Raw genomic sequence first — 224089 nt, 5'->3', positions numbered from 1 at the left:
GACGACCAATGCGCGCTGCTCGACGGCGCTGATCGAGAAGATTGCCGAGCCGGACGCGGCCGGCCTCCAGCTGTTGCGGGATGCCGCCGAGAAGTTCCGGTTTTCCGCCCGCGGTTATCATCGGGTGCTGAAGGTGGCGCGTACGCTCGCCGATCTTGACGGTGCGGCCCTGCTCGGCCGTATCCATCTGGCGGAGGCGATCTCCTATCGCATCGCCACGGATCGGCTGTCCGCGGCCGCGTGAAGGCTTGGGCTCTCGCTGCGCGCACTTTCGCATGACGTAGCGCCTGCCATGTGTGGTTGGAGCGAACCGGGGCGGACGAGGAAACGAGTGACCGTGTATGGGCCGGCAATGGCCGTGGCTCTCGCGTTGGCGCGAGGCTCCGCTCGACCCTTGGCGACAATAGGCACGGCCGGCGCGGATCGGCTGGGGCGGCGCAGCTGAGGGAGACGAAAAAGGGGCGCTCTTGGCGCCCCTCGATGGTTCTGTCGAAGCCGGGCGGTTTGTTACTCGCCGAGGCCGGCGAAGAGTGCCGTCGACAGGTAACGTTCGGCGAAGGACGGAATGATCACCACGATGGTCTTGCCGGCGTTTTCCTCGCGCTGGCCGACCTTGATCGCCGCCGCCAGCGCAGCGCCGGACGAAATGCCGACCGGCACGCCCTCGACGCGGGCGACGAGCCGGGCGTTCTCGAATGCCTCGTCATTGGTGACGGTGACGATTTCGTCATAGATCGTCGTGTCGAGGATCTTCGGGGCAAAGCCTGCGCCGATGCCCTGGATCTTGTGCGGGCCGGGATTGCCGCCGGAAAGTACCGGGCTGTCGGCCGGCTCCACCGCGATCACCTTGACCGAAGGCTTCTTGGCCTTCAGCACCTGGCCGGTGCCGGTGATCGTGCCGCCGGTGCCGATGCCGGACACCAGGATGTCGACGCCGCCGTCGGTGTCGTTCCAGATTTCCTCCGCCGTGGTCTTGCGGTGGATCTCCGGGTTGGCCGGGTTTTCGAACTGCTGCGGGATGACGGCGTCGGGCAGGGTGGCTGCCAGTTCCTCGGCCTTGGCGATCGCGCCCTTCATGCCCTTCGGCCCTTCGGTCAGCACCAGTTCGGCGCCGAACAGCGCCAGCATCTTGCGCCGCTCGATCGACATTGTTTCCGGCATGGTGAGGATCAGCCTGTAACCCTTGGCCGCAGCCGCGAACGCCAGCGCGATGCCGGTATTGCCCGACGTCGGTTCGATCAGCGTCGTCTTGCCGGGAGCGATCTTGCCCTGGGCTTCCAGGCTCTCGATCATCGCGACGCCGATGCGGTCCTTGACCGAGGCGATCGGATTGAAGAACTCCAGCTTGGCGAGCAGGTTGGCCTTGACGCCCTTTTCCTTCGCCAGCTTGTCGAGGCGCACGATGGGCGTATCGCCGATCGTCTCGGTGATCGAGGCATAGACGCGACCGCGGCCCGGTTTCTTCGTTTCCGACATTGTGTTTCTCCCTTTGCTGGATGCGTGGCGGCACCATAGGACCAAACCCGGATGCTCGCCAGAACCCTTTGACCAGGCTTCGCCGTCTGCTTGGAAAAAAGATGGCGGCGAGTGCCGCACCGGGCGAAACTTCTTTCAGGCTTCCTGTTCGGGCCTCACGTTCAGGCGCGGGCCGCGATATAAGCCGCCGTCCCGGCGAGCACGCTTGCCGCCGAGCGGTTGAGCAGCTTGAGCGACGCCGGCTTCTTGAGCAGCGCGCGGGCCTGTGACGCCAGCAGGATATAGGGGATGAGCACGGACATCAGGACCACGAAGGTTAAGCCCGCAAGGGCTGCATAATCGCGCATGGTGATCTCTTCGAGCGGGATCAGCGTGGGAACCAGTGCCACGTAGAAAAGCATGGTCTTCGGGTTACCGAGCGTGACCAGCAGGCCGGAGAGGAAGGAGAGCCCGATCTTCGTGTCCCGCTGCGCCTCGATATTCTGCGGCAACAGGCCGGCGGTCCAGAGCTTGAAGGCGATGTAGAGCAGGTAGAGGGCGCCCAGGAACTTGATGATGAGGAAGGGCGTGGTGAATGTCTGGGCGACGAGCGCCAGACCGAGGACCACGGCCGTCAGATAGCAGAGGTCGCCGAGGATCAGGCCGAGCCCCATGAAGAAGGTGGGGCGAAAGCCGGACCCGAGGGCGCGCGCCACGATTGCCGTCATGCCCGGGCCGGGAATGGCCGCGGCGATGAAGAGGGCGCCGCTATAGGCGAGAAGCGTGGTGGGTGTCATGCGGTCCTCCGGGCATGCGGATCATCTCATCTGAGGCCCATGACCTAATCGCCGGCGGGCGAACTTGCAATGGTGACAAGTTCCCCGTTGTCGCCGCCGGTCGCCTTTGTTTAGGTGCCGCATCAATTCGTCACCCAGGGACCTGCCATGCCTTCTTCCGCCTCGCTGATCGCCTTCGCGCTCATCTGCCTGGGAATGGTTCTGACGCCCGGCCCGAACATGATCTACCTGGTTTCGCGGTCGATCTGCCAGGGGCCGGCAGCCGGGCTCGTCTCGCTTGGCGGCGTGGCGCTCGGTTTCGTCTTCTACATGCTGATGTCGGCACTCGGCATCACCGTACTGGTGATGGCGGTGCCCTTCGCCTACGACCTGCTACGGTTTGCCGGCGCCGCCTATCTCCTGTGGCTTGCCTGGCAGGCGCTGCGTCCCGGTGGCCGCTCGCCGTTCCAGGTGCGCGACCTGCCCAAGGACAGCCCGCGCAAGCTGTTCACCATGGGACTGGTCACCAATCTCCTGAACCCCAAGGCGGCTGTCCTCTACCTGTCGCTGCTGCCGCAGTTCATCGATCCGTCGCGCGGCGTGCTCCTTCAGTCCGTCGTGCTCGGTGCGACCCAGATCGCCATCAGCGTGACCGTCAATGCGACGATCGCCGTCACCGCCGGCTCGATCGCGCTCTTCCTCGCCGGGCGTCCCTTCTGGATGACGGTCCAGCGCTGGCTGATGGGCACAGTTCTCGCGGGGCTGGCGCTGCGCATGGCGACCGAAGCCCAGCGCTGACCGAACCGGGACGCCGTCCGCGCCGCCGGCATGAATGCTCCTCAGACGACAGGCCGCATGAAGCTTCGTTCGTAGCGGAGAATGCATCGGGTCTCCTCGGCATAGGCGAACGCCGCCTGGCATTCCGCATCCGTGGCCATGCGGCTCCGGTAGATTTCGTAGTTCGCGAGCGAGGGAAAGCTGAACAGCGCGAGCGCGATGTCGTTCGCGCCCTCGTGTGGCAGGAAATAGCCGTGATGTGTCCCGCCCAGCCGGTTGACGAGGGGAATCCAGAGCCTCGCATAGTGTTCGAACTCGGCCAGCTTGTAGGGGTCGATGACGTAGCGGAGGAAGCAGGTGATCATGGGCGGTCTCCCGGTGCTGCAGGTGTTTTCAGTTGAAACGGGCTCCAGTTGAGCGTCGTCGCGATGGCGGCAAAGAGGATGGCGCCGCCGCCGATGGCCTGGGTCAGTGTGAGCACATGGCCGAAGGCGAAGAGATCGACCGCGACCGCCACCACCGGATAGAGGAAGGATAGTGTTCCGGTGAGCGCGACCGGCAGCTTCTGGATCGCGCCGTAGAGCAGTGCATACATCAGCCCGGTGTGCACGAAACCCAGCGTGACAAGGACGGACCAGGTTCCGAGGCCCGTCGGCAGCGTGTCCCAGTCGGCGAGCGGCGCCAGCATCAGAACGCCCGTCGCAACCTGGATCAGCGCGATCAGCTGGGGCGGCGTGCCGCGCAGCTTGCGCGCGGCAAGGGCGGCGAGGGCGTAGAAGAAGGCGGCTGCAAGCGAGAGAAAGATGCCGAGCAGATAGCCTCCGGCCCCGGTTGGGGAACCGATCTGCGCGCCGCCGAGCGTCATCACCGCCGTTCCGGCAAAGGCGACCGCGAGCCACGCCAGCCTGTCACGCGAGATCGGCTCGTTGAGGAAGGCGAGGCCGAGGCCGACCAGCAAGAAGGGCTGGACGTTGTAGACGATCGTGGCGACCGAGATCGAGGCGAGCGGGTAGGCGGAAAAGAGCGCCAGCCAGTTGAGCACCAGCGCCACGCCGCCGCCGACCGCCAGCATCAGTTTGCGCCGATCGAGCAGCGAGACGCGGAGATGGCCGCCGGCAAGGCAGATCGCCACAAGAGCCGGCAGCGCAAACAGGCAGCGCCAGAAGACGACGTCGACCGGCGGCTCGCCGGAGGTCACGACGAACCATCCGATCGTTCCCGAAACGACCATCGCGGCCGTCATTTCCAGTATTCCGCGTGTGTGGGGTCCCGTCATGGCGCTCTCCTTCGATGGGACACATCATAGCGCGGTCTTCCGCCGGATTGCTTCTCGATGATGAGGGGATTAGGCTTGTTTCTCTAATAATGTTTGGAGATTTGATCGTGCAGCCTAATGGAGTATCTGGCCTCGATGCCGTCGACCGCAAGATCGTCGAGGCGTTGGCCGTCGATGCCCGACTGTCCCTCAAGGAACTGGCCGCCCGGGCCGGCCTGTCATCTCCCAGTTGCTCGGAACGCCTGCGGCGGCTGGAAGAACGCGGCGTGCTCACCGGCTACAGCGCCGACGTCGAGCTCAGTTCGCTCGGCTATCCGCTCGAGGCGATCGTCAGGGTGCGTCCTCTGCCGGGCATGCTGCATGTCGTCGAGAAGATCATCCAGGAGACCCCGGAAATCACCGAGTGCGACAAGGTGACGGGCGATGACTGCTTCATCTGCCGCATGGCGGTTCGCAGCATGACCGATCTCGACCGTATCCTGGAACGGATCGTAGAGCGGGCACAGACCAACACGTCGATGATCAAGTCGACCCCGGTCAAACGACGCTTGCCGCCCTTCGTCGGCTGAGGGGAAGGTTCAAGATTCCGCCACCGGCGAAAGGCAGGCGGCCCCGGTCAGGCAACCCCGGTCGAGCCGAAGCCGCCGGCGCCGCGCGTCGTCTCCGATGCCGAGGTCACCTCCACGACGCGCGCCTGGACGACCGGTGCGATCACCACCTGCGCGATCCGCATGCCGCGGGTGATGTCGAACGCCTCCTGCCCGAGATTGACGAGCAGCACCTTCACCTCGCCGCGATAATCGCTGTCGATGGTACCCGGCGTGTTGAGGCAGGTGACGCCGTTCTTGAAGGCCAGCCCCGAACGCGGGCGGATCTGCGCCTCGAAACCCTCCGGGATCTCGAACACGAAGCCGCTCGGGACCAGCGCCCGCTGGCCGGGCTCGAGACGCATCGGCTGGTGCTCGGCGACGGCGGCCCGAAGGTCCATGCCGGCGGCTCCGGCGGTCTCATAGGCAGGCAATGGAATGTCCTCGCCGTGCGGCAGCCGGACGAGATTGAGCTGGGGGCCGATGACATCGCGCATGACGTTTCCTTCTTGCCGGGCGTTCCGCATCCCCAATTGCATATTCGGCCCCAACTCGCTAGATAACCGCCCAACCAAAAGGATTTTCAGCACATGGCCGAAACGCTCGCAGAGGCGGTCTCCCGCCGCCGCACCTTCGCGATCATCGCGCACCCGGACGCCGGTAAGACCACGCTCACCGAAAAGCTGCTGCTGTTCGGTGGCGCGATCCAGCTCGCCGGCGAGGTCAAGGCAAAAAAGGATCGCATCCAGACCCGTTCGGACTGGATGAAGATCGAACGCGAGCGCGGCATCTCGGTCGTCACCTCGGTGATGACCTTCGAATACGAAGGCAATGTCTTCAACATCCTCGATACGCCCGGTCACGAAGACTTCGCCGACGACACCTATCGCACGCTGACGGCCGTCGACGCCGCGGTTATGGTGATCGACGCCGCCAAGGGTATCGAGCCGCGGACGCTGAAGCTGTTCGAAGTCTGCCGCATGCGCGACATCCCGATCATCACTTTCGTCAACAAGATGGACCGCGAGAGCCGCGATCCCTTCGAGATCCTCGACGAGGTCGAAGAGAAGCTGGCGCTGGACACGGCTCCGGTCACCTGGCCGGTCGGCCGCTCGAAGACCTTCGCAGGTTCCTACAACCTCGCCGCCAACACCTTCCGCGGCTCCGACACGCAGGTCGAGCCGCTGCCGGTCAACGGTCCGCAGGCGATCGCCGACCGGCTGCCGGAAAACGAGCGCCCAGCCTTCATCGAGGAGCTCGAGCTCGCCCGCGAGGCATGCCGTCCCTTCGATCGCCAGTCCTTCCTCGAAGGTCATATGACCCCGGTCTTCTTTGGCTCGGCGCTCAAGAACTTCGGCGTGCGCGACCTGATCAATGCGCTCGGCGATTTTGCCCCGCCGCCGCGCGACCAGGTCGCCGACACGCGCACGGTTCATGCCAATGAGGACAAGATGACGGCCTTCGTCTTCAAGATCCAGGCCAACATGGACCCCAACCACCGCGACCGCATCGCCTTTGCTCGCATCTGCTCCGGCAAGCTGGAGCGCGGCATGAAGGTTCGGCTCGCCCGCACCGGCAAGCAGATAGGTCTCACGGCCCCGCAATTCTTCTTTGCCTCGCAGCGCCAGCTCGCCGACACCGCCTTTGCCGGCGACGTTGTCGGCATCCCGAACCACGGAACGCTCCGTATCGGCGACACGCTGACTGAAGGCGAGGCCCTGGTCTTCCAGGGCGTGCCGAACTTCTCGCCCGAGATCCTGCGCCGCGTCCGCCTCGAGGATGCGATGAAGGCCAAGAAGCTGAAGGAAGCGCTCCAGCAGATGGCGGAAGAAGGCGTCGTGCAGCTCTTCTCGCCCGAAGACGGTTCGCCCGCCATCGTCGGCGTGGTCGGCGCCCTGCAGCTAGACGTTCTGAAAGAGCGTCTTTCGGCTGAATACGGCCTGCCGGTGTCGTTCGAGATGTCGCGTTTCTCGGTCTGCCGGTGGATTTCGGCGGAACAGCCGGGCGAGCTCGACAAGTTCATGAACGCACGGCGCGGCGACATCTGCCGCGACCTGGACGGCGATCCGGTCTTCATGGCGCAGGACAGTTTCTCGCTCCGCTACGAAAGCGAGCGCTATCCGGCGATCAAGATGGCTGCAATCAAGGAATATCACGCCATCAAGGCGGCGTGATAGGCAGGACCTGCCGGCGGCGCGCATGCCCGTCGACGTGGTGCAAGATCGCCCTCAGGCACGGCGGACCAGTGTCATGTCGCCGCTCGCGTCGAGCCTGACATCGAGCCCTTCATAGCCCGCGATCGTCGGGTGTCTTGTATCGAGCGGGTGGGCGTGGGTCGCGGTGACGACCATCACGTCGGCACCGGCCGCCTCGGCGGCCAGCACACCGGCCATGACATCTTCGAACACCAGGCAGCGGGCGGGATCGACGCCGAGATGACGGGCGCCGAGCCGGTAGCCGGCCGGATCCGGCTTGCCGATCATCACATCCTCTGCCGTGACGATCTTCGGCGGTTGCGGCAGGCCGGCTGCCTCGATCCGGGCGCGCGCGAGCGCCGTCGGGGCGGAGGTCACGATCGACCAGCGGTCCTTCGGCAATGTGTTGAGGAAATCCACCGCGCCGGGCAGGGCCACGACACCTTCGACATCCTCGATTTCCCCGCGTTCGATGACCAGGGCCTCCGCTTCCGGATCGACACCCGGCAGGTTCAGCCCGCGGATCGTGTCGATCCCCCGCTTGCCATGCATGGTCGGCAGGAAGGCGGCGACGTCGAGGCCGTGCCCTTCCGCCCATCGGCCCCAGACCCGCTCGGCGGCGGCGATCGAGTTGAGCAGCGTACCGTCCATGTCGAACAGGAAACCGGCATGGCTGCGGCCGAAAACGGAGGTCTTGGAGCTCAAGCGTGTGATCCTTGCGGCGAGAGGTGAGGGCAGTTCGACTACCCGTTTTTCGTCGATACCGCAAATCACGCGCATGCGAGGCTTCGGTTGCCGGACGCGTTTTCGGATTGCCCCGAGGACCCTCTGGTCCGGCAGCCGATCCACAGGGAGGTGACAGGCGGGCACGACACGGCTATAACGGCGCCATTGAGAGCCAGGGGCGCTCGTCGCAAGACGGGCTGAGACGTACCCTTAGAACCTGAACCAGATAATGCTGGCGGAGGGAGGCGCTCGGGGCCTTCTCGCCGTTTGTGCGCCGACTGTCCCCTGGCCCTTGCCCCGTCGGAAAAGGGGCAAGATGACCAAGACCGAAACTCCCGGAACCCTGCTGACAGCCATGCGTGGGCAGAGCCCGCTCGTGCAGTGCATCACCAACTATGTGGCGATGAACGTCGCCGCGAATGTCCTGCTCGCGGCAGGGGCCTCTCCTGCAATGGTCCATGCCGAGGAGGAGGCCGGCGAATTCGCCGGGTTTGCCGGTGCGCTCACCGTCAACATCGGAACGCTGTCGCCGGCCTGGATTGCCGGCATGAAGGCGGCCGTCGGCGGCGCCACGGCAGTACACCGTCCCTGGGTGCTCGACCCGGTCGCCCACTTCGCGACGGGTTTCCGGCGCAAGGCTACAGCCGATCTGCTTGCGCTCGGCCCGACCGTGATCCGCGGCAATGCCTCAGAGATCATATCGCTCGCCGGTGGCACAAGCCGCGCCCGCGGTGTCGACAGCCGTGACCCGGTCGAGCGCGCCGAGGAGGCGGCAAGGAGCCTCGCGGCCACGCAATGCTGCATCGTCGCGGTCACGGGAGCGACCGACTTCGTCACGGATGGCGAGCGGGCGGTCCGCATTCACGGTGGGTCTTCGCTGATGCCGCAGGTCACCGCGCTCGGCTGCTCGCTGACCTGCCTTGTCGGCGCCTATGCGGCGATCCGGCCGGAGAGCCCCTTCGATGCGACGGCGGCTGCGCTCGTCCACTTCGCGGTCGCCGGAAAGCGGTCGGCCGAACGGTCGCAGGGACCCGGCAGCTTCGCCATGCACTTCATCGACCAGCTGGCGGCCGTCGATGCCGCCACCCTCGATGAAGAGGGAAAGGTGGTGTGGCTGTGAAACCCTTCGATCTCTCGCTCTATCTCGTGCTCGACCCTGAGCTTTGCCGCCCGCTGGGGATGGTCGAGACCGCGCGCCGCGCGGTGGCGGGTGGCGTGACCATGGTCCAGCTGCGCGACAAGGATGCGACCTTGGCCCGCATGATTGAAATGGGCCGGGCCTTGAAGTCCGTGCTTGCAGGCACGGGCGTGCCCCTGATCGTCAACGACGATGTCGCGGCAGCGGTCGCTATCGGCGCCGATGGCCTGCATGTCGGCCAGGACGACATAGAGGCGAGGGCGGCCCGGCAGTTGATCGGTCCCGACATGATCCTCGGCCTGTCCGTCGAGACCGAGGTTCTGGCGGCGGCGGTCGATCCGGGCGTCGTGGACTATGTCGGGATGGGGCCGGTCTTCGCCACATCCACCAAACCCGGCCACAAGCCCCCTGTCGGCATCGACGGGCTCGCACGAATGCGCGCGGTCACGTGCCTGCCGGCCGTCGCCATCGGCGGGCTAAAGGTGGGCCATGTCGAACCGGTCCTGAAGGCCGGCGCGGATGGCCTCGCGGTTGTTTCCGCCATCTGTGGGCAGCCGGACCCCGGGGCCGCGGCCGCAGAGTTGTCAGAGGCCATTCGAAAGACAAGATCATGATCCGCAACATTCTCTCCATCGCCGGCTCCGACCCCTCCGGCGGCGCCGGCATCCAGGCCGACCTCAAGGCCTTTTCCGCACGCGGCACCTACGGCATGGCGGTGCTCACGGCATTGACCGCCCAGAACACGCAAGGCGTTTCGGCGGTTCATGCGGTGCCGCCCGGCTTCGTCGCCGAGCAGATCCGCATGGTCTTTGCCGATGTCCGCGTCGATGCGGTGAAGATCGGCATGATCGCCAATGCCGAGATCGCGACAGCGGTCGCCGACGCGCTCGCCCCGCATCGCGGCATTCCCGTCGTGCTCGATCCGGTGATGATCGCCAAGGGCGGGGCAAGCCTCCTCGATCCGGCGGCCGTCGGCGCGTTGACGACGCGGCTCCTCCCGCTTGCAACGCTTCTCACGCCCAACCTGCCGGAAGCCGCCGCCCTGCTCGGTGAGCAGGAGCCGATCGATCGGCCGGCCATGGAGGCTCAGGCAAACAGGCTTCGCGCGCTTGGTCCCGCGGTGGTGCTGGTCAAGGGCGGACATCTCGGCGGAGCGGACAGCCCCGACGTCATCGTGTCCGAGAAGGGCACCACCTGGCTCGAGGCGCCCCGCGTGGCGACGAGGAATACCCACGGGACTGGTTGCTCCCTGTCGAGCGCGATCGCCGCCGAACTGGCCGGGGGCGCAAGCCCTGAGGAGGCGGTCGCGGCCGCAAAGGCCTGGCTTGCCCGGTCGATCGACGAGGCAGGCAGGCTGTCCGTCGGCTCGGGCCACGGACCGGTCCATCATTTTCATGCGCTCTGGAACACGAAAGGAACCATCCTGTGAGCTTGCCAATCGATCAACAGACCGTGCTTGTCACCGGCGCCGGTCGCGGCCTCGGCGCCGCGATCGCCGCAGCCTTTGCCCGGGAGGGCGCTGCGGTCGCCGTCAACTACCGCAACAGCCGCGACGAGGCCGAGGCCCTGGCCTCACGGCTCGGTGACAGGGCCGCCGCCTTCCGCGCCGATGTGCGTGATGGCGAGGCCGTCAGCCGGATGATGGCCGATGTAACCACGCGCTTCGGCGCCCCGACGACGATCGTCCACAATGCGCTGGCCGATTTCTCCTTCAACGGCGATGCCCGTTCGAGACTCGAGGCGATGGCGTGGGAGGAGATCGCCGCCCACATGGAGACAGGGGTCAAGGGGGCGCTGAACCTCATCAAGGCCGCAGTGCCCAAGATGCGCGAGCGTGGCTTCGGCCGGATCGTGCTGATCGGCACCAATCTCTTCCAGAACCCGGTCGTGCCCTATCACGACTACACGGCGGCAAAGGCCGCGCTCCTGTCGCTGACCCGCACCGCCGCTGCAGAACTCGGCCCGTCCGGGATCACGGTCAACATGGTCTCGGGCGGATTGCTCAGGACCACCGACGCGAGCCGTGCGACGCCGGACGTCGTCTTCGACCTCATCGCAGGCTCCACACCGCTGCGCCGGGTAACGACGCCCGACGAAATGGCTGATGCCGCGCTGTTCTTCGCAAGCCCCTGGTCGCGGGCGGTGACGGGCCAGAACCTCGTCGTCGATGGCGGGTTGGTCTTCAACTGATCGCAGGGGCATACGGCAGGGGCGGAGAACCGGGTGCAGGCGGACATTTTCGCCGCGACCGAGCCGCCCTGGACCCCCGCTAAGTTTTTCAAAAAATCTTCTGTCGACAAACTGAATGCAAGATGATATCCCATGGTCAATCCCGTTGACGGATCCACTCCGTCAACCCTCAGAGACACCTGCCCAAGGAGACCGACATGAAGGCCCAGATTTTTTCAGGCGTGATTCCCGCGCTCATGACGCCCTGCAATGACGACCGCACACCGGACTTCGACGGACTGGTCCGCAAGGGCAAGGAGCTGATCAGCAAGGGCATGTCCGCGGTCGTCTATTGCGGCTCGATGGGTGATTGGCCGCTGCTTACGGACGAACAGCGCATGGAAGGTGTGGAACGCCTCGTGAAGGCCGGTATTCCGGTCATCGTCGGCACCGGTGCAGTCAACACCGCCTCTGCCGTGGCCCATGCCGCCCATGCCCAGAAAGTTGGCGCGAAGGGCCTGATGGTCATCCCGCGCGTCCTGTCGCGCGGCTCCGTCGTCGCCGCCCAGAAGAACCATTTCAAGGCGATCCTGTCCGCCGCTCCGGATCTTCCGGCGGTCATCTACAACAGCCCGTACTACGGTTTCGCCACCCGCGCCGATCTCTTCTTCGCGTTGCGCGCCGAACATCCCAATCTGGTGGGTTTCAAGGAATTCGGCGGCGCTGCCGACATGCGCTACGCGGCCGAGAACATCACCAGCCGCGATGACGACGTCTCGCTGATGATCGGCGTCGACACCTGCGTCTTCCATGGCTTCGTCAATTGCGGCGCAGTCGGCGCAATCACGGGCATCGGTTGCGTGCTGCCGAAGGAAGTCCTCCATATGTGCAACCTCGCGCAGGCCGCCGCCGCAGGTGACGCGGATGCCCGGACGCGTGCTCTGGAACTTGAGTCGGCCCTGGCCGTGCTCTCGTCCTTCGACGAGGGTCCGGATCTCGTCCTCTTCTTCAAGCACATGATGGTGCTGAAGGGCGACAAGGAGTACACGCTGCACTTCAACGAAACCGATGCGCTGTCCGAAAGCCAGCGTGGTTATGTCGAGACCCAGCTGAAGCTGTTCGACACCTGGTATGCCGAGTGGAGCAAGCTTCCCGGCGCCGTGCAGAAGTACAAGGCGTAAGCTTCAAGTTACGCGCAAAAAAAAGGCCCTCCTTGCGGGGGCCTTTCTTGTTTTGGCGATCATGCCGATCTCGGTGGCGTGACTGCCGTATCGTCAGTGTGTCACGCGACGGCGTCGAGACCCTTGTCGAGCAGGCGGTCCAGATGCTCCATCTCGGCTGCGGTCAGGGTGATCCCATCGGCCTCCGACTTTGCCCGGGCGGCGAAACGGCGCTGCGAGGGCAAGCGCGCGCCGCTGCCGACGATGGCATCGAACAACACCTCTGCGCGGGCAAAGGGATCGCCGGCGCGGCCCTGGGCGAAAGCCTGCGGAGACATGGCGATGATCAGTTCGCCGTGGAACGGCGCGAGCGTCGTCGTTCCGAGATAGTCGAGGACTTCAGGGCTCGTCAGGTCGCCGATCATGATGCCGGCCAGCAGTTCGATCATGGTGCCGATGGCCGCACCCTTGTGGCCGCCGAACGGCAGCATGGCGCCCGCGAGTGCGGCTTCCGGATCGGTCGTCGGATTGCCCTGAGCATCGATCGCCCAGCCTTCCGGCAGGGGCTTGCCCGCCCGGCGATGAAGCTCGATTTCTCCGCGCGCTGCAACGGATGTCGCGAAGTCGAAGACATACGGCGAGGCATCGACGCGCGGCCAGCCGAAGGCAAAGGGATTGGTGCCGAGCAGCGGCGTCTTGCCGCCGGTGGGGGCGACCGTGGCATAGCTTGGGCACATGACGAGACCGGCGAGGCCCTTGCCGGTCACGCCCTCGACTTCCGGCCAGAGGGCGGAAAAATGCGTGCAGTCGTTGATGACCAGTGCCGCGATGCCGAGCTTTCTGGCTCGTTCGGCAAGCGCGGGCAGGCCGAGCTCGAAGGCCGGATTGGCGAAGCCGCCGTCCGCATTGACCTTCACGATCGCGGACCCTTCATTGAGGTCCAGGACAGGGACGGCATCCGGCTTCACCTTGCCCGCCTTGACGGTGCGCAGCGCGCCCTCGATCCGATAGATCCCATGCGATTTGCAGGCATCCCGTTCCCCGGCGACGATGACGCGGGCAAGGGCTTCGAACTGCACGGAATTGAGGCCGGCTTTGCGAAAGATGGCTTCCACGCGGCTCTGCAGGTCGGCGATCTTCAAGGTGGTGGTCGTCACTCTGTGTCTCTCCTGATCCGGTCTGTTATGGTTGTCGATCTATTCTGCATACAGAGAGTATGCAAGCGCTCGACGGTGGTAATATCCCGCGAACCCGGCTGCGGAAAGGGCCTCACGATTTGCTTTCGGGGAATGGCTTGCCGCGCCGGTAGCTCTCGATCCAGGCGCGATAGGCCTCCGCATCGCCGTATTCGAGAAACTTCTCGAAATGCGGATGCGGATCGGCCGCGCGGGTCGCATGCTTGATCGGGCACCAGAAGCGCTCGGTCCGTCCGGCGATCTCCCGCGCATAGGCGATCACGCCGTTGGCATAGCCGCAATAGACGCAGTTGAGCTTTTCCAGGCCGTTCAGATAGGCGAGATGCTGCCGGTCGATGATGACATGGCTGCCGCGCCGCACCCGCTCGATGCCATACACCCTGAAGCAGATGTGCTGGTAGATCGTCACGGAAAGGTCGAGGAAGATCAGCGGAACGATCAAGCCGTAGATGACCGGCGCCGTCAGCAGGTAGGCGAGGTGCCCGCGCGTGACGTAGCGCCAGAGGCCCGTCCGGTATCTGGCCTGCCATTCCCGCATGTCCGCCTCGAAGCGGACCTTGCCCTGCTGCATCTGGTAGCGGAAGCGCTCGCGCTGAACGGCGATGCGCCGGTCCAGCTCTTCCTCGAGTTCCCGGCGAGCGGAGGCGAGCCGCTCCTGAATGTCTTCGAGAACGGTCTTCTCCATGGTGATATTCCTTGTCGCGAAACGCGCCTGTGTGAGTCAGCCGAAATGGGCGGCGTGAATGGGGGCGATGCGCGGATCCTGCCTGACGCGCGCTGCGAGCGCCACGATCTTCGGGCAGTGCGTGGCGAGCCATTCTTGGTCCATCCAGCCGGCCAGCATCCAGAGATAGATGTCCGCCATCGTCATCCGGTCTCCGAGGATGAATGGGCCGGAGATTGCTTCCTCGATAATGGCGTGATGCCGTTTCACATAGGCGTCCGCGCTTGATCTTACGCCTTCGGCGCCCTGCGGGTCGTCCGTGTAGCGGTCGGAATAGGCCTTGCGAAGTTCACCTTCGTAGATGTTGATGGCCATAAAGACGAGCCAGCGGTCGTGTTGGGCGCGGGCCGCCGTTCCCGGTGCTGGCGCAAGCTCGGTCGACGGCAGGGCGTCGGCGAGATGCAGCATCATCGCGGATCCTTCCGTCATAACGGAGCGATCGGGAAGCCGAAGCGCCGGCACCTGCTGCCGCGGATTGATGGCCTTGAAGTCCTCGGTCAGGTGCAGGCCTTCGGCGGTCGTGACCTGTACGATTTCGTATTCGATACCCGACACGGCCAGTGCCGCCTCGACCGAGGCGCTGCCCGAGCCGATGGATCCATAAAGTATGTACATGAATATGTTGCCTCCAGATTTTTGGCGACACTCTATCGCAAGGCGCGGCGATGAAAAGCCGTGTTTCGTCCTGATCCGAAGGAAGCAGAAACGCCGGGCTTTCGCCCGGCGTCGGTGTTGGTGCAGTGATGTCTCTTGTACTAGTGATCGGCCTTGATGAAGGTGCCATTCTGCAGCTCGCGCATGGCCTGCATGAGTTCTTCCCGGGTGTTCATCACGATCGGGCCATGCCAGGCGACCGGTTCCTTGATCGGCTTTCCGGTGACCAGCAGGAAGCGGATGCCTTCGTCACCGGCCTGGACCGTGACTTCGTCGCCCGTGTCGAAAACGACGAGAGTGCGGTTGCCCGACAGGTCGCGGATGTTCAGCTCCTCGCCCTGGTACTCCTTCTCGACCTTGACGCCGAAGGGCTTGGAGGCATCGCGGAAGGTGCCGGAGCCGGCGAAGATGTAGGCGAAGGCCGAGCGGTAGGTGTCGACCGGAAAACTCCGGCGCTTGCCCGGCGGGATCGAGATGTCGAGATAGACCGGTTCGGCGGCGATGCCGTCGACCGGGCCGGACTTGCCCCAGAAGCTTCCCGAAATCACCCGCACGGCGGTGCCGTCGTCATCGACCACCACCGGAATGTCGCCGGACTTGATATCCTGGTAACGCGGCGCAGTCATCTTCAGCGACGAGGGCAGGTTGGCCCACAGCTGGAAGCCGTGCATCTTGCCGGAGAAGTCACCCTTCGGCATCTCCTGGTGCATGATGCCGCTGCCGGCCGTCATCCACTGCAGGTCGCCGGCGCCGAGCAGTCCGTGATTGCCGAGGCTGTCGCCGTGTTCGACCGTTCCGGCCAGAACATAGGTGATCGTCTCGATGCCGCGATGCGGATGCCAGGGGAAGCCGCGGATGTAGTCCTGCGGGTTGTCGTTGCGGAAATCGTCCATCATCAGGAACGGGTCCGTCATCGACGGATCACCGAAACCGAAGACGCGATGCAGTTTGACGCCGGCGCCTTCCATGGCGGGCGTTGCGCGGCTTTCATGCTTGACGGGGCGTATGGACATTGTCGGGCTCCTTTCGAGCAGAACTTGAAGTTGCGCACAATATAGGGGATCCGGCGCGGGGCGTAGAGATTGCCGATGGGAACGCAGTGTTCACAAAAGGCCATGTCGCAGTGCAAAAAGTGATTGCCTCATCCGTCAAAATTCTGTCATCAATGCCGGCATGTTTAGAATTCGTTAGCCATTCGGGCAAACACTGTCCTTTGGACTAACCGGATCGTTTGGGAAAGAGCATGTGTCGTTGGGCTGCCTATCGTGGTGAACCGATCTATCTCGAGGAACTCGTCACTTCGCCTGCACACTCCCTGATCGAGCAGTCGCATTGCGCGACGCGCGCCAAGACGGCGACCAATGCCGACGGTTTCGGCATCGCCTGGTACGGCGATCGTCCCGAGCCCGGTCGGTTCCGCGACGTGCTGCCCGCCTGGTCCGACTGCAACCTCAAGAGCCTCGCCCGCCAGATCAAGTCGCCGCTCTTCCTCGCCCATGTTCGCGCCGCGACCCATGGCTCCACCCGGCGCGACAATTGCCATCCCTTCGTCAACGGCACCTGGTCCTTCATGCACAACGGCCAGATCGATCATTTCGATCGCCTGCGCCGGTCGATGGAATCCATGCTCGACGACGAGCACTTCAACGCCCGTGCGGGCTCGACCGATTCCGAACTGTTGTTCCTTCTCGCTCTCCAGTTCGGCCTGCGCGAAAGGCCGATCGCGGCAATGGCGGAGGCCATCGGCTTCGTCGAGCAGATCAGCCGGCATCTCACCGGTACTGCCCGCGTCCGGTTCACGGCAGCCTTCACCGATGGCCAGACCCTCTATGGTGTCCGCTACGCGACCGATGAACATGCCCCGACCCTCTACGCCGCTCCGATGGGCGGCAAGGGCGGCTACTGTCTGGTGTCCGAGCCTTTGAACGACGAGACCGACTGGGTGGAGATTCCGGCCGGAAGCGCCGTCATCCTCAACGCCAACGGCCTTGATGCGGCTGGCTTCGATCCCGCCTGGGAGCCTGAGCGCGAGACAGCTGAACTGCGCGAGCCGGCGATGGCGCACTGACTTCGAACCAGGTTCAGTCGAGGGTTACGATCCCGAGTTCGGCGCGGCGCTTGCGGGTCAGCCCTTCCGCGACGAGATTGTAGGACCTACGGAGATAGTGGGTGAGTTCGTCTTCCGAAAGCGGCGCGGTTGCCGCGACCGAGATCCACTTGCGCTTGGCGAAATAGGGTGCCTGCCCGATCCCCTCGAGCGCCGTCAGGATCTCGAAGCTCTCCTCCGAACATTTCAGCGTGATGCGTGCTCCGTCGTCGGCGGGGCTGAGCAGGGTGAAAACCTTGTCGCCGACCTTGGCGACGCGCGAGTCCCATTGGTCGACCAGCGAAACGCCGGGCAGGCCAGAGACGAAACCGTCGAATTCGGCGAGGTCGAAAAGGTTCATGGCCGTCAGGCTCCGTTCAGCCTGCCGGCGATCAGGTCAGCGAGCCGGGTCGCGACCTCGTCCTTGGAAAGGTCGGGCCATTCCGCCACACCGGCCTTGGAGATGATCTTCACGCTGTTGCGGGTCCCGCCCATGATGCCTGTCTCAGGCGAGACGTCGTTGGCGACGATGAGGTCGGCGCCCTTGCGCTCGAGCTTGGTGCGGCCATTGTCTTCGACATTCTCGGTTTCCGCGGCGAAACCGACCACGACCGTCGGCCGTTTTTCGTGATGGCCGACCGTCTTCAGGATGTCGGGATTTTCCGTGAGCTGAAGGGGAGCGGGCGCTTCGCCGGGCTTCTTCTTGATCTTCTGTTCCGAGGACGTCGCCACCCGCCAATCGGCGACGGCTGCCACCATCACCGCAATGTCCGCCGGCAGGCGGGATACGACCGCATCCCGCATCTCTTCGGCACGTTCGACATGGACGACCTTCACGCCGGCCGGGTCGGGGATCGTGACGGGACCTGAAACCAGGGTGACGTCGGCACCCAGCCGGGCAAGGGCTGCCGCGATCGCATGTCCCTGGCGCCCCGAAGAGCGGTTGGCGATATAACGCACCGGATCGATCGGCTCATGGGTCGGGCCGGACGTGACGATCGCGGTCCTGCCGGAAAGCGGCCCGGTTGCGCCTTTGGCCTCAACAAGTCGTTCCGCTGCCGCGACGATGTCCAGCGGTTCGGCCATTCGTCCGAGCCCGCTCTCGCCGCTCTCTGCCATTTCACCGGCGGTCGGCCCGACGAAGGAAAGCCCGTCCCGGCGCAGCGTCTCGACGTTGCGGCAAGTTGCCGGATGCGCCCACATCTTCGGGTTCATGGCGGGGGCCACGAGCACCGGCCTGTCGGTCGCCAGGAGTACCGTCGACGCAAGATCGTCGGCAAGGCCGTTCGCCATCTTCGCCATCAGGTCGGCCGTCGCGGGTGCGATCACCACGAGGTCGCAATCGCGGGCAAGCCGGATATGCCCGACATCCTGCTCGTCCTCACGCGAAAAGAGTTCGGTATAGACGTGGCTCGCCGACAGCGCGCCGACGGCAAGCGGCGTCACGAATTCCTGCGCGCCTTGCGTCATGACGGGCCGGACCAGAGCGCCACGTTCCCGCAGGCGCCGGATCAGGTCCAGGCTCTTGTAGGCGGCGATACCACCCGAGATGATGAGAAGAATACGCTTTCCCGGCAGTGTCATGCGACAGGCAACCTCCGTTAAGTCGTGGCGACACTATCGCAAATTGTCGGTCAGGCAAATTGCCGGGGACAAGTGCGCGCACCTGTCACTGACGGGCGGCATGGGTGACACAGATCTGCAGCGGCACCTCGACGACGGTCCCACGTTCCGTCTCGACATGGGCAAGTCCCGGCCCGAGCGCCGCGGCCATCGACTTGACGATACGGCTGCCGAGACCGGTTCCACTGGGAGCGTTGCCCTGTTTCATTCCGATGCCGTCGTCTTCGACCCTGAGCAGTGCCTCGTTCTCGCCGATACGCTTCAGGAGGACGCGAACCTCCCCGCCGGCTTCGTCGGGATAGGCATATTTGTAGGCATTTGTCACGAGTTCGGTGACAATCATGCCGACCGAAACCGCCCGGTCGGCGGTCATGGAGATCGCGTCGGCGTCGAGCCTCAGGAGAAGCGGCTTTTCCGGGTTTTGCAGCGAGCTCGAAAGCTCGCCGGTGAGGTTTTGCAGATAGCGATCGAGTTCGACCCGGCTCACGTCGTCCGAGGTGTAGAGGCTGCGATGCATGCCGGCGATCGCGGTGATGCGGGCCTGGGTTTCGGAAAGCTCGGCCTTGACCTCTTCGCTCTTCGAATTGGATATCTGCAGGCGCAGCAGGCTGGCGACCAGCGCCAGGGAATTGGCAACGCGATGGTTCACCTCCGCGAGGAGGGCTTCGGCTCGCTCCTTGCCCTGGCGGATTTCCTCGTCCGCCTTCGCCTTGGCTGCCCTCAGCTGGGCATTCGCCACCGAATGCTCGATGGCGCTGATGAGGAGTGGCATGAAATCGTCGCTCACCGTCTTGATGACATAGTCCGAGGCGCCTGCCCGGATCGCCTCGATGGCGATCTGTGCCTCGTTCGATCCCGTCACATAGACGACCGGGAGCGAAATGCCGCGCGCGCGCATGCGCCGCAGCACCTCGTGGCCGGTGATCTGGCGCAGATAGTGATCGAGTACGATGACATCGTAGCCTTCGACATCCAGAAGCGCGAGTGCATCATCCGGCGTTTCGGCATGGACTACCGAATGGCCGATGCGTTCAAGCGCCTTCTGTACAAGCCGTACAATCGCCGCGTCGTCATCCAGATAGAGAACCCGGATGCTCATGGGCGATCACTCATGTCATGGGATCTGCATGACCGAGAAGAACAGCCCGAGTTGCCGGATGGCATTGGCAAAATTGTCGTAGTCGACGGGTTTCGTGATGTAGACATTCGCCCCGAGATCATAGCATCGCTGAATTTCGCGTTCGTCATCGGTCGTGGTCAGGATGACGACAGGCAAACGGCGCGTGTGCGGATTTGATTTCACTTTTTCCAGGATATCGGTGCCCGACATGTCCGGCAAGTTGAGATCGAGCAGGATCAGCAGATAGCGGTCGACTGATACATTGCCGCTACGGTCCTTGCCGAGAATGAAGTCGAGCGCGTCATTTCCGTTGGTGAACGGGATGATCTCGTTGTTGACGCCGGCACGGCGCACATTCTTCTCGATCAGACGGGCGTGACCCTCGTCGTCCTCGATCATCACGATGGTAACTTCTTTTCCCACGGCCTTCATCTTCAACTCCGTACAATTCGCGACAAATCCGAAGGCAGGCGCAGCACGAAGGTCGATCCCGATCCCATTTGCGATCTAACGGTTATCTCGCCGCCTAGGTTCCGCGCCAGCGACCGGACATGGGCAAGGCCGATGCCTTCGCCTGTCTTGTCCTGCTGGCCCGAGCGTCGGAACAGTTCGAATATCCGTTCGTGGTCTTCGTCTGCGATGCCGCGGCCATTGTCCTCGACCTCGATGCGCACCATGTTGCGGCCTTCCGGCAAAACGCGCACCGAGAGGTTCAGCGGCCTCTCCGAATGCTTATACTTTACAGCATTGTCGAAAAGGTTACCGAGGATCTGTTCGAGCGAAAGACGGTCGGTATTGATCATCGGAACGCGAACGTCGAGCTGCACCTTGCCGTCGCTTTCGGCGATCTGGTGGTGCACGCTGGCGCTGGTGGTTTCGAGGAGCGGCTTCATCTCGATTGACTCGGGCTTCAGCTGTCGTTTGCCGTCGCGGGAAATTTTGAGGATCGCGTTGATCAGCCCGTCCATCTTCTTCGTGGAAGAGCGGATGAAGCCGATCGCCTCGGGCAGGTCTTCGGACGCGGCGAGCCGCGCCTCCCGGATCTGGTCCTCTGTGAGTTGACCGCCGTCGGCAAGCACATAGGCCTGCAACGCCTTGAGCGAGGTATCGAGCTCCGATGTGAAGCCCATCACGTTGACCAGCGGCGCCCTGAGGTCGTGCGTGACGATATAGGCGAAGCGCTGAATCTCCTGGTTGGCCTGCATCAGGTCCTCGGTGCGCTCGTTGACGCGCTCTTCGAGACTGTCATTGAGCAATTCGACCTCGCGCCGGGCGCGTGACAGTTCGCGGACATGCTGGGTGACGATGAAGATCGCGCCGCTCATGACCGCTATGATGGCGATGCCGCCACCGATCGTGAACCACTGAAGTTGGCTGGAGGATTCTATCTGTTCCGCGACACCCCGCTGGACATTGAGGTCGGACTGCTCCTTGAAGAAATCGAGGGTCGCGCGGATCTCATCCATCACCTTGCGTCCGAACTCGGTTTGCACAAGTTCCGCCGCCTCTAACTGCTGGCCATTCCGGGTCAGTTCGACGCTGCGGGCCATTTCCGCAACCTTCTGCTCGACGAGCCGCTTCAGTTCGGGAATTCGCTCTTCCTTGATCGGACGGCCTTTGACGAGCGTTTCGACGCGCGCGAGGTTGCGCTGGACATCATCGAGCGCCAGCCGATAAGGCTCAAGGAAGCTTTCCTGCCGGGTGATCAGGTAGCCACGCTGCCCGGTCTCGGAATCGACGAGGTTCTGCAGGAGGTCAGCCGCCGCGCGGCGAATGTCGCGCTCTTCGATGATGTAGTCGAATGTGGTCCGTGTTCTGTCCACCAGCCAGAGCGAGGAAAGGATGATGCCGAGCAGGACGGTGGCGCCGACAAGCAGCATCAGAAGCGTCGTGCGGGCAAAGCTGGCATTGGTGGCCGACATCGGAGATCCCGTCGTTTTTCCGTTCTCCCTGTCAGGGGTAGAAAGAAATTTGATGAAAATCAACCAATTCGCACGGCGATGATGATCAGGGCGATCGCAATCAGCCAGAGTGCCCAGCGGCCGAAGCGGCTGTGATGAGCCTCGGAGCGGCCGATCGCCTCGGCGGTCTCCGGGGCAAAGCGCAGCCCTTCCTCGCTCATGCGGACGACTTCGCCATGGAATTTTTCGGTCTTTGCGGCGATCTCCGGCAGGGCTTCCGACAGTCGGACCGCTGCACGGATGCCGTCCTTGATGTCGCCGACGATGCGCTTCGGGCCGAGATTGTCGCGGATCCAGGCGGAGACGACCGGATCCGACGCCTTCCACATGTTGAACCGAGGATTGAGCATGCGCGCCACGCCCTCGACCACCACCATGGTCTTCTGCAGCATCACGAGCTCCGGCCGTGTCTCCATGTCGAAAAGCTCGGTCACTTCGAAGAGAAGTGTCAGCAGCTTGCCCATAGAGATGGTTTCGGCGGGCTGTCCGTGGATCGGTTCGCCGATCGCCCGGATCGCCTGTGCGAAGCTCGACACGTTGTGATGCGCGGGCACGTAGCCGGCCTCGAAATGCACCTCCGCCACGCGCAAATAGTCGCGGGTGATGAAGCCGTAGAGGATCTCGGCGAGGAAGCGGCGCTCCTTCTTGCCGAGGCGGCCGGCGATGCCCATGTCGACGGCGACGATCATGCCGTCCGGTGAGACGAACAGGTTGCCGGGATGCATATCTGCGTGGAAGAAGCCGTCACGCAGGGTATGGCGCAGGAAAGACTGGATCAGCGTGTCGGCAAGCTGGTCGAGGTCGTGACCGGCGGCCTTGAGCGCATCGACGTCCGACATCTTGGTGCCGTCGATCCATTCCATCGTGACGACGTCGCGGCCCGTGCGCTCCCAGTCGACACTCGGCACGCGGAAACCAGGGTCGTTCTTGGTGTTCTCGGTGATCTCCGAGAGTGCTGCAGCCTCGAGGCGCAGGTCCATCTCGACCTTGGTGGTCTGTTCCAGGGTGCGCGTCACTTCGACCGGGCGCAGGCGACGTGTATGCGGCAGGAACCGCTCCTGCAGATGCGAGACGAGGTACATGGCCTCGAGATCGGCTGCGAAGCGCTTGCGCACGCCGGGGCGGATCACCTTCACGGCCACTTTCCGGCGGCCTTCCGGTGTCTCGATCTCGGCTGGATGCACCTGGGCGATGGAAGCGGCCGCGATCGGCTCTCCGAAGGAAGCGTAGAGATCCTCGATCGTGCGCCCGAGTGAACCGGTGATCGTCGCCTTGGCCGCCTCCGTCGGGAAGAAGGCCATGCGGTCCTGCAACCCGGCAAGGTCGTCGGCGAAGTCGGGCCCGACGACGTCGGGCCGTGTCGCCAGAAACTGGCCGATCTTGACATAGGACGGACCGAGCCTCTCGACCGCGCGGGCGAGCCGGTCGGATCGCTGCTGGCGCATGGCGCGATTGCGGGCGAATAGGCCGGCCGCGGCCTTGGCTGTGCCGACCAGCGCCGGCAGCCCTTCCGACGGAAGCGCCGAGATCACGCCTTCCCTGACCAGCACCCAGCCGACCCGCGCCAGGCGGAAATATGCACCGATCGTGCTCATCAGTATCAGAGTTTCCAGCCCGAATGCAGCGCTGCGATGCCACCCGAATAGTTGGTGAAGGTTACGCGCGAGAAGCCGGCAGTGCGGATCATCGAGGCGAAATCCTGCTGGTTCGGGAACTTGCGGATCGATTCCACCAGATACTGGTAGGGCTCGGCGTCGCCGGTGATCATTTGGCCGAAGCGCGGGATCGCCTTGAACGACCACTGGTCATAGAACTTGTCGAGCAAGGGCATCTCGACCTCGGAGAATTCGAGCACCAGGAGGCGCCCGCCACGCTTCAGAACGCGATAGGCTTCCTGAAGGGCCACGTCGATCCGCGGCACGTTGCGGATGCCGAAGGCGATCGTATAGGCATCGAAGCTGTTGTTCTCGAAAGGCAGTTCCTCGGCATTGGCCTCGACGAAGGTCAGGTTGGGGGAAAGCCCCTTCTTTTCCGCGCGCTCGGCGCCGACCCCGAGCATCGAGCCGTTGATGTCGAGCACCGTCGCATGGGCAAGACGCCCCGAGGCCTCGACGATCCGGAAGGCGATGTCGCCCGTACCGCCGGCGACGTCCAGAACCTTGTAGTCGGGATCCTTGCGGGGATTGAGCGCGGCGATCATCGCGTCCTTCCAGATCCGGTGCAGTCCTGCCGACATCACGTCGTTCATGATGTCGTAGCGCTTGGCGACCTTGTGGAAGACGTCATTGACGAGAGCCTGCTTCTCGCCCTTCGCGACATCGCGAAAGCCGTAGGAGGTTTCCATGCCGCCGTCGGCGGAAGTGCGGCTCTGGGCCATCTGATCACTCCATTCTCATTGGTGGTCAAAAGACCATAGCGAAATCGCTCCGGGCGCGCTATCTCGGGCCAGCCGGTGCGCGCTTTGGCGTTGGTCTACAGTCGTTTCCGGCAGGGTTCAAACAGAAAGATGGTCGGCGATGCCTGAATTGCCAGAGGTCGAGACGGTCAGGCGCGGGCTTTCTCCCGCGATGGAAGGCGCATTCGTTCGGCAGGTGGAGCTGCGCCGACCGGATCTGCGGTTCCCCCTGCCGCGCGATTTCGTCGCACGCCTCGAGGGGCGGCGTGTCCTCGGTCTTGCCCGCCGTGCCAAGTATCTGCTGATTGACCTCGACGACGGCACGACGGTGATCGCGCATCTCGGTATGTCCGGCTCCTTCCGCGTCGAGGCGAACGACGCAGCGACGACGCCCGGCGACTTTCATCGGGAGCGTTCCAAGGACGAAAAGCACGACCATGTGGTCATCCATCTCGACCGCCCGGGTGACGGGGGCAGCGTGCGGGTGATCTATAATGACCCGCGCCGGTTCGGTTTCATGGATCTGGCGCTGCGCAACGAGATCGACGACTACCCGGCCTTTCGCACCCTCGGGCCGGAGCCCGTCGGCAACGCGCTCGATGCCGACTATCTTGCGACCCGCTTTGCCGGCAAGGTCCAGCCGTTGAAGACGGCGCTGCTCGACCAGTCGGTTATCGCCGGTCTCGGCAATATCTATGTGTGCGAGGCGCTGTGGCGTTCCCATCTCGCCCCGCAAAGAGCCGCAGCGACCCTCGTGACGCCAGGCGGGCGGCCGAAGAAGGAGCTCGTGGTCCTGACGGATGCGATCCGCGCCGTCATTGCCGATGCGATCGCCGCCGGCGGTTCGTCGCTCAGGGATCACATCCAGACGGACGGCACGCTTGGTTACTTCCAGCACAGTTTTCGCGTCTATGACCGCGAGGGCGAACCTTGCTTGACGCCGGGTTGCGGCGGTACCGTCGGACGGATCGTTCAAGGCGGACGCTCGACATTTTACTGCCGCGCCTGCCAGAAATGACAATAAGGAAGAAAGGGAGACATCCATGAGCTACGAAACTCTCCTGCTGGAGACCCGCGGTCGCGTTGCCGTCATCACACTCAACCGGCCGCAGGCGCTGAACGCGCTCAACTCGACCGTGATGACGGAACTCTGCGATCTGCTCGGCAAGCTGCAGACGGATGCGGCGATTGGCGCCGTGGTTCTGACCGGCTCCGAAAAGGCCTTTGCCGCCGGCGCCGACATCAAGGAGATGCAGTCGCTCGACTTCGTCGACGTGTATCTCGGAAATCTCTTCAGCGGGTGGGACGATATCGCCGGCTTCCGCAAGCCGATCATCGCGGCCGTTTCCGGCTTCGCGCTGGGTGGCGGCTGCGAACTGGCGATGATGTGCGACTTCATCATTGCGACGAAGACGGCCAAGTTCGGCCAGCCGGAAATCACGCTCGGCGTCATCCCCGGCATGGGCGGAACCCAGCGCCTGACGCGGGCCGTCGGCAAGGCGAAGGCCATGGACCTCTGCCTCACCGGCCGGATGATGGACGCCCACGAGGCGGAAAGCTGCGGTCTCGTCGCCCGGGTGGTCGATCAGGAGCGGCTCCTGGAAGAGGCGGTTGCCGCCGCCGAGAAGATCGCCGGCTTCTCCCAGGTCGCCGTCGGCATGGTCAAGGAAACTGTCAGCCGGGCTTTCGAGCAGACCTTGACCGAAGGCCTGCGTTTCGAGCGTCGCCTTTTCCATTCGCTGTTCTCGACCGAGGACCAGAAGGAAGGCATGGCGGCCTTCGTCGAGAAGCGCAAGGCGGTCTTCAAGAACCGCTGATGGCCCGGAACGCGCGATTCATTGAAATTGCGCGTTGACGGCCTGCCGCTTTCCGGCTATATGCCCGCCCACGGTTGGGAAAGCCGCTGGCTTTTTCGAAAATAGCTCCTGAATTGCTGAAATGGCAGGTCGCAACGACCCGACGCGGCGATGGTGGAGTTTGGTTTGAATTCTTAGAGAGGCATCCATGGCCAACACCACTTCGGCGAAGAAGGCGACCCGCAAGATCGCTCGCCGCACCGCAGTCAACAAGGCTCGCCGTTCCCGCGTTCGCGGCTTCATCCGCAAGGTTGAAGAAGCCATCGCATCCGGTGATGCCGCTCTCGCCAAGTCGGCCCTCCAGGCCGCTCAGCCGGAACTCCAGCGCGCAGCCGGCAAGGGCGTGGTTCACGCCAACACCGCATCGCGCAAGATCTCGCGTCTCGCGAGCCGCGTGAAGGCACTGGCCGTCTAATTTTAGACACCATTTTGACATGATCTAAAAGCCTGGCTGCAAAGCCGGGCTTTTTCTGCTGTTCGTCTCTTTGCATTCAACGGCTTGCCGGTTTGGCATTTACGTGTCAGTCGAGTGACACAAAAAAATAAATAAAAACAATGGCTTGCGCGAGGATTGCTGTGAGGGCTGTGCTTCACTTAACGGCAGGCGGCCCGACTTTTGAGTCAAGCGAATTTTTATTTTTCGCGGATTTTTGCCTCTTCCTCCTCGGCCTTTTTTGAATCTCCTTGATTCAAAAGCGATTCTGGAGACGGCAATTGTGACAGTCAAAGACGGGACCGCGAGTCAATGGCCGCGGCTTAATTTTGCGTAAAATTCACTGTTGATCTTCACTTTTGATCCTGCCTTAATGCCTCTCAACAAGGGGCACGGAGTTGACCTCCGGGGGTAATCTGAACTGGCAAAACGAGTGTCAGAGCTACCCATCGTCTCTTGGGGCGGGATACATCCATTCCGTTTCTTCAGACACTGTTGGCCTTGCACCGGGAGTCCCAAGTTCCCGTGACAAGATCCTTTTGTCGATTGTGCCGGTCCTGCCGGCAGGAGAAGAAACGGGACGGAATGACCTTCCCGACCGCAGGCCCTCATGTCGAGGATGAAGGCAGGCGGAGCGAGTTGAAACGTGGTCGGTATATTCGCGTCAGCGTTTCACGTCGCAGCGCATAGGCCCTTTGGCTGGGGTAAGCATGCGATGAAGGGGAGTACGGTCGTCACCTCTATTCCGGTGAGATCGTCACACTGCACGGGGATGAAGCGGTCACCGGGTGCGCGAGGCGTCGCCCGGTCGGCCAAAGATTTAAGAAGGCGGCAAGATGCAGATTAATTCAGTTAAGGCCGGTGCAATGGTGAACGGGGACCATGCACATTCGGCACTCGGCGCCGCATGCTCAGATGCGCCAGGGGATATTTCCGAAATGAAGCATGACGCGCTTTTCGAGCGCTTCAGCCAGCGGCTGAAGGCGCAGGTCGGACCTGATGTCTATGCCAGCTGGTTCGGCCGCCTGAAGCTTCATTCCGCATCGAAGAGCCTCGTGCGCCTGACGGTGCCGACGACCTTCCTGAAATCGTGGATCAACAACCGTTACCTTGATCTCATCACGGGCATCTTCCAGCAGGAAGATCCGGCGATCCTGAAGGTCGAGATCCTGGTTCGTAGTGCCAGCCGCAACGCGAAAGCGCCGGCTGCGGACGAGCGCCCGGCTGCCGATCAGGCGCCTGCCGCACCGACCCGCAAGACGTCGGCCCAGTCGATCGGCCAGATCGTTCCCCCGGTTGGCAGCCCGACTGCCCGTGCCGTGCCGAACGGCCCGCTGTTCGGTTCGCCGCTCGACAGCCGCTATACGTTCGAGAGCTATGTCGAGGGTTCGTCCAACCGCGTGGCGCTCGCGGCCGCCAAGACGATCGCCGAAGCCGGCGCCGGCGCAGTGCGCTTCAACCCGCTCTTCATTCATTCCTCCGTGGGCCTTGGCAAGACGCATCTTTTGCAGGCGATTGCCAATGCGGCGATCCAGAGCCCGCGTGCGCCCCGCGTCGTCTACCTGACGGCTGAATATTTCATGTGGCGCTTTGCCACCGCGATCCGCGACAATGACGCGCTGACCCTCAAGGACTCGCTCCGCAACATCGACCTTTTGATCATCGACGACATGCAGTTCCTGCAGGGCAAGATGATCCAGCACGAGTTCTGCCACCTGCTCAACATGCTGCTCGACAGCGCCAAGCAGGTCGTCGTCGCCGCCGACCGTGCGCCGTGGGAACTGGAATCGCTCGACCCGCGCGTTCGTTCGCGGCTTCAGGGTGGCGTCGCCATCGAGATGGAAGCGCCCGACTACGAAATGCGTCTCGAAATGCTGAGGAGCCGTCTCGATGCCGCGCGCAAGGATGACGGATCGCTCGACATTCCGCTGGAGATCCTCTCCCACGTGGCGCGCAACGTCACGAGCAGCGGCCGCGACCTGGAAGGCGCCTTCAACCAGCTGATCTTCCGCCGTTCGTTCGAGCCCAATCTTTCGGTCGAGCGCGTCGATGAGCTTCTGGCCCATCTCGTCGGGGCGTCCGAGCAGAAGCGCGTGCGCATCGAGGACATCCAGCGCATCGTCGCGCGGCATTACAACGTCTCGCGTCAGGAGCTGGTGTCGAACCGCCGCACGCGCGTCATCGTCAAGCCGCGCCAGATCGCGATGTACCTCTCAAAGACGCTGACCCCGCGCTCCTTCCCGGAAATCGGCCGCCGTTTTGGCGGACGTGACCACACGACCGTCCTGCATGCCGTGCGCAAGATCGAGGAACTGGTGGGCGAGGATACCAAGCTCAGCCACGAGATCGAGCTTCTGAAGCGGCTGATCAACGAGAACAACGCCTGACGCGTCTCGATGACCTGCGCCAGCCTTGCCATGTACGACATGCTGGCGCCGGTCCGTGAAGGCAATGACCGGCTCTGGCATTTCGTCCGGGGCCGGTTGCGCGCATCTGGATTTGGCGCTCCGGACGATTTGGACAGGCTGTCCCCTTATGATGCGCCCTGGCATGACCCGGGGCTCGTTTTGGCGCAGGCCTGCGGTTATCCCTACATCACGGCCCTTCGGGGAAAGGTACGGCTGGTGGCGACCCCGGTCTATGCCTTTCCCGGTGGAGAGGGTACCTCTCGCGCGAGTTATGTGGTTGTCGCGGAACGATCGGCTGCGACCCGTATCGAGGACCTGCGTGGCACGACGGCGGCGATCAACGATCCGGCTTCCAATTCCGGCATGAACCTTCTGCGCGCGATGATCGCGCCGCTGGCCGCTTCAGGCCGATTTTTCTCCGACGTGATCGTGACTGGCGGGCATCTCGCTTCTCTGGAGGCGGTTCGTACCGGCCGCGCGTCCGTCGCCGCGGTGGATACTGTGACCTTCGGCCTTCTCGAACGGCACGCGCAGCAGATGGTGAAAGGCGTTCGAATTCTAACGGAAACGCCGCGCGGGCCGGGGCTGCCGTTCATCACCAGGATCGATGCGTCGGACGGCGAGCTTCCCACCCTTCGCGCGGCAATCGCTGACGCGATCGCCGATCCTTCGCTCGGGTTGTCGCAAAGTCTGGGGCTGGTCGGTCTCGAGATCCTCGGCGACCGGGACTATCTGGTCCTGGATGTCTATCGGCAGCAGGCGGAAGCCGCCTGTTACCCGGCGATTGCCTGATCCTGGCCGTCAACGCGCACCGGTTCGACAGTACCCGGTGCGACATGCTGCGGATGCACCGGTTCGTGATGCGATCGGAAGAGATAGCGTCGCGCGACGTCTGCGTAGCCCCGATAGACCAAGCCGCCGTTGAGCGAAATGAAGGCCTGACGGTGGGTGCGATAGAACGTCGGGATATCGTACCAGGGAACCTGCGGCCATGAATGATGGACGATATGCAGGTTGTTGTGCAGGAACAGTAGGCCGAAGAGCGGTGTGTTCTCGACGATCGCCGTGCGCTCTTCCTTCGTTCCCGCATAACGGTGTTCGGCAAAGGAACGCAGTCTGGAAAGCGCGATGCCCGAATAGACGAAGGCGGTAAGGTAGATCCATAGCGGCATTTCGCAGACGGCGAGCACCCAGAAGAGCACGCCCGCGCAGCCAATAAGATGTGCGATCCACGTCTTCAGTCGTTGGCGATCCCCGCCGAGGATCAGGGCGGCCTCCGCCGTGAAGAAAGCGGCCAGCGCCACCAGCGGCCCGAGGATCAGCCGGCCTGCCAGCGTGTTGTTGGCCCTGACCAGCAGTCGCCCAATCGCGCCGGTCCGTTCCCAGCGCGTGCCCGTCAGATAATAGGATTCCGGATCCTCGATCGGATCGGTCAGCCATTCGTCGTGGTGGTGCTGGAGATGGGACTGCTTGTAGATCCTGTAGGGCAGCCAGAGCGAGATCGGCGGCCAGCCGACGAGGTCGTTCACCCGCCGGAAGCGTGTCGGATGGCCGTGCAGCACCTCATGCTGAAGCGAGCCCTGCCAGGCGATGACCCAGCCACCGGCAAGGAAGAGGATCGGGTAGGGGATCTGAGCCCAGTAGAAGGTGAAAGCCAGCCAGAGCCCGTAAATGGTGAGAGCAAGGGCGACGGTCGGCCATTCGATGCGCCACCGTGACCGTGATCGGTTCGGGGAGCCGGTCATTTCGTCACGCGCACGGGGTGATTTCATGTTCGCCTTTGCGGGAGAGAGGCATGTAAGGACGACGCAGCCGACTACACTTCGATAGTGATGTCAAAACAGACTGTCCGTCAATCGGACCGGCTCTGGTTGTAAGGCTCCTGTCCCCGGAATTATCGGGATTGGACGATGTTGCCGTCTCACCGGCGCGTCAGCGCCGTGCGAGTGCGATGATCTCCGGGCTTTCCGGCAGAAAGGGCGAGCCCGCCCAGTCGCCGATCCAGTCGACGGACGAAAAACCGGCCGCGGAGAGCAGGCGCGCGATCGCGCCCTGGTTCGGAAAGCGCAAGGTGCTTTCGCTCACCCGGCGCTCCCCTGTTTCGAGAAGTGTGAACACGGTGTCGAAACGGACGAAGTCGTCCCATGCGCTCGTGACGTGGTATTCGACCTCGACCGGTCCCGCTCCGGGGATTGCACACCGTTCGCGGGTTTTCGTCTCGGTCCAGTTCTCCCATTCCCGCGCCGCAGGATTGCGGCTTTCGAAGACGAGCCGTCCGCCCTCGGCAAGGTGCCGGTGGGCGTTCTCGAGCACGGCCAGTGTTTCCTGGTCGTCCAGAAAGACCTGGAAGACATGGCCGGTCATGATGATCAGGTCGAAATGCCTTTCGAGCGAGAAATTGCGCGCATCCGCCGCCACCCACTCGACCCGATGTCCGCGATCCTTGGCGCGTGCGACGGCGAGCATTCCCGGCGCCGGATCGAGGCCCGTGACATGATGCCCGCGTTCCGCAAGTTCGAGCGCGAGCGAGCCTGTGCCGCAGCCGAGGTCCAGGATCCGGCGGGGTTCTGCCTCGAGCCTGAGGTAAAAGTCGTTGTCCGGGCCGTGACGGTTGAAGTTGTCGTAGAGGACAGCCATGTCGTGGCGGGCGAAAGCGTCGTCGACCGGCATGGCGATTTCCTCCGGTTCTCCTCAGCAGGCGAGATCGGCAACCACGGCATCGAGCACCAGCATGCCCTTGGGCGTGCAGCGAAGGCGTGAATTGCCGAGGCGTTCGATGAAGCCGTGTTCCAGTAAAGTCTGCTCGCGCGCCGGATCGGGATCGCGGCCGGAAAGCTGCTGCCAGCGGGCCAGGTCGACACCTTCGCGCAATCTCAGCCCCATCAGCAGGAGTTCGTCGGCCTGCTCGTCCAGTCCGAGCAGTTCCTGTTCGACCATGCCGTGGCCGTCGCGTTCGACTGCGGTGAGCCAGGCTTCGGGATTGCGTTCGGTGGCGGTTGCCAGCTTGTCGCGACCGCGCGTCAGCCGGCCATGGGCTCCGGGGCCGATGCCCGCATAGTCGCCATAGCGCCAGTAGGTGAGGTTATGGCGGCTTTCGGCGCCCGGCCGGGCATGGTTGGAAACCTCATAGGCCGGAAGGCCTTCGCGCGCGGTGATCTCCTGGGTCGCCTCATAGAGAAGTGCGGCCTGTTCCTCGTCCGGCACGACGAACTTGCCGGCCTTGTGCAGGCCGTAGAAGGCGGTGCCTTCCTCGATCGTCAGCTGGTAGAGCGAGAGATGATCGACCGCGTAGGAGATCGCTTCTTTGAGTTCCTTCTCCCAGGCTTCCACCGTCTGGTGCGGCCGGGCGTAAATCAGGTCGAAGGACATGCGAGGGAAGATCTCGCGTGCCAGGCGGATCGCCTTCAGCGCATCCTCGACGTCGTGAAGGCGTCCGAGGAACTTGAGGTCCGGGTCGTTGAGGGCCTGCACCCCAAGCGAAGCGCGGTTCACGCCGGCGGCGCGGTAGCCGCGGAAGCGCGTCGCCTCGACGCTGGAGGGATTGGCCTCCATGGTGATTTCGATGCCGTCCGGCACGTGCCAGTGGCGGGCGATCCCGTTGAGGATCGCCCCGACGGTCTCGGGATCCATCAGGGACGGCGTTCCGCCGCCGAGGAAGATGCTGGTGACCGTCTTCGAGCCGCTGAGCCGCCGCATCTCCGCCATCTCGCGCAGGAAGGACGCGACGAAGCGCGGCTGGTCGACCGGCTGGTGGCGGACATGGCTGTTGAAGTCGCAATAGGGGCACTTGGCCGCACAGAATGGCCAGTGCACATAAATGCCGAAGCCCGGCTCGCCGGTATCGGGGAGAAGAAGCGGCGTGGCTTCGGACATCGGCGCCTCAGGCCTCCAGGCAGGTTTCGACGAAAAGCTTGAAGGCGCGGGCGCGGTGCGAAAGCGCCTCGGCGTCGCCGGGCTTCCATCCGTGTTTCTGGTCCGCGGTCATCTCGCCGAAGGTGGTCTCGTATCCTTCCGGCTGGAACACGGGATCGTAGCCGAAGCCGGATGTCCCGCGCGGCGGCCAGACGACCTGGCCTTCGATCTCGCCGCGGAAAAACTCGGTGTGCCCATCGGGCCAGGCAAGGCAGAGCACGCTGACGAAACGTCCGGTGCGCTGTGCAGCGGTCGTCGCACCACGCTCGGCGAGCGCCTTTTCGACCTTTTCCATGGCCATCGCGAAGTCGCGGCTGCCGTCTTCCCGCTGGGCCCAGTTGGCCGTGTAGACCCCAGGCGCGCCGTCCAGCGCGTCGATCACCAGGCCGGAATCGTCGGAGAGTGCAGGAAGGCCGGAGGCCTTCGCCGAGGCGAGCGCCTTGATCGCGGCATTTTCCTCGAAGGTCGTTCCGGTTTCGTCCGGCTCGTCGAACTTCAGTTCCGCGGCACTCTTGGCCGAAAAGCCGAAGGGACCGATCAGATCGGCGATCTCGGCGATCTTGCCGGCATTGTGGCTGGCCACGACGATGGTGCGGGTATCGAGCTTGCGCATATGCGGTCAAATCCTATTCGAGGTTCCAGAGCCTGGGCTCGGCGCATTCCAGGCTGTTGCCGGCCGGATCGCGAAAATAGATGGAGCGCGCTCCGTTCGGCCAGCGGAAATCGGATTCGATTGTCACACCGGCTCTCTGCAGACGCAGGACCACGGCGTCGATTTCCTCGCCACGGACCCGGAAGCAGGCATGACCTGCTCCCGTTGCGCCATGGCTTGGAACCGGCAATGCGCCGGCCGCGACGGGTTTTGTCGTCTCCGCCGGATTGAAGATCAGCAGGATCCCCGCGCCGCAGCGATAGAAGAGATGCCGGTTGCCGTGGCGGGTCACTTTCTCCAGGCCGAGCACACCACCATAGAAGGCCTCCGCGGCATCGAGATCGCCCGCGTAGAGCGCCGTCTCCAGGATGCCTTCCAAGGGGTGTGTCACTGCTCCCGTTCCTCTGGTTTTCCCGTTTAGAGAAGTGCCTGCTTCTGCATCTGGACGAGTTCGCCGATGCCGCCGCGGGCAAGCCGCATCAGCGTCAGGAATTCTTCCTCGGAGAAGGGAACGCCTTCGGCGGTGCCCTGCACCTCGACGATGGCGCCCGTACCGGTCATGACGAAGTTTGCGTCGGTCTCGGCGGCGGAATCCTCAAGGTAGTCGAGGTCGATGACCGGCTGGTTGGCGAAGATGCCGCAGGAGATGGCGGCGACATGGTCCTTGAGGACCTTCTCCACCTTGACCATGTTGCGCGCTTCCATCCACTTGAGGCAGTCGTGAAGAGCGACCCAGGCGCCGGTGATCGAGGCGGTACGCGTGCCACCGTCGGCCTGAATCACGTCGCAGTCGATGGTGATCTGGCGTTCGCCGAGCGCTTCGAGATCGACGATGGCCCTCAGCGAACGGCCGATGAGGCGCTGGATTTCCTGGGTGCGGCCACCCTGCTTGCCGGCTGCAGCTTCACGCTTCATGCGGTCGCCGGTTGCCCGCGGCAGCATGCCGTATTCGGCGGTCACCCATCCCTTGCCGCTGTTGCGCAGCCACGGCGGCGTCTTCTCCTCAAGGCTGGCGGTGCACAGCACATGGGTGTCGCCGAATTTGACGAGGCAGGAACCCTCCGCGTGCTTGGAAAAATTGCGCTCGAAAGAAACCTTGCGCATTTGGTCGGTTTTTCTGCCTGATGGCCGCATTGCCCACTCCTAGGATCGATAGACGCCTTCTACGGTCCGCATGGGGGATTTGCAAAGAAAAACCATGCTGCGTAGCGGCGGCAGCTGTGAAGCCCCGATTTTCCCGTTGGTGATTGGGAGCGGAGCCACTATATTTCAGGGCAATGACAGACCAACAGATCTCGTGCGGCTAATGGGTTTACCGAAGTCACCGTCCATGGACGTGGCCAATTCACTGGATGACCGATCCAGGGAAGTGTTCCGCCGCATCGTCGAGACCTATCTGGATTCCGGAGATCCGTTGGGGTCCCGCAACCTGTCGCGCCTGCTGCCGATGTCGCTTTCGCCCGCCTCTGTTCGCAATGTGATGGCAGATCTCGAGGATCTGGGCCTTATCTATGCGCCACATGTCAGCGCTGGCCGGCTGCCGACGCAGCAGGGCCTGCGTTTCTTCGTCGATGCCTTCATGCAGATCGGTGACCTCTCCGAGGAAGAACGTGGCAGCATCGAGCGGCAGATCCGGCCGCCGGGGCCGGCCCAGCCCATGGAAAGCCTGTTGACCGAGGCGAGTCGCATGCTGTCCGGCCTTTCCAAGGGAGCGGGGCTGGTGATCTCATCCAAGAATGATCCGGTGCTGAAACACGTCGAATTCATTCGGTTGGAGCCTACGAAGGCGCTCGCCGTGCTCGTCGGGGAGCATAACCAGGTCGAGAACCGTATCATCGACCTCCCGGCCGGGATCACCGCGTCGCAGTTGACCGAGGCAGCGAACTTCCTCAATGCGAACATGACCGGCCAGACGCTCGCCGAATTGCGCACCCAACTCGTCAAGCTTCGGCAGCAGGTTGCCGGCGAACTCGACGCGTTGTCCCAGGATCTCGTCGAGCGCGGACTTGCCGTATGGTCCGGCGGCCTCGACGAGGAAAAGCCGACACGGCTCATCGTCCGCGGCCGCGCCAATCTGCTCGAGGGGCTCGCCGGCTCCGAGGACATCGATCGCCTGCGCCTGCTGTTCGATGATCTCGAACGCAAGGAGAGCCTGATCGAGATCCTCAATCTCGCCGAGAGCGGTCCGGGGGTGCGGATCTTCATCGGTTCGGAAAACAAGCTCTTTTCGCTGTCGGGCTCTTCGTTGATCGTGGCACCCTATCGCGACGGTGAGGATCGCATCGTCGGTGCAGTCGGCGTTATCGGGCCGACGCGGCTCAACTATTCCCGCATCGTGCCGATGGTCGACTATACGGCCCAACTCATGGCCAGGTTGTCGCGGTCAGGTCTCTGAGCGGTCCCCTGATCATCCTTCTTTTGCCCAAGCCTTGATTTTTCCACGTTAAACCCTGATATCGGGCACGAAATCCATAAATCGTCACTCGGAGGACGTCATGACCGACGAAGCAAACAACACCGGACCTGACGCAGCAGCGGAAACCATGGCCGATGCGGCTCAGGAAGCTGAAAACGCCGGCACCGAAGCCGCAGTCGATCCGATCGAGGCGCTGAAGGCCGAGAATGCGGAACTGCGCGATCGCTTCCTGCGTCTCGCTGCGGAGATGGACAACCTGCGCCGCCGCACGGAGCGTGAGCTGAAGGACGCCAAGACCTATGCCGTCACCGGCTTCGCCCGTGACATGCTTGGTGTTTCCGACAATCTGCGCCGTGCGCTGGAAACGCTGCCGGAGGAGCTGCGCGCGGCCGCCGATGCCGGAATATCCGCCCTTGTCGAAGGCGTGGAGATGACCGAGCGCGGCATGCTGTCGACGCTCGAGCGCCACGGCGTGCGCAAGATCGACGCGGAAGGCCAGAAGTTCGATCCGAATTTCCACCAGGCGATGTTCGAGGTTCCCAATCCGAACGTGCCGAACAACACGGTGGTCCAGGTGGTCCAGGCCGGTTATGCCATCGGCGACCGCGTCCTTCGCCCGGCCATGGTCGGCGTCGCCAAGGGCGGTCCCAAGGGGGAGACGAACGGCGAGGCTCAAGGCGAGAAGAACGCCTGATCCTCAAGCCCTAACTTCGAAAACGAAAAAAGCGCCGTGATCGGCGCTTTTTTTATATCTGGTCTGGGCGCTTTCAGCTCTCAGGCGGCGTTGGAAGCCTGTTCCTCGTTGAGGAAGGCATAGATGGCGGAGGCCGAATCCGTTGCCCTGAGCTTCGCCACCAGTTCCTGGTCGCGCAGCACGCGGGCAATGCGCGAAAGCGCCTTCAGGTGGTCGGCCCCGGCGCCTTCCGGCGCAAGCAGCAGGAAGACCAGGTCGACCGGCTGGTCGTCGAGGGCCTCGAAGTCGACCGGCGTTTCGAGCCGGGCGAAGATGCCCGTGATGGCGTGGATGCGATTGAGCTTGCCGTGCGGGATCGCGATGCCGTTGCCGACACCGGTCGAGCCGAGCCGCTCGCGCTGCAGGATGACGTCGAAGATTTCCCGTTCGGGAATCCCGGTGAGCTTTGAGGCCTTGACCGCCAGCTCCTGGAGCAATTGTTTCTTGGAATTTACCCGAAGGGCGGGAACGACCGCGTCTTGTTGCAGCAAATCTGCCAAGGCCATTTCATAATCCTTCATGCCGCCGAGAAGTGTGAAGCAGATGGCGGCGGACCGCCACCTGCCTTGGGGCGTCTCAGCCCTTGAGGTTGGCGGAATCGATCCATCCGATATTGCCGTCGTTACGACGGTAGACGATGTTGAGCTCTGCCTTGCCCGGGCTGCGGAACAAAAGGACCGGCTCGTCGGTCATGTCGAGCGCCATGACCGCATTGGCCACCGACATGGTCCGGAGCTGCTTGGTGCTCTCGGCAACGATGGTCGGTGCGTAGTCTTCGGGAAGCTCCTCATGGTCTTCGGATGCCGTATCCATGACCGTGTAGGCAATTTCGATCGGAGTGCCGTTCTGGCCTGCGGGATGATGATCCTTGAGCTTCCTCTTGTAGCGGCGAAGGCGCTTTTCGATCCGGTCCGCAGCCATGTCGAAGGCAATCTGCGGGTCGTTGGCGGAGCCGGTAGCCTGCAGGTTGGCGCCAGCGTCCAGATGAACGAGGCAGTCCGCCACAAACTGGGCTGCGGCGGCCGCCGACTTCGTTACGGTGATTTGGCCCGAATACCCCCCGTCGAAGTACTTCGTAACCGCCTCATCGATCCGCTCACCGATCCGTTGCCGGAAGGATTCGCCGATTTCCATATGTTTGCCGGATACACGCACACTCATGGAGTTTCCCTTCTTATCATTGGTTTGCGCAAACCAGTTTACGCCAAGCCCTGTCCGCATCCAAGCTTTTCAAGCGCTAATGTCGGTCCGTTTCCTGCGTGCCCGGCGTATCTTGGGGATAAGGTGGAACGAATGTGAACCTGTATCGATCGCGGCGGGCTTCTAGACCTGCCACCTGCAAAAGTCAACGACTTCTTAACTTATGCCTTGTGCTGCAGGCCTTCCCGCAGCCTAGACGGCAGTCGCCTTGGCCTGTGCCCGCTTCTCGCGACGACGCTGAACGGAGGAGGGGATATTCATCGCCTCCCGGTACTTTGCGACCGTTCGCCGCGCCAGGTCGACCCCCCCCGACTTCAGGGTGTGGACGATGTCGTCATCCGACAGGACGGCGTCCGGGCTCTCCTGGGCGATCATCGTGCGGATACGATGACGCACCGCTTCGGCCGAGTGGTTGTCGCCCCCTTCGGCAGAGCCGATCGAGACGCTGAAGAAGTATTTGAGTTCGAAAAGGCCGCGCGGCGTCAGCATGTATTTGTTCGACGTCACCCGGCTGACGGTCGACTCGTGCATCTTGATGGCGTCCGCGACGGTCTTCAGGTTGAGCGGGCGGAGGTGATCGACGCCGTGCTGCAGAAAGCCGTCCTGCTGGCGAACGATCTCCATCGCCACCTTGACGATCGTCTTGGCCCGCTGGTCGAGGCTACGGGTCAGCCAGTTGGCGTTCTGCAGGCATTCCGAGAGGAACGCCTGGTCGGCGTTGGAGGTCTTGCCGCCCTTGCCCACCGCGGTGACATAGCTCTGGTTGACGAGCACCCGGGGCAGGGCGTCGGGATTGAGCTCGACGCGCCAGCCGCCGTCCGGCGCCGTGCGCACGACGATGTCGGGAATGACCGATTCGAGAATGCTGGTCTCGAAGCCGCTGCCGGGCTTCGGATTGAGCTTGCGGATCTCCGCGAGCATGTCGATGAGGTCTTCCTCGTCGACGCCGCAAAGCCGCTTCAGCGTATTGAAGTCGCGCTTGGCGAGCAGTTCCAGATTGTCGACCAGCGCCTGCATCGCCGGATCAAGGCGGTTGCGCTGGCGCAGCTGTATTGACAGGCATTCGCTCAAAGAACGGGCAAAGATACCGGGAGGGTCGAGGGCCTGGAGCGTATCGAGCACGGCGCTGACACGGGCAACGTCCTCACCCAGTCTGGCGGCGATTTCCTCGATGTCGCCGCGCATGTAGCCGGCTTCGTCGAGATTGTCGGTCAGGACCGCGGCGATCACGCGATCTCCCGGCCGGGCGATCGCAAACGGTATCTGCTGGTTCAGGTAGTCTCGAAGGCTGACCTGGCCGGCGACGAAATCATCGAGGTCGTAGCCCTCGCCATTTTCCGAGCCGCTGCCCGGCATGGATTTCCATTGCCCGAGCAGCTCCGGCGCATCGGCGCGAGTTGCGCTGCCTTCATCGGCGAAGGCGCTGTCGAAATTGGCGTCGAGACGGTCATTCAGACCGCTCTCATGCCCGGACTCGTACCAGTCGCTGTCGAGCGAACTGCCTGTACCCGAAGTGTCGTCTGCCGCGGAATTGTCGGATGGGGAGGCGGAAGCGGCGTCCGCAGCACCGTTCTGCGCCTCGCCGAGGCCATCGCCGTCGTCGGATGCCATTTCGAGCAGCGGGTTCTTTTCGACTTCCTGCGAGATGAAATGGATCAGTTCGAGATGGGTCATCTGCAGCAACTGGATGGATTGCATCAGTTGCGGTGTCATGACCAGTGACTGGTTCTGGCGTAGGAATAGGTTGGCCGACAAAGCCATGGCGGACGCGAAACTCCCCTATATTCCCCCGAAATCTCCCGCGAATGATCGCCGGATACCTCGTTGAACTCCACTTGGCCCAAAAATTGCTTTTTTGAGAGGTTTGGTCAAGCCGAACCATAGGATGACGACGAATTTCTTCTGTCGCGCCGTCAGAGGCTGAACTTGTCGCCCAGATAAAGCCGGCGCACATCGGCATTGTTGACGATGTCGTTCGCCCGTCCATGCGTCAGTACTTCGCCCGCATGGATGATGTAGGCCCGGTCGATCAGGCCGAGCGTTTCGCGCACATTGTGGTCGGTGATCAGGACTCCGATGCCGCGGGCCGTCAGGTGGCGGACGAGGTTCTGGATATCCGAGACCGAGATCGGATCGACGCCCGCGAACGGTTCGTCGAGCAGCATGAAGGTGGGATCGGTCGCGAGCGCGCGGGCGATTTCGAGGCGCCGGCGTTCACCGCCGGACAGGGCCACGGCCGGCGACTTGCGCAGCCTCTCGATATGGAACTCGTGCAGCAACTCGTCCAGTTTGGCTTCGCGCTTCTTGCGGTCGCTCTGGTGCACTTCGAGGACGGCGCGGATGTTCTCCTCGACGGTCAGGCCGCGAAAGATCGACGCTTCCTGGGGAAGATAGCCGACGCCGAGGCGGGCGCGGCGATACATCGGCATGGCCGTCACTTCATTGCCGTTGATCGCGATCGTCCCGGCATCCACCGGAACGAGGCCGGTGATCATGTAAAAGCACGTCGTCTTGCCCGCGCCGTTCGGGCCGAGCAGTCCGACGGCCTCGCCGCGGCGCACGACCAGCGAAACGCCGTTCACCACGCGTCTCGTGTTGTAGCTCTTGGTCAAGCCATGGGCGATCAACGTGCCTTCGTATCGCGCCTTGTCGAGGCGCTGCTCTTCAGGCTTCGTTTGTCGTGCGCGGTCCGAGCCGAGCAGGTCTGATACGACGGGAATCTTCACGATGTGGCCGGTGCTGCTTACGGTTTTTTCTGGGACTTGGGATCGAGCTGGATCTGAACACGCCCACCGCAGCTGTCGAGCTTGGCCTCGCCGGAATCCATGCGGACCGTCAGCTTGCAGCCGACGAAGACATTCTGCCCTTCGGACAGCACGACACGGTCGCCCTCGAGCACGAAGATCTGCGTGTCGAGATTGAAGGTGCCCTTGTCGGCGGTTGCCTGCTGCGTGCCGGACGAAAGGAAGACCTTCTCGGTGACGTCGATCTTCTCGATGTCGGCATTGCCGTTCGTCACCGTCGTGCCTTCGCCGCGGTAGTGGACGACCATCTTGCCGGATTGCAGCGTGGTCGTTCCCTGCACGACTTTCACATTGCCGGAAAACAGGGCGGTCTTGTCCTGTTCGCGAATTTCGAGCGAGTCGCTCTCAATCTGGATCGGCTTGTCGTTCGACAGCTTCAGATTGTCCATGTTGCTCTTGGTCGACTGGGCAAGGGCAGCCGGTGCGAAGCCTACAGCGGCGAGGCCGGTGGCGAGCATAAGGCCTGCCAGCAATTGCGGTGTGCGACATTTGAAAATCATGACTGGCCCGGCTCTCAGTTGCCCGTTTTGCGAATTGCGGACGGCTCGACGTTTACCCGAACCGCACCCTGAAAAGTAATGATGCGTCCCTTATCCGTTATCTTGAGCGACTGCGCAACAATGGACGCCTCGTTCGCCTTGATGGCGACGGGCTTGTCGGTGGCCATGCTCCCGCCCTTGATGTCGAGATTGGCCGACTGGAAGCTGGCGTCGATGCCGGTCGAGAGTTTGATGGTGAAGGGTTGGTCCATGTTGAGCAGGTCGGCCGAGCGGTCGAAGATGCCGCTGAGCGCCTGGACCTTGGCAATGATCTTGTCATTCAGCGGCACCGCAGCGGCGATCGTCTCAAGCGCGATGATGTTCGGGTTCTTGATGTCCTGCAGTGCGCGTTCGGCGCGCATCGAATAGCTGATGCCGTCTTCGTTTCGGCCGGCGATCGCCGGCTTTTCCATCACCACCTTGCCATTCTCGATCTTGGCCGAGGCGATCTTCAGGTTCTCCGGCAGGTAGGCCCGCACCACGGAGACGCCGATGAAGGCGAGCGAAACAATGAAGGCACCGATCGGCAGCAGGATCTTGAGGCGCTTGACCCGCTGGGAGTGGTTGACGGCTAGGCGATAGGCGTCGCCGGCCGGCAGGCGGCCGGCAGTCGTCGCACTTTCATTGACAGGGTTCGACATGCGTGAGGCCTGTTCGGGTTCGCCCGCCCGGAAACGCTTTGGGTGGATTTCGAGCGTCATTTCGCATTATTGCATTCGCTTGCCAATATGAAAACTGCGCGCGCGAATTCAAGGGATGGCCAGCCGGCCGCTTTCAAGAGGCGGCCACGGAGACCAATTGCCGCCACGGCTTGCGTGCCAGTTGTCGCAACGCGACCACGACGGTTGATTATCGCGGCGCATTGTGGTGTTTTACGGACGGTCGCTCGGGCCGTACGGACCCGTTAAGTTGTTCCTTGACGGTCCTTTTTCGGTTTGGCACCTTTGGGCCGTTCAGGGTTTCATTCAAATTTTTCAGGGGGCGCGCGTGATCAAGTCGGAACTGGTGCAGATTGTCGCGGCGCGTAATCCGCACCTCTACCATCGCGACGTCGAAAATATCGTCAACGCCGTTCTGGATGAGATCACCGACGCCCTTGCTGCCGGCAATCGCGTGGAGTTGCGTGGTTTCGGGGCATTCTCGGTCAAGAATCGCCCGTCGCGCTCTGGTCGCAATCCGCGGACCGGCGAGACGGTGTTCGTCGAGGAGAAATGGGTGCCCTTCTTCAAGACCGGTAAGGAGCTGCGCGAGCGTCTCAATCCGGGAATGGCCGACGAAGGCGATGATTGAGCCCCGGTCCGGCGCTTGAAAGGCGGCGGAAGGTGCTTAATTGGAATGGCAGCCTGCCGCGGGTGAACAGTCTCAGCGGCAAGGCTACGTGAGGAGTGAGTTCGCTATGGTCAAGAAAATTATCGCCCTGGTCGTCCTCGTGCCCCTGGCGATCGTTCTGATCGTGCTCTCGGTCGCCAATCGTCAGGCCGTGACCCTGGCTCTCAATCCCTTCAGGCCCGACGATGCCGTCCTGTCCGTGACAGCGCCCTTCTTCGTCTTTCTTTTCCTTGCCGTGATCGTCGGATTGCTGCTGGGCTCGGCGGTGACCTGGCTCGCGCAGGGCAAGTATCGCAAGAAGGCCCGCGCGGAATCGCGTGCGGCGGTGCGCTGGCAGGCGGAGGCCGATCGCCACAAGACCCGCGCCGAGGAAATTGCCGGCCGTGGCCTGCCGCAGATTCCGGCGAAGTAACCGGGCCGCAGGGTCCACTCACCTCAAGATTCGAAAGCGCTTTCCCGCCCCGCCCCGGGATGCTATGGCGTTTCGCTCTCATTTCAGGACGGAAAAGCGGGATCTAGCGTGAAGAACAAGGAACGCCGGCCGATGCAGAAGGCATCCGCCGGAAAAGCCGGAAAGCCCGGTGGGCCGAAGGGTGGTGCACGGAACGCGGAAAAGGCCGGGTCCTTCAAACCGCGCAATGACCGTCATGGCGATGCCGCACCCCGTTCGGTGAGGGCCGCCGAAGCCGCGAGCCCCGCGGACACCAAAGGCGATGCTGCGGCAGAACCCGCGCGCACGCTTACGATCCGCAGTGGCGAGCGCCCGGCCGAGCGCGTTCCGGTGATCCTCGAGTCCCATGGAGCCGGCGATTTTCACCTGATCGACAGTGGCGAAGGGCTGAAGCTCGAGCAATACGGTCCCTACCGGATCGTGCGCCCCGAGGCCCAGGCGCTCTGGCCGCGCGCCCTTCCGGCGCATGTCTGGGAACGGGCGGACGCGATCTTCACCGGCGACACGGACGAGGACGGCATGGGCCGTTGGCGGTTCCCGCGCGAGGCACTCGGCGAGACCTGGCCGCTGTCGCTGCTCGGCATTGATTTCCATGGCCGTTTCACCGCTTTTCGCCATGTCGGCGTGTTCCCCGAACAGATCGCCCACTGGAGCTGGATGAAAGAGCGGATCGAGACCGCGAATCGACCGTTGAAGGTGCTGAACCTCTTCGGTTACACCGGTGTCGCCTCGCTTGTCGCGGCTGCAGCCGGCGCCGAGGTCACCCATGTCGACGCGTCCAAGAAGGCCATCGGCTGGGCTCGCGAGAACCAGACGCTGAGCCGTCTCGACAAGGCGCCGATCCGCTGGATCTGCGACGACGCCATGAAGTTCATCCAGCGCGAGGAGCGTCGCGGCCACCGCTACGACATCATCCTGACCGACCCTCCGAAATTCGGGCGTGGCCCGAACGGCGAGGTCTGGCAGCTCTTCGACCATCTCCCGCTGATGCTCGACATCTGCCGCGAACTTCTGGCGCCGAAGGCGCTCGGCCTTGTGCTGACGGCCTATTCGATCCGGGCGAGCTTCTACTCGATCCACGAGCTCATGCGCGAAACGATGCGCGGCAAGGGCGGCACGGTCGAATCCGGTGAACTGGTGATCCGTGAGGCAGGCCTGGACGGAAAGACGCCGGGGCGTGCGCTCTCCACCTCCCTTTTCAGCCGCTGGGTGCCGAAATGACCGACGACTACAGACACGAAGGCGCCCGCCGCGTCGGGCAGGTCAAGGAAATCACCAGCCTTGCCAACCCGATCATCAAGGACATCAAGGCGCTGACGCTGAAGAAGGCGCGCGACGAAACGAAGAGCTTCATGGCAGAGGGCCTGAAGCTGGTGATCGATGCGCTCGACCTCGGTTGGACGATCCGAACGCTGGTCTATGCGAAGGCGGCCAAGGGCAAGCCCATGGTCGAGAAGGTCGCGGCCCGGACGATCGCGTCCGGCGGCCTGGTTCTCGAAGTCAGCGAAAAGGTGATGTCGTCGATCACCCGGCGAGAAAACCCGCAGATGGTGGCGGGCATCTTCGAGCAGCGCTGGGCGGCATTGAAGGAAGTTCGCCCGTCCGGGACGGAGACCTGGGTGGCGCTCGACCGCGTACGCGACCCGGGTAATCTCGGAACCATCATCCGCACCGCCGACGCCGCTGGCGCCTCGGGCGTCATTCTCGTCGGCGACTGCACCGATCCGTTTTCGCTGGAGACGGTGCGGGCGACCATGGGATCGCTGTTCGCCGTGCCTCTGGTCAAGACGACGCCGGCCGACTTCCTGCGCTGGAAGAAGGATTGCGGAGTCCGCCTCGTCGCAACGCATCTGGCAGGCGCCGTCGACTACCGGACCATCGATTATCGCAGCAAGCCGGTCGTGCTCATGATGGGCAACGAGCAGTCCGGTCTTCCCGATGACCTTGCCGCAGCGGCCGACTCTCTTGCCCGCATTCCGCAGACCGGCAGGGCGGACTCGCTCAATCTCGCCGTGGCGACAGGGGTCATGCTGTTCGAGGTGCGCCGCCATCTCCTCGTGCTTGACAAGCCGCAATGAACGACATGCTCGCGCCCTTCAGTCGGCCGCTTCCGGCGGCAATCTTCATTCTGGTCGCGCTCATGCTCGATCAGGTCATCAAGCTGGCGGTCGAGGTCTATCTGCCGATGCACGAACTGGTGCCGGTGATGCCGATGTTGGCCCTTTACCGCACCCACAATCTCGGTGTGGCCTTCTCGATGCTGTCGGATGCCGACGGATGGTTCATCGTCGCCCTTCGGGTTGCGATCGTCGCCTTCGTTCTGTGGCTGTGGCGCCGGACAGGCGACGGGCACCATATCGCCCATCTCGGCTTCGCGATGATCATCGCCGGTGCGCTCGGCAACATCATCGACCGGTTCGTCTATAGCCATGTCGTCGACTACATCTTATTCTACACCCGCACTTGGTCTTTTGCCGTGTTCAATCTTGCCGACAGCTTCATAACCGTTGGAGCGGGCCTTATTCTTTTGGACGAGATACTGGCGCATCGCCGGTCGAAGGCCTAAAATGTCGCAAATCAGGCGTCAGACGGCGCCGGCGGCACAGATTGGATGGAGGTTCTTCTTCGTGGAGATGTCGTCTGTCTGTCACCTTGTTGTCGCAACGACGTGTTTAAAGGCCTTGAAACGCAATTCGGACGAGTCGCTATGAGCATTGAACTTTTGGATCGTGGGTCCCTGGTTGATGGTGGCGCGACGTCCGCTACGGAGGCTGTCGGCTCGACCGAGGGGCTTCTGGGGCGCATCGGCAACCTGGAGACCCGGCTTGCCCGCAACGATCGTGAAATCGATGCCGCACAGGCCGTCCGCTATCGTGTGTTCGTCGAGGAGATGAACGCGCAGATCGCGCCGGATGCCGCGCGCCGCAAGCGTGACGTCGATGCCTGGGACGCGGTTTGCGACCACTTGCTTGTCGTTGACCGCTCCCTCGAGGGCGACGCGGAAGACCAGATCGTCGGCACCTACCGACTGCTGCGCCATGAAGTGGCTCGCGCCCATGGCGGCTTCTATTCCGCGTCCGAATTCGCCGTCAACGAACTGATGGCCCGCCATCCGGGCAAGCGTTTCATGGAACTCGGCCGCTCCTGCGTACTGCCGGAATACCGGACCAAGCGCACCGTTGAACTGCTGTGGCAGGGATGCTGGGCCTATGCGCTGATGCATCGCGCCGACGCGATGTTCGGTTGCGGTTCCTTCCCGGGCATTCGTCCGGAGGAGCATGCCCTGGCGCTCTCCTTCCTTCACCACAACGCGGTCGCACGCGGGGAGTGGGCGGTGAAGGCGTTGCCGGAACTCTATCGCGAAATGGACCTGATGCCGGTCGAGGCGGTCAATCCTCGCAAGGCGTTGTCGGCCATGCCGCCCCTGATCAAGGGCTATCTGCGGCTCGGCGCCATGGTCGGTGAAGGCGCCGTCGTCGATCATGCCTTCAACACCACCGATGTGTTGATCGTGCTGCCGATTTCCAGCATCTCCGATCGCTACCGCAACTACTACGGCGCCGACGCCGGCCGTTTCGCGAGCTGATCCGACGCTTCCAGCGCCTCGCCCGCCGCTGTTTTCACGCGGCGGGTTTTCTTCGGTTTTCAGTGATATTTTCACCTGCGCGTTCAGGCATGAGCGGCAGGTCCGCCAGCCTTCGCTGGTCCATGGCGGAAATCGCCGGATGGGATAGCGGGTCGCGCGACCAGTCGCGCGTCGCATCCGAAAACAGGCGCCCGGAAAATCTACTAATAGAGAAAAACTTCAGCATGGCGCATTCTCCAGCTGGTTGGTCCGGCGAAGCCTCGGCGTACGAGTGCTGCTATTTTGGATCCTGAGTATCTATGCGCCTGGAAGTTCGCCCCCACAATTGAGTTCTGCAATTGATGGCTATAGAAAAACTATATGAAAAACCTCAATCTGGTTCATCTGAATGGACTTCGTGCCGTGGAAGCCGTCGGGCGCCTTGGTTCCTTGCCGGCGGCGGCCGAGGAGATGGGCGTCTCGGTGGGTGCGGTCAGCCAGCAGGTGATCAAGGCCGAGCAGCAGTTGCGCCACAAGCTCTTCGACCGCCAGCCGAAGGGCATGGTGCCGACGGATGCCGGGGTGCAGATCCTGCCCCGGCTTGCGGAGGCTTTCCGTCTCTTGTCTGGCGCGGTCGCTTCCGCCCATCACCGCAATGACGACGTGCTGACGATTTCTGTCGCGCCCGTCTTCGCCGCGCGGTGGTTGGTCTATCGGCTCGGCGCCTTTTCCGAACGCCATCCGGAGATCAGCCTGAGGCTCGACGCATCGACCCGTCTGGTCGATCCGGCAACGTCCGACGTCGATCTCTGTATCCGTGTCGGCAAGGGGCAATGGCCGGGAACGCAGGCGGAACTCTTGCTGGAGCAGCGGATCTTCCCGGTTTGCGCGCCGGCCCTCGCCGAACCTCTGTCGAGCCGCAAGGCGCTGCTGGCCCTGCCTGTGATCATCGACGGACATGCGATGTTCAGCTGGGATCTGTGGCTGGACGCCGCCGGGCTTTCAGGCCGCGCCGTCAACACGCGCCATGTCTTCAACGAGGCGTCCCTCTGCCTCGATTCCGCGATCTCGGGGCAGGGCGTCATGCTGGCCTGGCAGATCATCGCGTCGCATGCCATCCGCGCGGGACAGTTGACGGTCCCCTTCGGTCCATGGGTCCGCACCGGAGACGGTCACTATCTCGTCACGGCGGAGGGTGCCCGGAAAAACGCCAAGGTCGATGCCTTCAAGGCCTGGATCCGCGAGGAACTGGATCGCGACATGGTGGCCCTGGAAGAGGTGATTGGCGGAAAGGTCGCCCCGCCGCCCGGTTGACCGGTTGACGGGGCGCCGGTTCGGTTCAGGTCCCGGCATTGTAGGCGGCAATGGCCGCCATGTTGACGATGTCGGTGTCCTTTGCCCCGATCTGGGCAATCTGCACCGACTTCTCGAGACCGACGAGAAGCGGGCCGATCACGGTCGAGCCGCCAAGTTCCTGAAGCATCTTGGTCGAGATCGACGCTGAGTGGATGGCGGGCATGACGAGCACGTTTGCCGTACCCGACAGGCGGCAGAACGGATACTGCTCCATGCGGTGGGCGTTGAGGGCGACGTCGGCGCCCATTTCCCCGTCATATTCGAAGTCAACGCGGCGCTTGTCGAGGATCTTCACCGCTTCGCGCAGGCGCTCGGAGCGTTCGCCCGTGGGGTGGCCGAAGGTCGAATAGGCGAGAAGCGCCACCCTCGGCTCGTAGCCGAGGCGATGGGCAAGCCCCGCGGCCTCTTCGGCGATGTCGGCAAGCTCTTCCGCCGTCGGCATGTCGTGGACCGCCGTGTCGGCGACCAGCACGGTGCGGCCACGTGTCAGCGCGAGCGATACGCCGATCACCCGGTGGCCGGGCTGCGGGTCGATGCAACGGCGGACATCCTCAAGCGCCGTCGAATAATTGCGGGTCGTGCCGGTCACCATCGCGTCCGCGTCGCCGAGCGCCACCATGCAGGCGGCGAAGTGGTTGCGGTCCGTGTTGACGAGGCGCTGGCAGTCGCGCAGCAGGTAGCCTTTGCGCTGCAGGCGCGAGTAGAGATATTCGGTATAGGCCTCGACCCGGGTCGAGACGCGGGCATTGACCACTTCGATGCCCGGACGGTCGAGGTCGATGCCGGCGCGTTCGGCCGTCTCCTTGAGCGGCGCATCACGGCCGAGCAGGATGGCCGTGCCGAGCCCCTGGTTGGCAAACGAGATCGCCGCACGCATCACCTGTTCCTCCTCGCCTTCGGCAAAGACGACGCGTTTCGGCTGGCTGCGGACCCGCTCGTAGAGGCGCTGCGTGGTCGCGGCGATCGGGTCGCGGCGGGCCGAAAGCTCCCGGGCGTAGGCGTCGAGATCGTCGATCGCCTTGCGCGCGACGCCCGTCTCCATGGCCGCCTTGGCGACCGCGACCGGAATGGCGGAGATCAGCCGCGGGTCGAAGGGAACCGGAATGATGTACTGGGCGCCGAAGCGCGGACGATTGCCCTGGTAGGCGGCAGCGACGTCGTCCGGCACATCCTCGCGCGCGAGGCTCGCCAGCGCCCGGACGGCGGCGATCTTCATCGCGTCGTTGATCTGCGAGGCGCGGACATCGAGCGCGCCGCGGAAGATGTAGGGAAAGCCGAGCACGTTGTTGACCTGGTTCGGATAGTCCGACCGGCCGGTTGCCATGATGGCGTCGTCGCGGATCTCGGCGACCTCTTCCGGCGTGATTTCCGGATCGGGGTTCGCCATGGCGAAGATGATCGGATTGGGTGCCATCGAGCGGATCATGTCCGCGGAAAACGCCCCCTTCTGCGACAGGCCGAGCACCACGTCGGCGCCTGCCATGGCCTCCGTCAGCGTCCGTCTGTCGGTCTTGACCGCATGCGCCGACTTCCACTGGTTCATGCCCTCGGATCGGCCCTGGTAGATCACGCCCTTGGTGTCGCAGAGAATGATGTTGGCCGGATTGAAGCCCATCGCCTTGATCAGCTCGATGCAGGCGATCGCCGCCGCGCCCGCGCCGTTGCAGACGAGCTTCGTCGTCTTGAAGTCGCGCCCGGTCAGTTCCAGTGCGTTGATCAGGCCGGCGGCGGCGATGATCGCGGTACCGTGCTGGTCGTCATGGAAGACCGGGATGTCCATGATCTCGCGCAGCCGCTGTTCGATGATGAAGCAGTCGGGCGCCTTGATGTCCTCGAGGTTGATGCCGCCGAAGGAGGGGCCGAGATAGCGCACGCAGTTGATGAATTCCTCGACATTCTCGGTGTCGACCTCAAGGTCGATCGAATCCACGTCGGCAAAGCGCTTGAAGAGAACGGACTTGCCCTCCATCACCGGCTTGGAGGCCAGCGCACCAAGATTGCCGAGGCCGAGGATTGCCGTGCCGTTCGAGATGACGGCGACCATGTTGCCACGCGTGGTGTAATCGTAGGCCGTTGCGGGATCCGCGGCGATCGCCTTCACGGGCACGGCGACGCCGGGCGAATAGGCGAGCGAAAGGTCGCGCTGTGTCGCCATCGCCTTCGTCGGCGTGATCTCCAGTTTGCCCGGACGACCCTGTGCGTGAAAATCGAGCGCTTCCTGTTCCGTGACGGACGTCTTGCTGCGTTCGTTGCGATCCCTGCTTGCCATGTTCCCTCGAAGCTTGTTGTGGGCAGCCTTCCCATGGCTGTCCTTGGTGGTTGTTTTTGCTTGGCCAAGGTCGTTAGTGTTGCACGACTTCTTTTTCAAGAAAACTTTAGACAGTGACGATCAACAGCACCCCCACGAACGAGGTCCTGAACGCCGCCGAGCTTGCCTCGGAGGAAAGTCGCGCTTCCGCGACCCCGATGATGGAACAGTATATCGAAATCAAGGCCAACAATCCGGGCAGCCTGCTGTTCTACCGGATGGGCGACTTCTACGAACTGTTCTTCGAGGATGCGGTGGAGGCATCGCGTGCGCTGGGCATCACACTTACCAAGCGTGGGCAGCACCTCGGTCTCGATATTCCCATGTGCGGCGTGCCGGTCCATGCGGCCGACGACTACCTGCAGAAGCTGATCTCGCTCGGCTTCCGCGTCGCTGTCTGCGAGCAGGTCGAGGATCCTGCAGAAGCCAAGAAACGCGGCTCCAAGTCGGTGGTTAAGCGCGACGTCGTGCGCCTCGTCACCCCCGGCACGCTGACGGAGGAGAAGCTGCTATCCCCCTCCGAGTCCAACTACCTGATGGCGCTCTCCCGTATCCGCGGCGGTTCGACGCCGCAGATGGCGCTCGCCTGGATCGACATCTCCACCGGCGTCTTCCGCCTGGCCGAGACGAACGAGACGCGGCTCCTCGCCGACATTCTGCGGATCGAGCCGCGCGAACTCATCGTCGCCGACACGCTGTTCTTCGATCCGGAACTGAAGCCGGCCTTCGATGTCCTCGGCCGCGTCGTGGTGCCCCAGCCGGCCGTCCTGTTTGACAGCGCGACAGCAGAGGGTCGCATCGCTCGCTATTTCGGCGTGGGAACCCTCGACGGCTTTGGCAGCTTTTCGCGCGCCGAGACGGCGGCGGCGGCCGCAGCGGTCGCCTATGTCGAAAAGACCCAGATCTCCGAGCGCCCGCCCCTCGGGCTTCCGGAGCGGCAGAGCGCCGCCTCGACCCTCTTCATCGATCCGGCGACCCGCGCCAATCTCGAGCTTGTGAAGACGTTGTCGGGTGATCGCAACGGTTCGCTCCTGAAGGCGATCGACCGCACCGTGACGGGGGGAGGCGCCCGTCTTCTCGCCGAACGGCTGATGTCCCCGCTGACCGACCCGGACGCCATTGGGCTCAGGCAGGATGCGGTTGCCCTGATGCTCTCGGAGCCGTCGCTCGCCGACGGCCTGCGTGATGCGTTGAAGCGGGTGCCGGACATGCCGCGTGCGCTGTCCCGCCTTGCCCTCGACCGCGGCGGGCCGCGCGATCTCGGTGCCATATTGCACGGCCTGTCGGCCGCGCACGAGGTCGGCCGCCTCCTGGCTTCGATCCCGCTTCCCGCAGAGCTTTCGGATGCCCTTTCCGACATCGCCACCCTCCCGCGCGAACTCGGGGAACTCCTGGCCGCGATGCTGGCCGACGACCTGCCGCTCCTCAAGCGCGACGGCGGTTTCCTGCGCGAAGGCGCTGTACCGGAGCTCGACGAGGTGCGCGCGCTGCGCGACCAGTCGCGCCGCGTGATTGCCGGGCTGCAGCTGCAATATGCCGAAGAGACCGGCATCAAGTCGCTGAAGATCAAGCACAACAACGTGCTTGGCTACTTCATCGAGGTGACGGCCGGCAATTCCGGCACGATGACCGAGGGCGAGGCGGCGAAGGCCCGCTTCATCCACCGCCAGACCATGGCGAGCGCGATGCGCTTCACGACGACCGAACTCGCCGACCTCGAAAGCCGCATAGCAAATGCCGCCGGCCAGGCACTGTCGATCGAACTGGAGGCCTTCGACCGCATGACCGCCGCCGTCGTCGGCGCCGCCGAGCCGATCAAGGCCGCCGCCCGGGCACTGGCCGCGATCGATGTCGCCGCGGGTCTTGCCGCGCTCGCCGAGGAGCAGGGCTATTGCCGCCCGCTGGTCGATAACAGCCGCATGTTCTCGATCGTCGCCGGTCGCCACCCGGTGGTCGAGCAGGCACTTCGCCGCCAGGCGGCGAGCCCCTTCATCGCTAACGATTGCAACCTTTCTCCCTCGGAGGGCGGCTCCGACGGCGCGATCTGGCTTCTGACCGGCCCCAATATGGGCGGTAAGTCGACCTTCCTGCGCCAGAACGCCCTGATCGCCATCATGGCCCAGATGGGTTCCTTCGTGCCGGCGGGCTCCGCCCACATCGGCGTCGTCGACCGGCTCTTCTCGCGCGTCGGGGCCTCCGACGACCTGGCTCGCGGCCGCTCGACCTTCATGGTGGAGATGGTCGAGACGGCGGCGATCCTCAACCAGGCCGGCGATCGTTCCCTCGTCATTCTGGACGAGATCGGCCGTGGAACGGCGACGTTCGACGGGCTCTCGATCGCCTGGGCGGCCGTGGAGCACCTGCACGAGGTCAACCGCTGCCGTTCACTGTTCGCCACCCATTTCCATGAACTGACCGTGCTGTCGGAAAAGCTGGACCGGCTGTCCAACGTCACCATGCGGGTCAAGGAATGGGACGGCGACGTGATCTTCCTCCATGAAGTCGGCCCCGGTGCCGCCGACCGTTCCTACGGCATCCAGGTGGCGCGCCTTGCGGGTCTCCCGGCCTCCGTAGTGTCGCGCGCCCGTGATGTGCTCTCTCATCTCGAAGACGCCGACCGCAAGAATCCGGCAAGCTCGCTGATCGACGACTTGCCGCTTTTCCAGGTCGCGGTGCGCCGCGAAGAGGCGCGGAAATCCGGTCCCTCGAAGGTCGAGGAGGCCTTGAAAAGCCTCGATCTCGACGACATGACGCCGCGTCAGGCGCTCGATGCGCTCTATGATCTGAGGAAACAACTTGGCAAGTCTTGACGGCTAATATCCCTGTCCAACGTACCGCAAAGGCGCTATAGCGCCATCCGTCTCCGGTCCGGAAGCGGCCGGCCAGCCAGGAAAGCAAGCCGCAGTAATGGCCAAACTCGACATTGAATACGGTGAACTGCTCGACGTCGCCGCTCTGAAGGCTGAATGCGAGGCAGTCGCCCGCAACCACGCAGGCCACCTCCTCGATATCCGCGCCGGCGTTCTGCCGATCCTCAAGAAGGCCAGTGCCGACGGACGGGAAGTCGCGCGCACCCGGCTTTTTGCCGACGGCAGCGGTATCGACTGCGCGCGCCGTATTTCCTGGATCCAGGACCAGTTGATCTCGGTGATCTTCAATCTGGTCGTGACCCATGTCTATCCCGACAATGCAGGGCAGATCGGGGTTGCGGCAGTCGGTGGCTATGGTCGCGGCACGCTGGCGCCGGGCTCGGACATCGACCTGCTGTTCCTGATGCCGCCGAAGATCAGCGGCAACATGCACAAGGCGGTGGAGTTCATGCTCTACCTGCTGTGGGACATTGGCTTCAAGGTCGGCCATGCGACCCGGACCATCGACGAATCCATTCGCCTTTCGAAGAGCGACATGACGATCCGCACGGCCATTCTCGAAGCGCGCTTCGTCTGCGGCCGGGAAGAGCTTGTCACCGAACTGGACCGCCGCTTCGACCAGGAAGTGGCGAACGGCACCGCGCCGGAATTCATTGCCGCCAAGCTCGCCGAGCGCGACGAACGCCACCGCAAGGCCGGCGACAGCCGGTATCTGGTCGAGCCCAACGTCAAGGAAGGCAAAGGCGGTCTGCGCGACCTGCAGACGCTGTTCTGGATCGCCAAGTACAAGTACCACATTCGCGATGCTGCCGATCTGGTGCGTCTCGGCGTCCTGTCTCGCCATGAATGGCATCTGTTCCAGAAGGCAGACGATTTCCTTTGGGCGGTTCGCTGCCACATGCACTATCTGACCGGCAAGCCGGAGGAGCGCCTCTATTTCGACATCCAGCCGGAGATCGCCCGCAGCCTCGGTTACCAGCCGCGGCCCGGCCTGTCGGCAGTCGAGCGCTTCATGAAGCACTACTTCCTCGTCGCCAAGGACGTCGGCGACCTGACGCGCATTTTTTGCGCGACGCTCGAGGAGCAGCAGGCGAAGGCCGCTCCCGGATTGACGGGCGTGCTCGGCCGCTTTGCCAACCGTCCGCGCAAGATCCCCGGAACGCCGGAATTCATCGAGGACCGCGGCCGCATCGCGATTGCCGACCCGGACATCTTCAAGCGCGATCCGGTCTCGATCATGCGCCTGTTCCATGTTGCGGACCTGAACGGTCTCGAATTCCATCCCGATGCGCTGAAGGCGGTGACGCGGTCGCTCTCGCTGATCGACAACGACTTCCGCGAAAGCGAGGAGGCGAACCGCCTGTTCCTCGCCATTCTCACCTCCCGCAAGGATCCGGGTTTCATGCTCCGGCGGATGAACGAGGCGGGCGTGCTCGGGCGTTTCATTCCCGAATTCGGCAAGATCGTCTCGATGATGCAGTTCAACATGTATCATCACTATACCGTCGACGAGCATCTGATCCGCACCGTCGAGGTTCTGGCCGAGATCGAGAAGGGCAAGTCCGAGGAGATCCATCCGCTCTCCGCCAAGGTGATGCCGAGCATCGAGGATCGTCAGTCTCTCTATGTGGCCGTGCTGCTCCATGACGTCGCCAAGGGGCGCCAGGAGGACCATTCGATCGCCGGGGCCAAGGTGGCACGCAAACTTTGCCCTCGGTTCGGGCTCAATGCCAAACAGACCGAGCTGGTCGCCTGGCTGATCGAGCAGCATCTCCTGATGTCAATGGTCGCCCAGACGCGCGATCTTCACGACCGCAAGACGATCACCGACTTTGCCGATACCGTGCAGTCGCTCGAGCGCCTGAAGATGCTGCTGGTGCTGACGGTCTGCGACATCCGCGCCGTCGGTCCGGGTGTGTGGAACGGTTGGAAGGGCCAGCTGTTGCGCACGCTCTACTATGAAACGGAGCTGCTGCTTTCCGGCGGCTTCTCGGAGGTCTCCCGCAAGGAGCGCGCCAAGCATGCGGCCGAGATGCTGACCAAGTCACTCGGCGACTGGAGCCAGAAGGACCAAAAGACCTATACCAAGCTCCACTACGAGCCGTACCTGCTCTCCGTCGCGCTCGAGGATCAGGTTCGCCACACCCATTTCATCCGGCAGGCAGACAAGGCAGGCCAGGCGCTGGCGACCATGGTCAGGACGCACTCCTTCCATGCCATCACGGAAATTACCGTTCTGTCGCCCGACCATCCGCGCCTGCTGTCGATCATTGCCGGCGCCTGCGCCGCAGCGGGCGCCAACATTGCCGACGCGCAGATCTTCACCACGTCGGATGGCCGCGCCCTCGACACGATCCTCGTCAACCGCGAGTTCCCGATCGACGAAGACGAGATGCGCCGTGCCGCGACGATCGGCAAGATGATCGAGGACGTGCTGTCCGGCCGCAAGCGGCTGCCGGAGGTGATCGCGACCCGCAGCAAGGGCAAGAAGAAGAACAAGACCTTCCCCGTCCAGCCGCATGTGACGATCTCGAACGCGCTGTCCAACAAGTTCACCGTCATCGAGGTCGAGTGCCTCGACCGCATCGGTCTGCTCGCCGAGATCACCGCCGTGCTGTCGGACCTGTCGCTCGACATCCATTCGGCCCGCATCACCACCTTCGGCGAGAAGGTCATCGACACGTTCTACGTCACCGATCTGGTCGGCCAGAAGGTCACCAACGAAAACCGCCAGGCCAGCATCGCTGCGCAATTGAAGGGCGTGATGGGCGAACAGAGCGACGAACTGCGTGACCGGATGCCGTCGGGCATCATCGCGCCGCAGGTCCAGCGCGCTGTGCCGGTGCAGAAGAAGGCCAAGGTCTGACCATGGGATTGGTGAAGAAGTTCATGACCGTCGGCGGCGCCACGCTTGGCAGCCGCGTCTTCGGTTTTGCCCGCGAGACTTTGATGGCGGCGGCGCTCGGCACCGGTCCGATGGCGGACGTCTTCTATGCGGCCTTCCGCTTCCCGAACCTCTTCCGCCGCCTGTTTGCCGAAGGCGCGTTCAACGCCGCTTTCGTTCCGCTTTTCGCCAAGGAAATCGAAGCGAACGGCGTCGAGGGGGCCAAACGCTTCTCCGAAGAAGTCTTCGGCGTACTCTTCTCCGTGCTGATGCTGATCACCATCGCCATGGAGCTCGCCATGCCGTTGCTGGTCGAATGGGTCATCGCGCCCGGTTTCTCGAACGATCCTGAAAAATTCTCGCTGACGGTGCGTCTCGCGGCTGTCATGTTCCCCTACCTGATGTGCATGTCGCTGACCGCGATGCTGTCGGGCATGCTGAACTCGCTGCATCACTTCTTCGCCGCCGCGATCGCGCCGGTCTTCCTCAATGTGATGATGATCGGCGCCCTGTTCTGGGCGCTCTACAGCGGTGCCGACCCGGCTGCCACGGCATGGTATCTCTCCTGGTCGGTGCTCGGCGCGGGCGTGCTGCAGATGGCGGTCGTCTATGCCGGCGTTCGCCATGCGGGCATGAGCATCGCCTTCAAGTTCCCGCGCTTCACCCCCAACGTGAAACGCCTGCTGATCCTCGCCGTCCCGGCGGCCGTTACCGGCGGGATCACGCAGATCAACCAGCTCATCGGTCAGGCGATCGCCTCCGGCAAGGAAGGCGCGATCGCAGCTCTCCAATATGCGGACCGCATCTACCAGCTGCCGCTCGGCGTGGTCGGGGTTGCCGTGGGCGTGGTCCTGCTTCCGGAACTGGCGCGTGCCCTCAAGGGCGGCTTCATGAAGGAGGCCGGCAACCTCCAGAACCGCTCGATCGAGTTCGTGCTGTTTCTGACGCTGCCGGCGGCGGCGGCGCTCTGGGTGCTGTCGGACGAGATCATCCGCGTGCTCTACGAGCGCGGCGCCTTTTCCGAGCAAAACACCGCCGTCGTCGCCGCGATCCTGGCGATCTACGGCATCGGCCTTCCCGGCTTTGTGATGATCAAGGCGCTGCAGCCGGGCTTCTATGCGCGCGAGGACACCCGCACGCCGATGCGTTTCACCGGTGTCTCGGTGGTCATCAACTCGCTCCTGGCGATCTCGCTCTTTCCGCTGCTGGCCGAGCGCGGTATCGCCGTCGCCGAGGCGGCGGCCGGCTGGATCAACACCGTCCTGCTCTTCGTGACCCTTCATCGCCGCGGGCATCTCGCCTGGGAATGGGCCTTGTTCCACCGTACGATGCGCCTGATCGTTGCTGCCGCAATCATGGCCGTAGCGCTCGCCTACCTGTCGGACTACTGGTCCGGCTGGCTGACGCCCGAATCCTCTCTCGTCCATCAGATGTCCGCGCTCGCCGGCCTGATCGCCGTCGCGATGGTCATCTACTTCGGTGTCGCCTTTGCCATCGGCGGCGCGAGCCTCGGCATGCTGCGGCGGAACCTGCAGCGCAAGGGCTGAAGCTGCGGCAGAAGACGTTTATCGTCTGTGGCAATGCGCCCAGGCGCGCCGCGGGCCGATGTCCACATGGACGAGGCCGTTGCAGTAGCGCCCGATGCCGCCAATGCCTGGCGCCGTCGCTGCCGCGGCGAGGATCCGCTTTTCCGAGACGCCCGGCACGCGGATGTCCGCTGCATAGCAGCGCGTGTGTTGCGAGCTGCCCGAGTGGGGGCGGTGTCCTGAAGTAATGACCGGTCTTCGCCCGGTTTGTTCTGCAATGTGCGCGAGTATGATGCGCAGTTTTGTTGGGAAGCAGCTCGCCCGAACGCTGACGCGTTGCAGGGTGTAGGCAGCGGTGTAATTGTATTTCAGCTTTGTAATCTGGGCCTTCTTGCGTTCACCGGCGTCGACGGTGGCATTGAGGCTTAGCGTCAAGAGGCAGGCAAGCGCGACGCGAAAAGTATTGCGCATGATATCCCTCCGAAAAGGACCGTTCGTCATGAAAGGTCTGACAGGATGCGGACGGGTATTTCATTTCGAAAAATGACATCAATAAGGAGAGATTTGCTCAATAATATGAATGTGTTGCCGAAATACTTAATATTGATTAAGGAATTCGTGCCGAAGTGCTGCTTACGGGGTAGCGTGACCGGACGGGTTAGCCGCCCGTTGGCCGGCCCACGAAGCTCTTGATTGTCGGCTGCGCGCCGTGCATAAGCCGCAACGTATTTCGATCGAGAGATCGGGCCCTCCACCAGCCTGTTGAGGACAATCATGGGTGAGTTCAAGCCGCTGGTTTTTTCCGGCGTTCAGCCGACCGGCAACCTCCATCTCGGCAATTATCTCGGCGCGATCCGCAAGTTCGTGGCGCTGCAGGAACATCACGACTGCATCTATTGCGTCGTTGACCTGCATGCCCTGACCGCCCAGCTGGTCCACGACGACATGCCGGGCCAGATCCGCTCGATCACCGCGGCCTTCCTCGCGAGTGGTATCGATCCGAAGGCGCATATCGTCTTCAACCAGTCGGCCGTGCCGCAGCATGCCGAACTCGCCTGGATCTTCAACTGCGTCGCCCGCATCGGCTGGATGAACCGCATGACGCAGTTCAAGGACAAGGCTGGCAAGGACCGCGAACAGGCCTCGCTCGGCCTCTACGCCTATCCGAGCCTGATGGCCGCCGACATTCTCGTCTATCGTGCCACGCATGTGCCGGTCGGCGAGGACCAGAAGCAGCACCTCGAGCTTACTCGCGACATCGCCATGAAGTTCAACCTCGACTTCATGGAGCACATCCGCCGCACCGGCCTCGGTACGGACATCACGGTCGGCGACGAGCCGGTACACGCCTATTTCCCGATGGTCGAGCCGCTGATCGACGGCCCCGCGCCCCGCGTCATGAGCCTCAAGGACGGCACCAAGAAGATGTCGAAGTCGGATCCGTCCGACCTATCGCGCATCAACCTGATGGATGACGCCGAAGCGATCTCGAAGAAGATCCGCAAGGCCAAGACCGATCCGGACGCGCTCCCGAGCGAGACGGAAGGCCTGAAGGGTCGCCCGGAAGCCGACAACCTGGTCGGCATCTTCGCGGCCCTGTCGGATCGCACCAAGGAAGACGTGTTGAACGAATTCGGCGGTCAGCAGTTTTCGGTCTTCAAGCCCGCGCTCGTCGAACTCGCGGTGGACGTCTTGTCCCCGGTCAACGGCGAGATGCGCCGCCTGATGGGCGACACCGCCTACATCGACAGCGTCCTTCGGGACGGCGGCGAAAGGGCGCGCGCCCGGGCCGAAAAAACCATGAAGGAAGTCCGCGACATTATCGGTTTCGTACAGTAAAGTCGCGCGAAGCAGGGCGGCTGGGGTGACGGATCCAGCCGCTTTCATGGCAAGATCAACAGTCCGCCGGCGGGGTCCCAGATGGTTTCAACGCGCCTGTCACGCCTTGAGGGTCACCGCCGCAAGTTTATGGCGGTGATCGACAATACGCCGGAATGCTCGCGGGCCGTGCACTATGCCGGTCGCCGCGCCAAGAATTCGAACGGCGGCCTCGTCCTGATCTATGTGATCCCCGAAGGCGATTTCCAGCAATGGCTTGGCGTCGAGGAGATCATGCGCGCCGAGGCGCGCGAGGAGGCGGAAGCCGTTATGGCGAAGGCTGCGCAGACGGTGCGTGAAACCATCGGCATCGAACCGGAAATCGTCATCCGCGAGGGCAGTTCCGCCAGCCAGATCAACGCTCTGATCGAGGACGACCGCGACATCGCGATCCTGGTTCTGGCCGCCGGTTCGACCAAGGAAGGGCCGGGGCCTCTGGTGTCGATGATCGCCGGTCGCGGCGCCGCCTTCCCGATCCCGGTCACGGTCCTACCCGACTCGCTGACCGACGAGGAGATCGACGCTCTCTGCTGATCCGCAATGCGGCTATCGTCAAATACAGGCTTGAAGGGCGACCCGTTCGAGCCTATTTTCTTTTGAAGAATTCTAAATTGAACGGCGGCCCTTGAACCCGCCCGGAGGTTCCCATGTTCATTCAGACCGAAGCCACGCCGAACCCGGCGACCCTCAAGTTCCTGCCCGGAAAGGTGGTCATGGAAACCGGCACCGCCGAGTTCCGCGATGCCGAAAGCGCGTCCGTTTCCCCGCTCGCCGCCCGTATCTTCTCCATTCCCGGCGTGACCGGCGTGTTCTTCGGTTACGACTTCGTCACCGTGAGCAAGGACGGCCCGGAGTGGCAGCACCTGAAGCCCGCCATCCTTGGCACCATCATGGAACATTTCATGAGCGGCGCGAAGGTCATGGGGTCGGCCGCCGTCGCCAATGACGAGGACGGTGACGAGGAATTCTTCGAAGCGGGCGACGAGACCATCGTCGCGACCATCAAGGAGCTGCTGGAGACCCGCGTTCGTCCTGCCGTCGCCCAGGATGGCGGCGACATCACCTTCCGCGGTTTCAAGAACGGCAAGGTCTATCTCAACATGAAGGGCGCCTGCTCCGGTTGCCCGTCGTCGACCGCGACGCTCAAGCACGGTGTGCAGAACCTTCTGCGCCATTTCGTGCCCGAGGTTCAGGAAGTCGAAGCGGTCTGACGGACCGCGGGCGGGGAGCAGGGACAGGGAATGATTGTTCTGGCGATCGATACGGCCGGGGTCGATTGTTCCGCGGCCGTCTATGATGGAAGCGCCCGCCGCCTCGTCGGCGTGGCGACTGAAAACATCGGCCGTGGCCATGCTGAAAAGCTGATGGCGACGATCGATACGGCCCTGGCCGAAGCGGGGCTGGACCTTTCGGCAATCGAGCGTGTGGCGGTAACCGTCGGTCCCGGTTCCTTCACCGGCATCCGTGTGGGGGTTGCGGCCGCCCGGGGGCTGGCCCTTTCCCTCGGCATCGATGCCGTCGGGATCCCGACGCTCGAAGCGATCGCCGACGCCGCGGAAAAGGACGGCCAGCCATTTCTGGTCGCCATGGATGCCAAGCGCGGCGAGGTCTATCTCCAGCAGTTTCAAGCGGATGGCACGCCGGAAGGCGAAGCCTGCATCGCCTCCGTCGAGGCGTTCGCCCGGTCGGCGAGCGGCCTCAGGGTCATCGGATCGGCCGCGGCACTGCTTTCCGATCCGGCGGCGCTCACCGAGACAGACCGTTTCCCGATTGGCGTCGTCGCGCGTCTCGGAGCCGTGGCGAAAGCTGCGGGCAAGCCCAAACCCCTATATTTGCGGGGACCCGATGCCAAGCCGCAGGCGGGGTTTGCCGTACTCAGGGCGTGAAATCGATGCTGGACAGCTACTTCAACAGAAAACCCGAATTCGAAATCGTGCCGATGGCCGCCGAGCACTGTGCGGCGGTGGCTGGGTTGCATGCCCAGCGCTTTTCCAAGGCGTGGAACGACGGTGAATTCCTCAGCCTGCTTCTGCAGCCGAATTCCTTCGGCTATGTCGTCTGGCAGACCAATGCGCTGATCTTCAAGGCGCCGCTCGCGGGCTTTGTCCTCGCACGCGAGACGGCCGGCGAGGCCGAGATCCTGACCATCGCGGTTCACGAGAAGTTCGGCCGCTTCGGCCTGGGCTGGCGCCTGATGCAGGCGGCAATGCGCGAAGCCGGCGGGCGGGGCGGCGAGGCGATGTTCCTCGAAGTCGACGACGGCAACGAGCCGGCTCTCGGGCTTTACCGCAAGCTCGGCTTCCAGAAGGCCGGCGAGCGTCCCGCCTACTATACCGATGCGAGCGGCCGGCGTTCCTCGGCGCTTGTCATGCGTCGCGATCTTCGATAGTTGCCTCTGTCATAAGACCGACATGCGCGGGATCCATGTGCCATGAGCGAAGAACCGAAATCGCTGGAAGCTTTGTGCGTTGAGCGCGGCATGCGCATGACCGAGCAGCGGCGTATCATCGCGCGCATCCTCGAGGACTCTGCGGATCATCCCGATGTCGAGGAACTCTACCGGCGCTCCGTGAAGATCGACGCGAAGATCTCGATCAGCACTGTCTACCGCACGGTGAAGCTCTTCGAGGATACGGGCATCATCGAGCGTCACGATTTCCGCGACGGCCGCTCCCGCTACGAGACGGTGCCGGAAGAGCACCACGATCATCTGATCGACCTGAAGAACGGTACGGTCATCGAATTCCATTCGCCGGAGATCGAGGCGCTCCAGGAGCGCATTGCCCGCGAACACGGCTTCCGCCTTGTCGATCATCGCCTCGAACTCTACGGCATTCCGCTCGCCAAGGACGAAGGCTGACGCATGCGAAGGGCAATGAGGGGCGAAGCGTGATCAACGGGCTCAGGATCGCCCTCGCTCTGTCCTTCATTGCGGTCATGACACTGGTCCTGGCGCCGCTGCAACTTCTCGCGCTTCGCTTCGACTGGAAACTGCGGCGACGACTACCGCGCGTCTGGCATTCCGTAACCTGCCGGCTGATCGGCATCCGTATCAACATCCACGGCACGCTGGAGCGGCACCGCCCCTTGATGATCGCAGCCAACCACGCCTCTTGGAAGGACATCCTGGTTCTCGGAGCCTTGGCCGACGTCGTCTTCATCGCCAAGACGGAAGTGGCCGACTGGCCGCTTTTCGGAACGCTCGCAAGGTTGCAGAAGAGCATCTTCGTCGTCCGTGAACAGAAACGGCGGACGGGCGATCAGGTGAGCGAGATCGCCGAGCGCATGGCCGATGGCGAGATCGTCGTCCTGTTTCCCGAGGGTACCACGTCGGACGGCAATCGCATGCTGGAGGTGAAGACCTCGCTGTTCGGTGCCGCCGCCGCCGCACTTCCCCTTGCGCCGCAGGGGGTCGTCTACGTCCAGCCGATCGCGATCGCCTACACGCGTGTTCATGGACTGCCGATGGGGCGCTACCACCGTCCGCTCGTCGGATGGCCCGGCGACGTGGCCTTGGTGCCGCATCTGATGGGCGTGTTGAAGGCGGGCGCCATCGACGTCGACGTCAGCTTCGGCGAGGTCGTGGAGTATCGTGAGGGCGACAATCGCAAGCAGGTCGCAGGTCTCGTCGAACGCCGGATCCGCAACATGTTGCTCGATCATCTGCGCGGGCGGCATGCCCGTTCGGCCTGAGCGTTCATTTTTCGGTTTAATCCGGCCGGAAAAACCACTAAATAGCCGGCATGACCCAGGATACAGCACTGATTGACGCGACGGGCACGCCGGAGGACGCCGCTGCGGCGCCCGAGCGCAAGGTCTTCATCAAGACCTATGGCTGCCAGATGAACGTCTACGATTCCGGCCGCATGTCCGATGCGCTCGCCTCCGAAGGCTATGTCACGACTGACGACATGGAGGACGCCGATCTCGTCCTGCTGAACACCTGCCATATCCGCGAAAAGGCGGCCGAGAAGGTCTATTCCGCGCTGGGACGCCTGCGCGAGACGAAGAAGGTGCGCGCCGCCGAAGGCCGCGAGTTCATGATCGGCGTCGCCGGTTGCGTCGCCCAGGCCGAAGGCGACGAGATCGCCCGCCGCGAGCCAGCCGTCGACGTGGTGATCGGCCCGCAGACCTATCATCGCCTGCCGCAGGCTCTGCGCCGCGCCCGTATCGGAGAGCGGGTGGTCGACACCGAATATGCGCTCGAAGACAAGTTCGAGCACCTTCCGGACCCGACGAAGACGAAGGGCAGGGTGCGCAGCGTCACAGCCTTCCTGACCGTCCAGGAGGGCTGCGACAAGTTCTGCACCTTCTGCGTCGTGCCGTATACGCGCGGTTCGGAAGTCTCCCGTCCACTGCTCCAGATCGTTTCTGAAGCCGAGAAGCTCGTCGCCGATGGCGTGCGCGAACTCACCTTGCTCGGGCAGAACGTCAATGCCTGGCATGGCGTCGATGCTGCCGGCCGCGCGATCGGGCTCGGCGATCTGCTTTACCGTCTGGCGGAAATTCCCGGCCTTGCACGCCTCCGTTACACCACGAGCCATCCGCGCGACATGGATGATCGCCTGATCGAAGCCCATCGCGACCTGCGGATGCTGATGCCCTACCTGCACCTGCCGGTGCAGGCGGGCTCCGACCGCATCCTCAAGGCCATGAACCGCCGCCACAAGGCCGCGGAATACGTCGCCCTGATCGAGCGCATCCGCGCGGCGCGCCCGGACATTGCCCTGTCGGGTGATTTCATCGTTGGCTTTCCCGGCGAGACGGACGAGGATTTCCGGGCGACGTTGGATCTCGTCGAGACGGTCGGGTATGCCCAGGCCTATTCGTTCAAGTATTCGACCCGCCCCGGCACGCCGGGCGCCGATCTGCCCGATCATGTGCCTGAAGAGATCAAGGTCGAGCGACTGGCGCGGCTGCAGGAATTGCTGCTGAAACAGCAGCAGGAGTTCTCGCAATCCCTGATCGGTCGAACGATCGACTTGCTCCTCGAAAAGCCCGGACGCCTGCCCGGTCAGCTGATCGGGCGGTCTCCTTGGCTGCAGTCCGTGAATGTTGATGCAAATTCATCGCAAATCGGCGACATTATAAATGTACGAATCACCGCAGCCGGCCCAAACAGCTTGTTTGCCGAGGTGGCAGAGGGTTAGAGTGAGGGCCTGAACCTGATCATACAGGAGCCTGATCGCTTGAACGCACAAGAAGTGGTTTCTTCATCCTCGCGCAACGTCCGTGCCCTGACCGACGCCAATCACTTCATTTTGACGTTCGAGAACAATCGGTTTGCCAGTGAGCTGTTTGGCCAGTTCGACCAGAACCTGAAGCTTCTGGAAGACAGGCTGCAGATCGAGGCGCGGGCCCGCGGCAATTCTGTCTCCATCTCAGGCGACCTGCTCGCCACCAATCAGGCGCGCCGTGCTCTGGATTTCCTCTACGCCCGTCTTCAGAGTGGCGGCTCGGTGGAAGCCTCCGACGTCGAAGGCGCGATCCGCATGGCGGTCGCCGCGGACGATCAGCTGACGCTGCCGACGATGGAGCGCAAGGCCAAGCTGTCGATGGCGCAGATCGCCACCCGCAAGAAGACCATCTCGGCTCGCACGCCGACCCAGGATGCCTATATGCGGGCTCTGGAGCGTTCGGAACTGGTCTTCGGCGTCGGCCCTGCCGGTACCGGCAAGACCTACCTCGCCGTCGCCCATGCCGCTCAGCTCTTGGAGCGTGGCGCGGTCGACCGCATCATCCTGTCGCGTCCTGCCGTCGAAGCCGGCGAACGCCTCGGCTTCCTGCCGGGCGACATGAAGGAGAAGGTCGATCCCTATCTCCGTCCGCTCTACGACGCGCTCTACGACATGATGCCCGGTGACAAGGTCGAGCGGGCGATCACCGCCGGCGTCATCGAGATCGCGCCGCTCGCCTTCATGCGTGGCCGCACCCTGGCGAATGCCGCTGTCATCCTCGACGAGGCGCAGAACACCACGTCGATGCAGATGAAGATGTTCTTGACCCGTCTCGGCGAAAATGCCCGGATGATCATCACCGGGGACCCGAGCCAGGTCGACCTTCCGCGCGGCGTGAAGTCGGGGCTGGTCGAGGCCTTGCAGATCCTGAAGGGCGTCGAGGGCATTTCGGTGGTCCGCTTCAAGGATGTAGATGTCGTCCGTCATCCGCTGGTCGGGCGCATCGTCAAGGCCTATGATGCCCAATATGCCGTGCAGGACGAAAGCGAGCAGACCGACCGATAGGGTCGGACCGACCGACGATGCAAGAACTCGATATCCAGATCGCCGTCGAAGCCGAAGGCTGGGCGGACGAAGCCGAACTTGAACGTCTCGCCGGCCGTGTGCTGGGCGAGGCCGCCCGCTATCTGCAGGCCGAGGGAAAGCAACCCTTCCCGGCGATGGCGCCGGAAGTGTCGCTCGTCTTCTCCGACGACCAGTCCATTCGCGAGATCAATGCCGAATGGCGAGGACAGGACAAGCCCACCAACGTGCTGTCCTTCCCCGCATTTCCGTTGCAGCCGGGCGGCATGCCAGGGCCGATGCTGGGCGACATCATCATTGCAAGGGAAACCGTCGAACGGGAGGCACTGGACCTGGAGAAGAGTTTCGGGGATCATCTGACTCATCTCATGGTCCATGGTTTTCTGCATCTGTTCGGCTATGACCATATAGAAGCGGGCGAGGCCGAAAGAATGGAAGCCCTTGAGACTCGCATTTTGGCGGCACTTGGCTTATCTGATCCCTATGCGGGGCAGGACCCGGTTTGACAGTTTGGAATAATGAGCGATTTTTCGACAAGAGTGGCCGCAGAGGCCAATGAGGGATCGGAAGGTTCCTCTTCGGAGGAGGGCAGTAGTCCTTCGCGGCCGGAGGGATCATCCGGCCGAGCACTCACTTCTTTCTGGGCGCGTGCCGCCCGCATCCTGAGGCCGTCCTCGGCGTCAAGTCTTCGCGAGGACCTGACCGACGCGCTCAAGGCGGATGCCGGTACAAGCGACGTCTTCACGCCCGAAGAGCGGGCGATGCTTCACAACATCCTGCGCTTTCGCGAGGTTCGTGTCGAAGACGTCATGGTTCCGCGCGTCGACATCGAGGCCGTCGACGAGAACATCACCATCGGCGAACTGATGACGCTGTTCGAGGAATCCGGGCGATCGCGCATGCCGGTCTATTGCGAGACGCTCGACGATCCGCGCGGCATGGTGCATATCCGCGACCTGCTGTCCTATGTGACCAAGCAGGCCCGCAACAAACGCCGCAACGGAACTCGCCCGGCCCCGGCTGCTGGCGAGAAGACCGACAAGACCGAGAAAGCGGCGCCCCGCAACGCCAGGACCGATCTCGACCTCGGCCGCGTCGACCTGACCAAGACCGTCGCCGAATGCGGCATTGTTCGCTCGATTCTGTTCGTGCCGCCTTCCATGCTCGCCTCCGACCTGCTGAGCCGGATGCAGGCGGCACGGACTCAGATCGCTCTCGTAATCGACGAATATGGCGGTACCGATGGCCTGGTGTCCCATGAGGACATCGTCGAGATGGTCGTAGGCGACATTGACGATGAGCATGATGACGAAGAGGCCATGTTCAGCCGGACCTCCGAGGACGTGCTGGTCGCCGATGCGCGTGTCGAGCTGGAGGAAATCGCCGAGGCGATCGGTCCGGATTTCGACATTCGCGACCAGTTGGAGGATGTCGACACCCTTGGCGGCCTGATCTTCTCGGCCCTGGGTCGTATCCCGGTCCGTGGCGAGGTCGTGCAGGCGGTTCCCGGCTTCGAGTTCCACATCCTCGATGCTGATCCTCGGCGCATCAAGCGCGTCCGGATCGTGCGCAAGCGCGCGGCCGCTCGTCGGCGTCCGACCAAGGGCGAGGCCGATGTGCCGGCCAAGGCCCGCAGCGGCGCCAAGGCCGGCAAGGCCGATGACGCATTGCCCACGGATGTAGACGGCGGCGCATGAGCGTCGCCACGTTCCCTTCATCGTTCAACCGGCGGGACAAGCGCGGTGTTTTTTGGAACACTGCTGGCGAACCGATTCGCGAATGAAGGAAAGGGCGGGCATGGAACGGCTGGCCGGAAGGATCATGCTGCTCTGGGGATGGAAGCGATTGCTTTTCGCATTCCTGGCAGGGGCCGTGGGCGCGTTGGCCCTTCCACCCTTCAGCTTCTTCGGAACCCTATTTCTCTCCTTCACGATCCTCGTCTGGCTGCTCGACGGCACGGCCGGCAATCCCGATCGAAGCCATTCCTTCGGGCTACGCTCGGCCTTCGTCATCGGTTGGTCCTTTGGCTTTGGCTATTTTGTTGCCGGCCTCTGGTGGCTTGGAAATGCCCTGCTCGTGGAGGCCGATGAATTCGCCTGGGCGCTTCCGCTCGCGGTGCTCGGCCTGCCTGCGGTTCTCGCGATCTTCTACGGTCTTGCGACGATGCTGGCGCGCCTCTTCTGGTCGGAAGGGTTCGGCCGCCTTGCGGCTCTCGCCGCCGGTTTCGGTCTGATGGAATGGCTTCGGAGCTTCGTCGCGACCGGGTTTCCCTGGAATGCGATCGGCTACGGCGCAATGCCGATCCCGCTGATGATGCAGTCCGTGACAGTGATCGGTGTCTTCGGCGTCAGTGCGCTTGCCGTCGTCGTCTTTGCTGCCCCCGCCCTGCTGGGCACGCGGAAGGGGCTCGTGCCCGGTCTGGCGCTCGCCGGACTGCTGGCAGCCGCCCATCTCGGTTATGGTGCCTACCGTCTTGCCGAGCCGGTTCCGTCCGGTAAACCACTGACCGTGCGCCTGGTCCAGCCGATGGTCGATCAGGCCAAGAAACTGGCGAACACCGACAGGATCGATGTCTTCAACCAGCATCTGGCTCTGTCTGCCGAACCTGTTGCAGCCGGCAAGCCGCAGCCGGACATCATCGTCTGGCCCGAAACTTCGATTCCCTTTATCCTGACCGAAAATCCCGATGCGCTCGCGCGGATCGGCGATGTCCTGAAGGATGGCCAGGTGCTGGTGACCGGGGCCGTGCGCTCCGAGGACCAGGGAGCGGGCCATCCGCCGCGCTACTACAATTCCGTCTACATGATCGACGACAAGGGGCAGATCCTCTCGGCGTCCGACAAGGTGCATCTCACCCCGTTCGGCGAATATGTGCCTTATGAGGATGTCCTGCGCCGGATCGGCTTCGACAATCTCGTCAGCCTTCCGGGAGGCTTTTCGCCGGCCCAGCAGCGCTCCTTGCTCACGACGCCGGCCGGGATCGGTCTTTACCCGCTGATCTGTTACGAGATCATCTTTCCCGACGAAGTGGCCATACCGGTCGAGGGCGCCGGTGCCATTCTCAACGTGACCAATGATGCTTGGTTCGGGATTACGCCAGGGCCTTACCAGCACTTCCAGCAGGCCCGGATTCGCGCTGTCGAAACGGGTCTGCCGCTCATTCGCGGTGCAAATAACGGAATTTCAGCCGTGGTCGATCCCCGGGGGCGTGTGCTAAGCGGAATGGCGCTCGGCACGCGCGGTGTCGTCGACTCAACTTTAGATATTGGTAATGTACCAAAATGGGACGTTAACGCCCGGAAATTAAACCAGTGGTTGGTCCTGTTTGCTGTCGCCATGACTGCGTTGATTTCACGCATGGGTTTTATTTTTAGGAAGAATTGACCAAAAACCCCTAAAATTGCATAGTGGTCGGAACCATAAGTCTGTAAGTATGCTCAAAGTTCCTGAATGGCGTATACAACGCCACGTTATGGTCCGCGAGAAGCAAGGGGCGTTATGGTGAATTGCCAACACTTGTCAGGATCACAACATGATCGAGAATAAGAAGAAACCGAACCCGATTGACATTCATGTCGGCAGCCGGATTCGTCTTCGCCGCACCATGCTGGGCATGAGTCAGGAAAAGCTGGGCGAAAGCCTGGGTATCACTTTCCAGCAAATCCAGAAATACGAGAAGGGCACCAATCGCGTCGGTGCCAGCCGCCTGCAGAACATTTCCAATATTCTGAACGTGCCGGTTTCTTTCTTCTTCGAAGACGCTCCGGGCGAGCAGCCGACCGGCGCCGGCGGAATGGCTGAAGCATCAAGCTCCAACTATGTCGTCGACTTCCTGTCCTCTTCCGAGGGGCTGCAGCTCAACCGTGCATTCGTGAAGATTGCCGACCCCAAGGTCCGTCGCAAGCTCGTCGATCTCGTCAAGGCGCTCGCCGCCGAGTCCGACGCCGAATGAACCCAGCCGGGGGGCAGGTAAAGAGAGCGGCCTGACGGCCGCTTTTTTTGTCGATTTAATGCCAGTGGAATGCTCACATAAAGATATATTTATGTCGTTGTGTTCTTGTTTTTCGCGTGCGAACTGACTAACAAGATCGAAGCCTGTTCTTTGAGGGGAATCCCGCATGCGCGCAAACTATCTTTTCACCAGCGAATCCGTGTCCGAGGGTCACCCGGACAAGGTCTGTGACCGTATCTCCGACGAAATCGTTGACCTGGTTTACCGCGAAGCGGCCAAGACCGGCGTGGATCCGTGGAGCGTGCGCATTGCCTGCGAAACGCTCGCCACCACCAATCGCGTGGTGATCGCCGGTGAGGTTCGCCTGCCGCCGAGCCTGCTCAAGACCGACAAGACCGGCAAGGACGTCATCAATCCGGCCAAGTTCAAGTCCGCTGCCCGCAAGGCGATCCGTGACATCGGCTACGAGCAGGATGGCTTCCACTGGAAGACGGCCAAGATCGATGTGCTGCTGCACTCGCAGTCTGCGGATATCGCCCAGGGCGTCGACAAGGCCGCCGACCACGACAACAGCGAAGGCGCCGGCGACCAGGGTATCATGTTCGGCTACGCCTGCCGCGAAACGCCGGACCTCATGCCGGCCCCGATCTACTATGCGCACCGCATCCTGCAGCTGCTCGCAGAAGCCCGCAAGAAGGGTGTCGGCGATGCCGGCAAGCTCGGCCCCGATGCGAAGAGCCAGGTGACCGTACGCTATGTCGATGGCAAGCCGGCCGAGGCCGTCTCGATCGTCCTGTCGACCCAGCACCTCGACGAGAGCTGGGATTCGAAGAAGGTTCGCCAGGTCGTCGAACCCTACATCCGCGAAGCGCTCGGTGACCTGAAGATTGCCGACGACTGCAAGTGGTACATCAACCCAACCGGAAAGTTCGTCATCGGTGGTCCGGACGGCGACGCAGGTCTTACCGGCCGCAAGATCATCGTCGACACCTATGGCGGTGCCGCACCCCATGGCGGTGGTGCCTTCTCCGGCAAGGACACGACCAAGGTGGACCGTTCGGCCGCTTATGCTGCCCGTTACCTGGCGAAGAACGTCGTTGCTGCCGGCCTTGCCGACAACTGCACGATCCAGATCTCTTACGCCATCGGTGTTGCCCAGCCGCTGTCGATCTATGTCGACCTGCACGGCACCGGCAAGGTGACCGAGGATCAGGTGGAGGCCGCGATCCGCAAGGTCATGGATCTTTCCCCGACCGGTATCCGTCGCCATCTTGACCTCAACAAGCCGATCTATGCTAAGACCTCCGCTTACGGCCATTTCGGCCGCAAGGCTGGCCGCGACGGTTCCTTCTCCTGGGAGAAGCTCGACCTGGTCAAGCCGCTCAAGGAAGCGCTGAAGGCCTGATACGGCAATGAACACATCTGAACGTCGCAGCAGGGCGACCGAAGCCTTTTTCGGTCGCCGCAAGGGTAAGCCGCTCCGCGATCAGCAGGTCGTGCGCATGGAGCATCTCCTGCCCGCGCTGCGCGTTGACCTGAGCACGCCGGCCCCTCGGCCGATCGAGGGGCTGTTTGCCGCTCCGGTGGAGCGCATCAGGCTGGAAATCGGCTTCGGTGGCGGCGAACATCTCGTCCACCGGGCGTCGGAGAGCCCCGCGACGGGATTCATCGGCGTCGAGCCCTTCGTCAATTCGATGGCGAAGCTGCTGGCCGAGGTCGAGGAGCGCAAGCTCGAAAACATCCGACTCTATGACGATGATGCGACCCAGCTGCTCGACTGGCTACCGGATGCCTCGATCGACCAGATCGATCTGCTCTATCCCGATCCCTGGCCGAAGAAGAAGCATTGGAAACGCCGCTTCGTCTCGCAGGTCAATCTCACGCGCTTCCACCGCGTGCTGAAGCCGGGTGGGCATTTCTGCTTCGCGTCGGATATTGATACTTACGTGAATTGGACGCTCGCGCATTGCGCGGAGCATGGCGGCTTCGAATGGACAGCGCGCAATGCGTCGGACTGGAAGACGCCGTTTCCCAATTGGCCGGGAACGCGCTACGAAGCCAAGGCCAAGCGCGAAGGCCGCTCGTCGGCCTATCTCACTTTCCGTCGGCGCTGACGCCTGAGCGTCAGTGCAGGCTTACCGTCTTGAGGTCGTCTTCCGCTGCCTTGTAGAAGGTGCTCGAGCGGTTGTCGGTCAGAAGGATCGGGGTCCCGTCTGCCGCGAAAAGGGCCCAGAGATCCAGATTGGGGTCGACGTCGGGCGCCTCGGGAAAGCAGCGCGATACTTCGTCGGAGCGCATCTTGCGAATGTAACCCACTTCGCCGGCGCCCAGATGCGCCAGCTCCGATTGGGTCAGGCGCGAATTCACTTCTCTCATCAACATTCCGATCCTCCACCAGATAGGGAGCTACGGCACGATCATGCCGTTAACCCTACTGTGCCGAGGAAATGTTAATTTTTCGCACCATCTGTGCCGATTGGGGGCGGATGAGGTCGATGGAAAGAAGGCCGTTGCGCAAGGTTGCGCTCAGCACGTCCATGCCCTTTTCGAGAAGGAAAACCCGCTGGAACTGGCGGGCGGCGATGCCGCGGAAGAGGTAATGGGGCTCCGCCCGGTCGACCTGCCGTCCACGCACGACAAGCTGGTTCGCCTCGACAAGCACCTCAAGTTCCTCTTCGCCGAAGCCCGCGACCGCCAGGGTGATTCGCAATCTGTCGCCTTGCGCCTCTGCACCACGCAACCGCTCGATGTCGAAGGGGGGATATCCCTCGCCGGGGCGTGTGAGGCGCCCTGAAATCGGATCGCCCATTCCGAAACCGAGTAGCATCGGGGGCGCCGACGTTCTGGTGCTTCTCATCGATCCTCCTCGTCGTCACCGTCCCCACGGGCCGGCGTCGAAATCGTCTTGCAGGTCAATATGGGATGGCGGGTGCATGGCTGCAAGCGCTTCGGATCTTGACAACGGTGGTTGACTGGCTCAACTGGCCAGCTTTTGAAATTGGGACCGGACGCATGACGGAACGCAGAAAGATCATTATCGATACCGACCCGGGGCAGGACGATGCCGCTGCACTGATGCTGGCGTTTGCGAGTGCGGACGAGCTTGAGATTCTCGGCATCACGACCGTTGCAGGCAATGTTACGTTGAGATTGACCAGCCGAAACGCCCGGATTGTCTGCGAGCTCTGCGGCAATACAGACGTACCGGTCTACGAAGGTGCCGACCGACCCATCGAGCGCAAGCTGGTGACCGCCGAGCATGTCCACGGCAAGACCGGCCTCGACGGTGCCGTTCTCGATGAGCCGACGATGGCGGTCAGGTCGCAGCACGCGGTCGACTTCATTATCGAAACCCTTCGCCGCGAACCGGCGGGAAGCGTCACACTCTGCACCCTGGGGCCGCTCACCAATGTCGGCCTCGCGCTGAAGAAGGCGCCTGATATCGCGCCGCGCATTCGCGAACTGGTGCTCATGGGCGGTGGCTTCTTCGAAGGCGGCAACATCACGCCGGCTGCCGAATTCAACATCTATGTCGACCCCCAGGCTGCAGCAATCGTCTTCGGATCGGGCATCCCCCTAGTCATGATGCCGCTCGACGTCACCCACCAGCTGATGACGACCAAGGCCCGCGTCGCGCGTCTGGCGGCGCTCGGAACCCGGCCTGCAAAGGTCATGGTCGAGTGGCTTGAGTTCTTCGAACGCTTCGACGAGGAGAAATACGGCTCCGACGGCGGACCGCTGCACGATCCGACGGTCATCGCATACCTGCTCCGCCCGGAGCTCTTCTCGGGCCGCCACTGCAACGTCGAGATCGAGACCGCTTCCGAACTGACCGTCGGCATGACCGTGGTCGACTGGTGGCGGGTATCCGGCCGCACACCGAACGCACAGGTGATGCGCAATGTCGATGCGGAAGGCTTCTTCAATCTCCTGATCGAGCGCTTCGCGCGGCTTTGATTGGCTCGAAAGAGAAAAAGAAAAGGCCGCCGGATTGCTCCGGCGGCCTTTCTCGTTGGTGTTTCTTCCCGAGGTCGAGGCTCAGAATTCCTGCCAGTCGTCGGCAACAGCGGCTGCGGCGGACCCGCCGGCGGCAACGCGCTTGGCAGCCGGGCGAGGCGTTGCGACCGGAGCGCTCGGCGCAGCCGTCCGCATGGTGCGGGCGACCGAGGTGAGCGACGACGACAGGGCCTGCGGAGACGCCCTGTAGCTGTTTGCACCCGAGACGGTGAAGCGCGATACGAGTTCCCGGAGGTTCTCGGACTCGTTCTTCAGCGTCATGCTGGCGGCGGTCGTTTCTTCGACCATCGCGGCATTCTGCTGCGTCACCTGGTCCATCTGGTTGACCGCGGAGTTGATCTCCTTGAGGCCGGACGCCTGTTCGCTGGCGGAGGCCGAGATCTGGCGGATCAGGTCGTTGATCTGCATGACCTGGTCGGCGATCTTGTGCAGCGTCTGGCCAGCCTGGCCGACGAGCTCGACGCCGTCCTTCACCTGGGCACCCGAGGTGGTGATCAGCGTCTTGATTTCCTTCGCTGCGCCGGCCGAACGCTGGGCCAGTTCGCGTACTTCCTGGGCAACCACGGCGAAGCCCTTGCCTGCCTCGCCGGCGCGGGCAGCTTCGACGCCCGCGTTGAGGGCGAGAAGGTTGGTCTGGAAGGCGATTTCGTCGATGACGCCGATGATGCGGGAGATCTCCTGCGACGACTGGGCGATGCCGTGCATGGAGGTGACGGCCTTCTGGACTACCTCGCCGGAGCGCTCAGCATCCTCGCAGGCGAGGCTGACCGTTGCCGCCGCCGTATTGGCGTTGACGGCACTGGCGTTGACCTGCTCGGTCAGCTCGTTGAGTGCTGCTGCGGTCTCTTCGAGGCTTGCCGCCTGCTGTTCGGTGCGCTTCGAGAGATCGGCGGCGCTTTCGGCGATTTCGCCGCTGCCTGCACCGATATTGACGACGCTCGAGTTGACGGCGCCGATCGTCGTTTCGAGGCTTGCCAGCGCCTCGTTGAAGTCGCGCTTGAGGGCAGCGTATTCGCCGGGGAACTCGTCGTCGATGCGATAGCCGAGATTACCCTGCGACAGCTGCGACAGGCCGGTTCCGAGAACGCTGACGACCTGCTGCTGGATGTTGAGCGATTCCGTGCGCTCCTGTTCGGAACGGCGACGTTCTGCATCGGCCGCACCGCGCTGCTGCTCGGCTTCGCCCTCGAGCTTGCGGCTGTCGGCGAGGCGATGGCGGAAGCCTTCGAGAGCCTTGGCGACGAGACCGAGTTCGTCGGCTCGGTCCTGGCCGCTGACCACGTCGTTGTACTCACCGCGGCTCAGTCGGTCGACGTCGCCGATCAGCGCGTGGAGCGGCTTCTGGGCGAAGGCGCGGACGGCGAGGAACAGTGCGGTCATGACGGCACCAAGAACCACGAGACCGGCAATGATCATCATCAAGGTCTGCGCTTCGACGGCAGCACCGGTCGCGCTGTGCGGAATATCGATGATGACGGCCCAGTTGGTGTTCACGCCCGGTACGGCGAACGGGAACAGCAGGCGGTCAAAACCCTCCTGGCCTTCTGCCTGGAGATCGGAGACGAGCTGCGACTTGCCGGAGGAAAGCGCTGCCTTGAGCGCATCGGCGCCTTCGCCCTCGTAAGGCTTCATCATCACGTCATCAGACGGAGCGACCAGCCACTGGCCGGCCTGGGCGACGAGCAGCACGCGGCCGGTCTCGAACGGACGGAGAGCCTTGAGCTTGTCGGACAGCGAGGAGAGTGAAATGTCGACGCCGGTGACGCCGATCAGCTTGCCGCCGGACATGACCGGATAGGCGATCGAGGTCATTGCGACCGGGATGTCGGTGTCCTGGGTCATGTAAGGCGCGGTGATGGCGCCCTTGCCGCTGGCCTTGGCCAGTGCGTACCATTCGGCGGCGTAATCGTTCTTGAAGGTCGAGAACTGGATATTGCCGTTGCGGTCCTTCGACCAGTAGGGGGTGAAGACGCCCGCGTCGTTCGCGCCGAGTTCCTTGTTGCCCAGCAGGTCTTCCTGACGACCGTCGAAGGCCTTGATCTCTTCGGCGAACCAGCTGCCGAAGGCGAAGGGGTTCTGATCGACGTTGGCCTTGAGCAGGTTGATGGCGCCCTTGCGGTCGAAAGACGTGCCTTCGTGACCGCGGCCGATCACGCCGGCCATGGAACGCGCTGCGCTTGCCAGCTCGCCGATGTCGACGGCGACGCCGTTGGCGATCGCTTTCGCTTCCGAATTGGCCTGCTCCATCGTCAGGTTCTGCACGCGGTCGCGTGTCTGGGTGATGAGAATGAGGTTGGAGATAAGCAGGACGGCGGCGATGGCGACGCCGGTGACGACGAGCAGTTTCGCCGCGATCGAACGCGAGATGAACTTGAACATGGAAACCTCAGGATTCGGAAAAGCCGCAACGGCTGGAGAATGCAACCGGTAGGTCCGCGCCATCATGGTGCGTAAGCGCACTTCCGAAATGCGGAAGCGCACGCCAATCTCGCGCACTATGATAGGCTAAAGTTTAATGACTTTTGAAGCGATTGGCTCTTTTCTCGTAGTCCTGAGGCTGTTTCGCAATCCGTGCGACACGCAATGTCGCATTGGCGGCTTCAGAGGTGCGCCGCCACCTCTTCAGCGGTCGGGATGGAAGGTTGGGCGCCGTGTTTCAGGCAGGCGAGGGAGCCGGCGATGGCTGCCCGACGAAGCGAAGTCTCGAAATCCAGTCCCTGGTCAAGGCTTGCGGCAAGGTAGCCGCAAAAGGTGTCGCCCGCGCCGACCGTGTCGACCGGCGTGATGTGAAGCCCCTTGGTGCGGTGAAGCTGGCCGCCCCGCGCCGCAATCACCCCGTCCGCTCCAAGTGTCACGATCAGGGTCTGGCCGGTCTCGCGATGCAGGGCCATCAGCGCGTCTTCCCGCATGGCTGCCGTCATTCCGTTACGCCCGGCAAGCAGTTCGAACTCCGTCTCGTTGGCGATAACAATGTCCGCCGCGCGACCGAGACGCGCGGCATCGGCGGTCAGGGGCGCGATGTTGATGATGGTGGTCACGCCGCGGGTTCGGGCATCCGTCAGCGCGCGCTCGACCGCCGCTGCCGGAACTTCCAGCTGCAGCATCAGGTAGTCGCCAGGCTGCATGGTATCGACGGTCGCTGCTGCGTCGGCCACCGTGATCGTGCCGTTTGCTCCGGGCACGACGGTGATCATGTTCTCGCCGTCGCCGCCGACCAGGATCAGCGCCGTTCCGGTCGATCCGGTGACATGGCGGACAGACGAAAGATCGGTACCGGCGGCATCAAGGAGGGCAAGGGCGGGAGCCGCGAACTCGTCCTGTCCGACGGCACCCACCATCTTGACCACGGAGCCGGCACGCCGCGCGGCAAGCGCCTGGTTTGCGCCCTTGCCACCGGCTGCCGTCGAAAAACCCGTTCCGGCCACCGTTTCGCCGGGCTTGGGAAGCCGAGGGGTGGTTGCGATCAGATCCATGTTGATGGAGCCGAATACTGAAATCATCTGCGTTCCGTCCCTGGTGCGGCCCTCGGCGCTGCCGTTGGCTAGTCCTCGTCTACTATTCTGAGCTTCAGGAGGCCCGTCCGGCTCTCGACCGTGCGCGGACCTTCCTCCACTGGTGCGGCCGCAGCCGTCTCGAATTCGAGTGCCTCGATCCGCGCGCCTCTCTTTGTCAGCTTGTCGGCCGAGGTCAGGATCATGTCCACGTCCTTTTGCGCGGCGAGGAAATGGCCTTGCAGTTTTCGCGTTCGATCGTCAAGGCGTGCCAGATCCTCCATCAGATGCAGGACCTCTCCCTGGATGACATGCGCTTGCTCGCGCATGCGCTGATCCTTCAGCACGGCCTGGATCACCTGGATCGACAACATCAGCAGCGAGGGCGAGACGATGACGACCCGCAGCCGATGCGCCTTCTGGACGACCGCTTCAAAGTTCTCGTGGATCTCCGCGAAGATCGACTCGGACGGTACAAACAGGAAAGCCATGTCCTGAGTTTCGCCGGCAATCAGATACTTGTCCGAGATATCCCGGATATGGACCTCGATGTCGCGGCGGAACTGCTGACCGGCGAGCTTCTTTGCCTCGGCCGTGTCGGCGTCGCGGATCGCATTCCACGCCTCGAGCGGAAACTTGGCGTCGATTACCAGAGGTGGCGAATTGTTGGGCATGCGGATCGTGCAGTCCGGCCGCATGCTGTTCGAGAGCGTGGACTGGAAGGTATAGGCACCCATCGGCAGACCGTCGGCGACGATGGTCTCCATGCGGGACTGACCGAAGGCACCTCGAGTCTGCTTGTTCGAGAGGATCGCCTGAAGACCGACCACATCCTTCGCCAGCGACTGGATGTTGTTCTGGGCGGCATCGATCAATGCCAGCCTCTCCTGAAGATGCCTCAAGTTTTCGTGGGTGGACTTGGTCTGTTCGGTGATCGTGGTGCCGATACGGTGGGTCAGACCGTCGAGGCGCTGGTTGATCGCCTGGTTCAGTTCCGCTTGCCGATTGCCGAATACGTCCGACATGGCGACGAGACGCCCCTGCATCTCGGCCTGAGCCTTCAGAAGCTCGGCAAGCCTTGCCTCGGCGGCAGCCTCCCGGCGCAGCGCTTCCGCCTCGAGCTCCAGTCGCAATCGCCCGGCCCGACGGATGGTGATTGCCAGCAAAGCCACTCCGACAAGCAGGATCCCTCCCACGATTGCCATGACGGCTGTTGGGGAGGCCAGGAGAGTGCCGGGGTCGAAGGGCAGTCGTGCTGTCGTGTTCATGACGGGGGAGACTAGCAGATTCGGTCGGCAGCGACAGATCAAATCGGGAACATCGCAATCGGTGCCGCAGATCGGAAGGACGAGCGCCGTTATCCGGCACGGTCTCCGCGGTAGCTGACAAACGTCATGCATGCTCGCACGGGTGGAAATGTAAAGTGCTAATGCAAGAAAAAGACACATAGTGTTCATTAGGTAAATGGAATGTTTACCCTTTTAAGTAGATAATGAACTACTAAAAAATACTTCCTTGAAGTAGTTCGCAAACGTCAAGATGCAACGCGGGGGTTGGCTATGACAAAGCATGACGAAAAGGGTGCGCTTGAGGCGCGCCTCGAGTTTCTTGGCCTGGACAAGGCCGCCCGAAACACCCTCCGGACCTTGGCGCCGACCGTCCGGGCCAATATCGGTGCGGCATTGGATACCTTCTACAAGAAGGTCCGAAGCACGCCGGAAACCGCTGCCTTCTTCCGCAACGAGGAGCATATCCAGGGCGCCAAGAAGCGGCAGGAGGGCCATTGGTCGGTCGTGACCGCGGCCCAGTTCGACGGCCAGTACGTCGAAGGCGTGACGGCGGTTGGCAAGGCCCATGCCCGCATCGGCCTCGAACCGCGCTGGTATATCGGCGGCTACGCCCTTCTCGTCGAGCAACTGGTTCACTCTGTGATGCGCGAGCGCTGGCCGACGCGCTTTGCCCGCAAACAGGGTGAGGCCCTCGGCCAGGAAATCGGTGTGCTCGTCAAGGCGGCCTTGCTCGACATGGACTATTCCATCACGGTCTATCTCGATATCCTGGAAGCCGAGCGCAAGGCCGCCGAAGAGGCGCGGGTGAAGGCCGAGCACGAACAGGCCGTCGCACTTGCGGCACTGAGTGCCGTGCTGACGAAGCTGGCCAAGGGTGACCTCGAGGCGAAGATGCCTGTCGAGCAGCCGCAGAATTTTGTCGGCATGGCGAATGATTACAATTCCTCCGTCGAGAAATTGCGCGACACGATCGGCACAGTGCGGAGCGCTGCAGAAGAGATCCTGCGCTCGGCAAGCGCGATTTCGGACGCATCCGATCACCTCGCCCACCGGACGGAACAGCAGGCTGCGGGTCTTGAGGAAAGTACTGCCGCCCTACACGAACTCACGCAGAACGTGACCCTCGCGGCAAGCGGCGCGCAGAAGGCCGCGGGCGTCGTGAGCGTTGCGCTGGAGGAGGCCCGTGCTTCCGGTGAGGTCGTCACCAGCGCGGTCAACGCCATGGGCGCCATCGAGAAATCCTCCGACGAGATCTCAAAGATCATCGGCGTCATCGACGAGATCGCCTTCCAGACCAATCTCCTGGCGCTCAATGCGGGTGTCGAGGCGGCCCGTGCCGGAGAGGCCGGCCGCGGTTTCGCTGTCGTCGCTCAGGAAGTCCGCGAACTCGCCCAGCGCTGTGCGAGCGCTGCAAAGGAGATCAAGAGCCTGATCTCGCAGAGTTCCGGCCAGGTTCAGGCGGGTGTCGGCCTCGTCAACCACGCGGGCCAGGCTCTTGACCAGATTATTTCCCGTATTGATGAAATAAACGGTATAGTTGCAGATATCGCCACGGCCGCGTCAGACCAGTCGGGAGGCCTGAAGGAGGTCAACACCGCCGTATCCTCGATGGATCAGATCACCCAGCAGAATGCCGCCATGGTCGAGGAGACATCCGCGCAAACGGCCACGCTGCGCGACGAAGTGGAACGTCTGGTGGCGGCTCTGCGGGGCTTCAAGACCCGTGACCACGATGCCGCCGACGATTCCGGCGCGGGACGACGCGGCACTGACCGGATCTCGTCCTATCGTCGCGCAAGTTGACCAATCGCAAATTGCAAACCTGTTTCATCCCGGGGCGATCGTGACACCGACTGTTCCGGGATTTCTCATTTCTCGCCGAGGATCTTCATGGTCTGTTCAGGATTTTCTCGAATTCTTTCGACATATTCCTGAAATCTAGGGGGCGTTTGTCCGCCTCCACGTAAGTCATGGCGAACAAATGAGTGTAGAAGCAGACAAGAATTTGACGGAACGTCTGGCATTTCTCGAAATCGACCAGAAGACATGCAAGACACTCAATTCGCTTCGACCGACACTCGGTGAACTCCTCGGCGGCGTGCTCGACAAGTTCTACGCCAAGGTTGCCTCCACCCCGCAGATCTCTGGCTTCTTCAACGGAAAGCCGCACATGGCGGCTGCGAAGAATGCTCAGATGCAGCATTGGGACAAGGTCTCGAAGGGAACGTTCGATCCGGATTACGTCAAGGGCGTGACGGCCATCGGCAAGGCTCATGCGCGCATTGGACTGGAGCCCCGCTGGTACATCGGCGGCTATTCGATGCTGATGACCGAACTGGTGGCGGGCATGCTCGTCAAACATTGGCCTTTTCCCTTCGGCAAGCAGCACGCCACCGCCCTTGGCGAGAAACTTGGGGCCCTGATCAAGGCTTCCATGCTCGACATGGACTATTCGATTTCGGTCTATCTCGACGCGCTTGAGGATCGCCGCAAGCAGCTCGAGGCCGAGCGGCTGCAGTTCGAAGCCGACCAGCGGCTGGCCATGGAACACCTGAGCCGTGGCCTGGAAGCGCTCGCTCGCGGCGACTTCGAGAGCCGGATGGAAACCGACCTGCCGGACAATTTCAAGCAGATGGCGCTCGACTACAACGAAACCGTTGTCCGCCTGAATGCCTCCTTCGCCTCGATCCGCCGCGCCTCCGAGGAAATCCTCGACGGCACGGAGACAATCGCCAAGGCCTCCGACGAGTTGGCCATGCGCACCGCCAAGCAGGCTGCCGGCATCCAGGAAAGCTCGACCGCGCTGCAGCAGCTTTCCGTCAGCGTCGGCCAGACCGCGAGCAATGCCGAGCGCGCCTCACTCGCCGTCCATGACACCCAGCAGCAGGCCCGCAGCTCCGGCGACGTCGTCTCGCGTGCCGTCGACGCCATGGCCGAAATCGAGAAATCGTCGACCGAGATCTCCAAGATCATCGGCGTCATCGACGAGATCGCTTTCCAGACCAATCTTCTCGCTCTCAATGCCGGCGTTGAGGCAGCCCGTGCGGGTGATGCGGGCAAGGGCTTTGCCGTCGTCGCCCAGGAAGTCCGCCAGCTTGCCCAGCGGTCCGCCGACGCTGCAAAGGAAATCAAGCGCCTGATTTCGCAGAGCACCAACCAGGTCAACGAAGGCGTGGGGCTCGTCTCCAACACCGGCGCTGCCTTGGGTGACATGATCAGCCGGATCGACACCATCCATGCGATCGTCTCCGAGATCGCCACCGCCGCCAAGGACCAGGCGACGGGTCTCAAGGAAGTCAATCAGGCGACGATCAGCATGGACACGCTGACGCATCAGAACTCGACCATGGTCGAGCAGACTTCCGCCGAAACCCGACGCCTCCGTTCCGAGGTTGAGAGCCTCGTCAAGCTGCTCGGCCAGCTCAACACACGCTCCGGTGAAGGTGATATGCCGGCCGGTGCCGAGCGCCGGGGGACCGCGTCGCGCAAAGCCGCCTGATCCAGCACCATCCTGGTGGCTTACGGAAACGCGGCGGCCCGCCGCGTTTTTCGATTCCATCGTCAGAAAAGATGCGATAAGGGAGGCCCATGACGATCAAGCCTCTCATCATTCTCCCCGATCCCTTGCTGCGGCAGGTTTCCACGCCCATCGAACGCGTCGACGACGATATGCGTCAGTTGGCCGACGACATGCTGGAGACCATGTATGATGCTCCCGGCATCGGTCTTGCGGCCATCCAGATCGGCGTGCCGCGCCGCCTGCTGGTCATCGATGTCGCCAAGGAAGGTGAAGACAAGCGCCCGCTCGTGTTCATCAACCCGGAAATCATCACGAGTTCCGACGAACGTTCGGTATACGAGGAAGGCTGCCTGTCGATCCCCGACTACTATGCCGAAGTGGAACGGCCCGCGAGCGTAACCGTCAAGTCGATTGACCGCGACGGCAAGGAACAGCTGACCGAAGCCGATGGCCTGCTGGCCACCTGCCTGCAGCACGAGATCGATCACCTGAACGGCGTTCTGTTCATTGACCACATCTCCCGCCTGAAGCGCGAGATGGTGATCAAGAAATTCACGAAGGCGGCCAAGTCGAAGGCGCTCTGACAGTCGCGCGGTCCAGGTGGTCGCGGCATGCATCACATCCTGCGAGGAGATGGGACCCATCATGGCACTTCGCATCATCTTCATGGGAACGCCCGACTTCTCGGTCGCCACGCTCGAGGCGCTCGCCGCTGCGGGCCACGAGATCGTTGCCGCCTACACCCAGCCGCCACGTCCCGGCGGACGGCGCGGCCTCGACCTCCAGAAGTCTCCCGTTCACCTCGCCGCTGAACGCCTCGGAATTCCGGTTCTCCATCCCCTGAATTTCCGTGAGGCAGAGGATCTCGACCGGTTCCGCGCCTTCGGTGCGGATGTCGCGGTGGTCGTTGCTTACGGCCTGCTTCTGCCAGAGGCTATCCTTTCGGGAACGCGACTTGGCGCCTATAACGGCCACGCTTCGCTTCTGCCGCGCTGGCGTGGTGCGGCTCCGATCCAGCGCGCGATCATGGCCGGCGATGCGGAAACGGGCATGATGGTCATGAAGATGGACAAGGGTCTCGACACCGGTCCCGTCGCACTGACGCGCAAGGTTGCCATCGAACCGAACATGACGGCCGGCGAACTGCATGATCGCCTGCGCGAAATCGGCGCGGAAGCCATGGTCGATGCCATGGCCAGGCTGGAGGCGGGTACCCTCGAGACCGTTCCGCAACCGGTGGACGGAGTGCTCTATGCGGCCAAGATCGACAAGGCCGAGACCCGCATCGATTTTTCCCGTTCGTCGGTCGAGGTTCACAATCACATCCGCGGGCTTTCGCCGTTTCCCGGAGCCTGGTTCGAGCTTGAGGTCAACGGCAAGGCGGAGCGCGTCAAGGTGCTCGGCTCCGAGCTGTGCGAAGGTGCTGGAAGTGCCGGCGAGGTTCTCGATTCGGCGCTGGCAATCGCCTGCTGCAGTGGCGCCGTGCGTCTGACGCGATTGCAGAAGGCGGGCGGAAAACCGCTGGATGCCGCCGATTTTCTGCGTGGCACGCCTGTCTCGCCCGGCACGGTTCTCGCCTGATGCCGCGGTTTCGGATGACCGTCGAGTATGACGGCACGCCCTATGTCGGCTGGCAGCGCCAGGACAACGGTGCCTCCGTCCAGGGCGCGCTCGAAGCGGCGGTGCTGGCACTGACGGGCGAGACGGTTTCCATCCGGGGCGCGGGTCGCACGGACTCCGGTGTCCATGCCATAGGCCAGGTCACTCATGTCGATCTGGCGCGCGAATGGGTTCCCTACAAGCTGCGCAACGCATTGAATGCACATCTGTCGCTCGCCGGCGAGAGGGTCGCGGTCCTCGACGTGCACACCGTCGATCAGAGCTTCGACGCCCGTTTCTCCGCGCTGCGCCGCCATTATCTCTATCGCTTCATCAACCGGCCCGCCCGGCTGGCACTGGAGGCGGATCGCGCCTGGTGGGTTCCTAAGCCGCTGGATCACGAGGCGATGCACGCCGCCGCCCAGCGGCTCGTCGGTCATCACGACTTCACCACCTTCCGATCGGCGCATTGCCAGGCAACCAGCCCGGTCCGCACGCTCGACCGTCTGGACATCACCCGCAGCGGCGACCTGATCGAACTGCGCGCGACCGCGCAGAGCTTCCTGCACAACCAGATCCGTTCCTTCGCCGGGACGCTCAAGCTGGTTGGCGACGGCAAGATGACCCCCGACAACGTGCAGTCCGCCCTTGAAGCGCGTGATCGCGCCGCCTGTGGTCCGGTCGCTCCGCCCGGAGGCCTGTTCTTCCTGCGTGTCGACTATCCGGGTGACGAAGGGGGCTGACGCGCCCGCCTGCTGGTGAACGCCGCTTGCCAGCCGGTCGGAAATGACATATCCATATTTCGAGAAATCTAGAAATATGGAGTTGTTCGTGACCGTCACCATCTATCACAACCCCGCCTGCGGAACCTCCCGCAACACGCTGGAGATGATCCGCCAGTCCGGCGAAAACCCGGTGGTGATCGAATATCTGAAGACGCCGCCGAGCCGCGAGCGCCTGGTCGAGCTGATCGGCAAGATGGGGATTTCGACGCGCGATGTGCTGCGGAAGAAAGGCACGCCCTATGAGGAGTTGGGCCTCGATGACCCAAGCCTCTCGGACGACCAACTGGTCGATGCGATGATGGCTCACCCGATCCTCATCAACCGGCCGATCGTCGAGACGACGAAGGGCACCCGGCTTTGCCGGCCTTCGGAAGTCGTCTTGGAGATTCTCGAAAATCCGCTGACCTCGTTCACCAAGGAAGACGGTGAGGCCGTGAAGCGCGGGGGCACCGCGGAATGAGCGTCGTCGACAGCATCGACACGCCCAACCTCGATGAACGCCAGTTTCGTCCCGTCGACGAGGACCGGTTGTTCCGCGCGGAGCGCATGACCCACCCGCCGCGTATCCTGATGCTCTACGGCTCGCTCAGGGAGCGTTCCTATTCCCGCCTTCTGACCGAGGAGGCCGCGCGAATCCTCAGGCGCTATGGTGCCGAGGTGCGCATCTTCGATCCGCATGGCCTGCCGCTCGCCGATGCGGTCGAGGCGTCGCATCCCAAGGTCCAGGAACTGCGCGAGCTGTCGCTCTGGTCGGAAGGCCAGGTCTGGTGCTCGCCCGAGCGCCACGGCGCGATGACGGGCGCGATGAAGACCCAGATCGACTGGCTGCCCCTCTCGATCGGGGCCATTCGTCCCACGCAGGGCCGGACGCTCGCCCTGATGCAGGTCAGCGGTGGCTCGCAGAGCTTCAACTCGCTCAACCAGATGCGGGTGCTGGGGCGCTGGATGCGGATGTTCACCATCCCCAACCAGTCGTCGGTTCCGAAGGCCTTTGCCGAGTTCGACGAGGCTGGCCGGATGAAGCCATCGTCCTACTACGAGCGCGTCGTCGACGTGATGGAAGAACTCGTCAAGTTCACCCTGCTGCTGCGCGAGCGGTCCGACTATCTTGTCGAACGCTATTCGGAGCGTGTCGAGACGGCAGCCGAATTGTCGAAGCGCGTCAATCAGCGCGCCATCTGAACGGATCAGCCCGGATAGACGTCGAGATAGCGTTCGAGCAGTTCCGAGAGGATCATGGTCGGGACGAGCAACACCATGACCACCGTCGCGATCGTCAGAGAATGGTCGCCGATCAGCATCCTGAGGATGCGAAAGAGGGCGATGATCAGCGTGAGCGCCAGTCCGTAGGACAGGATGGCGACCAGGCCCGACAGGCTCGGAACGAGTATCATGGCAAGGATGAGGAGCGCGTAGGCGTAGGAGACCGGTAGCGCGAGCCAGTTCGACACGACGACGATAGCCAGAAATCGCGAGCCGATCCCCAGCATCCAGCAGAGCAGGCCTGCCAGGACCAGCGGGACGATCCAGTTGGCGATTTCGACGAGGCCGAGCCTGAAGAAGAAGAGAGCGCCGACATCGACGCCGTCCGGCATTCCCTTGAGATACATGCTCCTCCACCACAGGAAGGAGAGCATCGTGGTCGGCAGGGCGAAGAAGACGGCCCAGAACGAGCGCATCGCCCCGCGGTCGGAGAAATCCAGGAAGGAAAAACCCTTCGCGTCCTGCCTGAACAGCAGCCAAAGGCCGTTCAGGTAGATTTCGACCTCCTTAAGCGTCGGCATTCGCGAACCATTGCTCGATGAAGACCTTGTAGATCCTCGTCAGGTTTTCCAGGTCCTCGACGGCGACGCGTTCGTCGACCATGTGCATGGTCTGACCGACGAGGCCGAACTCGACCACCGGGCAATAATCCTTGATGTAGCGCGCATCCGAAGTGCCGCCGGTCGTCGAAAGCTGCGGCGTGAGGCCGGTCTGCTTCTCGATCGCAGCCGAAAGCGCACTGATGAGCGAGTTGCTGCGCGTCAGGAAGACGTGGCTCGGTCGTTCCGACCAGACGATGTCGTAGGCAACCGGGTCGCGGCCGGGGCGAAGCGGGCTTTCCGCGGCAGCCACGTTCAGCCGGCGCACGATCTCCGCCTGCACGGTTTCGGCCGACCAGGTGTCGTTGAAGCGGATGTTGAACTTGAAGGTTGCGCGCGAGGGAATGACGTTCGTGGCGGCATTGCCGACGTCAATCGAGGTCACTTCGAGGTTCGATGGCTGGAAATTGTCGGTCCCGTGATCGAAGGGCGGATGCATCAGCGCGTCGGCAAGCCGGATGGCGCCGCGCACGGGATTGTCGGCAAGATGGGGATAGGCCGCATGACCCTGCACGCCGCGCACCGTCACGGTTCCGGAAACCGAGCCGCGCCGGCCGATCTTGATCATGTCGCCGAGCTGGTCCGGATTGGTCGGTTCGCCGACCAGGCAGGCGTCCCAGCTTTCGCCCTGCGCCTTTGCCCATTCGAGCAGCTTCACAGTGCCGTTGATCGCCGGACCTTCCTCGTCGCCGGTGATCAGCAGCGACACCGAACCCTTCGGCGCGCCTTTCTCCTCGATGACGCGCGCGATCGCCGAGACGAAGCAGGCGATGCCACCCTTCATGTCGACGGCGCCGCGGCCGAAGAGGACGCCGTCGGCGATCTCGGCGGCGAACGGCGGATGGCTCCAGGCCGCCTCGTCGCCGACCGGCACGACGTCGGTATGGCCGGCGAACATGAGGTGAGGGCCGCCATCGCCGAGGCGGGCATAGAGGTTTTCGATGTCCGGCGTGCCCGGCTCCGTCGCCGTCATGCGCGAGACCTTGAAACCGAGCGGTTCCACGAGCGCCTGGAGCGTGGTGAGCGCACCGCCTTCCGCGGGCGTGACGGATGGGCAGCGGATGAGAGCCTGGAGAACTTCGACGGGATTTGTGGCGATCATGATCTTGGCGTCGTGTGGGGTCTAAAGGCGAAAGCCCGCGACCGGCTGGGAGGATTTCTGGCAGGTTTAGCCGATCGGTCGTGACCTGTCACGGCCAAAGCCTGCCTCAGGATTGCGGCCGGTCGGCGGCGGCACCATAGGCATTCTGGCCTTTCACCGACGGCCAGAGACAGAGTACGAACAGCATGACGAAGGAAATCGCCGGAATGAACAGTGCGGCGACGCTGATCCCCGGCAGTCCCATGTCGTGCAGTCGCTTGATGCTGAGCATCACGGTCGATACGGCCGAGACGAAGACCCCGGAAAAGAAGAGCACGCTGAGCAGCCCGAATACCTGCTCGTCGTCCTGATGGGCCGCGAGCGCGCTGACCGTGAAGCAGTTCACGGTCATCCAGAACAGCCAGCCGAGGATGAAAACCTGCCGCCCGGCACGGCCGGACGGGCTGAACAGCAACCAGCCGACAGTCGGCCGCCGGGCCGCGGGCTGCATCGGGGCTCAGTCCCGGAGCAGCTCGTTGATGCCGGTCTTCGAGCGGGTCTTTTCATCGACGCGCTTGACGATGACGGCGCAGTAGAGGCTCGGTGCCGGCTGGCCGTTCGGCATGACATTGCCCGAGGGCATGGAGCCGGCAACGACGACGGAGTAGGGCGGCACTTCACCATAGGTGACCTCGCCGGTGGCGCGATCGACGATCTTGGTCGACTTGCCGATGAACACGCCCATGCCGAGCACGGAGCCTTCACGGATGATGCAGCCTTCGACGACTTCCGAGCGGGCGCCGATGAAGCAGTTGTCTTCGATGATGGTCGGGCCGGCCTGCATCGGTTCCAGCACGCCGCCGATGCCGACGCCGCCGGAAAGGTGGACATGCTTGCCGATCTGCGCGCAGGAGCCGACGGTCGCCCAGGTATCGACCATCGTGCCTTCACCGACATAGGCGCCGAGATTGACGAAGGACGGCATCAGGATGGCGTTCGGCGCGATATAGGCGGAACGGCGCACGACGGCGTTCGGAACGGCGCGGAAGCCGGCCCGTTCGAACTCGTTGGTGCTCCAGCCGTCGAACTTCGAAGGAACCTTGTCCCACCAGGTCGAGCCGCCCGGGCCGCCGGAGACGACTTCCATGGCATTGAGCCGGAAGGACAGCAGCACGGCCTTCTTCAGCCACTGGTGAACGGTCCAGTTGCCATCGTCGCCACGGGTCGCAACGCGTGCCTTGCCGCTGTCGAGCAGGTTGAGGGCGGTTTCGACGGCATCGCGGATCTCGCCGCGGGTCGCGGTCGTGACCGTGTCGCGGTTTTCAAAGGCCGCTTCGATGATGCTTTCGAGGGCGGTGAGATCCGTGGCGTTCATTTGAATTCCTTAAACTTCGTTGTCTATCGTTGAACCGGACGATATCCGAATTCGCAATCGGGAACTGGCACTTGCTCTAGCGCATTCGCCCGGGGTTGAAAACAGCCGCCGGCGCATTCGGCGTCTCGGATTGCGACAAAGAAAGGCATGACATATGGCAAAGCAGACCAATGGCCGGCAGCGGAGCAAGGACGGCTCCTGGGTTGCCCTGAAGGACAGTCGGACGGACCGCAAGCGCGCCGCCGAGGTGCCGCTCACGCCGCAGTCGGAATCGCCTTCCTATCGGCTTGCCTATGTCGACGACGATTTCATGATGCGCGAGGAGCTGCGTCCCGTGCGCCTGCAGCTCGAGTTGTTGAAGACCGAGATGATCCTCGCGGAACGCGGCATCAAGTCGACCGTCGTCATGTTCGGCGGCGCCCGTATCCCGGCGCCGGGCAAGGACGCCTGGGCCGCGCGCAACGACACCCAGCGGGCCAATCTGATGGCGGCCTCCGTCTATTACGAGGAGGCCCGCAAGTTCGCCCGTCTCTGCGCGGAATATGCGTCGCGCCACGAGCATCGTGAATACGTGGTAACGACCGGTGGCGGGCCGGGCGTCATGGAGGCGGGAAATCGCGGGGCCTCGGAAGTCGGTGCGCCGACCATCGGCCTCAACATCGTATTGCCACACGAGCAGGCGCCCAACCCCTTCGTCACGCCCGAACTGAGCTTCAACTTCCACTACTTCGCCATCCGCAAGATGCATTTCCTGATGCGGGCCAAGGCGATCGCCATCTTCCCGGGCGGGTTCGGCACGCTCGATGAATTTTTCGAGGCGCTGACCCTCATCCAGACCAAGCGCATGGCGCCGATTCCCTTGATCCTCTTCGGCGAGTCCTTCTGGCGCAAGATCGTCGATTTCCAGGCGCTCGCGGATTTCGGGACCGTTGCGCCCGAGGATCTCGACCTGCTGCACTTCGTCGAGACGGCGGACGAGGCGTGGAAGATCATCGCCGATCACTACGAGCTCTGACAATGCGAAAGCCCGCGATCGACGCGGGCTTTGCTGTTCATGGATGTGAGGTGGATCAGAGGAACCCGAACCCGCGCTTCGGCAGGTCGTCGGCAGAGATTGCGCCGTCCTTGTTGGTATCCAGCTGGGTGAACATCTTGTCGATGAGCGCGCTGGCTTCGGCCTTGGTGATCTGACCGTTCTCGTCGGCATCGGCGACGCGAATGATGCCGCGCGGACCATGGCCACCCATGCGGCCGTCCATCGGGCCGCCGGGACCCATGTCGGGACCCATCTCGGGGCCTCTGCCGTCACGCATGGCGTGGTCTTCGCCATGATGCTTGCCGTGTCGCGGACCGTCATTGCCGTCCGGGCCGTTGCCGCCCCAGCCATGGTGACCGCCGCGTCCGCCGCCGAAGCCCCAGTTCCAGCCGAACTGTTTGCCTCTGCCGTCACGCGGGGGCTGGCCGTCCTGAGGGCCGCTGCCGTCCTGCGGACCCTGGCCTGGACCATTGCCCTGTCCGGCCGCATTGGCCTCGCGTTCGGCCTTGCGCTGTTCACGCATGTCGCGGTGCTTGCGGAACTCGCCGGGCGTGAGGCTGCCGTCAGTGTTCTCATCGATGGAAGCGAAGATCTTTTCACCAGCCGCAGTGGCTTCAACCTTGGCGATCTTGCCGTCCTTGTTGCTGTCGAAGTTCTGGAGCATGCGGACGAAGATTCCGTCCGGGCCGCCGCCGGGACCGCGTCCCATCTCCTGGCGAGCGAGGACGGCCGAAGCCGAGGTGCCGATCATGAGGCTGCCGATGATCGCCGCGATCGTGAGTTTCTTGCCGGTCATTGCGTGTTCCTTTCATCGTTCGGTGATGAGAGAAACCTAAGGCGCCGGCTGAACAGAACCTACTTAAACATCGGTAAGCTGGGTGAAACTTTGGTAATCTAGCCGGACGCTCAGTCGTCGGCTGAAATCAGTCGTTCCAGGAAGCTCGCGAGGTCGTCGGTGACGAAATCGATACTGCCCGGGTCGGTGTTCTCCGCGAGTTCCCAGCTCTCCAGCACGACCGAGCCGAGATTGCGCGGAACGAGCAGGACCGTCTTCATCCCCAGCGCCTTGGGCACCGAGAGATTGCGCGGCAGGTCTTCGAACATCGCCGCGTTGCGGGTGTCGATGCGGTTGAGGCTGGTGAACTTGTCATAGGTGCTGCCGGCCGGCTTCGGCTGGTAGTCGGCAGCCACGATGTCGAAGATGTCGTCGAAATGGTCGAGGATGCCGAGCGCACGCGCTGCCGCTTCCGCATGGGCCACGGTGCCGTTGGTGAAGATGAACTTCCGGCCCGGCAGTGCCCTGATTGCCGCGCCGAGGTTGGCATCGGGCAGCAGCGCCGAATAGTCGATCGCATGGGCCTTTTCGAGGAAGTCGTTGGGATCGACGCCGTGGTGCAGCATCAGGCCGGCAAGCGTGGTGCCGTGGTCGTGATAGTATTTCTTCTGCAGCAGCTTCGCTTCCGCCGGATCCATCTGCAGCAGCTGCGCCACATAGGCCGTCATGTTGCGGTCGATCTGCGCGAACAGGTTGATGTGATGCGGATAGAGCGTGTTGTCGAGATCGAACACCCAGTCCCGGACGTGGGCGAAGTCGTCTCGATGCGGAAGAAGCGATTTGTCGGTCATGTCCCGCGTTATGACAGGACCATCGGATTTGGCAATGAAAATCCCCTCGCCGGCGCGGGACGGCGAGGGGAGGTTTCAGAAGGTTCGGTCGATCACTTCATCTCGTAGATGTCGATCGGGAAGTACTTCTTGTTGATCTCGGCATACTTGCCGCTGGCGCGGATCGCGTCGATTGCGGCATTCAGCTTGGCGAGCAGGTCGGTATCTTCCTTGCGCACGGCGATGCCGGCGCCTTCGCCGATGAACTTGGGATCGGCGATCGGTGCGCCGACCAGTTCGCAGCACTTGGCACCGTCACCCTTGGACAGCCAGTCCATCATCGGCAGCATGTCGCCGACCTGAAGGTCGAGGCGGCCGTTGATCATGTCGAGGTTCACTTCGTCCTGCGTCGGGTAGAGCTTCACCTCGACGTCCGGATAGGTGGCGGTGGCGTATTCTGCCTGGGTGGTGCCCGCCTGCGCGCCGATCACCTTGCCCTTGAGCCCTTCGTTGGTGAAGTCGGTGATGTTGGCGCCCTTCTGGGCGATGTGGGTCATCGGCGCCTTGTAGTAGGACTTGGTGAAGGCGACCTTTTCGGCTCGCTCGGGCGTGATGAACATCGAGGCGATCATGAAATCGAACTTCTTCGCCTGCAATGCCGGAATGATGCCGTCCCAGTCCTGCGTGACGACGTCGCATTCCACCTTCATCTCGGCGCAGAGCGCCTGGCCGATTTCGACGTCGAAGCCGCCGACCTTGCCGTCGGAATCGACGAAGTTGAAGGGGGGATAGGCCCCTTCGGTGCCGATGACGAGCTTGTCTGCGGCCTGGGCAGTGAACGCCGTCAGCGCCGTGAAGGCCAATGCGAGAATGGTTTTTTTCATGATCGTTCCCCTGGTTCGTGGCGGCTTTTGCTCCGCCTTCGGGGAAAGTCTATGCAGGCCTTCGCCATAAGCGAAATAGATAGTTGCAATATCCGTTATCAACGTGATTAATCCTGAAAACTGTGTCTCAGGGCTCGACCATGGCCAGCAAACGGCTCGAACGCTTTGCTCATAATCTCGACTGGAACCTCCTGCGCACCTTTGCCGTGGTCGTCGAGGAGGGCTCCATCACTGCCGCCGCCAACCGCCTGTTGCTTCAGCAGCCGGCAGTCTCGATGGCGTTGAAGCGACTGGAGGAGACGACCGGTCACCGGTTGATCGATCGCCGGCCCGGCCGCTTCGAGATGACGGAAGCCGGCGAACGGCTCTACCGCCAGGCGAGGGACATCTTCGCCGCCGTCGTTCGCCTGCCGGACACGCTGGAAAGCGCCGGAGCCGATATCACCGGCCATGTCTCCGTCCACGCGGTCTCCCATGTCCATCACCCGGGCTGGGACGAACGCAGCGCCCGCTTCTTCGCCGCGCACCCGAAGGTGACGATGAACGTCACGATCGAGACGACCGCCGATGTCATCAGTTCGGTCGAGCGCGGCATCGCCAGCATCGGCATTTGCGACGGCATCATTCCCGATCACCTGTCCAAGGCACCCTACAAGAACGAGCGGTACGCGCTCTACTGCGGTGCCGGCCATCGCCTGTTCGGCGTGAAGGGTGCGGCACTCAACGACCTGCGCGGCGATCCCTATATCGCCTTCACTGCCGACGTTCTGGGAGGCCAGCACATGAACGCCGTGACGGCCGTTCGCGCGATCGGCTCCTTCGGGCAGGAGGTGTGCGCCGTTTCCAGCAATGTGGAGGAGGTGATCCGTATGGTCGCCGCGAACATAGGCATCGGAATGTTGCCCAATCATCTGGTGGGACCGATGGTCGAGGCCGGCAGGCTCTGGCAGCTGCCGCCCTATGGAAATCTTCCGGTCAGCGAAGTCTTTCTGATCACCAATCCCAATGCCATGCTCAATCCGGCAGAACAGGCATTCGTCGCGGCGATGGACGGTCTCGAACTCTTTGAGGATGAGCAATATCATCAATTGAATTGATGACCGCATTTAAAGTTATAAATTTGAACGAAGGTTATGCGATCGCTAGCGTGCGGACCTCTCTAAGGATGACCGCACATGCAGACCTATGACATCGCCATTCTCGGAGGCGGCATTGCCGGCCTCTCGCTTGCCTATTTCCTCGGCGCCGATCGCTCGGTCGTGCTCCTGGAACGCGAGGAGAGCCTCGGCTATCACTCGACCGGCCGGTCTGCCGCGGAATTCGTCCTGCGCTACAACAGTCCCGAGGTCTGCAAGCTCGCCGCGATCAGCCGCGATTTCTTCGATCGTCCACCGCAGGGCTTTTCCGACGTGCCGCTGCTTGTGCCGCGCGGAGGCGTGATGATCGCCAACGCCGAGAAGGCCGAGCGGTTCGAGGCCCATTTTGTTGCAGAGCAGGCAAAGACCGATGGCCTCAGGCGACTGACCGTCGACGAGGCGATCGACATGGTCCCGATCCTCGATCCGGCCTATGTCGCCGGCGCCTATCACGACCCGGAATTCTGGGACATCGAGGTCGAAAGCCTGTTGCAGGGCTATCTCAAGGGCGCGCGACGGGCCGGCGTGGACGTGCGCCAGAAAGCCGGCGCGATCGTCGCGCGCGACGATGGTGAGCGCTGGCGGATCGACACGGAACAGGGCGAGATCGGCGCACGCACCGTCGTCAACGCGACCGGCGGCTGGGCCGACCAGACCGCGCGGCTCTTCGGCGTCGCGCCGATGGGCATCGTGCCGCATCGGCGCACGGCGATCCTGGTCGACCTGCCCGATGGTATCGACTGGCGTGGCCTTCCCGAGATCAACGAACTCGACGAGGAATTCTACTGCAAGCCCGATGCCGGACGCCTTTTGGTTTCGCCGGCCGACGAGACGCCGTGCGAGCCGGGAGACGTGCAGCCGGAGGAGATCGACATTGCCTGGGCGGCGCATCATCTCGAAACCGCAACGACCATGGGCGTCCGCCGCATCGCCAAGAGCTGGGCCGGCATGCGCAGCTTTGCACCCGATCGCCTTCCCGTCATCGGCCCGGCGAGCGATCATCCACGCTTCTTCTGGTTGGCGGGGCAGGGCGGCTATGGCATCCTGAGTTCACCGGCGCTCGGTTCGCTGGCCGCCGCGCTCCTGACCGGCGGGCAGGTGCCGGAGGGCTTCCTCCGCGAGGGACTTTCCCCGTCGCGATTCTCGCCCGAACGTTTCTGACGGGCACGCCATTTCTCCGCCGGGACAGGCTTTCGTCGGCCGGGTGGCGGTGATACAGCTCCGCCATGATCGCCTGGATCCCCATCACCTTCGCCAGCGCATTCCTCCAGAATCTGCGCTCCGTCCTGCAAAAGCACCTGAAAGGCCGGATGGGCACCACCGGCGCCACCTTCGTGCGCTTCGGTTATGGCGTACCCTTCGCCCTGCTGTACCTGTCGATCCTTCATTACGGATTGGGCCGCGTGCTGCCCGTGCCGAACGGACCGTTCTGGGGTTGGGCGGTCGTCGGCGCCGGCGCCCAGATCGCCGCGACTTTCCTGCTGGTGCATCTCTTCTCTTTCCGCAACTTCGCGGTCGGCACCGCCTATTCCCGCACGGAACCCGCCCAGGCGGCGCTGATCGCGCTCGTCCTCTTTGGCGAGACCATCACGCTTCCGGTTCTGGCGGCCATTCTCGTGTCCGTGCTGGGCGTCATGCTGATTTCCGTTGCACGGACCACGCTGACACCGGCCGCGCTGGTGACATCCGTCTTCAGCCGTACGGCACTGATCGGCCTCCTGTCCGGCCTGTTCTTCGGCGTTTCGGGCATCGCCTACCGTTCGGCTTCGCTGGCGCTCGAACCGAGCCTGCCCGCACCTGACAGCGTCATGCAGGCGGCCTTTACGCTGATCGTGGTGATTCTCGTCCAGACGCTGTCCATGCTCGCATGGATGCTGTGGCGCGATCGTGCCGAGCTTGGCCGAGTCCGCTCGGCCTGGAGGATCGGCATCCTCGTCGGCTTCGTCGGCGCGACGGCTTCCTTCGGCTGGTTCACCGCCATGACGCTGCAGCAGGTGGCCGTGGTCAAGGCGCTGGCCCAGGTCGAGATGCTGTTCACCTTCGCCTCCTCGGTCTTCTTCTTCAAGGAGAAGATCAATCGCCTGGAGGTCGCAGGCTGCCTCCTGATCGTCGCCGGCGTCCTGCTGCTGCTCGTCACCTGACCGGCGGGGCTCCGGTTGATGGAGCGACGACCCGAGGCTAGATTGGAAAACGGAACTCCAACTGGCGCACGGATGATGGATACGGGCAAGGTACTCTTCGCGGAATGGTTCCCGACTCCCCTCGGCGTCATGGTCTCCGTGGCGGACGAAACGAGTCTGCGTGTCCTGAGCTTCGAGGACGACAGGCCGGTCGCCGAGAGCCTTGCGCGGCAACAGCGCCAACTGGGACGCGAGATCGTCGCCGCAGGCAACGAGATCACCGGGAGGATGGGACGGGAACTCGAGGCCTATTTCGCAGGAAAGCTCTTCGACTTCACCGTGCCGCTTGCCCCGGCCGGAAGCGAGTTCGAGCAGAAGGTCTGGGCAGAGCTACTGACCGTGCCTCTCGGGGAAACCTGCTCCTATGGCGATATTGCCAAGAATGTCGGAGGCATGGAGACGGTTCGTGCTGTCGGCAAGGCCAATGGCGCAAATCCCATCGGGATCGTCATCCCCTGCCATCGCTGCATCGGCTCCGATGGCTCTCTCACCGGTTACGGCGGAGGGTTGTGGCGCAAGAAATGGCTCTTGCGCCACGAAGGGCAGATGCGCCCGGTCGGGCTCTTCGCCCTCTGACCTCGGCAGGCCACCTAGATCAGGGAACGATCAGGGTCCCCGCGCCGCCTTCGGTGAAGATCTCGAGCAAAACGGCATGCGACACCTTGCCGTTCAGGATGACCACGCCCTGTACCCCGGCATTGATGGCGTCGATGCAGGTCTCGACCTTCGGGATCATGCCGCCGGAAATCGTACCGTCCTTGATCAGTGCCCGAGCCTGAGAGACCGACAGTTCCTTGATCAGTTCGCCCTGCTTGTTCAGCACGCCGGGAACGTCGGTCAGGAACAGCAGCCGCGTGGCGCGCAGCGCACCGGCGATCGCACCGGCAAAGGTGTCGGCATTGATGTTGTAGGTGTGTCCGTCGCGGCCGGGAGCGACCGGCGCGATGACCGGGATCATCTCGGACTTGGCGAGAAGGTCGAGTAGCGTGCGGTCGACTTCCACCACCTCGCCGACGAAGCCCAGATCGAGGACGCGCTCGATGTTGGAATCCGGATCGGTGACGGTCTTCTTCGCCTTCTCGGCGAAGACCATGTTGCCGTCCTTGCCGCAGAGACCGATCGCCCATTCACCCGTCTGGTTGATGAGCGCGACGATCTCCTTGTTGATGGAGCCGGCAAGCACCATCTCGACGATCTCGACGGTCTTCTGGTCGGTGACGCGCAGGCCGCCTTCGAATTTCGATTCGATACCCATCTTGGTGAGCATCGCGCCGATCTGCGGACCGCCACCATGAACGACGATCGGGTTGACGCCCGACTGCTTCAGAAGGGCGATGTCGGCCGCGAAGGCACGACCGAGTTCCGGATTGCCCATGGCATGCCCGCCGTATTTCACGACGATCGTCTTGTTCTCGTAGCGCTGCATGTAGGGCAGGGCCTGGGCCAGGAGCCGCGCCTGCATTTCACCTTCGGAAGCCGTCATGGGATACCCTCGTCTCTGGTTCGCGGCCTTTTAGCGCAAGATCGTGACCGATGGAATAATGCCGGCAAAGATTACGGGGCGATGATCCGTCGGCTGGCAGGATGCGTATTGGAGCGCAAACGGAAACGAGTTGGAATGCCTGGGGCGGGGACCCGTCCGGAGGAAAGGCGCTGATGCCGATGACGAGCGATGACCTCTCAAGCCTGCTGTTCCGTGTCTCCCTCAAGGATCGAACAGCATTTTCCCTGCTTTATGCGCGGACCGCGCCGAAACTTTTCGCGATCTGCCTTCGTATATTGAAGGACAGGGCAGACGCCGAAGAGGCTCTTCAGGATGTCTTCGTGAAGATCTGGCAGCGCGCCGAGAGCTTTGCCGGATCCGGACGCGGGTCCGAGGGCTGGCTTGCGGCGGTTGCGCGTTACCACTGCATCGACCGCATTCGGACGAGGCGCCCCGCGGCTGTGGACCTTGATTCCGCGGTCGACGTTGCCGACGAGGCCGATGATCCGGAACGCACTGCTGTGCTGCGTTCCGAAGGAAAGCGGATTGACACCTGTCTGCAGGCATTGGATCCTGACCGTGCTCGTGCCGTCAGGCACGCCTATGTGGAGGGATTGTCGTATCAGGAACTTGCGGATCGCTTTGCGGTGCCGCTGAACACGATGCGCACATGGCTGCGGCGCAGCCTGTTGAGATTGAGAGAGTGCATGGATGCCGACGCCAGACCAGAGCAAGGGTGACCGCTCGCGAGACGAGGTTCTCGCCGGTGAATATGTGCTTGGCGTGCTCGGCATCGAGGATCGCATGCAGGTCGAGGCCCGCTTGCGCCACGACCGGTCCTTCGCCGAGATCGTCCGCCGTTGGGAAGACAATCTCCTGCAGTTTAATGACGATTATGGCGCCGAGCTTCCCCCTGAGACCCTGTTCACCCGGATCGAGGAACGTATTCACGGCGGTTCCCGCCCGCGGTCAGCGGCGAGCCTGCTTTGGGCTCTCTGGAATTCTCTCGCCCTGTGGCGCGGCGTGGCCGTTGCCGGCATTGCATCTGCCATCGTCGTCGGCGGAACGGAAGCAGGGCTCTGGGACCGTGCGAAAGTTGGCGCGCCGCTGATAGCCGAGCTCGCCGGCAAGGATAGCGTGATCAGCCTTGTCGCCCGCTATGACCATGGTTCCGGGCGGCTGCAAGTGACCCCGGTCGCGACCGGCGAAGCGCGCCAGAAATCGCTTGAGCTCTGGCTGATAGAGGGGCAGGCCGCGCCTCGCTCCCTTGGCGTTCTTCCCCAGACCGGTGAAGGTGAGATCATCGTTCCGGACGAGATGCGGGCCCGTTTCTCGGAGGGCGTGATACTGGCGGTCAGCCTTGAACCGTTTGGTGGCTCTCCGACCGGCCAGGCAACCGGGCCTGTGATTGCGCTCGGCCCCGCCCATCTCTGACGCACGCCGCCCTTCATTTATTTTGACGTAAAATCAAGTATTTACGGAAATTTGTGGCAATTTCGCGCCTGGAGTGAAACTCGATCGCGACAGGCCTCGTCCTTTGAAGTGTTCCCGAAAACGGGATCGAGACATCCGCCCGGCGGCAATCCAGCCGCCGAGGACGGGATCAGGAACACCAGGACAGAGGAAACCGAAATGTTCAAGACCACTCTTTTCCCGCTTGCCCTTGCTGCCGCCGTTTCCGTTGGCGCGGTCACCGCTCATGCTGAAAATCCGATGGTCGGTGGTGCCGCCATGTTCGAGGACAAGAACATCGTCGAAAACGCAGTCAACTCGAAGGATCACACGACGCTGGTGGCCGCCGTCAAGGCGGCCGGTCTGGTCGAGACGCTGTCGGGCAAGGGGCCCTTCACGGTCTTTGCTCCGATCAATGCGGCGTTCGACGCGCTGCCGGCCGGCACCGTCGACACTTTGCTCAAGCCTGAGAGCAAGGAGCAGCTGACCAAGATCGTGACCTGCCATGTCGTTGCGGCCGATGCCATGTCTTCCGCAATCGGCAAGATGATCGCCGATGACGGCGGTACCCATCCGGTGAAGACCGTCGGCGGTTGCACCCTCCAGGCCAAGATGGATGGCGACAAGATCACGCTCACCGACGAAGCCGGCGGCGTGGCGACCGTCACGGTCGCCGACGTCAAGCAGTCGAACGGCGTGATCCATGTGATCGACAAGGTGCTCCTGCCGAAGATGTAAGCTCTCAAGTCCGCTGAAGACGGGCAGGGAGCCTGGGCCAGGCATGCTGCGTCAGGTGGCCTGGCCGACGGTCTCGATGATTGCCGCGCGCAACTCGTCGAGGCCGTTTCCCTTTTCTGACGATGTAGCGATCACGAAGGGGTAGGCGGCAGGGCGCTTCTTGATCTTGCCGAGCGTTTCGCCGATCAGTTTCTCCACGCCGGCCGCCTTGATCTTGTCGGTCTTGGTCAGCACGATCTGATAGGAGACCGCCGCCTTGTCGAGCAGGTCGAGAACTTCGTCGTCGTTCTTCTTGATCCCGTGGCGGCTGTCGATCAGCACATAGACGCGCTTCAGCGTCGCGCGGCCACGCAGATAATCGAATACAAGCTTCGTCCAGGCATCGACATGCTCCTTCGGCGCCTGGGCATAGCCGTAGCCCGGCATGTCCACCAGCGCCATCGGTGGCAGGTCGCCCGCCTCGCCGGAATAGCCGTCCGGAACGAAGTAGTTGAGTTCCTGGGTGCGGCCCGGGGTGTTGGACGTGCGCGCAAGGCCCTTCTGGCCGGTCAGCGCATTGATCAGCGACGACTTGCCGACATTCGAACGTCCGGCAAAGGCGACCTCGAGTGGTCCCTCCGGCGGCAGGAATTTCATGGACGGGACGCCACGAATGAAGATCCACGGCTTGCCGAACAGGGGCAGGTCGGTCTTCTGATTGTTGTCGGTCATGGGTTCGCCTTTCGAGTGACCCTGTGGAATCCGGGTTTTGGCCGGCAAAGTCAAGACGCGGTCGGCACGCGCGGCCCCGCGTCGCCACGCATGTGGCCGATCAGATAGGTAAACAGGGCCGCAAGCACGATGCTCCCGCCGATCATCGTCCGGACAGAGGGGATCTCATGGTGCAGGAGAACCATCCAGACCGGGGCGAGGATCATTTCCGCCGTGCCGAGGAGGGCGGCAAGGGCAGACGGGATCATCCGGGCGCCGGTCACGTACATCGCCATGCCGAGCCCGAGATTGAGCGCCCCGAAGGCAAAGAGCAGTAACAGATCCGGAACGCCGACTTCGAAGCTGCCGGCTTGCGTGGCGGCGATCGCCGAGGCGATGAAGCAGCCGAGGCTTGCCGCCGGCGTCATGCGGATACCAGGATAACGGCGTGTCAGAACCGTCATGCAGGCGAAGATTAGAGGAATGGAGGCCGCAAGTCCGAGGCCGAGCATCGATCCGCCTTCACCGATCGATGCCGAAACCATGATTGCAACGCCGATGATTACGGCCGCAATCGCCCCCCAGGTGACCGTGGTGATCGGTTCACCGAGCAGGACGCGGGCGAGCAATGCTGCGAACAGCGGGATGGCGGCCATGAACAGCACCACATTGGCGACCGGCGTCATGCTGACGGCGAGCACGAAACACGTCGACACGGCGGCAAAGCCGATCGCGATCATCACGCCCGGCCATCCCATGGCCCGAAACAGCCTGACCGTACCCGCGGCTTTGTCGCGGATCAGCATGAAGCTCAACAGGAACAGTCCGCCGAACAGGCAGCGCCAGAAGACGATCGCCCAACCGTCTGTCAGGCCGATGAAGCGCTGGATCGCGCCGCCATAGCTCCAGGCGGTGGCGGAACCGAGCACCAGTGCGATGCCGAGCCAGGGACGGGCGGAGGTGGACGAAGCGTTTTGGGCGGTCATGGGAACTCACAAGGAAACGGCATAAAAGAAAGCCCCGGTAAACCGGGGCTTTGAGGATCACTTCGTCTCGGTGGGTTTTCGCCGGAACATGCCCTTCAGATTGTCGAACAGTTCGATCTTGGCGCCGTGACGCTTCATGATGATCGACTGCTGGGCGATCGAGAGCGTGTTGTTCCATGCCCAGTAGATGACGAGACCTGCAGGGAAGGTGCCGAGCATGAAGGTGAAGATCAGCGGCATCCAGTTGAACAGCATCGCCTGGGTCGGATCCGGCGGCGTCGGGTTCATCCGCATCTGCAGCCACATGGTGACGCCCATGATGATCGGCCAGACGCCGAGGTGCAGGAAGGTCGGGCCTTCGAACGGCAGGAGGCCGAACAGGTTGATGAACGTCGTCGGATCGGGTGCGGACAGGTCTTGGATCCAGCCGAAGAACGGTGCATGACGCATTTCGATGGTGACGTAGATCACCTTGTAGAGCGAGAAGAAGACCGGGATCTGCAGGAGAACAGGCCAGCAGCCAGCGACCGGGTTGATCTTCTCTTCCTTGTAGAGCTGCATCATCGCTTGCTGCAGCGCCATCTTGTCGTCGCCGTGCTTGGCCTTCAGCTCTTCCATCTTCGGCTGGACGCGCTTCATGTTGGCCATGGAGGCGTACTGCTTGCTGGCGAGCGGGAAGAACAGCGCCTTGACGACGATGGTGGTCAGCAGGATGGCGATGCCGAAATTGCCGACGTGACGGTAGAAGAAGTCCATAACTTTGAACATCGGCTTGGTCAGGAAGTAGAACCAGCCCCAGTCGATCATCAGGTCGAAATGCGGGATCGCCAGACTTGCCTTGTAGCTGTCGACGACCGGAACTTCCTTGGCGCCGGCGAACACGAGCTGCTTGACCGTGGCCGACTGGCCCGGCGCGACGCTGACCGCATCGTTCTTGAAGTCAGCCTGGAAGCGCGGCTGGCCGTCCGTGAAATGGGAGAAACGCGATTCGAATGCCAGCGTCTGCTGCGGAACGAGGGCTGCTGCCCAATACTTGTCGGTGATACCGAGCCAGCCGCCGGTCGCCTTCTCGTTGGCAATCGCTTCCTTCTCGATGTTCGAATACTTTTCTTCCGTCAGACCGTTCTCCGCGCCGATGACGCCGAGGAAGCCTTCGTGCAGGACGTAGACCGAGGGGGTGGTCGGCTTGTTGTAGCGCGTGATGCGGCCGTAAGGCGCGACCGATGCGGCAGCCGTGCTGGCATTGCTGATCGTGTCCTCGACGGTGAACATGTAATGCTCGTCGATCGATACCTTGCGCTTGAAGGTCAGGCCGGCCTCGTTGGTGAAGGAGAGGGTGACCGGCGTCGTCTGCGTGAGCTTGTCGCCTTCGGTGAGCGTCCAGACGGTGGTCGGGCCCGGGACGGTGCCGGCGTTCTCGCCGCCGATGAAGCCGAGTTCGGTAAAGTAGCCGTCCTTGGTGTCCGCCGGGTTGAAAAGAGTGATGATCGGGCTCGTCGGGTCGACGGTCTCGCGGTATTCCTTGAGCTTCAGGTCGTCGAAGCGGGCGCCGGTGAGGTTGATCGAGCCGGCAAGGGCGGGCGTGTCGATGGCGACGCGGGTCGACTTCGCAATCGCTTCCTCGCGGCTCGCCTCGGCGGCGGCCTGCGCATTGCTTCCGGGAAGGGTGCCTGAGACGGTGCCGGCCGGTGCGGGTGTGGTCGTCGTCTGTTCGGTCTTGGCCTGTTCGGCAAGGCGTGCCTCTTCGGCAACCCGCTGCGCCTCGATCCTGGGATTCATGATGAAATACTGCCAGCCGAGAACGATCAGCACGGACAGGGCAATCGCGATGAAGTAATTGCGGTTGTTTTGCATCATACTTTCCTGGAATCGGTCGCGGAGGACCCTGCGTTTTTCGGTCTGGCCTTGATCCGCTCGGCCAATTGCGCGGCAATCCTCGCAAAGGGTGCATTGAGCACGTCCCTGCGGGCGACCACCACATAGTCGTGTCCGGGCTGCATTGCAAACGCCGCATTGAGCCGCACGGCTTCTTTTAGCCGCCGCCGCATGCGGTTTCGTTCGACCGCGTTGCCGTGTTTCTTGGTGACGGTAAAGCCGACCCGCGCTTCGGTATCCGGCTGCTGGCGGTCGAGGACTTCGAGGAGGAACAGGCCTCCCTTGCGCTTTTCTCCGGCGCGAACGGCAAGAAGCTGCGGCCGGCTTTTCAGCCGCCCGACAGTGTGCTTGTTTTTAGGAGCATTCATTCGCCCGGTCTCGGGCCGCCCCGGCCTTAGGCCGAGAGACGCTTGCGACCGCGAGCGCGGCGAGCAACGAGAACCTTGCGGCCGCCCTTGGTGGCCATGCGCGCACGGAAGCCGTGGCGACGCTTGCGAACAAGCTTGGAAGGTTGGTAGGTACGCTTCATTTATTTAACACCGCGGTGTGCGGCCCTTCTTGGGTTTGCAGTAACTGCAAGAGCGTTGGATTTATCGCACGGCTCTTCATCCGCCACATGGGCGGGTCGGTCCGAACGTGCGCGGCTTATACGGGCGAAGGCCCCGAGAGTCAATTCCTGGCCTTTCCAGCGTTTTCGCTGCGGCAAGATCTTGTCATTCGTCATTAACCAATAGCGCGAGCAGTTTCCTGGGTCTGACGCCGCGGCCATCTTGCATTGCGGCGAAAAATGATCGGTTTTGATCGTTTGAATGGCTGCTGCGCTCAAATTTCGCACGTGCAGGGGCGGTTTTACATGCGAAAGAGGCCGATTCGGCGCGACAAGACTTCGTTAACAGGCGGACTGTATTTTAGTAAAAATGTGGGGGTTGAGGCCTCTTCGTCTCATGCAGGAGCACGTCCGTGAAGATCAGCGGTAAAGTCTATTCATTGGTGGGGATTCTCGGCTTCGCGGCCGTCGTGATCGGGGCGATGGGCATCTTCGTCACCACGCAGTACGGCGCCAAGTCCGAACAGGTGAGTGAAGTTTCGGAGCGCGTCTATCTCGGTGAGCGTCTCAATCGCCTCGTGACCGGCGTGGTCATGGAAGCGCGCGGCATCTATGCGGCACCGAGCACGGAGAAAGCCGAGAACTTCGCCAAGGGCCTGCTCAAGAACCTCGACGAGATGGACAAGGTGCTCGCAACCTGGAAGCCGCTCGTTCCGGAGGCGCAGATGGCGACCTTCGACGCGATGCAGGCCCGCTCAGCGGAGTTCCGCACCTTCCGTGCGGAGACGGCACGCCTGGGCACCACGGTAGATCCGAAGGCGGCGAACGAGCAGGGCAACAACGAAGCCAACCGCGCCAACCGCAAGGCCTTCCAGGCCGAGATCGATGCAGTCGTCGATGCGGACAAGGTCGAACTCCAGGCTCTCAAGGATTCGCTCGCAAGCTTCCAGGACACCATGCTGGTCATCATTTCCGGCGTGACGGTCCTGTCGCTCGCCATCGGCGCGGGCCTTGGCATGCATATCGGCGTCAACCATCTGAGCGGTCCGATCCGCAAGGTCACGGCGGCGATGAAGAGCGTGGCCGACGGCGATTTCAGCGCCGATGTTCCTTACGAGGGACGCGCCGACGAAATCGGCGACATGGCCGCCGCGGTCGAGGTGTTCAAGCGCAACGGTCTTGCCGTCCAGCGCCTCAATGCCCAGGAAACCGCAATGCGCGCCAAGAGCGACGACCTTCAGTCCAGCATGTCGGTTACGGTCGCCGCGGCCGCAGCCGGCGATTTCGGCAAGCGCATCGACAAGGATTATGAGGACGAAAATCTCAACCGTTTCGCCGCCAACATCAACACGCTGCTCTCGTCGGTCGACCAGGGCGTTTCCGAGACCCGTCGCGTCATTGCAAGCCTTTCCGCGGGTGACCTCACGCAGAACATGCGTGGCGATTTCCGTGGCGCCTTCGCCGAACTGCAGACCAACGTCAATGCGACCTTCGAGCGTTTGCGCCACACGATGACCGACATCCGCGGCAAGACGGATCTCATCAACGGCAACACCGACGAGCTCACCTCGGCGACGAACGATCTTGCCAAGCGCACCGAGCAGCAGGCAGCTGCCCTCGAGGAAACCTCGGCCGCCCTCGACGAGATCACCGTCGTCGTCCGTGGATCGAGCGAACGCGCCCAGGAAGCCAGCCAGATGGTGACCGAGGCAAAGCAGAGCGCTGCCCAGTCGGCGATTGTTGTCTCCGATGCCGTCGATGCCATGGGTCGCATCGAACAGGCGTCGCGCGAGATTTCGCAGATCATCAACGTCATCGACGAGATCGCCTTCCAGACCAACCTGCTGGCGCTCAACGCTGGCGTCGAGGCCGCCCGTGCGGGTGAAGCCGGCAAGGGCTTTGCCGTCGTCGCCCAGGAAGTGCGCGAACTCGCCCAACGCTCGGCCAATGCCGCAAAGGACATCAAGGCGCTGATCACCAAGTCGGGCGAGGAAGTCTCCGGCGGCGTGAAGCTCGTCCAGCGCACCGGTGAAGCCCTCTCGGAAATCGAGAGCCGCGTTCTGAAGATCAACGACCACATCCATTCGATCGCGGCCGCGGCCAAGGAACAGTCGACAGGTCTTGCCGAGGTCGCCAAGGCGATGAACCAGATGGACCAGGTAACCCAGCAGAACGCCGCCATGGTCGAGGAGACCTCGGCTGCGACCCACAAGCTGTCGGGCGAAGCCGATGGCCTAGCCGGTCTTGTCGCGCAGTTCCGCATTTCCGACGACGGGCGCGCGCAATCGGCCCCGGTGGTGGCAAAGGCGGCACAGCATCGCCCTGCGCCCTCTCCTGCACGCCAGATGATGGGTTCCGTCGCCAAGGCCTTTGGTGGCGGACGCGCCGCCACGGCCCGGGCAGCCGTACCGGAAACCGAGAGCTGGGAAGAATTCTGATCGGCCCGAACGCCAGTCTTGCAGAACGCCGCGTCCCGATCGGGACGCGGCGTTTGCGTTTCTCCGTGCCGGGGTATGAGCCAGCCGGTGCGGTCCTGCCGGTGGTGCCGCAATGCCGTTGGCCAAAAACCGTCGCGTCGTTTAGTATGCTGCCATTGAAATGTTCCGCTGGCACCGACAAATATCGCTCGCGGCGACACTGACCACGGAGAGTAGGCGATGCTGCGTCTGACCGAGACCGGTCCGGAAGCCGAGGCAGGCGGTCCCACCGCCATGCCCCATCGGCTGCGCGGGCTGTCCGGCAAACTCCTGTGGCTGACCATGGCCTTCGTCATGCTGGCGGAAGTGCTGATCTTCGTTCCCTCGGTCGCAACCATGCGCCTGCGCTGGTTGCAGGATCGCCTGAACACGGCCGCGGCCGCGGGTGTAGTGATCGACGGTTTGCAGCCGATCGAATTGCCGCGCAACGTCCAGGACGACACGTTGATGGCAACCGGCACGAAAGCCATCGTGCTGCGCCGCGACGATACCTCGCGGCTTCTCGCGGTCGACGGTATGCCGCCGCAGGTGGACGCCAAATACGACCTGACCGATGTGCCCATGCTGGAGTCGATCGGAGACGCGCTCTATGCCCTGGTGCTCGGTGGCGATCGCGTGCTGCGCGTCTATGGACCGGTCGGCGACAGCGACATGATCATCGAGGTCGTCATGCAGGAGAAAAGCCTCCGCAACGCGATGCTCGCCTATGCGCGAAACGTCTTCTCGGTCTCGCTGATGATTTCGCTGATCACCGCTTCGCTGATCTACATCGCGATCAACCGGATGATGATCAGGCCGGTGCGCCGTTTGACCAGCAGCATGCAGGCCTTTGCCGACAGCCCCGAAGATCCGGCCAGGGTGTTGGTCCCGGCACCGGGCAGCGACGAGATCGCGCTTGCCGGACGTCATCTCGCCCTGATGCAGGGCCAGCTGCAGCGAACGCTGAAGCAGCAGCGAAACCTCGCCGATCTCGGGCTTGCCGTCTCCAAGATCAACCACGACATGCGCAACATCCTGGCATCGGCACAGCTGATGTCCGACCGCCTCGTCGATGTCGATGATCCGATGGTGAAGGGCTTTGCACCGAAGCTCGTCCGAACTATCGACAGGGCCGTCGGCTATACCAGCGAGGTTCTGGCCTATGGGCAGGCCTCGGAGGCGGAGCCGAAGCGCCGGCGCTTCCGTCTCGCCGACCTCTGTCAGGAGGTGCGGGATATCCTGGCCATCGATCCCGAGAGCGGCATTGATTTCCTCGAGGCCGTTGCAGTCGACACCGAGGTCGATGCCGACAGCGAGCAGCTTTTCAGGGTCATTCACAATCTCTGCCGCAATGCGGTTCAGGCGCTGGCGAATCACGGTATTGGCGACCCGCTCATCCTGCGGCGGATCACGCTGTCGGCGCAGCGCGTCGGCAGCGTGGTGGCGATCTCGATCGACGACACCGGTCCGGGGCTTGCCGCCAAGGCCCGGGAGAACCTTTTCACCGCCTTCCGCGGCTCCGCGCGCTCCGGCGGCACCGGGCTTGGCCTCGCGATTGCACGCGAGCTCGTGCTCGCCCATGGCGGTACGATCGCGCTGGTGGAGAAGCCCGGACCCGGCACCCTGTTCCGCATCGAGATTCCGGACCGGCCCGTCGCGCTCGACGACTGGCGGGCCCGCGCCTGAAAAAAGAAAGCCCGAAAACGCAGGGGCTCGGCCCTTCATGTGACGGCAAAATGACTCTTTTTTTCGAAAGGCGCTTGCAATCCTCCGCGTCCCGCTTTAGAGGATCGCCACGCCGCCGACGACAAGTCGGACCGGTACGCACCCGTAGCTCAGCTGGATAGAGCACCAGACTACGAATCTGGGGGTCAGGAGTTCGAATCTCTTCGGGTGCGCCATTTTCCTTCCTTCGAAATACGAAACTAAGACGTCGTCATTACGCACCGAATTGGCGTTTGACCTATCTGTCCGCTGGTTGTTAGTTGTGCGTTTTTTGCATAGCAGACACGCGCGCGATGCGACTGAAGAATGATTGCCTTGTTAACGCCTCGGCATTTAAGCCAGTGCACCCGCCAGCCGGGCCAAAACTCGATGACGACAAGGAACTTCCATGCTGCGTGACCGTATTCGCTACAAGCCACTGCTCGAAAAGGTGGTCAGCGCCGATGAGGCTGCGGCCTATATCAAGGACGGCATGACGGTCGGCATGAGCGGCTTCACGCGTGCCGGTGAGGCAAAGGCCGTGCCGCTGGCGCTCGCCGAGCGCGCCCGCAAGGATCCGCTGAAGATCACCCTGATGACCGGTGCTTCGCTCGGCAACGATCTCGACAAGACGCTCGCCGAGGCGCACGTCACCGCACGGCGCATTCCCTTCCAGTCGGATCCGGGCCTGCGCAAGATGATCAACGCCGGCGAGGTGATGTTTATCGACCAGCACCTGTCCGAAACGGTCGAGCAACTGCGGACAAAGCAACTCAAGCCGGTCGACATCGCCGTCGTCGAGGCCGTCGCCATCACCGAGACGGGCGGCATCGTTCCGACCACTTCGGTCGGCAATTCGGCAAGCTTCGCCATCCTGGCCGACAAGGTGATCATCGAACTCAACATGTCGCAGCCGATCACGCTGGAAGGCCTGCACGACATCTACATTCCATCGCGTCGCCCCACCCGCATGCCGATCCCCGTCGTCACGCCTGAGAGCCGCGTCGGTCTGCCTTTCATTCCCATCCCGCCGGAAAAGATCGTCGCCGTCGTCGTTTCCGAGAAGCATGACAGCTCGGCTGCCATCCAGCCGCCGGACGATGAAACCCGCGCAATCGCCGGCCACCTGACCGATTTCCTTTTGAACGAGGTGAAGCAGGGCCGCATGGGCTATGACCTGCAGCCCCTGCAGGCCGGGATCGGCACGATTGCCAATGCCGTTCTGCATGGCTTCATCGATACGCCGTTCCATGACCTGAAGATGTATTCGGAAGTCTTGCAGGACTCGACATTCGAGCTGTTCGATGCCGGCAAGCTCACCTTCGCCTCGGGTTCGTCGATCACGCTGTCGGCGGAAATGTACCAGAAGGTGCTGCCGCGGCTCGCGGAGTACAAGCATCACCTGATGCTGCGCCCGCAGGAGATCAGCAACCATCCGGAAGTGATCCGTCGCCTCGGTCTCATCTGCATCAATACCGCGCTCGAATTCGACATCTATGGCAACGTCAACTCGACCCATGTCGGCGGGACCCACATGATGAACGGCATCGGCGGTTCGGGCGATTTCGCCCGCAACGGCTTCATGTCGATCTTCGTGACCAAGTCGATGGCCAAGAACGGCGCAATTTCGAGCGTCGTCCCGATGGTCAGCCATGTCGACCACACCGAGCACGATGTCGACATTCTGGTGACCGAAGTCGGTCTCGCGGACCTGCGTGGGCTTGCGCCGCGCGAGCGCGCGCCGGTCATCATCGCCAATTGCGTGGCGAAGGAGTACCGGGATGCGTTGCAGGACTATTTCGACCGCGCGCTGAAGCGTGGCGGACATACGCCCCATGTTCTGGAAGAAGCGCTGTCCTGGCATGTCAATCTGCGCGAACGGGGTACGATGCGTCCCGCCTGAGGATGTAGCATCGTAGAACGCAGAAGGGCCGCATCAGCGGCCCTTTTCGTGTCCAGATGTCAGCGGCGGCGCTACACAGCGCAGTAGGTGCCGTAGAGCGCCGTGATGACGTTGCGGGCCGGTTCGCTTTCGATGCGATACCAGATCGTCTGTCCGTCCCTGCGCCCGGAAATGATCCGGTCGCGGCGCAGAAGTGCCAGGTGCTGCGATACCGTGGAGTCGCGGATCCCGAGGAATTCTGCGAGCTGGCCGACCGAGCGTTCGCCATCGATCAATTGGCAGAGGATGAGCAGCCGATGGCGATTGGCGAGCGCCTTCAGCAATTCGCTGGCGTCGTCGGCGGCCGTCTGCATGGAATCGGGATCAATTTTCATTCTTGCGTATCTACGTTAATCTGAATATATTGTCAAGGCTAGGCGTTGCCGTTCCTTCGCCGTCGGCGGGGAAAATCCAGGGCTTTTGAAGATGCAGGAAGACCGCAAGATCGTTTGTCCCAACTGCTCCGCCGTCAATCGGCTTGTCGGTGGCCGGCCGCCGGCGGAGGCGCGCTGCGGCAAGTGCGGACAGCCGGTGTTTCAGGGGCATCCTGTTGATACCGGTGCCGCCGCCTTCGAGAAACACGTAAGCCGCAGCGATGTTCCGGTGCTCGTCGACGTCTGGGCGCCTTGGTGCGGTCCGTGCCGCATGATGGCGCCGGCCTTTGCCGAGGCGGCCGGTGTGCTCGAGCCGGATGTCCGCCTGATCAAGCTGAATTCCGAAAACGAGCAGGAGACGGCGTCTCGGCTCGGCATTCGCGGCATCCCGACCATGCTCCTCTATCGCGGCGGCCGCGAGATCGCCCGCGTCTCCGGCGCCATGTCGGCCCGGCAGATCATCGACTGGACCCGCTCCCAGATCGGCAAGGCCTGACGCCCGAAGACGGTGTTCATTCGAAAACGCTGGAAAGCTATCGTCAAGGCCGGTAGAAGCTTGGTCTCAGCCTATCTGTGGCCTGGCGTTGGAGTGCGAGTGTATCCTGATCACACCGAGATTTCGGGACGGGTCCTGTCCCGGACAGCAAGCGGTTCGGCGCTGCGCAGAACCGCGTTCCTCGGTCTGGTTGCTTTCGCCCTTGCCGCCTGCGCGGGCCGGCCGATCGGCGTCATGGAGCCGACCAATCACCACGCCGACGGTGCAACCAAGGTCGAGCTGATCGCGGCGACCACGCGGGCCCCGGCGGCCGACAAGGCGATCCTGTTCACCGGCGAGCGCGGTTCCGGCCTGATGATCGACGCGGTGACCATCTCGATCCCGCCGGATGCGAAGCGCGAGATTGGCCAGGTGCAATGGCCGAAACGACTGCCGCCGGATCCGCACAAGGAATTCGCGACCGTTGCCGTCGACCCGATCGAGAGCAGGCAGGAAGGTGAGGCCTGGCTGAAGACGCATGTGCCTGAGAGCCGGCGCGTGCTCGTTTTCGTCCACGGCTTCAACAACCTCTATGAGGAGGCGGTCTACCGCTTCGCCCAGATCGTTCACGACTCCAAGGCCGACGTGGTGCCGGTGGTATTTACCTGGCCGTCGCGGGGCACGGTCTTCGACTACAACTACGACAAGGAAAGCACCAATTATTCGCGGGATGCGCTGGAGGATCTGCTGACGCAGATCGCCCGCAATCCCGCGGTCGGCGAGGTGACGGTGATGGCCCACTCGATGGGCACCTGGCTCGCCGTGGAGGCACTTCGCCAGATGGCGATCCGCAACGGCGGCATCGATCCCAAGATCGGCAATGTCATCCTGGCCGCGCCCGATCTCGACGTCGACGTCTTCAGCCGGCAATACCAGAGCTTCGGCGATAAGCCTCCGCACTTCACCCTGTTCGTCTCGCGCGACGACCGCGCGCTGACGCTTTCCAAGCGTATTTCCGGCAATGTCGAACGGCTTGGTCACATTGATCCGACCCAGGAGCCCTATCGCTCGCAGCTCGAAATGGCGGGTATCTCCGTGCTCGATCTGACCAAGCTCAAGTCCGGCGATCCGCTCAATCACGGCAAGTTCGCCGAGAGCCCGGAAGTCGTGCGCCTCATCGGCGATCGCCTGATTGCCGGCCAGGCGGTGACGGATTCCGCGGTCGGGCTGGGCGAGAGCCTCGGTGCCGTCGCAATTGGCGCCAGCACCACGGTCGGCCAGGCGGCAAGCACCGTCATCAGCACGCCGATCGCCATCTTCGATCCCCGCACGCGCCGCAGCTACAGCCGTCAATGGATGCTGCTCGGAAATTCGGCCGGCAATACGCTCGGTTCTGCCGGCGAGGCGCTGATACCGGCACAGCCGTGAACGCCGCGCGTGTGGCTGCGGCCCCGCAGCCGCGCGTCCCGAGCTTTGCGCCTAGATTGTCCTGACGTGCATCTCGAAGAGGGCCGTGCCGTAGCCGGCCAGTGCGCCGGTCTCCAGGATCTGCCGCGACAGGATGCCGTCGGACGGCGCCAGGACCGGCCGCAACAGCCCTCCAGCCTTCAGCAGGCCGATGATCTCGCCCTGCCTGACCAGGCGCGGCAGGGAACCCTGGCTGTCGCCGAGGGAATGCCGGGGTTCGAATATCCCGATATGCGGAGCCGGGATGGTCTCTCCCGCCCTCGCGGGTGCCGGCGCCAAAGGGACGGGATCCGCGGTCTCGACGACGTCTCCCGCACTGAGAAGGAGATGCCGGTCGCCGTCCTCGAATTCGAAGACTTCGATGCCGTATCGTTGCATGAGTGCAAGCAGTGTTTCGATCGGATGCTCGCTCATCAGGCTCTCCCGAATCCGTCGGCCATCAGCCGCTCGAGATGATGGATGTCGAACCCGCCGGCCAGGATGCCTGGCTCCGCCATCAGCAGGGAATGCAGCGGGCCGGAGCTCTCGACGCCCTCGATCGTCATCTCGCCGAGCGCCCGGCGCATGCGGGCAATCGCGATCTCGCGCGTCGGGCCATGGGCAATCAGCTTGGCGATGAGGGAATCGTAATTGGGCGGGATCTCGTAGCCGGGATAGAGATGCGTATCCAGGCGTATGCCGGGTCCTCCCGGGGCGACAAATCGGCTGAGCCGTCCCGGCGAGGGCGTGAAGCGGAACGGGTTTTCGGCATTGATCCGGCACTCGATGGCATGGCCGTCGAAGCGCACGTCCTCCTGCGCGACCCCGAGCGGCTCTCCCATGGCGATCAACAGCTGTTCGCGGACGATGTCGATCCCGGTGATCTCTTCGGTGACCGGATGCTCCACCTGCACGCGGGTGTTCATCTCGATGAAGTAGAATTCGCCGTCCTCGTAGAGGAACTCGAATGTTCCCGCTCCGCGATAGCCGATTGCAACGCAGGCGGCCGCGCAGCGGCGGCCGATGCGGTCGATCGCCACCGGGTCGATGCCGGGTGGCGGCGCCTCCTCGATCAGCTTCTGATGCCGGCGCTGCGTGGAGCAGTCGCGGGCGCCGAGATGGATCGCATTGCCATGGGCGTCGGCGAGAACCTGGATCTCGACGTGACGGGGAAATTCGAGAAAGCGCTCGACATAGACCTCGGGATTGCCGAAGGCCCGGCCGGCCTCCTCGCGCGCCAGCGAGACGGCGGAGATGAGCGAGGCGGCCTCGCGCACGATCCGCATCCCGCGACCACCGCCGCCGCCCGAAGCCTTGACGATCAGCGGATAGCCGGTCTCTGCGCCGATCGCCGCGATGCGGTCCGGATCGTCGGGGAGCGCGCTATCCGGTCCTGGGACGCAAGGGACACCCGCGGCGATCATCGCCCGCTTGGCCGAAACCTTGTCACCCATTATGCGGATTGCCGAGGCCGGCGGGCCGACGAAGGCGATGCCAGAGCGTTCGACCATTTCGGCGAAGTCGGCGTTTTCGGAAAGAAAGCCATAGCCGGGATGGATGGCGCCGGCCCCGGTCAGTTGCGCGGCAAGCAGGATCTCGTGCTTGTCCAGATAGCTTCGTGCCGCCGGGGCGGGGCCGATACAGAGCGCCTGATCTGCAAGAGCGACATGGCGCAGGCCCGCATCAGCCTTGGAATGAACGGCAATGGTCCTAAGGCCGAGATCCCGGCAGGCCCGGAGGATGCGGAGTGCGATCTCTCCGCGATTGGCGATCAAGACGCTGTCGAACATCAGCGTCAGTCCCTGCCGAGCAAGGCAAGTGCGGTGCCAGGCGTAACCGGCTCACCGTCCTCGATCAGGATACGGGTGATGCGACCGGAGCGCGGCGCTTCGACCGGATTGAGCATCTTCATGGCCTCGACGAGAGCGATCGTCTGGCCTTCCTCGACCACGTCGCCCTCCTTCGCATACGGTTCGGCACCCGGAGCCGGCGCGCGGTAGAAGGTTCCGGAGAGGCCCGCGACGATCACGACCTCGTCGGTCTCGGCGACATCCGGTAGCGCCATCAGGGCGGCGATCTCGGCGGCGGCCATGGCTTCGGGCGAACTCTGGCGCATCGACGGCGCGGCCGCGGACACTCCGTTGCTGCGCGGGGCTGTCTTGGACAGGCGGATCCGCATGCCGTTCTCGCTGACCTCCATTTCGTTGAGGGACGAGTTCTGCAGCATTTCCATCAGTCGTTCGATCACGGTGAGATCCATCGGGGCCTCCTCAGCGAAGGAAGTTGGCGACGGTGACACCGGCGGCTTCGAGCGCCTCGCGTACGGTCCGGGCGATGCCTACGGCCGACGGCGTGTCGCTGTGAACGCAGATCGAATCGATCGACGTGACGATGACGCGTCCGGTGATCGTTTCGATCGATCCGTTCTTCACCATCCTCACGACGCGTCTGGCTGCGGCATCGGCGTCATGGATCACCGCGCCCGGCTGGCTGCGATGCACCAGGAAACCTTCATCCGTGTAGGCGCGGTCGGCGAAGATCTCGGAACGGCAGTTCAGACCCATTTCACGCGCCAGTCGTTCCTGGTGCCCGAGCGCGATCGTCAGGCAGACCAGGCTCGGATCGACGGCCTTCACGGCATTGTTGACGGCGCGTGCCACGGTTTCGTCCTGCTGGGTCAGGTTGCCGAGCGCGCCATGGGCCTTCACATGGGTGATCGGATGGCCGGCATAAGTGGAAAGGGCTTGTGCCGCGCCGATCTGGTAGGCGACGAGCCGTTCGATTTCACCCGCCGAAAACGGTATGTTGCGACGGCCGAAACCCCACAGATCGGGGAAGCCCGGATGCGCGCCGACTGCCACGCCTTTGGCCTTGGCCGTCGCGAACGTCGTCGCCATGATTTCCGGGTCGCCGGCATGCAGCCCGCAAGCGATATTCGCCGAGCTGACGATCGAGAGCATCGCGTCGTCGTCGCCCATGCGATAGGCTCCGAATCCCTCGCCCATGTCGGAATTGAGATCGACGCTGATTGTCATGACGCTTACGCTCCGTTTCTGCCTTCTGGGCAAAGTTTAGGTCGAGGACGCCGGCTTGCACAGGGGCCGGTGAAGAAATGCTTTGGGTCTTTCAAATCCTCTGATATATCAGAATGCGAACAAGCGGAACTGCGACGGTCGATATGCGACAGGGTGACGACAATCCACGGATCAGTGCAGAGGGCGCCGGTGCGCTGCTCTTCGATGTTGCCGGTCCCGTCTTCGATCCGGTGCTGCAGGAACGGCTGTGGGTTCTGGCCCGCAGCCTGCGCGAGATCGACGGCGTGTCCGAGACGGCACCTGGCATGAACAACCTGATGGTGGTCTTCGACCCCTTGCGTCTCGACCCCGAAAAGCTGGAAGCGCAACTGCTGGACGGCTGGCGTCGTGCGGAACCGGGTTCGGCGGTCGGCCGGCTGGTCGACATCCCCGTGGTCTACGGAAACGACGGCAGCGACCTGAAGGAGGTTGCGGCCGCCAAGGGGCTGACTGTCGGGCGGCTGGTCGAAATGCACACCGCACCGGTCTATTCGGTCGCGGCGGTCGGCGCGATGCCGGGTTTCGTCTATCTCTCGGGCCTCGATCCCGATCTTGCCCTGCCGCGCCGCGCCGTACCCCGCATGGGTGTGCCGGTCGGCTCGGTCATCATCGGCGGCGCGCAGGCAGGCATCATGCCCCTGACGGCGCCGTCGGGATGGCATATTCTCGGCCATACCGATTTCTCCCTGTTCGACGCGAAGCGTGAACCGCCGGCGGCTCTTCGAGCCGGTGATCGCATCCGCTTCATCGCAACGGAGGTCCGCGCATGATCGAGATCCTCACGACGGGGGCCGCGAACTCGGTTCAGGATCTGGGGCGCTTCGGTTATCTCGACGCCGGGGTCTCGCGTTCGGGTGCCATGGATGCGTCGGCCTTGGAAATTGCCAACCGCATGATCGGCAACGATGCCGGCGCCGCCGCGATCGAGATCGCCGTCTTTCCCTTTCGGGCAAGATTCAGCCATTCCGCCCTCGTCGCGGTGACTGGTGCCGACTGTCCCGTGAGCCTCAATGGAAACCTCCATCCCGCGTGGTGGGCATTGCCCGTTCGAAGCGGCGATGTTCTCGAACTCGGCCTGCCGCGTTCCGGCGCGCGTGCCTATCTCGCGGTCGCGGGCGGGATCGTCGTCGAAAACGTGCTGGGCTCGGCCGCGACGGACCTGAAGAGCGGGTGGGGCGGACTGGAGGGGCGAGGCCTGCGCCGCGGCGACCGGCTCGTCTTCACGCCGCATTCGGTCCCCCTGACCGCCCTGCCAGCGGGTTTCGGGCTTGATCCGGTCGCCTTGGGGCGTGCAGCCTCCGATCTTGCGGAAACCAACCCGATCCGTGTCGTCCCGGGCGCCGAACACCAGTTCTTCGAGGCGTCGGCTGCCACGGCCTTCGAGACCACGCCGTGGAAGGTCACCGAAGACGCCAATCGGCAGGGCTATCGATTGTCGGGCACCGAACTCAGGCTGACGCGAAAGCTCGAACTGCATTCGCACGGCATCATGCCGGGCACCGTGCAGGCGCCGCCATCAGGCCAGCCGATCATCCAGCTGGCCGAGGCGAATACCTGCGGTGGTTATCCGAAGATCGCCCATGTGATCGAGGCCGATCTCTGGCGCCTCGGCCAGGCGCCGGTCGGGAGCCTGTTGCGGTTTTCCCTGGTCAGCCGCAGCGAGGCAGTGGCGGCGCTGCGTGAGCAGCGTGCGCGGCTCAATCGCGCAGCCGCGTTCGCTGCCCTTGCCCGCAAGGATGCACGGCATCCCGAAATTCTGTCGGCCCTTGCCGGTGCCGACCGATCATCCTGATTGACGGAGTAATATTGATGAGATGGAAGCGTACGATTCAGCTGGTTGACGTCCACTGCGAGGGCGAGATCGGCAAGGTTGCCGTTGGTGGCGTGCCGAAGATCCCGGGCGAAACGATCGCCGAGCAGCTGCATTGGCTGAACAACGATCCCAAGGGCCAGGAACTGCGACGCTTCCTCGTGCTCGAGCCGCGCGGAGCCCCGATCGGTTCGGTCAATCTCCTCTTGCCTGCCAAGCATCCGAAGGCGGATGCCGGGATGGTCATCCTGCAGCCCGATCAGGCGCATGCGAGTTCCGGCTCCAACTCCATCTGCATGACCACGGCGCTTCTCGAAAGCGGGATCGTCGAGATGCAGGAGCCTGAGACCACCGTCGCGCTGGATACCGCAGCCGGCCTTGTCACCGCCACCGCCACCTGCCGCGACGGCCGTTGCGAGCGGGTCAAGCTCACCATGGTTCCGTCCTTCGTGCACGAGCTGGATGTCAGCCTTGAAACCGAGCAGTGGGGCCGTATCACCTTCGATCTCAGTTATGGCGGTATCTTCTATGCGCTCGTGGATGTCGGCCAGGTCGGGCTCAAGATCGACAAGGCGAATGCCCGCGCCCTGGTCGAGGCCGGGATGATCCTCAAAGAAGAGATCAACCGCCGCATCCCGGTGGTTCACCCGGAAATTCCGGCGATTTCCGGCGTCGCCTATGTGATGTTCCGCGACGTCGACCCCGATGGCGCGATCCGCACCTGCACCACGATGTGGCCGGGTCGCGTCGACCGCTCGCCCTGTGGAACAGGCAGTTCCTCCAATCTAGCGACGCTGCATGCCCGCGGCAAGGTCAAGGTCGGCGATGTCCTGACCTCCCGTTCGATCATCGGTTCGGAGTTCGAGGTCGGCTTCAAGGAGCTGACCGAGGTGGCCGGCCGTCCGGCCGTCATTCCGACGATCAGCGGGCGTGGCTTCACGTTCGGCCTGCATCAGGTGGCACTCGACCCCTTCGACCCGCTGGCCGAGGGCTTCGCCCTGACCGATGTCTGGGGGCCTTCGGCCGGCTCGATTGGTTAATACGGCGAGTTCCGGATCAACTTTTTACCAATTGGTAATTGATCCACGGCTTTCGTGTCCCGATCCGGCTTGCTCTTTGTGCCGATCGGGGCATAAGAAGTCTCTGCATTTGTCCAGCCCATGCTGCTGCAAGTATAACAAAAGTGGAAGAGCCGTTTGACGACAGGAACCAACCTGCAGACCAACCCGCAGAACCTCTCTACGCTGCGCGGAACTTCGATATTTGCCAGCTTGACTGCGGGCGAAGACAACGAATGGCTGTCCCGTTGCCATACGAGATCTCTCTGCGCGGGTGAAAGTCTGGTCGACTACGAGGATCTGTCGAAGGATGTCTTTGTTGTCCAGAGTGGAGAAATCCGCGCCGTTCTCCGTTTTACCGTTGGCAAAGAGGCAATCCTCGGCACCTTTCGACGCGGCGACCTGCTGGGCGAGCTGTCGGCGATTGACGATATGGCGCGTTCCGCAAGCCTGATGGCTGTCAGTGATGCGGTCGTGACCGTTATTCCCTATGTGGTCTTCCACGATATCCTGCGCAATCGCCCGGAGGTCTGTCTGGCGTTGATGCAGTTGCTCTCCCGCCGCATCCGCGTCATGAACGAGAGGATCTCGGAACTGTCGTTCCTCGACACAAAGCATCGCCTTTACAATACCCTGCTGAGGCTTTCGCGATTGCGGGGGGACGGCGGCCGGGAGCGGATCATCTCGCCGCCCCTCGTGCACGCCGAACTGGCCGAGCATATCGGATCCAGCCGAGAGACAGTGTCCCGCGAGATGTCCAAGCTGATCCGCGAGCAACTGATCGAGCGCACCAGCCGTGCCATCGTACTGAAAAATCCGGTCGAACTGTCCCGCCGAATTTCTCGCGCCCTCGAGGGCTGATCGCCCGCTTTCCAGAGCATGACCGAGCTTCTTCAAGAACGGGTCCGGACGCTTGTCGTTTCCGGACCCGTTCTTTTAGCGTGCGCTAAAAACTTAAGATCATCTTAATGTAGCAATCCGTAAAATTGATTCAAAACGGTTCAATCAAAATCAGTGTCCCCCTGCTAGAACCAAGGCACAACAGGCGCTTTGCGGCGAGGGAAGAGCGGAATGACGATCCTGATCGTTGAAGACAATGCTACGAATGCAATGATCCTGAAGCATCTCGCGAAGAAGGTGACGGACGAAGACATCGTCGTCGAGGCAGATGCCACGAAGGCCCTGTCGCTTTGTCATAATACCCTCTTCAACATGCTGATCGTCGATCACATGTTGCCGGGCATGAGCGGACTGCAGTTCATCAAGGCGATCCGCATGATGTCGCGCTACGATGCTATTCCGGTCGTCATGGTGACCGCCGATCAGGAGCCAAAGCTGCGCGAGAGCGCGCAGGGGGTCGGCGTCACCGATTTCCTGACCAAGCCCGTCGAGGCGGTCGCTTTCCGTGCACTCCTGTCTTCTTGCCTCGGGTGCCCGTCTTTTCCCTCGGCGCTTGCCGGTTGAGATCGAAGCTATACGGGAAGAAACGCATGAAAACGCTCCTTGCTCTCGCCCTCGTGGCCTGCGTTGCAAGCCCTGCTCTTGCACTGGACGCACCGGCCGGACCGGTGGTCCTGACGATTTCCGGCAGCGTCAAGAATGCCAATCACGACGGTAGCGCCGCCTTTGACCTCACGATGATCGAGGCCATCGAAGGCCGCGCCGCGAAAATGGAAACGCCGTGGACGAAGGGTGAGGTCGAGTTCACCGGCCCCTATCTCCGCAAGGTGCTGGAGGCCGCTGGCGCCGAAGGCACCATGCTGATCGTGCGGGCGCTGAATGGCTATTCCGCCGAGGTTCCCTTTGCCGATGCCGTCGATTTGGACACGATCCTCGCCACCCGTCTCGACGGCAAGCCGATGACCGTTCGGACGAAGGGACCCCTGATGCTGGTCTATCCGTTCGACAAGGATCACTCGCTCTACAACGAGAAGTATTTCACCCGGTCGGTCTGGCAGATCAAGGAAATCGAGGTCGTGCGGTGACACGTTTGCGCAGAAGCGGTGACATCATGCGCAAGGCAGGGAGTACCACCCTGATCCTGCAGCTGTTGTCGGCTGTCCTGCTCTTCGTGCTGATCATGCTGTTCGTCGACATCTCCCGGCAGTTCCGCTTTCTGCAGGACGGTATCCGCGAAAACGCCGTTTGGTCGGTCTATCAGCTGGATCGGGAAGTCCGCGCTCTTGATTACAGCGTTGCCGAATTGCGGCGCCAGGCGCCCGGGACCGGTCGCGCCGACGAACTCGTCCTGCGCTATGACATTCTCTTTTCCAGGGCCGGGCTGGTGAAGGAATCGAAGTTCAGCAGCTACTTCTCGCAAGATGAGAAGGTCGCCCGGCTGCTTTCCGAGATCTCTGCCGGCGTCGCTGGTCTGGAGCCTGCGTTTGACGCATATGCTGCCGGTCGGGCACCCACGACAGAGGAACTTGAAGAGATTGACAGCACGCTCGCCGACTTGGCGGTACGGACCGAAGATCTTTTGGTTCATACCAACATGCGGCTGAGCATCGAGCGCTCGGATGCCCGCGAGACCGTCTTTGAACTCGAGCGAACCTCGGCGATCATGCTCGCTCTGCTCATGATCTCGGTCGTCTTCCTGGTCGTCACCCTGCGTCGCCAGCTCAAGTCGGTTCGCAAGGCGGGTCTGGAACTTGAGGGCATGGCGCGTCGCGTCAGCGAAGCCTATGAGGCTGCGGATGCCGGCAACCGGGCGAAATCCCAGTTCATGGCGACCATGGGACATGAAATCCGCACGCCGCTTAACGCCATTCTCGGCATGTCGGAAATCCTCGAGTTTTCCGAACTTCCCGATGATGCGCGCTCCAGCGTCAAGACGATCCGTTCGTCCGGCGAGGCACTGCTGGAGGTCATCAACGAGATCCTCGACTATTCGAAGATCGAGCACGGCAAGCTCGAACTCGAAGAGCGTGCCGTGGATATTCGTGCCCTTGCCGAAACCACCGTCAGCATCATCCGCGGCCGCGCCGACGATCATGGCAACACCGTCGTGCTCGATATTCCGGATTCACTCGACGCGCTCTATGTCCGTACCGACCCCACCCGTCTGCGCCAGGTGCTACTGAACCTCCTGTCCAACGCGGTCAAGTTCACCAGCAAGGGTACCGTGACCCTGCGCCTTCGCGAGTTCTATCGCCACGGCAAGCTGATGCTGCGCTTCGAGGTGGAGGACACCGGCATCGGCATCGATGAGGTCGGCCTCGCCAAGCTCTTCAAGCCCTTCTCCCAGGTCGATGCGTCGATCACCCGGAAATATGGCGGCACGGGCCTCGGCCTGACCATCTGCAAGCAGATCGTCGAGAAGCTCGGCGGCGAGCTCGGCATGAGCAGCACCGTCGGTGTCGGCAGCATTTTCTGGTTCGAGCTTTCCGTGGTGGCGGTCGGCAAGGACGAGGTCCGTCGCCAGGGCGGCTTTGCCGACAAGGCGCCGTTGCCGCGCCTGCGCATCCTGCTCGTCGAGGACAACCGCGTGAACCAGATGGTCGCGACCCGCTTCCTGGACCGGCTGGGACAGGATGTCGTGGTGGCGAATGACGGCGCGGAAGCAGTCACGCTTGCAGGCGAGGAGAGCTTCGACGTCATCCTGATGGACATGCAGATGCCGGTGATGGACGGCATCGAGGCGACCCGCCGGATCATCGCCGAAGGCGGCCCGTCCTCGTCGGCTCCGATCATCGCGATGACGGCAAACGCCTCCGACGACGACCGGCGGCGCTGCATCGAGGCCGGCATGGCGGGCTTCGAATCCAAGCCCGTCACGATGGAGCGGCTGCGCAACGTGGTGAAGTCGATTGTCGATGTGCCGGCCGACGCCGGAAACGAAGATGCCGCCGACGAAGGCGGCCTGCCGGAGCTGATCAACATGGACGACACGGATTTCCCGTCTATCCCGGAACTGGCAATCGAGGGCCTCGACGAAGCCCGTCAGTCGGAGCTCGTCGACGCATTGGGCGAAGACGTGTTCTACGAACTCGTCGAATCCTTCTTCCAGGATGCGGCCGCCCTCATTCAGGAACTGCACGTGGCCCTCGCCAACCATGACCCCCAGAAGATCGACCGCGTGCTGCACACCATCAAGGGTGCCGCCGTGAACATCGGTCTCAACGACCTAGCCGATCGGGCGCACGCGATGCGCGACGGTCGTCCTTCTCCCGCCGATGTCGACAGGCTGACCGGCGAAATCGAAACCCTCAAATTCAAACTCGTAGCTTGAGAGCTTAGGGAGGCGTCCATGCGTATCCTGCTGGTCGATGACAACAGCACCAACCTGAAACTGCTGACGAAACTCGTCGCGAAGCTCGACAGCTGCGAAGCGGTCGGCTTCGACAGTCCCGACGCGGTTCTCTCCGCACTGCCGGATCTCGATTTCGATATCGCGATCATCGACTACCAGATGCCGGTCTACAACGGCGTAGAGCTATTCACCGAGATCGTGCGTTTCGACAAATATGCCCAGGTTCCGGTGATCTTCGTCACGGCGGACAAGGATATGACGACCCGCATGGCTGCGCTTAATGCCGGCGCGATCGACTTCCTGACGAAGCCGATCAACCCGGTCGAGTTCCAGGCGCGCGTACAGAACATCGTCTCGCTCGCACGCGCCCGCCGCCAGCTCGCCGACCAGGCGGAATGGCTGCGCCGCGAGGTCGACCGCGCTGTTGGTGAACTGCGCCAGCGCGAGCAGGAGATCATCCACCGCCTGACGCTTGCCGCCGGCTACAAGGATCCGGAAACCTCGCGCCACACGCTTCGCGTTGCCGCGTATGCCGAAGCGATCGCCATTGAACTCGGTCTGCCGGAGCAATTCTGCAACGACATCCGGCTCGCCGCCCCGATGCATGACATCGGCAAGGTCGCTATGCCGGACACGGTGCTGCTGAAGCAGGGCCGCCTGACCGAGGCCGAGTACCGCCAGATGCAGTCGCATGCCCAGATCGGCAGCGATATCCTAGCGCGCTCCCATTCCTCCCTGCTGCAGCTCGCCTCGGAGATTGCGGCGAGCCATCACGAGCGCTGGGATGGCCAGGGCTATCCGAACCGCCTGGCCGGCGACGCCATCCCGATCTCGGGCCGGATCATCTGCATCGCTGACAACTTCGACGCGCTGACGACCGAGCGCCCCTACAAGCCGGCCTGGTCCTTCGAGCGCACGGTCGAACACATCGTCGGTCGCGCCGGTAGCCAGTTCGATCCGGATTGCGTGGCGGCGTTCCAGCGTGCATTGCCGAGGATCCGTGAAATCATGGACAACGACCGCCGCGAGCAGCTTGAAGAGGCTGAAAAGGCCCTCGCGTTGCAGGCCGGCAAGGTCGCCTGACACGCGGGTTTGATCGACGCGGCGAACGTGCTATCTGCGGGCATCGCTTACGCCCGGAGATTGACCATGCGCTCGCTCACCATCCGCCGCCCCGATGATTGGCACCTGCATCTGCGCGACGGCGCGATGCTCGAGGGGGTGGTCGGCGACACGAGCCGCCATTTCGCCCGGGCGATCATCATGCCCAATCTCGTCCCGCCGGTGGTTACCACCGCGGATGCGCGCGCCTATCGCGAACGGATCATGGCCGCCCTGCCGAAGGGCGATCGTTTCGAGCCGCTGATGACCCTCTATCTCACCGAGGATACAAATCCGGATGACGTGGAAGAGGGAAAGAAAAGCGGCCTCATCACCGCCGTGAAGCTCTACCCGGCCGGAGCGACCACCAATTCGCATGGCGGCGTCCGTGACATGGCAAAGGCGATGCCGGTGCTGGAGCGGATGGCCAAGATCGGCTTGCCGCTCTGCGTGCACGGCGAAGTCACGACCCCGGAGGTCGACATCTTCGATCGCGAGAAGGTCTTCATCGACACTGTCCTAGATCCGCTGCGCCGGAAGCTGCCGGAACTCAAGGTCACCATGGAGCATCTGACCACCTCGGACGGCATCGACTACATCCGTTCCGCCGAACGCAATATCGCCGGCTCCATCACCACCCATCACCTCATCATCAATCGCAACGCCATCCTCGTCGGCGGCATCAAGCCGCACTACTACTGCCTGCCCGTCGCCAAGCGCGAAAGCCATCGCCTGGCCTTGCGCACTGCTGCCACGTCCGGCGACCGCCGCTTCTTCCTCGGTACCGATTCCGCTCCCCATGTCGATCCGCTCAAGGAATGCGCTTGCGGCTGCGCCGGCATCTACACCTCGATCAACACCATGAGCTGCCTTGCCCATGTGTTCGAAGAGGAGCACGCGCTCGACAAGCTTGAAGCCTTCGCCTCGCTGAACGGTCCTGCCTGGTACGGCCTTGCTCCGAACACGGAGACGATCACCCTTGTTCGGCGCGAGGACGCTGTCGACTTCCCGGCCAAGATCGAGACGGGGGCGGGACCGGTCACGGTGTTCGATCCGATGTTTCCGTTGCACTGGGACGTGGAGTAACAACCCGATCGGCCAATTTTGATTGCATCGGCCGATTGTCTTGTTCCGGTGCACTGTCTAGCCTAGACGCCATTCAAGTGTCTTTTCTTCATTCGGGGCTAGATCTACATGGGTTTTCAGGATTCCATTCGTACCGTTCTGTCGAAATATGCCACCTTCACCGGCCGCGCGGGCCGTCCGGAGTTCTGGTGGTTCGTGCTCTTCAATTTCCTCGTCAATCTGGTGACGAGCATCATTGACGGCGCAGTGTTCGGTTCACCGGTTCTGAACACCGTGACCGGGCTGGCGCTGATCCTGCCGAGCATTGCCGTGGGCGTCCGGCGCCTGCACGATATCGACCGCAGCGGCTGGTGGCTGCTTCTCGGTCTCATTCCGGTGATCGGCTGGATTGTGCTCATCTACTTCAATGTCCAGCCGGGCCAGCAGGGCGATAACCGCTTCGGACCGCAGCCGGCTGCTTGAGGCGTCGACTGCTTGAAGCGTCGACTGCGTTCGAATACCCCCACCGGGCGGCCCGATTGAACGGCCGCCCGGGTCTTTTGCGGGCGCCGGCAATCCGGTGCCTCTTCGCGAAGTCCGCGGACCTCTCTCCCTGTGCTGGCTGATCCGAGCCGAGGGGCTGCTCCCCATTCGCATTGCCAAGCCCGCGCTGTTGTGATGCCTTTCCGGCGCGGTTTCTTGCGCGTCTCTTCCGTTCCCGGCCCCTGTGAAAACCGGTGGGTGACGTCCTCGTCACTTTGATCTGCCTTGTCGAATTTCCCCCTTTCCCGTTGTTACCGCCGGGCCGTCGGCGCGGCGTTGCACGTCGACATGCCTTTCGCCCGGAGCTCTGCAGGCTCCATTTCGGGCTGTTCCGGTGCCGTGCTGCGAGATGCCGGATGCGGGCAGCCGCCGCTCGACCGGGGCGCCGCCAGTGCCAGGCGAGGCTCTCGGCTAAGCGCCGCGCCCGTTTTCCGGCCGAACGCCGGTCGGGCTGTCCTGGAATTTGATTCTAAACAGTTTTTCTTCTTCCGGTCGCCTGCGCTGTGATCTGATTCAGGCTGGTTTTGGTCGCATTTCGGGGCGTCCTGGCGCGTTCCGTCAGCTTTCCGGGTTTCATCCGTTAATTGGTAAGTGAAAGTAGTTAATAGTATTGATGAGTTAAACTTTTATTAAAAATGAGTACAGATGAAAATTTTCGAAATTTACCATGGTTTATAAATTGCTAATCTTCAATTGAAGAAGAAACAAATCTGTGGATAACTCTTGAACGCAAGACGAGTTGTTCGTCTTTTGGCTTGTGTGGAGTAGAGAGTTATGCGTCGCATCCATAAAATCCGGAATCTGTATAGCTCAGCCGGCAGTATTTCTGTGAGGAAGAGCGCTGTTTACGTATTGGCGACCCTGTTCGCCACTACCACCATCGGACTGCCGTCGACACAATTCGTCGGGGCTGCCTATGCGGCACAGTCCAGCCAGGACAAGGGAGGCAGTTCGCGCGGCGGTGATCGTCCGGGCGGAAGCGAAAAGGGTTCGGACAAGGGTCCGTCCGGCAAGGAAGACGACAGCCGTGGCGAAGACCGCTCCAGGGGCGGCGACGACAAGGGCCCGTCCGGCAAGGAAGACGACAGCCGTGGCGAAGACCGCTCCAGGGGCGGCGACGACAAGGGCCCGTCGGGCAAGGAAGACGACAACCGTGGCGAGGACCGCTCCAAGGGCGGTGACGGCAAGGGCCCGTCCGGCAAGGAAGACGACAACCGTGGCGAGGACCGCTCCAAGGGCGGCGACGACAAGGGTCCGTCGGGCAAGGAAGGCGACAGCCGCGGCGAGGACCGCTCCAAGGGCGGTGACGACAAGGGCCCGTCCGGCAAGGAAGGCGACAATCGTGGCGAGGACCGTTCCAAGGACGGGGATATGAAAGGCCCGAAGGACGAGCGCGGCAAGTCCGACGGCAAGGGTAAGGGCAAGCATGACCGCGATGCCAAGGAACCCAAGAGCGAGCGTGACAAGTCGCGCGGCAAGGACAAGGGCCGCCATGGTCACGATGACAAGGAAAAGGGTAAGGACAAGCGCGGCAAGGACAAGCATGACGGTCGCGACGGCGATCACCGTGGCAAGCCCGGCAAGGGTGAAGGCAAACCCGGCAAGCATGACGGTAAGCCTGGCAAGGACCATGGCAAGCCCGGCAAACACCATGACAAGCCCGGCAAGCCTGGCAAGCACCACGACAAGCATCATGGCAAGCATGGGGGCAAGAAGCCTCACCATCCGGCCAAGCCGACCCCGGTCGTTGTTGTTCCTGCTCCGGAAAAGCCTGTGAAGACGGCGTCCCTGCGCACCAGCTCCGGCAGCTGCAGCGCCGCTGCCCCCTTCCTCCTGCGCTTCAACCCGGAATGCAGTAGCGAAGTCTCGAACTGACCGACTGACCGGTCATTCGCCCGACAAGAGGCCCGCGCCAGCCGCGGGCCTCTCTGCCGTCAGGCAAGGAGATCAAAGGTCTCCGGCATTGTTGCCGTGGCCCATTCCCATACCCGCGCCCATACCCATGCCCATGCCGTGTCCCTGCCCCTGGCCGCTACCGCACCGCTCGAAGGCCGGGAGATGCCTGTTTTCAGAGGCGTCCCGCAGGGCACTGAACACTGACTTGATCTCGGCATAGTCTTGGGCCGCAGGTATCAACTTCGTGTCGTAGAGTTCACGATTGGCGATCTCCGCATCGACGCCCATCCGGCATGCTTCCGCGAGCGTTGCGGGAACCGCAGCCGCCACCTCGGCGGATCCGAGATAGGGGTTGTCGACCGTCTGCTCCTGTCCGTAGGTCTGGAGCAGACGGTTGAGCGCGGACGCATGCTTCTGCTCGGCGCGGATGATGTTGCTGAACGGACGGACCTCGCCGAACTTCTCCATCACGGCTGCATAGAAGGCTTCCGCCTTATGTTCGTCCTCGAGCGCTGCCTGGATGGCGGCGTGAGCGGCCGCGTCGAGTGTCGCGGCGCCAGCCGGTGCGATAACGGCCGTTGCAGCGGCGGACACCGCCATGGTGGCTGCGAGCAGCGCGCGCTTGATATGGCTCATTCCCATTCTCCTTTTGATGTTTCCTCGGCGACTTTCGATCCGAACCGCCTGGTCCGGTCCAAGTCGCGGCCGGCTTGCCTCGCGGATGCCGTCAATCAATAAATATATGCAAATCACTATGTATATAAGGCGGCTGCGGATTAAATTGCCGTAAGCGGAAGATTAACTCTCTGTAACAAATAAGAAAATCTGGCCCTAAGGGATCGCCGGTACCGCATTGCGACAGCGGCGAGGGTGATCTGTCGACAGCAATCGCGCTCTGGCGGAGCGTCGCATGAACTGCTATGCGCGAGAGCGCAACCGTGACCTTAGGAGAGCCCGCCCATGACCACCACGACCTTTCCCGAGCCCGCCGTCATGGCGGAACTGATGGCGAAGATGCTGTGGGAGATCAAGGCGGTCCATTTCTCGGCGGACAAGCCCTACAAGCTCTCGTCGGGCATGATGAGCCCCGTCTATATCGATTGCCGGAAGCTGATCTCCTATCCGCGCATCCGCTCGGCGATCATGGATTTTGCCGCCGCGACCGTCATGCGCAACGCCGGCTTCGAGCAGTTCGACGTGGTGGCCGGTGGCGAGACGGCCGGCATTCCCTTTGCCGCCTTCCTGGCCGAACGCCTAGGCCTGCCGATGATCTATGTGCGCAAGGCGCCGAAGGGGCATGGCCGCAACGCTCAGATCGAAGGCTACATGCCGGAAGGCGCGCGGGTTCTGGTCATCGAGGACCTGACGACGGCCGGCGGCAGCATGTTCAAGTTCATCGATGCCATTCGTGCGGCCGGAGGCACCGTCGATCACGGTATCGCGCTGTTCTACTACGGGATCTTCCCCGAGGCTGAGCAGCGTTTTGCCGACGGCAAGGTCACGCTCCACCACATCGCCACCTGGCGCAACGTTCTCGCCGTCGCCCGCGAGCAGAAGCTGTTCGACGAGAAGACGCTGTCGGAAGTCGAGGCCTTCCTCGATGCCCCGCTCGCCTGGTCCGGTCGCAATGGCGGGGTTTCGTCTCTCGCCTGAGCAAATGCTCATGAACGCACTGGCGCAGCCGGGGGAATTCGTTTAAATCGATTGAAGCGAATATCGGGGAGGTCGAGATGATCCTGTGTTGCGGCGAAGCGCTGATCGACATGTTGCCACGCGAAACGACGCTCGGCGAGCGCGCCTTCGCCCCCTATGCGGGCGGCGCGATCTTCAACACGGCGATTGCGCTGGGGCGCCTCGGCATCCCGACCGGCTTCTTCACCGGCCTGTCCGACGACATGCTGGGTGACATCCTGCGTGACACGCTGAAATCCTCCGGCGTCGACTTCAGCTATTGCGCGACGCTTTCGCGCCCCTGCACCATCGCCTTGGTGAAGCTCACCAACGGCCAGGCGTCCTACGCTTTCTATGACGAAAACACCGCCGGCCGCATGATCACCGAGGCGGACCTGCCGACCCTGGACGACAGCTGCGAGGCGCTGCATTTCGGCGCGATCAGCCTCATTCCGGAACCCTGCGGCTCGACCTACGAGGCGCTTATGACCCGTGAGCACAAGACCCGCGTCATCTCGCTCGACCCGAACATCCGCCCCGGCTTCATCAAGGACAAGGCGGCCCATCAGGCCCGCATCGCCCGCATGGCGGACATGTCCGACATCCTGAAATTCTCCGACGAGGACCTGGACTGGTTCGACCTGCCCGGCAGCCAGGACGAACGTGCCGCCTACTGGCTGACGCGCGGCGCCAAGCTCGTGGTGCTCACCAAGGGGGCGGAAGGGGCGACCGCCTACACCGCGAATTTCAAGGTCTCGGTGCCCTCGAACAAGGTCGAGGTCGTCGATACCGTCGGTGCCGGTGACACCTTCGACGCGGGCATCCTCGCCTCGCTGAAGCGTCAGGGGCTGCTCACCAAGGAGAAGGTCGCGACGTTGTCGGAAGACGCCGTGCGCGAGGCGCTGACCATCGGTGCCAAGGCGGCGGCGGTGACGGTGTCGCGGGCCGGAGCCAACCCGCCGACGGCAGCGGAGATCGGGTTCTGAAGTAAGGCCGCAAGACGGGCCTTTCTAAGGAATCCAGACCTGGCTGCGCGCTGGGCTAGGCAGACTTTTTTTCGACGCCCTTCTCTCGTTGCAGTTTGACGCAAGAGTGAATTGCGATTGAGAGCGAGGCAGAAGGGAAGAAGTCATGAAGGTTGACACGGGCGCCGGCTATCTGTCCTCAGGTTCACGGAGCCTTGCGGGAACGCGCGCCGACACGCAGGAATTCGGGGCGGCACTTCGCGCACGCACCGCGGACACGCGCGAAGCCACCGGCAGCAGCGCCGAGGGGCAGACCCTCGATTTCACCAGCATGACCCGGCAGGAATTGTTTGACTGGATGAATGACCAAATCCGCAGCGGCGAGATGTCCCTTGACGAAAGTTCGGCCTTCCTGGGCATGACCTTGAAGATCTCGGCGGCGACCGGTGAGCCGGTGGATATGGCGACCGATACTTCCCGCATCGACTTTACCGATAAAGCGCGGCAGGGGATCGAATTCTACCAGTCTCATTTCGACTATGCATCCGCCGATCTGTTGAAGAATGCACTTGATAAGATGCTTGCAAGCCGGTGAGGCAGCCGGCCGGCACGGCGATTGGACTGCAACCTGACAGGGAAGCCTTGATGCTTCCAGATGCGGGCGCCATACGACAACGCGCCGGCGACGACAGCCTCACGACACGCTGTGCTCACCCCATCTTCCGCTCTGCCAGCGCTCCAACCAACCCCGCCGTCGAACTGTCGTGGCCGGTCGCGGCGACCTTGCCCTCGACGACCGGCAGCAGCCCCGTCGCCAGTTCCTTGCCCAACTCCACGCCCCACTGGTCGAACGAGTTGATGCGGAAGAGGACGCCCTCGACGAAGACGCGGTGCTCGTAAAGCGCGATGAGGCGGCCGAGAGCAAACGGCGTCAGCTGGTCGTAGACGAAGGTGATCGACGGGCGGTTGCCGGAGAAGACGCGGTGCGGAGCAATGAAATCGGCCTGTGCCTCGTCCATGCCCTTGGTCGTCAGCTGTGCCTTAGCTTCCGCGAGCGTACGCCCCTTCATCAGCGCCTCGGACTGCGCCAGGCAATTGGCGATCAGCAGTTCGTGCTGGTGGCGCAGTTCCGGCTCGAAACCGTTTGCGGCGATCATGAACTCGGCGGGGATGATGCTCGTACCTTGGTGGATGAGCTGGTAGAAGGCATGCTGCCCATTGGTCCCCGGCTCGCCCCAGACGACCGGGCCCGAACCGCCGGCGACCGGCTTGCCGTCGATGGTCACGCTCTTGCCGTTCGATTCCATGTCGAGCTGCTGAAGGTAGGCGGGAAATCGCAACAGGCGCTGGTCGTAGGGCAGGATCGCCCGGGTTTGGTAGCCGAGCACGTTGCGATGATAGACGCCGATCGCGCCGAGCAGCATCGGCAGGTTCTGGCGGAACGGGGCGGAGCGGAAATGTTCGTCGATCGAGTGGCCGCCATCGAGGAACCGGCCGAAATCGTCCTTGCCGACCGCGATCATCAGCGGCAGGCCGATCGCCGACCAGATGGAATAACGTCCACCGACCCAGTCCCAGAAACCGAACACGCGCGTCGCGTCGATGCCGAAGGCGGCGACCTTGTCGAGCGCGGTGGAGACGGCGGCGAAGTGCTTGCCGACGGCGGCTTCGCCCAGCGCTTCCGCGACGAAGCGGCGCGCGGTCTGGGCGTTGGTCATCGTCTCGATGGTGGTGAACGTCTTCGAGGCGACGATGAAGAGGGTCGTCTCCGCAGAAAGGATCTTCAGCGTGTCGCCGATATGGGCGCCATCGACATTCGACACGAAGTGCAGGCGAGGGCCGTCATGGAAGGGGGCAAGCGCCAGCGTCGCCATCACCGGACCGAGATCGGACCCGCCGATACCGATATTGACGACGTCGGTGATCGCCTTGCCGGTCGCGCCTCGCAGCTCACCCGAGCGAATTCCTTCGGCAAACGTGCCCATCCCGGCCAGCACCGCGTTGACGTCCGCCATGACGTCGTGTCCGTCGACAAGCACCGGCGCGTTCGAGCGGTTGCGAAGCGCCGTGTGCAGCACAGCCCGGCCTTCGGTGAAGTTGATCGCCTCACCGGAAAACATCGCATCGCGTTTCGCGGCCACGCCGGCGGCGTCGCATAGCTCTTCCAGCAGGGCCATGATCTCTTCGTTCACGGCACATTTGGAGTAGTCCATCAGCAGGTCGTCGAGCGAGGCGCTGAAACGGTCGAAGCGCTGTGCATCAGCGGCAAAGGCGGCGCGCAAGTCTTCCGCACGGGTGGCGGCTGCGGTGCTCGTGAGTTTGTCGATGATGGATTGCATCGTCGTGTCCCTGATTTGACGGAGATGCCGGAGACACTATTCTGCGAGAAAGATGCGATCAAGCATGGGATGCCGACCGGATGTCGAGGGCGATATCCGGTCGAGGCTTTTTGTTGTTGCTGCCCGCTGGTTACTTGGCGGGTGGGTTGTCGCGCAGTTCGCGGCGCAGGATCTTGCCCACGTTCGATTTCGGCAATTCGCTGCGGAATTCGATGTAGCGGGGCCGCTTGTAGTTGGTGAGGTTCGCCGCGCAATGGGCCTTGACGTCCGCCTCGCTGAGCTGCGGATCCTTCTTGACCACGAACAGCTTGACCGCCTCGCCGGAATGTTCGTCCGGCACGCCGATCGCCGCGCATTCGAGAACGCCGGGATGCATGGCGGCCACTTCCTCGATCTCGTTCGGATAGACGTTGAAGCCGGACACCAGGATCATGTCCTTCTTGCGGTCGACGATCTTGATGTAGCCGCCTTCGTTCATCATCCCCATGTCGCCCGAGCGGAAGAAGCCGTCATCGGTCATGACCTTGGCCGTCTCCTCGGGGCGCTGCCAGTAGCCCGCCATGACCTGCGGGCCACGAATGCAGATCTCGCCGACCTCGCCGACCGGCAGCGTATGGCCGTCCTCGTCGCGGATCTCGATGTCGGTCGAGGGAAGCGGCAGGCCGATCATCCCGCTGAACTCGGTGCTGTCCAGCCGGTTGACGGTTGCCACCGGTGATGTCTCCGACAGCCCATAGCCTTCGGTGATCGGGCAGCCCGTCATCTTGTACCAGCGCTCGGCCACCGGGCGCTGCACGGCCATGCCCCCGCCGAGCACGAGCAGCAGCGACGAGAAATCGAGGTTCTTGAAGTCCGGGTTGTTCATCAGCGCGTTGAACAGCGTGTTGAGCCCCGGGAAGATATGCGCCTTGTGGTTCTGCAGTTCCTTGACGAAGGCAGGAATGTCGCGGGGATTGGCGATCAGCACATTGTGGCTGCCCGTCGCAATGCCCATCAGCGAGTTCACGGTCAGCGCGAAGATGTGGTAGAGCGGAAGTGCGCAGATGAACGTCATAACGTCCGGCCGGCCCTTGAGTTCGAAGGCGGCCTCGAGCCACATCGAAATCTGCTGCTTGTTGGCCAGAAGGTTGGCGTGGGTGAGCGTGGCGCCCTTGGAAACCCCGGTCGTGCCGCCTGTATACTGAAGGAAAGCCACATCGTTGCCGGTTACATCAACCGGCTTGAGGGACTTGCCTGCGCCTTCGGACAGCACGCGCTTGAAGCTGACATGTCCCGGGATCGACCAGGCCGGGACGAGCTTCTTCACCTTGCGCACGACGATGTTGACGATGTGGCCCTTGAAGCCCAGCATGTCGCCCATGGTGGCGACGACCACGTGCTGCACCGGCGTCCTGGGTAGCACCTGCTGCACGGTGTTGGCGAAGTTCTCGAGCACGAAGATCGCCTTGGCGCCTGCGTCCTTCAACTGATGTTCCAGCTCCCGGGGGGTGTAGAGCGGATTGACGTTGACGACGGTCAGGCCGGCACGAAGGATGCCGTAGACGGTGATCGGGTTCTGCAGGATGTTCGGGGTCATGACCGCTACGCGGTCGCCCTTGACCAGTCCTTTCGACTGCAGCCAGGCGGCAACCTTGCGCGACTGGATCTCCAGTTCGCGGAAAGTCATGCCGCGGCCCATGCTGGAAAAGGCGAGCCGGTCGGCATAGGTCTTGCAGCTGCTTTCGAAAAGCGCGCCGAGCGAGGCATGCGCATGCGGCGCGATTTCCGCCGGCACCGTGGATGGATATGACGAAAGCCATATCTTTTCAGCTGCGCGGCCACTGAGGCGGCTCGTGACGTCCGACATGCATTTCCTCCCGTAGTCGTTCCTGCTTCATACCGCGGCGCGTTGCCGTCGGCATGTTATCCTCCCAGATGCTTTCATCGAGCTTATGCCTTTGGCGACCCGGTTCAAGCCCTCACAGCTCTATATAACCTTGACGTAAGCGTCAATTCGTCTCACGGGCAAGCAGTGCTGTTTAGGTATTGCTGTAGTAGGGATTGCGGCGAAATGGGCATGTCGCTCTGCGCCTGGCCGGGTCTCGAGGAACTTTCATGGCGAGCCATTCGTTTCGAATGGGTATCAACCAAGGAAACGAGGAGGTGCGTCATGCACAATACCCAGACTTTGAAGAGCGACCCCTATGTCAAGGACACCCCGTCGCTGATTGCCAGCGACAAGGTCGACGGCACTGCCGTCTATGGTTCCGACGATGGCCGGATCGGATCGATCAAGCGGATCATTCTGGAAAAGCGCGGCGGCCGCGTAGCCTATGCCGTGCTGAGTTTCGGGGGCTTTCTTGGGATCGGCGACGACTACTATCCCCTGCCGTGGGAAAAGCTCACCTATGACGAACGCCTTGACGGCTATCGCATCGACCTGACGAAGGAACAGATCGAAAAGGCGCCGCGCCTTCGCGAAACCGATCACGACTGGTATCGCGACAATGGTCGGGAGGTCTACGACTATTACGGTGTCTCGCCGTACTGGATCTGAATGCTCTGAGCGAACTTGCGAAGGCCCCGCATCGCGGGGCCTTTTGTTGTTACCTGCACCTGTCACAACCGATGCATACAGATCCTCTATCGGTCCGGCCACAGTTCCTGTCCTCTTGGTTTCCGGCGCCTGATGGGCTAGGGATTTCCGGACGTCGAGGCCACGGGGCGTCCCAAGCGGCCAAGTGCGCTATTCGTTTGCTGATGGCCTGCCGGGGCGATTTTTTTATGGACCGGGCATTCCGGAAAATGGGGTAAGCTGTGCGCATTGCGATTATTGGTACTGGTTATGTCGGGCTCGTGTCGGGTGTCTGTCTTGCAGAATTTGGTCACGACGTCGTCTGTATCGACAAGGCTGCCGACAAAATCACGATGCTGAATGCGGGCGAAGTTCCGATCTATGAACCGGGCCTCGAGGCGCTGGTCGAGCGGAATGCTGCGGCCGGTCGGCTGAAATTCACCACCGACCTCGCAGAACCGGTCGCCGCGGCTGATGTCGTCTTTCTCGCTGTCGGCACCCCCTCCCGCAAGAGCGATGGCCATGCCGATCTGACCTATGTGTATTCCGCGGCGCGCGAGATTGCCCGGGCTGTTCGCGGTTTCACCGTGGTCGTCACCAAGTCGACTGTGCCTGTCGGAACCGGCGACGAGCTCGAGCGGATCATCGCCGAGACCAATCCGGACGCCGATGTCGCAGTCGTCTCCAATCCCGAGTTCTTGCGTGAAGGTGCCGCGATCGACGATTTCATGGCGCCTGACCGCGTCGTGGTGGGTTTGAACGACGAACGGGCACGCCCCATCATGAGCGAAGTCTATGGCGCCCTCGACGCGACGCGGCATCCGACGCTTTTCACCTCGCGCCGTTCGGCAGAACTCACGAAGTATGCGGCGAATGCCTTCCTCGCTTTGAAGCTCGCCTACATCAACGAGATTGCCGACCTCTGCGAACAGGTCGGCGCAAATGTTCAGGACGTGTCGCGCGGAATGGGCCTCGACAGCCGCATCGGCCAGAAGTTCCTCAATGCCGGCCCCGGCTATGGCGGTTCGTGCTTTCCGAAGGACACGCTGGCGCTGGTCAAAACTGCACAGGACCACAACAGCCCGATCCGCCTGATCGAGACGATCGTCGGCATTAACGAGACGCGCAAGCGCGCGATGGCCCGCAAGGTTGAGCGTGCCGTGGGAGGCGAGCTGCGCGGCAAGACCATCGGTATTCTCGGTTTGACCTTCAAGCCGGACACGGACGACATCCGTGAATCTCCGGCTCTGTCGATCGTGCAGGCTCTGCTCGACAAGGGGGCCGTCCTCAAGGCCTATGATCCTGAGGGAATGGATGCGGCAAGGCTGGCGATGCCCGAGCTTTCCTATTGCGACGGCGTCGAGACCGTTGCCAGCGGCGCCGATGCACTCGTCATCATCACCGAGTGGAAGGAGTTCCGAGACCTGGATCTCGGGCGGCTCGGCGGGCTGATGAAACAACCGGTTCTTGTCGATCTGCGCAACGTCTTCGTCCCGGCTGAAGTGCGCGGACAGGGCTTTGTCTATGAAAGCGTCGGTCGCACCGACTAGAGTCATCTGAGCCCTGACAGACCTATTCGGCGCACGCGGAAAGACGCTGCGTCGGCATTCGCGCAATTCGCTGCACCCAAAAATTGCGAAATGAGAAATTTCGCGTTGCGTCCGCCGTTCTTTTCGCTATATTTGGTTGCATAAAGTTTTAATGAATCTCGAAAGTTGAATATGTAGATCGTCGTTTCATACCCGTGATGGGGGTGAGCGCTTGACCAGTTTTGCGTTGATGGCCGGAATTGCGGAGCAGGCCGGGCCCCCTCTGGATCGAATTTCTCTTTCCAGAGGTTGTTTTGTTCACGGCATGAAACGTAGGTCGCGATTCGATCGCGGAAACCCCTTGAAGGCGCTCGCCTTCGCTGGCGACCTGTGCCGGGAAATGGTGGTGTTCCGCGTAGCTCGCGCGGGAACTCAAGATCAGCAATGCGAGGCTTGCGATGGCCTATGATCTCGCGGGGAAGAGGGTCTGGGTTGCAGGCCATCGCGGAATGGTCGGCTCGGCTTTGATGCGTCGTCTTGCGGGAGAACGTTGCACGATCCTTTTTGCAGATCGCAGCGAACTTGATCTTTCCCGGCAGGCCGTGGTGGAGGACTGGATCGAGAAAAACCGGCCGGATGCCATATTTCTTTCCGCGGCCAGGGTCGGCGGGATCCTTGCCAACAGCGAAGCGCCAGCGGATTTCCTTGCTGACAATCTGGCGATCGCATTGAACGTCATCCAGGTCGCGCACCGATCCGGCGTCGAAAAACTCCTGTTCCTGGGTTCCGCCTGCATCTATCCGAAATTCGCACAGTCTCCGATCGAGGAAGATGCTCTGTTGTCCGGAGCGCTTGAACCGACCAACGAGGCTTACGCGATCGCCAAGATCGCTGGCATCAAGCTTTGCCAAGCCTATCGCAGTCAATACGGAGATGATTTTATCTCGGCCATGCCGGCCAATCTCTATGGCCCCGGGGACAACTATGATCTCCGCTCAAGCCATGTCATCCCGTCCTTGATTCTTAAGGCGCACCAGGCAAAGCTTGGAGGAGATCCCACGATTTCGATCTGGGGCAGCGGCGAAGTGCGCCGTGAATTCCTGCACGTTGATGACTGTGCAGATGCTTGCATCGCGCTGATGAAATCCTATTCCGATTCGAGCCCTGTCAACATCGGTTCGGGCGAAGAAATCAGCATTTTCCACCTGGCCGAGATGATCGGCGAGGTGGTCGGCTTTGTCGGAGACATTGTCTGCGATGTCGCCAAGCCGGATGGTGTGCCGCGCAGACTGCTGAGCGGTGGCCGTCTCAGAGCGCTTGGATGGACGGCGCACATCGACTTGCGAGAAGGACTGGCCCACACTTACGCGGCCTTTCTCGCGGAGGGCCGGGCAGGGCGGTCTGCCGGTCGCGCAGTTGCAACGCAGGGCTCGCCATCATGAACGAGGCGCGCAAGACCGTCGTGATCTACGGCATGAACTATGCCCCGGAGATGGCCGGCGTCGGACGTTACACCGGCGAGATCGCGGAACACCTGGCGAGCCTCGGCATGGATGTGACCGTCGTGACGACGCCGCCCCATTATCCCGACTGGAGGGTGTCTGCGGGCTTTTCGAATCGCTACTCTTCTCAACATGAAGCCCGGTTGCGTATCCTTCGTTGCCCCCTTGTCCTGAGCAGGAAAATGGGCGGAGTCCGGCGGCTGGTTGCGCCATTGACCTTCGCCCTGACGTCGGCACCGGTGATCGTCTGGCAAGTGATCCGTCGCCGGCCGGATGTGCTCTTCTGCGTCGAGCCGACCCTGTGCACGGCTCCCGTTGCCCTGCTCGCAGCACGTATCGCCGGAACGAGGACGGTGCTCCACGTGCAGGATCTGGAAGTCGATGCGGCCTTCGCGGTTGGTCATCTCTGGGACCGCGGATGGCTGAAGACGATTGCATTTTCCTTCGAAAAACTTGTCCTGCCCCGCTTCGACAAGGTCGTCACCATTTCCGACCGGATGGCGGAAAAGCTTCTGGCGAAGGGAGTGGACAATCGGCGCCTTTCGGTGGTCCGCAACTGGGTCGATCTCGAAAACATCTTTCCGCTGGAGGAACCGGGCGATCTTCGCCGGTCGTTGGGTTTCGCGGACGAGGATTTCGTCGTGCTCTATGCCGGAACCGTCGGCGCCAAGCACGGCCTGCGTACGCTTCTCATGGCAGCCGAAGCGCTGGTCGACGAGCCGCGGGTTCACTTTGTGATTGCCGGCGAGGGACCGCTGAAGGCGGAACTGGAGGCGCAGTTCGGTCAACTCGGCAATCTCCGTTTCCTGCCGTTCCAACCGGCCTCCCGCCTCAATGAACTGTTGAACATGGCCGATCTCCACGTGCTTCCGCAGGAACGGGGCGTTGCTGATCTTGCCTTGCCCTCCAAGCTTGGCGGCATGCTCGCCTCCGGGAAACCGATTCTGGTCAATGCCGAGCCCGGCACGGAACTTGCCGATTTTCTCGGGCACGAGGCCGTTCTTGTGGCGCCCGGCGATCTGAAGGCGATGGTGGGCGAAATCCGCAGATCTGCCGGCCGGCGTCAGGTCGAGCCTAGCGACGGACGGCTACGGCGCGCCCGGCTTCTGTCGCGACCCGGCGCCCTGGCGCGCATCGCCGACTTGATCTGCTGGGTTGGCGTGCTCGGGGTATTCGCGTGATGCGGTGGTCGTTGCAGCAGTTGGCAGCGTCGTCCGTCCGTGCACGCATCCTGCGCGGCGGCCTGGCAAGCTTCTATGAGAAGGCCGTGACCCTCCTTGTTCAGGCGGCTGCAATTCCGGTGCTGACGGCGAAATGGGGTGCGGAAGGATACGGCAACTGGCTGTTGCTGATGACGATCCCGATGTTTCTTCAGCTTGGTGATCTTGGAATCGGAACGGCCGCTGGAGTGGAACTCACGGGGAGACTTGCCCGCGGTGACCACGCCGGAGCGCGTGAGATCGTGCGTGCCGGAAGGTTGTTCGTCACGCTGGCCACAGGCGTGCTGGCACTGCTGCCTCTCGGTTATGCAGGCCATCTTCTCTTCGCCTCCTCTTCATCGGCGTTTGATCGGATGGCCAATGCAGACATGGCCTGGAGCCTTGTGATCGTGACCGTCTATTCGGTCAGTCTTGCCCATATCGGATTGATGATGGCCGTCTATCGTTCATCCCTCCGCTATGCGACGGCTGCGGCTTTCAACGGCAGTCTCGCCTTGCTGGAAGGCCTCGTCGTTCTCGCGATTGCTTGGTCGGGAGGCATGCTCACGGCGGCAATGCTCGCGTGCCTCGCCGTGCGCCTGATCGGGCATGGCCTGCTGCATCTCCACCTTCGCCATGCGTATCCCTGGCTGAATGGCGACAAGTCGAGCAAGAGCCACTGGTCGGTGTTGAAGAGCCTTGCAAGCCCTTCATTCGCCAACGTGTCGCTGACCCTGGCCGGTGTTCTTGTGATCCAGGGAACGCTGGTGACCCTCGGCTGGGTGGCTGGGTCGGCAGCGGTGGCAGTGCTGGCGGCCGTGCGCTTGTTGACCCGGGTCCCGCTGCAATTCTCCGGCCTTGCGCTGCGGCCGAGCGTGCCGGAACTCTCCCGCGCCCTGGCCCTGGGGGATCCGGTGACCGCCGCACGCGTGACAGGTTTCAATCTAGGCCTTGCGGCAGCTATCACCGTGCCTTCCGGAATTCTGCTCGTGCTGTTCGGGCCTTCGGTCCTCGCAACGCTATCCGGCGGCCGGCTTCATGCCGACCCGACCCTGTTCGCACTCTGCTCTGTGGCCGTTTGCTGCAATGCGCTCTGGACCGCCGCCGCAAGTCCCTTTGTGGCAATCAACAGGCAGGGGCAGTTTTCCCATGTCTATCTGCTGCTCGCTTTCGCTCTGGCCCTCGTTCCCTTGATGGCGCCGGATCCCGGCGTGCTGGATGTGGCTTTGGCGATGGCGGTGATCGAAGCTGCCATGCTCCTCCTTGTGGCCTGGCAACTGAGGTGCAGTCACGCCGGCGCCATCAGGATCGGGCGCGTGTCCCGTCAGGTGGTTCGGCCATGAGCAATCAAGCGGTTCGTCGGCAGGCGGTCTACCCATCTATGCCGGCGCGCCGTCCGGCGCCACGCGGCGACGGGCAGACCTGGAGCTCGGTTGTTGTCGCGCTGCCGCTGCTGGTCTTTGCCGTTCCGATGGGGATCGGCAACAGTGTGACCCAGCCCCTCTCCCTTCTGGCTCTGCTGCCGTACGTCTTCCTGGCGCGCTCGGGCCTGCTGCTGACCGGCCCCTTCCTTCTGCTGGTGGTGCTCTGGTCAGCCGTACAGGTGTCCATTACCGGCGAGCCCTATTCCTACTTCCAGCTGTTTCGCCAGGGCATGCCTTTCTCATTCCTCTGCGTGCTGCTTGCGGGTTACGGGCCGATGTCACGGACGATTGCAGGCATCCTTGCCCGTCATCGGTCCACACGCCGGTTATCCTCTCCGGTCGATGTCCTCGTCTACATCTTCGCCGTCAGTCAGGCGCTCCAGGTCCTGCTGTTTCGGGTCGGCATCGAGGTCGCGAACATCGCTTCGTTTTCCGAGGACGGTTCGCGTGTTCTCCTCTATCCGACCACCTCCGCCCTGCTGATCTTCTTCTATGCCGCCGTCACGCAACGATACGGGCTGCTGCTGATCGTCGGCCTGACATTGCTGGAATCCGGTGCGAAGAGCATCCTGCTCATCATGGGCATGCTCTTCGTGATCGCTCTCTTTGTCCGTTTCTCTGTCCGAAATACCGTCTTCGGCATCCTGTCGGCCGCCGTGCTCGGCCTGGTGATCTCGGTCGGCAGTCCGGTCGCCTTCGAGCGCCTGCAAACGTTCTGGAGTGACGGTGGCAGCGTCGACGAAACCCGGGCCGAAGAAATCCGCTATGCCCAAAAGACCGTCCTTGCCGATGCGGGCACCCTGTTGCTCGGAAGGGGGCTGATGTTGCCGGTCGGGCCCGGCATTCCGTCGAGCGACCCGCGCTGGCAGGAGTATTCCCGCTTTGATGTCGAAAACGGCTATTGGTCCATGCTCGCAAAGGTCGGCCTTGTCGGCGCGGCGTGGTTTATCGTCATTCTGTCACGCATGGGGTTCTCGCTCGCCACCGGCGCCGTGTTGCTGATCTGGTCGGTATTCAGCTTCAAGAACGGCTATCAGTTCTTCGCCACGTTCGACGGCTGCTACCTGGTCGTCTGGTCATGCTTCCTCGGCGCAGCCTTGGAGAAGGGGCGCCTGCCGGCTCGCGGGCACCACGACTTGCTGGTTTCGCCTTGGTCTTCGCCTTTGCCGAAGTCGGAGAAGGGATGATGCGCAGGCTTCGGATCAACATCGTGCTTGGCCCATTCTTTCCGGTGCCGCCCGTGCGTGGCCTCGCCGTCGAGCGGCGGCAATATGCCATGGCGCTCGAATATGCCCGGCGAGGGCATGCCGTGACGATGCTGTCCCGCCGGTTTTCCGGTTTGCCCCGCGACGAGCTGGAAAATGGGATCCACCATATCCGCCTGCCGTCCTGCGATCCGCCGCCAGTCGGGTGGCTCTACCGCTTGATCGATGTCGTCTATTGCCTGTTTGTCGCCTGGCGAATGCCGCCGGCCGATGTCACGATCACCAACAGCGTCGCAGCCCCGATCCTGCTGCCATTGCGTAAGGCCGGCAGGATCGCCGTCAGCGTCGGGCGTCATCCCAAGGGGCAGATGCGATTCTATCGCCGGGCGGCAAGGTTCCACGCCGCGTCCCGCCCCGTCGCCGAGACGATCGGCAGGCAGACGCCGGAAGCCGCCGCGAGGGTGCGGGTGGTTCCCAATCCGATCAGCCATGATTTTGCACGCGCAATGGTGGCCGAGCTGTGCAGCCGGGATTGCGAGATCGTCTATCTCGGTCGGCTCAGCCGCGAAAAGGGGATCGATCTGCTGCTGAAAGCCTTCGAAGAGGTCGCTCCTCGTTTTCCGGACTGGCGGCTCACTATCATCGGTCCTTCCGACACCGCGCACGGCGGCGACGGGCCGGATTATCTGGCGGGCTTGAAGGCGCTCGCTTGTAACGGCACTGCCCGCATAGACTTCGAGCCACCGATCTATGACGGCGCGGCGCTGGTGGACCGGCTGAGGCGCGCCGCGGTCTTTGTCTATCCCTCCGTCGCAGAAAAGGGTGAAGCCTTCGGGCTGGCGCCGCTCGAGGCCATGGCCTGTGGCTGCGCTGTTGTGGTCTCCGCACTCGATTGTTTTCGCGATTATCTCGTTCCGGGTGAAAACGGTCTGGTGTTTGATCACCGCCATGATGGTGTCGCCAACCTCGTCGGGTGTGTGAAGACGCTGCTGGCGGATGGGGTGCTGCGCGAAAGTCTGGCCGACGCCGCCCGGGATACGGCACGGCATTTTACGCCGGAACGTATTGCCGATCAGATGCTCGCGGACCTGTCGGAGCTGGCGGGGCGATGAACGAGGCGCGACATTTCCTCCACCAGCAGAAACCCGGCGATAGCCCCTGGTCCATCAGGACCCGCCTCGGAATGCTGCTGTTCGACTATGCCTGGATGTTCCTGTGTGTCTGGACGCCAAAGCCGGCCAATGCCTGGCGACTTTTAATCCTCAAGATGTTCGGAACTCGGATCGAGGGGCGCCCCTTCGTCCACCAGAGGGCGCGGTTTCACACACCGTGGAATGTCGTGCTTCGTGATTGCGCCTGCATCGGCGATCGGGCCAATCTCTACAGCCTGGGACGGATCGAGATCGGCGCCGGAGCAACGATCGCCCAAGAGGCCTATCTTTGCACCGGCACTCACGCGTGCGACCAGCCCTCGCGCCATCTGATCACGGCCCCGATCACCGTCGGCTCGGAGGCTTTCGTCGGTGCGCGCGCCTTCGTCATGCCCGGCGTCGTCATCGGGGCAGGTGCGGTTGTCGGCGCCTGCTCGGTCGTCACTCGCGATGTCGCGGCCTCGACCACGGTTGCCGGCAACCCCGCGCGAGCGATCCCGCGCAAGATGCAGGTGGCACATGCAGGGTAGTTACCTGACACGCTCCGCACGCCTTGCCGGCCACTTTATGAAACGCCCTGCCGATCTTGGGCGCTATGCCGCGAGCGCCACGCTGAATCCGCTTGAGGCCGGGCTTCCCTGGATTTCCTGGCCGGCGATCGATTTCCTCAAAGCTTTCCTCACGCGGGACATGTCGGTCTTCGAATATGGCAGCGGCGGCTCCACCGTGTTCTTCTCCCGGCGTGCGAGGGACGTGACCGCAGTCGAGCATCAGCCGGAGTGGCATTCGCTTTTCGCCCGCACCGCCAACCCCGCCAATGCCGTCGTGCATCTTCGTTGCGTGACCATCGAGCGCCCGGAAAACGCGGAGCTCGATCGCTACGTCGAAGCCCTCGACCGTCGCTATGACGTGATCCTCGTGGACGGCCTGGACGATGTTGCAGGAGCGGTCGGCGTCCCGTTGCGGCCGCGCTGCTTTGCCCATGCGGCGCGGCATGTGCGTTCGGGTGGCGTCGTCATTCTCGACGACGCGTGGCGCTACGATCACCTTGTCCTCGACCAAGGCGCGGCGCTGAAAGGCCGGCAGTCCTTCGTCGGGCCGGGGCCGGGGCGATGGGGCATCACGCGAACGGACGCCTACTTCTACTGATGCTCACGGTCCTGATCCTCACACGCGATGAAGAACGGCATATCGAGCGGGCCATCCGCTCGGTGAAGCCCTTCGCCGAACGGATTGTCGTGATCGATTCCTTCTCCGCCGACCGCACGGTCGAGATCGCGCTTGCGACCGGTGCAGAGGTCTTGCAGCAGACTTTCACCAGTCACGCCCGGCAGTTCGAATGGGGTGTCAGGCAGGCCGATATCCGCACGGAATGGCTGATGCGCCTCGACGCCGACGAAGTCATCGGCGCCGAACTCGCGGAGGAGATTTGCGAGACACTGCCGGCCATGGCGGCGGACGTTTCGGGCATCGCCCTCAAGCGGAAGCAGATCTTTCTCGGACGTTGGATCCGCCACGGCGGTCGCTATCCGCTGGTCCTCACCCGCATCTGGCGGCATGGGCGGGGACGGGTGGAGGATCGTTGGATGGATGAACACGTGGTCATCGATGGCGGCCGGATCGTCTGCCTCCAGCAACCCTTCGCCGATCACAATCTGAACGATCTGGGTTTCTTCGTCGAAAAGCACAATCGCTATGCGACGCGCGAAGCGGTCGAAATCCTCAACCGGCGGCATGGATTGTTCCAGCGTGAAATACGGGGTCGGCAGGACCAAACCGCCCCAGGCGTCGCCCGTAAACGCTGGATCAAGGAACAGGTCTACGACCGCATGCCCTTTCCGCTCGCCGCGCTCGGCTATTTCCTGTTCCGCTATGTCGTCCAGCTGGGCTTTCTCGATGGACGGGAGGGGCTGATCTACCACGGGCTGCAAGGCTTCTGGTATCGCTTCCTGGTCGGCGCCAAGGTCTTCGAATGGGAGCGTGCGCTTCGGCGGCATGTCACGGCGGAGAACAAGCGGAATGAGCTCGCCCGGCTGACCGGGCTCTCCCTCTGATCTTCGGCCTCACCACCCTCTCGCTGTCGTCGCCGCATGCATCGCCTGGGCCACAATGGCGTAACCGGCGCCGTTGAGATGCACCGCATCGATCCGCAGCGAACGGGGAACGAGTTGTGCGGCGACGTCGGCGAGATCCTCTGCCGATCCGTTGTGGGCCGGCCGGAGCAAGCCGGGGAGATCGACATAGCGGGCGCCATAGCTTGCCGAGAGCCGCGCATTGAGGTCCAGCCGTTGCACTTTCAGGTCTTCGCCATCCGAGGAGCGGATCAGTGTTCCTGCGACCAGAAAACGTCGATGCCCCAGGTGGCCCACCATGGCGGCGATATGCGACAGCGCGTCGGTGACCGTGTTCGGATCGGTCGTGACGCCATTGTTGCCGGCCCAGATCCACGCGACGTGATCGCGCAGCTACGGTGCCTCGTCCGGCAAGAAGACTGTGCCGGCCGGGCAGGGCACGGCATCGCCGTCATCCATGCGCGAAAAGAACCAGCTCCCGGCGCTGTCCGTCAGCATTGTCCCGCGTTGTCCGGCAAGCGTTCCGCTGGCGCTGCCGGTGAAGACCCCGCTGTCCTGAAGGATATTGATCGTCCTGGTGGTCACGACGTCTGCGGCATAGGGTGCGCGTTCCTCGATGACCAGGTTGTCGATCGCAAAACTGGCCGCAGTCGCAGGCGTGCCATTGAACCGAAAGGCATAAGCGAGTGCCGAAGCGCCGCTGACGCTGTGGCTGACCACGTGCTGGCCGATCGTGTCGGCAGTGACATTCTCGATTCCCTGCCAGGTGCCGACCGATCCCGAACTGCTGGCCGGGCCGATCTTGATCTTGACGGCGTTCGAACCGCCGGAATATTCAGTGAGATCGAAGGTCGCGGTGATCGTGTGTCCGCTCGGCACCGTCTTTCCGAGTAGGATGGCAGTGCCGCCGAGATTGTCCGTCACCCCGCTTCGCCTGAGGACGTTTCCGCTGTTGTCGAGAAGCCCCGAGCTGCCGATCTTGGTCCAGCCGGCAGTGCTGGCGAAATCGAAGCTCCAGGACTGGAGCGGCAATCCCTTTGCCCCGATGATATTTTCGGCGAGGCTGACGAGAATGGCGCGGCCACCTTGGCGTGCCGCGATCTGTTCCGCGGTCTGGCCGCCGACTCCCTTCGCCGTGATGCTGCGCGCGCCGCCGAAAAGCGCAGCCGCCTGGACCGGATAGGTCAGGCTCCCGGCAACTCCACTCCCGGCTGTGAGGCTATCTCCCCAGGCCACGATGTTGCGGTTGAACGCCCTTCGCACAGAATTGGCGCCGGGCGAAAGACGAAGACTGATCTGGACCACCGTAAGCTCCCTTGTTGCGACGCCGATGCGCCGGCGCTGTCGGAAGACTCTAGCGATCCCTGTTTCGCCGGGGACGTTCATCCGCGAGGGACGTTGAAAAGACGGTACTTTTCACGATTTGTTTGCCCGCACGAAAACACCGATTCGGAACGGGAAGTTACGGTCGAACGAGAGAGAAGTACTGTGGAGAATGGTGCCGCTTACAGGACTCGAACCTGTGACCCCATCATTACGAATGATGTGCTCTACCACCTGAGCTAAAGCGGCCCGGCCGGGCGGAACGTCCGCACGGCGATTGGTGATGGGCTGATACAGCCATTGCCCGGCGATTTCAAGCCGCTTTTCCGCCGCCGGGGAAAAATTCCGGCGGGGCGTCGCGGTTGGCCGAGGCTTACTTGACCGGCCAGGTCTTGGGCCAGGTCCCGGGGTCGATCATTCCGTTCTCGTCGAACTGCTCTGGGCAGTCCCGGAAGGTTTCCGTTTCCAGGATCAGTGCGGGGCCGTTGGCATTTTCCGCGAGCTTCCACTGGCTGTAGGTCCCGCAATCGCCGATGCCGCGGCCCTTGAAGAAGCCGGAAAGGCTGCGCGTCTCATAGTCGTAGCCGACATTGTATCCGACGGCCATGGCGCTCGGGGCGCCGTCCTGCATGACCGGAAAGGCCATCTGGGTCACCATGTCGAAACTGTCGACGAAAACGGCGAACGGCAGGTTATAGGCGCCGCCCATGCCACAGGGCGTCACGTAGATCGTGGTGTTCTCGTCGATCTTGTGGGCGAGAGCATTACCGTCGAAGAGGGTCTCCTCGGTGTCGGCGCAGATAGCCCCTTCCTTGAAGTAGCCGCGCATCTTTTCGGGGAAGTCGGCGAATGTGAGGATGTCCGAAACCGGAAGGGCGGGGTTGGGTGCCTTGTCGCCCTTTGCCGTCATGGCATCGGTGTGACCGTTGCGCTTCTGGAATTCGTCAATGAAGAGCAGGCTGGCTGCAGCCCCGGCCAGGCCTACCTCGCCTTCCGCCTTTGCTTCTCCGCGCTCGATCTTGACCTTGACCGTCGTTCCGTTCTTCAACTGATCAATGAAACCGCCACCGATAAAATCAGCCGACAGGCTGATCGAGCCCGCAAGGCTGTCGATCTTGACGGCTTCCCCGTCGAGCGCAAGCGCTTCGCCTTGGTCGACGCTGAGCGTGACGGCGGTCGGCTGGGAGCCCTCGGTCAGGGCGCTTTCTCTCGGGGAAACGACGAGGACGACCGGTGCTTCCGGGGTTCCGGAGCGCCGCAGTTCGAACTGGCTGATGGGGTTGTCGGAGATAAACTGTCGCATGCTGCAGCTCTGTGTCTGCCCGCACATGACCTGCCAGTTCTTGAACTCCTTGAAGGCGCCGTCCCCGGCGGAAGAGCTTGCCGTGGCCGCGAGTAGCCACAGGAGGGAAGAGCCGATGATATTTGTGTGACGCATGGTGTCTCCGCAACATGATGATGCGGAGACGCTAGCAGCCGCGGTCTCAGCCGCAAATCGCCTTTTTTGCGTGGATGTATTCGCGTTCCAGCCGGTCGACGAGGGAGGCGACCGGTTCGACGGCCTTCACCGCGCCGATCCCCTGGCCGCAGCCCCAGATGTCTTTCCAGGCCTTGGCGCCGGTCGTTGCCTTGTCGAAGTCCATTTTCGACGGATCGGCGACCGGCAGGTTGTCTGGATCCATCCCGGCGGCAATGATCGATGACTTCAGGTAATTCCCGTGAATGCCGGTGAAGTAGTTGGAATAGACGATGTCGTTCGCATGGGCCTCTACGATCGCCTGCTTGTAGGCGTCTGAGGCGCGGGCCTCGGTCGTGGCGATGAAGGGTGAGCCGATATAGGCCATGTCGGCGCCCATCGCCTGCGCGGCGAGAATTCCGCCGCCGGTGGCGATCGCACCGGCCAGCAGCAGCGGGCCATCGAACCATTCGCGGATTTCCTGCACGAGTGCGAAGGGCGAGAGCGTTCCGGCATGCCCGCCGGCGCCGGTCGCCACCGCGATCAGGCCGTCGGCACCCTTGCGGATCGCCGAATTGGCATGGCGGTTGTTGATCACGTCATGCAGCACGATACCGCCATAGGAATGAACCGCGGCGTTGACCTCCGGAACGGCGCCGAGCGAGGAAATGACGATCGGAACCTTGTACTTCACGCACATCATCAGGTCGTGTTCGAGGCGCTTGTTGGATGTGTGGACGATCTGGTTGACGGCGAACGGCGCCGCCGGTCGTTCGGGATTGCGGGCGTTGTGGTTCGCCAGTTCCTCGGTGATCTCGGCCAGCCACTCGTCGAGCTGAGCCTCGGGACGCGCATTGAGTGCCGGGAACGCGCCGACGATACCGGCCTTGCACTGGGCGAGCGTCAGCTGCGGATGCGAGATGATGAAGAGTGGCGAAGCGACCACCGGAAGCCTGAGATGATCGGAAAGGACCGGCGGAAGTGCCATGGAAACCTCACAAAGAGTTACGTTTACGGAAACGTCAATACGCTAGCAGATGTGCCGCGGCAGGAAAAGGCCACTCAGGTGCCGCCTGTCGATCCTGCCCCGCAGCCGCACCCGCGAACGGGCTCGCGGCAAGGATAGCCAGCGCTTCTCGAAGGCGCCACTTTCTTCTGCGTATCTGAGCTTAGGGCAAGGGCAGGGCTTGCGGATCGCGCCTCCAGCCGTTACCGAATCGTTAAAAGGGCAGGCCGCGGGCGGATCGTGTGCCGCCGACAGGAGCAAGTGCACCCTTGAACGGATTGGAAACGGCAATCAGAAACGCTCTCGAGCGCTCGGATCGCACCAATGCGGAAACCCGTGCCCGCATTTATCAGTCAGCACGACAGGCGCTCGAGAGCGGCCTGCGCAAGCAGAACATCAACGACCCGGAAACCGTTGCCTACCAGCGGCACCGCCTGGAGGCGCTGATCCATTCGATCGAACTGGAAGAGCGCAACCGGCTGGACGACACCGTGGCGCCGCCCGACGAGCCGGCCCGCCAGGCGCCTTCCGGGGCACCTGTTTCCTCTCCCGAGATCGAATCTCCCGCCGCAGCACCGGCGCCGACCCGGTCTGAACCGCAGCTGTTCGGCGGCGGCGAATCCGCTCCGCCGCCCGTTCAGTCGGATCATGGCCTGACAGCGTCCCGTGACGAACGCATCGAGCCGTCGGCGGACATATCGGTCGGCACCCCGCTTCGCGACGACGTCGATCGCGCGGCCGAGGTCCGTGTCGAAGAGCCGATGCGCGCCCGCAAGCCGCGACGCCGCGGCTTCTATTCGCGCATCTTCATGATGGCGGTCCTTCTTGTGTCGCTCGGAATGGGCGCCTGGTGGGTCTATTCGACCGGGGTCCTGCTGACGGCGGCCGAGCGTGACACCAGCGTTCCCAATCCACCGCCAAAAGCCGAGGAAGAGGATTTCACCGGCAGCGAACAGACATCCGCGGAGACCCAGGAACCGAAGGCGCTGGACGCACAGAGCGGCTTTTCCGACAACTGGGTCGAGGTCTTCGAGCCCAAACAGATCGCCTCGATCCGTCCGCGCAGCAATGCCCTGGTCGATGTCGTCACGGCGAGCGACGGCACGGCTGTGCGCGTGGTCTCGCGCAGCAGCGATGCCGACGGCAGCGTGGAGATCACGGTTCCGGCGGAAGTACTCCGGGAGATGGCCGGCAAGGTGTCGACCATCGCGCTGACGGTCCAGTCGTCGGACGACAAGCCGGTCCAGATTTCGGTTGCCTGCGACTTCGGCCGGCTGGGCGATTGCGCGCGGCATCGCTTCACGGTCAATCCGGAAAAGTCCGATGCCTTGTTCCGCGTTTCCTTCGAGAGAGCGATGGCCCCGGGAACGCCGGGACGAATTCTGCTCAACGGTGACCTTGGCGGCGAAGACCGCGGGGTCAATCTCTATTCAGTGCGTATCCTGCCGGGCGAATGATCGCCCGGCATCTCGCGCGTAATCCTACTTCTTCCCAAGAAAATCCGGCCCCGAGCCGATGATCTTCTTGTCCAGCTTGCCGATCTTGCCCTCGTCCTTGCCCTCGTAGTCGAGTGACAGCAGGATGTGGCGGATGACGTTGAGCCGGGCGCGGCGCTTGTCGTTTGCCCTGACGATCGTCCATGGAGCATGCTCGGTATGCGTCTCCTTGAGCATGCGGTCGCGCTTCTCGGTATAGTCGTCCCACTTGTTGAGCGCGGCGATATCCATCGGCGACAGTTTCCAGACCTTCAGAGGGTCGTGGCGCCGGTCATGGAAGCGCTCCAGCTGCATCTTGCGGCCGATATCGAGCCAGAACTTGAAGAAATAAATGTCGTCCTGCTCGACGAGTTTCTCGAAGCGCGGCGCCTGCTTGAGAAAGTCCTCATACTGTTCGGGCGTACAGAAGCCCATGACCGGTTCGACACCGGCCCGGTTGTACCAGGAGCGGTCGAACAGTACGAACTCGCCGGCGCTCGGGAAATGCGGGACATATCGCTGGAAGTACCACTGGCCACTCTCGGTTTCGGTCGGCTTGGTCAGCGCCACGACGCGGGCCGAACGCGGGTTCATGTAGGACAGCGTCGCATGGATGGTGCCGCCCTTTCCTGCCGCGTCGCGTCCCTCTAGCAGGGCCATCACGCGCTTGCCCGTCTTCTGTTGCCAGAACTGCACCTTCACGAGTTCGATCTGGAGTTTTTCGAGATCGTCCTCGAATTCGTCCTCATCCATCTTTTTGTCGTAAGGATAGCCGCCGGAGGCGAGCGACTCGTCGTCGATCCATTTCGGCAGCTTGGGGTCGTCGATATCGAAGATGCGTTGCTCGCCGTCGATCGTCAGCGTGACCGCGCGGCTTTCCGGTGCAGTGTCCATTGTTCTTCCTCTTCGTCTGCCGATGCGATGCCGGCGACATCTAGTCAGGGCACAATTGCCCGGTGAATTCAAGCCATTGCTGATATCCGCAATCTCGCGTGGCGACGGGGAAAACCCTGTGAATGCAATGGTGCGCGTCGCAAACATCTGTCATGAATCGACGCTAAGAGGGAAGTTTGATGAATAGCGACGAAACCGAGAGGCGGCGTGTCTTGAGCGAAACCAACCCTGTCCGGCGCCCCATGTCCCGACGCATGCTGTCGGGTTGGATCTTCCTGGTCGCCGCGGGTCTTGTTTCCGTGTCGGCTTACCTTTCGGGCGCCGACCCTCTTTTCGCGGCGATCCTGTTCGGCTTGAGTATTGTCGCTATTCTCATGCGCAACGGCCATTCGGATCATGAGACGCCTGCGGTGTCGGCGACCGCGCCGCAATCCCAGGACGAGCCGGTTGCTGTGGAACATATTGTAGCAGCCGTCCTCGACGCGCTTGAACTCCCCGTCTTCGTTGTCGGCAGGGACGCGGCGCTGTGCGGACAGAACGCGGCGGCAGAAAAGGCCTTCGGCCCTTCGCCGGACGGGTTGCACATTTCCGCACGGTTCCGCTCGCCGAGCATTCTCGACATGGTCCGCGAAACCATGGCCACGGGTGTGCAGAACCAGATCGAGCATTCAGAACGCTTGCCGTCCGAACGGGTCTATATCGTGCGGATCGCCCCTGTCCGGCTGGGAGGGCGGCAGGACGATTTCTTCCTGCTCTCCTTCAAGGACATTTCGGAACTGCGCCGTATCGACCGCATGCGCAGCGATTTCGTCGCCAATGCCAGCCACGAGCTGCGCACGCCGCTGGCATCCCTTCGCGGCTTCATCGAGACCATGCAGGGGCCGGCGCGCAGCGATCCGAAGGCGCAGGAGCGGTTTCTCGGCATCATGCTCGATCAGGCCAACCGCATGAGCCGGCTCGTCGACGACCTGCTGTCGCTCTCCCGCCTCGAACTCAAGGCGCATATCGCGCCTGATCAACTGGTCGATCTCGTTCCTGTCATCGGCCATGTGCGAGACAGCCTGGCGCCGCTCGCCGCCGACCTGGCGGTTGAAATCCGCCTTCATGTCCCGGAGGACAAGGTCGAGGTCATCGGCGACCGGGACGAACTGGTCCAGGTTTTCGAGAACCTGATCGAGAACGCCTGCAAGTATGGGCAGGAAGGCGAGTTCGTCGATGTCTACGTCCGGAAACCCGAAGGTGGGCCCGTCGAAGTCTCCGTGGTGGACCACGGTCCAGGTATTCCTGCCGAGCACGTGCCACGCCTGACCGAGCGTTTCTACCGCGTCAGCGTCACCGACAGCCGCTCGAAGAAAGGCACCGGATTGGGGCTGGCGATCGTCAAGCACATCCTCACTCGCCATCGCGCAAGGCTCATCGTGAAGTCCGAAATCGGCGAGGGAACCGACTTTACGGTGCGTTTTTGACATAAAGGACGGCCGGTTTTCGTCGCCGTCGAGAATTGTCTTTAAAATACAGTCACATGACCTGTCACAAATGTTTCGTCAAACTGACATAAAAGCTTGAGGGAACGGTCGCTATGAACGTCGTGCTGATCTTCGGCGGCAGGCAATGCCGTTTTGGTCGCACCGACCCACAAGCCCATCGACGGGAGAATTTAAATGAACATTCTGAAACTTTCGGCTGCAGCTCTCGTTGCCTCCGTCGCCTTCGCTGGCGCGGCTGCTGCCCGCGACCAGGTCCAGATCGCTGGTTCCTCCACGGTTCTGCCTTACGCCAAGATCGTTGCCGAAACCTTCGGCGAGACCTTCACCAACTTCAAGACCCCGGTCGTCGAGTCGGGCGGTTCGTCTGCCGGCCTGAAGGAATTCTGCAAGGGCGTCGGCCCGGAAACCATCGACATCGCCAACGCCTCGCGCAAGATCAAGGATTCCGAAGTCGAGGCCTGCAAGGCTGCCGGCGTGACCGAAATCCAGGAAGTCAAGTTCGGCTATGACGGTATCGTCTTCGCTGTCGACGCTTCCAACAAGGACCTCGCCCTGACCCCGGCCGATCTCTACCAGGCCCTGGCTGCTGAACTCGTCGTCGACGGCAAGCTGGTTCCGAACCCCTACACCAAGTGGTCCGAAATCAACAAGGAACTGCCGGACGTCGAAATCGCCGCCTTCATCCCGGGCGAAAAGCACGGCACCCGCGAAGTCTTCGAAGAGAAGATCATGACCCACGGCTGCAAGGACACCAAGGCTGCCGACGTCATCAAGACCCTCGTCGACGAAAAGACCGCTCCGAAGAAGTGCACCGCGGTTCGCAAGGACGGCAAGGCTGTCGACATCGACGGCGACTACACCGAGACGCTCGCTCGCATCGACGCCAACAAGACCGCCATCGGCGTGTTCGGCCTGTCCTTCTACGAAAACAACGCTGACAAGCTGAAGGTTGCCACCATCAACGGCATCACGCCGAGCGTCGAGACCGTTGCCTCCGGCGAATATCCGGTTTCGCGTCCGCTGTTCTTCTACGTGAAGAAGGCTCACCTGGGCGTTATCCCGGGCCTCAAGGAATATGTAGAGTTCTTCCTCGACGACCAGATGGTCGGCCCGGAAGGCCCGCTCGCAGCCTACGGCCTGGTTCCGGCTCCGGATGCAGAGCGCGAAGCTGCCCGCACCCAGTTTGCCGAAGGCAAGTAATTGATCAGGACTGGCGCGGCAGGGATGCCGCGCCAGTCTCTTTTCGCGACGTTCGATCCCTGATCGAACCGCGCCGGGGTGATTTTGGACTGGCTGCCTGAGGCAGTCGCGCCGGGGGAAGTGCGAATGAGTACATCGTTTTTGCTGTTGATCGTGATTGCCATAGGCGTCGTCGCCTATCTTCTCGGGACATCGAGAGCCAGCAGCCTGGCTGCCGGAAAGCCGTCCAGCCTTCATTCGCGGTATGGCTACCATGGTTCGTTTGCCGCGATCGCCGCGGTGCTTCCGGCCGTGATCCTGCTGGGCCTCTGGTCCGCCGCTACGCCGGGTCTCATTGAAAATCGGGTGCGCGCCACCTTCCCTGACGAGGTGAAGGCTCTCCCCGAGGCGACCGTCAATCTGAACTACGGCATGATCAATGCGATTGCCCGCGGTTTCCGCCTGCTCGATGCATCGGAACGCGAAAAGGTCGCCACCATGCCGGCGGCCGATATTCGCGCGCTGCTTGCCGACAAGGGCGTGCCGCTTGCTGACGATCCGCAGCCCTACATGCTGACCGCCGCCCAGACGCTGATCGCCGACAGTGACGTCAACAAGCTCGTGATGACGGGTGCCGTGATCGCTGTTTCCCTGGTCGGCGCATTCCTTGGTCTTCGAGCAGTCGCGCCTCGCTTCCGGGCGCGCAACCGCGTCGAGCAGGTCATGCTGGTCGGCCTGGTTCTCGCATCCTCGATCGCCATTCTGACCACGGTCGGCATCGTGCTCTCCATGCTTTCCGAAGCGACCCACTTCTTCCAGATGGTTCCCGCTTGGGAGTTCTTCTTCGGTACCGTCTGGGATCCGCGCTTCGCGGCGGCCGGCTCCACGGACTCGTCCGGCCAGTTCGGCCTGATCCCGCTCCTTCTTGGAACGCTCTACATCGGCTTCGTGGCGATGTTGGTCGCCGTACCCGTCGGCCTCTTCTCGGCGATCTACATGGCCGAATATGCCTCGCCGCGTTTCCGGTCGATCTCCAAGCCCCTGCTCGAGGTTCTCGCCGGCATCCCGACGATCGTCTACGGCTTCTTCGCCATGACCACTGTCGGTCCCTTCCTGCGCGACATCTCGGCCCAGCTGAACGGTCTTGCGACCGGCAACTACGTCAACTTCATCCAGGCCCAGAGCGTTCTGACCGCAGGCTTCGTCATGGGCATCATGCTGATCCCCTACGTCTCCTCGCTGTCGGACGACATCATCACGGCCGTGCCGCGTGCCCTTCGCGACGGCTCGCTGGGCCTTGGTGCCACGCGCTCCGAGACGGTCAAGCGGGTCATCCTGCCCGCCGCGCTGCCGGGCATCGTCGGCGCCCTGCTGATGACCGCCTCGCGCGCCATCGGCGAAACCATGATCGTCGTGCTTGCTGCCGGTGTTGCTGCCCGCATGCAGATCAATCCTTTCGAGCCGATGACCACCGTGACGGTCAAGATCGTCAATCAGCTGACGGGTGACCTTGAATTCACCTCGCCGCAGACGCTGGTTGCCTTCGCCCTTGGCATCACGCTCTTCGCCATCACGCTTTGCCTCAACATCTATGCGCTCTACATCGTGCGCAAATACCGGGAGCAGTACGAATGAGCCAGGTCGTTACCCCCGTGCCGGGCCTCAACACCGCCGCCGCCGCGCCCGTGCGCCGCGATATCGGTATCAAGCGCCGCTACCGCGCCGAACGCCGCTTCCGTGCCTACGGCATGGCCGCCATCGCCTTCGGCCTGATCTTCCTGTTCATCCTCGTCGCATCCGTCACGTCCAGGGGCTACACCGCCTTCCTGCAAACGAAGATCACGTTGCCGATCGAGTTCAGCGAGAAGGTTATCGATCCGAAGGGCGTTCGCGCCACCAATCCGAACACGCTGGTCATGGCGAACTATCCCGTGATCGCGCGCAGCGCTCTTGCGACGGCCCTCGGCCTTGATCCCGCCGACAAGACGATCGCCAAGCCGGTGACCGAGATGCTGTCCGATAGTGTCCGCGTCCAGCTGCGCGACATGGTCATCGCCGATCCGTCGCTGATCGGCAGGACGGTACCGGTGGCGCTGCTCGCCAACGCGAACATCGACTCCGCCTTCAAGGGGCAGATCGATCTTTCGGTCGACGAAGGCAACCGCAAGGTCTCCGACCGCCAGATCGGCTGGATGAACACGCTGGCCGAAAGTGGCGCGTTGTCCAAGCACTTCAACACCGGCCTCTTCGTCAACGGCGCCTCCAGCCGTCCGGAAGCCGCCGGCGTCGGCGTGGCGTTGATCGGCTCGGCCTACATGATGCTGATCGTACTGGTCCTGTCTCTGCCGATCGGTGTCGCGGCCTCGATCTATCTCGAGGAGTTCGCCCCGAAGAACCGCTTCACCGACCTGATCGAAGTGAACATCAACAATCTTGCCGCCGTTCCGTCGATCGTATTCGGTCTGCTCGGCCTCGCGGTGTTCATCAACTTCGCCGGCCTGCCGCGCTCGGCCTCGGTCGTCGGTGGCCTGGTTTTGACCCTGATGACGCTGCCGACCATCATCATCGCGACGCGCGCAGCCCTCAAGGCCGTGCCGCCGTCGATCCGGGCCGCAGCGCTTGGCCTCGGCGCCTCGAAGATGCAGACGGTTTTCCATCACGTCCTGCCGCTCGCCATGCCGGGTATTCTGACGGGCACGATCATCGGCCTGGCACACGCCCTCGGCGAGACCGCTCCGCTGCTGCTCATTGGCATGGTGGCTTTCGTCGCCGACTATCCGGGCACGCCGCTCGATCCGTCGACCGCCCTGCCTGTCCAGATCTACCAGTGGGCGAACGAGGCCGAGCGAGCTTTCGTCGAGCGAACCTCCGGAGCGATCATCATTCTGCTCCTGTTCCTTCTGGTGATGAACGTGGGTGCAATTCTGTTGCGGCGACGCTTCGAACGGCGCTGGTAGAGGGAGTTAGACATGAACATGATGTCGGAAGCAGCAGTTGAAAAGGCGCTGGATCAGAAAATGACCGAATCCAAGTACAAGATGATCGGCAAGGACGTCTCCGTTTACTACGGCGAGAAGCGCGCCCTTTTCGATGTGAACCTGAACGTTCAGGAGCATACCGTGACCGCCCTGATCGGACCGTCCGGTTGCGGCAAGTCGACTTTCCTGCGGACGCTGAACCGCATGAACGACACGATCGACGGTTGCCGCGTCACCGGCAAGATCACGCTGGACGAGATGGACATCTACGATCCGTCGATCGATGTCGTTGAACTGCGCGCCCGTGTCGGCATGGTCTTCCAGAAGCCGAACCCGTTCCCGAAGTCGATCTACGAGAACATCGCCTACGGTCCGCGCATTCACGGTCTTGCCCGCACCAAGGCCGAACTCGACCAGGTGGTCGAGACGAGCCTCCAGAAGGCCGGTCTGTGGAATGAGGTGAAGGACCGTCTGCAGGAATCCGGCACCGGCCTCTCCGGCGGTCAGCAGCAGCGCCTGTGCATTGCCCGCGCCGTCGCCGTCAGCCCGGAAGTCATTCTCATGGACGAACCGTGCTCGGCGCTTGACCCGATCGCGACCGCCAAGGTCGAGGAACTGATCCACGAGCTTCGTTCGAACTTCACCATTGTCATCGTGACCCACTCGATGCAGCAGGCGGCGCGTGTTTCCCAGCGCACCGCGATGTTCCATCTCGGCCTGCTCGTCGAAGAGAACGACACCGACAAGATGTTCACCAATCCGGACGATCAGCGTACGCAGGACTACATCATGGGCCGCTTCGGCTGATGCTCACTGCGCTGTAATCGCTCTTTCAATTCAGGGATAATCGAACATGTCTTCATCGCATATCTACTCGGCCTATGACGAGGAACTGAAATACCTGATGCGCCGCATCTCCGAGATGGGCGGCCTCGCCGAGCAGATGGTCGGCGACAGCGTGCGCGCGCTGGTGAATTCCGACGGCGCACTTGCCCAGAAGGTCATCTCCGACGACGTGCTCATGGATGCCGCCGAGCGTGAGATCGGCGACAAGGCCATCATCACCATCGCCCGCCGCCAGCCCGTCGCGGCCGACCTTCGCGAAATCATCGGTGCGCTGCGCATCGCCAACGACCTGGAGCGCGTCGGCGACCTTGGCAAGAGCAATGCCAAGCGCGTCATGGCCGTGCAGGCGACCGGCGTTCCCCGCAAGCTCGCCCGCGGCATCGAGCACCTGAGCGAGCTCGCTCTGGTCCAGCTCAAGGAAGTGCTCGACGTGTACACCTCGCGCTCGGCCGAAAAGGCCAAGTCGATCCGTGATCGCGACGAGGAAATCGACGCCATGTACACCTCGCTTTTCCGCGAGCTCTTGACCTACATGATGGAAGATCCGCGCAACATCACCAGCTGCACCCATCTTCTCTTCTGCGCCAAGAACATCGAGCGCATCGGCGACCACGCGACCAACATCGCGGAGACGATCTACTACATGACGACGGGTGCCCAGCCGGAAGGTGAGCGACCGAAGGAAGATCTGACCGCCTCCGTCGGCGCCGTCACCGAATAGTCGATCGCATTCGAAAGGTTATCGAAACCGATGCTGCCGAAAATAGCTGTCGTCGAGGACGAGGAAGCGCTGAGCGTGCTTCTGCGCTACAATCTTGAAGCGGAAGGCTACGAGGTCGAGACGATCCTGCGGGGCGACGAGGCCGAACTGCGCCTGCAGGAACGCGTTCCGGATCTCCTGATCCTCGACTGGATGTTGCCGGGCGTCTCCGGCATAGAGCTTTGCCGCCGGCTGCGGATGCGCCCGGAGACCGAGCGCCTGCCGATCATCATGCTGACGGCGCGTGGTGAGGAAAGCGAGCGCGTTCGCGGCCTTGCGACCGGCGCCGACGACTATGTCGTCAAGCCGTTCTCCACGCCGGAACTGATGGCGCGCGTGAAGGCGATGCTGCGTCGGGCACGTCCGGAGGTGCTCTCGAGTGTCCTGCGCTGTGGAGACATCGAGCTGGACCGCGAGACCCATCGCGTACACCGCAAGAGCCGCGAAGTGCGCCTCGGTCCGACCGAGTTCCGCCTGCTCGAGTTCCTGATGGCGTCCCCGGGCCGCGTCTTCTCGCGCTCGCAGCTGCTTGATGGCGTCTGGGGCCATGACATCTATGTCGACGAACGGACCGTCGACGTGCATGTCGGTCGTCTGCGCAAGGCGCTGAACTTCTCCAACATGCAGGATGTCATCCGCACCGTGCGCGGCGCGGGCTATTCGATGGAAGCCTAGCTTCCGTCAACATCATGACAACAGAATAAAAAACGGGCCGTAAGGCCCGTTTTCCGTTGGTCCTGCCGTGTGTCGGGCGCCTTCAGCGGGCTGCCGCTGCGGCCGCCCGGCGACGCTCACCCACCGGCTGGTATGCGAGCTTGGCGTGGTAGTTGCAGTAGGGCGACGTGTCGGCGGACTCGCAGCCGCAGAAGTGGAAGTCGTCCTTCATCGGATCGCCGATCGGCCACTTGCAGGTGCGTTCGGTGAGTTCGGTCAGGGCGAGCTTGCGGGAAATCGGCAGCACGACGTTGGTGGAGCGCGAGATTTGGATCTCCTCCAGGCCGTCGATCTCGATCTCTTCCTTGAGCAGGTTCGCGCCGGCGGCACGGGTGACCGTGCGGGTCGTCGTGGTGTTGCGGGCGGTGTAGTTCGGGGTGCGCTGCGCTCCCGCCGGACGCTTTGCCGCGCGAACGGTGGTCGTGCTGCCGCCGGCCTTCGCGCGGCCCGGCAGGTTGAGGCGATGCACCTTGCCGATCACGGCGTTTCGGCTCACGCCGCCCAGTTGTGCTGCGATCTGGCTTGCGCTCAAGCCTTCCGACCAAAGGCGCTTGAGTTTTTCAACTCGCTCATCAGTCCAGTTCATGCTATATCTCCGCCGCTCGCGCTGTGTGATGGCAGAATCGCTCACCGTTGCTTCGGATGAATCCGAAACAAACCTGCCTCGATACTGTCGGTGACTATTTCCGCCGCATGCAATCAATTTATTGATTATTAACCTAGTGCCGGGCTGACTCGCTGACAAGAGTCGGGCGAATCATCGGGAATCGATTTTAAAGTTTTCCCCAACTTGCTACCCTCCCGTGTCGATCTCGACCGGGCTCCTCAAGTCCCGTCGTTGCGACGCCCGGGGACCCGAAAATTCCGCTGCACTGCGCTGTTTCGTTGACAGGCAAGGCTGAAATGATGATAGTGCGACCCGCCGCCGCAAGGCGGCATTTTTGATTTTTCGGACCCTGTTTGGAAAGTCGAAGTCGCCCCGTTCCGTCACGCTCTCCAGAAGGAGTGTTTCCGCCATGGCTGAAGCCTCGCCACTCTACCAGACCTATATGCGCGCGCCCTTGCGGTTCGAGCGAGGCGAGGGTGTCTGGCTCTTCACCGAGAATGGCGAGCGCTATCTGGATTTTGCCGCCGGCGTCGCGGTGAATTCTCTGGGCCATGCGCATCCGCATCTGATCGAGGCATTGACGGCACAGGCAGGCAAGGTCTGGCACCTGTCCAACCTCTACGACGTGCCAGGCCAGGAGACGCTTGGTCGCCGCCTGACCGAGGCGACCTTCGCCGACCGCGTCTTCTTCACCAATTCGGGTGCCGAGGCGCTGGAATGTGCGATCAAGACGGCCCGGCGCTATCATTTCTCCAAGGGGCATCCCGAGCGCTTCCACATCATAACCTTCGAAGGCGCCTTCCACGGCCGCACGATCGCGACGATTGCCGCCGGCGGTCAGGAAAAATACCTCGAAGGTTTCGGACCCAAGGCCCCGGGCTTCGACCAGGTTCCCTTTGGTGATCTTGATGCGGTTCGGGCCGCGATCACCGACGCGACGGCAGCGATCCTGATCGAGCCTGTGCAGGGTGAGGGTGGTCTCCGCGCCGCATCGAACGAATTCCTCCGCGCTCTGCGCAAGATTTGCGACGACAACGGCCTGCTGCTGATCTTCGATGAGGTCCAGTGCGGCGTCGGCCGGACCGGCAAGTTCTTCGCCCACGAATGGGCCGGCGTCACGCCGGACATCATGGCGGTCGCCAAGGGTATCGGCGGCGGTTTCCCGCTCGGCGCCTGCCTTGCCACGGAAGAGGCGGCCTCCGGCATGAAGGCCGGTACGCACGGCTCGACCTATGGCGGCAATCCGCTTGCCATGGCGGTCGGCAATGCCGTGCTCGATGTCGTGCTGGCCGATGGTTTCCTGGACCATGTTCGCGACGTCGCGCTAGTCTTCCGCCAGGGGCTCGCTTCGCTGAAGGATCGCTTCCCGGATATCATCGAGGAAATCCGCGGCGAAGGCCTGATGATCGGCATCAAGGCGAAGATCCCGAACAGCGAACTGCTCATGGCCATGCGCGACGAGCACTTGCTCGGCGTCCCGGCCGGCGACAACGTCATCCGGTTGCTTCCGCCGCTGGTCACGACGGCAGAAGAGGCGCGCGAAGGTCTGGCGCGCATCGAAAAGGCGGCTGAGCATCTCCACGAGAAGCTCGCTGTAACAGCTCAGAACGAAGGCAGGTAAGCAAGAAATGGCATCCGCGAAGCATTTTCTCGACCTCTCGGCCATGACGGCGCCCGATCTGCGCCTGATCCTGGAGGATGCAAAGACCCGCAAGCAGGCGACCAAGGCCGGCTCTGCCGACAAGCCGCTGGCCGGCAAGATGCTCGCCATGATCTTCGAAAAGCCGTCGACGCGCACCCGTGTGTCGTTCGATGTCGGCATGCGCCAGTTGGGCGGCGAGACCCTCTTCCTGTCGGGTACGGAAATGCAGCTGGGCCGCGCCGAGACGATCGGCGATACGGCCAAGGTGCTGTCGCGCTACGTCGATGCGATCATGATCCGCACGACGGACCACACGCGCCTTCTTGAAATGGCCGAACATGCAACCGTACCGGTGATCAACGCTCTGACGGACCTTACCCATCCGTGCCAGATCATGGCTGACATCATGACCTTCGAGGAGCATCGTGGCCCGGTCAAGGGTAAGACGATCGCTTGGACCGGTGACGGCAACAACGTTCTGCATTCGCTCGTCGAAGGCTCGGCACGGTTCGGCTATCGGATGAACATGGCCGTGCCCATGGGGTCCGAGCCCGACGACAAGATCCTCAACTGGGCGCGTGACAACGGCGGCAACATCATGCTGTGCCATGATGCGGAACGAGCCGTCGAAGGGGCCGACGCGGTGGTGACCGATACTTGGGTCTCGATGAACCAGGAACACAAGGCGCGCGGACACAACATCTTCCAGCCCTTCCAGGTCAACCAGGCCCTGATGAAGCACGCCGGCAGCGACGCCCTGTTCATGCATTGCCTGCCGGCCCATCGCGGCGAGGAAGTGACCGACGATGTCATCGACGGTCCGCAGTCGGTGGTGTTCGACGAGGCTGAAAATCGCCTGCATGCGCAGAAGTCGATCCTGGCCTGGTGCCTGGGCGCAATCTGAGCGCAGACCCATCGAGCATGGGCGGATCACGCGGCTGAGCGCACGTCTCGCCGCGCTTGACCTTTTTCGGTCCGCTTCCCATCTGTGCGGATGAGAAAGAGGCCCCTGTGGGCCTCACGTTGTTTGAGCGCTGCGGCGCCAGGAGTAAAATCATGACGAACAGGCCTGCCGAGCTTGGCGAATTCGGTTTCGCCGGTGATGACCGGGTCGTACCCTTCCAGGTGGAAGGGCTCGACGTGCGCGGTCGCGCCGTGCAGATCGGTCCCCTGCTGAATACCATCCTCTCGCGCCACGATTATCCGACCCCGGTCGCTCGGCTGCTTGCCGAAGCGATCGTGCTCACGGTGCTGATCGGCACGTCGCTCAAGTTCCAGGGCAAGTTTACGGTGCAGACCAAGAGCGACGGTCCTGTCGACCTGCTGGTCGCTGACTTCACCACGCCCGAAAACGTGCGCGCTTATGCCCGTTTCGACGAAGAGCGCCTTGCCGAAGCGATTGCTGCTGGTCGGACCTCTCCGGAAGAACTGCTTGGCAACGGCGTGCTCGCACTCACCATCGATCAGGGCAACTTCATGCAGCCCTATCAGGGCATCGTTCCGCTCGATGGCGCTTCGCTCGAGGACATCGCCGGCGTCTATTTCCGCCAATCGGAGCAGATCCCGACGCGGGTACGCCTCGGCGTGGCCGAATTCTTCGACCGTGACGCCGAAGGGCGCCCGCGCCGCAGCTGGAGGGCAGGCGGCCTGATTGCCCAGTTCCTGCCGGAGGCGCCGGAGCGCATGCGCCAGCCGGATCTTCACGGCGGTGACGGCGATGAGGGCAGCTCCGCGCTTTCGGAAGACGACGCATGGGCGGAAGCGCGCATGCTGGTCGAGACGATCGATGCGGATGAACTGACCGATCCGCAGATCGGCGCGGAACGTCTTCTCTTCAGGCTGTTCCATGAACGCGGTGCGCGGGTCTACGAACCGAATGCCGTTTACGATCGCTGCAGCTGCTCGCGCGACAAGATCAAGGGCGTGCTGGGGAATTTCTCGGAAGAGGAGATCGCCGCCAGCGAGACCGACGGTGTGATCACGGTCACCTGCGAGTTCTGCTCGTCGAGCTACCGTTATGAAGCGCAGGAAGTGCTGAACGCCTGAGTGGCGCACGACAATGAAGGGGCGGGGACTGTGTGTCCTGCCTCTTCCGTCAGTTCAGGACGCGCAGCATGCCCGGCGCATCGAGCGAAAAGGCCGGGATTTCCACATCGAAGACGTCGCCGTCGTCGGTTTCCATCTGGTAATGGCCGAACATCATGCCCGAGGGCGTGTCGAGCGGGCAGCCCGATGAATATTCGTAGGTATCGCCTGGGCGGAGGCGCGGCTGTTCGCCGATGACGCCCGGTCCATTCACCTCGTCCACCTGGCCATTCTGGTCGGTAATGTGCCAGTAGCGGTGCGTCAGGCGTACGGGCTTGGAAGAGTGGTTGGCGATCACGATACGGTAGCCCCAGACATAACGGCTGTCTTCCGGGTCGGATTGCTCCTCCAGATAATAGGGTTCGACACTGACTTCGATATCGCGTGTCAGGGCACGATACATCCATTGGACCTTCTTAAAGCTCTGCTAGGCATAGCATACAGCATGTAACGCAATGCGGAAAAAACAAGGCCGTAAGACGGTCGATCCGTCCACGGCCTTGCGTTTTTGTCGTTAAAGCTAATGATTGACGTTAAGAACGCGGTCCGGGCGCGGCGTTTGCGGCCCGGACTTTTTTGGGTTTGTGCTCGTCGAAGATCAGCCGTTCAAGCGTTTACCGACTTCAGGGCGCGGGCAAAATCCTCGATCAGGTCCTGCGTATCCTCGATGCCGCAGGACAGGCGAACCGTGCCGCCGGACATGCCGAGCTCGGCCCGTGCCTCGTCGGTCAGGTTCTTGTGCGTGGTTGTGGCCGGGTGCGTGATCAGGCTCTTGGCGTCACCGAGATTGTTGGAAATCTTGATGACTTCGAGCGCGTTCTGCAGCTTGAAGGCCGCTTCCTTGCCGCCCTTCATCTCGAAGCACACGAGCGTCGAGCCGCCGGTCATCTGCTTGGCGATGATGTCGGCCTGCGGGTGGTCGGCGCGGCCGGGATAGATCACCTTGGCGATCTGCGGCTGCTCTGCGAGGAAGTCGGCGATGGCCGCGGCACTTGCCGTCTGCTGCCTGACGCGCAGCGGAAGGGTCTCTATGCCCTTGAGCAGCGTCCATGCGTTGAACGGCGACATTGCCGGGCCTGTGTGGCGGAAGTAGTCGTGCAGGTTCTCGTCGATCCATTCCTTCGACGAGAGCACGATGCCGCCGAGGCAGCGGCCCTGGCCGTCGATGTGCTTCGTCGCCGAATAGACGACGACATGGGCGCCGAGTTCGAGCGGCTTCTGGAACAGCGGGGTCGCGAAGACATTGTCGACGATCAGCTTGGCGCCGACCTGGTTGGCAAGCTTGGCGACGCCGGCCACGTCGACGACTTCGAGCGTCGGATTGGTCGGGCTCTCGAGGAACATCACCTTGGTGTTCGGGCGGATCGCCGCTTCCCAGTTCTTCAGGTCGCGTCCGTCGACCAGCGTGAAGTCGACGCCATAGCGCGGCGCCAGCGTCTCGACGACGTAGCGGCACGAGCCGAACAGCGCGCGGGCGGCGACGATATGGTCGCCGGCCTTGACCTGGCAGAGCACGGCGGCGGCGACGGCAGCCATGCCGGACGCCATTGCGCGGGCATCCTCGGCGCCTTCCAGCAGGCACATGCGCTTTTCGAACATGTCGTTGGTCGGGCTTCCGTAGCGGGCATAGATGTAGCCGTCGGTCTCGCCCTTGAAGCGCGCCTCTGCCGCTTCAGAGCTTTCGTAGACGAAGCCTTGGGTCAGGTAGATCGCCTCGGACGTCTCGCCGTAGGGCGAGCGCAGGGTTCCGCCATGGACCAGTTGGGTTGCCGGGCGCCAGTTCTTGCTCATGCCACTCAAGCCTTTCGAACACAAAAAAACCGGTCGCGAAATCGGACCGGTTTCAAGCACCCGGTCTCTTTAGCCATTTGTTTAACGTGGCTGCAAGCCGACCGGCCAAATCACCACGGGATAAGCTTGCCATACGCCCATCACAGGCTTGCGTCAATTCCTCCACTTTGGTTTTGTCGAACCCAAATAGGAAGAAACGACATGATCAGGACCACCGGCATTCTCTCGGACCGAGCCATCGGCACGCTTTTTGGCGAAGGGCGGCTGACGAGCGAGAGGATGCTCGATCAAGACCAGATCCAGCCGGCCAGTCTCGACCTCAGGCTGGGGGCGAAAGCGCTGCGTGTGCGCGCCAGCTTTATGCCGGGGCGGGCGCATACGGTGGCCGAGAAGCTGGAGCGCCTGACCCTGCACGAAATCGACCTCGAGCACGGGGCCGTCCTGGAAACCGGATGCGTCTATATCGTGCCGCTGATGGAGGCGCTCGACCTGCCCGCAGGGATGTCCGCTTCCGCCAATCCGAAGAGCTCGACCGGACGCCTCGACATTTTCACCCGTGTGATGGTCGACAACGCCCAGGAGTTCGACAAGATCCCCGCCGGATACAAGGGGCCGCTGTACCTGGAGATTTCCCCCCGCACCTTCCCGGTGATTGTCCGGCGCGGTTCCAGGCTGTCGCAGATCCGTTTCCGCATCGGCCAGGCACTGCTCGGCGATCAGGAGCTGCTGGATCTTCATGCGTCCGAGACGCTGGTGGCGAGCGAAGCGCCGAACGTATCGGGCGGCGGCATCGCCCTTTCGATCGATCTGAAGGGCTCCGGGCCCGACGGCCTGATCGGTTATCGCGGCAAGCACCACACCTCCGTCATCGACGTCGACAAGAAGGCCGCCCATGACGTTCTCGACTTCTGGGAACCGCTCTACAGCCGCGGCCGCAACGACCTGATCCTCGATCCCGACGAGTTCTACATTCTCGTCTCCAACGAGGCGGTGCATGTGCCGCCGCTCTTTGCGGCCGAGATGACGCCCTACGATCCGCTGGTCGGCGAGTTCCGCGTGCACTATGCGGGCTTCTTCGATCCCGGCTTCGGCCATGCCGCCGCCGGCGGCACGGGAAGCCGGGCCGTGCTCGAAGTGCGCAGCCACGAGGTTCCCTTCATCCTCGAGCATGGGCAGGTGATCGGTCGCCTGGTCTACGAGCACATGCAGGAACGGCCCCAGGGGCTTTACGGCAGCGGTGTCGGCTCGAATTATCAGGCCCAGGGCCTCAAGCTCTCAAAGCATTTCCGGCTCGGCTGAACCCCGCTCGCGCCGCAACGCTGAAAGCTCCCGGCGAAGCTCTCCGAGTTCCGCGAGGATCTTCTTCTGCTCGTCGACGATCAGGTCCTGGGACACCTGGGTCGGGATCTCGTGATCGGCCTGCATCGACGACACGATGATGCCGATGAAGAGATTGAGCACGGTGAACGACGTGGCAATGATGAAGGGGATGAAGAAAACCCAGGCGAGCGGATGAAGCGCCATGATCGGTCGCACAACTTCGCCCGTCCATCCCTCGAGCGTCATCACCTGGAACAGCGTGAAGGCTGAGGCGGCGATCGTCCCGAACAGCTCGGGAAAGTCGGCAGCGAAGAGTTTTGTCGCGGCGACGGACGAGACATAGAAAACGAGGCTCAGCAGCAGGAAGATCGATCCCATGCCGGGCAGGGCGGAAAACAGCCCGCCGACCACGCGCCGCATCGACGGGACCGAGGAGATGAGGCGGAAGATCCGCAGCACCCGGAGTGCACGCAGGATGGAGATCGACTCGGTGGCCGGCACGATGGAAATGGCGATCACCACGAGGTCGAAGACTCGCCAGGGTTCATGAAAGAATTCGCGCCGATAAACGACGAGCTTGGCGAGCACTTCGAACACGAAGACGGCAAGCAGCAACTGGTCGACCACATGCAGGGCCATACCGAACCTGGCCACAATGACTGGGGAGGTTTCCAGCCCTAGGGTGACGGCATTGGCGAGCACGAGGAGGGTAACGAAGGAATCGAAGCGCTCGGAGGAAATGAGGCGACGCAGAGCATCCATGATGAAAAGTACCGGAACAATAAGGGCGATAAATATTCGGCGATTGTGCGTGCCTCCGGTTAAAATCTTCCTTCCGCAAGCCTCTCCTTCACCCTTGACAGCGGGCGCCAACTGTTGGAACTGTGCGGGCCGCAAGCGGGTGTAGCTCAATGGTAGAGCAGCAGCTTCCCAAGCTGAATACGAGGGTTCGATTCCCTTCACCCGCTCCAGCCATTCTCTGGACCGCCGTGAACCTTCACTGCCGCTCTGAGGACAGGCTTCCGCCGTTGCTGCGCATCCGCCTTTCGAGGGCGATCAACCCGGCCAGTGTGATCAATGCGAAGGCGGCGCCGCCGAGGAATGTGCCGGATGGACCGATCACGTCCCAGAGCAATCCGGCGGTCACGCTCGCTGCGAGCAGTGCCACGCCGGTGACGAGGTTGAACATGCCGAAGGCCGTTCCGCGCAGTTCGGCCGGCGCCGTGTCGGCCACCAGCGTCGACAGAAGCCCCTGGGTGAAACCCATGTGCAATCCCCAGATCGCCGCGCCCGCGGCGAGGCCGATCAAACCGGAAGAAAACGCAAGAACGACATCGGCGACGACCAGCAGGCCGATGCCGATCGCCAGGAGCGTGGTGCGATCCACGCGATCGGAGAGTGCACCGACCGGATAGGCGGACAGGAAGTAGGCAATGTTCATGACCACCATCACCGCGGGAACAAGAGCGATGGAAAGGCCGATATCCTGACCTTTGAGGACCAGGAAGGCCTCGCTGAAGCGGGCTAGCGTGAACGCTGACGCGACGGCGACGACCCACCAGTAGTTGCCGCCGAGGCGCCGGAGTTCGCCACGGCTGAGCGGCATGCGAACCTTGCGCTCGGGGCGATCCCGTTTCGGCTCCCGGACTGCGACGATTATCAGGCCGGCGGAGATGAAGGCCGGGATGACCGCGATCCAGAACACGATCGTGAAGTCGTTGCTGAAGGCCCAGAGGAAGAGGATAGCAAAGAGTGGACCGAGCAATGCGCCGAGCGTGTCGAGCGACTGGCGAAGGCCGAAACTCGCCCCCCGCAGCTCCGGATCGGTGATATCCGCGATCAGCGCGTCGCGCGGGGCGCCACGAATGCCTTTGCCGATGCGGTCGACGAAACGGGCGGCAATCAGCCAGCCCGCGCTCGGTGCCAGCGGAAAGATCGGCTTTGTCAGCGCCGCAAGCCCGTAGCCGAGCGCCGCGAGGAATTTTCGTTTGCCGATCCAGTCGCTGAGCGCTCCGGAAAAGACCTTGGTGATCGCAGCCGTCGCTTCCGCAATACCTTCGATGATCCCGACGGTCAGTGTCGATGTGCCGAGCACCGTCACCAGGTAAAGCGGCAGGATGGCGTGGATCATTTCCGAGGAGATGTCCATGAACAGGGAAACGAAGCCGATGGCCCAGATCGCCCCGGGAAGCCGTTTCCAGCTTGCCGCCCGGCGCGCGTCACTTGTCTCCGCCAAGGCGGTTCACCTCTCGATGGTACGCGTCAGATACGCGCATATCTGCGCGCAGTGCCGGGGATGGTCAAGTCGGGATCCCTGGCGGGGCTGTGCCGTGGTCCGGCCGGGTGCCGGAGGTCGAGCTGTGCTGCGCTGCCGTCAGTTCCGCCCGCGGCGTGTGTGGCGTCTTTTCCCAGAAGAATGGCCTCGCCCTCAGCTCGACCACGGCGCGCCAGGCGGAAAACGATGTCATCATCCAATACAGCGGCACCGCCAGCCATCGCCGCCCCAGCGCCTTCTTTTCGGCCGAGGTCAAGGCATTCGCGCCGAGTGCGATGACGACGGCATAGGTCCCGAAGACGTTGAAGAGATCTATGGCGAACAGCAAGCGGGCCAGAGGATCCATGGCGGCGCTCGGCGGATTGAGCATGGCGAAGGCGGATGACGTCAGGAAGACGACGATCAGCGGATGGGCGAGCGCCGAAATCAGCATGCCGCCGACCAAAAGCTGGAACGTGACGAATGACCCAAGTCCCATGTCGGCGACGGCGCGGCGGGGCCGGCGCATCACCACCAGCCAGGTCTGCAGCCAGCCCTTGTACCAGCGGGTGCGCTGGCCGATCCAGACCGATGCTGTCACGGGTGCGTCTTCGAAGGTCGGCTTGTCGATCGTCGCCGATCGATAGCCGCAGCGATGCAGCCGGATGCCGAGATCGGCGTCCTCGGTGACGTTGTAGGGATCCCAGGCGCCGACATGGCGGAGCGCGCCGATGCGGAAATGGTTCGAGGTGCCGCCGAGGGGCAGCGGCAGGCGATAGCGCGCGAGGATCGGCAGGAGCCGGCGGAAAAGCGCGGCATATTCGAGAGAGAAGAGCCCGCTGATCCAGCTCTCCCGGGCGTTGGTGATCACCAGCGGTGCCTGCAGGCAGGCGACGTCCGGACGGACCCTGCGGAACCGTTCGCAGGCCTCGCGCAACTGGCCCGGATCCGGGCGGTCCTCCGCGTCGTAGATGACCACATAGTCGCCGCGCGCGCCGTTCAGCGCATAGCTCAGTGCTTTCGGCTTGGTGCGCGGTTGCATCGGCGGCACCTCGACGATGCTGAACTGGCGGCCGAGCTTGAGAGCCCGCAGCGCATCCAGCGTTTCGCTGTCGTCGGCTTCACAGACCAGCATGATATCCAGTCTCGTTCGTGGCCAGTCCAGTCTCTGCAGCGCATCGACGAGTTGGCGAACGATGCCGGCTTCTCGATAAAGCGCCACCATGACGGTGTAGACCGGAAGCTCAGCCTCCGTCGCCATCGGCACCGGCAGGCGCCGCCGCCGACGCCGCCTTTTCCGGTTTCCGTGCAGGAGTGCGCCGAGCCGGATGGTGAGCGAGGCGCAGTAGAGAAGGGACAGTGCGAGGTGAAGCGCGACCGCGCTGACGAAAGGCGAGCCCAGCAACAGGGCCACGCCGGCGCTGAGCAGGATGCCGCCCCAGAAACCCTGGCGGCCGGTGACGACCAGCCGGGCCGAATGTTGCGGCTGGTCTTCGAAGAGAGCGCCGACCGTTGCCCGGACGCGACGCTCCGCTCCAACCTTCCAGACGGCATCGCGGATCAGCGACAGCGGGGCGATCGCGAGGGAGCGGCGCAGGCCCGGCATACGTTCAAGCCGTTCGATCAGTTGGCCGATATGGCCTGCCTCCGGTGCGATGACGGTAATCTGCGGCTGGCCGGGCGCATGAACCCGGATCGAGGTGGGGCGGGTCAGTTGCGCGTCGAGATGGCGGTAGTCGAACACTTGTTCCTCGGGGATGGCTTTCAGAAACGTCAGTCCGACACGGCGCGCAAGCGCTTCGTAGTAAGCCGCCTCCTCGATGCTGCCGTCGGCAAGGAGTTCTTGTTCGATCGATGTGCCGTTCAGAAGGGCGCGCGCGCCCATCCGGGCGATCAGTGGCTTGGCAAGGCCTAGCGACTTCAACACCAGAGCCTCGTCGCGCAGTGAACGAGGGATCGCCGCGCGACCCGCCTTCATGGCGCTGGTGTCGTCGATGGCTGGTGCGGCAATTCTTGTTCTGGAGGCCCTGTCAGGGCCGTCCCCGTATTCCCCGACCTGCATGGTTCTGATACATCGTCATCGGATGATGACGCCCCACTGTCCCCGGAACAGGATCATAATGATACGCATCTTGGTTTCATCCCTGCATTTCAGGGGGTTGCGCGCCTTAGTTGTGACGGCTTGCGCTTTTCTTGCGTGTTTTTCGGGTGAACGCCCCTCGCTGGCCGGTGACCTGCCCGTCCTTTTCGATGCACGCGAGCGCCTGTCGCGCCCGGATCTTTCGGGGCTTCTGCGGTTGCGCTTCCTGACGACGACCGATTTTCCGCCCTTCAACTTCACCGACCAGACCGGGCGATTGTCCGGCTTCCACATCGATCTTGCCCGCGCGATCTGTGCCGAACTCGGCATCGAGGCGAAGTGCCAGATCCAGGCGCTGCCGTTTGCCGATCTGGAAAAGGCGCTCGAGGCGGACCAGGGGGATGCGGTCCTGGCGGGCATCGCCGTCAGCGAGGACCTGCGCCGCCGTTTCGCCTTCAGCCGCCCCTTCATGATGCTTCCAGCCCGTTTCGCGCGGAGCAGGCAGGCTGAAATCAAGGGGGACAATGTGCAGGGATTGGACGGCCGCCGTGTCGGCGTCGTCAGTGGCACGGCGCATGAGGCCATGCTGAAGGCCTATTTCCCGGCGATAGAGACGGCAGGCTTCGAGGATCGGAACAAGATGCTCGAGGCGCTGAAGGCAAAGACGATCGAGGCGGTCTTCGCCGATTCCCTGCAACTGTCCTTCTGGGTGTCGGGCGAGGCGTCGGCCGCCTGCTGTTCGCTGCTCGGCGACGCCTATGTTTCCGAACGCTTTCTTGGCGAGGGCCTGACGATCATGGCGCGGCATGACGACACCACGCTGGTCGCCGCGTTCGACAGCGCCCTTGCGGCCCTGTCGCGCAACGGGCGCCTGCAGGAGATCTACCTTCGATACTTCCCCTACGGTCTCTATTGATCAACAATGACGGCTCGTTTTCGGCCGTCATCGTCAAGAGAGATCAGATCGGCCGGTAACGGGCAACCGCACTGTGCTCGATCGCCGCGCAAGTGAGCTTGTCGAGGCCGAGCCGGTCCCGCAGCAACTGCAGAAGGCGGATCTCTTCCGGCTTCACGGCCATGTCGACGGCCATGATTTCGACCGCCAGGGCATAGGCCGTGTCGTAGGAGCGCTTCGGTACCGTATCGCGGATGACCTCAAGCGCGATATCGAGCCCCTCGGGCCCGGACAGGATGTCGGCGCAACGCTGGGAAACGTCGATCAGCCTGTCCTTGTCGAACCCTTCGAAGATCGGCAGGATGTCGATCAACTGGCCGATGCGGCGCAGTTCCCTGTCGTTCATCGAATTGTCGACGGCAGAAGCCATCACCATGACGAAGATCAGCGCGTCATGCGGTGTTACGGGTGCGGTCATCTTTCGGGCATTCCTCATTGTTTTTTCGCAGAGTAGGCATTGGCGGCCAGCCTTTCAAGCGGGCGAGACGTCTCAGTGACGGTTGTCGCCGAAAAGACCCTTGCCCTCGGCCCGGGCCTTGGCTGTCAGCTCCGCGAGGGGAGACCCTTCGGGCGCTTCCGCCCATCCGGCTGCCGCCAGCCATTCGGAAATGTCGATCCCGCCGATCTTGCAGCGCGCCGTGATCGTGCCTTCCCACGTGGCCAGGTCTGTTTCGCAGGTGATCGCCCGCCCGCGCAGGAGTTGCCGTTGCTGCGTTCGGGCCAGCATTCCGCAGGGCCAGTCCTCGCCCGAAGACGAGCGGCAGGTCCGCATGCGGTCAGTCGGAACGATATCGGCAAGCTTCAGGGATCGTGCCCCGAAGCCGATGAAGCCGGCCTCGATGCTGAGCGGTCGCGGCAGAAGCACGACCTTTTCGGGCTCCGGTTTTTCTTTCGGCGGGGTGAGCGGCGGCCGTGCCTCGATCCGTTCGAGCCCCACCGACATTTCTGCAAAGGGCGCAGCGAAGAGTTCGGGGTGAACCTTACGGACATTGCGATTTTCGATCGTCGGTGCCGCCGTGGCGGATGGCGCCGCCCCCGGTACGGCTGCCGCTGTTTCCGTTGCCGGATCGTCGATGCCGACATCGCCGGCACTCTTCCCGCCCCAAGCCACCAGGATGCTCCAGATCGCGATGCCGGTCAGGCCGCTCAACAAGGTACGGGCGCCGCCCATAGGTCGATTTTCCTACTATTGGCTGGCCCAGATGATCCTTGCGATCCACTCGACTTCGGTCATTTCGAGGGTGCGGTTGGGGTGTTCGGGATTGAGGGAGATGAGTTCGATCGACTTGGCCGACTGGCGCGCCAGCACCTTGGCCATCACCTCGCCGTCGCGGGTCTTGACGACCACGCGGTCGCCGCGCCGGACCTGTGCGCCCGGCTCGACGATCAGCACGTCGCCGTCCCGGTAGAGCGGCTTCATGCTGTCGCCCTGCACCTCGAGCGCGTAGACGCCCGATTTGCGGGCGGGAGACGCGGGGAATTCGACCACATCCCAGCCCTGTCCCGCCGGAAAGCCGCCATCGTCGAAGAAACCGCCGGCACCCGCCTGGGCGAAGCCGAGGAGTGGAATGGAACTCGACTGCGGGGGAAACGAGTCGCTCGCCGCCGAGACGGCATTGGGCTCGATGAAGCTCATGAACTGGTCGATACCGGTTCCGGTGGCATCCAGTACCTTGGAGATGGATTCCGTCGAGGGCCAGCGCATCCGGCCGTCCGGCCCCGTTCGTTTCGACTTGTTGAAGGAGGTCGGGTCGAGGCCTGCTCGCCGCGCCAAGCCCGAGGGCGTCAACTGGTGACGCTCGGCGAGCCTGTCGATGGCGGCCCAGATCTTGTCGTGCGAAAGCATTGTCGCTCAGGCTCCAGCGCCGGCGATCGCGGTTTGGCTCCGCATGTTCCGGCAAGATGCCGGAACTTTAGCGAAGGGGATGGTCTGAGTAAAGATGAAAAAGGAATAAAATCCTTGATTGTGGTCCGGGCGGCGAGCCCGCGGGTCAGGCGACCATGGCCATATTGATCTTGCCGAGCTGAATGACGGCCTGGGTACGGCTGTCGACCTTCAGCTTCAGCAGGATGGCCGAGACATGGGCCTTGATGGTCGCTTCGGAAACGCCGAGCTCGTAGGCGATCTGCTTGTTGAGCAGACCCTCGCCCAGCATCCCGAGGACACGGCTTTGCTGCGGAGTCAGGGTGCGAAGCCGGTTGATCAGATCGGCCACGTCCGGATCCTGTTCCTGGCCGCCCTGATAGAATTTCGGCGTCCAAATGTCGCCTTCGAGCACCGACTGGATCGCGGCACGGATGTCATCGATGCCGGAGGACTTGGAGATGAAACCGGATGCGCCGAGTTCGAGCGCCCGGCGGATGGTGGTCGGATCGTCGGTCGCCGAAACGATGACGATCGGCAGGCTCGCGAATTCGGCGCGCAACGACATCAGTCCGGAAAAGCCGGAGACGCCGGGCATGGAGAGGTCCAGCAGCATCAGGTCGGCTTCGGGATGGGTGGAGGCAGCCTTGCGCGCGGCTTCGAAATCGCCGGCTTCGATGATCGTCTGGTCGCCGTCGATGCCGGTTACAGCCTGACGCAGGGCACCCCGGAAGAGCGGATGGTCGTCTGCAATGATGAAAGTCGATGACGTCATATCGAGCCCCCTCCCAAGAGCCAGGTCTTGCACACCGCGTCCGCGGCTCTTCTTCTATTTAGCTGCAGCCGTGAATATATACAATAGTCTATGTTTTTCCGGCCGTATCGCCTTCTTCGCGCTGCTTGAATTCTTCCACCAGACCGAAGAAGCTTCGCATGAAGCGTTCCATGATGCCGATGGACCGCTCGACCTCCTCGTCGGTCGGCATGGCCTTCGAACCATCCGTGAGCGGCTGTCCGGCGACCTTCTGCTCCAGCGCTTCCACCCGCTTTTCCAGACGCTCCAGTTCGTCTTCATAGGCTGCCCGCTCGTCGGCGCCCATCCGGCAGGTCAGCGTGCCGTCCTTTTCCTGGCAAAGTGTTACTGCGCCCGTCTTGCGGTCGAGCCGGACGAAGCCCGTCTCGCTCTTCTCGAGTGTGAAACGGGCGGCATCGGTGTCTTGTGCGTTGGCAGGAGCAACAGCGGCGCAGGCCGCAAGCACTACCATCGTTTTCGGCAGGAACTGTCTTGCTCCCATGAAATCTCTCCCGGTTTTTGGGCGGCTTGCCCTGCATGCGGCCTTTCGGACGTGGACAAGGCAGGCGGTTTGCGGCAAACCGCCTGACAAAGCATGTTCTGGCGGAAGGACGGACCCTTGGATCGCATCATATACAAGATTGTGCCGCAGGAATTATGGCAGGAAGCACGTCGCGACGGCGTATTTCGAGGGGCGGCCATCGATCTTCAGGACGGCTACATCCATTTCTCGACCGCGCGTCAGGCCGTCGAGACGGCAAGACTCCATTTCGCCGGGGTCGAGGGACTGCTTCTGGTGGCGGTCGAGGCTGCGGCACTGGGCGATGCACTGCGCTACGAGGCCTCCCGCGGCGGCGATCTTTTCCCGCATCTTTATGCCGACCTGCCGCTTGATGCCGTTCTCTGGGAGAAAGCCCTTCCGATCGGCGCAAACGGCCTGCATGTCTTCCCGGAGATGGATCAATGATCGATTTGTTCAAATCGGTGGCCCGCCGTGGCCTCTTCCTGTTCGATGCCGAAACTGCCCACGGAATGTCCATCGCGGCGCTCAAATCCGGCCTCGTGCCGAACTGCGGTGACGTTCGGGATCCGCGCCTCGCCGTTACCGTTGCCGGCCTGACCTTCCCCAATCCGCTCGGCATGGCAGCCGGCTACGACAAGAATGCGGAAGTGCCCGATGCATTGCTGCGCCTCGGTTTCGGCTTTGCCGAAGTGGGCACGGTCACGCCGAAGCCGCAGTCCGGCAACCCCAAGCCGCGGATCTTCCGGCTGGAGCGCGACATGGCGGTCATCAACCGGTTGGGCTTCAACAACGAGGGACACTCGGCCGCCCTTGCGCGGCTTGCGGCGCGTCACCCCGTCGGCATCGTCGGGGTGAATATCGGCGCCAACAAGGACAGCGTCGACCGGGTCGCCGACTATGTCGAGGGGATCCGCCGGTTTGCCGGCGTTGCATCCTACTTCACCGCCAACATCTCCTCGCCGAACACGCCCGGCCTGCGCGACCTGCAGGCCCGCGACAGCCTTTCCACGCTCCTGTCGGCGGTGCTCGCCGCGCGCGACGAAGTCGCTGCTGCGACCGGCGCGCGTCGCCCGGTCTTCCTGAAAATCGCGCCCGATCTCACGGAGGAGGGCATGGACGACATAGCGGCCGAGGCGCTTGCCCACGACCTCGACGGCCTGATCGTCTCGAACACCACGCTGGCGCGCGACGGCCTTTCCGATCCGCGGCTGGCGGGCGAGGCGGGCGGATTGTCCGGTCGGCCGCTCTTCGAGAAGTCGACGGCCGTCTTGGCCCGCATGCGAAAGCGCGTCGGTCCGGCAATGCCGATCATCGGCGTCGGTGGCATTTCCTCGGCGGAGACGGCGCTCGAGAAGATCCGCGCCGGCGCGGATCTGGTGCAGCTCTATTCCTGCATGGTCTATGAAGGCCCGGGGCTGCCGGCCCGCATCGTGCGCGGCATGTCTAAGCTTCTCGACCGCGAAACGGTCTCATCGATCCGGGACTTGCGCGACAGTCGCGTTGATCACTGGGCGGCGGCGAAGGTCTGATCGAGCTTCCGCGGCAAAAGTGCGAGCAGGAATAGGCCGCGCAATGCCAGGAATACGTTGAGCGCCAGCCAAAGGCCGTGATTGCCGAGGGCCGGGACCAGCACGGCAAGCGCCAGCAGGTAGCCGGCGAATGCCGCGAGCATCATGTTGCGCATCTCGCGAGACCACGTCGATCCGATGAAGACGCCGTCCATCTGGAAGGCGAGCGCGCCCGTGACTGAGGTCAGCGCGGCCCATGGCAGGAATTCGCCGGCAAGCGCCCGGACATTCTCGGCGGTGGTCAGCACGGCGATCGCCGAGTGTCCGGCGGCGAGGAACACGATCGCCGTGACCGTGGCAAGGCCGAAGGACCAGATTGCGGTGAGTTTGACCGCCCGTTCGAAGGCCGGACGATGGCCCGCACCGATGGCGCGACCGGTGATCTGTTCGGCGGCATTGGCCATGCCGTCGAGATAGAAGCTCGCGACCATGAAGAAGTTCATCAAAACCGCGTTGGCGGCAAGTACCTCCGGGCCGAATCCGGTGCCGATGCGGGTGAGCAGGGTGAAGGCGCCGAGCAGGACGAAAGTGCGTACCAGAAGATCGCGGTTGATCGCGATCAGCGCAACAAGCTGATGACGCGCAAAGATCTCCGCGAGCCGCGGCGACTTGCTCTTGTCGAAGCTGCGCATCACGATCGCAAGGCCGACCACGGCGGCAAGTCCCTCACCGACGGCGGTCCCCCAGGCGACACCGGAAATGCCCCAGTCGAGGATGAGCCCGAGATAGATCGACAGGATGATGTTGGTGCCGTTGAGCAGTGCCTGCAGGAAGAGCCCCGTCCCGCCGCGCCCCCTGCCGAGAATGAATCCGAGCAAGGTGAAGTTGAGAAGCGAGAAGGGGCCCGCGAGGATGCGGATGGAGAAGTAGGTGGCGGTCGCTTCCGCCACGCGGCCTTCCGGCCCCATCAGCTTGAGGCCGGCGGTGAGCAGGAGGGGCGAGGCGAGCACCACGATGATGCCAAAGGCGAGCGCCAGTACGAAGGAGCGCCAGAATACGGCCTGCTGCTCATGCTCGTCGCGACGACCGAAGGCCTGCGCCACGAGCGCGGTGGTGGAGGCCCTCAGGAAGTTGAGGCTGCCGAAAAGGAGGTCGAAGAGAACGGCACCGATTGCCAGCCCTGCGAGGGCGGCCGCGTCTCCGGTCCGGCCGACGACGGCTGTGTCGGTCACGCCCAGCAACGGCGTCGTCACGAAGCCGAGGGTCATCGGCACCGCGATCGACAGCACGAGGCGGTGCGTCACGTCGAAGGCCAGGCCCTCTTTCTCCTGTGCCTTGATGCCGCTGTCGCCCGTCAGTTCCATCGTCTCGCCCGTCTTTCCAGCGCCGGGCGGGAATCGCTCAGGCCGACAGCACCATGGCCCAATAGGGGCGGTTAGCGGAAGAGGGGTCGCGCGCGACGGCCACGCCGAGGCCGTTATAGCCGCCGAGCATGTTTTCGAGGTGCTTCTTGGAGTCGATCCAGGCCTGCACCGCCCTGTCGACGCTATCCTGGCCCGTGGCGATGTTCTCGGCCGCCGGCAGCGGCACCTGCGTCGCCTTCATGCGGTCGAGAAAGCTGTCGTTGACGCCGATCAGATGCGCCATCTTGCCGGCGCGCGCCATGCGCTTGGCCTGCACGACGGCGGCACTCTCCGCAGCCGGGTTCTTGGAAAGCGTAGAAAGGCCCTTCTTGGCGCGCAGCGTGTTGACGATCGGGAGCGCGCCCTCGGTCTGAAGCTGGGCGAGATCGTCCTCCACCGGCAGGATGTCGGTGCTACGGCAGCCGGCAAGTGCCGCGACGAGCCCGGTGCCGGCGAGGACCAGCAGCCTGCGCCGCGCCAGCGGCTCGAAGGTCGCCACGATCATCTCAGTTCCTCGCACTGATCAACCTCAGCACGATGAAGACCGGAATGACCACGGTTGCGCCGAGCAGCAGGTAGTCGCCGACCCGCCCGAGTGCAGCAAAGCCGCGATACCAGAGTTCGAGGAAGAAATGGCGGATGCCCTCGACGATGTCGACCGGATAGATGCCGAAGACATGCATGATGAAACCGACGATCAGCGATACGACGACGAGCTTGACGAGCGTGCGGCCCGGCGTGTCGCCGAGGAACCTGTTGACCTGATCCGACATGGAAGTCTCCTGTTTTGCCTCACATAGGAAGGGGCGCCATTTCACGCAAGCCGCGCGGCGCCGGGCAAATCGGCCCTTGCAACTTAGCTCTTGTGTTTTTTCGGTCCTTCGGTCAAGAGCCGCTTGATTGACGGGATTTCACCATGCAACCGACCCAGTTCTCTTCCGGCGACGTCATTGCCGACCGTCGCGCCGACTATGCCCGAATGCTCGCGGAAGGTGGCGATCCTGCGGCAGCGGCCGAATTGATGGAGCAGGCGCTCGAACTGGCTCCTGCCTGGGCGGCAGGCTGGGTGCGGCTTGCCGAGTATCTCGAGAAGGCGGAGCGCCCGTCCGATGCGGCGCCGGCACTTCGCCGGGTTCTCGAACTCGATCCGCAGGACATCTTTGGCGCGGGCCTGAAGCTCGCACTGCTCGGCGAGGTCGCGACACCCGACAAACCGCCGAGCCGCTATGTCGAGGCGCTCTTCGATGACTATGCCGATCGCTTCGAGGCGGCCCTCGTGGAGCGGCTCGACTACAGCGTTCCCGGCAAGCTCGCGAGACTCGTTCGGCGCGTGCGCGGCGAAACGGGCGCTTTCGAATGCGCTGTCGACCTCGGTTGTGGCACCGGCCTGTTCGGGGTCGAGATCCGCTCCGGGGTGAAGCGTCTCGAGGGCTTCGATCTGTCTGCCAACATGCTGGCCAAGGCGGAGGAGAAGGGCATTTACGACCATCTGGCGCGCTCCGATCTCTCGCTCCCGGCAGGGGATTCTGGCCTGTTCGGCGACGGCCTACCTGCTCGCCGTGCCGACCTCGTGGGAGCCGCCGACGTGCTGATGTATCTCGGCGATCTTTCCAATGCCTTTGCTCTCGCGGCGGCGCTTGCAGCCCCGGGCGCGGTCTTTGCCTTTTCCGTCGAGGATGCCGCGACCAAGGACGGTTTTCATCTGGCCCCGTCGCTGCGTTACGCCCATTCCGAATCCTATGTCCGTGGCGCACTTCACGCCGCCGGCTTCGAAACGACGGAAATCGAGCGGACGGTCATTCGCATGGATGGCGGAAAACCGGTCTCCGGTATCCTGTTTATTGCGATCCGGCAGGGGTGAGCCGAACGAAAATTGCGAACTTTGCAATAGGTCAGTATTGCTTACTTATCGCTCTTGCGGGAATGGCGTTCTGAGCTACCCTGAAGCCTTCGGAAGGACCGTTTCTGGAGGCATCGACCATGGCGCAAGTCAGCAGCGTATTGGGTATCTGGAATACAAATCCGTCCCGGCACACGCCGATCGAAGACGTGCAGGGCCTGCTCGCAGGCAGCATGATTTCGGCGCTCGGCCTTTACCTTCTGGCCAAGGTGGGGCTTCTCACCGGCGGCATGGCCGGGCTTGCCTTCGTCCTGCACTACTGGAGCGGCATGAGCTTCGGTCTCCTCTTCTTCCTGCTCAATCTTCCCTTCTATCTACTTTCGCTCCGGCGCGTCGGCGTTGATTTCACGCTGAAGACCTTTGTCGCGGTCGGCCTCACCTCCTTCCTGGTGGAAATCGAAAGCCGTTTCCTGGTCATCGAGACTGTGGCGCCGATCTGGGCCGCGGTGCTCGGCGGCCTGCTTCTCGGTTTCGGCCTGCTCGCACTTTACCGTCATCGCGCCAGCCTGGGCGGCCTCGGCATCCTCGCCGTCTATCTGCAGGATCGTTTCGGCATTCGCGCCGGCCTGGTGCAGCTCGCCTTCGATCTCGTCGTCATGGCGCTGGCCTTCGCGGTGGTGAGCCCGATGATCGTGCTTTACTCGGTGGTCGGGGCGGTCGTGCTCAACCTCTTCCTGACGATCAACCATCGCTCCGACCGTTACATCGCGCTGCGCTAGTCCGTCTGGCGCGCCTGGTGTAAAATCACTGGGTGACTGAGATAGAGGAGGCAGACCACCATGGACTTGACCCCGTCACTCGTGAGCGCCGCACGCGCCCTGGCGCAAATCGACCTAGGACAATTGGCCGAAATCTCCGGCCTGGATACCGAAGCGCTGGTGCGCTTCGAGCAGGGTCTCTCCGGCCTCGACAACGCGTCGCTCGATGCGCTGCGCAAGGCGATCGATCATTTCGGCGTGGAGTTTCTTCCGGCGGGCGATGCCGGCCCGGGCCTGAGGCTCAAGTTCAACACTCAGGAAACCGGGCAGCTTCTGAATTGGGAACAGGAGGGGGGCACGCCTGGCGAGAATGAGGTTCCTTGAAGGTTTCCCTTCGTCCGCCGCGAACATTCCCGTCTTGATGGCCCCCGCTTGCCGGGGGTAAGGAGTTCGGGCTACTGAGATCAGAGGACGGGTGAAGAGAATGGCCGATGCGAGAACGAGCTTTGCGACACTGCTGACATCGGCTGCGGATCGGCATTCGCCCGTCGATGACGCCCAGGGTCTCGCTGCCGGTTCGATGATGGCCTCGCTCGGTGTTCTGCTTCTCTCGAGTGCCGGCCTGCTCACCGGCGGAACCACCGGTGTCGCCTTCCTGCTGCATTATGCGACCGGTTATGCGTTCGGCCTGCTCTTCTTCCTGATCAACCTGCCCTTCTACTGGCTGGCTTTCCGCCGCTTCGGCCCCGGTTTCACCCTGAAGACCTTCGCCGCCGTCGCCTTCACCTCCTTCCTGACGGAGGCCGTGCCGCACGCGATCGGGATCTCTCACATCGACCCGCTGGTAGCCGCGATTTTCGGTGGTCTGGTCATCGGCGCCGGCCTGCTCGCTCTTTTTCGTCATCGCGCAAGCCTCGGCGGTTTCGGCATCCTGGCGCTTTATCTGCAGGATCGCTTCGGCTGGCGTGCCGGCCTCGTGCAGCTCGTTTTCGACGGCACCGTCCTGATCTTCTCCTTCTTTGTCGCCACGCCCTACATCATCTTCTGCTCGGTGGTCGGCGCAGTGGTCCTCAACCTGACGCTCGCAATCAACCATCGCAAGGATCGCTATATCGCGATGTGAGGAGCATAACCGGGAGCATTGCCGCTACCAGGAGGCCTGCGTCTTGTCGGCGGCGGCGGAAATCGGTTGTCGCCGGCGCTTCTTTTTCGGCCCGACTCCGCTAGGTTGACGGTGTGACCATTCTCGAGCGTGCCACCTCCCTGCTGCCAATTCCCTTCACCCGTTGGTTTGCGGAAAAGGGCTGGCAGCCGCGCGCCCATCAGCTGGAACTATTGGCCCGCGCGAGGGGAGGGGAAAGCCTGCTTCTGATTGCCCCGACCGGTGCCGGCAAGACACTGGCCGGCTTCCTGCCGTCCCTGACCGAACTTGCCGAGCCTGGACGCCTGCCGCCCGGAAGCGCCTTCACCGGCATCCACACGCTGTATATCTCTCCGCTGAAGGCGCTTGCCGTCGACATCGAGCGCAACCTGACGAAGCCGGTCTCGGAGATGGGCCTGCCGATCACCATCGAGAACCGCACCGGTGACACCCCTGCCGGCAAGCGCCAGCGCCAGAAGCTCAATCCGCCCGACATCCTGCTCACCACGCCCGAGCAGCTTGCGCTTTTGATCTCGCACGGCGATGCGGAGCGGTTCTTCAAGGACCTGCGCTATGTGGTTTTCGACGAACTCCATTCGCTCGTCACGTCGAAGCGTGGGCACCTTCTTTCGCTCGGGCTTGCGCGATTGCGTCGGCTGGCACCCGGCCTGCAGACGATCGGCCTGTCGGCGACGGTTGCCGATCCGATGGATCTGAGACGCTGGCTTGTCAGTCAGGGGTCTCAACGGGAGGAGAGTGCCGGCCTGATCACGGTCGAGGGCGGTGCGCGGCCGGACATCACGATCCTCGCAACCGAGGAGCGGGTCCCGTGGTCCGGCCATTCCGCCCGCTATGCCATGCCGGAACTCTACGAGGTTCTGAAGAACTTCAGGACGACGCTGATCTTCGTCAACACCCGCTCCCAGGCAGAGCTCCTGTTCCAGGAGCTCTGGACCATCAACGACGACAATCTGCCGATTGCGCTCCATCACGGCTCGCTGGATGTCTCGCAGCGCCGCAAGGTCGAAGCCGCCATGGCCGAGAACCGCCTGCGCGCCGTCGTCGCGACCTCAACGCTCGATCTCGGCATCGACTGGGGGGACGTCGATCTGGTCGTTCACGTCGGCGCGCCGAAGGGGGCCTCTCGCCTTGCCCAGCGCATCGGCCGCGCCAACCACCGCATGGACGAGCCGAGCCGCGCGATCCTGGTGCCCGCCAACCGTTTCGAAGTGATGGAATGTCAGGCGGCACTCGATGCCAACTACATCGGTGCCCAGGACACGCCGCCCGTCGGAGACGGATCGCTCGACGTGCTCGCCCAGCATGTGCTCGGCATGGCCTGCGCCGGCCCATTCCTTGCCGATGATCTCCATGCGGAGGTGACTTCCGCCCTGCCGTATTCTGCGCTGTCGCGCGAGACCTTCGATCGCATCGTCGATTTCGTCGCGACCGGCGGCTATGCGCTGAAGACCTATGAGCGCTACGCCCGCATCCGGCTCAACAAGGAGGGCCGCTGGCGCGTCTCCAACCCGCAGGTCGCCCAGCAATACCGCCTCAATCTCGGCACCATCGTCGAGATGCCGATGCTGAACGTCCGCCTCGTCAAGCGCAACCATCTCGGCTCTCTCGGCCGCGGCGGCATGATGCTCGGCAAGGTCGAGGAGTATTTCTTCGAGCAATTGAGTCCCGGCGACACCTTCCTCTTTTCCGGCAAGGTTCTGCGTTTCGAGGGGTTGCGCGACAACGAATGCCTGGTTTCAAACGCCTTTTCCCAGGATCCCAAGATCCCGGCCTATGCAGGCGGCAAGTTTCCGCTCTCCACCTATCTGGCCGACCAGGTGCGCGCCATGCTCGATGATCCCGAGCGCCGTCGGGCGCTGCCCGATCAGGTTCGTGACTGGTTGGAAATCCAGCGGGAAAAGTCGCTGTTGCCGAAGCGCGGTGAGTTGCTGATCGAGACGTTTCCGCGCGCCAATCGTTTCTTCATGGTGACCTATCCCTTCGAGGGCCGGCTCGCCCACCAGACGCTCGGCATGCTCTTGACCCGGCGGCTGGAGCGGATGGGCGCGAAGCCTTTGGGCTTTGTCGCGACCGACTATTCGCTGGCCGTCTGGGGGCTCGAGGACATGGGCACGATGATCGCGTCCGGACGCCTGCGCCTCTCCGACCTGTTCGACGAGGACATGCTGGGCGACGATCTCGAGGCGTGGCTCGCCGAATCCTGGATGCTGAAGCGGACCTTCCGCACCTGTGCGGTGATTGCCGGGCTGATCGAGAAGCGTCATCCGGGCAAGGAAAAGAGCGGCCGCCAGGTTACAGTCTCCGCCGACCTGATCTATGACGTGCTGCGCAGCCACGAGCCCGATCACATCCTGATGCAGGCGACGCGACAGGATGCCGCCGCCGGTCTCCTCGATATTGCCCGGCTTGCCGATATGCTAAAGAGAATCAGGGGGCACATCACCCACAAGCGGCTCGATCACATTTCGCCGCTCGCGGTGCCGGTGATGCTGGAGATCGGTCGCGAGCCGGTCGCCGGCGAAGCCCAGGAACATGTTCTGGCCGAGGCCGCCGACGATCTGATCGCCGAGGCCATGGCCTGAAAGACGAGCGACCGAAGGAAGAGTTGAAAGCATGAACCGCCTGGCACGCCTGCAGGATCCGGTTGCCGTCGATACCGATTGTTCGGCCCGTTTCGTCGTGAACGGGGTCGAGGCGGTCGCCGATCCGTCCGGCGCACTCGTCCTGCCGGATCTCAATATGCTGGTCGTCTCAGATCTGCATCTGGAGAAGGGCGCAGCCTTTGCCCGTCGTGGCCAGCTGCTTCCGCCCTACGATACGCTCGCGACGCTCCGCATCCTGGAAGCGGTGATCGGGCGCCATGATCCGCGTATCGTCGTCAGCCTTGGTGACAATTTCCACGATCCGGTCGGCTCGGCCTTGATGCCCGACGCATTTCGCCAGCACATCGGCGCGATGGCGGCTGGCCGGGAGTGGATCTGGATCAACGGCAATCATGATCCGGACGGCACGTCGGGCCTGCCGGGCGTCTCGGCCGACGAACTCGCCTATGGCGGGCTCACCTTCCGCCACGAGCCGAGCCTCGCCGCCGGTCGGGGCGAGGTTGCCGGTCACCTCCACCCCTGTGCAACCGTCCGGCGTCGGGAAAAATCGGTGCGCCGCCCCTGCTTCGCCAGCGACGGCATGCGTCTGATGATGCCGGCCTTCGGTGTGCTGACCGGCGGCCTCGACCTCCGTCACAAGGCCTTCACGGGCCTGTTCGACCGGCAGGCCCTCGTTGCCCATCTGCTCGGACGAGACCGCGTCTACTCCGTGCGCTTCGCCAACCTGATGGGCTGACGCTCCATTCCCTGCGCGGCGATTACCGCGCCGTGAGCGGCTCGTAACGCAGGATGACCCCACCGGTCTTCAGGGATCGGCTGTCGATCAGCCGGAAGCGCCGTTGTTCTTCGGCCGGCTTGAAATGGGGATTGCCGTCGCCGAGCGCGACCGGCGCCAGGCAGATCCGCATTTCATCGACCAGGCCGGCCTTCAGAAGGCTGTCGCAGAGCACTGCACTTCCGAAGACGAAGATGTCCTTGCCCTCCTGGGTCTTGAGCCTTGCAAGTTCGTTCTCGATGTCCCGGACGATGCGCGTGTTCGTCCACTCGGCCGCTTCAAGGCTGCGGCTCGCGACAATCTTGGCGATCGAGTTCATGTAGGTCTTGATTTCCGCCTCCTCGGTCGCCTCGGGCCACCAGGCCGCCATCCCCTCGTAGGTCATGCGTCCGAACACGAGAAGGTCGGCCTGTCGTCCGATCTCCAGCGAGTAGTCGCGCAGCTCGTCTCCCCAGACAAGCTCATGGAAGCCGAGGTCCCAAGGGGTTCGGCCCTCGAAATAGCCGTCCAGCGTCATCAGGTTCCAGATAATCAACTTGCGCATGGGTTCCTCCCGGTCAGGATTTCAAACTGATTGCAATATGCAATCAGTTGCGTTCTAGCTCGACTGATGGCAAAGCGCAACTGGTTAGCAGGAGAGACAATGTCGGAACCCCACCGCTCCGGATGCCCGATCAATCTGACGCTCGAGGTTCTCGGCGATCGCTGGAGCCTGATCGTCATCCGAGACGTGATGTTCGGCAACCGTCGCCATTTCCGCGAGCTGTTGCAGAATTCGGAGGAGGGCATCGCCTCCAATATCCTGGCGGACCGGCTGAAAAAGCTGGTGGAGAAGGGGCTCCTGACCCGCGTCGATGATCCGAGCCACAAGCAGAAGGCGATCTACAGCCTGACCGAGATGTCGATCGATCTCGTGCCGCTGTTCGCCGAGATGGGCGCCTGGGGCAGGCGACATCTCGCCGTGTCGGAGGATCTTTCCATACGAGCCGAACTCCTCGAACAGGGCGGACGCCCGCTCTGGCAGGACTTCATGCACGAATTGCGCTTCCTTCATCTCGGTATCCCGATGCCTGAAGGCACGCCATCGGCCCTTGCAAGACTGACGGAAGCCTATCTGGAGGTTCGGGCGAGAATGGCCGCGGCCGGCGTCTGAGTCGAGGATCAGTCGCGGCGGAAGACGAGGCTCGCGCCCCAGCCGGTGATCAGGGCCAGAAGAACCGCAAGGAGGCCGTAGGCGAGCGGGCTTTCATGCGCCGCGCGCGAGATGGAATCCTCGAGCCCCGTCTTGATCACGCGCAACGGCAGCTCGCGCTCGCCGATGAATTCGCCGGTCTTGAAGAGATAGGCGTGAACGATATGCACACCGTCCGGAATGTTGGCCGGCAGGCGCAGCGTCGCCTTGAACAGGCTGGAACTGACGAAGCGAACTCCGGAGGCATCGCCCTGGTAGAGGCCGCCGCTCAGTTTCAGGCGCCGGAAAGCCTCGCGGAACTCCTTGATGTTGGCGCCGCTGCTGAGATAGCCGGTTGGCGTGAGCGCCAGATGGTCGGTCCCTATGCCGAGTTCGACCAGCGTTTCCGGGTCCGTCACTTCGAGCAGGTTCCGCGTGCTGGCCAGCGAATACGAAATCGGCGTCCGCTCGAACGACATCGACGTGCGGTTGACCCAGATTCCGAACAGCCGTTCCTTGCGCCGTACGGTCGTGTCGTCGCGCGGCCCCTCCAGCGTCACGACCACGTCATACTGACCGATGGCGAGCAGCAGCGTGTCGCTGTTGTTGACCGAGCCGAAGATGGTGAGGTCGGCGCCGCGAAAATCCGACGTGATGGCGATTTCGCTGGTGGACGTGCCGATGTCGAGGCTCTCCTTGCCGGTCATGTCCGAGGCGAGCGGCACCTGTGCCAGGCTCTCGGTTGCGGCGAGGAGGCAAAGGACGGCGGAAAGGGAGGCGAGGAGCCGGCGCATCGTCAGCCCCCGATCGCGATCGAATAGATATCGTCGGGCGTCACCACCAGCTCGACCGCCAGGCGCAGGCCGACCGCAAGGACCAGCAGCCCGAGCAGCGCACGCAGCTGTTCGCCGCGCAGCTTCTGCCCGACCCTGACGCCATACTGTGCGCCGATGACGCCGGCGAGCATGAGGATGAAGGCGAGCACGATGTCGACCGAATAGTTGGTCGCGGCCTGGACGATGGTGGTGTAGGCGGTGACGAAGATGATCTGGAACAGCGAGGTTCCGACGACCACATTGGTCGGGATGCGCAGGAGGTAGATCATCGCCGGGACCATGATGAACCCGCCGCCGACACCCATGATCGAGGTCAGGATGCCGATCGCGAAGCCGAGGCCGATGATCGGCAGCACGCTGAGATAGATCTTCGACTTCTTGAACCGCATCTTGAAGGGCAGGCGGTGTACCCAGTTGTGCTGTCCCGGCCGTTTCAGGCTGACCGTCTCGTTGCGGGCCGCCCGGCGCATGGCGTTGAGGCTCTCCATCAGCATGAGGCCGCCGACGGTCCCAAGGAAGACGACGTAGAGCAGCGAGATGAAAAGGTCGAGCTGGCCCAACCGCCGCAGCAGCGAGAAGATGTAGATACCGACGGTAGCCCCGGCGAGACCGCCGAACAGCAGCACCGTTCCGAGTTTGACGTCGAGCGAGCCGCGCCGGAAATGGGTGATTGCCCCGGAGATCGAAGAGGCGACCACCTGGTTTGCGCCGGTTGCCACTGCCACGACGGGTGGGATGTTGTAGAAGATCAGCAACGGCGTGATAAGGAAGCCGCCGCCGACGCCGAACATGCCGGACAGGAACCCGACGGCCGCACCCATCCCGAGAATGATGAAGATGTTCACCGACAATTCTGCAATTGGCAGGTAGATCGTCACGCTCGGACCTCGAAATGCGTCTGCCCGCCGCAGCGGGTGAATGGGGCAAGGGTCGGAAATGCCGCCTGTCTCAGGCAAAAGCGAAACAGGCTCAAGCCCTTGATCGGGCTTGATCCTTGTCATTTCTCTTGCGCCTGCATACCGGGCGAGTCAATTCTCGACCCAGCAATACGCGGGCATTTTCCGATTTTTATGACTCTCAGCGACTATTTGTTGCGCGCCAGCAGCGCGTTGACCAGTTTGTCACTGACGAGGCCCGTGGGTTCTTCGCCAATCGACTTCTGGAACGACTTTATCGCCGTCACGGTCTTCTCGCCCATGACCCCGTCCGGGGTCCCGGCGTCGAAGCCGTTGTTGTTCAGGATCACCTGGATGTTGCGGATCGCCTTCTTCATGTCGACGCTCGCCGTCTTCAGGCCTTTGCCGACCCATTCGTCCGGGACGGTCGCCGAATTGGCGTCGGCGTCGAGCGGCGCCGCCTTCCACAGATCGACCTGGGCGCGGGCGCGTTCGAGCTGGTCCGGCTTCATGGCATTCGCCACTTCGTCGCGCTTCTGCGCGGCGTCCTTGTCGCCTTCCTTGGCGACCAGGGCGAACCACTTGTAGGACGCTTCGAGATTCTGCTGCACGCCGTTGCCGCGGGCATAGAGGATTGCCAGGTTGAACTGGCTGTCCGAGACGCCGTGTTCGGCGGCCTCGGCGAACCATTCGACGGCCTTGGCGTAGTCCTGCGCGCCGTCGCTGCCGGAAGCGTAGATGACCGCAAGATTGTGCATCGCGCTCGCATTGCCCGCGTCGGCCGCCTGCTGGTAGAGCTGCTTGGCCTTGGCGATGTCGCGCGGCACGCCGGTTCCCTTTTCATAGAGATTGGCAAGCCGGTACTGGGCGGGGGCAAAGCCCTTGTCCGCAGAAAGCTGATACCACTTCGCGGCCTCGGCGAAGTCGCCGGGAACGCCCCGGCCTTCGGTGTAGCGCGAGGCGATCTCGAAAAGTGCCAGCCGATCCCCCTGCTTGGCGGCGAGCGCGAGCGAGGGCGGCGTGATTTCTGCCGGCACGATGATTTCCGCGACCGGAGCGGGAGGGGCCGCGGGAGCGGCCTCCGCCGGAGCGGGCTGCGCGGTTGCAGCGGTAGCGCCGTCGGTCGATGCGGGAGCAAAGCCCTGTGCCGGACTGCTTGCTGCATGCGGAGCCGGCTTCAGTGTGTCGAGTTGTTCGCCGTCGAGTGACGTGCCGCCGACGAGAGCGGCCGCCGCGGCCTCCGTGGCCGGATCGTCGACTGACGCGGCGTCCGATGCGGCAGGCTTCGCGGCCTCCGTGTCCGCATCCCCGCTGGCGTCGACAGAAGCTGCGGCCGGCAGGTCAGCCTGCGCATCGGCCGCGACCTCGGTCTCGACGGGTGCAGCCTGCGGTGCCATGCCGCTTTCGACCGGCTTGGGTGCTTCGATTGCGGTCGGCGCGGACTGGCCACCCGTCAGCGTCTTGACGAGCGGCATGGCCATCGCGGCGAGCAGGATGGCCCCGACCGCCATCAGGATCGGACGGCGGTAGCGCGCAAAGGCCGAAGTTTTCGGCTCGCTGGTGCCGAGCGGGGCAGGGGAGGTTGCCGCGGCCTTGGGCGTACGCTCAAGTTCCTGCGCCGCGGCCTGGGCGGCGCGGCGGGCGGCGGCGATATAGTCGGCGCGGTCGGCATCCTGGGCCGAAAGATCGGCCGCATCATTACGCTGGTTCGACTGGCTGGCACGAACGCGCTCGAGGATCTTGCGCACGTCCGGCGCGCCCGAACCGGGTTCCAGGAGTTCGTTGGCCTCTTCCGGCGGAAGGACTTCTGCCGGATCGATCGACGGGGCCTTGTCGATATGCTGGCGGCCGGAAGTTGCCGGCGGCTCGTCCTTCTTCTGGCCGGGCAGCAGGCGCTTGCTCAGGCCTGCAAGCAGGCTCGGCTTCTCGACCTTCTTCTCCGGGCGCGCGGCCTCGATGACCGGAACCTCCGACAACAGGGTGTCGACGGCTTCGGGAGCGATTGCCGGTTCCCGGACAGGGGCGGGTTCGAAGACCTGCGGCTCGAATTCGAAGGCGGTCTCCCGCGGGGCGGGTTCGGCTGCCGCCCTGACGGGGCTCGGCGCGGCCGGGGCGGGCGCCGGCTCGATTTCGGCACGCGGCGCCGGGCGGCCTCCGTGGTCGAGTTCGTCGAGACGGGTGGCGATCTGCACCAGCGTGTCGTGGAGCGCTTCGAACGTGCGGTGGGTCCGCTCTTCGGAGTTGCGGCTGAAGTCTTCGAGATGCCGCAGATGGTCGGAGAGGGCGGCGAAGGCCGCGACGTCCGCCGCACCCGCCGAATTGCCGGTGGCAGACGGCATCTGGCGGGCATAGTTTTCCATGACGGTCTCGGCGGCCTGGCGGGCCGCCTCGATGATGTATTCGTCGCTGGTCGCCATGTAGTCTTCGAGCGCCATCAGGCGTCCTGAGAGCTCGCCGCCGACGGACGGATCGGATGCCGGGCTGCTGATCAGGGCCGAAAGATGGGCGATCTGCTCTTCGAGCCCGCGGAGATTCGCGCTCTCGCCGGTCGGCGCGACGCTTGCATCCTCGATACGGTCAACCACGGCATTCAGCCGTTCCTCGAAATGGCGAAGCACGCTGTCGTCGATCCGCGCGACGCTCGGCTCGGGGAATTCGATCGCCTCGATGCGGCGGGCGAGCATGTCGAGTCGGTCTGCCAGACGGTCGTTGACCGCGCCGTGATCGAGCGCGTCGATCTTGCGGGAAATGTCGGCGAGGTAGCCGGTGAGCTCCGGTTGCGCGACCGGCTTATGGCTGCGCTCCAAAAGCTGCGAAAGCTGGTCCAGGCGCTCCTCCAGCCGGCTTGCGGCACGTTCGGCCGAAAGCTCCTCAATGCGCGCGGTCAGCGCCTCCAGGCGGTCGCCGAGTTCATTGACTGGTTCTTCTTCCGGGCGCTGTTCGGCGAGCATCTCGATCTGGTGGGCGAGCCCGCTGATGCGGTCCTCGATGCGCTGGAAGCTGGAGCTGTCGACGCCGGCGGCGGAGCTGCGGCTGCCGGCAGCGATCGCCCGGGTGATCTCGTCGAGCCGCATGTCGATCCCGGCGAACTGCTCCATGACCATGCGTTCGTTCGGGTCGATATGGGCGCCGATATGCTCGAGGGCGGCCGCCACGGTGATGAGTTTGTCTTCGAGCGCATGGATCGCGCGATTGTCGCCCATCCGGCCGATATGGCCCTTGATGTCGTCGAGCCGGTCGGCAAGGCGGACGACTTCGTCGCGCAGGGCGGCCGGATCCACGTCGTCGAGACGTTCTTCGATCTGGTTCCAGCGGCTTTCCATATGGCGAACGGAATCCTCGCGGGCCAGCCCGTCCATCAGCGAACGCAGTTCCTCGAACTCGGCCCTGAGCCCTTCGGCGCCCGGGGCGCGAACCTGTCCGAGCTGCTGGATGCTGTGCGAGAGCCGTGCGATGTCGTCCCGCATGTCCTGGGTAGGGCGACGTTCCTCGGCGATCGAGCGGATCCCCTGCATCTCGCTTCGAAGCGCGCTGATCTCGCGGCCGAGGCCTTCGGAAATGTCCTGTTTCAGTTCCTGGCGAAGGCCGAGCAGCGCCTGGGTGATCTCGCGCGTAATGTTTTCCGGCGGATAGCCGGCCGGCTGCATTGCGGCGGCAGCGCGCGGCTGCGGCGCGGGCATGTAGGGATCGGCAGCGCGAGCCGGGGCGCGTTCTGGCACGCGGGCGCGGTTTTCCTCGAGCGAGCGCTGGCGCTGGCGGATTTCGGCGAGCGGGTCGCTGCGCAATTCCCGGTCGGATCGCGACAGGCGCTCCTCTACGCGCTCGCGAATGCCTTCGCGTCGCGGCTGTTCCATCGGACGCGGACGGGCGGTGCTTCCCATCAGCCCTTCGATGCGCGCTTCCAGTCCCTCGATCGTGCGGTTCAGCGCGTCGAACGACGATGCGCCGCCGGGGCGGGAAGGAGTAGATCGCGATCCGTTCATGGTCTTGCTCGCTTCGTTCAGGTCACCCGCGACGGCCAATGTCGGGGTCTAGGCTCAGGCTTGGCGATGGATCGTTCCGCAACCGGGCTTTCCTCCGGGCGGGAGCGGCGAAAGCGCTTCGCACGCGACGCACCGCCGACCATCACCTTTCGAGGCAACAATTCACGAAACGTGGTAAACAACCCGTTAATCTGGCTAAAAATTTTTTAACGTTTGCTGATATGCCCCGCACAAGCAGAGCCTTGCAGGATGGGCATGAGACGAACCTGCTGGTCGCGCGTCACGGTTCAAAAAAACGGTCGCGTGCAGATTTTGACGTTTACGCAAACGTCAATATTTTATATATAGCCTGAACCCATCCGGACCCCGTCCGGCATCTAGTCTCGGAGGAAGATGATCCATGCCTGTGTACAAGGCCCCGGTTAACGATACGCTTTTCGTTCTGAACGACGTGCTCGGCCTCGAACGCTACCACAATCTGCCCGGTTTCGAGGACGCGACGCCCGACATGATCGAGGCAATCGTCGGCGAGGCTGCGAAGCTGGCCGAAGAACAGCTCTTCCCGCTCAACCTGTCCGGCGACCAGGAAGGCTGCAAGCGCAATGACGACGCGAGCGTGACCGTGCCGAAGGGCTTCAAGGAAGCCTACGATGCCTATTGCCAGGGCGGCTGGATCGGTCTCGCCGTCCCGCAGGAATTCGGCGGCCAGGGTCTTCCCTACACGCTGCATGCCGCCGTCGGCGAATACATGTCGTCCGCCAACATGGCGTTGATGATGTATCCGGGCCTGACCCAGGGCGCGATCGCCGCGATCCTCGTTCACGGTTCCGACGAGCAGAAGCAGACCTATCTGCCGAAGATGGTCGAGGGCACCTGGTCCGGCACCATGAACCTCACCGAGCCGCATTGCGGCACCGATCTCGGCCTGCTGCGCACCAAGGCCGTGCCGCAGGGTGACGGTTCCTACAAGATTTCCGGCCAGAAGATCTTCATCTCTGCCGGCGAACACGGCATGACCGACAACATCATCCACCTCGTGCTCGCCCGCATCGAGGGTGCGCCGGAAGGTACCAAGGGCATCTCGCTCTTCATCGTGCCGAAGTTCCTCGTCAACGCAGATGGCTCCGTCGGCGCGCGCAATGCCGCCACCTGCGGTGCGATCGAGCACAAGATGGGCATCCACGGCAACTCGACCTGCGTCATGAACTATGACGAAGCGACCGGCTACCTGATCGGCGCGGAGAACAAGGGCCTTGCCGCCATGTTCGTCATGATGAACGAGGCTCGCCTCGGCGTCGGCCTCCAGGGCCTGTCGATCGCCGAAATCGCCTACCAGAACGCCGTCAACTATGCGCGCGAACGCATTCAGGGTCGTTCGCTTTCCGGCGTCAAGGCACCGGAAAAGAAGGCCGACCCGATCATCGTGCATCCGGACATCCGCCGCGCGCTGCTCACCATCAAGTCCTTCACCGAAGCCGGTCGCGCCTTCACGCTGTGGACCGCGCTGAAGTCAGACATCGCCCATCGTTCGGGTGATGCCGCCGAAAAGCAGGCCGCCGACGATATCCTCGGCCTCGCGACGCCGATCCTGAAGGGCGTCCTGACCGACAAGGGCTTCGACCATGCCGTCATGGCCCAGCAGGTCTTCGGCGGTCACGGCTATATCGAAGAACACGGCATGAGCCAGTATGTCCGTGATGCCCGCATCGCGATGATCTACGAGGGCGCGAACGGCATCCAGGCGCTCGACCTCGTCGGCCGCAAGCTCGGCATGAACGGCGGCCGCGCCGTCATGGCCCTCTTCAAGGAGATCGGCGATTTCTGCGAGGAGAACCGTGCGGACGAAAACCTCTCCTTCTTCACCAAGAGCCTGAAGAAGGGTCTGAACGACCTGCAGGCCTCGACCATGTGGTTCATGCAGAACGCGATGGCCAAGCCCGACAATGCCGGCGCCGGTTCCACCGACTACATGCACATGTTCGGCCTCGTCGTGCTCGGCTACATGTGGGCCAAGATGGCGAAGGCCGCCAACGAGAACCTTGCATCGGGCACCGGCGATGCCGACTACTTCAAGAACAAGCTGCTAACCGGCCGCTTCTTCATGGAGAAGGTCATGCCGGAAACCGCGCTGCGCAAGGTCCGCATCGAGGCCGGCGCCGACAGCCTGATGGAAATGGCTGCAGAAGCATTCTGAACCTCCCCTTCTCCCCACCGGGGAGAAGGTGGCCCGTTAGGGCCGGATGAGGGGGCGCTTGCGCAACTGGCCCCCTCATCGCCTCGCATCCGCTCGGCACTTCTCCCCCCGCTGGGGAGAAGAGGGACAAGGAATTTTCGGCGCTCGCGCGCCCCAAGGGAGAGAAATCATGACTGAAGCCTTCATTTACGATCACGTGCGCACGCCGCGCGGCCGTGGCAAAAAGGATGGTTCGCTGCACGAAGTGCCGACGCCGCGCCTGGCTGCCAAGGCGCTCGAAGCCCTGCGCGACCGCAACGGCCTCGACACCGCGACCGTCGATGACATCATCTTCGGTTGCGTCGACCCGGTCATGGAAGCCGGTGCCGTGATCCCGAAGGCGGCTGCCTTCGAGGCTGGCTATGCCTTCTCCGCCCCCGGTATCCAGATCTCCCGCTTCTGCGCCTCGGGCCTCGATGCGATCAACCTCGCTGCCGGCAAGATCCAGGCCGGTTCCGACGACATCGTCATCGCCGGCGGCGTCGAGTCGATGTCCCGCGTCGGTATGGGCATGTCGGGCGGCGCCTGGTACATGGACCCCTCGGTCAACTTCCCCGGCTATTTCATGCCGCAGGGCGTCTCGGCCGACCTGATCGCCACCAAATACGGCTTCTCGCGCGATGATGTCGACGCCTATGCGGTCGAGAGCCAGAAGCGCTCAGCCGCTTCCTGGGCAAAGGGTCATTTCGCCAAGTCGGTCATCCCGATCAAGGACCAGAACGGTCTGGTAATCCTCGACCGTGACGAGCATATGCGCCCCGGCACCGACATGCAGTCGCTGGCAAGCCTCCAGGCTTCCTTCCAGATGCCGGGCGAGATGGGCGGCTTCGAAGCCGTCGCCATCCAGGCTCATCCGGATATCGAGAAGATCACCTATGTCCACCATGCCGGTAACTCGTCGGGTATCGTCGATGGCGCGGCGGCCGTCCTCGTCGGCTCGAAGGCCGGCGGCCAGTCGATGGGCCTGAAGCCCCGCGCCCGTATCCGCGCCTTCACCAACATCGGCTCCGATCCGGCCCTGATGCTGACCGGCCCGGTCGACGTCACCGAAAAGCTCCTTGCCCGCACCGGCATGAAGATCTCCGACATCGACCTCTTCGAACTCAACGAAGCCTTCGCCGCCGTCGTTCTGCGCTTCATGCAGCATTTCAACGTCAGCCACGATGTGATGAACGTCGCTGGTGGCGCGATCGCCATGGGCCACCCGCTGGGCGCGACCGGCGCGATGATCCTGGGCACCGTGCTCGACGAACTGGAACGCCGCGACCTCAATACCGCGCTCGTGACACTCTGCATCGGCGCCGGCATGGGTACCGCCACCATCATCGAACGCGTCTGAGTTTGGGGAGAGAGACCATGACCTACAAGAACTTCACCATCGAAACCGACGCAGACGGCATCGCGCTCGTCACCTGGAACATGCCCGATAAGTCGATGAACGTCTTCACCGTCGAGGTGATGGACGAGATCGAGAAGATCGTCGACCAAACCGTCGCCGATGCCGCCGTTAAGGGTGTCGTCTTCACCTCCGGCAAGTCCTCCTTTTCCGGCGGCGCCGATCTCACCATGATCAAGGGCATGTTCGCCATGGTCGAGGAAGAGAAGGTCAAGGATCCGGAAAACGCCGTCAAGAAGCTGTTCGACGCGGCCGGCCGCATGTCGTGGCTGTGGCGCAAGATCGAGACCAACGGCAAGCCCTGGGTCGCCGCGATCAACGGCACCTGCATGGGCGGCGCCTTCGAGCTGTCGCTTTCCTGCCACGGCCGCGTCGCATCCAATGCGAAGTCGGTCAAGCTCGCTTTGCCTGAAGTCAAGGTCGGCATCTTCCCGGGCGCCGGCGGCACGCAGCGCGTCTCCCGCCTCGCTGGCACGCAGGACGCCCTGCAGATGATGACCACCGGTCAGTCGCTCACCGCCTCGCGTGCCAAGGCCATGGGTCTGGTGCATCAGGTCGTCGAGCCGGACCAGCTGATCCCGGCCGCCAAGCAGATGATCAAGGACGGCCTGAAGCCCGTCGCTCCCTGGGACGAAAAGGGTTTCAAGGCCCCCGGCGGTGGCATCTGGACCCCGGCGGCCGCCCAGCTCTGGCCGGCTGCTTCCGCCATCCTGCGCCGCGAGACCGCCGGCAACTATCCGGCAGCACTCGCCATCCTGAAGTGCGTCTATGAAGGCCTGCAGGTTCCCTTCGAAACCGGCCTTCGGATCGAGCAGCGCTACTTCACCGAGATCGTCCAGACCACCGAAGCCTATTCGATGATCCGCTCGCTCTTCGTCTCGATGCAGGAACTCGGCAAGGGCGCTCGCCGCCCGGCCGGCGTTCCGAAGTCCGAGTTCAAGAAGGTCGGCGTGGTCGGCGCCGGCTTCATGGGTGCCTCGATTGCCTATGTCACGGCTGCTGCCGGCATCCCGGTCGTCCTGATCGACCGCGACATCGAAGCCGCCACCAAGGGCAAGACCCATTCCGAAGGCCTGGTCGCCGGCGCGATCGGTAAGGGCAAGATGTCGAAGGAGGATGGCGAGAAGCTGCTCTCCCTGATCACGCCGTCTGCCGATTACGCCTCGCTCTCCGATGCCGATCTCGTCGTCGAGGCCGTGTTCGAGGATCGCGAAGTCAAGAAGGCCGTCATCGAGGCCGTCGAGGCCGTCCTGCCGGAAGGCTCGATCTTCGCCTCCAACACCTCGACCCTGCCGATCACCGGTCTTGCGAAGAACTCGAAGCGCCCGGCCCAGTTCATCGGCGTGCACTTCTTCTCGCCGGTCGAGAAGATGATGCTCACCGAGGTGATCCTCGGCAAGGAGAGCGGTGACAAGGCGCTTGCCGTCGCGCTCGACTATGTCGCCGCGATCAAGAAGACCCCGATCGTCGTCAACGACACCCGCGGCTTCTACGTCAACCGCTGCGTCTTCCGCTACATCAACGAAGCCTATGACATGCTGATCGAGGGCGTGCCCGCGGTGATGATCGAGAATGCCGCCAAGATGGCCGGCATGCCGGTCGGCCCGCTGTCGCTCAACGACGAGGTCGCCGTCGACCTCAGCCAGAAGATCATGAAGGCCTCGATCGCCGACCTCGGCGAAGCCGCCGTCGTTCCGGGCCACATGACCCTGATCAACAAGATGGTCGACGAACTCGACCGTCGCGGCCGCAAGAACGGCAAGGGCTTCTACGAATATCCGGCAAAGCCGGCGAAGAAGTTCATCTGGCCGGGCCTGAAGGATCTCTTCGCCCAGAAGAAGCCGGAGGATGTCGACGTTGAGGTGATCAAGCAGCGTCTGCTCGTCACCATCGCGCTCGAGGCCGCCCGCACCATGGAAGAAGGCATCGTCACCGATCCGCGCGAAGCCGATGTCGGCTCGATCCTCGGCTTCGGTTTCGCGCCCTATACCGGCGGCACGCTGTCCTACATCGACGGCATGGGCGTGAAGACCTTCGTGGATCTCTGCGAGAAGCTCGCCGCGTCCTACGGCGACCATTTCAAGCCGACGCCTCTGCTCAAGGAAATGGCCGCCAAGGGCGAAACCTTCTACGGCCGCTTCGACCCCTATGGCGAAAGCGCAAAGGCGGCCTGAGGCCTCTTCCTTTTCCTTCTCCCCGCCTGCGGGGAGAAGGTGCCCGAAGGGCGGATGAGGGGGCATCCCACGACGTCCCTTGGAAACAAGAAACCGACACCTGATCGAAGGATCGGGTGTCGGTTTTTTTGTGAAGCAAGGTGGGTGCACTGTGTGAGATGCGCCCTTCCAACCGCCCCGATCAGCTGCCTGCCCCGTAAGGTCGCCGCAGCCCATGTCGCTCCAGCCAGTCGATAACGGCCTTCGGCTCGTCTGTCTGGATGATGGTGGCGCCGCGGTTGACCCAGAAACCGTAGACGTCGTCAGGCTTTCCCTCGGCAAAGGCGAGACCGTCGCCGCGTCCGCCCGCGACCATGCCGTCCGGCCGATCGGTGATCGGGTAGGTGTTGATCCACATGTGGAAATTGCCGCGCACGGCTGCGGCCCGCGCCTGTGGCGTGAAGAGCGGCCCGCCGGCTACGGTCAGCGGCTCGGTCGTCTCCCGGCGCCAGTGGATTAGCTCGGCCGCGTCGGGCGAGAAGGCCTTGGAAACCTTGTCGACGAAGGCGGCGTCGCGCACGGCGTCGTCCGCGAGGATCGGCATGAAGGCGATGTCCGGCCCGATCTGCTGCATTACGGCGCGGACCCGCGTCAGCCGTTCGTCGTTCCAGATCGGCGTCTTGATCAGGATGCCGTCGGCGTTGCCCAGACGTCGGGCGATTTCGACCATTTCGGGAAGATCTTCCGGCTCCAGCTTGTTGTCGATGTTGACGAGGACCCGCCCCTTTGCATGGGCGAGCATTTCCGCGAGCGTCGGGACTGCTTCGTCGGTCACGATGCGGCTTCCCTCGACGACCAGCCGACAAGCCATGAGCTGCTCCAGCAGGAGATCGCCAACCTCGCCCCGACAGGTCGTCGTGCGCTCGAGCGTCGCATCGTGCATGACGACAAGCGCTCCGTCGCGGGAGCGACGGACATCGAGCTCGACCATTTCGACGCCGATCGCGGCGGCATTGTCGATCGCCGCACGCGAGTTCTCTGCCCTGACGACAGAACCGTTCTCCTTCCAGCCGGCGCGGTGCGCGACGACCATGACGTGGTCGCGCCAGAGGTTGGCATTCGAAAGCCTTTCGCCGATCAGTGCGGCATGGTCGGATTTCGGGATGGAGGCGTCCGATGGCAATACTGGCATCAGCGACAGCAACGCGGCGAGGATCGGGGCGGTCAAACGCATGGTGCGGCTCCTGGTCCGATGGGGTCAAAATCGCGATAGAACCGGCGCGTAACAGCCGCGTGAAAGATCGGTGACGGGACGATGAATCCTGCGGGTCTAGTCACTTCGAAGGGGGGTGCTTGCATTCTGGCGTGCGATCGCGCTTAGTTCTGCGAGGACGCGGGGGCGACATGGGGGAATGCAGGAAGCTGGTCTCAAGGCCGCGTAATGCCGTTGGCGTTGCGCGACGCTGGGGGTTGTTTGTGCGGCGGTTGCTGCTCGGTGGCCTGGTTTCTGCGCTTCTCGCAGGCTGCCACGGTCGGACCGTCAGTTCCGGTGGGCAAGACCACCCACTGCTGCCTAAGCCTCTTCGCGCGATTGCCCTGGGCTTTCATCATCTCGGCATCGTGACCGGCACTTATGTGCGTCGCGACGAAGCCGACGACCACGTCACACTCGATCGCGACGTCGCTCTCGCTGGGCTTTCGGCCGCCGGCAATGCGGATAGTGTCACGTGGCTCGGACATTCGACGGCGCTCATCCGGCTGAAGGGGATGAGCATCCTGACCGACCCGGTCTTGGCCGACGGAATCGTGCTCGGCGCTCCCTTGCCGCATCGCCACGTCGAGCCGCCCATCGGATTGGCAGATCTGCCGAAGATCGATGTCGTGCTGATTTCGCACGGCGACTATGACCATCTTCACTTGCCGTCGCTCAAGGCTCTGGTGAAACGCTTTCCCAAGGCCCGCCTGATCGTTCCGGACGGGCTGCAGCCATTTGGCGAGAAGGCGGGTTTTGCCCGTGTCGATCACCCGAGGGAGGGCGGGGTCGTCATTGCCGGTGCCACCCGCATCACCGCTCTTCCCGCCGTTCATGCGACCCGGCGAAACTTTCTGGCGATCCCTGACGGCAAGGCTAATTCCTGGGATATCCGGGCTGGTACGCGCTCTGTGCTGTTCGTCGGAGACAGCGCCTACGGTTCCGTGTTTCGCGACATCGGCCGGAGCCGTGGACCCTTTGACCTGGCCCTGGTCCCGATCGGCGCCTTCGAACCCGCGACGCTCGTATCGGACATGCATTCCTGCCCGGAAGATGCCGCCCGTATCCTTGATGACGTCCGGGCAGGGCTGGGCATCGGCATTCATTGGGGAACCTTCGCGCTGTCGCCGGAGCCGCTGCTTGAGCCGGCGGACCGCTTCCTCTCTGCAAGCGCCGGCCATGGACGGGCGCGCGTAGTGCGCATCGGTGAAACGATGATCCTCGCACGCGGTGGAACTGCGGGGCGTCCCTGATCGTTAGCGGTTCATGCTAAACGACCCGACCGATCGAGTGATGACATTACCCCTGCAATTGCCAAGGGCCGGAGTGCATCGCCCATGAGTGGCGTGGATCGGGATACGATGCGGATCATCTCCGCCGAGCTGCCGGTTAACGCGACGCTGCATCTATGGCTGAAGGCCGTACGGCCGGGAATTCCGGGATCGGTCTCGCTCGTCAGCGCCAACGGAAAGTTTGGCGAGGTCCAGGCAGTGAATGCGGAAGAGCATTCTTTCCGCATCTACCAGGTGTTCGGCGGCGGACGAATCGAACTGCAATACGACAGCCAGATCACGTCCGTTTCCGTCGCCTACTGGTTCACGGCGTCCGACGTATTGGAAACCGGCATCACCGTGCTGCACACCAATCCGGCCAATGCGCCCCCGGAACTGGCCGGAGGCTATCACTTCCGCCCGCCTTTCGGCTGGATGAACGACCCCAACGGCTTCGGTCGCTTCGGTGGCCGGCCGCATCTCTTCTACCAGCACTATTCACACGGCCGGACATGGAACAACATGCACTGGGGCCATGCCGTTTCGTCGGACTATCTGCGCTGGCGCCACCTGCCGGTCTTCCTCTTTCCTTCCGAAGAACTGTCTGCCCGTCCGGACAAGCGTGGCGGCGCCTTTTCCGGCTCGGCGATCCCGCTCACGAGTGGCCCCGGAATCCGGGTCTTCTTCACGGAAAAGGTGAGCGAGCGCATTCCGGAACAGGAGATCCAGATGTCGGCGACGTCGGCCGATCTCTTCAGCGCCGGCGAGGCGAGCGTTATCCTGCCGCATCGTCCGGCCGGCGAGGGGCTGACCTTCGACTTCCGCGATCCCTATGTGTTCAAGGGACCGGACGGCCGCTGGAAGATGCTGCTCGGCAGCCAAAGCCACGCGGGCGGGGTGATCCTCCTCTACGAGACCGAGGACCCGCAGGCAGCCGGCGGCTGGACCTATATCGGCAAGCTTCATGTCGAGACCCGCTACACGACAACGGCGCTCGAATGCCCCTGCCTCTTGCCGCTGGACGGGGAACCCACACATCCTTCCACCCGCTGGGCTCTGATCTACGGACTGATGAACGCAGTCGATGAGCGGACGGGGCGGAAGAACCTGACCATGGCCGATGTCGGATGGTTCGACGGGCGCACCTTTTCCAAGGAGTTCGGCCGCGAGCTGGATTTCATTACCGACAACTATGCCTTCCAGGCCTTCGCCGACGGAACGACGCCGGTCGGCATCGGCTGGATGGGCAACTGGGCCGATACCGGCCCGACGATCGAGTTTCCCTCGGCCATGACCCTGCCGCGCACGCTGCGGCTGGAGGACGGGCAGTTACTGACCCCACCGCTCGGCGCGGCGGAAAGCCTGCGCAGCCATATCCTCGACCGCACGCGTCTGGTGAATGGCGAGCGCGTGGACTTCCCGAGCGGCGCCGTGGAAATCCTCTTTGAAGTGGCAGAGCCTGGCTTGAGCTTCGAACTTGCGCTCGAGCATCCGTCGATCGGATTGGCGCTCGTTCAGGACGAAACGGGTCTCGTTCTGCGCTATGAGAGGCCGGGGCAGCCCTCTCCGCACTACATCGCCGAGGCCGCAAGGGTCTCCCGCCTCCGGGTCTTTCTCGACTACGGCTCCATCGAGGTCTTTGCCGACGATGGCCGGATCGCCGGCACCAAGCGGATAGACGGTTTCGATCCGGTTCGTTCGGCCCGATTGACGGCGCCATCCGGTGGGCTGCGGTCGGCGACGATCTGGGCACTGAGGCTCTGAGCCCGTCAGGCTCTATTCAGCCGTCTCGGCCAATGAGCGTACGCGCACGACCGTCACCGTGCAGGGCGCCTGAGCAGCAACTTCACCGGAAACACTGCCGAGCAGCGAGCGCATGGCCGAATTGGCGCGCGCGCCCATCACGATGTGGTCGACCACGTTCTCCCGCGCATAGTCGAGGATCGCCCCTGCAGGCGAGACCGCCTCGATCACGTGATAGGTGATCGCGCCCTCCGGCGCCTTCAGCGGTTCCGCCCAGTGCTTGAGCTGCACCAGTCGCGCCACATGCTTGTTGTTGCCGTCGGCGTCGAGATCGCTTTCCAGGCTGATGCGGGCGATCTTCAGCACGTTGAGGCATGCGATGCGGGCATTCGGCGTCTTCTCGATGATCCGGCTGACGGTCATTCGCAACGCATCGCCGAGTTCCTCCGATCCGTCAGAAAGGTCGATCGCCACCATCACGATCGGCGCGTTGGAAAGCGCCGTCGCGGCCACCTGCGGGCGTACCAGTTCGATCGGATCGGGGTTGAACCGGCGCTTGATGACCGCGGAAAAGCCATCGCGCTTCAGCTTCTCGGCCCGGCCCGTCAGCGTCACCTTGGTGAGGTCCTGGAGGTCCATCATCAGCTGCGCCGCCGTCGGGTAGCGGCGCGCCGGATTGACTTCCAAGCAACGCAGAATCACTTCTTGCAGCGGTTTGGGCAGGTCGGGCACGAGCGCGCGCGGTGGCACCGGATCCCACCACAGCCTCTTCTTGAGGCCTTTCATCCTCTGCGGATCGCCGAAGGGGCGCCGGGCGGTGGCGAAGAAGTACATGAGGACGCCGAGTGCGAAGATGTCGCTGCGGAAATCGCTGCGCACGCCGAGGATTTGTTCGGGCGCCATATAGGGTGCGGTGCCGTAGGGCAGGCGGAACTCCTCGTCCATCAGGTCCGGCAACTGCAAGTGACGGGCAAGCCCGTAGTCGACCAGCACCGCCTCGCCCGTCTCGCGGAACATGATGTTCGACGGCTTGATGTCGAGATGAACGACATTCTGCCGGTGCAGGTCGCCGAGGGCTGCGGCGATGCGACAGCCGAGCGACACGACTTCGTCCGCCGGTCGCGGCAGTTCGTCGAGCATCGGGTAGAGCGACTTGCCCGGCAGGCGTTCGAAGACGATGTAGGGATGGTTGGCGAAATCGCCGTTGGCGACGAAGCGCGGGACGTGGCGGCCCGAAAGCCGCGGAAGGATCATCTGCTCCATCTCGAACCCGACGATCATGGCGGGATCCGTTCCCGCCCCCATTTCCGGCACCTTCATCAGCATCGGAAAATCGATGTCCGGCCGGGTCACGTGGAAGAGCTGTGCCATGCCTCCGCGATGGGCAAGCTCACCGATTGTGAAGCCGTCGATCACGGCGCCTTGATGGATCTTTCCCCTCGGCATTGTCTTCCCCCGCTTACTTTCCCCTCGACAGCCTGACTGCCAGCCCCTCGGGCAATCCCACGGCCCGGATCTTCGCCGCTGCCGCTTCTATGTCATAACCGGTGCGGTGGAATTCGAGCTCCTCGCGGTCCGTGTCGAAGATGCCGAACGCTGCTGCCGGATTGTTGTCGCGCGGCTGGCCGACGGCACCCATCACAGCAAGCCAACGTCGCTGCCTCAGAAGTGGGATGCCGTTGGCGGAGGAGGGAACGAAGGTCGTGACCTTTCCGTTCGGGCCTAGCCCGTAGAGCGCGGGCCGGTGGACGTGGCCGCAGAAGCTGATGCGTGCGCTGCAGGCGGCGAGATGCGTGGCCGCTGTCTCAGCGTCGGTCACATAGTTGAAACGGGTCGGCGCCGAGGCATCTGCATGGACATAGAGCCGGTCGTCCTCTTCCGCCTTCAATGGCAGGTCGGCGAGGAAGGCCTTCTGGGCTTCATCGAGCTGCGTGCGCGTCCAGTCTATGGCCGCCCGCGCGGCTTCGTTCATCGACACACCCGGATCGGCGATGGCCTGGTCATGGTTGCCGCGGATGACGATCGCGCCCGCTGCTGCGAGTTCCATCGTCCGGTTGACGCACCAGGCAGGATCTCCACCGTATCCGACGATGTCGCCGAGGATGACATGACGCGCCGCGCCACGTTCGCGTGCGGCCGAAAGCACCGCCTCGAACGCCTGCCTGTTGGCATGGATGTCCGAAAGAAAAGCGATCCGCATTACCCCTCCCTGGCAACGAATGCTTGGAGCGGTAATCTAGGAGCTAATCGAGGAGAAGGCTATTGGTCGGAAGGAGGGGGCGCGACCGTTTCAAACAGGGCTTAGAGTGCTTGCGATCGTCAGGACGCATGCGTCATGTATCCGTCAACTGAAAAGGCTATTGTTCGGAGCGGAACCGGGAGTTGCCTGGCCGCGACGGCAAGCGGTGTCCTGAAGGTCGCCGGGCAAGCTGAAGGACGGACGCGATGAACAGCCAGGATTTCCGGGCCGAGGCCCTTGAGGCATCGGCTTTGTTGGATAAAGTGACTGCCCTGCGTGCCGCCATCCTCGAAGCGGCCGAACCGCTCGTCACCCGCTTCTCGATCGATGGCGACGCCGTCGATCCCGCCTCGGTCAACCTCGCTCACTATCTCTGCCTCCGCCACCATGACATCCGCCCGCTCCAGCGTCGCCTGATGCGCCTCGGCCTTTCCTCTCTCGGCCGCCTCGAAGGCCGCGTCCTGCCGACGCTCGACGCCGTGCTCGTTGCCCTTGCCGCGCTTGCCGGGAGAGAGAAGCCCGTGACGATGCCCTCCGAAGCCGACTTCTTCTACGGCGAGGCGCGGCTCGAGCAGGCGTCCAGGAACCTTTTCGGCAGCGAGCCCGAGAACCGGCGCACCCGCATCATGGTCACTTTGCCGAGCGAAGCTGCCGATGGCCCGGACTTCGTTCTCGATCTGGCCCGGAGCGGTCTCGATGTTGCGCGTATCAATTGCGCCCATGACGGCCCCGACGCCTGGCGTGCCATGGCGGCCTTCACCCGCGCCGCAGCCGAAGCGACCGGGCGCGACATCGCTGTCCTGATGGACATTGCCGGCCCCAAGATCCGTACGGCCGCGGTTGCGCTCCCTGACAAGAAGGCGCGTCTCGAGGTCGGTGACCGCATCCGGCTGGTTGCCTCGGGTAAACCAAGGACGTGCGATGAAGTCGTCTATTCCGCCGGTGTTTCTCTGCCTGAAATGGTGACCCGTTTGTCTGTCGGCGATCGTGTTCGCTATGACGACGGCAAATTGGAGGCCGTTGTCGAGACCGTTGCCGACGGGGAGGCCGTCGTCAGGGTCGAACGGACCAAGGCCCGTGGATCGAAGCTCAAGTCGGAAAAGGGCATCAATCTGCCCGACACGCCGCTCGGTCTTTCGCCCCTGACCGACAAGGATGAGACGGATCTTGCGACCGTGATCGAATGTGCCGACATCATCGGCTATTCCTTCGTCAGCCGCCCCGAAGATATTGATCTGCTCGACACCATCCTCGAACGCCACGGCATGATGGGGCGACCGCTCGGCCTCATCGCCAAGATCGAGCAGCCTGAGGCGGTGCGCAACCTGCCGGCGCTGATCAACCGGGCCCGTCGCCGCGGCCCCTTCGGCGTGATGATCGCGCGCGGCGATCTTGCCGCCGAGATCGGGTTCGAACGGCTCGCCGAGATGCAGGAGGAAATCCTCTGGATTTGCGAGGCCGCCTCCGTTCCGGCTGTCTGGGCGACGCAGGTGCTTGAGGACCTCGTGCGAGAAGGCATCCCGACGCGCGGCGAGATGACCGACGCCGCCATGGCAGCGCGGGCCGAATGCGTCATGCTCAACAAGGGGCCGGCAGTCCTGCAGGCTGTCCAACTGCTCGATCGTCTGCTGGCGCGCATGGACGAACACATGCTCAAGAAGACGCCGACGCTCAGAGCCTTGAAGTCCTGGTGATGCCCGGCAATCTCTCCGGGTGCCTTGCTGCCCGTTCGGCCAATTGATTTGCCGTCGCCGACCGACTAGGAATTTCAGCAGAAAAAAATGCATGCTGGCGTGCCGATGGGGATCGACGCGGCATGGGGGCGTAGGTCTGGCAATTCATGGTGACTTGGTTTCGTGGCATGCGATTGGGCTCGATGTCGGCGTTGGGAGTGCCTGATGCATGTGAAGTCGGCGCATCCATTCGGTGGCTCGCCTGGTCCCTCGCTCTCGTCCTGATGCTTCTGGCGGCAGGTTGCACGACGGTCGACAAGGGAACGCCCTCGGCGAAGACCGGCGATGTCGTGCGCCTGGGGGATTGCTGCACGAAGCCGGAGCGCTATCCGCCGGCTCTTGTCGCGCTGGCCGATCCGATCGCACCTTCGGTCGGGCGCATGGTCGCGCGGATGGTCTGGCGCGAGGGACATCTTCTCCGCCATGATGGCACCATCGACCGGGTTCTGAAGCAACTCCGTCCGCTGGACGTCATCACTGTCAGCAACAAGGGGCGCCTGTCCGGTCACGCCATTCCGGGCCTTTTCGGTCATGCTGCGGTCTATGTCGGAACGGAAAAGCAGTTGCGCCAGGCAGGGGTGTGGAACCACCCGGCGGTCCGCAAACACCAGGCAGCGATCCGCAAGGGAGCGATGTTCATCGAGGCCGACAACAAGGGTGTGCATCTCTCCACTGCGGCGGCGGCGCTAGATGCCGATGCCATTGCTGTCCTCCGGCCATCGGGCCTCGGGGAAACGCGAAAGCGCGAGGCACTGGTCGGATTTTATCAGCGTCTCGGAATGCCGTTCGACTACTGGTTCGATCTCGACACCACGGCCTGTACCTTCTGTACCGAGCTGGTGAACACTGTGCTTCCCGAGCTGAAACTGCCGGTCCGGACAGTCTATGGCCGCCGGATGATCATGCCGGACGAAGTCGTCGCGGCGACGCTTGACGGCCAGACGCGCCTGAAGTTCCTACTCTATCTGCGTTCGGGCCGGGAGACCGCCGAATTCGCGCGTCGAAACGATCTGGTCAGGGATCTCGCCGGCGCCTGGTCCGAGACATCCGGCCAGCCGTCGATGGTCGCGCAGCGTTAGGCCGGTTCCAATCCGCTTTGCAGCGGGAGAAGCTATTCGGCTGCTGCTCTCTTTGTCGCCGAGATCTGCGTGATGAACGCCCTGAGCGCTGCTGGTCGAACGGGCTTGTGCTGCAGGCCGATGTTCTGCTTTTCCGCCTCGGCCCTCACCTCCGCCGTCCTGTCGGCGGTGACGAGCAGCGCCGGAATATCGCTCTCGTAGAGTGCCCGAAGGCGCAGGATCGCGCCGATGCCGCTGCCATCGCCGAGATGGTAGTCGGCAATGATGACGTCGGGCGGGGTCTTGTTGGCCGCGACGATGGCGTCCAGTGCCTCGATCGAGCCGGCACAGGAGACATCGCAGCCCCATCCGGAGATCAGGAGTTCCATGCCTTCGAGGATCTTCGGCTCGTTGTCGATGCACAGAACCCTGAGGCCCTTGAGCGGCATCGCACCCTTCCCGCTCGACGGTATCTCGGTGACAGACGAGGTAACGGGAGCGGACTGGTCGAGCGGCATCACCACGCGGAACGTTGTTCCCTTACCCTGCTTGGAGGAGAGCTGCACCGGATGGTTCAGAACGCGGGCGATACGATCGACGATCGATAGCCCGAGGCCCAGGCCGGAGGCCGTGCGCATCCCTTCCTCGAGGCGGGCGAACTCCTTGAAGACGGTGCGGAACTTAGAAGAGGGAATGCCGATCCCTGAATCCATCACCTGGATAATCACTTCCCTGCCGTTTCGCCGTGCGCCGACCAGTACCCTGCCGGACGGAGTGTACTTGATGGCGTTGGAAACAAGGTTTTGTACGAGGCGGCGAAGCAGGTTCGGGTCTGAGCGAACTTTCAGCGACGTGGGCATGACCACGAGCTTGAGGTTCTTCTCCCGCGCGATCGGCGCGAAGTCGGTTTCGATGCGTTCGAGCAGCCCGTTGAGGGGCACGGACGCGAACCGCGGTTTCATCGCACCGGTATCGAGGCGCGAAATGTCGAGTACCGCGCCGAGAATGGTCTCGACCGATTCCAGCGCAGAATCGATGTTGCGCACCAGCGGGCTGTTTTCCGAGTCGCCGAGCCGCTCGACCAGCGACGAGGAGTAGAGGCGCGCAGCATTGAGCGGCTGCAGGATGTCGTGACCGGCGGCGGCGAAGAAACGTGTTTTGCCGATATTTGCCTCGTCGGCCGCGGCACGGGCTTCCGCCAATGCGTGGTTCACCCGCGTCAACTCGGCAGTGCGTTCTCCCACGCGCTGTTCGAGGGTCTCGTTGGCCTGCTTGAGCGCCTTGTCGGCGGCCACCTGGCTGGTGATGTCGGTGAAGGTTGCGACGATGCCCTTGTCGGGCATTGGGTTGCATCGGGCCTCGATGATGCGTTCACCGCCTGCCGTGACGAGACGGAAGGGTTTGTCGAACTGCTGGAACCGCCGGACCAGTGGTGCCTGCTCGCCTTCCGCCACGTCGCCCCGCTGTGCCAGGATGCCGACGATTTCGGTGAGGGGGAACCCGACCTGTCCGACGTTTTCCGGCAGGTTGAGCAGGCTCCGGAACCGCCGGTTCCAGATCGTCAGCCGGTTGCTGGCATCGAAGACGGCGATGCCCTGGTCCATCTGGGACAAGGCGGTTTGCAGCATGTCCTGATTGTATTGCAGCGCCTCGCTTGCCTGATCGAGCAGCCAGGCGGTGTCGGCCGAGGTATCCTCGGCCTTCTGCAGGATCAGCGATAGCACCAGGCGCGCCGACGACGAGCCGATCGCGCTTCCGAGCAACTGTTCGGAGAAATGGATGAACGCCATGTCCGCCGGACTGTCGTCGGTGAGCCTTCGACCCGCAGCTTGCTCGTAGGAGCGGAACGAGCGCATCATCCGCTCGTCTCCGAGATAACGCGCGATCGCCGCTTTCAGGTCGCCGACGGTAACCCGGGTCTTCCAGCCGCGTGTGGCGAATTGCGAGCGGGGATGCCGTTTGACGAAGATGCCGGACTGGATGCGTTCGACGGGCCGCGGATTGCGGCTGAGCGTGCCGATGATGAAGGCCGCCGTGTTGACCAGCAGGCTGAGCAAGGTCGCATTGACCAGAGGATCGGCATGGGGAGCCTTGAACATGTCGATGCCGGGGAACAGGAAGCCGAGGATCGACGACGCGATCTGCGAATTGTTCTCGGCCCCGAGGCTCGGCAGGAAGAGCAGGTAGGCCCAGACGAAGATGCCGGTGCTCAGGCCTGCGATTGCGCCGCGTGCGTTGGCCCGCCGCCAGAGCAATCCGCCGAACAGGGCAGGAGCGATCTGCGCGATGGCCGCAAAGGCCAGGAGGCCGATCGAGGCGAGCCCGGTCGAGTTGTCGGCGGAGCGATAATAGACATAGCCGAGCAGCATCACGGCGAAGATCGCCGAGCGCCGGATGTGCAGCAGCGTCTTGGCGAAATCGTCACGCTGGCTCGGTCGCGTCAGAAGCTTCTGCCGGAGAAAGATCGGCAGGATCATGTCGTTCGACACCATGATCGCCAGCGCGACGGAGGCGACGATTACCATGGCGGTGGCGGCCGAGAAGCCGCCAAGGAAGGTGATGAGCGAGACCGGTGCCATCTCGTGATGCAGCGGCAGCGAGAGCACGTAGAGATCGGCGTCGCCGGTGCCGCCGAAGGTCATGATGCCGCCCATGGCGGCAGGAAGCACGAAGATGTTGATGGCCACCAGATAGAGCGGCATCAGGATCCCGGCGAGTTTCAGTTCGCGCGGCGTGCGGTTCTCCACCACGGTGACATGGAATTGGCGCGGCAGCATGATGATGGCAAACGCCGAAAGCGCGATCAGCAGCACCCAGCGGCTGACCGGCGTCTGGTGGGAAAGCGCGGCCATCACGGCCTGGTTCTCGGTCGCCTTCTGCCAGAGGTCGGCCGGGCCATTGAACAGGAAGAAAACCACATAGACGCCGAGCGTCCAGAAGGCGACGAGCTTCACCACGGATTCCATGGCGATTGCGAGGATCAGCCCATCCTGGTGCTCGGTTGCGTCCGTATGGCGCGTACCGAACACGACGGCGAAGCAGGTGAGCAGGAAGGCGACGATCAGCGGCAGGTCGATGAAGTAGAGATTGCCGGTGCCGATGCCGTATTCGGTCGGGTCGACCATCGCCGTCACCGAACTCGAGACGGCCTTAAGCTGGAGTGCGATATAGGGAATGGTCCCGACCAGGCAGATGACGGTGACAAGCATGCCGACAATCGGATTCTTGCCATAGCGCGCAGCCACGAAGTCGGCGCCGGAGGTCAGCTTCTCCGCCTTGGCCAGTTCGATGATCCGCCGCACGATCGGCATGCCGATCGTGAACATCAGGATCGGGCCGATATAGATCGCCGTGAATTCCAGGCCGCGGTCGGCGGCGAGCCCGACCCCGCCGAAATAGGTCCAGGAGGTGCAATAGACCGCGAGGCTCAGCGCATAGACGATCGGCCGCCCGCCTTCCGGGACGCCGTGCACACGGCTCTTCCTGTCGCCGTAACTGGCCACTGCGAAGAGCAGCAGCAGATAGGCGAAGGCCGAGGCAAAGATGACCCATCCCGGAAGCACGCTTCCTCCTCTAGAACGGCGCTCCAAAATACAGCCGAACATTAGGGGAAGTCGCGGCCTTTTGAAATCGCTTGTGGATTGACCTTAAGTCGAAGGCCTCGGAAAATGAGCGCAAAATCACTGTTTTCGAATGATTGAACTTTCGTTAATCATGATGGACGCCAAAGCGCTTGCGCCTGCGGCCTGTCGAAGATCTCAAGGAGATGGGAAATGCTGAACGAGTTCAAAACATTCATCGCCCGCGGCAACGTCATGGACCTTGCTGTCGGTGTCATCATCGGCGGCGCTTTCGGTCTGATCGTTAACTCGCTCGTCCAGGACATCGTCATGCCGCTCGTCGGGGTGGTGTTCGGCGGTTTCGACTTCTCCAACTACTTCCTGCCGCTGAGCGCCAATGTCACGGCGACGTCGCTGGCTGCTGCCCGCGAACAGGGTGCCGTATTCGCCTACGGCAACTTCATCACCGTGGTCATCAACTTCCTGATCCTGGCCTGGATCATCTTCCTCATGGTGAAGGGTGTGAACACCCTTCGCACCTCACTGGAGAAGGAGGAAAAGAAGTCCGCGGAAGCCGCGCCGCCGCCGGCCGACATCCAGCTTCTCACCGAAATTCGCGATCTGCTGAAGACCCGCTGATCCCACGCCACTGACGACGACCGCGTCCCGGCTTGAGCCCGTGCGCGGTCGTTTGCTCATTCATCACCGAAATCGATTCTGTGCTCACCGATTGTCATGGGATTTTCCCGCGTCGATCGGATAGACCTTGCGTTGCCGGAAACACGTGAAATTGGAAAGGCTCGACATGTCGCTCTTGAAAGATCTCAGCCCGCGCGCTCTTGCTGCACCCGAAAGCGGGATCGTCGAGATCATCAACTATGCGCGTGGACGCGAGGGCCTCCTGCCGCTCTGGGCCGGTGAGGGAGATCTGCCGAGCCCCGATTTCATCAATCGCGCCGCCAGTGACGCCCTGCTCGGCGGCGAGACTTTCTACACCTGGCAGCGCGGCATTCCCGAACTGCGACAGGCGCTCTCCCGCTATTATGCGCGTCACTTCGGCGTCGAGCTTCCGCCGGAGCATTTCTACGTCACCGGTTCAGGCATGCAGTCGATCGTTCTTTGCGTCCAGGCGCTCACCGAGCCGGGCGACGAGATGATCTATCTTTCGCCGGCCTGGCCGAACATCGTGTCCGCGATCGAAGTGGCAGGCGGTCGCGCCGTCGCGCAGCCGCTGACTTTCTCCAACGGTCGTTGGTCGCTCGATCTCGAACAGCTCGAAAAGGCCATCACGCCGAAAACGAAGGCGCTGTTCGTCAACACGCCGTCCAATCCGACCGGCTGGACCGCGACCCGCCAGGACCTGAAGGCGATCCTCGAACTTTCACGCCGGCACGGCCTTTGGATCCTCGCCGACGAAATCTACGCCCTCTACTACTACGGCGCTGAGAAGCGCGCGCCCTCCTTCATGGACGTGATGCAGGAAGGTGACCGTGTCCTCTTCGCCAATTCCTTCTCGAAAAACTGGTCGATGACCGGTTGGCGTGTCGGTTGGATCGTCGCTCCGCCGGAAACCGGTCAGGTCTTCGAAAACCTCATCCAGTATTCGACCTCCGGTGTGGCGCAGTTCATGCAGCGCGGCGCGGTCGCCGCCCTAGATCAGGGCGACAGCTTCGTGCAGGAGAATTTCGAGCGTGCGAAGACGTCGCGTGATCTGCTCTGCGATGCGCTCATCGCCACCAATCGCGTCGAGACCCTGAAGCCCGAAGGCGCGCTCTACGCCTTCCTGAAGATCGACGGCATCACCGACAGCCGGCAGGCCGCCCTCGACATCGTCGATCGGACCGGCGTGGCGCTGGCGCCCGGCTCGGCCTTCGGCAAGGGTGGGGAGAGCTTCTTGCGCGCCTGCTTCCTGCGCGATCCGAGACAGATCGAAGAAGCTGCCGATCGTCTCTGCCGCTACATCCTGGCGCTTTGACCTGTCGGCGCAAGATGGCGTGAGGCCGTTGGTCTTCGATAGATAAAATTCGAACGAATTCATTCGGGATTTGTTTGTCCTGTCTGAAGTTAAACTGTGCCGATACTGATCAATCGGAAAATTCGTCAGGATATTTAAGGCGAAGGGCGCCTATGTTTCCCGCAAAAGAAAATGCGGGAAGAAAAACATGGCGATCTTGGTAACGGGCGGTGCTGGCTACATCGGAAGCCACATGGTGTGGGCGCTTCTGGATGCCGGCGAGGATGTGGTGGTGATCGACCGGTTGTCGACCGGCTTCCGCTGGGCCGTTGCTCCGCAGGCTCGGTTCTATCTCGGCGATGTCGGCGACGAAACGGTCCTTCGGCAGGTCTTCGCGGAAAATGCGATAGAGGCGATCATCCATTTCGCCGGCTCCATCGTTGTTCCGGAATCCGTCGCGGATCCGCTCAGCTATTACGAGAACAACACCGGCAAGACCCGGGTCCTGATGTCGGCGGCGTTGAAGGCCGGCGTAAACCGGCTCATCTTCTCCTCGACCGCCGCCGTCTACGGCACGCCGGATGTCGCCGAACCGGTGAGCGAAACGGCGCCGCTGCGGCCGGAAAACCCCTATGGCCAGTCGAAGCTGATGAGCGAGCTCATGTTGCGCGACGTCGCGCACGCCCATGATTTCCGCTATGTCGCGCTTCGCTATTTCAACGTTGCCGGCGCTGATCCGCAGGGGCGCACCGGCCAGTCGACCGACAGTGCGACCCATCTCATCAAGGTGGCCTGCGAGGCGGCCCTCGGAAAACGCCGGTCCGTCTCCGTCTATGGCACCGACTATCCGACCCGCGACGGGACCGGCATCCGGGACTACATCCATGTTGCGGATCTGGTCGAGGCCCATCTCTGCGCGCTCGCCCACCTGCGCCGCGGCGGTACGTCGCTCGTTGCCAATTGCGGTTACGGCAAGGGCTTTTCCGTGCTCGACGTGCTGAACGCGGTGACCAGGGCGGCTGGTCGGCCGATCGCGATCGAATACGGCCCCCGTCGTGCTGGCGATGCGGCCTTCGTCGTTGCCGATGCCTCTCTGGCGCGAAAGGAACTCGGCTGGGTGCCGCGCCATGATGATCTCGACAGGATCGTCGAAACGGCGATTGCCTGGGAAGCGCGGCTGTCCCACGACGTGTCCAACGACATCGGCACTTTGCGTCGCCGCCTCGCGGCAAGTGGCTTCTGAACAGCCCCATCGACCAAAGAAAGGCCCCATCCGCGGGATCGTGCACGGACGGGGCTCGAAGATCGTACCGGAGCCGGCCGGCGACAAAGGCGGTTGCCGGTTGCTCTCTCTTGATCGATTGTTAGCGCGTCAGGCTGGCGCGAGGCTTTGCAACAGACCGGAGCAAATGCGCTCTCACCCGCCGATCTGCTGGGCCATCTGATAGAGGCCGGCGCAACGATTGCCCGAAGCGCAGAAGGCAAGGATCGGGCCTTCCGTTTCCTTCAGCAGCGTGTGAAGCTTCTGCGCCTGCTCCATCGGCACGGCCGCGCCGCCGACCGGAAGGTAATAGGCCTTCAGCTTAGCTGCGTTCGCCGCCTCTTCAATCGCCGAGAACTTCGGCTGTCCCCAGCCTTCGCCATCCGGTCGCATGCAGATCACCGTCGAATAGCCGGCCTCGGCCACCTGCTGGAGATCGCCGGGCTTCAGCTGGCCGGTGACGTGGTATGTGCGGGTGAGGGGGCGGATGTTCATCGATGGTCTTCCTTTTGGACAAGTGGCCTGCTGCACCGGAAAATGCGTCGTGGCATGACGGTCGGCGGCAGCGTTTCAGCGTGGTCGCAAATACATAGTGATTTTAATATAAGTTCGCAAGGCGACTGGAAGGGCTCAAGGGGACGGCGGCATTGCGGACGACGGTTCCGTGCGCACGACATGCGGTAGCAGAAAGGCCGGCAGCCGTGCGATGACAGACGGCAGCTCGAGCCAGCCGGCGCTGTCGAAGAAGGCGCGGCTTCGGGTCATCGCCGATGTCCGCGAGACCGGCAGGATGACGAGGTTGAAGTTTCGCATGGCGCTGAACTCGTGGGCGAAGCGGAGGGACAGCCCGAACCGCACCGAATGGAAATCCTCGAGCACCTCCGCCTTGGAGACCGCGATGGCAAGGTCGCGCCATTGGGTGAGTGCAATGACCTGTTCGAGCGCCTTGACCAGCAGCCGGTGGGCGGCTTCTCCCTGCTCTGTCTCCGGCGCCATGAGCTTCATGCGGATCGAGGCGACCTCGCCTCCGGGCGTTCCCTTGGCAGTGAAAAAGAAGGATGCGTTCCCCCCAGCAGCCTCATTGTCGGCCAGCACCGTTTCCGACAGGCATTCGGAAATCTTGGGGTCGAACTGGCCGGGCTTCCATCCGTCATTGCGGATGCCCGCGGCATCGAACGCGGCGCAAAGCTCTTCGCCACGTATTCGGAACTCACGCCCGAAGGCGCCGGTGGCGGCCAGTTCCACGTCTGAAAGGAGGCGTGACGGGAAGATGATGGCGTCGGCCGGGACCTGCCGTCCTGCCAAGGGTCGCGTCCCGCGCGGAATGGGCGGCACCTCGTCATCGAGCCAGTCGATGTTGTAGCGGTCGAGCAGCGCTCTCAGGTTCCGCTGGCCGTTGGCCAGCAGCGAAGTCGCAAGGATTGCCCCGGTGAACAGGAGCAGCAGCACGACGAAGAGCCGCCGCGCGCCTCTCCTCGGAGGCGCCGGCTTGGCCCCGTTCGCCCCGGGTGCGCGCTTGTCCCTGCTATGGTCGTTCGGCATGAAGACCTTCCGGCTGCGTTTGCGCCCGCTCGCTTATGCCACGAAATCCTTTGGGAGATGTATAGAGACCCGTGCGACTTTGCCTAAAACCGTAACGCCTCCGGGGCTCGCTCCCTTTCCGACATACGCCCAATTCTGGGCAGGTCTCCGCCGGCGCGCCCGTGGCGATTGACGCCGCTGCCGGCGGCTCTTAGCTCATTGGCGACTGCCAGATCGGAGAACCATCCTATGTCGAAAAAGATCCATTGCCTGTCCTTGCTCGCCCTGATCGCGACGGCGTCGAGCGCGTCGGCCCAGTCCGCGGCTGAAGAAGTCTGGGCGCTGAAGACGCCGGAAGGAACGTGCCACATGTCCTTCCAGGAGGATCCGGTCGCCGAGGGCGTGTGGGCGACGCTGCGCCATGACGACGAGACCTGCCCGAAGGCTCTCCAGGCCGTCACCGGCTGGTCGATGAACAACGGCGACGGTTCGCTCATCCTCTACTCGACGCTGTCGGGTCTCGAAATGGTCGGTCGCGCGGACAAGGAAGAGGATGGTCTCTATGTCGGCATGATCGGCGACAGCGAACTCACCGTCACCGCGGTTCCGTGATCGGCGGCGGCAAGGGGGCCGCCGAATTCGCCAGAAGCCAGCGCTCGAGCGCCGCGACGACGGCGAGCCTGAGGCTCGCACCGTCGTCCATCGCCCGTTTGAGCGGCTGGCCGCTGCGCCCGAAGCCCATCTCCGCCATCACATCGGATGGCGTGAGTCCACGTTCCGCCATGACCGCCCGGATGCGCTGGACGGCCGGAGGCAGAAGGTACCGACCGCTCGCGATCGGTCCGCCGGCCGAACCCGCCGCCGCGGTCGGGTCGGAAGCCTCCGCTCCGTCGTCGACGGCGCCGGAAATCCAGCTCAGAAAATCATACCGCTCCGCCGGCGTCGCCTTCGCCCAGGAGTTCTGCAGCTTCTCAAGACGGCTGCGCTTCTTGTCCCTCGGCATCTCGTTCCCCGCTCTCGCCTGACGCCTCCTATCGCAACCCGCCACCAAGCGCGAGACCTTTCCAGCCGGACGCCATGCGGACGCGCGTTGGCGACAGGAACCTCCGCGAAATCGATCTTATCACCGGCGATCTGCCGTAAACGAAACGAAACCGGACTGGCACCTAGCCGCAAAGGATCAGGTTGCGCCCCAGTGCGTGTTCGGTTCAGCCCGAAGACAAGTACAAAAGGACTGTGCCCCAATCGCCGTATGCGCGAGAGCGCAAGCAACAAACGAGCAGTGCGCTCGTGGCCGCAATTTTTTGGTTTAATGAGAAGAAAACTGGTGCTGCTAGAGAGATTTAAAGTCAAGCATCTAGCGTGAAACATGCTGGAAACGCTGGTGAAGCGCTGGCGGGTTCGGATGCGGTGTGCATCAGGGTCAAGGCGGATGCATCTCTGATCAGGAGCCCTTTGGTGGGGGCAGCCGTAGCGCGCACCTGACGTGGTGACACCGCCGTGAGATGCATTACAGTAGGTGCTAGGTCAATCGATAACCGGGAAGCCATGAAAACGCGTGACACGCTCACTCCCGAGCAAATCGGCAAAGCCGGTGAGCTGAAGCTGGATGAACTTTGCAACGAGACTTCTCTCAAATGTGTCGCTCTCGTTCCCGATCTGCTAGGCGTGGATCGCCACCTGGAATTCCCTTCGACTTCCTGTTCCGAATTCGCATCGCTCGACACTCGGCCTCCACCCCTTAGCTGCTACATTCAAGTGAAATCGAAAAGCCTTAAGCAGCGCTCGTGGAACATGTCACTATCCGTCGCCGAACGTCTTGCAAAGTCGGGCAAGCCCACGTTCATCGCGCTGTTCGAAGTTGGGGAAAAAGCCAAGGTGCGGCGCGGGTACTTAGCGCATCTTCGCGGAGCCCTTCTAGCTCGCATTCTGGAACGTCTGCGCGATGCGGACTCTAAAGGCCACGACGACCTCAACCGACGAACAATATCGTTGACGCCAGACGATGCGGTCGAGTTCCAGCTTGACGGTGACGCCTTCGCGCAGGCCATAAGGCTGGCCATTGGCGAAAGCATGTCGGCCTACGCTGAGGCCAAGAACCACGAATTGTTGACGTTAGGCTTCGACAGCGACCGGTTCACTGCGGTAATCAACTTCGGCAGCATCGATTTTGACGCGCTTGTTGATGCCCACATGGGCGAGCGGTCCATTCCGATCGAAGGTATGGAGTTCAGTGAGCGGCGCTTCAACATTTCCCGACCGTCCGCACCTGGGAGCTTGATGGGAGGGGAGTTGAGGATTGAGGCTATCCCGATTGACGGTTATGAGCTGACGATTACTGGTGAAGGTTCGAGTAAGGAATTGCGTCTCTCGTGTTCTGCGCTCTACCCGCAGGTTCCAGGGCTGCCCCGTGACAAGCTCAAATTCAGGCTTATCGCTTCGTTAGTGACATTCAATTTCGGCGGCTCCCGCTTAACGTATACGGCTAGACTGAACGACGATGTTGAGCGGCCTCTTGCCTCTTGGCGTCACGAACTATCCGCAGCCCTTCTGTTGCTCACAGACGAATGCTCGCTGTCGCTGACCAGAGTTGAAGATGGAAAAGAGGCGCACCTTGGGACGACAGAGCCCCCGAGTGACACAGATATCGGTGAATTCAGATATCTTTTGAGTTTGGTGGACGCCGCGATCTGGTTGTTGGAGGAGGCAAATGTGCCCGAGCGACCGATGCGGCTTGACGCGCTGCTGGCAAACCCATCCGAATTGAAACGCGCGCATGCGGTCATGTCCCAGGCCCCTGGCTTAACGCGCATACGTTTCACATCAGAGACTGCGACTGACGAGGTGGGCACCTGCGACTTCCTTTTCATCGGCGCTTACGTAGTCGATGACGACTGGTTCGCTTACTGCGCACGAACTGTAATGCATCGGCAAGGGTCGTCCACAGAATGGGTGAGTGGCCTCTTGACCCCCATACTGTCCGAGAAGCTTAAGTCGCCGATCATCGAGGGCTACCATGCTTTCCATGAGCGGATGAAGCGGATTACAGGTGTCTGCAACGTACTCATTCAAGACCTCGTTGATGACGAAGCAAATGAATTAGGGCGCCTCGGAAATGTATAGACGCCCCAACTCTAATTGGCTCGCTTCCGTCAAGCGGGGTGCTTGTTTGCCAAGCGGTAGGCGGTTGAGCGCGCAACGTTCAACTGCTTAGCAACCGTGGCGGGCTTGTTGCCTGCAGCAAGCGCATTCCTATCGCATCTGCATCGACGGTCACATGACGTCCCTTGCAACGGCCTCTTTCTTGGCCTTTGCAATTCCCTCAAGCTGGCGCTCCATCCTCAGGTCGGTTTCAAACTCAGCAATCGTGCCCAGCATACGCGAGCATTAGCCTTCCTGTGGTAGTGCTGGTGTCGATGTGTTGTTCCGTCACGATGAGATCGACGCCCTTCGCCTGCAGCTCCTTCGTGGTGGCACGGAGGTCGGTCACCGATCTGGCCAAGCGGTCAAGCCGAGTGACAATCACGACAAATCCAATATGTTCTGCAAAATCAAAGAGGAATGATGGTGCTGCTAGAGAGATTTGAACTCTCGGCCTCTCCCTTACCAAGGGAGTGCTCTACCCCTGAGCTATAGCAGCATCCGGCGGGCGAAGCGTGTGTCGCCCGGAACGAGGCGCCTATTGCCACAGCTTCGGGGGGGATGCAAGCCGCAAAACGAACTTCCTCCGAAGAAATCCGTCTCGGCACGCGAACTCTTCCGCAAATCCGGCTTTTCCGCTATCACGCGGGCATGAGTGAAGAACGGAATGAAGAGCGGCCCGCAGCAGGTGTCCACGATGCGGAGGAACGGCCCAGGGCGGCGGGTCCGGAGAGTGACCGCGACGCCGCTGCCGATCGCCTGCGACATGCCGATGTCGCGGCCGCCCGGCGCAAGGCGCGTGCGGCCGACAAGCTGCGTGAGAACCTCATGCGGCGCAAGCAGCAGCAGCGCGCCCGCCGGCAAGGGCAGGCTGACGAGGCCGAGGGGCTGCCTGCCGCAAATTCGCCGAATCGCGATGATTAACCGTTGCTGAACGGGGCGAATTGAACCCGCCCGGCTTTTCGTCTAAAGAGCCCACCCGGCCGGGTGGCGGTTTTTCCACCCTTGATCAGGAAAGGCGGGCGCGAGGCCCGTATCGTAGGCACACATGGATCGTATCAGGATTGTCGGCGGCAACCAGCTCAACGGGGTGATCCCGATCTCCGGCGCCAAGAATGCCGCGCTTCCCCTGATGATCGCATCGCTGCTGACCAGCGACACGCTGACCCTCGAAAACGTGCCTCATCTCGCCGACGTCGAGCTTCTGCTGCGCATCCTCGGCAACCATGGCGTCGACGTTTCCGTCAACGGCCGGCGCGAGCGCCAGGGCGAGGGCTATTCCCGCACCATTCATTTCACCTGCCGCACCATCGTCGACACCACCGCACCCTACGAGCTCGTCTCGAAGATGCGCGCCAGCTTCTGGGTCATCGGCCCGCTACTCGCCCGCGAGGGCAAGGCGCGCGTCTCGCTGCCGGGCGGCTGTGCGATCGGCACGCGTCCGGTCGACCTCTTCATCGAGGGGCTTACCGCGCTCGGTGCGACCATGGAAATCGACGGCGGCTACATCAATGCGACGGCGCCTAAGGGTGGCCTGATCGGTGGCACCTATACCTTCCCGAAGGTCTCCGTCGGCGCGACCCACGTGATGCTGATGGCAGCGTCGCTCGCCCGTGGCACGACGGTCATCAACAATGCGGCGCGCGAGCCGGAAGTGGTGGATCTCGCCAACTGCCTCAATGCTATGGGCGCGAAGATTTCCGGTGCCGGCACCGCGACGATCACCATCGAGGGCGTGCACAGCCTGTCGGGTGCGCGCCACCGGGTCCTTCCCGACCGCATCGAGACCGGCACCTATGCCATGGCGGTCGCGATGACCGGCGGCGACGTGACGCTCGAGGGGACCGACGCTGCCCTGCTTGAAACGGCGCTCGAGGCGATCCGCCGCGCCGGCGCCGAAGTGACGAACACGCCGTCGGGCATCCGCATCGTCGGCCATGGCGACGCGATCCGTCCGGTCGACGTGGTGACTGAACCTTATCCGGGCTTCCCGACCGACCTGCAGGCCCAGTTCATGGGCCTGATGACGCGCGCCAACGGCGTGTCGCATGTGACCGAAACGATCTTCGAGAACCGTTTCATGCACGTGCAGGAACTCGCCCGCCTCGGCGCCCGCATCACGCTGTCCGGCCAGACGGCGCGGATCGAAGGGGTGAGCCGCCTGCGTGGTGCGCCGGTGATGGCGACCGACCTGCGCGCCTCGGTGTCGCTGGTCATCGCCGGGCTTGCCGCCGAGGGTGAGACCATGGTCTCTCGCGTCTATCATCTCGATCGCGGCTTCGAGCGGCTGGAAGAGAAGCTGACGCGCTGCGGCGCTGTGGTCGAACGCATCAGCGACTGAGTGTCCTGTCGATGACTGCGGGCTGCGACCTGTTGCCTATTGCAATGCGGCGACCTATGTCGAATGGATGAAATGTGGCGACGGCGGAGATTGGCGGGCAAACGGCAATCTTCCTGGCGGCACGGATGATCCACCTGCCAACCGGACTGCGGTGACATGACGAGCCTGAAGCTTCTTGCCCTTGATCCCGACGATCTTTCGGTCATTTCCGCGCACATGCAGGATGCGGTCTTCAAGGTTGCCGACATGGCCTTCGTGCCTCGGTCGGGCCTCTTTACCCTCGCGGTCAATCGTTTCGTCTGGGAGACAAGCGCCGAAAAACGCAAGAGCTTCGAGCGCCGCCGCTCGGCTCTCTCCTTCAAGCGCGTCGAGGCGGTCCGCTCGATCGGTTTCGATCGCCGGCGCGGCGACGAGGTGCTCTCGCTGCTGACCATCCGCTACCGTGTCGAGGGCGAAGGCCCCGAGGGGGTCGTGGAACTTGTCCTGTCGGGTGGCGGCATGATCGCCCTCGACGTTGAATGTATTGAAGCACAGCTTGCAGATACCGGCGGGGCGTGGGAAACCAGCCTGAAGCCCGGTCATCCGGGCGATTGACCGGCGCCGGAGCATAGATGCTCTGGACCGGGGAAGAGGGAAGTAGGGGACGTGGCGATCTGGTTGGATCAGGCATCTGAAGGTTTCGGCGAAAAGTTTGCAGCCTTCCTGACGACGAAACGCGAAGTGTCGGACGACGTGAACGACGTTGTGCGCAAGATCATCGCAGATGTCCGCGAACGGGGCGATGCGGCGCTCGCCGATTATTCCCGCCGTTTCGACGGCATCGATTTTTCGCAAGTACCGATGCGTGTGACGGCAGCCGAAATCGACGCAGCCGCATCCCTCGTCTCGCCGGAGGTTATGGACGCGCTGCGCCTCGCCGCCGAACGGATCGAGAAACACCATGCCCGCCAGATGCCGAAGGACGACATCTACGAGGATGCGATCGGCGTCGGCCTCGGCTCCCGCTGGACGGCGGTGGAAGCGGTCGGCCTTTACGTTCCCGGCGGCACCGCGAGCTATCCGAGTTCGGTGCTGATGAATGCCGTGCCGGCGAAGGTCGCCGGCGTCGAGCGTATCGTCATGGTGGTGCCGGCGTCGGGCGGCGAGATCAATCCGACGGTTCTCGCGGCCGCGCGGATCGCCGGCGTCGAGGAGATCTACCGGATCGGCGGCGCCCAGGCGGTGGCAGCTCTTGCCTATGGGACCGAGACGATTGCCCCGGTCGCCAAGATCGTCGGACCGGGCAATGCCTATGTCGCCGCGGCCAAGCGTCAGGTCTTCGGAACCGTCGGCATCGACATGATCGCCGGCCCCTCCGAGGTGCTGGTGATCGCCGACCGCAACAACAATCCGGATTGGCTGGCCGCCGATCTGCTGGCCCAGGCCGAGCATGATCCGGGCGCCCAGTCGATCCTGATCACCGACGACGCCGAACTCGGCAAGGCCGTCGAGGCGGCCGTCGAACGGCAGCTCAAGTCGCTCGGCCGCTCGGAGACGGCGACCGCCAGCTGGCGCGATTTCGGCGCGGTCATCCTCGTCAAGTCGCTCGCCGACGCCATCCCGCTTGCCAACCGCATCGCCGCCGAACATCTCGAATTGGCGGTCGATGACCCGGACGCCCTGATGGCCGGCGTCCGCAATGCCGGCGCGATCTTCGTCGGCCGGCACACCCCGGAGGTGATCGGCGACTATGTCGGCGGCTCGAACCACGTGCTGCCCACCGCCCGCTCGGCGCGCTTCTCGTCCGGTCTTTCGGTGCTCGATTTCGTCAAGCGCACCTCGATCCTGAGGCTCGGACCGGAGCAGCTGCGCAAGCTTGCTCCGGCGGCGATCGCGCTGGCGAAGAGCGAGGGGCTCGACGCCCATGCGCGCTCGGTCGCGATCCGGCTCAATCTCGAAGGTTGAGCCATGGCCAAGGGCGATTTCCGGCTCTGCGATGTTGTGCTCGACGAGACGATCGGTCGCTCGACGCCCGATGTCGAGCATGAGCGCGCCGTCGCCATTTTCGACCTGATCGAGGAAAACATCTTCGAGCCGGTCGGCCATTCCGGCGGTCCTTACAAGCTGCTCCTGTCGCTGGTCGACAGCAAGCTGGTCTTTTCGATTAAGACCGAGAGCGACGAGGCGGTTGCAACCCACATCCTGTCGCTGACGCCCTTCCGCCGGATCATCAAGGACTACTTCATGATCTGCGAGAGCTATTACGAGGCGATCCGTTCCTCGACGCCGTCGCAGATCGAGGCGATCGACATGGGGCGCCGCGGCATTCACAACGAGGGCTCGCAGACGCTGATGGACCGCCTGTCGGGCAAGATCAAGCTCGACTTTGACACCGCGCGCCGGCTCTTCACCCTGGTCTGCGTCCTCTATTGGCGCGGCTGACCCGATGAACGCGGAGGAGGAGTTCGGCACCCAGGGGCGTTTGCCGGGGTCGATCCTGTTCGTCTGCGGCATGAATGCGATCCGTTCGCCGATGGCGGAAGTGATCGCCCGCGATTGCCTGCCGCCAGGCACCTATGTGGCCTCGGCCGGGGTGAGGGCAGGGGAGCGCGATCCCTTCGTCGATGCCGTGCTCGACGAGATCGGTCTTACCCTCGGCAGGCGCCAGCCGCAGACCCTGGACGATCTGGAGGACGACTACTTCGACATGGTCGTTACGCTCGCACCCGAGGCACATCACGCGGCTTTGGAACTCACGCGCTCCTCCGCGGTCGAGGTGGTCTATTGGCCGATGCCCGATCCGACGGTCGCAACCGGCACGCGCGAGCAGATTCTCGGCGCCTATCGAGAAGTCCGTGACCGGTTGAAGCGCCTGATCGTCGACCGACTTGCGAAACGCGGCGAAAGAGCATAGTTCGCGCATCGAAACAAATTCGAAAAGCCCGATCTACAAGGTTCACAAATCCTTGGTGATTGTGTAGTTTCCGCCCACATTTTCGGGGCGCTCATGCGCATCCCGACCAACTCCTGAGAAAGACAATCGCTCAATGGCAAAAGAAGAAGTCCTCGAATTTCCTGGCGTCGTCACGGAATTGCTTCCCAATGCGACGTTCCGGGTCAAGCTGGAAAACGAGCACGAGATCATCGCCCACACGGCCGGCCGCATGCGCAAGAACCGCATTCGCGTTCTCGCAGGCGACAAGGTCCTGGTGGAAATGACTCCTTACGACCTGACCAAGGGCCGCATTACCTATCGCTTCAAGTAATCGCCGGCTGTCGACGAGCGCAGCGAGAGGGCCGATGGAACTGAGACAGAAGCTGATTTTGGCCTCCGGGTCGCCGCGCCGCCTCGACCTGTTCAAGCAGGTCGGCATTGAGCCCGCGCGCCTGATGCCGATGGATCTCGACGAGACGCCGAAGAAATCCGAGCATCCGCGTTCGCTTGCGCGCCGCCTGTCGAGCGACAAGGCGCGCGCCGCCCATGGCGAGATCCGCCGTGATCCGGCCTGGAACGACAGCTTCATCGTGGCCGCCGACACCGTGGTCGCGGTCGGACGCCGCATCCTTCCCAAGGCCGAATACCTGGAGGAGGCTTCCTCCGCGCTGCATCTGCTGTCGGGTCGCAGCCACTGGGTTTTTACCGGTGTCTGTCTGATCACCCCCGAGGGCACGCTGCGCCAGAAGGTCGTCGAGACCAAGGTACGCTTCAAGCGGCTCTCCGGTCTCGACATCGAAAGCTATCTCGCCTCCGGCCAGTGGCGTGGCAAGGCAGGCGCCTACGCGATCCAGGGCATTGCCGGCTCGTTCGTCCAGAAGCTCGTCGGCTCCTACACCAACGTCGTCGGGTTGCCGCTCTTCGAGACCTTGCAGATGCTGCAGGGCGAGGGCTTCCGCGTCCAGTCCGGCTGGACGGAGGGCTGAGCATGGCCGCCGACGAACCCGGCCGTAGCGCCAAGATCGAGCCCCTGCGCAAGGCGCGACCCTGCCCGGAATGCGGGCGCCCCTCGCAGCGCGAGCATTATCCTTTTTGCTCCGATCGCTGCCGCAATCTCGATCTTTCCCGCTGGCTCAAGGGATCCTACGCGATCCCGGTGACGGAAGACGAATCCAGGGCCGACGACGACGGTCGCGACTGAACGGGTCGCCCGTTGTCGTCAAAGCGTCCTCGGAACCTGTTCTTTTGATTGGTCTTTTTCATTGTTTTGCAAAGCTGTCAAAAAAGTGCCGAAAGGCGCTGGACATGCCGAAACAAGATGCTATAACGCCCTCGCTTCCGGGGGAAACTTCTCCCCCGCCGGTCGGAAACTCCGCCGGATGGCTTTGAAAAAGGCCTGATGCCCGGATAGCTCAGTTGGTAGAGCAGCGGATTGAAAATCCGCGTGTCGGTGGTTCAAATCCGCCTCCGGGCACCATTTTTCTTCAAAAAGTGCGACCCTGACTTTCTGCTGCGCTGCGGCTTCGCCTTCCTGTCCGCGGTTTTCCTATTCAATTGGCCAGCT

219 protein-coding genes, 5 tRNA genes and 2 riboswitches (1 of these 226 running past the window's edge) are annotated in these 224089 nt (G+C 63.0%); of the genes, 133 read left to right on the top strand and 91 right to left on the bottom strand.

The annotated features are described in order from the left end of the window. Positions 1 to 244, top strand: partial view of a YifB family Mg chelatase-like AAA ATPase gene (locus HHL25_RS13500; RefSeq protein ID WP_169591643.1) — the 3' portion only. The gene continues 1289 nt to the left of window position 1, outside the view; 244 of the gene's 1533 nt are visible here — the last part of the coding sequence; its start codon lies beyond the left edge, outside the window; it ends in the stop codon at positions 242 to 244. A gap of 263 nt (positions 245 to 507) precedes the next feature. On the opposite strand, the gene cysK is transcribed toward HHL25_RS13500, so the two are convergent. Beyond that, positions 508 to 1476, bottom strand: coding sequence for a cysteine synthase A (gene cysK / locus HHL25_RS13495; RefSeq protein ID WP_169591638.1), 969 nt, complete (start codon positions 1474 to 1476; stop codon positions 508 to 510). Positions 1477 to 1637: 161 nt separating this feature from the next. Continuing rightward, positions 1638 to 2252 (bottom strand): LysE family translocator, encoded by a 615-nt coding sequence (locus tag HHL25_RS13490; protein ID WP_169591633.1) that lies wholly within the window; start codon positions 2250 to 2252, stop codon positions 1638 to 1640. A gap of 147 nt (positions 2253 to 2399) precedes the next feature. On the opposite strand from HHL25_RS13490, the gene HHL25_RS13485 reads away from it, so the two are divergent. Then, entirely contained in the window at positions 2400 to 3029 is a 630-nt protein-coding gene (locus HHL25_RS13485) for a LysE family translocator (RefSeq protein ID WP_169591629.1), read from the top strand. Between the two features lie 41 nt (positions 3030 to 3070). Here HHL25_RS13485 and HHL25_RS13480 read toward each other — a convergent pair whose 3' ends face one another. Continuing rightward, a complete protein-coding gene (locus tag HHL25_RS13480; protein ID WP_169591624.1) occupies positions 3071 to 3373 on the bottom strand; it encodes an NIPSNAP family protein in 303 nt (100 codons plus the stop codon). Continuing rightward, positions 3370 to 4284 (bottom strand): DMT family transporter, encoded by a 915-nt coding sequence (locus HHL25_RS13475; protein ID WP_169591621.1) that lies wholly within the window; start codon positions 4282 to 4284, stop codon positions 3370 to 3372. Before HHL25_RS13475 ends, HHL25_RS13480 begins: the two co-directional genes overlap by 4 nt. Before the next feature lie 89 nt (positions 4285 to 4373). Between HHL25_RS13475 and HHL25_RS13470 the strand changes: the two genes are divergently transcribed. Next, the gene (locus HHL25_RS13470) at positions 4374 to 4853 is read left to right on the top strand and encodes an Lrp/AsnC family transcriptional regulator (RefSeq protein WP_169591617.1); all 480 of its coding nucleotides are present in this window, start codon (positions 4374 to 4376) and stop codon (positions 4851 to 4853) included. A gap of 47 nt (positions 4854 to 4900) precedes the next feature. Here HHL25_RS13470 and dut read toward each other — a convergent pair whose 3' ends face one another. After that, positions 4901 to 5368, bottom strand: coding sequence for a dUTP diphosphatase (gene dut, locus HHL25_RS13465; protein WP_169591612.1), 468 nt, complete (start codon positions 5366 to 5368; stop codon positions 4901 to 4903). 93 nt (positions 5369 to 5461) lie between these two features. On the opposite strand from dut, the gene HHL25_RS13460 reads away from it, so the two are divergent. Then, positions 5462 to 7045, top strand: coding sequence for a peptide chain release factor 3 (locus tag HHL25_RS13460; protein ID WP_169591608.1), 1584 nt, complete (start codon positions 5462 to 5464; stop codon positions 7043 to 7045). Positions 7046 to 7099: 54 nt separating this feature from the next. Here HHL25_RS13460 and HHL25_RS13455 read toward each other — a convergent pair whose 3' ends face one another. Next, positions 7100 to 7771 carry an HAD-IA family hydrolase gene (locus tag HHL25_RS13455; RefSeq protein ID WP_390624509.1) on the bottom strand — a complete coding sequence of 224 codons (672 nt, stop codon included), beginning with the start codon at positions 7769 to 7771 and terminating at the stop codon, positions 7100 to 7102. Between the two features lie 185 nt (positions 7772 to 7956). Further along, positions 7957 to 8053: riboswitch (TPP riboswitch) on the top strand. A 55-nt stretch (positions 8054 to 8108) separates the two neighbouring features. Here HHL25_RS13455 and thiM point away from each other — a divergent pair. The 5 genes from thiM to HHL25_RS13430 all read left to right on the top strand — a co-directional run bounded on the left by thiM (position 8109) and on the right by HHL25_RS13430 (position 12280). Beyond that, positions 8109 to 8912, top strand: coding sequence for a hydroxyethylthiazole kinase (gene thiM, locus HHL25_RS13450; RefSeq protein WP_169591600.1), 804 nt, complete (start codon positions 8109 to 8111; stop codon positions 8910 to 8912). Further along, positions 8909 to 9544: a thiamine phosphate synthase gene (gene thiE, locus HHL25_RS13445; protein WP_169592900.1), complete on the top strand. Its 636-nt coding sequence runs from the start codon at positions 8909 to 8911 to the stop codon at positions 9542 to 9544. Before thiM ends, thiE begins: the two co-directional genes overlap by 4 nt. After that, positions 9541 to 10359, top strand: a complete 819-nt coding sequence (gene thiD, locus HHL25_RS13440) for a bifunctional hydroxymethylpyrimidine kinase/phosphomethylpyrimidine kinase (RefSeq protein WP_169591595.1) — start codon at positions 9541 to 9543, stop codon at positions 10357 to 10359. The genes thiE and thiD overlap by 4 nt, the downstream gene beginning before the upstream one ends. After that, positions 10356 to 11120 (top strand): 3-oxoacyl-ACP reductase, encoded by a 765-nt coding sequence (locus HHL25_RS13435; RefSeq protein WP_169591592.1) that lies wholly within the window; start codon positions 10356 to 10358, stop codon positions 11118 to 11120. Before thiD ends, HHL25_RS13435 begins: the two co-directional genes overlap by 4 nt. 197 nt (positions 11121 to 11317) lie before the next feature. Then, positions 11318 to 12280: a dihydrodipicolinate synthase family protein gene (locus HHL25_RS13430; protein WP_169591588.1), complete on the top strand. Its 963-nt coding sequence runs from the start codon at positions 11318 to 11320 to the stop codon at positions 12278 to 12280. Between the two features lie 101 nt (positions 12281 to 12381). Here HHL25_RS13430 and HHL25_RS13425 read toward each other — a convergent pair whose 3' ends face one another. The 4 genes from HHL25_RS13425 to HHL25_RS13410 all read right to left on the bottom strand — a co-directional run bounded on the left by HHL25_RS13425 (position 12382) and on the right by HHL25_RS13410 (position 15846). Beyond that, positions 12382 to 13416: an Ldh family oxidoreductase gene (locus tag HHL25_RS13425; protein ID WP_169591583.1), complete on the bottom strand. Its 1035-nt coding sequence runs from the start codon at positions 13414 to 13416 to the stop codon at positions 12382 to 12384. Positions 13417 to 13528: 112 nt separating this feature from the next. Further along, positions 13529 to 14140, bottom strand: coding sequence for a hypothetical protein (locus HHL25_RS13420; RefSeq protein WP_169591579.1), 612 nt, complete (start codon positions 14138 to 14140; stop codon positions 13529 to 13531). Between the two features lie 36 nt (positions 14141 to 14176). Then, positions 14177 to 14794, bottom strand: a complete 618-nt coding sequence (locus HHL25_RS13415) for a glutathione S-transferase family protein (RefSeq protein WP_169591575.1) — start codon at positions 14792 to 14794, stop codon at positions 14177 to 14179. Positions 14795 to 14934: 140 nt separating this feature from the next. Further along, positions 14935 to 15846 carry a pirin family protein gene (locus HHL25_RS13410; protein ID WP_169591571.1) on the bottom strand — a complete coding sequence of 304 codons (912 nt, stop codon included), beginning with the start codon at positions 15844 to 15846 and terminating at the stop codon, positions 14935 to 14937. 230 nt (positions 15847 to 16076) lie between these two features. Between HHL25_RS13410 and HHL25_RS13405 the strand changes: the two genes are divergently transcribed. Beyond that, positions 16077 to 16901 (top strand): class II glutamine amidotransferase, encoded by an 825-nt coding sequence (locus tag HHL25_RS13405; protein ID WP_169591566.1) that lies wholly within the window; start codon positions 16077 to 16079, stop codon positions 16899 to 16901. Positions 16902 to 16914: 13 nt separating this feature from the next. On the opposite strand, the gene HHL25_RS13400 is transcribed toward HHL25_RS13405, so the two are convergent. The 7 genes from HHL25_RS13400 to ubiE form a co-directional block, all read right to left on the bottom strand. Continuing rightward, entirely contained in the window at positions 16915 to 17280 is a 366-nt protein-coding gene (locus HHL25_RS13400; protein ID WP_169591563.1) for an MmcQ/YjbR family DNA-binding protein, read from the bottom strand. Between the two features lie 5 nt (positions 17281 to 17285). Then, positions 17286 to 18503: a bifunctional phosphopantothenoylcysteine decarboxylase/phosphopantothenate--cysteine ligase CoaBC gene (gene coaBC, locus HHL25_RS13395; protein ID WP_169591559.1), complete on the bottom strand. Its 1218-nt coding sequence runs from the start codon at positions 18501 to 18503 to the stop codon at positions 17286 to 17288. Positions 18504 to 18588: 85 nt separating this feature from the next. Continuing rightward, positions 18589 to 19641, bottom strand: a complete 1053-nt coding sequence (locus HHL25_RS13390) for a sensor histidine kinase (protein WP_169591555.1) — start codon at positions 19639 to 19641, stop codon at positions 18589 to 18591. Positions 19642 to 19656: 15 nt separating this feature from the next. Next, positions 19657 to 20094, bottom strand: coding sequence for a response regulator (locus HHL25_RS13385; RefSeq protein ID WP_169591550.1), 438 nt, complete (start codon positions 20092 to 20094; stop codon positions 19657 to 19659). Positions 20095 to 20096: 2 nt separating this feature from the next. Next, a complete protein-coding gene (locus HHL25_RS13380) occupies positions 20097 to 21584 on the bottom strand; it encodes a sensor histidine kinase (protein WP_205927825.1) in 1488 nt (495 codons plus the stop codon). A 59-nt stretch (positions 21585 to 21643) separates the two neighbouring features. Further along, entirely contained in the window at positions 21644 to 23218 is a 1575-nt protein-coding gene (ubiB, locus tag HHL25_RS13375) for a 2-polyprenylphenol 6-hydroxylase (RefSeq protein ID WP_169591547.1), read from the bottom strand. Positions 23219 to 23223: 5 nt separating this feature from the next. Further along, positions 23224 to 24000 carry a bifunctional demethylmenaquinone methyltransferase/2-methoxy-6-polyprenyl-1,4-benzoquinol methylase UbiE gene (gene ubiE / locus HHL25_RS13370; protein ID WP_169591542.1) on the bottom strand — a complete coding sequence of 259 codons (777 nt, stop codon included), beginning with the start codon at positions 23998 to 24000 and terminating at the stop codon, positions 23224 to 23226. A 139-nt stretch (positions 24001 to 24139) separates the two neighbouring features. Between ubiE and mutM the strand changes: the two genes are divergently transcribed. The 5 genes from mutM to HHL25_RS13345 all read left to right on the top strand — a co-directional run bounded on the left by mutM (position 24140) and on the right by HHL25_RS13345 (position 29507). After that, positions 24140 to 25036 carry a bifunctional DNA-formamidopyrimidine glycosylase/DNA-(apurinic or apyrimidinic site) lyase gene (mutM, locus tag HHL25_RS13365; protein ID WP_169591539.1) on the top strand — a complete coding sequence of 299 codons (897 nt, stop codon included), beginning with the start codon at positions 24140 to 24142 and terminating at the stop codon, positions 25034 to 25036. A 25-nt stretch (positions 25037 to 25061) separates the two neighbouring features. After that, on the top strand, positions 25062 to 25835 hold the full coding sequence (locus HHL25_RS13360; protein WP_169591535.1) for an enoyl-CoA hydratase: 774 nt from the start codon (positions 25062 to 25064) through the stop codon (positions 25833 to 25835). A 187-nt stretch (positions 25836 to 26022) separates the two neighbouring features. After that, positions 26023 to 26289: a 30S ribosomal protein S20 gene (gene rpsT, locus HHL25_RS13355; RefSeq protein ID WP_169591532.1), complete on the top strand. Its 267-nt coding sequence runs from the start codon at positions 26023 to 26025 to the stop codon at positions 26287 to 26289. Between the two features lie 854 nt (positions 26290 to 27143). Next, positions 27144 to 28694 carry a chromosomal replication initiator protein DnaA gene (gene dnaA, locus HHL25_RS13350; RefSeq protein ID WP_169591529.1) on the top strand — a complete coding sequence of 517 codons (1551 nt, stop codon included), beginning with the start codon at positions 27144 to 27146 and terminating at the stop codon, positions 28692 to 28694. Between the two features lie 9 nt (positions 28695 to 28703). Next, complete coding sequence (locus tag HHL25_RS13345) at positions 28704 to 29507, top strand: phosphate/phosphite/phosphonate ABC transporter substrate-binding protein (RefSeq protein WP_169591524.1); 804 nt, start codon at positions 28704 to 28706, stop codon at positions 29505 to 29507. Here the strand turns inward: HHL25_RS13345 and HHL25_RS13340 are convergent. From HHL25_RS13340 to rph, 6 genes are all read right to left on the bottom strand, one after another. Then, a complete protein-coding gene (locus HHL25_RS13340) occupies positions 29489 to 30487 on the bottom strand; it encodes a fatty acid desaturase (RefSeq protein WP_169591520.1) in 999 nt (332 codons plus the stop codon). The two genes, HHL25_RS13345 and HHL25_RS13340, sit on opposite strands and share 19 nt — an antisense overlap. A gap of 160 nt (positions 30488 to 30647) precedes the next feature. Next, positions 30648 to 31385, bottom strand: coding sequence for a class I SAM-dependent methyltransferase (locus tag HHL25_RS13335; protein WP_169591515.1), 738 nt, complete (start codon positions 31383 to 31385; stop codon positions 30648 to 30650). A 21-nt stretch (positions 31386 to 31406) separates the two neighbouring features. Continuing rightward, on the bottom strand, positions 31407 to 32588 hold the full coding sequence (gene hemW, locus HHL25_RS13330; protein ID WP_169591512.1) for a radical SAM family heme chaperone HemW: 1182 nt from the start codon (positions 32586 to 32588) through the stop codon (positions 31407 to 31409). 7 nt (positions 32589 to 32595) lie between these two features. Then, complete coding sequence (rdgB, locus tag HHL25_RS13325; protein WP_169591508.1) at positions 32596 to 33240, bottom strand: RdgB/HAM1 family non-canonical purine NTP pyrophosphatase; 645 nt, start codon at positions 33238 to 33240, stop codon at positions 32596 to 32598. A gap of 13 nt (positions 33241 to 33253) precedes the next feature. Further along, positions 33254 to 33670, bottom strand: a complete 417-nt coding sequence (locus tag HHL25_RS13320) for a VOC family protein (protein WP_169591505.1) — start codon at positions 33668 to 33670, stop codon at positions 33254 to 33256. Positions 33671 to 33696: 26 nt separating this feature from the next. Beyond that, positions 33697 to 34413, bottom strand: coding sequence for a ribonuclease PH (gene rph, locus HHL25_RS13315; RefSeq protein WP_169591501.1), 717 nt, complete (start codon positions 34411 to 34413; stop codon positions 33697 to 33699). 196 nt (positions 34414 to 34609) lie between these two features. On the opposite strand from rph, the gene hrcA reads away from it, so the two are divergent. Together hrcA and grpE are read left to right on the top strand one after the other, a co-directional pair. Then, a complete protein-coding gene (hrcA, locus tag HHL25_RS13310; RefSeq protein ID WP_246701797.1) occupies positions 34610 to 35674 on the top strand; it encodes a heat-inducible transcriptional repressor HrcA in 1065 nt (354 codons plus the stop codon). A gap of 100 nt (positions 35675 to 35774) precedes the next feature. Beyond that, positions 35775 to 36389: a nucleotide exchange factor GrpE gene (gene grpE / locus HHL25_RS13305; protein WP_169591494.1), complete on the top strand. Its 615-nt coding sequence runs from the start codon at positions 35775 to 35777 to the stop codon at positions 36387 to 36389. 80 nt (positions 36390 to 36469) lie between these two features. On the opposite strand, the gene ptsN is transcribed toward grpE, so the two are convergent. The 6 genes from ptsN to lptC all read right to left on the bottom strand — a co-directional run bounded on the left by ptsN (position 36470) and on the right by lptC (position 41612). Then, positions 36470 to 36934 (bottom strand): PTS IIA-like nitrogen regulatory protein PtsN, encoded by a 465-nt coding sequence (gene ptsN / locus HHL25_RS13300; RefSeq protein WP_169591489.1) that lies wholly within the window; start codon positions 36932 to 36934, stop codon positions 36470 to 36472. A 70-nt stretch (positions 36935 to 37004) separates the two neighbouring features. Beyond that, positions 37005 to 37589, bottom strand: coding sequence for a ribosome hibernation-promoting factor, HPF/YfiA family (gene hpf, locus HHL25_RS13295; RefSeq protein WP_169591485.1), 585 nt, complete (start codon positions 37587 to 37589; stop codon positions 37005 to 37007). Positions 37590 to 37820: 231 nt separating this feature from the next. Next, positions 37821 to 39389: an RNA polymerase factor sigma-54 gene (gene rpoN / locus HHL25_RS13290; protein WP_169591482.1), complete on the bottom strand. Its 1569-nt coding sequence runs from the start codon at positions 39387 to 39389 to the stop codon at positions 37821 to 37823. A 152-nt stretch (positions 39390 to 39541) separates the two neighbouring features. Beyond that, positions 39542 to 40330 (bottom strand): LPS export ABC transporter ATP-binding protein, encoded by a 789-nt coding sequence (gene lptB, locus HHL25_RS13285; protein ID WP_169592891.1) that lies wholly within the window; start codon positions 40328 to 40330, stop codon positions 39542 to 39544. A 41-nt stretch (positions 40331 to 40371) separates the two neighbouring features. Next, the gene (locus HHL25_RS13280; protein ID WP_169591477.1) at positions 40372 to 40932 is read right to left on the bottom strand and encodes an LptA/OstA family protein; all 561 of its coding nucleotides are present in this window, start codon (positions 40930 to 40932) and stop codon (positions 40372 to 40374) included. Between the two features lie 14 nt (positions 40933 to 40946). Next, positions 40947 to 41612 carry an LPS export ABC transporter periplasmic protein LptC gene (gene lptC, locus HHL25_RS13275; protein WP_169591472.1) on the bottom strand — a complete coding sequence of 222 codons (666 nt, stop codon included), beginning with the start codon at positions 41610 to 41612 and terminating at the stop codon, positions 40947 to 40949. A gap of 328 nt (positions 41613 to 41940) precedes the next feature. On the opposite strand from lptC, the gene HHL25_RS13270 reads away from it, so the two are divergent. The 6 genes from HHL25_RS13270 (at position 41941) to HHL25_RS13245 (ending at position 46337) form a co-directional block, all read left to right on the top strand. Next, the gene (locus tag HHL25_RS13270) at positions 41941 to 42261 is read left to right on the top strand and encodes an integration host factor subunit beta (RefSeq protein ID WP_315853078.1); all 321 of its coding nucleotides are present in this window, start codon (positions 41941 to 41943) and stop codon (positions 42259 to 42261) included. 106 nt (positions 42262 to 42367) lie between these two features. Next, positions 42368 to 42712, top strand: coding sequence for a DUF1049 domain-containing protein (locus HHL25_RS13265; protein WP_169591468.1), 345 nt, complete (start codon positions 42368 to 42370; stop codon positions 42710 to 42712). Between the two features lie 132 nt (positions 42713 to 42844). After that, positions 42845 to 43972: a class I SAM-dependent methyltransferase gene (locus HHL25_RS13260; RefSeq protein WP_169591464.1), complete on the top strand. Its 1128-nt coding sequence runs from the start codon at positions 42845 to 42847 to the stop codon at positions 43970 to 43972. Beyond that, positions 43969 to 44829, top strand: a complete 861-nt coding sequence (locus HHL25_RS13255) for a TrmH family RNA methyltransferase (RefSeq protein ID WP_169591460.1) — start codon at positions 43969 to 43971, stop codon at positions 44827 to 44829. The genes HHL25_RS13260 and HHL25_RS13255 overlap by 4 nt, the downstream gene beginning before the upstream one ends. Positions 44830 to 44834: 5 nt before the next feature. Continuing rightward, on the top strand, positions 44835 to 45317 hold the full coding sequence (gene lspA / locus HHL25_RS13250) for a signal peptidase II (protein WP_390624515.1): 483 nt from the start codon (positions 44835 to 44837) through the stop codon (positions 45315 to 45317). Between the two features lie 141 nt (positions 45318 to 45458). Next, positions 45459 to 46337: a GNAT family N-acetyltransferase gene (locus HHL25_RS13245; RefSeq protein WP_169591452.1), complete on the top strand. Its 879-nt coding sequence runs from the start codon at positions 45459 to 45461 to the stop codon at positions 46335 to 46337. Between the two features lie 34 nt (positions 46338 to 46371). Here the strand turns inward: HHL25_RS13245 and HHL25_RS13240 are convergent, their stop codons facing one another. Then, the gene (locus HHL25_RS13240; protein ID WP_169591448.1) at positions 46372 to 46563 is read right to left on the bottom strand and encodes a hypothetical protein; all 192 of its coding nucleotides are present in this window, start codon (positions 46561 to 46563) and stop codon (positions 46372 to 46374) included. 134 nt (positions 46564 to 46697) lie between these two features. Between HHL25_RS13240 and HHL25_RS13235 the strand changes: the two genes are divergently transcribed. After that, positions 46698 to 47630, top strand: a complete 933-nt coding sequence (locus HHL25_RS13235) for a LysR substrate-binding domain-containing protein (protein WP_169591443.1) — start codon at positions 46698 to 46700, stop codon at positions 47628 to 47630. 25 nt (positions 47631 to 47655) lie between these two features. Here the strand turns inward: HHL25_RS13235 and HHL25_RS13230 are convergent, their stop codons facing one another. Continuing rightward, positions 47656 to 49941, bottom strand: coding sequence for an NADP-dependent malic enzyme (locus HHL25_RS13230; RefSeq protein WP_169591440.1), 2286 nt, complete (start codon positions 49939 to 49941; stop codon positions 47656 to 47658). 113 nt (positions 49942 to 50054) lie between these two features. Between HHL25_RS13230 and mutS the strand changes: the two genes are divergently transcribed. From mutS to murJ, 3 genes are all read left to right on the top strand, one after another. Then, entirely contained in the window at positions 50055 to 52790 is a 2736-nt protein-coding gene (gene mutS / locus HHL25_RS13225) for a DNA mismatch repair protein MutS (RefSeq protein WP_315853075.1), read from the top strand. A gap of 97 nt (positions 52791 to 52887) precedes the next feature. Further along, positions 52888 to 55716: a [protein-PII] uridylyltransferase gene (locus tag HHL25_RS13220; RefSeq protein WP_169591436.1), complete on the top strand. Its 2829-nt coding sequence runs from the start codon at positions 52888 to 52890 to the stop codon at positions 55714 to 55716. A gap of 2 nt (positions 55717 to 55718) precedes the next feature. Next, a complete protein-coding gene (gene murJ / locus HHL25_RS13215; RefSeq protein WP_169591431.1) occupies positions 55719 to 57281 on the top strand; it encodes a murein biosynthesis integral membrane protein MurJ in 1563 nt (520 codons plus the stop codon). Positions 57282 to 57299: 18 nt separating this feature from the next. Here the strand turns inward: murJ and HHL25_RS13210 are convergent, their stop codons facing one another. Further along, positions 57300 to 57731, bottom strand: coding sequence for a YcbK family protein (locus HHL25_RS13210; protein ID WP_169591427.1), 432 nt, complete (start codon positions 57729 to 57731; stop codon positions 57300 to 57302). A gap of 303 nt (positions 57732 to 58034) precedes the next feature. Here HHL25_RS13210 and trpS point away from each other — a divergent pair, with 303 nt between their 5' ends. The 15 genes from trpS to trmB all read left to right on the top strand — a co-directional run bounded on the left by trpS (position 58035) and on the right by trmB (position 71464). Beyond that, positions 58035 to 59099 carry a tryptophan--tRNA ligase gene (gene trpS, locus HHL25_RS13205; protein WP_169591424.1) on the top strand — a complete coding sequence of 355 codons (1065 nt, stop codon included), beginning with the start codon at positions 58035 to 58037 and terminating at the stop codon, positions 59097 to 59099. An 81-nt stretch (positions 59100 to 59180) separates the two neighbouring features. After that, entirely contained in the window at positions 59181 to 59672 is a 492-nt protein-coding gene (locus HHL25_RS13200; RefSeq protein ID WP_169591421.1) for a universal stress protein, read from the top strand. 113 nt (positions 59673 to 59785) lie between these two features. Beyond that, positions 59786 to 60349 carry a NifU family protein gene (locus HHL25_RS13195; protein WP_169591417.1) on the top strand — a complete coding sequence of 188 codons (564 nt, stop codon included), beginning with the start codon at positions 59786 to 59788 and terminating at the stop codon, positions 60347 to 60349. 30 nt (positions 60350 to 60379) lie between these two features. Then, the gene (gene tsaB, locus HHL25_RS13190; RefSeq protein WP_169591412.1) at positions 60380 to 61024 is read left to right on the top strand and encodes a tRNA (adenosine(37)-N6)-threonylcarbamoyltransferase complex dimerization subunit type 1 TsaB; all 645 of its coding nucleotides are present in this window, start codon (positions 60380 to 60382) and stop codon (positions 61022 to 61024) included. 5 nt (positions 61025 to 61029) lie between these two features. After that, complete coding sequence (locus HHL25_RS13185; RefSeq protein WP_169591409.1) at positions 61030 to 61527, top strand: GNAT family N-acetyltransferase; 498 nt, start codon at positions 61030 to 61032, stop codon at positions 61525 to 61527. Positions 61528 to 61569: 42 nt separating this feature from the next. Beyond that, positions 61570 to 61998 carry a Fur family transcriptional regulator gene (locus HHL25_RS13180; protein ID WP_169591406.1) on the top strand — a complete coding sequence of 143 codons (429 nt, stop codon included), beginning with the start codon at positions 61570 to 61572 and terminating at the stop codon, positions 61996 to 61998. Between the two features lie 29 nt (positions 61999 to 62027). Further along, positions 62028 to 62831: a lysophospholipid acyltransferase family protein gene (locus tag HHL25_RS13175; protein ID WP_169591404.1), complete on the top strand. Its 804-nt coding sequence runs from the start codon at positions 62028 to 62030 to the stop codon at positions 62829 to 62831. A 50-nt stretch (positions 62832 to 62881) separates the two neighbouring features. After that, entirely contained in the window at positions 62882 to 64288 is a 1407-nt protein-coding gene (gene miaB / locus HHL25_RS13170; protein WP_169591401.1) for a tRNA (N6-isopentenyl adenosine(37)-C2)-methylthiotransferase MiaB, read from the top strand. A gap of 39 nt (positions 64289 to 64327) precedes the next feature. After that, entirely contained in the window at positions 64328 to 65380 is a 1053-nt protein-coding gene (locus HHL25_RS13165) for a PhoH family protein (protein WP_169591398.1), read from the top strand. 17 nt (positions 65381 to 65397) lie between these two features. Further along, entirely contained in the window at positions 65398 to 65904 is a 507-nt protein-coding gene (gene ybeY, locus HHL25_RS13160; RefSeq protein ID WP_169591395.1) for an rRNA maturation RNase YbeY, read from the top strand. A 12-nt stretch (positions 65905 to 65916) separates the two neighbouring features. Next, entirely contained in the window at positions 65917 to 67095 is a 1179-nt protein-coding gene (locus HHL25_RS13155) for a transporter associated domain-containing protein (RefSeq protein ID WP_169591392.1), read from the top strand. 100 nt (positions 67096 to 67195) lie between these two features. Beyond that, complete coding sequence (gene lnt, locus HHL25_RS13150; protein WP_169591389.1) at positions 67196 to 68782, top strand: apolipoprotein N-acyltransferase; 1587 nt, start codon at positions 67196 to 67198, stop codon at positions 68780 to 68782. A gap of 148 nt (positions 68783 to 68930) precedes the next feature. After that, positions 68931 to 69350 (top strand): helix-turn-helix domain-containing protein, encoded by a 420-nt coding sequence (locus tag HHL25_RS13145; protein WP_169591386.1) that lies wholly within the window; start codon positions 68931 to 68933, stop codon positions 69348 to 69350. A gap of 166 nt (positions 69351 to 69516) precedes the next feature. After that, the gene (metK, locus tag HHL25_RS13140) at positions 69517 to 70755 is read left to right on the top strand and encodes a methionine adenosyltransferase (RefSeq protein ID WP_169591382.1); all 1239 of its coding nucleotides are present in this window, start codon (positions 69517 to 69519) and stop codon (positions 70753 to 70755) included. A 7-nt stretch (positions 70756 to 70762) separates the two neighbouring features. Beyond that, entirely contained in the window at positions 70763 to 71464 is a 702-nt protein-coding gene (gene trmB / locus HHL25_RS13135) for a tRNA (guanosine(46)-N7)-methyltransferase TrmB (protein WP_169591379.1), read from the top strand. A gap of 10 nt (positions 71465 to 71474) precedes the next feature. Here trmB and HHL25_RS13130 read toward each other — a convergent pair whose 3' ends face one another. Both HHL25_RS13130 and HHL25_RS13125 read right to left on the bottom strand, forming a co-directional pair. Next, the gene (locus tag HHL25_RS13130; RefSeq protein WP_169591376.1) at positions 71475 to 71732 is read right to left on the bottom strand and encodes a BQ00720 family protein; all 258 of its coding nucleotides are present in this window, start codon (positions 71730 to 71732) and stop codon (positions 71475 to 71477) included. 49 nt (positions 71733 to 71781) lie between these two features. Beyond that, complete coding sequence (locus HHL25_RS13125) at positions 71782 to 72207, bottom strand: Hsp20 family protein (RefSeq protein WP_169591373.1); 426 nt, start codon at positions 72205 to 72207, stop codon at positions 71782 to 71784. Positions 72208 to 72362: 155 nt separating this feature from the next. Here HHL25_RS13125 and HHL25_RS13120 point away from each other — a divergent pair, with 155 nt between their 5' ends. Further along, a complete protein-coding gene (locus HHL25_RS13120; protein WP_169591370.1) occupies positions 72363 to 73307 on the top strand; it encodes a nucleoside hydrolase in 945 nt (314 codons plus the stop codon). 81 nt (positions 73308 to 73388) lie between these two features. On the opposite strand, the gene HHL25_RS13115 is transcribed toward HHL25_RS13120, so the two are convergent. The 3 genes from HHL25_RS13115 to HHL25_RS13105 form a co-directional block, all read right to left on the bottom strand. Continuing rightward, positions 73389 to 75746: a methyl-accepting chemotaxis protein gene (locus HHL25_RS13115; protein ID WP_169591367.1), complete on the bottom strand. Its 2358-nt coding sequence runs from the start codon at positions 75744 to 75746 to the stop codon at positions 73389 to 73391. A 221-nt stretch (positions 75747 to 75967) separates the two neighbouring features. Further along, entirely contained in the window at positions 75968 to 76867 is a 900-nt protein-coding gene (locus HHL25_RS13110; protein WP_169591364.1) for a ribokinase, read from the bottom strand. Positions 76868 to 76908: 41 nt separating this feature from the next. After that, positions 76909 to 78063 carry a DNA recombination protein RmuC gene (locus tag HHL25_RS13105; RefSeq protein ID WP_169592879.1) on the bottom strand — a complete coding sequence of 385 codons (1155 nt, stop codon included), beginning with the start codon at positions 78061 to 78063 and terminating at the stop codon, positions 76909 to 76911. 354 nt (positions 78064 to 78417) lie between these two features. Between HHL25_RS13105 and HHL25_RS13100 the strand changes: the two genes are divergently transcribed. The 7 genes from HHL25_RS13100 to arsH all read left to right on the top strand — a co-directional run bounded on the left by HHL25_RS13100 (position 78418) and on the right by arsH (position 85233). Continuing rightward, positions 78418 to 79950 (top strand): globin-coupled sensor protein, encoded by a 1533-nt coding sequence (locus HHL25_RS13100; RefSeq protein ID WP_169591361.1) that lies wholly within the window; start codon positions 78418 to 78420, stop codon positions 79948 to 79950. A 178-nt stretch (positions 79951 to 80128) separates the two neighbouring features. After that, positions 80129 to 81646 (top strand): globin-coupled sensor protein, encoded by a 1518-nt coding sequence (locus HHL25_RS13095; protein ID WP_169591359.1) that lies wholly within the window; start codon positions 80129 to 80131, stop codon positions 81644 to 81646. Positions 81647 to 81735: 89 nt separating this feature from the next. After that, on the top strand, positions 81736 to 82251 hold the full coding sequence (gene def / locus HHL25_RS13090) for a peptide deformylase (RefSeq protein WP_169591356.1): 516 nt from the start codon (positions 81736 to 81738) through the stop codon (positions 82249 to 82251). A gap of 61 nt (positions 82252 to 82312) precedes the next feature. Continuing rightward, on the top strand, positions 82313 to 83248 hold the full coding sequence (fmt, locus tag HHL25_RS13085) for a methionyl-tRNA formyltransferase (protein WP_169591351.1): 936 nt from the start codon (positions 82313 to 82315) through the stop codon (positions 83246 to 83248). Next, positions 83248 to 84009 (top strand): tRNA pseudouridine(38-40) synthase TruA, encoded by a 762-nt coding sequence (gene truA, locus HHL25_RS13080; RefSeq protein ID WP_169591347.1) that lies wholly within the window; start codon positions 83248 to 83250, stop codon positions 84007 to 84009. The genes fmt and truA overlap by 1 nt, the downstream gene beginning before the upstream one ends. 88 nt (positions 84010 to 84097) lie before the next feature. Beyond that, positions 84098 to 84511: an arsenate reductase (glutaredoxin) gene (arsC, locus tag HHL25_RS13075; RefSeq protein ID WP_169591343.1), complete on the top strand. Its 414-nt coding sequence runs from the start codon at positions 84098 to 84100 to the stop codon at positions 84509 to 84511. After that, positions 84508 to 85233 carry an arsenical resistance protein ArsH gene (arsH, locus tag HHL25_RS13070; RefSeq protein WP_169591339.1) on the top strand — a complete coding sequence of 242 codons (726 nt, stop codon included), beginning with the start codon at positions 84508 to 84510 and terminating at the stop codon, positions 85231 to 85233. The genes arsC and arsH overlap by 4 nt, the downstream gene beginning before the upstream one ends. Before the next feature lie 5 nt (positions 85234 to 85238). Here the strand turns inward: arsH and HHL25_RS13065 are convergent, their stop codons facing one another. From HHL25_RS13065 to dapD, 4 genes are all read right to left on the bottom strand, one after another. Then, a complete protein-coding gene (locus HHL25_RS13065; protein WP_169591336.1) occupies positions 85239 to 85835 on the bottom strand; it encodes a hypothetical protein in 597 nt (198 codons plus the stop codon). After that, a complete protein-coding gene (gene dapE, locus HHL25_RS13060) occupies positions 85822 to 87015 on the bottom strand; it encodes a succinyl-diaminopimelate desuccinylase (protein WP_169591332.1) in 1194 nt (397 codons plus the stop codon). The genes HHL25_RS13065 and dapE overlap by 14 nt, the downstream gene beginning before the upstream one ends. A 106-nt stretch (positions 87016 to 87121) precedes the next feature. Next, the gene (locus HHL25_RS13055) at positions 87122 to 87505 is read right to left on the bottom strand and encodes a DUF805 domain-containing protein (RefSeq protein WP_169591328.1); all 384 of its coding nucleotides are present in this window, start codon (positions 87503 to 87505) and stop codon (positions 87122 to 87124) included. Between the two features lie 6 nt (positions 87506 to 87511). After that, positions 87512 to 88369: a 2,3,4,5-tetrahydropyridine-2,6-dicarboxylate N-succinyltransferase gene (gene dapD, locus HHL25_RS13050; RefSeq protein WP_169591324.1), complete on the bottom strand. Its 858-nt coding sequence runs from the start codon at positions 88367 to 88369 to the stop codon at positions 87512 to 87514. 154 nt (positions 88370 to 88523) lie between these two features. Here dapD and HHL25_RS13045 point away from each other — a divergent pair, with 154 nt between their 5' ends. After that, the gene (locus tag HHL25_RS13045; protein ID WP_169591319.1) at positions 88524 to 89384 is read left to right on the top strand and encodes an LOG family protein; all 861 of its coding nucleotides are present in this window, start codon (positions 88524 to 88526) and stop codon (positions 89382 to 89384) included. A gap of 55 nt (positions 89385 to 89439) precedes the next feature. Here the strand turns inward: HHL25_RS13045 and HHL25_RS13040 are convergent, their stop codons facing one another. The 3 genes from HHL25_RS13040 to HHL25_RS13030 all read right to left on the bottom strand — a co-directional run bounded on the left by HHL25_RS13040 (position 89440) and on the right by HHL25_RS13030 (position 91894). Then, positions 89440 to 90201: a calcium-binding protein gene (locus HHL25_RS13040; protein WP_169591316.1), complete on the bottom strand. Its 762-nt coding sequence runs from the start codon at positions 90199 to 90201 to the stop codon at positions 89440 to 89442. Between the two features lie 110 nt (positions 90202 to 90311). Further along, complete coding sequence (locus HHL25_RS13035) at positions 90312 to 91031, bottom strand: pyrimidine 5'-nucleotidase (RefSeq protein WP_169591311.1); 720 nt, start codon at positions 91029 to 91031, stop codon at positions 90312 to 90314. 92 nt (positions 91032 to 91123) lie between these two features. Then, positions 91124 to 91894 carry an ABC transporter substrate-binding protein gene (locus tag HHL25_RS13030; protein WP_169591308.1) on the bottom strand — a complete coding sequence of 257 codons (771 nt, stop codon included), beginning with the start codon at positions 91892 to 91894 and terminating at the stop codon, positions 91124 to 91126. 140 nt (positions 91895 to 92034) lie between these two features. Here HHL25_RS13030 and HHL25_RS13025 point away from each other — a divergent pair, with 140 nt between their 5' ends. The 4 genes from HHL25_RS13025 to HHL25_RS13010 all read left to right on the top strand — a co-directional run bounded on the left by HHL25_RS13025 (position 92035) and on the right by HHL25_RS13010 (position 95786). Then, on the top strand, positions 92035 to 92991 hold the full coding sequence (locus HHL25_RS13025) for a LysR family transcriptional regulator (RefSeq protein WP_169591304.1): 957 nt from the start codon (positions 92035 to 92037) through the stop codon (positions 92989 to 92991). A 78-nt stretch (positions 92992 to 93069) separates the two neighbouring features. Next, the gene (locus HHL25_RS13020; protein ID WP_169591300.1) at positions 93070 to 94191 is read left to right on the top strand and encodes an NAD(P)/FAD-dependent oxidoreductase; all 1122 of its coding nucleotides are present in this window, start codon (positions 93070 to 93072) and stop codon (positions 94189 to 94191) included. Positions 94192 to 94256: 65 nt separating this feature from the next. Continuing rightward, the gene (locus HHL25_RS13015) at positions 94257 to 95171 is read left to right on the top strand and encodes a DMT family transporter (protein WP_169591296.1); all 915 of its coding nucleotides are present in this window, start codon (positions 94257 to 94259) and stop codon (positions 95169 to 95171) included. A gap of 75 nt (positions 95172 to 95246) precedes the next feature. Further along, a complete protein-coding gene (locus tag HHL25_RS13010) occupies positions 95247 to 95786 on the top strand; it encodes a methylated-DNA--[protein]-cysteine S-methyltransferase (RefSeq protein ID WP_169591293.1) in 540 nt (179 codons plus the stop codon). 19 nt (positions 95787 to 95805) lie between these two features. Here the strand turns inward: HHL25_RS13010 and argB are convergent, their stop codons facing one another. Beyond that, positions 95806 to 96693, bottom strand: coding sequence for an acetylglutamate kinase (gene argB / locus HHL25_RS13005; RefSeq protein ID WP_169591289.1), 888 nt, complete (start codon positions 96691 to 96693; stop codon positions 95806 to 95808). A 179-nt stretch (positions 96694 to 96872) separates the two neighbouring features. Between argB and HHL25_RS13000 the strand changes: the two genes are divergently transcribed. The 3 genes from HHL25_RS13000 (at position 96873) to HHL25_RS12990 (ending at position 98883) form a co-directional block, all read left to right on the top strand. Next, positions 96873 to 97433: a sigma-70 family RNA polymerase sigma factor gene (locus HHL25_RS13000; protein ID WP_169592874.1), complete on the top strand. Its 561-nt coding sequence runs from the start codon at positions 96873 to 96875 to the stop codon at positions 97431 to 97433. Further along, positions 97405 to 98127, top strand: coding sequence for an anti-sigma factor (locus tag HHL25_RS12995; protein WP_169591286.1), 723 nt, complete (start codon positions 97405 to 97407; stop codon positions 98125 to 98127). The genes HHL25_RS13000 and HHL25_RS12995 overlap by 29 nt, the downstream gene beginning before the upstream one ends. Positions 98128 to 98325: 198 nt before the next feature. Further along, positions 98326 to 98883 (top strand): fasciclin domain-containing protein, encoded by a 558-nt coding sequence (locus tag HHL25_RS12990; RefSeq protein WP_169591283.1) that lies wholly within the window; start codon positions 98326 to 98328, stop codon positions 98881 to 98883. A gap of 51 nt (positions 98884 to 98934) precedes the next feature. Here the strand turns inward: HHL25_RS12990 and yihA are convergent, their stop codons facing one another. The 5 genes from yihA to rpmH are packed head-to-tail and all read right to left on the bottom strand — an operon-like array spanning position 98935 to position 102963. Then, positions 98935 to 99594, bottom strand: a complete 660-nt coding sequence (gene yihA, locus HHL25_RS12985; protein WP_169591280.1) for a ribosome biogenesis GTP-binding protein YihA/YsxC — start codon at positions 99592 to 99594, stop codon at positions 98935 to 98937. A gap of 50 nt (positions 99595 to 99644) precedes the next feature. Beyond that, entirely contained in the window at positions 99645 to 100559 is a 915-nt protein-coding gene (locus tag HHL25_RS12980) for a DMT family transporter (RefSeq protein ID WP_169591277.1), read from the bottom strand. A gap of 57 nt (positions 100560 to 100616) precedes the next feature. Then, positions 100617 to 102413, bottom strand: coding sequence for a membrane protein insertase YidC (yidC, locus tag HHL25_RS12975; protein ID WP_169591274.1), 1797 nt, complete (start codon positions 102411 to 102413; stop codon positions 100617 to 100619). After that, entirely contained in the window at positions 102413 to 102802 is a 390-nt protein-coding gene (gene rnpA, locus HHL25_RS12970) for a ribonuclease P protein component (RefSeq protein WP_169591271.1), read from the bottom strand. Before rnpA ends, yidC begins: the two co-directional genes overlap by 1 nt. 26 nt (positions 102803 to 102828) lie before the next feature. Beyond that, positions 102829 to 102963: a 50S ribosomal protein L34 gene (gene rpmH / locus HHL25_RS12965; RefSeq protein WP_028738831.1), complete on the bottom strand. Its 135-nt coding sequence runs from the start codon at positions 102961 to 102963 to the stop codon at positions 102829 to 102831. A gap of 431 nt (positions 102964 to 103394) precedes the next feature. Here rpmH and HHL25_RS12960 point away from each other — a divergent pair, with 431 nt between their 5' ends. The 4 genes from HHL25_RS12960 (at position 103395) to HHL25_RS12945 (ending at position 109044) form a co-directional block, all read left to right on the top strand. Then, a complete protein-coding gene (locus HHL25_RS12960) occupies positions 103395 to 105419 on the top strand; it encodes a methyl-accepting chemotaxis protein (protein WP_169591268.1) in 2025 nt (674 codons plus the stop codon). A 273-nt stretch (positions 105420 to 105692) separates the two neighbouring features. Continuing rightward, positions 105693 to 107123 carry a sensor histidine kinase gene (locus tag HHL25_RS12955; RefSeq protein WP_246701827.1) on the top strand — a complete coding sequence of 477 codons (1431 nt, stop codon included), beginning with the start codon at positions 105693 to 105695 and terminating at the stop codon, positions 107121 to 107123. 138 nt (positions 107124 to 107261) lie between these two features. Further along, positions 107262 to 107338 (top strand) — tRNA-Arg (locus HHL25_RS12950). Between the two features lie 212 nt (positions 107339 to 107550). Continuing rightward, positions 107551 to 109044, top strand: coding sequence for an acetyl-CoA hydrolase/transferase family protein (locus HHL25_RS12945; RefSeq protein ID WP_169591262.1), 1494 nt, complete (start codon positions 107551 to 107553; stop codon positions 109042 to 109044). A gap of 71 nt (positions 109045 to 109115) precedes the next feature. Here HHL25_RS12945 and HHL25_RS12940 read toward each other — a convergent pair whose 3' ends face one another. Further along, entirely contained in the window at positions 109116 to 109418 is a 303-nt protein-coding gene (locus tag HHL25_RS12940; RefSeq protein ID WP_169591258.1) for an ArsR/SmtB family transcription factor, read from the bottom strand. A gap of 91 nt (positions 109419 to 109509) precedes the next feature. On the opposite strand from HHL25_RS12940, the gene trxC reads away from it, so the two are divergent. Both trxC and HHL25_RS12930 read left to right on the top strand, forming a co-directional pair. Further along, on the top strand, positions 109510 to 109953 hold the full coding sequence (gene trxC, locus HHL25_RS12935; RefSeq protein ID WP_169591255.1) for a thioredoxin TrxC: 444 nt from the start codon (positions 109510 to 109512) through the stop codon (positions 109951 to 109953). A 162-nt stretch (positions 109954 to 110115) separates the two neighbouring features. Next, positions 110116 to 111360 carry an alpha/beta hydrolase gene (locus tag HHL25_RS12930; protein WP_246701826.1) on the top strand — a complete coding sequence of 415 codons (1245 nt, stop codon included), beginning with the start codon at positions 110116 to 110118 and terminating at the stop codon, positions 111358 to 111360. A gap of 51 nt (positions 111361 to 111411) precedes the next feature. Here HHL25_RS12930 and HHL25_RS12925 read toward each other — a convergent pair whose 3' ends face one another. From HHL25_RS12925 to HHL25_RS12910, 4 genes are read right to left on the bottom strand one after another with little or no spacing between them, the layout of a single operon-like run. Further along, positions 111412 to 111813, bottom strand: a complete 402-nt coding sequence (locus HHL25_RS12925) for a hypothetical protein (RefSeq protein ID WP_169591253.1) — start codon at positions 111811 to 111813, stop codon at positions 111412 to 111414. After that, positions 111813 to 113168: an acetyl-CoA carboxylase biotin carboxylase subunit gene (accC, locus tag HHL25_RS12920; protein ID WP_169591250.1), complete on the bottom strand. Its 1356-nt coding sequence runs from the start codon at positions 113166 to 113168 to the stop codon at positions 111813 to 111815. The genes HHL25_RS12925 and accC overlap by 1 nt, the downstream gene beginning before the upstream one ends. Positions 113169 to 113173: 5 nt before the next feature. Continuing rightward, complete coding sequence (accB, locus tag HHL25_RS12915; protein ID WP_169591248.1) at positions 113174 to 113638, bottom strand: acetyl-CoA carboxylase biotin carboxyl carrier protein; 465 nt, start codon at positions 113636 to 113638, stop codon at positions 113174 to 113176. Positions 113639 to 113648: 10 nt separating this feature from the next. Beyond that, entirely contained in the window at positions 113649 to 114413 is a 765-nt protein-coding gene (locus HHL25_RS12910) for a LamB/YcsF family protein (RefSeq protein WP_169591244.1), read from the bottom strand. A gap of 143 nt (positions 114414 to 114556) precedes the next feature. Between HHL25_RS12910 and pxpB the strand changes: the two genes are divergently transcribed. From pxpB to HHL25_RS12855, 11 genes are all read left to right on the top strand, one after another. Beyond that, positions 114557 to 115222, top strand: a complete 666-nt coding sequence (gene pxpB / locus HHL25_RS12905; RefSeq protein ID WP_169591240.1) for a 5-oxoprolinase subunit PxpB — start codon at positions 114557 to 114559, stop codon at positions 115220 to 115222. Further along, positions 115219 to 116244 (top strand): 5-oxoprolinase subunit C family protein, encoded by a 1026-nt coding sequence (locus HHL25_RS12900; protein WP_169591226.1) that lies wholly within the window; start codon positions 115219 to 115221, stop codon positions 116242 to 116244. Before pxpB ends, HHL25_RS12900 begins: the two co-directional genes overlap by 4 nt. 17 nt (positions 116245 to 116261) lie before the next feature. Further along, on the top strand, positions 116262 to 117302 hold the full coding sequence (locus HHL25_RS12895; RefSeq protein WP_169591222.1) for a proline racemase family protein: 1041 nt from the start codon (positions 116262 to 116264) through the stop codon (positions 117300 to 117302). A 156-nt stretch (positions 117303 to 117458) separates the two neighbouring features. Further along, complete coding sequence (locus tag HHL25_RS12890; protein ID WP_169591219.1) at positions 117459 to 118181, top strand: Crp/Fnr family transcriptional regulator; 723 nt, start codon at positions 117459 to 117461, stop codon at positions 118179 to 118181. 210 nt (positions 118182 to 118391) lie between these two features. Then, a complete protein-coding gene (locus tag HHL25_RS12885; protein WP_169591216.1) occupies positions 118392 to 118784 on the top strand; it encodes a response regulator in 393 nt (130 codons plus the stop codon). A gap of 26 nt (positions 118785 to 118810) precedes the next feature. Next, positions 118811 to 119305, top strand: coding sequence for a molybdopterin-dependent oxidoreductase (locus HHL25_RS12880; RefSeq protein WP_169591213.1), 495 nt, complete (start codon positions 118811 to 118813; stop codon positions 119303 to 119305). Between the two features lie 26 nt (positions 119306 to 119331). Continuing rightward, positions 119332 to 121551 carry an ATP-binding protein gene (locus HHL25_RS12875; RefSeq protein WP_169591209.1) on the top strand — a complete coding sequence of 740 codons (2220 nt, stop codon included), beginning with the start codon at positions 119332 to 119334 and terminating at the stop codon, positions 121549 to 121551. Positions 121552 to 121569: 18 nt separating this feature from the next. Beyond that, a complete protein-coding gene (locus tag HHL25_RS12870; RefSeq protein ID WP_169591206.1) occupies positions 121570 to 122655 on the top strand; it encodes an HD domain-containing phosphohydrolase in 1086 nt (361 codons plus the stop codon). A 66-nt stretch (positions 122656 to 122721) separates the two neighbouring features. After that, a complete protein-coding gene (pyrC, locus tag HHL25_RS12865; RefSeq protein ID WP_169591202.1) occupies positions 122722 to 123759 on the top strand; it encodes a dihydroorotase in 1038 nt (345 codons plus the stop codon). Between the two features lie 108 nt (positions 123760 to 123867). Further along, the gene (locus HHL25_RS12860) at positions 123868 to 124221 is read left to right on the top strand and encodes a DUF805 domain-containing protein (protein ID WP_169591198.1); all 354 of its coding nucleotides are present in this window, start codon (positions 123868 to 123870) and stop codon (positions 124219 to 124221) included. An 888-nt stretch (positions 124222 to 125109) separates the two neighbouring features. Beyond that, positions 125110 to 126156: a hypothetical protein gene (locus HHL25_RS12855; RefSeq protein WP_169591195.1), complete on the top strand. Its 1047-nt coding sequence runs from the start codon at positions 125110 to 125112 to the stop codon at positions 126154 to 126156. Between the two features lie 72 nt (positions 126157 to 126228). On the opposite strand, the gene HHL25_RS12850 is transcribed toward HHL25_RS12855, so the two are convergent. Beyond that, positions 126229 to 126813 carry a ferritin-like domain-containing protein gene (locus HHL25_RS12850; protein WP_205927823.1) on the bottom strand — a complete coding sequence of 195 codons (585 nt, stop codon included), beginning with the start codon at positions 126811 to 126813 and terminating at the stop codon, positions 126229 to 126231. A 324-nt stretch (positions 126814 to 127137) separates the two neighbouring features. Here HHL25_RS12850 and HHL25_RS12845 point away from each other — a divergent pair, with 324 nt between their 5' ends. From HHL25_RS12845 to HHL25_RS23420, 3 genes are all read left to right on the top strand, one after another. Further along, on the top strand, positions 127138 to 127830 hold the full coding sequence (locus HHL25_RS12845) for an orotate phosphoribosyltransferase (RefSeq protein WP_169591191.1): 693 nt from the start codon (positions 127138 to 127140) through the stop codon (positions 127828 to 127830). 77 nt (positions 127831 to 127907) lie between these two features. Continuing rightward, the gene (locus HHL25_RS12840; RefSeq protein WP_169591186.1) at positions 127908 to 128834 is read left to right on the top strand and encodes a carbohydrate kinase family protein; all 927 of its coding nucleotides are present in this window, start codon (positions 127908 to 127910) and stop codon (positions 128832 to 128834) included. Between the two features lie 145 nt (positions 128835 to 128979). Then, positions 128980 to 129408 (top strand): hypothetical protein, encoded by a 429-nt coding sequence (locus tag HHL25_RS23420; protein ID WP_205927822.1) that lies wholly within the window; start codon positions 128980 to 128982, stop codon positions 129406 to 129408. A 115-nt stretch (positions 129409 to 129523) separates the two neighbouring features. On the opposite strand, the gene pgi is transcribed toward HHL25_RS23420, so the two are convergent. Together pgi and HHL25_RS12825 are read right to left on the bottom strand one after the other, a co-directional pair. Next, positions 129524 to 131152: a glucose-6-phosphate isomerase gene (gene pgi / locus HHL25_RS12830; RefSeq protein WP_169591182.1), complete on the bottom strand. Its 1629-nt coding sequence runs from the start codon at positions 131150 to 131152 to the stop codon at positions 129524 to 129526. 130 nt (positions 131153 to 131282) lie between these two features. Continuing rightward, positions 131283 to 132998, bottom strand: coding sequence for a long-chain fatty acid--CoA ligase (locus tag HHL25_RS12825; protein WP_169591178.1), 1716 nt, complete (start codon positions 132996 to 132998; stop codon positions 131283 to 131285). A 303-nt stretch (positions 132999 to 133301) separates the two neighbouring features. On the opposite strand from HHL25_RS12825, the gene HHL25_RS12820 reads away from it, so the two are divergent. The 10 genes from HHL25_RS12820 (at position 133302) to HHL25_RS12775 (ending at position 143770) form a co-directional block, all read left to right on the top strand. After that, positions 133302 to 133688 (top strand): PRC-barrel domain-containing protein, encoded by a 387-nt coding sequence (locus HHL25_RS12820; RefSeq protein WP_169591174.1) that lies wholly within the window; start codon positions 133302 to 133304, stop codon positions 133686 to 133688. A 260-nt stretch (positions 133689 to 133948) separates the two neighbouring features. After that, a complete protein-coding gene (locus HHL25_RS12815; protein WP_169591170.1) occupies positions 133949 to 135256 on the top strand; it encodes a UDP-glucose dehydrogenase family protein in 1308 nt (435 codons plus the stop codon). A gap of 437 nt (positions 135257 to 135693) precedes the next feature. Beyond that, positions 135694 to 136677, top strand: coding sequence for a GDP-L-fucose synthase family protein (locus HHL25_RS12810; RefSeq protein ID WP_169591166.1), 984 nt, complete (start codon positions 135694 to 135696; stop codon positions 136675 to 136677). Beyond that, complete coding sequence (locus tag HHL25_RS12805; RefSeq protein ID WP_169591161.1) at positions 136674 to 137918, top strand: WcaI family glycosyltransferase; 1245 nt, start codon at positions 136674 to 136676, stop codon at positions 137916 to 137918. The genes HHL25_RS12810 and HHL25_RS12805 overlap by 4 nt, the downstream gene beginning before the upstream one ends. An 11-nt stretch (positions 137919 to 137929) precedes the next feature. Continuing rightward, a complete protein-coding gene (locus HHL25_RS12800) occupies positions 137930 to 139279 on the top strand; it encodes a lipopolysaccharide biosynthesis protein (protein WP_169591157.1) in 1350 nt (449 codons plus the stop codon). Beyond that, positions 139276 to 140547 carry a hypothetical protein gene (locus tag HHL25_RS12795; protein WP_169591154.1) on the top strand — a complete coding sequence of 424 codons (1272 nt, stop codon included), beginning with the start codon at positions 139276 to 139278 and terminating at the stop codon, positions 140545 to 140547. Before HHL25_RS12800 ends, HHL25_RS12795 begins: the two co-directional genes overlap by 4 nt. Then, a complete protein-coding gene (locus HHL25_RS12790; protein WP_315853074.1) occupies positions 140439 to 141677 on the top strand; it encodes a glycosyltransferase family 4 protein in 1239 nt (412 codons plus the stop codon). The genes HHL25_RS12795 and HHL25_RS12790 overlap by 109 nt, the downstream gene beginning before the upstream one ends. After that, on the top strand, positions 141674 to 142246 hold the full coding sequence (locus HHL25_RS12785) for a DapH/DapD/GlmU-related protein (RefSeq protein ID WP_169591146.1): 573 nt from the start codon (positions 141674 to 141676) through the stop codon (positions 142244 to 142246). The genes HHL25_RS12790 and HHL25_RS12785 overlap by 4 nt, the downstream gene beginning before the upstream one ends. Continuing rightward, a complete protein-coding gene (locus HHL25_RS12780; RefSeq protein ID WP_169591141.1) occupies positions 142236 to 142865 on the top strand; it encodes a class I SAM-dependent methyltransferase in 630 nt (209 codons plus the stop codon). Before HHL25_RS12785 ends, HHL25_RS12780 begins: the two co-directional genes overlap by 11 nt. Next, the gene (locus tag HHL25_RS12775; protein ID WP_246701796.1) at positions 142865 to 143770 is read left to right on the top strand and encodes a glycosyltransferase family 2 protein; all 906 of its coding nucleotides are present in this window, start codon (positions 142865 to 142867) and stop codon (positions 143768 to 143770) included. Before HHL25_RS12780 ends, HHL25_RS12775 begins: the two co-directional genes overlap by 1 nt. Positions 143771 to 143779: 9 nt before the next feature. Here HHL25_RS12775 and HHL25_RS12770 read toward each other — a convergent pair whose 3' ends face one another. The 5 genes from HHL25_RS12770 to HHL25_RS12750 all read right to left on the bottom strand — a co-directional run bounded on the left by HHL25_RS12770 (position 143780) and on the right by HHL25_RS12750 (position 147555). Continuing rightward, positions 143780 to 144088: a hypothetical protein gene (locus HHL25_RS12770; protein ID WP_169591133.1), complete on the bottom strand. Its 309-nt coding sequence runs from the start codon at positions 144086 to 144088 to the stop codon at positions 143780 to 143782. A 93-nt stretch (positions 144089 to 144181) separates the two neighbouring features. Then, a complete protein-coding gene (locus HHL25_RS12765; RefSeq protein WP_169591130.1) occupies positions 144182 to 145093 on the bottom strand; it encodes a hypothetical protein in 912 nt (303 codons plus the stop codon). A 191-nt stretch (positions 145094 to 145284) separates the two neighbouring features. Beyond that, positions 145285 to 145360 (bottom strand) — tRNA-Thr (locus tag HHL25_RS12760). A gap of 124 nt (positions 145361 to 145484) precedes the next feature. Then, a complete protein-coding gene (locus HHL25_RS12755; protein ID WP_169591124.1) occupies positions 145485 to 146549 on the bottom strand; it encodes a DUF1176 domain-containing protein in 1065 nt (354 codons plus the stop codon). A gap of 46 nt (positions 146550 to 146595) precedes the next feature. After that, entirely contained in the window at positions 146596 to 147555 is a 960-nt protein-coding gene (locus HHL25_RS12750) for an NAD(P)H-dependent flavin oxidoreductase (protein ID WP_169591121.1), read from the bottom strand. Positions 147556 to 147842: 287 nt separating this feature from the next. Here HHL25_RS12750 and HHL25_RS12745 point away from each other — a divergent pair, with 287 nt between their 5' ends. After that, positions 147843 to 149030: a hypothetical protein gene (locus tag HHL25_RS12745; protein WP_169591117.1), complete on the top strand. Its 1188-nt coding sequence runs from the start codon at positions 147843 to 147845 to the stop codon at positions 149028 to 149030. A gap of 24 nt (positions 149031 to 149054) precedes the next feature. On the opposite strand, the gene ppk2 is transcribed toward HHL25_RS12745, so the two are convergent. After that, on the bottom strand, positions 149055 to 149942 hold the full coding sequence (gene ppk2 / locus HHL25_RS12740) for a polyphosphate kinase 2 (protein ID WP_169591112.1): 888 nt from the start codon (positions 149940 to 149942) through the stop codon (positions 149055 to 149057). Between the two features lie 242 nt (positions 149943 to 150184). Here ppk2 and phoR point away from each other — a divergent pair, with 242 nt between their 5' ends. The 7 genes from phoR to phoB all read left to right on the top strand — a co-directional run bounded on the left by phoR (position 150185) and on the right by phoB (position 157867). Continuing rightward, positions 150185 to 151408, top strand: coding sequence for a phosphate regulon sensor histidine kinase PhoR (gene phoR / locus HHL25_RS12735; protein WP_246701825.1), 1224 nt, complete (start codon positions 150185 to 150187; stop codon positions 151406 to 151408). 195 nt (positions 151409 to 151603) lie between these two features. Next, a complete protein-coding gene (locus HHL25_RS12730; protein WP_169591104.1) occupies positions 151604 to 152629 on the top strand; it encodes a PstS family phosphate ABC transporter substrate-binding protein in 1026 nt (341 codons plus the stop codon). 126 nt (positions 152630 to 152755) lie between these two features. Next, entirely contained in the window at positions 152756 to 154243 is a 1488-nt protein-coding gene (pstC, locus tag HHL25_RS12725; protein ID WP_169591101.1) for a phosphate ABC transporter permease subunit PstC, read from the top strand. Beyond that, a complete protein-coding gene (pstA, locus tag HHL25_RS12720; RefSeq protein ID WP_169591096.1) occupies positions 154240 to 155565 on the top strand; it encodes a phosphate ABC transporter permease PstA in 1326 nt (441 codons plus the stop codon). The genes pstC and pstA overlap by 4 nt, the downstream gene beginning before the upstream one ends. 12 nt (positions 155566 to 155577) lie before the next feature. After that, positions 155578 to 156393 carry a phosphate ABC transporter ATP-binding protein PstB gene (gene pstB / locus HHL25_RS12715; protein ID WP_169591092.1) on the top strand — a complete coding sequence of 272 codons (816 nt, stop codon included), beginning with the start codon at positions 155578 to 155580 and terminating at the stop codon, positions 156391 to 156393. Positions 156394 to 156439: 46 nt separating this feature from the next. Further along, entirely contained in the window at positions 156440 to 157153 is a 714-nt protein-coding gene (gene phoU, locus HHL25_RS12710) for a phosphate signaling complex protein PhoU (protein WP_169591089.1), read from the top strand. Between the two features lie 30 nt (positions 157154 to 157183). Next, complete coding sequence (gene phoB / locus HHL25_RS12705; RefSeq protein WP_112827844.1) at positions 157184 to 157867, top strand: phosphate regulon transcriptional regulator PhoB; 684 nt, start codon at positions 157184 to 157186, stop codon at positions 157865 to 157867. Positions 157868 to 157949: 82 nt separating this feature from the next. Here the strand turns inward: phoB and HHL25_RS12700 are convergent, their stop codons facing one another. Then, positions 157950 to 158492, bottom strand: coding sequence for a GcrA family cell cycle regulator (locus tag HHL25_RS12700; RefSeq protein ID WP_169591085.1), 543 nt, complete (start codon positions 158490 to 158492; stop codon positions 157950 to 157952). Between the two features lie 430 nt (positions 158493 to 158922). Between HHL25_RS12700 and HHL25_RS12695 the strand changes: the two genes are divergently transcribed. The 3 genes from HHL25_RS12695 to HHL25_RS12685 all read left to right on the top strand — a co-directional run bounded on the left by HHL25_RS12695 (position 158923) and on the right by HHL25_RS12685 (position 162201). Beyond that, on the top strand, positions 158923 to 160134 hold the full coding sequence (locus tag HHL25_RS12695; RefSeq protein ID WP_169591080.1) for an aspartate aminotransferase family protein: 1212 nt from the start codon (positions 158923 to 158925) through the stop codon (positions 160132 to 160134). A 7-nt stretch (positions 160135 to 160141) separates the two neighbouring features. After that, a complete protein-coding gene (gene argF / locus HHL25_RS12690) occupies positions 160142 to 161059 on the top strand; it encodes an ornithine carbamoyltransferase (protein ID WP_169591075.1) in 918 nt (305 codons plus the stop codon). Positions 161060 to 161211: 152 nt separating this feature from the next. Then, positions 161212 to 162201 (top strand): Hsp33 family molecular chaperone, encoded by a 990-nt coding sequence (locus HHL25_RS12685; protein ID WP_169591072.1) that lies wholly within the window; start codon positions 161212 to 161214, stop codon positions 162199 to 162201. Between the two features lie 49 nt (positions 162202 to 162250). On the opposite strand, the gene apaG is transcribed toward HHL25_RS12685, so the two are convergent. Together apaG and HHL25_RS12675 are read right to left on the bottom strand one after the other, a co-directional pair. Next, positions 162251 to 162643 (bottom strand): Co2+/Mg2+ efflux protein ApaG, encoded by a 393-nt coding sequence (gene apaG, locus HHL25_RS12680; RefSeq protein WP_169591069.1) that lies wholly within the window; start codon positions 162641 to 162643, stop codon positions 162251 to 162253. 203 nt (positions 162644 to 162846) lie between these two features. Next, a complete protein-coding gene (locus tag HHL25_RS12675; RefSeq protein WP_169591065.1) occupies positions 162847 to 164031 on the bottom strand; it encodes an O-succinylhomoserine sulfhydrylase in 1185 nt (394 codons plus the stop codon). A 48-nt stretch (positions 164032 to 164079) separates the two neighbouring features. Continuing rightward, a riboswitch (SAM riboswitch) is annotated at positions 164080 to 164158 on the bottom strand. 74 nt (positions 164159 to 164232) lie between these two features. On the opposite strand from HHL25_RS12675, the gene HHL25_RS12670 reads away from it, so the two are divergent. Then, positions 164233 to 165330 (top strand): 2'-deoxycytidine 5'-triphosphate deaminase, encoded by a 1098-nt coding sequence (locus tag HHL25_RS12670; RefSeq protein ID WP_169591062.1) that lies wholly within the window; start codon positions 164233 to 164235, stop codon positions 165328 to 165330. Here the strand turns inward: HHL25_RS12670 and HHL25_RS12665 are convergent. Beyond that, positions 165307 to 166113, bottom strand: coding sequence for an ion transporter (locus HHL25_RS12665; protein ID WP_169591057.1), 807 nt, complete (start codon positions 166111 to 166113; stop codon positions 165307 to 165309). The two genes, HHL25_RS12670 and HHL25_RS12665, sit on opposite strands and share 24 nt — an antisense overlap. 135 nt (positions 166114 to 166248) lie before the next feature. On the opposite strand from HHL25_RS12665, the gene HHL25_RS12660 reads away from it, so the two are divergent. After that, a tRNA-Gly gene (locus HHL25_RS12660) sits at positions 166249 to 166322 on the top strand. 26 nt (positions 166323 to 166348) lie between these two features. Here HHL25_RS12660 and HHL25_RS12655 read toward each other — a convergent pair. Continuing rightward, positions 166349 to 167587, bottom strand: coding sequence for an MFS transporter (locus tag HHL25_RS12655; RefSeq protein ID WP_205927821.1), 1239 nt, complete (start codon positions 167585 to 167587; stop codon positions 166349 to 166351). Positions 167588 to 167651: 64 nt separating this feature from the next. After that, positions 167652 to 169583: a glycosyltransferase family 2 protein gene (locus HHL25_RS12650; RefSeq protein ID WP_169591054.1), complete on the bottom strand. Its 1932-nt coding sequence runs from the start codon at positions 169581 to 169583 to the stop codon at positions 167652 to 167654. A gap of 142 nt (positions 169584 to 169725) precedes the next feature. Between HHL25_RS12650 and HHL25_RS12645 the strand changes: the two genes are divergently transcribed. Further along, entirely contained in the window at positions 169726 to 170601 is an 876-nt protein-coding gene (locus tag HHL25_RS12645; protein WP_169591050.1) for a transporter substrate-binding domain-containing protein, read from the top strand. A gap of 43 nt (positions 170602 to 170644) precedes the next feature. Here the strand turns inward: HHL25_RS12645 and HHL25_RS12640 are convergent, their stop codons facing one another. From HHL25_RS12640 to HHL25_RS12620, 5 genes are all read right to left on the bottom strand, one after another. Beyond that, the gene (locus HHL25_RS12640; RefSeq protein WP_169591046.1) at positions 170645 to 171058 is read right to left on the bottom strand and encodes a tellurite resistance TerB family protein; all 414 of its coding nucleotides are present in this window, start codon (positions 171056 to 171058) and stop codon (positions 170645 to 170647) included. A 72-nt stretch (positions 171059 to 171130) separates the two neighbouring features. Beyond that, positions 171131 to 171811 carry a thermonuclease family protein gene (locus HHL25_RS12635; RefSeq protein ID WP_169591042.1) on the bottom strand — a complete coding sequence of 227 codons (681 nt, stop codon included), beginning with the start codon at positions 171809 to 171811 and terminating at the stop codon, positions 171131 to 171133. Between the two features lie 15 nt (positions 171812 to 171826). Beyond that, entirely contained in the window at positions 171827 to 172486 is a 660-nt protein-coding gene (locus tag HHL25_RS12630) for a S24 family peptidase (RefSeq protein ID WP_169591038.1), read from the bottom strand. Positions 172487 to 172631: 145 nt separating this feature from the next. After that, positions 172632 to 173279, bottom strand: coding sequence for a response regulator transcription factor (locus HHL25_RS12625; RefSeq protein WP_169591032.1), 648 nt, complete (start codon positions 173277 to 173279; stop codon positions 172632 to 172634). An 88-nt stretch (positions 173280 to 173367) separates the two neighbouring features. After that, the gene (locus HHL25_RS12620; RefSeq protein WP_169592858.1) at positions 173368 to 173769 is read right to left on the bottom strand and encodes a hypothetical protein; all 402 of its coding nucleotides are present in this window, start codon (positions 173767 to 173769) and stop codon (positions 173368 to 173370) included. A gap of 147 nt (positions 173770 to 173916) precedes the next feature. Here HHL25_RS12620 and HHL25_RS12615 point away from each other — a divergent pair, with 147 nt between their 5' ends. Both HHL25_RS12615 and HHL25_RS12610 read left to right on the top strand, forming a co-directional pair. After that, positions 173917 to 174264: a DUF952 domain-containing protein gene (locus HHL25_RS12615; RefSeq protein ID WP_246701795.1), complete on the top strand. Its 348-nt coding sequence runs from the start codon at positions 173917 to 173919 to the stop codon at positions 174262 to 174264. Further along, positions 174261 to 175349: a quinone-dependent dihydroorotate dehydrogenase gene (locus HHL25_RS12610; protein WP_169591025.1), complete on the top strand. Its 1089-nt coding sequence runs from the start codon at positions 174261 to 174263 to the stop codon at positions 175347 to 175349. The genes HHL25_RS12615 and HHL25_RS12610 overlap by 4 nt, the downstream gene beginning before the upstream one ends. Here the strand turns inward: HHL25_RS12610 and HHL25_RS12605 are convergent. The 3 genes from HHL25_RS12605 to HHL25_RS12595 are packed head-to-tail and all read right to left on the bottom strand — an operon-like array spanning position 175325 to position 177504. After that, positions 175325 to 176692, bottom strand: coding sequence for an MATE family efflux transporter (locus HHL25_RS12605; protein WP_169591020.1), 1368 nt, complete (start codon positions 176690 to 176692; stop codon positions 175325 to 175327). The two genes, HHL25_RS12610 and HHL25_RS12605, sit on opposite strands and share 25 nt — an antisense overlap. 37 nt (positions 176693 to 176729) lie before the next feature. Continuing rightward, on the bottom strand, positions 176730 to 177236 hold the full coding sequence (locus HHL25_RS12600; protein WP_169591016.1) for a CAP domain-containing protein: 507 nt from the start codon (positions 177234 to 177236) through the stop codon (positions 176730 to 176732). Between the two features lies 1 nt (position 177237). After that, positions 177238 to 177504 carry a DUF6460 domain-containing protein gene (locus tag HHL25_RS12595; RefSeq protein WP_169591011.1) on the bottom strand — a complete coding sequence of 89 codons (267 nt, stop codon included), beginning with the start codon at positions 177502 to 177504 and terminating at the stop codon, positions 177238 to 177240. Between the two features lie 143 nt (positions 177505 to 177647). Here HHL25_RS12595 and HHL25_RS12590 point away from each other — a divergent pair, with 143 nt between their 5' ends. The 6 genes from HHL25_RS12590 (at position 177648) to pdeM (ending at position 183830) form a co-directional block, all read left to right on the top strand. Further along, positions 177648 to 178592 (top strand): class I SAM-dependent DNA methyltransferase, encoded by a 945-nt coding sequence (locus HHL25_RS12590; RefSeq protein WP_169591007.1) that lies wholly within the window; start codon positions 177648 to 177650, stop codon positions 178590 to 178592. Between the two features lie 119 nt (positions 178593 to 178711). Beyond that, complete coding sequence (locus HHL25_RS12585) at positions 178712 to 179350, top strand: YitT family protein (protein ID WP_169591003.1); 639 nt, start codon at positions 178712 to 178714, stop codon at positions 179348 to 179350. 60 nt (positions 179351 to 179410) lie between these two features. Continuing rightward, a complete protein-coding gene (locus tag HHL25_RS12580) occupies positions 179411 to 179713 on the top strand; it encodes a helix-turn-helix transcriptional regulator (protein WP_169590999.1) in 303 nt (100 codons plus the stop codon). 100 nt (positions 179714 to 179813) lie between these two features. Continuing rightward, positions 179814 to 180452 (top strand): YitT family protein, encoded by a 639-nt coding sequence (locus tag HHL25_RS12575; RefSeq protein WP_169590996.1) that lies wholly within the window; start codon positions 179814 to 179816, stop codon positions 180450 to 180452. Positions 180453 to 180565: 113 nt separating this feature from the next. After that, entirely contained in the window at positions 180566 to 183073 is a 2508-nt protein-coding gene (locus HHL25_RS12570; protein WP_169590992.1) for a ligase-associated DNA damage response DEXH box helicase, read from the top strand. Positions 183074 to 183104: 31 nt separating this feature from the next. Beyond that, complete coding sequence (pdeM, locus tag HHL25_RS12565; protein ID WP_169590988.1) at positions 183105 to 183830, top strand: ligase-associated DNA damage response endonuclease PdeM; 726 nt, start codon at positions 183105 to 183107, stop codon at positions 183828 to 183830. A gap of 22 nt (positions 183831 to 183852) precedes the next feature. Here the strand turns inward: pdeM and HHL25_RS12560 are convergent, their stop codons facing one another. After that, positions 183853 to 184413, bottom strand: coding sequence for a dihydrofolate reductase family protein (locus tag HHL25_RS12560; protein WP_169590983.1), 561 nt, complete (start codon positions 184411 to 184413; stop codon positions 183853 to 183855). Positions 184414 to 184512: 99 nt separating this feature from the next. Between HHL25_RS12560 and HHL25_RS12555 the strand changes: the two genes are divergently transcribed. After that, entirely contained in the window at positions 184513 to 185022 is a 510-nt protein-coding gene (locus HHL25_RS12555; protein WP_169590980.1) for a winged helix-turn-helix transcriptional regulator, read from the top strand. Between the two features lie 8 nt (positions 185023 to 185030). On the opposite strand, the gene HHL25_RS12550 is transcribed toward HHL25_RS12555, so the two are convergent. The 3 genes from HHL25_RS12550 to HHL25_RS12540 all read right to left on the bottom strand — a co-directional run bounded on the left by HHL25_RS12550 (position 185031) and on the right by HHL25_RS12540 (position 190755). After that, a complete protein-coding gene (locus HHL25_RS12550) occupies positions 185031 to 185834 on the bottom strand; it encodes a TIGR02186 family protein (protein WP_169590976.1) in 804 nt (267 codons plus the stop codon). 2 nt (positions 185835 to 185836) lie between these two features. Beyond that, the gene (locus tag HHL25_RS12545) at positions 185837 to 186754 is read right to left on the bottom strand and encodes a sulfite exporter TauE/SafE family protein (protein WP_169590971.1); all 918 of its coding nucleotides are present in this window, start codon (positions 186752 to 186754) and stop codon (positions 185837 to 185839) included. Positions 186755 to 186960: 206 nt separating this feature from the next. After that, positions 186961 to 190755, bottom strand: coding sequence for a peptidoglycan-binding protein (locus HHL25_RS12540; protein WP_169590967.1), 3795 nt, complete (start codon positions 190753 to 190755; stop codon positions 186961 to 186963). A gap of 400 nt (positions 190756 to 191155) precedes the next feature. Between HHL25_RS12540 and HHL25_RS12535 the strand changes: the two genes are divergently transcribed. The 3 genes from HHL25_RS12535 to HHL25_RS12525 all read left to right on the top strand — a co-directional run bounded on the left by HHL25_RS12535 (position 191156) and on the right by HHL25_RS12525 (position 196558). Next, a complete protein-coding gene (locus HHL25_RS12535; protein ID WP_169590963.1) occupies positions 191156 to 192949 on the top strand; it encodes an acyl-CoA dehydrogenase C-terminal domain-containing protein in 1794 nt (597 codons plus the stop codon). 169 nt (positions 192950 to 193118) lie between these two features. Then, on the top strand, positions 193119 to 194327 hold the full coding sequence (locus tag HHL25_RS12530) for an acetyl-CoA C-acetyltransferase (RefSeq protein WP_169590960.1): 1209 nt from the start codon (positions 193119 to 193121) through the stop codon (positions 194325 to 194327). Between the two features lie 17 nt (positions 194328 to 194344). After that, entirely contained in the window at positions 194345 to 196558 is a 2214-nt protein-coding gene (locus HHL25_RS12525) for an FAD-dependent oxidoreductase (RefSeq protein ID WP_169590956.1), read from the top strand. 181 nt (positions 196559 to 196739) lie between these two features. Here HHL25_RS12525 and HHL25_RS12520 read toward each other — a convergent pair whose 3' ends face one another. Continuing rightward, the gene (locus tag HHL25_RS12520; protein ID WP_169590952.1) at positions 196740 to 197771 is read right to left on the bottom strand and encodes a glycerophosphodiester phosphodiesterase family protein; all 1032 of its coding nucleotides are present in this window, start codon (positions 197769 to 197771) and stop codon (positions 196740 to 196742) included. Between the two features lie 242 nt (positions 197772 to 198013). Here HHL25_RS12520 and HHL25_RS12515 point away from each other — a divergent pair, with 242 nt between their 5' ends. Next, complete coding sequence (locus HHL25_RS12515; RefSeq protein ID WP_169590949.1) at positions 198014 to 199042, top strand: MBL fold metallo-hydrolase; 1029 nt, start codon at positions 198014 to 198016, stop codon at positions 199040 to 199042. A gap of 84 nt (positions 199043 to 199126) precedes the next feature. Then, positions 199127 to 200824: a GH32 C-terminal domain-containing protein gene (locus HHL25_RS12510; RefSeq protein WP_169590945.1), complete on the top strand. Its 1698-nt coding sequence runs from the start codon at positions 199127 to 199129 to the stop codon at positions 200822 to 200824. Between the two features lie 12 nt (positions 200825 to 200836). On the opposite strand, the gene HHL25_RS12505 is transcribed toward HHL25_RS12510, so the two are convergent. Next, on the bottom strand, positions 200837 to 202249 hold the full coding sequence (locus HHL25_RS12505) for a serine/threonine protein kinase (protein ID WP_169590942.1): 1413 nt from the start codon (positions 202247 to 202249) through the stop codon (positions 200837 to 200839). A 13-nt stretch (positions 202250 to 202262) separates the two neighbouring features. Further along, entirely contained in the window at positions 202263 to 203003 is a 741-nt protein-coding gene (locus tag HHL25_RS12500; RefSeq protein WP_169590938.1) for a metallophosphoesterase family protein, read from the bottom strand. Positions 203004 to 203248: 245 nt separating this feature from the next. On the opposite strand from HHL25_RS12500, the gene HHL25_RS12495 reads away from it, so the two are divergent. Both HHL25_RS12495 and HHL25_RS12490 read left to right on the top strand, forming a co-directional pair. After that, positions 203249 to 204736, top strand: a complete 1488-nt coding sequence (locus HHL25_RS12495; RefSeq protein WP_169590926.1) for a pyruvate kinase — start codon at positions 203249 to 203251, stop codon at positions 204734 to 204736. A gap of 197 nt (positions 204737 to 204933) precedes the next feature. Then, the gene (locus tag HHL25_RS12490) at positions 204934 to 205854 is read left to right on the top strand and encodes a YiiX/YebB-like N1pC/P60 family cysteine hydrolase (protein ID WP_169590923.1); all 921 of its coding nucleotides are present in this window, start codon (positions 204934 to 204936) and stop codon (positions 205852 to 205854) included. Between the two features lie 32 nt (positions 205855 to 205886). Here the strand turns inward: HHL25_RS12490 and HHL25_RS12485 are convergent, their stop codons facing one another. Further along, complete coding sequence (locus HHL25_RS12485; protein WP_169590920.1) at positions 205887 to 209396, bottom strand: hybrid sensor histidine kinase/response regulator; 3510 nt, start codon at positions 209394 to 209396, stop codon at positions 205887 to 205889. Between the two features lie 210 nt (positions 209397 to 209606). Between HHL25_RS12485 and mscL the strand changes: the two genes are divergently transcribed. From mscL to galE, 3 genes are all read left to right on the top strand, one after another. Beyond that, the gene (mscL, locus tag HHL25_RS12480) at positions 209607 to 210032 is read left to right on the top strand and encodes a large conductance mechanosensitive channel protein MscL (protein ID WP_169590917.1); all 426 of its coding nucleotides are present in this window, start codon (positions 209607 to 209609) and stop codon (positions 210030 to 210032) included. 166 nt (positions 210033 to 210198) lie between these two features. Further along, positions 210199 to 211368, top strand: coding sequence for a pyridoxal phosphate-dependent aminotransferase (locus tag HHL25_RS12475; protein WP_169590912.1), 1170 nt, complete (start codon positions 210199 to 210201; stop codon positions 211366 to 211368). 187 nt (positions 211369 to 211555) lie between these two features. After that, positions 211556 to 212590 carry a UDP-glucose 4-epimerase GalE gene (galE, locus tag HHL25_RS12470; RefSeq protein WP_169590908.1) on the top strand — a complete coding sequence of 345 codons (1035 nt, stop codon included), beginning with the start codon at positions 211556 to 211558 and terminating at the stop codon, positions 212588 to 212590. A 174-nt stretch (positions 212591 to 212764) separates the two neighbouring features. Here the strand turns inward: galE and HHL25_RS12465 are convergent, their stop codons facing one another. Together HHL25_RS12465 and HHL25_RS12460 are read right to left on the bottom strand one after the other, a co-directional pair. Beyond that, positions 212765 to 213103, bottom strand: a complete 339-nt coding sequence (locus HHL25_RS12465; protein ID WP_169590904.1) for a beta-lactamase hydrolase domain-containing protein — start codon at positions 213101 to 213103, stop codon at positions 212765 to 212767. Positions 213104 to 213238: 135 nt separating this feature from the next. Then, the gene (locus tag HHL25_RS12460; RefSeq protein WP_169590902.1) at positions 213239 to 214150 is read right to left on the bottom strand and encodes a DUF6030 family protein; all 912 of its coding nucleotides are present in this window, start codon (positions 214148 to 214150) and stop codon (positions 213239 to 213241) included. Positions 214151 to 214378: 228 nt separating this feature from the next. Here HHL25_RS12460 and HHL25_RS12455 point away from each other — a divergent pair, with 228 nt between their 5' ends. Beyond that, positions 214379 to 214741 (top strand): hypothetical protein, encoded by a 363-nt coding sequence (locus tag HHL25_RS12455; RefSeq protein ID WP_169590899.1) that lies wholly within the window; start codon positions 214379 to 214381, stop codon positions 214739 to 214741. Here the strand turns inward: HHL25_RS12455 and HHL25_RS12450 are convergent. Next, complete coding sequence (locus tag HHL25_RS12450; protein WP_169590896.1) at positions 214725 to 215132, bottom strand: hypothetical protein; 408 nt, start codon at positions 215130 to 215132, stop codon at positions 214725 to 214727. The genes HHL25_RS12455 and HHL25_RS12450 overlap by 17 nt on opposite strands. Positions 215133 to 215677: 545 nt before the next feature. On the opposite strand from HHL25_RS12450, the gene HHL25_RS12445 reads away from it, so the two are divergent. Further along, complete coding sequence (locus tag HHL25_RS12445; RefSeq protein WP_169590893.1) at positions 215678 to 217252, top strand: hypothetical protein; 1575 nt, start codon at positions 215678 to 215680, stop codon at positions 217250 to 217252. Between the two features lie 235 nt (positions 217253 to 217487). Here the strand turns inward: HHL25_RS12445 and HHL25_RS23510 are convergent, their stop codons facing one another. Then, a complete protein-coding gene (locus HHL25_RS23510) occupies positions 217488 to 217655 on the bottom strand; it encodes a recombinase family protein (RefSeq protein WP_449314260.1) in 168 nt (55 codons plus the stop codon). 39 nt (positions 217656 to 217694) lie between these two features. Beyond that, positions 217695 to 217769: transfer RNA gene (locus HHL25_RS12435), tRNA-Thr, on the bottom strand. A 152-nt stretch (positions 217770 to 217921) separates the two neighbouring features. Between HHL25_RS12435 and HHL25_RS12430 the strand changes: the two genes are divergently transcribed. From HHL25_RS12430 to HHL25_RS12385, 10 genes are all read left to right on the top strand, one after another. Beyond that, a complete protein-coding gene (locus HHL25_RS12430; protein WP_390624514.1) occupies positions 217922 to 218194 on the top strand; it encodes a hypothetical protein in 273 nt (90 codons plus the stop codon). Positions 218195 to 218318: 124 nt separating this feature from the next. Then, complete coding sequence (gene murA / locus HHL25_RS12425) at positions 218319 to 219611, top strand: UDP-N-acetylglucosamine 1-carboxyvinyltransferase (RefSeq protein WP_169590890.1); 1293 nt, start codon at positions 218319 to 218321, stop codon at positions 219609 to 219611. A 156-nt stretch (positions 219612 to 219767) separates the two neighbouring features. Beyond that, positions 219768 to 220205: a DUF2948 family protein gene (locus HHL25_RS12420; protein WP_169590887.1), complete on the top strand. Its 438-nt coding sequence runs from the start codon at positions 219768 to 219770 to the stop codon at positions 220203 to 220205. 51 nt (positions 220206 to 220256) lie between these two features. After that, positions 220257 to 221555, top strand: a complete 1299-nt coding sequence (hisD, locus tag HHL25_RS12415; RefSeq protein WP_169590883.1) for a histidinol dehydrogenase — start codon at positions 220257 to 220259, stop codon at positions 221553 to 221555. A 3-nt stretch (positions 221556 to 221558) separates the two neighbouring features. Beyond that, entirely contained in the window at positions 221559 to 222032 is a 474-nt protein-coding gene (locus HHL25_RS12410; RefSeq protein ID WP_169590878.1) for a UPF0262 family protein, read from the top strand. A gap of 4 nt (positions 222033 to 222036) precedes the next feature. Further along, positions 222037 to 222504 carry an arsenate-mycothiol transferase ArsC gene (locus HHL25_RS12405; protein ID WP_169590875.1) on the top strand — a complete coding sequence of 156 codons (468 nt, stop codon included), beginning with the start codon at positions 222037 to 222039 and terminating at the stop codon, positions 222502 to 222504. Between the two features lie 133 nt (positions 222505 to 222637). Further along, a complete protein-coding gene (infA, locus tag HHL25_RS12400) occupies positions 222638 to 222856 on the top strand; it encodes a translation initiation factor IF-1 (RefSeq protein WP_004435948.1) in 219 nt (72 codons plus the stop codon). Between the two features lie 34 nt (positions 222857 to 222890). Further along, complete coding sequence (locus HHL25_RS12395) at positions 222891 to 223511, top strand: Maf-like protein (protein ID WP_169590873.1); 621 nt, start codon at positions 222891 to 222893, stop codon at positions 223509 to 223511. 2 nt (positions 223512 to 223513) lie between these two features. Then, positions 223514 to 223726, top strand: coding sequence for a DNA gyrase inhibitor YacG (gene yacG / locus HHL25_RS12390; RefSeq protein ID WP_169590871.1), 213 nt, complete (start codon positions 223514 to 223516; stop codon positions 223724 to 223726). 200 nt (positions 223727 to 223926) lie between these two features. Next, positions 223927 to 224002: transfer RNA gene (locus tag HHL25_RS12385), tRNA-Phe, on the top strand. The last annotated feature ends 87 nt before the right edge of the window (positions 224003 to 224089 follow it).

Source organism: Rhizobium terricola (genome assembly GCF_012927355.1).
GTDB classification, from domain to species: Bacteria; Pseudomonadota; Alphaproteobacteria; order Rhizobiales; family Rhizobiaceae; genus Allorhizobium; species Allorhizobium terricola.
Note: the sequence above shows the minus strand (reverse complement) of the source record. Positions and strands in the feature narration are given on the sequence as shown.

What these genes read in the sequence shown, in the direction of transcription:
- cysK (WP_169591638.1), bottom strand. Translation starts at nt 1,476, where the DNA reads ATGTCGGAAACGAAGAAACCGGGCCGCGGTCGCGTCTATGCCTCGATC.
- HHL25_RS13390 (WP_169591555.1), bottom strand. Translation starts at nt 19,641, where the DNA reads ATGAGCATCCGGGTTCTCTATCTGGATGACGACGCGGCGATTGTACGG.
- phoU (WP_169591089.1), top strand. Translation starts at nt 156,440, where the DNA reads ATGTCTTCATCGCATATCTACTCGGCCTATGACGAGGAACTGAAATAC.
- HHL25_RS13010 (WP_169591293.1), top strand. Translation starts at nt 95,247, where the DNA reads ATGGATACGGGCAAGGTACTCTTCGCGGAATGGTTCCCGACTCCCCTC.
- tsaB (WP_169591412.1), top strand. Translation starts at nt 60,380, where the DNA reads ATGATTGTTCTGGCGATCGATACGGCCGGGGTCGATTGTTCCGCGGCC.
- HHL25_RS13240 (WP_169591448.1), bottom strand. Translation starts at nt 46,563, where the DNA reads ATGCTGAAGTTTTTCTCTATTAGTAGATTTTCCGGGCGCCTGTTTTCG.
- HHL25_RS12475 (WP_169590912.1), top strand. Translation starts at nt 210,199, where the DNA reads ATGTCGCTCTTGAAAGATCTCAGCCCGCGCGCTCTTGCTGCACCCGAA.
- pyrC (WP_169591202.1), top strand. Translation starts at nt 122,722, where the DNA reads ATGCGCTCGCTCACCATCCGCCGCCCCGATGATTGGCACCTGCATCTG.
- HHL25_RS12540 (WP_169590967.1), bottom strand. Translation starts at nt 190,755, where the DNA reads ATGAACGGATCGCGATCTACTCCTTCCCGCCCCGGCGGCGCATCGTCG.
- HHL25_RS13105 (WP_169592879.1), bottom strand. Translation starts at nt 78,063, where the DNA reads ATGGCAATCGTGGGAGGGATCCTGCTTGTCGGAGTGGCTTTGCTGGCA.
- HHL25_RS23420 (WP_205927822.1), top strand. Translation starts at nt 128,980, where the DNA reads ATGAAGGTTGACACGGGCGCCGGCTATCTGTCCTCAGGTTCACGGAGC.
- HHL25_RS13415 (WP_169591575.1), bottom strand. Translation starts at nt 14,794, where the DNA reads ATGTACATACTTTATGGATCCATCGGCTCGGGCAGCGCCTCGGTCGAG.
- coaBC (WP_169591559.1), bottom strand. Translation starts at nt 18,503, where the DNA reads ATGACACTGCCGGGAAAGCGTATTCTTCTCATCATCTCGGGTGGTATC.
- HHL25_RS12395 (WP_169590873.1), top strand. Translation starts at nt 222,891, where the DNA reads ATGGAACTGAGACAGAAGCTGATTTTGGCCTCCGGGTCGCCGCGCCGC.
- pdeM (WP_169590988.1), top strand. Translation starts at nt 183,105, where the DNA reads ATGAACCGCCTGGCACGCCTGCAGGATCCGGTTGCCGTCGATACCGAT.
- HHL25_RS13180 (WP_169591406.1), top strand. Translation starts at nt 61,570, where the DNA reads ATGAGCGAAGAACCGAAATCGCTGGAAGCTTTGTGCGTTGAGCGCGGC.
- HHL25_RS12770 (WP_169591133.1), bottom strand. Translation starts at nt 144,088, where the DNA reads ATGGTGGGCCACCTGGGGCATCGACGTTTTCTGGTCGCAGGAACACTG.
- hemW (WP_169591512.1), bottom strand. Translation starts at nt 32,588, where the DNA reads ATGTCCGAAGCCACGCCGCTTCTTCTCCCCGATACCGGCGAGCCGGGC.
- HHL25_RS12530 (WP_169590960.1), top strand. Translation starts at nt 193,119, where the DNA reads ATGACTGAAGCCTTCATTTACGATCACGTGCGCACGCCGCGCGGCCGT.
- HHL25_RS13340 (WP_169591520.1), bottom strand. Translation starts at nt 30,487, where the DNA reads ATGAAATCACCCCGTGCGCGTGACGAAATGACCGGCTCCCCGAACCGA.
- HHL25_RS12525 (WP_169590956.1), top strand. Translation starts at nt 194,345, where the DNA reads ATGACCTACAAGAACTTCACCATCGAAACCGACGCAGACGGCATCGCG.
- fmt (WP_169591351.1), top strand. Translation starts at nt 82,313, where the DNA reads ATGGCACTTCGCATCATCTTCATGGGAACGCCCGACTTCTCGGTCGCC.
- HHL25_RS12650 (WP_169591054.1), bottom strand. Translation starts at nt 169,583, where the DNA reads ATGAAGGCGGGTCGCGCGGCGATCCCTCGTTCACTGCGCGACGAGGCT.
- HHL25_RS12670 (WP_169591062.1), top strand. Translation starts at nt 164,233, where the DNA reads ATGATCAGGACCACCGGCATTCTCTCGGACCGAGCCATCGGCACGCTT.
- mscL (WP_169590917.1), top strand. Translation starts at nt 209,607, where the DNA reads ATGCTGAACGAGTTCAAAACATTCATCGCCCGCGGCAACGTCATGGAC.
- HHL25_RS12695 (WP_169591080.1), top strand. Translation starts at nt 158,923, where the DNA reads ATGGCTGAAGCCTCGCCACTCTACCAGACCTATATGCGCGCGCCCTTG.
- HHL25_RS13030 (WP_169591308.1), bottom strand. Translation starts at nt 91,894, where the DNA reads ATGAAAAAAACCATTCTCGCATTGGCCTTCACGGCGCTGACGGCGTTC.
- rpoN (WP_169591482.1), bottom strand. Translation starts at nt 39,389, where the DNA reads ATGGCTTTGTCGGCCAACCTATTCCTACGCCAGAACCAGTCACTGGTC.
- HHL25_RS13145 (WP_169591386.1), top strand. Translation starts at nt 68,931, where the DNA reads ATGATCGAGAATAAGAAGAAACCGAACCCGATTGACATTCATGTCGGC.
- murJ (WP_169591431.1), top strand. Translation starts at nt 55,719, where the DNA reads ATGGGATTGGTGAAGAAGTTCATGACCGTCGGCGGCGCCACGCTTGGC.
- phoB (WP_112827844.1), top strand. Translation starts at nt 157,184, where the DNA reads ATGCTGCCGAAAATAGCTGTCGTCGAGGACGAGGAAGCGCTGAGCGTG.
- HHL25_RS13055 (WP_169591328.1), bottom strand. Translation starts at nt 87,505, where the DNA reads ATGCAGCCCGCGGCCCGGCGGCCGACTGTCGGCTGGTTGCTGTTCAGC.
- HHL25_RS13200 (WP_169591421.1), top strand. Translation starts at nt 59,181, where the DNA reads ATGGTTTCAACGCGCCTGTCACGCCTTGAGGGTCACCGCCGCAAGTTT.
- rpsT (WP_169591532.1), top strand. Translation starts at nt 26,023, where the DNA reads ATGGCCAACACCACTTCGGCGAAGAAGGCGACCCGCAAGATCGCTCGC.
- ubiB (WP_169591547.1), bottom strand. Translation starts at nt 23,218, where the DNA reads ATGAGCACGATCGGTGCATATTTCCGCCTGGCGCGGGTCGGCTGGGTG.
- HHL25_RS12940 (WP_169591258.1), bottom strand. Translation starts at nt 109,418, where the DNA reads ATGAAAATTGATCCCGATTCCATGCAGACGGCCGCCGACGACGCCAGC.
- mutM (WP_169591539.1), top strand. Translation starts at nt 24,140, where the DNA reads ATGCCTGAATTGCCAGAGGTCGAGACGGTCAGGCGCGGGCTTTCTCCC.
- HHL25_RS13490 (WP_169591633.1), bottom strand. Translation starts at nt 2,252, where the DNA reads ATGACACCCACCACGCTTCTCGCCTATAGCGGCGCCCTCTTCATCGCC.
- HHL25_RS13130 (WP_169591376.1), bottom strand. Translation starts at nt 71,732, where the DNA reads ATGTTGATGAGAGAAGTGAATTCGCGCCTGACCCAATCGGAGCTGGCG.
- yacG (WP_169590871.1), top strand. Translation starts at nt 223,514, where the DNA reads ATGGCCGCCGACGAACCCGGCCGTAGCGCCAAGATCGAGCCCCTGCGC.
- miaB (WP_169591401.1), top strand. Translation starts at nt 62,882, where the DNA reads ATGACCCAGGATACAGCACTGATTGACGCGACGGGCACGCCGGAGGAC.
- HHL25_RS12820 (WP_169591174.1), top strand. Translation starts at nt 133,302, where the DNA reads ATGCACAATACCCAGACTTTGAAGAGCGACCCCTATGTCAAGGACACC.
- HHL25_RS12535 (WP_169590963.1), top strand. Translation starts at nt 191,156, where the DNA reads ATGCCTGTGTACAAGGCCCCGGTTAACGATACGCTTTTCGTTCTGAAC.
- pstC (WP_169591101.1), top strand. Translation starts at nt 152,756, where the DNA reads ATGAGTACATCGTTTTTGCTGTTGATCGTGATTGCCATAGGCGTCGTC.
- HHL25_RS13430 (WP_169591588.1), top strand. Translation starts at nt 11,318, where the DNA reads ATGAAGGCCCAGATTTTTTCAGGCGTGATTCCCGCGCTCATGACGCCC.
- argF (WP_169591075.1), top strand. Translation starts at nt 160,142, where the DNA reads ATGGCATCCGCGAAGCATTTTCTCGACCTCTCGGCCATGACGGCGCCC.
- HHL25_RS13095 (WP_169591359.1), top strand. Translation starts at nt 80,129, where the DNA reads ATGAGTGTAGAAGCAGACAAGAATTTGACGGAACGTCTGGCATTTCTC.
- HHL25_RS13100 (WP_169591361.1), top strand. Translation starts at nt 78,418, where the DNA reads ATGACAAAGCATGACGAAAAGGGTGCGCTTGAGGCGCGCCTCGAGTTT.
- hpf (WP_169591485.1), bottom strand. Translation starts at nt 37,589, where the DNA reads ATGAGTGTGCGTGTATCCGGCAAACATATGGAAATCGGCGAATCCTTC.
- HHL25_RS12555 (WP_169590980.1), top strand. Translation starts at nt 184,513, where the DNA reads ATGTCGGAACCCCACCGCTCCGGATGCCCGATCAATCTGACGCTCGAG.
- HHL25_RS12505 (WP_169590942.1), bottom strand. Translation starts at nt 202,249, where the DNA reads ATGCCGAGGGGAAAGATCCATCAAGGCGCCGTGATCGACGGCTTCACA.
- ybeY (WP_169591395.1), top strand. Translation starts at nt 65,398, where the DNA reads ATGCAAGAACTCGATATCCAGATCGCCGTCGAAGCCGAAGGCTGGGCG.
- lptC (WP_169591472.1), bottom strand. Translation starts at nt 41,612, where the DNA reads ATGTCGAACCCTGTCAATGAAAGTGCGACGACTGCCGGCCGCCTGCCG.
- HHL25_RS12500 (WP_169590938.1), bottom strand. Translation starts at nt 203,003, where the DNA reads ATGCGGATCGCTTTTCTTTCGGACATCCATGCCAACAGGCAGGCGTTC.
- HHL25_RS13155 (WP_169591392.1), top strand. Translation starts at nt 65,917, where the DNA reads ATGAGCGATTTTTCGACAAGAGTGGCCGCAGAGGCCAATGAGGGATCG.
- yidC (WP_169591274.1), bottom strand. Translation starts at nt 102,413, where the DNA reads ATGCAAAACAACCGCAATTACTTCATCGCGATTGCCCTGTCCGTGCTG.
- HHL25_RS12550 (WP_169590976.1), bottom strand. Translation starts at nt 185,834, where the DNA reads ATGCGCCGGCTCCTCGCCTCCCTTTCCGCCGTCCTTTGCCTCCTCGCC.
- HHL25_RS12860 (WP_169591198.1), top strand. Translation starts at nt 123,868, where the DNA reads ATGGGTTTTCAGGATTCCATTCGTACCGTTCTGTCGAAATATGCCACC.
- HHL25_RS12495 (WP_169590926.1), top strand. Translation starts at nt 203,249, where the DNA reads ATGAACAGCCAGGATTTCCGGGCCGAGGCCCTTGAGGCATCGGCTTTG.
- HHL25_RS12850 (WP_205927823.1), bottom strand. Translation starts at nt 126,813, where the DNA reads ATGAGCCATATCAAGCGCGCGCTGCTCGCAGCCACCATGGCGGTGTCC.
- HHL25_RS12805 (WP_169591161.1), top strand. Translation starts at nt 136,674, where the DNA reads ATGAACGAGGCGCGCAAGACCGTCGTGATCTACGGCATGAACTATGCC.
- HHL25_RS12840 (WP_169591186.1), top strand. Translation starts at nt 127,908, where the DNA reads ATGATCCTGTGTTGCGGCGAAGCGCTGATCGACATGTTGCCACGCGAA.
- HHL25_RS13195 (WP_169591417.1), top strand. Translation starts at nt 59,786, where the DNA reads ATGTTCATTCAGACCGAAGCCACGCCGAACCCGGCGACCCTCAAGTTC.
- grpE (WP_169591494.1), top strand. Translation starts at nt 35,775, where the DNA reads ATGACCGACGAAGCAAACAACACCGGACCTGACGCAGCAGCGGAAACC.
- trmB (WP_169591379.1), top strand. Translation starts at nt 70,763, where the DNA reads ATGAACACATCTGAACGTCGCAGCAGGGCGACCGAAGCCTTTTTCGGT.
- HHL25_RS12595 (WP_169591011.1), bottom strand. Translation starts at nt 177,504, where the DNA reads ATGTCGGATCAGGTCAACAGGTTCCTCGGCGACACGCCGGGCCGCACG.
- HHL25_RS13335 (WP_169591515.1), bottom strand. Translation starts at nt 31,385, where the DNA reads ATGCCGGTCGACGACGCTTTCGCCCGCCACGACATGGCTGTCCTCTAC.
- HHL25_RS12430 (WP_390624514.1), top strand. Translation starts at nt 217,922, where the DNA reads ATGAGTGAAGAACGGAATGAAGAGCGGCCCGCAGCAGGTGTCCACGAT.
- pstB (WP_169591092.1), top strand. Translation starts at nt 155,578, where the DNA reads ATGAACATGATGTCGGAAGCAGCAGTTGAAAAGGCGCTGGATCAGAAA.
- accB (WP_169591248.1), bottom strand. Translation starts at nt 113,638, where the DNA reads ATGGATCTCACCGTGATCGAACGACTGATGGAAATGCTGCAGAACTCG.
- HHL25_RS13475 (WP_169591621.1), bottom strand. Translation starts at nt 4,284, where the DNA reads ATGACGGGACCCCACACACGCGGAATACTGGAAATGACGGCCGCGATG.
- HHL25_RS13400 (WP_169591563.1), bottom strand. Translation starts at nt 17,280, where the DNA reads ATGAACCTTTTCGACCTCGCCGAATTCGACGGTTTCGTCTCTGGCCTG.
- HHL25_RS12875 (WP_169591209.1), top strand. Translation starts at nt 119,332, where the DNA reads ATGCGCAAGGCAGGGAGTACCACCCTGATCCTGCAGCTGTTGTCGGCT.
- pstA (WP_169591096.1), top strand. Translation starts at nt 154,240, where the DNA reads ATGAGCCAGGTCGTTACCCCCGTGCCGGGCCTCAACACCGCCGCCGCC.
- HHL25_RS13260 (WP_169591464.1), top strand. Translation starts at nt 42,845, where the DNA reads ATGCAGAAGGCATCCGCCGGAAAAGCCGGAAAGCCCGGTGGGCCGAAG.
- HHL25_RS12750 (WP_169591121.1), bottom strand. Translation starts at nt 147,555, where the DNA reads ATGGCACTTCCGCCGGTCCTTTCCGATCATCTCAGGCTTCCGGTGGTC.
- ppk2 (WP_169591112.1), bottom strand. Translation starts at nt 149,942, where the DNA reads ATGGACACTGCACCGGAAAGCCGCGCGGTCACGCTGACGATCGACGGC.
- HHL25_RS12510 (WP_169590945.1), top strand. Translation starts at nt 199,127, where the DNA reads ATGAGTGGCGTGGATCGGGATACGATGCGGATCATCTCCGCCGAGCTG.
- HHL25_RS13245 (WP_169591452.1), top strand. Translation starts at nt 45,459, where the DNA reads ATGAGCATTGAACTTTTGGATCGTGGGTCCCTGGTTGATGGTGGCGCG.
- HHL25_RS12955 (WP_246701827.1), top strand. Translation starts at nt 105,693, where the DNA reads ATGCCCCATCGGCTGCGCGGGCTGTCCGGCAAACTCCTGTGGCTGACC.
- HHL25_RS13410 (WP_169591571.1), bottom strand. Translation starts at nt 15,846, where the DNA reads ATGTCCATACGCCCCGTCAAGCATGAAAGCCGCGCAACGCCCGCCATG.
- HHL25_RS13020 (WP_169591300.1), top strand. Translation starts at nt 93,070, where the DNA reads ATGCAGACCTATGACATCGCCATTCTCGGAGGCGGCATTGCCGGCCTC.
- HHL25_RS13015 (WP_169591296.1), top strand. Translation starts at nt 94,257, where the DNA reads ATGATCGCCTGGATCCCCATCACCTTCGCCAGCGCATTCCTCCAGAAT.
- metK (WP_169591382.1), top strand. Translation starts at nt 69,517, where the DNA reads ATGCGCGCAAACTATCTTTTCACCAGCGAATCCGTGTCCGAGGGTCAC.
- thiD (WP_169591595.1), top strand. Translation starts at nt 9,541, where the DNA reads ATGATCCGCAACATTCTCTCCATCGCCGGCTCCGACCCCTCCGGCGGC.
- HHL25_RS13230 (WP_169591440.1), bottom strand. Translation starts at nt 49,941, where the DNA reads ATGGCAAGCAGGGATCGCAACGAACGCAGCAAGACGTCCGTCACGGAA.
- dapD (WP_169591324.1), bottom strand. Translation starts at nt 88,369, where the DNA reads ATGAACGCCACGGATCTCACCGCCCTCGAAAGCATCATCGAAGCGGCC.
- rpmH (WP_028738831.1), bottom strand. Translation starts at nt 102,963, where the DNA reads ATGAAGCGTACCTACCAACCTTCCAAGCTTGTTCGCAAGCGTCGCCAC.
- HHL25_RS12990 (WP_169591283.1), top strand. Translation starts at nt 98,326, where the DNA reads ATGTTCAAGACCACTCTTTTCCCGCTTGCCCTTGCTGCCGCCGTTTCC.
- HHL25_RS12460 (WP_169590902.1), bottom strand. Translation starts at nt 214,150, where the DNA reads ATGCCGAACGACCATAGCAGGGACAAGCGCGCACCCGGGGCGAACGGG.
- HHL25_RS12645 (WP_169591050.1), top strand. Translation starts at nt 169,726, where the DNA reads ATGATACGCATCTTGGTTTCATCCCTGCATTTCAGGGGGTTGCGCGCC.
- phoR (WP_246701825.1), top strand. Translation starts at nt 150,185, where the DNA reads ATGTCCCGACGCATGCTGTCGGGTTGGATCTTCCTGGTCGCCGCGGGT.
- HHL25_RS13110 (WP_169591364.1), bottom strand. Translation starts at nt 76,867, where the DNA reads ATGATTTCAGTATTCGGCTCCATCAACATGGATCTGATCGCAACCACC.
- murA (WP_169590890.1), top strand. Translation starts at nt 218,319, where the DNA reads ATGGATCGTATCAGGATTGTCGGCGGCAACCAGCTCAACGGGGTGATC.
- accC (WP_169591250.1), bottom strand. Translation starts at nt 113,168, where the DNA reads ATGTTCGACAGCGTCTTGATCGCCAATCGCGGAGAGATCGCACTCCGC.
- HHL25_RS13025 (WP_169591304.1), top strand. Translation starts at nt 92,035, where the DNA reads ATGGCCAGCAAACGGCTCGAACGCTTTGCTCATAATCTCGACTGGAAC.
- galE (WP_169590908.1), top strand. Translation starts at nt 211,556, where the DNA reads ATGGCGATCTTGGTAACGGGCGGTGCTGGCTACATCGGAAGCCACATG.
- HHL25_RS12665 (WP_169591057.1), bottom strand. Translation starts at nt 166,113, where the DNA reads ATGGATGCTCTGCGTCGCCTCATTTCCTCCGAGCGCTTCGATTCCTTC.
- HHL25_RS12795 (WP_169591154.1), top strand. Translation starts at nt 139,276, where the DNA reads ATGAGCAATCAAGCGGTTCGTCGGCAGGCGGTCTACCCATCTATGCCG.
- HHL25_RS12620 (WP_169592858.1), bottom strand. Translation starts at nt 173,769, where the DNA reads ATGGTAGTGCTTGCGGCCTGCGCCGCTGTTGCTCCTGCCAACGCACAA.
- HHL25_RS13460 (WP_169591608.1), top strand. Translation starts at nt 5,462, where the DNA reads ATGGCCGAAACGCTCGCAGAGGCGGTCTCCCGCCGCCGCACCTTCGCG.
- HHL25_RS13480 (WP_169591624.1), bottom strand. Translation starts at nt 3,373, where the DNA reads ATGATCACCTGCTTCCTCCGCTACGTCATCGACCCCTACAAGCTGGCC.
- HHL25_RS12900 (WP_169591226.1), top strand. Translation starts at nt 115,219, where the DNA reads ATGATCGAGATCCTCACGACGGGGGCCGCGAACTCGGTTCAGGATCTG.
- HHL25_RS12420 (WP_169590887.1), top strand. Translation starts at nt 219,768, where the DNA reads ATGACGAGCCTGAAGCTTCTTGCCCTTGATCCCGACGATCTTTCGGTC.
- HHL25_RS12825 (WP_169591178.1), bottom strand. Translation starts at nt 132,998, where the DNA reads ATGTCGGACGTCACGAGCCGCCTCAGTGGCCGCGCAGCTGAAAAGATA.
- HHL25_RS13235 (WP_169591443.1), top strand. Translation starts at nt 46,698, where the DNA reads ATGAAAAACCTCAATCTGGTTCATCTGAATGGACTTCGTGCCGTGGAA.
- HHL25_RS12675 (WP_169591065.1), bottom strand. Translation starts at nt 164,031, where the DNA reads ATGAGCAAGAACTGGCGCCCGGCAACCCAACTGGTCCATGGCGGAACC.
- HHL25_RS12585 (WP_169591003.1), top strand. Translation starts at nt 178,712, where the DNA reads ATGGCGCAAGTCAGCAGCGTATTGGGTATCTGGAATACAAATCCGTCC.
- HHL25_RS13210 (WP_169591427.1), bottom strand. Translation starts at nt 57,731, where the DNA reads ATGCGCAATACTTTTCGCGTCGCGCTTGCCTGCCTCTTGACGCTAAGC.
- HHL25_RS13065 (WP_169591336.1), bottom strand. Translation starts at nt 85,835, where the DNA reads ATGCCGACGCTTAAGGAGGTCGAAATCTACCTGAACGGCCTTTGGCTG.
- lspA (WP_390624515.1), top strand. Translation starts at nt 44,835, where the DNA reads ATGCTCGCGCCCTTCAGTCGGCCGCTTCCGGCGGCAATCTTCATTCTG.
- pxpB (WP_169591240.1), top strand. Translation starts at nt 114,557, where the DNA reads ATGCGACAGGGTGACGACAATCCACGGATCAGTGCAGAGGGCGCCGGT.
- HHL25_RS12995 (WP_169591286.1), top strand. Translation starts at nt 97,405, where the DNA reads ATGCCGACGCCAGACCAGAGCAAGGGTGACCGCTCGCGAGACGAGGTT.
- HHL25_RS12730 (WP_169591104.1), top strand. Translation starts at nt 151,604, where the DNA reads ATGAACATTCTGAAACTTTCGGCTGCAGCTCTCGTTGCCTCCGTCGCC.
- HHL25_RS12410 (WP_169590878.1), top strand. Translation starts at nt 221,559, where the DNA reads ATGGCCAAGGGCGATTTCCGGCTCTGCGATGTTGTGCTCGACGAGACG.
- HHL25_RS13115 (WP_169591367.1), bottom strand. Translation starts at nt 75,746, where the DNA reads ATGTTCAAGTTCATCTCGCGTTCGATCGCGGCGAAACTGCTCGTCGTC.
- HHL25_RS13405 (WP_169591566.1), top strand. Translation starts at nt 16,077, where the DNA reads ATGTGTCGTTGGGCTGCCTATCGTGGTGAACCGATCTATCTCGAGGAA.
- HHL25_RS12610 (WP_169591025.1), top strand. Translation starts at nt 174,261, where the DNA reads ATGATCGATTTGTTCAAATCGGTGGCCCGCCGTGGCCTCTTCCTGTTC.
- HHL25_RS13185 (WP_169591409.1), top strand. Translation starts at nt 61,030, where the DNA reads ATGCTGGACAGCTACTTCAACAGAAAACCCGAATTCGAAATCGTGCCG.
- truA (WP_169591347.1), top strand. Translation starts at nt 83,248, where the DNA reads ATGCCGCGGTTTCGGATGACCGTCGAGTATGACGGCACGCCCTATGTC.
- HHL25_RS12455 (WP_169590899.1), top strand. Translation starts at nt 214,379, where the DNA reads ATGTCGAAAAAGATCCATTGCCTGTCCTTGCTCGCCCTGATCGCGACG.
- HHL25_RS13040 (WP_169591316.1), bottom strand. Translation starts at nt 90,201, where the DNA reads ATGACCGGCAAGAAACTCACGATCGCGGCGATCATCGGCAGCCTCATG.
- dnaA (WP_169591529.1), top strand. Translation starts at nt 27,144, where the DNA reads ATGCAGATTAATTCAGTTAAGGCCGGTGCAATGGTGAACGGGGACCAT.
- HHL25_RS12880 (WP_169591213.1), top strand. Translation starts at nt 118,811, where the DNA reads ATGAAAACGCTCCTTGCTCTCGCCCTCGTGGCCTGCGTTGCAAGCCCT.
- HHL25_RS13125 (WP_169591373.1), bottom strand. Translation starts at nt 72,207, where the DNA reads ATGAGAAGCACCAGAACGTCGGCGCCCCCGATGCTACTCGGTTTCGGA.
- HHL25_RS12885 (WP_169591216.1), top strand. Translation starts at nt 118,392, where the DNA reads ATGACGATCCTGATCGTTGAAGACAATGCTACGAATGCAATGATCCTG.
- HHL25_RS12560 (WP_169590983.1), bottom strand. Translation starts at nt 184,413, where the DNA reads ATGCGCAAGTTGATTATCTGGAACCTGATGACGCTGGACGGCTATTTC.
- HHL25_RS12450 (WP_169590896.1), bottom strand. Translation starts at nt 215,132, where the DNA reads ATGCCGAGGGACAAGAAGCGCAGCCGTCTTGAGAAGCTGCAGAACTCC.
- argB (WP_169591289.1), bottom strand. Translation starts at nt 96,693, where the DNA reads ATGACGGCTTCCGAAGGTGAAATGCAGGCGCGGCTCCTGGCCCAGGCC.
- apaG (WP_169591069.1), bottom strand. Translation starts at nt 162,643, where the DNA reads ATGTATCGTGCCCTGACACGCGATATCGAAGTCAGTGTCGAACCCTAT.
- trpS (WP_169591424.1), top strand. Translation starts at nt 58,035, where the DNA reads ATGGGTGAGTTCAAGCCGCTGGTTTTTTCCGGCGTTCAGCCGACCGGC.
- HHL25_RS12810 (WP_169591166.1), top strand. Translation starts at nt 135,694, where the DNA reads ATGGCCTATGATCTCGCGGGGAAGAGGGTCTGGGTTGCAGGCCATCGC.
- HHL25_RS12590 (WP_169591007.1), top strand. Translation starts at nt 177,648, where the DNA reads ATGCAACCGACCCAGTTCTCTTCCGGCGACGTCATTGCCGACCGTCGC.
- HHL25_RS12580 (WP_169590999.1), top strand. Translation starts at nt 179,411, where the DNA reads ATGGACTTGACCCCGTCACTCGTGAGCGCCGCACGCGCCCTGGCGCAA.
- HHL25_RS12600 (WP_169591016.1), bottom strand. Translation starts at nt 177,236, where the DNA reads ATGATCGTGGCGACCTTCGAGCCGCTGGCGCGGCGCAGGCTGCTGGTC.
- HHL25_RS12895 (WP_169591222.1), top strand. Translation starts at nt 116,262, where the DNA reads ATGAGATGGAAGCGTACGATTCAGCTGGTTGACGTCCACTGCGAGGGC.
- HHL25_RS13255 (WP_169591460.1), top strand. Translation starts at nt 43,969, where the DNA reads ATGACCGACGACTACAGACACGAAGGCGCCCGCCGCGTCGGGCAGGTC.
- HHL25_RS13045 (WP_169591319.1), top strand. Translation starts at nt 88,524, where the DNA reads ATGGCAAAGCAGACCAATGGCCGGCAGCGGAGCAAGGACGGCTCCTGG.
- rph (WP_169591501.1), bottom strand. Translation starts at nt 34,413, where the DNA reads ATGCGGCCATCAGGCAGAAAAACCGACCAAATGCGCAAGGTTTCTTTC.
- def (WP_169591356.1), top strand. Translation starts at nt 81,736, where the DNA reads ATGACGATCAAGCCTCTCATCATTCTCCCCGATCCCTTGCTGCGGCAG.
- HHL25_RS12630 (WP_169591038.1), bottom strand. Translation starts at nt 172,486, where the DNA reads ATGCTTTCGCACGACAAGATCTGGGCCGCCATCGACAGGCTCGCCGAG.
- HHL25_RS12785 (WP_169591146.1), top strand. Translation starts at nt 141,674, where the DNA reads ATGAACGAGGCGCGACATTTCCTCCACCAGCAGAAACCCGGCGATAGC.
- thiM (WP_169591600.1), top strand. Translation starts at nt 8,109, where the DNA reads ATGACCAAGACCGAAACTCCCGGAACCCTGCTGACAGCCATGCGTGGG.
- HHL25_RS13420 (WP_169591579.1), bottom strand. Translation starts at nt 14,140, where the DNA reads ATGGAGAAGACCGTTCTCGAAGACATTCAGGAGCGGCTCGCCTCCGCT.
- HHL25_RS12910 (WP_169591244.1), bottom strand. Translation starts at nt 114,413, where the DNA reads ATGACAATCAGCGTCGATCTCAATTCCGACATGGGCGAGGGATTCGGA.
- pgi (WP_169591182.1), bottom strand. Translation starts at nt 131,152, where the DNA reads ATGCAATCCATCATCGACAAACTCACGAGCACCGCAGCCGCCACCCGT.
- rdgB (WP_169591508.1), bottom strand. Translation starts at nt 33,240, where the DNA reads ATGCGCAAGCTCGATACCCGCACCATCGTCGTGGCCAGCCACAATGCC.
- trxC (WP_169591255.1), top strand. Translation starts at nt 109,510, where the DNA reads ATGCAGGAAGACCGCAAGATCGTTTGTCCCAACTGCTCCGCCGTCAAT.
- HHL25_RS13485 (WP_169591629.1), top strand. Translation starts at nt 2,400, where the DNA reads ATGCCTTCTTCCGCCTCGCTGATCGCCTTCGCGCTCATCTGCCTGGGA.
- arsH (WP_169591339.1), top strand. Translation starts at nt 84,508, where the DNA reads ATGAGCGTCGTCGACAGCATCGACACGCCCAACCTCGATGAACGCCAG.
- HHL25_RS12925 (WP_169591253.1), bottom strand. Translation starts at nt 111,813, where the DNA reads ATGAGCGAGCATCCGATCGAAACACTGCTTGCACTCATGCAACGATAC.
- HHL25_RS13265 (WP_169591468.1), top strand. Translation starts at nt 42,368, where the DNA reads ATGGTCAAGAAAATTATCGCCCTGGTCGTCCTCGTGCCCCTGGCGATC.
- HHL25_RS12845 (WP_169591191.1), top strand. Translation starts at nt 127,138, where the DNA reads ATGACCACCACGACCTTTCCCGAGCCCGCCGTCATGGCGGAACTGATG.
- HHL25_RS13220 (WP_169591436.1), top strand. Translation starts at nt 52,888, where the DNA reads ATGGCCAAACTCGACATTGAATACGGTGAACTGCTCGACGTCGCCGCT.
- ubiE (WP_169591542.1), bottom strand. Translation starts at nt 24,000, where the DNA reads ATGGCCCAGAGCCGCACTTCCGCCGACGGCGGCATGGAAACCTCCTAC.
- HHL25_RS13280 (WP_169591477.1), bottom strand. Translation starts at nt 40,932, where the DNA reads ATGATTTTCAAATGTCGCACACCGCAATTGCTGGCAGGCCTTATGCTC.
- HHL25_RS12945 (WP_169591262.1), top strand. Translation starts at nt 107,551, where the DNA reads ATGCTGCGTGACCGTATTCGCTACAAGCCACTGCTCGAAAAGGTGGTC.
- HHL25_RS12635 (WP_169591042.1), bottom strand. Translation starts at nt 171,811, where the DNA reads ATGGGCGGCGCCCGTACCTTGTTGAGCGGCCTGACCGGCATCGCGATC.
- HHL25_RS12980 (WP_169591277.1), bottom strand. Translation starts at nt 100,559, where the DNA reads ATGACCGCCCAAAACGCTTCGTCCACCTCCGCCCGTCCCTGGCTCGGC.
- HHL25_RS13385 (WP_169591550.1), bottom strand. Translation starts at nt 20,094, where the DNA reads ATGAAGGCCGTGGGAAAAGAAGTTACCATCGTGATGATCGAGGACGAC.
- HHL25_RS12790 (WP_315853074.1), top strand. Translation starts at nt 140,439, where the DNA reads ATGCTTCCTCGGCGCAGCCTTGGAGAAGGGGCGCCTGCCGGCTCGCGG.
- HHL25_RS12465 (WP_169590904.1), bottom strand. Translation starts at nt 213,103, where the DNA reads ATGAACATCCGCCCCCTCACCCGCACATACCACGTCACCGGCCAGCTG.
- HHL25_RS12625 (WP_169591032.1), bottom strand. Translation starts at nt 173,279, where the DNA reads ATGACGTCATCGACTTTCATCATTGCAGACGACCATCCGCTCTTCCGG.
- dut (WP_169591612.1), bottom strand. Translation starts at nt 5,368, where the DNA reads ATGCGCGATGTCATCGGCCCCCAGCTCAATCTCGTCCGGCTGCCGCAC.
- dapE (WP_169591332.1), bottom strand. Translation starts at nt 87,015, where the DNA reads ATGATCGCCACAAATCCCGTCGAAGTTCTCCAGGCTCTCATCCGCTGC.
- lnt (WP_169591389.1), top strand. Translation starts at nt 67,196, where the DNA reads ATGGAACGGCTGGCCGGAAGGATCATGCTGCTCTGGGGATGGAAGCGA.
- HHL25_RS12575 (WP_169590996.1), top strand. Translation starts at nt 179,814, where the DNA reads ATGGCCGATGCGAGAACGAGCTTTGCGACACTGCTGACATCGGCTGCG.
- HHL25_RS12520 (WP_169590952.1), bottom strand. Translation starts at nt 197,771, where the DNA reads ATGCGTTTGACCGCCCCGATCCTCGCCGCGTTGCTGTCGCTGATGCCA.
- HHL25_RS12775 (WP_246701796.1), top strand. Translation starts at nt 142,865, where the DNA reads ATGCTCACGGTCCTGATCCTCACACGCGATGAAGAACGGCATATCGAG.
- HHL25_RS13470 (WP_169591617.1), top strand. Translation starts at nt 4,374, where the DNA reads ATGTTTGGAGATTTGATCGTGCAGCCTAATGGAGTATCTGGCCTCGAT.
- HHL25_RS13000 (WP_169592874.1), top strand. Translation starts at nt 96,873, where the DNA reads ATGACGAGCGATGACCTCTCAAGCCTGCTGTTCCGTGTCTCCCTCAAG.
- HHL25_RS12780 (WP_169591141.1), top strand. Translation starts at nt 142,236, where the DNA reads ATGCAGGGTAGTTACCTGACACGCTCCGCACGCCTTGCCGGCCACTTT.
- yihA (WP_169591280.1), bottom strand. Translation starts at nt 99,594, where the DNA reads ATGACCGACAACAATCAGAAGACCGACCTGCCCCTGTTCGGCAAGCCG.
- HHL25_RS12755 (WP_169591124.1), bottom strand. Translation starts at nt 146,549, where the DNA reads ATGCGTCACACAAATATCATCGGCTCTTCCCTCCTGTGGCTACTCGCG.
- HHL25_RS12405 (WP_169590875.1), top strand. Translation starts at nt 222,037, where the DNA reads ATGAACGCGGAGGAGGAGTTCGGCACCCAGGGGCGTTTGCCGGGGTCG.
- HHL25_RS12685 (WP_169591072.1), top strand. Translation starts at nt 161,212, where the DNA reads ATGACGAACAGGCCTGCCGAGCTTGGCGAATTCGGTTTCGCCGGTGAT.
- rnpA (WP_169591271.1), bottom strand. Translation starts at nt 102,802, where the DNA reads ATGAATGCTCCTAAAAACAAGCACACTGTCGGGCGGCTGAAAAGCCGG.
- HHL25_RS12700 (WP_169591085.1), bottom strand. Translation starts at nt 158,492, where the DNA reads ATGAACTGGACTGATGAGCGAGTTGAAAAACTCAAGCGCCTTTGGTCG.
- HHL25_RS12640 (WP_169591046.1), bottom strand. Translation starts at nt 171,058, where the DNA reads ATGACCGCACCCGTAACACCGCATGACGCGCTGATCTTCGTCATGGTG.
- HHL25_RS13380 (WP_205927825.1), bottom strand. Translation starts at nt 21,584, where the DNA reads ATGTCGGCCACCAATGCCAGCTTTGCCCGCACGACGCTTCTGATGCTG.
- hrcA (WP_246701797.1), top strand. Translation starts at nt 34,610, where the DNA reads ATGGACGTGGCCAATTCACTGGATGACCGATCCAGGGAAGTGTTCCGC.
- HHL25_RS13035 (WP_169591311.1), bottom strand. Translation starts at nt 91,031, where the DNA reads ATGACCGACAAATCGCTTCTTCCGCATCGAGACGACTTCGCCCACGTC.
- HHL25_RS13120 (WP_169591370.1), top strand. Translation starts at nt 72,363, where the DNA reads ATGACGGAACGCAGAAAGATCATTATCGATACCGACCCGGGGCAGGAC.
- HHL25_RS13345 (WP_169591524.1), top strand. Translation starts at nt 28,704, where the DNA reads ATGACCTGCGCCAGCCTTGCCATGTACGACATGCTGGCGCCGGTCCGT.
- HHL25_RS12870 (WP_169591206.1), top strand. Translation starts at nt 121,570, where the DNA reads ATGCGTATCCTGCTGGTCGATGACAACAGCACCAACCTGAAACTGCTG.
- ptsN (WP_169591489.1), bottom strand. Translation starts at nt 36,934, where the DNA reads ATGGCCTTGGCAGATTTGCTGCAACAAGACGCGGTCGTTCCCGCCCTT.
- HHL25_RS13360 (WP_169591535.1), top strand. Translation starts at nt 25,062, where the DNA reads ATGAGCTACGAAACTCTCCTGCTGGAGACCCGCGGTCGCGTTGCCGTC.
- HHL25_RS12605 (WP_169591020.1), bottom strand. Translation starts at nt 176,692, where the DNA reads ATGGAACTGACGGGCGACAGCGGCATCAAGGCACAGGAGAAAGAGGGC.
- infA (WP_004435948.1), top strand. Translation starts at nt 222,638, where the DNA reads ATGGCAAAAGAAGAAGTCCTCGAATTTCCTGGCGTCGTCACGGAATTG.
- HHL25_RS12445 (WP_169590893.1), top strand. Translation starts at nt 215,678, where the DNA reads ATGAAAACGCGTGACACGCTCACTCCCGAGCAAATCGGCAAAGCCGGT.